178 protein-coding genes, 1 tRNA gene and 3 pseudogenes (2 of these 182 cut by a window edge) are annotated in these 230686 nt (G+C 71.4%); 100 read left to right on the top strand and 82 right to left on the bottom strand.

Annotated features, from left to right (window positions below; all coding sequences use genetic code 11):
* The 3 genes from speB to CRV15_RS07530 form a co-directional block, all read right to left on the bottom strand.
* Positions 1-710: the 5' portion of an agmatinase gene (gene speB / locus CRV15_RS07540; protein ID WP_003952511.1), read on the bottom strand. The gene continues 232 nt to the left of window position 1, outside the view; the window shows 710 of its 942 coding nt (coding positions 1-710); it begins with the start codon at positions 708-710; the stop codon falls past the left edge of the window.
* 172 nt (positions 711-882) lie between these two features.
* A complete protein-coding gene (locus CRV15_RS07535) occupies positions 883-2424 on the bottom strand; it encodes an asparagine synthase-related protein (protein ID WP_003952510.1) in 1542 nt (513 codons plus the stop codon).
* Between the two features lie 2 nt (positions 2425-2426).
* Positions 2427-4148 carry a thiamine pyrophosphate-binding protein gene (locus CRV15_RS07530; protein ID WP_003952509.1) on the bottom strand — a complete coding sequence of 574 codons (1722 nt, stop codon included), beginning with the start codon at positions 4146-4148 and terminating at the stop codon, positions 2427-2429.
* Positions 4149-4640: 492 nt separating this feature from the next.
* Here CRV15_RS07530 and CRV15_RS07525 point away from each other — a divergent pair, with 492 nt between their 5' ends.
* Positions 4641-6296: a penicillin-binding transpeptidase domain-containing protein gene (locus tag CRV15_RS07525; RefSeq protein ID WP_003952508.1), complete on the top strand. Its 1656-nt coding sequence runs from the start codon at positions 4641-4643 to the stop codon at positions 6294-6296.
* Between the two features lie 108 nt (positions 6297-6404).
* Here CRV15_RS07525 and CRV15_RS07520 read toward each other — a convergent pair whose 3' ends face one another.
* The 10 genes from CRV15_RS07520 to CRV15_RS07475 all read right to left on the bottom strand — a co-directional run bounded on the left by CRV15_RS07520 (position 6405) and on the right by CRV15_RS07475 (position 29226).
* Entirely contained in the window at positions 6405-7394 is a 990-nt protein-coding gene (locus CRV15_RS07520) for an isopenicillin N synthase family dioxygenase (RefSeq protein ID WP_003952506.1), read from the bottom strand.
* A 31-nt stretch (positions 7395-7425) separates the two neighbouring features.
* Positions 7426-18687: a non-ribosomal peptide synthetase gene (locus tag CRV15_RS07515; protein ID WP_003952505.1), complete on the bottom strand. Its 11262-nt coding sequence runs from the start codon at positions 18685-18687 to the stop codon at positions 7426-7428.
* Positions 18688-18923: 236 nt separating this feature from the next.
* The gene (lat, locus tag CRV15_RS07510) at positions 18924-20297 is read right to left on the bottom strand and encodes an L-lysine 6-transaminase (RefSeq protein ID WP_003952504.1); all 1374 of its coding nucleotides are present in this window, start codon (positions 20295-20297) and stop codon (positions 18924-18926) included.
* 605 nt (positions 20298-20902) lie between these two features.
* Complete coding sequence (locus CRV15_RS07505; protein WP_003952503.1) at positions 20903-21451, bottom strand: biotin transporter BioY; 549 nt, start codon at positions 21449-21451, stop codon at positions 20903-20905.
* Positions 21452-21797: 346 nt separating this feature from the next.
* Positions 21798-22814 (bottom strand): MBL fold metallo-hydrolase, encoded by a 1017-nt coding sequence (locus CRV15_RS07500; RefSeq protein WP_003952502.1) that lies wholly within the window; start codon positions 22812-22814, stop codon positions 21798-21800.
* Between the two features lie 322 nt (positions 22815-23136).
* A complete protein-coding gene (locus tag CRV15_RS07495; RefSeq protein WP_003952500.1) occupies positions 23137-23925 on the bottom strand; it encodes an AfsR/SARP family transcriptional regulator in 789 nt (262 codons plus the stop codon).
* A gap of 915 nt (positions 23926-24840) precedes the next feature.
* Positions 24841-26406, bottom strand: a complete 1566-nt coding sequence (gene cmcH / locus CRV15_RS07490; protein WP_003952499.1) for a 3'-hydroxymethylcephem-O-carbamoyltransferase — start codon at positions 26404-26406, stop codon at positions 24841-24843.
* A 75-nt stretch (positions 26407-26481) separates the two neighbouring features.
* On the bottom strand, positions 26482-27438 hold the full coding sequence (locus CRV15_RS07485; RefSeq protein ID WP_003952498.1) for a 2OG-Fe(II) oxygenase family protein: 957 nt from the start codon (positions 27436-27438) through the stop codon (positions 26482-26484).
* Positions 27439-27534: 96 nt separating this feature from the next.
* Positions 27535-28467 (bottom strand): CmcJ/NvfI family oxidoreductase, encoded by a 933-nt coding sequence (locus CRV15_RS07480; protein ID WP_003952497.1) that lies wholly within the window; start codon positions 28465-28467, stop codon positions 27535-27537.
* Positions 28468-28515: 48 nt separating this feature from the next.
* Positions 28516-29226, bottom strand: coding sequence for a CmcI family methyltransferase (locus CRV15_RS07475; RefSeq protein ID WP_003952496.1), 711 nt, complete (start codon positions 29224-29226; stop codon positions 28516-28518).
* A gap of 774 nt (positions 29227-30000) precedes the next feature.
* Between CRV15_RS07475 and CRV15_RS07470 the strand changes: the two genes are divergently transcribed.
* The 5 genes from CRV15_RS07470 (at position 30001) to CRV15_RS07450 (ending at position 38099) form a co-directional block, all read left to right on the top strand.
* A complete protein-coding gene (locus tag CRV15_RS07470; RefSeq protein WP_003952494.1) occupies positions 30001-31197 on the top strand; it encodes an aminotransferase class V-fold PLP-dependent enzyme in 1197 nt (398 codons plus the stop codon).
* A gap of 78 nt (positions 31198-31275) precedes the next feature.
* Positions 31276-32211 carry a 2OG-Fe(II) oxygenase family protein gene (locus CRV15_RS07465; protein WP_003952493.1) on the top strand — a complete coding sequence of 312 codons (936 nt, stop codon included), beginning with the start codon at positions 31276-31278 and terminating at the stop codon, positions 32209-32211.
* Between the two features lie 15 nt (positions 32212-32226).
* A complete protein-coding gene (gene amaB, locus CRV15_RS07460) occupies positions 32227-33765 on the top strand; it encodes an L-piperidine-6-carboxylate dehydrogenase (protein WP_003952492.1) in 1539 nt (512 codons plus the stop codon).
* A gap of 429 nt (positions 33766-34194) precedes the next feature.
* A complete protein-coding gene (locus CRV15_RS07455; protein WP_003952491.1) occupies positions 34195-35664 on the top strand; it encodes an MFS transporter in 1470 nt (489 codons plus the stop codon).
* Between the two features lie 353 nt (positions 35665-36017).
* Positions 36018-38099 carry a serine hydrolase gene (locus CRV15_RS07450; RefSeq protein ID WP_003952489.1) on the top strand — a complete coding sequence of 694 codons (2082 nt, stop codon included), beginning with the start codon at positions 36018-36020 and terminating at the stop codon, positions 38097-38099.
* A gap of 36 nt (positions 38100-38135) precedes the next feature.
* Here CRV15_RS07450 and bla read toward each other — a convergent pair whose 3' ends face one another.
* The 3 genes from bla to CRV15_RS37370 all read right to left on the bottom strand — a co-directional run bounded on the left by bla (position 38136) and on the right by CRV15_RS37370 (position 46504).
* Entirely contained in the window at positions 38136-39134 is a 999-nt protein-coding gene (bla, locus tag CRV15_RS07445; protein WP_003952487.1) for a class A beta-lactamase, read from the bottom strand.
* Between the two features lie 236 nt (positions 39135-39370).
* Positions 39371-40165 carry a hypothetical protein gene (locus tag CRV15_RS07440; protein WP_003952486.1) on the bottom strand — a complete coding sequence of 265 codons (795 nt, stop codon included), beginning with the start codon at positions 40163-40165 and terminating at the stop codon, positions 39371-39373.
* A 111-nt stretch (positions 40166-40276) separates the two neighbouring features.
* Positions 40277-46504 carry a phospholipase A2 gene (locus tag CRV15_RS37370; protein WP_003961835.1) on the bottom strand — a complete coding sequence of 2076 codons (6228 nt, stop codon included), beginning with the start codon at positions 46502-46504 and terminating at the stop codon, positions 40277-40279.
* A gap of 354 nt (positions 46505-46858) precedes the next feature.
* Here CRV15_RS37370 and CRV15_RS07430 point away from each other — a divergent pair, with 354 nt between their 5' ends.
* Positions 46859-48526 carry an SWIM zinc finger family protein gene (locus CRV15_RS07430; RefSeq protein WP_003952484.1) on the top strand — a complete coding sequence of 556 codons (1668 nt, stop codon included), beginning with the start codon at positions 46859-46861 and terminating at the stop codon, positions 48524-48526.
* A 542-nt stretch (positions 48527-49068) separates the two neighbouring features.
* Here the strand turns inward: CRV15_RS07430 and CRV15_RS07425 are convergent.
* The 4 genes from CRV15_RS07425 to CRV15_RS07410 all read right to left on the bottom strand — a co-directional run bounded on the left by CRV15_RS07425 (position 49069) and on the right by CRV15_RS07410 (position 52477).
* On the bottom strand, positions 49069-49482 hold the full coding sequence (locus tag CRV15_RS07425) for a PIN domain-containing protein (protein ID WP_003952482.1): 414 nt from the start codon (positions 49480-49482) through the stop codon (positions 49069-49071).
* Entirely contained in the window at positions 49479-49745 is a 267-nt protein-coding gene (locus tag CRV15_RS07420) for a hypothetical protein (protein WP_003952481.1), read from the bottom strand. Before CRV15_RS07420 ends, CRV15_RS07425 begins: the two co-directional genes overlap by 4 nt.
* Positions 49746-50928: 1183 nt before the next feature.
* Positions 50929-51624 carry an HAD family hydrolase gene (locus CRV15_RS07415; protein ID WP_003952478.1) on the bottom strand — a complete coding sequence of 232 codons (696 nt, stop codon included), beginning with the start codon at positions 51622-51624 and terminating at the stop codon, positions 50929-50931.
* A gap of 4 nt (positions 51625-51628) precedes the next feature.
* A complete protein-coding gene (locus tag CRV15_RS07410; protein ID WP_003952477.1) occupies positions 51629-52477 on the bottom strand; it encodes a GntR family transcriptional regulator in 849 nt (282 codons plus the stop codon).
* A gap of 626 nt (positions 52478-53103) precedes the next feature.
* Between CRV15_RS07410 and CRV15_RS36615 the strand changes: the two genes are divergently transcribed.
* The 19 genes and pseudogenes from CRV15_RS36615 (at position 53104) to CRV15_RS07315 (ending at position 66186) form a co-directional block, all read left to right on the top strand.
* Entirely contained in the window at positions 53104-53262 is a 159-nt protein-coding gene (locus CRV15_RS36615) for a hypothetical protein (protein ID WP_230864166.1), read from the top strand.
* Between the two features lie 90 nt (positions 53263-53352).
* Positions 53353-53670 carry a DUF6284 family protein gene (locus CRV15_RS07400; protein ID WP_009997541.1) on the top strand — a complete coding sequence of 106 codons (318 nt, stop codon included), beginning with the start codon at positions 53353-53355 and terminating at the stop codon, positions 53668-53670.
* On the top strand, positions 53667-54128 hold the full coding sequence (locus CRV15_RS07395; protein WP_003961839.1) for a Pycsar system effector family protein: 462 nt from the start codon (positions 53667-53669) through the stop codon (positions 54126-54128). Before CRV15_RS07400 ends, CRV15_RS07395 begins: the two co-directional genes overlap by 4 nt.
* 47 nt (positions 54129-54175) lie before the next feature.
* Positions 54176-54574, top strand: a complete 399-nt coding sequence (locus tag CRV15_RS07390; protein WP_230864167.1) for a hypothetical protein — start codon at positions 54176-54178, stop codon at positions 54572-54574.
* Positions 54571-54840, top strand: a complete 270-nt coding sequence (locus CRV15_RS07385; protein WP_003952472.1) for a DUF6303 family protein — start codon at positions 54571-54573, stop codon at positions 54838-54840. Before CRV15_RS07390 ends, CRV15_RS07385 begins: the two co-directional genes overlap by 4 nt.
* Positions 54837-55892 carry a hypothetical protein gene (locus CRV15_RS07380; protein WP_003961840.1) on the top strand — a complete coding sequence of 352 codons (1056 nt, stop codon included), beginning with the start codon at positions 54837-54839 and terminating at the stop codon, positions 55890-55892. Before CRV15_RS07385 ends, CRV15_RS07380 begins: the two co-directional genes overlap by 4 nt.
* Positions 55889-56244: pseudogene (locus tag CRV15_RS07375) on the top strand (RRQRL motif-containing zinc-binding protein). The gene CRV15_RS07380 and the pseudogene CRV15_RS07375 overlap by 4 nt, the downstream one beginning before the upstream one ends.
* Positions 56245-56272: 28 nt before the next feature.
* Entirely contained in the window at positions 56273-56509 is a 237-nt protein-coding gene (locus CRV15_RS07370; RefSeq protein WP_003952468.1) for a hypothetical protein, read from the top strand.
* Between the two features lie 16 nt (positions 56510-56525).
* Positions 56526-57056: a plasmid transfer protein TraA gene (gene traA, locus CRV15_RS07365; protein WP_003961843.1), complete on the top strand. Its 531-nt coding sequence runs from the start codon at positions 56526-56528 to the stop codon at positions 57054-57056.
* Positions 57057-57069: 13 nt separating this feature from the next.
* Positions 57070-59097, top strand: a complete 2028-nt coding sequence (gene traB, locus CRV15_RS07360) for a plasmid transfer protein TraB (protein ID WP_003961844.1) — start codon at positions 57070-57072, stop codon at positions 59095-59097.
* Positions 59098-59278: 181 nt separating this feature from the next.
* Complete coding sequence (locus CRV15_RS07355; protein WP_003952465.1) at positions 59279-59785, top strand: hypothetical protein; 507 nt, start codon at positions 59279-59281, stop codon at positions 59783-59785.
* 15 nt (positions 59786-59800) lie between these two features.
* Positions 59801-60100, top strand: a complete 300-nt coding sequence (locus CRV15_RS07350) for a hypothetical protein (protein ID WP_003952464.1) — start codon at positions 59801-59803, stop codon at positions 60098-60100.
* Positions 60101-60112: 12 nt separating this feature from the next.
* On the top strand, positions 60113-60370 hold the full coding sequence (locus CRV15_RS07345) for a hypothetical protein (RefSeq protein WP_003952463.1): 258 nt from the start codon (positions 60113-60115) through the stop codon (positions 60368-60370).
* Positions 60364-60885: a hypothetical protein gene (locus CRV15_RS07340; RefSeq protein WP_003952462.1), complete on the top strand. Its 522-nt coding sequence runs from the start codon at positions 60364-60366 to the stop codon at positions 60883-60885. The genes CRV15_RS07345 and CRV15_RS07340 overlap by 7 nt, the downstream gene beginning before the upstream one ends.
* On the top strand, positions 60882-61628 hold the full coding sequence (locus tag CRV15_RS07335) for a hypothetical protein (protein ID WP_003952461.1): 747 nt from the start codon (positions 60882-60884) through the stop codon (positions 61626-61628). The genes CRV15_RS07340 and CRV15_RS07335 overlap by 4 nt, the downstream gene beginning before the upstream one ends.
* 94 nt (positions 61629-61722) lie before the next feature.
* The gene (locus CRV15_RS07330; protein WP_003961845.1) at positions 61723-62565 is read left to right on the top strand and encodes a bifunctional DNA primase/polymerase; all 843 of its coding nucleotides are present in this window, start codon (positions 61723-61725) and stop codon (positions 62563-62565) included.
* Between the two features lie 2 nt (positions 62566-62567).
* Complete coding sequence (locus tag CRV15_RS07325) at positions 62568-64043, top strand: hypothetical protein (RefSeq protein ID WP_003952459.1); 1476 nt, start codon at positions 62568-62570, stop codon at positions 64041-64043.
* 467 nt (positions 64044-64510) lie between these two features.
* Positions 64511-64705: a helix-turn-helix transcriptional regulator gene (locus CRV15_RS36610; RefSeq protein ID WP_078504726.1), complete on the top strand. Its 195-nt coding sequence runs from the start codon at positions 64511-64513 to the stop codon at positions 64703-64705.
* Complete coding sequence (locus CRV15_RS07315; protein WP_003961847.1) at positions 64702-66186, top strand: tyrosine-type recombinase/integrase; 1485 nt, start codon at positions 64702-64704, stop codon at positions 66184-66186. The genes CRV15_RS36610 and CRV15_RS07315 overlap by 4 nt, the downstream gene beginning before the upstream one ends.
* Positions 66187-66326: 140 nt before the next feature.
* Here the strand turns inward: CRV15_RS07315 and CRV15_RS07310 are convergent.
* Positions 66327-66398, bottom strand: a tRNA-Arg gene (locus CRV15_RS07310).
* A gap of 148 nt (positions 66399-66546) precedes the next feature.
* Between CRV15_RS07310 and CRV15_RS07305 the strand changes: the two genes are divergently transcribed.
* The 28 genes from CRV15_RS07305 (at position 66547) to CRV15_RS07170 (ending at position 96468) form a co-directional block, all read left to right on the top strand.
* On the top strand, positions 66547-67044 hold the full coding sequence (locus CRV15_RS07305) for a response regulator (protein WP_003952456.1): 498 nt from the start codon (positions 66547-66549) through the stop codon (positions 67042-67044).
* A gap of 55 nt (positions 67045-67099) precedes the next feature.
* Complete coding sequence (nrtL, locus tag CRV15_RS07300) at positions 67100-68107, top strand: ArgS-related anticodon-binding protein NrtL (RefSeq protein WP_003952455.1); 1008 nt, start codon at positions 67100-67102, stop codon at positions 68105-68107.
* Positions 68108-68117: 10 nt separating this feature from the next.
* On the top strand, positions 68118-69509 hold the full coding sequence (gene lysA / locus CRV15_RS07295; RefSeq protein ID WP_003952454.1) for a diaminopimelate decarboxylase: 1392 nt from the start codon (positions 68118-68120) through the stop codon (positions 69507-69509).
* 99 nt (positions 69510-69608) lie between these two features.
* The gene (locus tag CRV15_RS07290; protein WP_003952453.1) at positions 69609-70907 is read left to right on the top strand and encodes a homoserine dehydrogenase; all 1299 of its coding nucleotides are present in this window, start codon (positions 69609-69611) and stop codon (positions 70905-70907) included.
* 6 nt (positions 70908-70913) lie between these two features.
* The gene (gene thrC / locus CRV15_RS07285; protein ID WP_003952452.1) at positions 70914-71984 is read left to right on the top strand and encodes a threonine synthase; all 1071 of its coding nucleotides are present in this window, start codon (positions 70914-70916) and stop codon (positions 71982-71984) included.
* A 455-nt stretch (positions 71985-72439) separates the two neighbouring features.
* A complete protein-coding gene (thrB, locus tag CRV15_RS07280; RefSeq protein ID WP_003961850.1) occupies positions 72440-73396 on the top strand; it encodes a homoserine kinase in 957 nt (318 codons plus the stop codon).
* A gap of 547 nt (positions 73397-73943) precedes the next feature.
* Positions 73944-75962, top strand: coding sequence for a transcription termination factor Rho (gene rho, locus CRV15_RS07275; protein WP_003952450.1), 2019 nt, complete (start codon positions 73944-73946; stop codon positions 75960-75962).
* 304 nt (positions 75963-76266) lie between these two features.
* Complete coding sequence (locus CRV15_RS07270; RefSeq protein WP_003961852.1) at positions 76267-78057, top strand: trypsin-like serine protease; 1791 nt, start codon at positions 76267-76269, stop codon at positions 78055-78057.
* A 317-nt stretch (positions 78058-78374) separates the two neighbouring features.
* Positions 78375-79580 carry an LCP family protein gene (locus tag CRV15_RS07265; RefSeq protein ID WP_003961853.1) on the top strand — a complete coding sequence of 402 codons (1206 nt, stop codon included), beginning with the start codon at positions 78375-78377 and terminating at the stop codon, positions 79578-79580.
* 137 nt (positions 79581-79717) lie between these two features.
* The gene (rpmE, locus tag CRV15_RS07260) at positions 79718-79942 is read left to right on the top strand and encodes a 50S ribosomal protein L31 (protein ID WP_003952447.1); all 225 of its coding nucleotides are present in this window, start codon (positions 79718-79720) and stop codon (positions 79940-79942) included.
* Between the two features lie 154 nt (positions 79943-80096).
* Entirely contained in the window at positions 80097-81167 is a 1071-nt protein-coding gene (prfA, locus tag CRV15_RS07255) for a peptide chain release factor 1 (RefSeq protein WP_003952446.1), read from the top strand.
* 84 nt (positions 81168-81251) lie between these two features.
* On the top strand, positions 81252-82097 hold the full coding sequence (gene prmC, locus CRV15_RS07250; RefSeq protein WP_003952445.1) for a peptide chain release factor N(5)-glutamine methyltransferase: 846 nt from the start codon (positions 81252-81254) through the stop codon (positions 82095-82097).
* 46 nt (positions 82098-82143) lie between these two features.
* Complete coding sequence (locus CRV15_RS07245; protein ID WP_003952444.1) at positions 82144-82791, top strand: L-threonylcarbamoyladenylate synthase; 648 nt, start codon at positions 82144-82146, stop codon at positions 82789-82791.
* Positions 82788-83468 (top strand): arsenate reductase/protein-tyrosine-phosphatase family protein, encoded by a 681-nt coding sequence (locus CRV15_RS07240; RefSeq protein WP_003961854.1) that lies wholly within the window; start codon positions 82788-82790, stop codon positions 83466-83468. The genes CRV15_RS07245 and CRV15_RS07240 overlap by 4 nt, the downstream gene beginning before the upstream one ends.
* Before the next feature lie 177 nt (positions 83469-83645).
* Positions 83646-85007 (top strand): serine hydroxymethyltransferase, encoded by a 1362-nt coding sequence (locus tag CRV15_RS07235; RefSeq protein WP_003961855.1) that lies wholly within the window; start codon positions 83646-83648, stop codon positions 85005-85007.
* Between the two features lie 106 nt (positions 85008-85113).
* Positions 85114-86499, top strand: a complete 1386-nt coding sequence (locus CRV15_RS07230) for an MraY family glycosyltransferase (RefSeq protein WP_003952441.1) — start codon at positions 85114-85116, stop codon at positions 86497-86499.
* A gap of 267 nt (positions 86500-86766) precedes the next feature.
* Complete coding sequence (locus CRV15_RS07225) at positions 86767-87204, top strand: Cg1360 family ATP-synthase-associated protein (RefSeq protein WP_003952440.1); 438 nt, start codon at positions 86767-86769, stop codon at positions 87202-87204.
* 228 nt (positions 87205-87432) lie between these two features.
* Complete coding sequence (gene atpB / locus CRV15_RS07220) at positions 87433-88245, top strand: F0F1 ATP synthase subunit A (RefSeq protein ID WP_009997556.1); 813 nt, start codon at positions 87433-87435, stop codon at positions 88243-88245.
* Between the two features lie 81 nt (positions 88246-88326).
* Complete coding sequence (atpE, locus tag CRV15_RS07215; RefSeq protein WP_003952438.1) at positions 88327-88569, top strand: ATP synthase F0 subunit C; 243 nt, start codon at positions 88327-88329, stop codon at positions 88567-88569.
* 41 nt (positions 88570-88610) lie between these two features.
* Positions 88611-89156 carry a F0F1 ATP synthase subunit B gene (locus tag CRV15_RS07210; protein WP_003952437.1) on the top strand — a complete coding sequence of 182 codons (546 nt, stop codon included), beginning with the start codon at positions 88611-88613 and terminating at the stop codon, positions 89154-89156.
* Positions 89153-89968, top strand: a complete 816-nt coding sequence (locus CRV15_RS07205; RefSeq protein ID WP_003952436.1) for a F0F1 ATP synthase subunit delta — start codon at positions 89153-89155, stop codon at positions 89966-89968. The genes CRV15_RS07210 and CRV15_RS07205 overlap by 4 nt, the downstream gene beginning before the upstream one ends.
* Positions 89969-90125: 157 nt before the next feature.
* Positions 90126-91724, top strand: coding sequence for a F0F1 ATP synthase subunit alpha (gene atpA, locus CRV15_RS07200; protein ID WP_003952435.1), 1599 nt, complete (start codon positions 90126-90128; stop codon positions 91722-91724).
* Positions 91725-91744: 20 nt separating this feature from the next.
* A complete protein-coding gene (locus CRV15_RS07195) occupies positions 91745-92662 on the top strand; it encodes a F0F1 ATP synthase subunit gamma (protein ID WP_003952434.1) in 918 nt (305 codons plus the stop codon).
* Positions 92662-94107 carry a F0F1 ATP synthase subunit beta gene (gene atpD, locus CRV15_RS07190; RefSeq protein WP_003952433.1) on the top strand — a complete coding sequence of 482 codons (1446 nt, stop codon included), beginning with the start codon at positions 92662-92664 and terminating at the stop codon, positions 94105-94107. Before CRV15_RS07195 ends, atpD begins: the two co-directional genes overlap by 1 nt.
* A gap of 192 nt (positions 94108-94299) precedes the next feature.
* Positions 94300-94683, top strand: coding sequence for a F0F1 ATP synthase subunit epsilon (locus tag CRV15_RS07185; RefSeq protein WP_003961857.1), 384 nt, complete (start codon positions 94300-94302; stop codon positions 94681-94683).
* A 133-nt stretch (positions 94684-94816) separates the two neighbouring features.
* Positions 94817-95278 carry a DUF2550 domain-containing protein gene (locus CRV15_RS07180; protein ID WP_003961858.1) on the top strand — a complete coding sequence of 154 codons (462 nt, stop codon included), beginning with the start codon at positions 94817-94819 and terminating at the stop codon, positions 95276-95278.
* A 42-nt stretch (positions 95279-95320) separates the two neighbouring features.
* Positions 95321-95959 (top strand): class I SAM-dependent methyltransferase, encoded by a 639-nt coding sequence (locus CRV15_RS07175; RefSeq protein WP_003952430.1) that lies wholly within the window; start codon positions 95321-95323, stop codon positions 95957-95959.
* Positions 95956-96468: an NUDIX hydrolase gene (locus CRV15_RS07170; protein WP_003961859.1), complete on the top strand. Its 513-nt coding sequence runs from the start codon at positions 95956-95958 to the stop codon at positions 96466-96468. The genes CRV15_RS07175 and CRV15_RS07170 overlap by 4 nt, the downstream gene beginning before the upstream one ends.
* 73 nt (positions 96469-96541) lie before the next feature.
* Here CRV15_RS07170 and CRV15_RS07165 read toward each other — a convergent pair whose 3' ends face one another.
* The 15 genes from CRV15_RS07165 to CRV15_RS07095 all read right to left on the bottom strand — a co-directional run bounded on the left by CRV15_RS07165 (position 96542) and on the right by CRV15_RS07095 (position 112371).
* Positions 96542-97213, bottom strand: coding sequence for a phosphatase PAP2 family protein (locus CRV15_RS07165; RefSeq protein ID WP_003952428.1), 672 nt, complete (start codon positions 97211-97213; stop codon positions 96542-96544).
* A complete protein-coding gene (locus tag CRV15_RS07160; RefSeq protein WP_003952427.1) occupies positions 97210-97455 on the bottom strand; it encodes an acyl carrier protein in 246 nt (81 codons plus the stop codon). The genes CRV15_RS07165 and CRV15_RS07160 overlap by 4 nt, the downstream gene beginning before the upstream one ends.
* A gap of 35 nt (positions 97456-97490) precedes the next feature.
* Positions 97491-98276, bottom strand: a complete 786-nt coding sequence (locus CRV15_RS07155; RefSeq protein WP_003961860.1) for an ABC transporter permease — start codon at positions 98274-98276, stop codon at positions 97491-97493.
* The gene (locus tag CRV15_RS07150) at positions 98260-99168 is read right to left on the bottom strand and encodes an ABC transporter ATP-binding protein (protein WP_003961861.1); all 909 of its coding nucleotides are present in this window, start codon (positions 99166-99168) and stop codon (positions 98260-98262) included. The genes CRV15_RS07155 and CRV15_RS07150 overlap by 17 nt, the downstream gene beginning before the upstream one ends.
* Entirely contained in the window at positions 99165-100721 is a 1557-nt protein-coding gene (locus tag CRV15_RS07145) for an alkaline phosphatase family protein (protein WP_003961862.1), read from the bottom strand. Before CRV15_RS07145 ends, CRV15_RS07150 begins: the two co-directional genes overlap by 4 nt.
* On the bottom strand, positions 100718-101344 hold the full coding sequence (locus CRV15_RS07140; protein WP_003961863.1) for a histidine phosphatase family protein: 627 nt from the start codon (positions 101342-101344) through the stop codon (positions 100718-100720). The genes CRV15_RS07145 and CRV15_RS07140 overlap by 4 nt, the downstream gene beginning before the upstream one ends.
* Position 101345: 1 nt before the next feature.
* Positions 101346-102329 carry a UDP-glucose 4-epimerase GalE gene (gene galE / locus CRV15_RS07135; RefSeq protein WP_003952423.1) on the bottom strand — a complete coding sequence of 328 codons (984 nt, stop codon included), beginning with the start codon at positions 102327-102329 and terminating at the stop codon, positions 101346-101348.
* Positions 102326-103036, bottom strand: a complete 711-nt coding sequence (locus CRV15_RS07130; RefSeq protein WP_003961864.1) for a PIG-L deacetylase family protein — start codon at positions 103034-103036, stop codon at positions 102326-102328. Before CRV15_RS07130 ends, galE begins: the two co-directional genes overlap by 4 nt.
* Entirely contained in the window at positions 103033-104418 is a 1386-nt protein-coding gene (locus CRV15_RS07125; protein ID WP_003961865.1) for a glycosyltransferase family 4 protein, read from the bottom strand. Before CRV15_RS07125 ends, CRV15_RS07130 begins: the two co-directional genes overlap by 4 nt.
* Complete coding sequence (locus CRV15_RS07120) at positions 104418-105224, bottom strand: GNAT family N-acetyltransferase (RefSeq protein WP_269217513.1); 807 nt, start codon at positions 105222-105224, stop codon at positions 104418-104420. The genes CRV15_RS07125 and CRV15_RS07120 overlap by 1 nt, the downstream gene beginning before the upstream one ends.
* A 164-nt stretch (positions 105225-105388) precedes the next feature.
* Positions 105389-106405 (bottom strand): radical SAM protein, encoded by a 1017-nt coding sequence (locus tag CRV15_RS07115; RefSeq protein ID WP_003961867.1) that lies wholly within the window; start codon positions 106403-106405, stop codon positions 105389-105391.
* Complete coding sequence (locus CRV15_RS07110; RefSeq protein WP_003952419.1) at positions 106405-107376, bottom strand: NAD-dependent epimerase/dehydratase family protein; 972 nt, start codon at positions 107374-107376, stop codon at positions 106405-106407. Before CRV15_RS07110 ends, CRV15_RS07115 begins: the two co-directional genes overlap by 1 nt.
* Positions 107377-108373: 997 nt before the next feature.
* Positions 108374-110131, bottom strand: coding sequence for a glycoside hydrolase family 18 chitinase (locus CRV15_RS07105; protein WP_003961869.1), 1758 nt, complete (start codon positions 110129-110131; stop codon positions 108374-108376).
* A gap of 348 nt (positions 110132-110479) precedes the next feature.
* A complete protein-coding gene (locus CRV15_RS07100; protein ID WP_003952417.1) occupies positions 110480-111172 on the bottom strand; it encodes a response regulator in 693 nt (230 codons plus the stop codon).
* Complete coding sequence (locus tag CRV15_RS07095; protein ID WP_003952416.1) at positions 111169-112371, bottom strand: sensor histidine kinase; 1203 nt, start codon at positions 112369-112371, stop codon at positions 111169-111171. Before CRV15_RS07095 ends, CRV15_RS07100 begins: the two co-directional genes overlap by 4 nt.
* Before the next feature lie 181 nt (positions 112372-112552).
* Here CRV15_RS07095 and CRV15_RS07090 point away from each other — a divergent pair, with 181 nt between their 5' ends.
* Positions 112553-113182, top strand: a complete 630-nt coding sequence (locus CRV15_RS07090; protein WP_003952415.1) for a hypothetical protein — start codon at positions 112553-112555, stop codon at positions 113180-113182.
* Positions 113183-113258: 76 nt separating this feature from the next.
* Here the strand turns inward: CRV15_RS07090 and CRV15_RS07085 are convergent, their stop codons facing one another.
* On the bottom strand, positions 113259-113831 hold the full coding sequence (locus tag CRV15_RS07085) for a cob(I)yrinic acid a,c-diamide adenosyltransferase (protein ID WP_003952414.1): 573 nt from the start codon (positions 113829-113831) through the stop codon (positions 113259-113261).
* A gap of 187 nt (positions 113832-114018) precedes the next feature.
* Between CRV15_RS07085 and CRV15_RS07080 the strand changes: the two genes are divergently transcribed.
* The 3 genes from CRV15_RS07080 to CRV15_RS07070 all read left to right on the top strand — a co-directional run bounded on the left by CRV15_RS07080 (position 114019) and on the right by CRV15_RS07070 (position 119082).
* Positions 114019-114867, top strand: a complete 849-nt coding sequence (locus CRV15_RS07080) for a 3-hydroxyacyl-CoA dehydrogenase family protein (RefSeq protein ID WP_003952413.1) — start codon at positions 114019-114021, stop codon at positions 114865-114867.
* Positions 114868-115130: 263 nt separating this feature from the next.
* A complete protein-coding gene (locus CRV15_RS07075; protein WP_003952412.1) occupies positions 115131-115454 on the top strand; it encodes an STAS domain-containing protein in 324 nt (107 codons plus the stop codon).
* A gap of 1069 nt (positions 115455-116523) precedes the next feature.
* Positions 116524-119082, top strand: coding sequence for a P-loop NTPase family protein (locus CRV15_RS07070; protein ID WP_003961874.1), 2559 nt, complete (start codon positions 116524-116526; stop codon positions 119080-119082).
* 124 nt (positions 119083-119206) lie between these two features.
* Here CRV15_RS07070 and nucS read toward each other — a convergent pair whose 3' ends face one another.
* Entirely contained in the window at positions 119207-119869 is a 663-nt protein-coding gene (gene nucS, locus CRV15_RS07065) for an endonuclease NucS (RefSeq protein WP_003961875.1), read from the bottom strand.
* A gap of 311 nt (positions 119870-120180) precedes the next feature.
* On the opposite strand from nucS, the gene CRV15_RS07060 reads away from it, so the two are divergent.
* Positions 120181-120573, top strand: a complete 393-nt coding sequence (locus CRV15_RS07060) for an SCO5389 family protein (protein ID WP_003952406.1) — start codon at positions 120181-120183, stop codon at positions 120571-120573.
* Positions 120574-120835: 262 nt separating this feature from the next.
* On the opposite strand, the gene CRV15_RS07055 is transcribed toward CRV15_RS07060, so the two are convergent.
* The gene (locus tag CRV15_RS07055; RefSeq protein WP_003952405.1) at positions 120836-121864 is read right to left on the bottom strand and encodes an LLM class flavin-dependent oxidoreductase; all 1029 of its coding nucleotides are present in this window, start codon (positions 121862-121864) and stop codon (positions 120836-120838) included.
* 221 nt (positions 121865-122085) lie between these two features.
* Between CRV15_RS07055 and CRV15_RS07050 the strand changes: the two genes are divergently transcribed.
* Positions 122086-122412 (top strand): hypothetical protein, encoded by a 327-nt coding sequence (locus tag CRV15_RS07050; RefSeq protein ID WP_003952404.1) that lies wholly within the window; start codon positions 122086-122088, stop codon positions 122410-122412.
* 90 nt (positions 122413-122502) lie between these two features.
* On the opposite strand, the gene CRV15_RS07045 is transcribed toward CRV15_RS07050, so the two are convergent.
* The 7 genes from CRV15_RS07045 to mce all read right to left on the bottom strand — a co-directional run bounded on the left by CRV15_RS07045 (position 122503) and on the right by mce (position 132898).
* A complete protein-coding gene (locus tag CRV15_RS07045) occupies positions 122503-123345 on the bottom strand; it encodes an ABC transporter permease (protein WP_003952402.1) in 843 nt (280 codons plus the stop codon).
* Positions 123342-124538 carry an ABC transporter ATP-binding protein gene (locus tag CRV15_RS07040; RefSeq protein ID WP_003952401.1) on the bottom strand — a complete coding sequence of 399 codons (1197 nt, stop codon included), beginning with the start codon at positions 124536-124538 and terminating at the stop codon, positions 123342-123344. Before CRV15_RS07040 ends, CRV15_RS07045 begins: the two co-directional genes overlap by 4 nt.
* Before the next feature lie 230 nt (positions 124539-124768).
* Positions 124769-125551, bottom strand: coding sequence for an ABC transporter permease (locus tag CRV15_RS07035; protein ID WP_003952400.1), 783 nt, complete (start codon positions 125549-125551; stop codon positions 124769-124771).
* 3 nt (positions 125552-125554) lie between these two features.
* Positions 125555-126565, bottom strand: a complete 1011-nt coding sequence (locus tag CRV15_RS07030) for an ATP-binding cassette domain-containing protein (protein WP_003952399.1) — start codon at positions 126563-126565, stop codon at positions 125555-125557.
* Positions 126566-126675: 110 nt separating this feature from the next.
* On the bottom strand, positions 126676-127611 hold the full coding sequence (locus tag CRV15_RS07025) for a coiled-coil domain-containing protein (RefSeq protein WP_003952398.1): 936 nt from the start codon (positions 127609-127611) through the stop codon (positions 126676-126678).
* Between the two features lie 599 nt (positions 127612-128210).
* Positions 128211-132302 carry a polarized growth protein Scy gene (gene scy, locus CRV15_RS07020; protein ID WP_009997572.1) on the bottom strand — a complete coding sequence of 1364 codons (4092 nt, stop codon included), beginning with the start codon at positions 132300-132302 and terminating at the stop codon, positions 128211-128213.
* A 167-nt stretch (positions 132303-132469) separates the two neighbouring features.
* The gene (gene mce, locus CRV15_RS07015) at positions 132470-132898 is read right to left on the bottom strand and encodes a methylmalonyl-CoA epimerase (RefSeq protein WP_003952395.1); all 429 of its coding nucleotides are present in this window, start codon (positions 132896-132898) and stop codon (positions 132470-132472) included.
* Positions 132899-133045: 147 nt separating this feature from the next.
* Here mce and CRV15_RS07010 point away from each other — a divergent pair, with 147 nt between their 5' ends.
* Together CRV15_RS07010 and meaB are read left to right on the top strand one after the other, a co-directional pair.
* Positions 133046-134251, top strand: a complete 1206-nt coding sequence (locus CRV15_RS07010) for an acetyl-CoA C-acetyltransferase (RefSeq protein WP_003952394.1) — start codon at positions 133046-133048, stop codon at positions 134249-134251.
* 52 nt (positions 134252-134303) lie between these two features.
* Positions 134304-135266, top strand: a complete 963-nt coding sequence (gene meaB / locus CRV15_RS07005) for a methylmalonyl Co-A mutase-associated GTPase MeaB (RefSeq protein ID WP_003952393.1) — start codon at positions 134304-134306, stop codon at positions 135264-135266.
* Positions 135267-135763: 497 nt separating this feature from the next.
* Here the strand turns inward: meaB and CRV15_RS07000 are convergent, their stop codons facing one another.
* Complete coding sequence (locus CRV15_RS07000; RefSeq protein ID WP_003952392.1) at positions 135764-136312, bottom strand: PepSY domain-containing protein; 549 nt, start codon at positions 136310-136312, stop codon at positions 135764-135766.
* Between the two features lie 119 nt (positions 136313-136431).
* Here CRV15_RS07000 and CRV15_RS06995 point away from each other — a divergent pair, with 119 nt between their 5' ends.
* Both CRV15_RS06995 and CRV15_RS06990 read left to right on the top strand, forming a co-directional pair.
* A complete protein-coding gene (locus tag CRV15_RS06995) occupies positions 136432-137097 on the top strand; it encodes a response regulator transcription factor (protein WP_003952391.1) in 666 nt (221 codons plus the stop codon).
* Positions 137094-138545, top strand: coding sequence for a sensor histidine kinase (locus CRV15_RS06990; RefSeq protein ID WP_003952390.1), 1452 nt, complete (start codon positions 137094-137096; stop codon positions 138543-138545). The genes CRV15_RS06995 and CRV15_RS06990 overlap by 4 nt, the downstream gene beginning before the upstream one ends.
* 135 nt (positions 138546-138680) lie before the next feature.
* Here the strand turns inward: CRV15_RS06990 and CRV15_RS06985 are convergent, their stop codons facing one another.
* The 4 genes from CRV15_RS06985 to CRV15_RS06970 all read right to left on the bottom strand — a co-directional run bounded on the left by CRV15_RS06985 (position 138681) and on the right by CRV15_RS06970 (position 141385).
* Entirely contained in the window at positions 138681-139157 is a 477-nt protein-coding gene (locus CRV15_RS06985) for a MarR family winged helix-turn-helix transcriptional regulator (RefSeq protein WP_003952389.1), read from the bottom strand.
* Positions 139158-139303: 146 nt separating this feature from the next.
* Positions 139304-140098, bottom strand: coding sequence for an AIM24 family protein (locus CRV15_RS06980; protein ID WP_003952388.1), 795 nt, complete (start codon positions 140096-140098; stop codon positions 139304-139306).
* Positions 140095-140745 (bottom strand): AIM24 family protein, encoded by a 651-nt coding sequence (locus tag CRV15_RS06975; protein WP_003961878.1) that lies wholly within the window; start codon positions 140743-140745, stop codon positions 140095-140097. Before CRV15_RS06975 ends, CRV15_RS06980 begins: the two co-directional genes overlap by 4 nt.
* A 1-nt stretch (position 140746) precedes the next feature.
* Positions 140747-141385 carry an AIM24 family protein gene (locus CRV15_RS06970; RefSeq protein ID WP_044954729.1) on the bottom strand — a complete coding sequence of 213 codons (639 nt, stop codon included), beginning with the start codon at positions 141383-141385 and terminating at the stop codon, positions 140747-140749.
* 238 nt (positions 141386-141623) lie between these two features.
* On the opposite strand from CRV15_RS06970, the gene CRV15_RS06965 reads away from it, so the two are divergent.
* From CRV15_RS06965 to icmA, 4 genes are all read left to right on the top strand, one after another.
* Positions 141624-141968 carry a DUF3817 domain-containing protein gene (locus CRV15_RS06965; RefSeq protein WP_003952384.1) on the top strand — a complete coding sequence of 115 codons (345 nt, stop codon included), beginning with the start codon at positions 141624-141626 and terminating at the stop codon, positions 141966-141968.
* Positions 141969-142088: 120 nt separating this feature from the next.
* Positions 142089-142598, top strand: coding sequence for a MarR family winged helix-turn-helix transcriptional regulator (locus CRV15_RS06960; protein ID WP_003952383.1), 510 nt, complete (start codon positions 142089-142091; stop codon positions 142596-142598).
* 133 nt (positions 142599-142731) lie between these two features.
* Entirely contained in the window at positions 142732-143058 is a 327-nt protein-coding gene (locus CRV15_RS06955; RefSeq protein ID WP_029183050.1) for a DUF3817 domain-containing protein, read from the top strand.
* 95 nt (positions 143059-143153) lie between these two features.
* Positions 143154-144854 carry a coenzyme B12-dependent isobutyryl-CoA mutase large subunit gene (gene icmA, locus CRV15_RS06950; protein ID WP_003952381.1) on the top strand — a complete coding sequence of 567 codons (1701 nt, stop codon included), beginning with the start codon at positions 143154-143156 and terminating at the stop codon, positions 144852-144854.
* A 64-nt stretch (positions 144855-144918) separates the two neighbouring features.
* Here icmA and CRV15_RS06945 read toward each other — a convergent pair whose 3' ends face one another.
* Positions 144919-145557, bottom strand: coding sequence for a TetR/AcrR family transcriptional regulator (locus tag CRV15_RS06945; protein WP_003952379.1), 639 nt, complete (start codon positions 145555-145557; stop codon positions 144919-144921).
* Between the two features lie 211 nt (positions 145558-145768).
* On the opposite strand from CRV15_RS06945, the gene CRV15_RS06940 reads away from it, so the two are divergent.
* The 4 genes from CRV15_RS06940 (at position 145769) to CRV15_RS06925 (ending at position 150318) form a co-directional block, all read left to right on the top strand.
* Positions 145769-146743 carry a tetratricopeptide repeat protein gene (locus CRV15_RS06940; RefSeq protein WP_003961881.1) on the top strand — a complete coding sequence of 325 codons (975 nt, stop codon included), beginning with the start codon at positions 145769-145771 and terminating at the stop codon, positions 146741-146743.
* 658 nt (positions 146744-147401) lie between these two features.
* Positions 147402-148055, top strand: a complete 654-nt coding sequence (locus CRV15_RS06935) for a DUF6230 family protein (protein ID WP_003952377.1) — start codon at positions 147402-147404, stop codon at positions 148053-148055.
* 93 nt (positions 148056-148148) lie between these two features.
* Positions 148149-148619, top strand: coding sequence for a DUF6114 domain-containing protein (locus CRV15_RS06930; protein WP_009997580.1), 471 nt, complete (start codon positions 148149-148151; stop codon positions 148617-148619).
* A complete protein-coding gene (locus tag CRV15_RS06925) occupies positions 148609-150318 on the top strand; it encodes a hypothetical protein (RefSeq protein ID WP_003961884.1) in 1710 nt (569 codons plus the stop codon). The genes CRV15_RS06930 and CRV15_RS06925 overlap by 11 nt, the downstream gene beginning before the upstream one ends.
* A gap of 144 nt (positions 150319-150462) precedes the next feature.
* Here CRV15_RS06925 and pyk read toward each other — a convergent pair whose 3' ends face one another.
* The 3 genes from pyk to pta form a co-directional block, all read right to left on the bottom strand.
* Entirely contained in the window at positions 150463-151887 is a 1425-nt protein-coding gene (gene pyk / locus CRV15_RS06920) for a pyruvate kinase (protein WP_003952375.1), read from the bottom strand.
* 74 nt (positions 151888-151961) lie between these two features.
* Positions 151962-153191: an acetate kinase gene (locus CRV15_RS06915; RefSeq protein WP_003952374.1), complete on the bottom strand. Its 1230-nt coding sequence runs from the start codon at positions 153189-153191 to the stop codon at positions 151962-151964.
* A gap of 44 nt (positions 153192-153235) precedes the next feature.
* A complete protein-coding gene (pta, locus tag CRV15_RS06910) occupies positions 153236-155320 on the bottom strand; it encodes a phosphate acetyltransferase (RefSeq protein WP_003952373.1) in 2085 nt (694 codons plus the stop codon).
* A gap of 302 nt (positions 155321-155622) precedes the next feature.
* Here pta and CRV15_RS06905 point away from each other — a divergent pair, with 302 nt between their 5' ends.
* The gene (locus CRV15_RS06905) at positions 155623-156648 is read left to right on the top strand and encodes an ATP-dependent 6-phosphofructokinase (protein ID WP_003952372.1); all 1026 of its coding nucleotides are present in this window, start codon (positions 155623-155625) and stop codon (positions 156646-156648) included.
* A 28-nt stretch (positions 156649-156676) separates the two neighbouring features.
* Here the strand turns inward: CRV15_RS06905 and CRV15_RS06900 are convergent, their stop codons facing one another.
* From CRV15_RS06900 to CRV15_RS06890, 3 genes are read right to left on the bottom strand one after another with little or no spacing between them, the layout of a single operon-like run.
* Entirely contained in the window at positions 156677-157552 is an 876-nt protein-coding gene (locus tag CRV15_RS06900) for a carbohydrate ABC transporter permease (RefSeq protein WP_003952371.1), read from the bottom strand.
* Complete coding sequence (locus tag CRV15_RS06895) at positions 157549-158412, bottom strand: carbohydrate ABC transporter permease (protein WP_003952370.1); 864 nt, start codon at positions 158410-158412, stop codon at positions 157549-157551. The genes CRV15_RS06900 and CRV15_RS06895 overlap by 4 nt, the downstream gene beginning before the upstream one ends.
* Positions 158409-159785, bottom strand: coding sequence for an ABC transporter substrate-binding protein (locus tag CRV15_RS06890; protein WP_003952369.1), 1377 nt, complete (start codon positions 159783-159785; stop codon positions 158409-158411). The genes CRV15_RS06895 and CRV15_RS06890 overlap by 4 nt, the downstream gene beginning before the upstream one ends.
* A gap of 233 nt (positions 159786-160018) precedes the next feature.
* Between CRV15_RS06890 and CRV15_RS06885 the strand changes: the two genes are divergently transcribed.
* Positions 160019-160333 carry a hypothetical protein gene (locus tag CRV15_RS06885; protein WP_003961886.1) on the top strand — a complete coding sequence of 105 codons (315 nt, stop codon included), beginning with the start codon at positions 160019-160021 and terminating at the stop codon, positions 160331-160333.
* A 62-nt stretch (positions 160334-160395) separates the two neighbouring features.
* On the opposite strand, the gene CRV15_RS06880 is transcribed toward CRV15_RS06885, so the two are convergent.
* The gene (locus CRV15_RS06880) at positions 160396-161481 is read right to left on the bottom strand and encodes a helix-turn-helix domain-containing protein (protein WP_003961887.1); all 1086 of its coding nucleotides are present in this window, start codon (positions 161479-161481) and stop codon (positions 160396-160398) included.
* Positions 161482-161908: 427 nt separating this feature from the next.
* Here CRV15_RS06880 and CRV15_RS36605 point away from each other — a divergent pair, with 427 nt between their 5' ends.
* Positions 161909-162217, top strand: coding sequence for a hypothetical protein (locus CRV15_RS36605; RefSeq protein WP_003952366.1), 309 nt, complete (start codon positions 161909-161911; stop codon positions 162215-162217).
* Positions 162218-162293: 76 nt separating this feature from the next.
* Positions 162294-163306: pseudogene (locus tag CRV15_RS06870) on the top strand (hypothetical protein).
* A 187-nt stretch (positions 163307-163493) separates the two neighbouring features.
* On the opposite strand, the gene hemC reads toward CRV15_RS06870, so the two are convergent.
* From hemC to CRV15_RS06855, 3 genes are all read right to left on the bottom strand, one after another.
* Entirely contained in the window at positions 163494-164483 is a 990-nt protein-coding gene (hemC, locus tag CRV15_RS06865) for a hydroxymethylbilane synthase (RefSeq protein WP_003952364.1), read from the bottom strand.
* A gap of 461 nt (positions 164484-164944) precedes the next feature.
* The gene (locus CRV15_RS06860; RefSeq protein WP_003961890.1) at positions 164945-165622 is read right to left on the bottom strand and encodes a response regulator; all 678 of its coding nucleotides are present in this window, start codon (positions 165620-165622) and stop codon (positions 164945-164947) included.
* 26 nt (positions 165623-165648) lie between these two features.
* Complete coding sequence (locus CRV15_RS06855) at positions 165649-167274, bottom strand: sensor histidine kinase (protein WP_003952362.1); 1626 nt, start codon at positions 167272-167274, stop codon at positions 165649-165651.
* Positions 167275-167409: 135 nt separating this feature from the next.
* On the opposite strand from CRV15_RS06855, the gene CRV15_RS06850 reads away from it, so the two are divergent.
* From CRV15_RS06850 to CRV15_RS06840, 3 genes are all read left to right on the top strand, one after another.
* Positions 167410-168801 (top strand): C4-dicarboxylate transporter DctA, encoded by a 1392-nt coding sequence (locus CRV15_RS06850; protein ID WP_003952361.1) that lies wholly within the window; start codon positions 167410-167412, stop codon positions 168799-168801.
* Positions 168802-169283: 482 nt separating this feature from the next.
* The gene (locus CRV15_RS06845; protein WP_003952360.1) at positions 169284-169682 is read left to right on the top strand and encodes a hypothetical protein; all 399 of its coding nucleotides are present in this window, start codon (positions 169284-169286) and stop codon (positions 169680-169682) included.
* A gap of 179 nt (positions 169683-169861) precedes the next feature.
* Positions 169862-172132: a HelD family protein gene (locus tag CRV15_RS06840; RefSeq protein ID WP_029183051.1), complete on the top strand. Its 2271-nt coding sequence runs from the start codon at positions 169862-169864 to the stop codon at positions 172130-172132.
* 18 nt (positions 172133-172150) lie between these two features.
* Here CRV15_RS06840 and glgB read toward each other — a convergent pair whose 3' ends face one another.
* The 4 genes from glgB to CRV15_RS06820 form a co-directional block, all read right to left on the bottom strand.
* Entirely contained in the window at positions 172151-174403 is a 2253-nt protein-coding gene (glgB, locus tag CRV15_RS06835; RefSeq protein WP_003961893.1) for a 1,4-alpha-glucan branching enzyme, read from the bottom strand.
* A gap of 199 nt (positions 174404-174602) precedes the next feature.
* The gene (locus CRV15_RS06830; RefSeq protein WP_009997589.1) at positions 174603-176072 is read right to left on the bottom strand and encodes a maltokinase N-terminal cap-like domain-containing protein; all 1470 of its coding nucleotides are present in this window, start codon (positions 176070-176072) and stop codon (positions 174603-174605) included.
* 292 nt (positions 176073-176364) lie between these two features.
* The gene (gene treS, locus CRV15_RS06825) at positions 176365-178086 is read right to left on the bottom strand and encodes a maltose alpha-D-glucosyltransferase (RefSeq protein WP_003952356.1); all 1722 of its coding nucleotides are present in this window, start codon (positions 178084-178086) and stop codon (positions 176365-176367) included.
* Positions 178083-180071 (bottom strand): alpha-1,4-glucan--maltose-1-phosphate maltosyltransferase, encoded by a 1989-nt coding sequence (locus tag CRV15_RS06820; protein ID WP_009997590.1) that lies wholly within the window; start codon positions 180069-180071, stop codon positions 178083-178085. The genes treS and CRV15_RS06820 overlap by 4 nt, the downstream gene beginning before the upstream one ends.
* Positions 180072-180492: 421 nt before the next feature.
* On the opposite strand from CRV15_RS06820, the gene glgP reads away from it, so the two are divergent.
* Positions 180493-183327, top strand: coding sequence for an alpha-glucan family phosphorylase (gene glgP, locus CRV15_RS06815; RefSeq protein WP_009997592.1), 2835 nt, complete (start codon positions 180493-180495; stop codon positions 183325-183327).
* 592 nt (positions 183328-183919) lie between these two features.
* On the opposite strand, the gene CRV15_RS06810 is transcribed toward glgP, so the two are convergent.
* From CRV15_RS06810 to CRV15_RS06800, 3 genes are all read right to left on the bottom strand, one after another.
* On the bottom strand, positions 183920-185416 hold the full coding sequence (locus tag CRV15_RS06810) for an FG-GAP and VCBS repeat-containing protein (RefSeq protein ID WP_003961896.1): 1497 nt from the start codon (positions 185414-185416) through the stop codon (positions 183920-183922).
* Positions 185417-185676: 260 nt separating this feature from the next.
* Positions 185677-187314 carry a sensor histidine kinase gene (locus tag CRV15_RS06805; protein WP_003961897.1) on the bottom strand — a complete coding sequence of 546 codons (1638 nt, stop codon included), beginning with the start codon at positions 187312-187314 and terminating at the stop codon, positions 185677-185679.
* Between the two features lie 88 nt (positions 187315-187402).
* Positions 187403-188098: a response regulator gene (locus CRV15_RS06800; protein ID WP_003961898.1), complete on the bottom strand. Its 696-nt coding sequence runs from the start codon at positions 188096-188098 to the stop codon at positions 187403-187405.
* A gap of 429 nt (positions 188099-188527) precedes the next feature.
* Between CRV15_RS06800 and CRV15_RS06795 the strand changes: the two genes are divergently transcribed.
* From CRV15_RS06795 to CRV15_RS06785, 4 genes are all read left to right on the top strand, one after another.
* Entirely contained in the window at positions 188528-191023 is a 2496-nt protein-coding gene (locus CRV15_RS06795; RefSeq protein WP_009997594.1) for a hypothetical protein, read from the top strand.
* Positions 191020-195645, top strand: coding sequence for an FtsK/SpoIIIE domain-containing protein (locus CRV15_RS06790; RefSeq protein WP_003961900.1), 4626 nt, complete (start codon positions 191020-191022; stop codon positions 195643-195645). Before CRV15_RS06795 ends, CRV15_RS06790 begins: the two co-directional genes overlap by 4 nt.
* Before the next feature lie 372 nt (positions 195646-196017).
* On the top strand, positions 196018-196173 hold the full coding sequence (locus CRV15_RS35860; protein ID WP_157849179.1) for a hypothetical protein: 156 nt from the start codon (positions 196018-196020) through the stop codon (positions 196171-196173).
* A gap of 96 nt (positions 196174-196269) precedes the next feature.
* On the top strand, positions 196270-199023 hold the full coding sequence (locus tag CRV15_RS06785; RefSeq protein ID WP_003961901.1) for a right-handed parallel beta-helix repeat-containing protein: 2754 nt from the start codon (positions 196270-196272) through the stop codon (positions 199021-199023).
* 53 nt (positions 199024-199076) lie between these two features.
* Here the strand turns inward: CRV15_RS06785 and CRV15_RS06780 are convergent, their stop codons facing one another.
* The 3 genes from CRV15_RS06780 to CRV15_RS06770 form a co-directional block, all read right to left on the bottom strand.
* The gene (locus tag CRV15_RS06780; RefSeq protein WP_003961902.1) at positions 199077-200162 is read right to left on the bottom strand and encodes an RICIN domain-containing protein; all 1086 of its coding nucleotides are present in this window, start codon (positions 200160-200162) and stop codon (positions 199077-199079) included.
* Positions 200163-200441: 279 nt separating this feature from the next.
* Positions 200442-202487 carry a M4 family metallopeptidase gene (locus tag CRV15_RS06775; protein WP_009997597.1) on the bottom strand — a complete coding sequence of 682 codons (2046 nt, stop codon included), beginning with the start codon at positions 202485-202487 and terminating at the stop codon, positions 200442-200444.
* A 461-nt stretch (positions 202488-202948) separates the two neighbouring features.
* Positions 202949-204457: an FAD-dependent monooxygenase gene (locus CRV15_RS06770; protein WP_003961904.1), complete on the bottom strand. Its 1509-nt coding sequence runs from the start codon at positions 204455-204457 to the stop codon at positions 202949-202951.
* A 60-nt stretch (positions 204458-204517) separates the two neighbouring features.
* On the opposite strand from CRV15_RS06770, the gene CRV15_RS06765 reads away from it, so the two are divergent.
* Complete coding sequence (locus tag CRV15_RS06765; RefSeq protein ID WP_029183052.1) at positions 204518-205252, top strand: TetR/AcrR family transcriptional regulator C-terminal domain-containing protein; 735 nt, start codon at positions 204518-204520, stop codon at positions 205250-205252.
* A gap of 166 nt (positions 205253-205418) precedes the next feature.
* Here the strand turns inward: CRV15_RS06765 and CRV15_RS37685 are convergent, their stop codons facing one another.
* Positions 205419-207350, bottom strand: coding sequence for an ABC transporter ATP-binding protein (locus tag CRV15_RS37685; RefSeq protein WP_003955792.1), 1932 nt, complete (start codon positions 207348-207350; stop codon positions 205419-205421).
* Entirely contained in the window at positions 207347-209263 is a 1917-nt protein-coding gene (locus CRV15_RS37680; RefSeq protein ID WP_003961906.1) for an ABC transporter ATP-binding protein, read from the bottom strand. Before CRV15_RS37680 ends, CRV15_RS37685 begins: the two co-directional genes overlap by 4 nt.
* A gap of 316 nt (positions 209264-209579) precedes the next feature.
* Here CRV15_RS37680 and CRV15_RS06750 point away from each other — a divergent pair, with 316 nt between their 5' ends.
* Positions 209580-210806 (top strand): L,D-transpeptidase, encoded by a 1227-nt coding sequence (locus tag CRV15_RS06750; protein WP_003955794.1) that lies wholly within the window; start codon positions 209580-209582, stop codon positions 210804-210806.
* Positions 210807-210959: 153 nt separating this feature from the next.
* On the opposite strand, the gene CRV15_RS06745 is transcribed toward CRV15_RS06750, so the two are convergent.
* Positions 210960-211196: a hypothetical protein gene (locus CRV15_RS06745; RefSeq protein WP_029183053.1), complete on the bottom strand. Its 237-nt coding sequence runs from the start codon at positions 211194-211196 to the stop codon at positions 210960-210962.
* Between the two features lie 197 nt (positions 211197-211393).
* On the opposite strand from CRV15_RS06745, the gene CRV15_RS06740 reads away from it, so the two are divergent.
* From CRV15_RS06740 to CRV15_RS06725, 4 genes are all read left to right on the top strand, one after another.
* A complete protein-coding gene (locus CRV15_RS06740; RefSeq protein ID WP_003961908.1) occupies positions 211394-212167 on the top strand; it encodes an enoyl-CoA hydratase/isomerase family protein in 774 nt (257 codons plus the stop codon).
* A 325-nt stretch (positions 212168-212492) separates the two neighbouring features.
* On the top strand, positions 212493-212999 hold the full coding sequence (locus CRV15_RS06735) for an ATP-binding protein (protein ID WP_003961909.1): 507 nt from the start codon (positions 212493-212495) through the stop codon (positions 212997-212999).
* A gap of 555 nt (positions 213000-213554) precedes the next feature.
* Positions 213555-214346, top strand: a complete 792-nt coding sequence (locus CRV15_RS06730) for a polysaccharide deacetylase family protein (protein ID WP_003961910.1) — start codon at positions 213555-213557, stop codon at positions 214344-214346.
* 1 nt (position 214347) lies between these two features.
* The gene (locus tag CRV15_RS06725; RefSeq protein WP_003961911.1) at positions 214348-215598 is read left to right on the top strand and encodes a YncE family protein; all 1251 of its coding nucleotides are present in this window, start codon (positions 214348-214350) and stop codon (positions 215596-215598) included.
* An 86-nt stretch (positions 215599-215684) separates the two neighbouring features.
* Here the strand turns inward: CRV15_RS06725 and CRV15_RS06720 are convergent, their stop codons facing one another.
* Complete coding sequence (locus CRV15_RS06720; RefSeq protein ID WP_003955800.1) at positions 215685-216341, bottom strand: GNAT family N-acetyltransferase; 657 nt, start codon at positions 216339-216341, stop codon at positions 215685-215687.
* Between the two features lie 130 nt (positions 216342-216471).
* Here CRV15_RS06720 and CRV15_RS06715 point away from each other — a divergent pair, with 130 nt between their 5' ends.
* From CRV15_RS06715 to CRV15_RS35855, 3 genes are all read left to right on the top strand, one after another.
* The gene (locus tag CRV15_RS06715; protein WP_003955801.1) at positions 216472-216684 is read left to right on the top strand and encodes an EF-hand domain-containing protein; all 213 of its coding nucleotides are present in this window, start codon (positions 216472-216474) and stop codon (positions 216682-216684) included.
* 162 nt (positions 216685-216846) lie between these two features.
* Positions 216847-217854, top strand: a complete 1008-nt coding sequence (locus CRV15_RS06710; RefSeq protein ID WP_003961913.1) for a CopD family protein — start codon at positions 216847-216849, stop codon at positions 217852-217854.
* 71 nt (positions 217855-217925) lie between these two features.
* Positions 217926-218075: a hypothetical protein gene (locus CRV15_RS35855; protein ID WP_003955803.1), complete on the top strand. Its 150-nt coding sequence runs from the start codon at positions 217926-217928 to the stop codon at positions 218073-218075.
* Positions 218076-218112: 37 nt separating this feature from the next.
* On the opposite strand, the pseudogene CRV15_RS06705 reads toward CRV15_RS35855, so the two are convergent.
* Together CRV15_RS06705 and CRV15_RS06700 are read right to left on the bottom strand one after the other, a co-directional pair.
* A pseudogene (locus CRV15_RS06705) lies at positions 218113-219362 on the bottom strand (serine hydrolase domain-containing protein).
* Between the two features lie 253 nt (positions 219363-219615).
* Positions 219616-220602 carry a helix-turn-helix transcriptional regulator gene (locus tag CRV15_RS06700; RefSeq protein WP_003955806.1) on the bottom strand — a complete coding sequence of 329 codons (987 nt, stop codon included), beginning with the start codon at positions 220600-220602 and terminating at the stop codon, positions 219616-219618.
* A gap of 284 nt (positions 220603-220886) precedes the next feature.
* Between CRV15_RS06700 and CRV15_RS06695 the strand changes: the two genes are divergently transcribed.
* The 4 genes from CRV15_RS06695 (at position 220887) to CRV15_RS06675 (ending at position 224016) form a co-directional block, all read left to right on the top strand.
* A complete protein-coding gene (locus CRV15_RS06695) occupies positions 220887-221081 on the top strand; it encodes a hypothetical protein (RefSeq protein ID WP_003955807.1) in 195 nt (64 codons plus the stop codon).
* A 6-nt stretch (positions 221082-221087) separates the two neighbouring features.
* Complete coding sequence (locus CRV15_RS06690; RefSeq protein WP_003955808.1) at positions 221088-221357, top strand: hypothetical protein; 270 nt, start codon at positions 221088-221090, stop codon at positions 221355-221357.
* 125 nt (positions 221358-221482) lie between these two features.
* Positions 221483-222805, top strand: a complete 1323-nt coding sequence (locus CRV15_RS06685; protein ID WP_003955809.1) for a C40 family peptidase — start codon at positions 221483-221485, stop codon at positions 222803-222805.
* A 95-nt stretch (positions 222806-222900) separates the two neighbouring features.
* Positions 222901-224016: a transglycosylase family protein gene (locus CRV15_RS06675; protein WP_003961915.1), complete on the top strand. Its 1116-nt coding sequence runs from the start codon at positions 222901-222903 to the stop codon at positions 224014-224016.
* On the opposite strand, the gene CRV15_RS06670 is transcribed toward CRV15_RS06675, so the two are convergent.
* From CRV15_RS06670 to CRV15_RS06655, 4 genes are all read right to left on the bottom strand, one after another.
* Positions 223961-225418: a tyrosine-type recombinase/integrase gene (locus CRV15_RS06670; protein WP_003955811.1), complete on the bottom strand. Its 1458-nt coding sequence runs from the start codon at positions 225416-225418 to the stop codon at positions 223961-223963. The two genes, CRV15_RS06675 and CRV15_RS06670, sit on opposite strands and share 56 nt — an antisense overlap.
* A 243-nt stretch (positions 225419-225661) precedes the next feature.
* Positions 225662-225928, bottom strand: a complete 267-nt coding sequence (locus CRV15_RS06665; RefSeq protein WP_003955812.1) for a helix-turn-helix transcriptional regulator — start codon at positions 225926-225928, stop codon at positions 225662-225664.
* 121 nt (positions 225929-226049) lie between these two features.
* Positions 226050-226754, bottom strand: coding sequence for an HAD family hydrolase (locus tag CRV15_RS06660; protein ID WP_003955813.1), 705 nt, complete (start codon positions 226752-226754; stop codon positions 226050-226052).
* The gene (locus CRV15_RS06655) at positions 226751-228241 is read right to left on the bottom strand and encodes a helix-turn-helix domain-containing protein (RefSeq protein ID WP_003961916.1); all 1491 of its coding nucleotides are present in this window, start codon (positions 228239-228241) and stop codon (positions 226751-226753) included. Before CRV15_RS06655 ends, CRV15_RS06660 begins: the two co-directional genes overlap by 4 nt.
* Before the next feature lie 228 nt (positions 228242-228469).
* Between CRV15_RS06655 and CRV15_RS06650 the strand changes: the two genes are divergently transcribed.
* The 3 genes from CRV15_RS06650 to CRV15_RS06640 form a co-directional block, all read left to right on the top strand.
* Positions 228470-229021, top strand: coding sequence for an ATP-binding protein (locus tag CRV15_RS06650; RefSeq protein ID WP_230864169.1), 552 nt, complete (start codon positions 228470-228472; stop codon positions 229019-229021).
* A 317-nt stretch (positions 229022-229338) separates the two neighbouring features.
* A complete protein-coding gene (fxlM, locus tag CRV15_RS06645; RefSeq protein ID WP_003955816.1) occupies positions 229339-230562 on the top strand; it encodes a methyltransferase, FxLD system in 1224 nt (407 codons plus the stop codon).
* Positions 230563-230615: 53 nt separating this feature from the next.
* A protein-coding gene (locus CRV15_RS06640; RefSeq protein ID WP_003955817.1) for an FxLD family lanthipeptide crosses the window boundary here: on the top strand, positions 230616-230686 show its beginning. It continues 124 nt past the right edge of the window; the window shows 71 of its 195 coding nt (coding positions 1-71); it begins with the start codon at positions 230616-230618; the stop codon falls past the right edge of the window.

Below are 230686 nucleotides of genomic sequence, written 5' to 3'. Positions count from 1 at the left end.
TCGATGTCGACCGAGACGTACACGGGCCGCTGGCCGACCTTCTCGCGGATGAGGTCGGCGGTCCCGCCCACCCCCAGCTCGCCGAACTCGTCCGCCGTGACCACCCGGACGCCGTGGCCCCGGGCGTAGTCGAGCGAGTCCGGCTTCGGGTTGTGGCCCCGGATGCCGATCTGGACCATCGCCGCCGGGTCGATCAGCTTCTCGTCGATCCCGTGCCGGAAGGGGGTGCCGTGGTGGTACCGGCCCCCGTAGAAGGCCGGGTTGGTGTCGGAGTGCGCGTCCAGGTGCACCACGGCGAGCGGGCCGTGCTGCTCCGCGACCGCGCGCAGGGCGGCCACCGTCAGCGAGTGGTCGCCGCCGATCATCAGAAAGGCGGCGTTGGCCTTCAGCAGGCCCGACAGATGGCTCTGCGCCGTGTCGATCGCGATGTTCATGTCGAACGGCGTCAGATTGATGTCCCCGGCGTCGACACAGTTGATCAGGTCGAACGTGCCGGGGCCCCGGTCGATGCCGACACCGTGGATGAGGCCCGACTCACTGCGGATGGCCTGGGGGCCGAACCGGGCGCCGGGACGGTAGCTGGTGCCCCCGTCGTAGGGGGCTCCGATGACCACCACGTCATAGCCGCGGGGCTGGGGATCGTGCGGCAGGCGCATGAAGGTGGGGATCTGTGCGTAGCGGGGTGAAACGTGCGAGTCGATGCGCTCCACGCTTTCAGCTCCCTCCTGGGAATCGGGCGACGGTCGTCAGGGGCCGCGAGGGCCGAGGGCCGACGGTCGTCAACGGGTGGGGGACAGGGGTGCCGGTGCGCCGGAGTCCGCGGGCGGCCCCGGGTACGGGTCCCGCGCGGGTCCGGCGTCCGGCGGGCTCCCCGTGGCGGGACTAGGCCGCCCCCCGCGCGGTCCGGTCGGCCACGGAGCGCACCACATCGTCGGTGTCCACCTCGGAGGGGTGCCGTCCGCCCCCGACCGTGAGATCGAACAGCTCGCGCACCACCTGCCGCTTCGCCTCGTGGACGCGGTCCTCGGCGACACCGTGGTCCAGCAGCAGCCGGGAGAACGAGGACGTGGTGCCCGAGCCCTCGTGGACGCCCAGCTTGGGCCGGTTGACGGTCTCCGCCGGGAGGGCGTCGGCCATCGCGGCGCGCAGCACCCACTTGTCCCGGCCGTGCCGCCGCTTGAGCCCGGCCTCCAGCGAGACCAGCAGATCGAGGACCTCCCGGTCCCAGTACGGGTGGGTGGTCCAGTGCCCCGCCAGCGTGGACAGCACCGGGGACATCTCGTTCAGCCCGTCGAAGGTGGCCATGTCGTGCGCGAGAACGGTGTCCAGCGCGGGCAGCCGGTCCTCGCGGTGCATGCCCCCGAGGGGGATGTCCGCGCCGTACCCGGTGAGGATGCGGCGCTCCGGCCCGTCGAGCGCCCGGTAGAGCGCTGTCAGGGGGAGCAGGTACTCGATGATGTCCGGGTCCACCGACTCGGAGGCCCACACCGCGTACGGGAGCTGCGCCAGCAGCTCGGTGGTCGGGATGGTGATCTCCCGGTGCCGGGTGCGCAGATGGTCGACGACCGCCCGGGCCTCGCGGAACTCGTTGGACGTGTCGGTGCCCATGGACACCGTGTCCAGTTCCCCGGCCGCCCGGTGCGCACAGGCCGCGACCCCGGAGGAGTCGATTCCGCCGGAGAGCACCACCAACGGGGTGTCGCCGGGGGTGACCCGCTGGGCGACGGCCTTCTCCAGCGCGGCCCGCACGGCCGCGACGGCCTCGCCCTCCGGCAGGATGCGGCGGGAGAGGCCCGGGGTCCAGGTGCGGTGGGTGACGGCGGTGCCCGAGCCGAGGTCGATGTCCATCACGGCGCCCGCGGGCACCTGGTAGACACCGGTCAGACCGGCGACCCGGCGGGCGTCCGCGAGCGGGAAGCCCTTCGGGTCGCGGTGCGCGGCGAGCGCCTTGGCCTCGGTGGACGCCCGGACCTCGCCCGGCGCCACACAGGTGTACAGCGGCACCGAACCGGCGTGGTCGGTGGCGAGCAGGACCCGGTCCCCGGTCCGCACCACGGTCGCGAAGCGCCCGTTCACCAGCCGGAAGGCATGCAGGTCATAGCGTTCCAGCAGCCGCAGGACCAGCTCCGCGTCCCCCTCCGGCGCGGGTCCGGCGGGCAGCACGGAGAGGAGTTCGTCCCGGTTGTAGATCTCACCGGCGAGCACCGCGGTGGTGGGCGCGCCGGTGAGGGAGCGCGCCACCGCGCGGTCGGGCGCGACCGAGGGGGCGTGCACCAGGGTCGCCGCGAGCGAGCGCTCCCCCTGGGGCGTGTCGATGTCGGTGTGGCTGCCCCGGGTCGCGAAGACCGGGCCGGGGGCCCGGCCCCCGCCCGTTCGGGCGGAGGCCAGGAACCCGAAGGCAGCCGGAAGAACCGGTGCCCCCATGATCAGATGCTCAGGGCGCCGAAGCCGCCCGGCTGGAAGTCGTAGTTGACCGGGACCTCGATGAGGAACGGACGACCCAGCTCGGCACCCTTGCGCAGGGCCGCGAGCAGCTCCTCGCGGTTGGTGGCGCGGGTGGCGTCGACACCGTTGGCCTCGGCGAGCGCGACGAAGTCGACGCCGCCGAACTTGACCGCCGGGTCGTGGCTGCGGTGGTGACCGATGTTCTGGTACAGCTCGATCAGGCCGTTGGTGTCGTTGTTGACGACGACGGTCACGATCGGCAGGTTGAGCCGGGCGATGGTCTCCAGGTCGGAGCTGTTGGAGTGGAAGCCGCCGTCACCCGCGATGAGGAAGGTCGGCTGGTCCGGGCGGGCCATCTGGGCGCCGATGGCGGCGGGGATGCCGTAGCCGAAGCTGGAGCAGCCCGCCGAGGTGAGGAAGCCGAAGGGCTGGTCGGCGCGGGCGAAGAGCACACCGTAGTGACGGAAGAAGCCGATGTCGGAGACGATCGTGCCCTCGCCGGGCTCGGCGGCCTCCTCCATGACGGTGTTCATGGAGTCGATGACCTGGTGGACGCGCATGCCGTCCTCGTAGGTCTCCGGGTCGGCCAGGAACTCCGCGATCCGGGCGCGCAGCGGCTCGATGTCGTGGCGCTGCTTGGCCCCGAAGGAGGCGGTCGCGGTCTCGAAGTGCTCCACGAAGGCGAGGACGTCGGTGACGACGTCGACGTCGGGCCGGTAGACCCGGGGGATCGGGTTGACCGTCGGGGAGATACGGACGGTCTTCTTCTCGATGCCCTTCTGCCACATGGACGGGCGCAGGTCCTCGGCGTAGTCGTAGCCGACGGTGAGGACGAGGTCCACCGGGGCGAACATGGTCTGGAGCGCCGGGAAGTTGAGGATGCCGTCCATGTAGCCGGTGACGGCGCCGTAGTTCAGCTCGTGGCCGACCGGCAGGACACCCTTGGCGATGTAGGTCGTGATGACCGGGATGTTCAGGCGCTCGGCCAGGGCGCGGATCGCCGGGACGGCGCCCGAGCGGATCGCGGCCGCTCCGACGACGAGCACCGGGTGCTTGGCCTCGGCGAGCAGGGCGGCGGCCTGGTCGGCGGCCTTCTGCCAGCCGTCGGCGACGACGCCGACCGGTTTCGCCGGGGTGTTCGCCGGCGGGTTGGGGACGGTGGTGTCGATGCCCTCGGAGGAGCCGAGCAGGTCCACCGGGAGGGAGATGAAGGAGGGCCCGACCGGCTCGGTCATGGCCGCGTTCACGGCGGAGTCGACGAGGTCGGTGATCTCGTGGGGCCGCTGGAGCTCCACGGCGTACTTGGACATCGGGGCGACGATCGCCACCGAGTCCAGGCACTGGTGGGTGTCGTTCGGGAAGATGTCGTGCGACTCCGACTGCGCGGCGAGCGCGATGACCGGCGAGCGGTCCAGGACGGACGTGGCGATACCGGTGGAGAGGTTGGTCATACCGGGGCCCAGGGTGGCCCAGCACGCCTGGGGGCGACCGGTGATCCGCGCGAGGACATCAGCGGCGACACCCGCGGTGAACTCGTGGCGGGTCAGAACGAAGTCGATCCCCTCGACCTCGTCGAAGAGAATCGACGCGGCCTCTCGGCCGACAACCCCAAACACCTTCCCCACACCGTGATCACGCAACCGTGACAGGAGGGCGTGAGCGGCGGTAGGCTTGCCGCTGGGGGCGGTCGATACACGGGACATGAGCGGTCTCCAGACTCCGTCAGTACCAGGCTCCGTCATGGTGGACGGTTCTCGGCAACCCTGACCGGACGCGCTCTTCACGCTCTCTTCTCCACGTATCGGGAGTTCTTGTGAAGAGGGGACGAAGAGTGACGGTGCGTGGCCGAACCGCCCATCCGTCGCCGAACCCGATGACTCGAATTCGCTCGGCTTCCCTGGATTCGCACAATCAATCGATGGAATTCAGTCAATTCCCTTCAGGGGTCTGACCGTTTTGTCGCTACTCCCCGCTGTCACGCTTTCAGAGGTCTACTCCAATCGCGGTGAACTCGGCGACCGATTCGCTCCCCTTTCCATGGATGTTGCCTCGGTCACCTTCCGGGTGCCGCTTCCCCCCAAGGGGTGGGAACGGGCCGCTGAGCGGCTGGTCCAGCCCTCCGTTCGGCCCCTTGACTGTCCTGAAACGCGGTATCCGGGGAGGAGGGAAAGAGGGCGCCCGCATAGCCTGGCCCCATGACGCATTCCGACAACTATGGCGATGACCCGCCGCAGGGCAGGCGCCGCTCCCGTGGCCGGGCGGCCACCGCGGTGGTCGCCGGGCTGGCCGTGACGGTGGGGCTCGGCTATTGGGGTTACACCAGCCTGGTTGCCGACGAGAAGGATTCGGGCGACCCCGAGGTGGAGGCGGCGGCCGGACAGTTCGACACCTTCCTCGGCGCCTGGGAGAAGGGCGACGCCCCGACGGCCGCCGGGCTGACGGACACCCCGGACAACGCCGAGTCGCTGATCAAATCCGTCATGACCAACCTCAAGCCGACGAAGACGGAGATCACCGCCAAGACCGGGGAGAAGAACCCCGAGGGCGAGGTGGAGATACCGTTCACCGTCAGAATGACCCTCCCCGGGGCCGGGGAGTACGCCTGGGACTCCACCGCGAAGGTCGTCGGCGGCGGCAAGGAGTGGAAGGTCGCGTTCAACACCGAGATGATCCATCCGCAGATGGTTCCGGGGCAGACCCTCGCCCTCAAGTCGCGGGAGCGCGCGGACATCCTCGACGCCAACGGCAATGTCCTCCAGGCCGCCTCCATCATCGGCGCGGTCGACCCCAGGACCGGCAAGGGCTCGGCGGGCCTCCAGTCCCGCTACGACAAGCAGCTCACCGGCGGCTCCGGCGCGGCGCGCTCGGTCGTGATCCTGGACCGTGAGTCCGGCCAGGTGGTCAAGAAGCTCACCGGCCTCAAGGACACCGAGGGCAAGCCGGTGAAGACCACCATCGACCCGCGGGTCCAGTCCGCCGCCGCGGCGGCCCTGGAGGGCTCGAAGAAGAACGCGGCGATCGTCGCCGTCGACCCCGCCACCGGCAACATCCTGGCCGCCGCGAACGTGCCCTCCGGCATGAACCGCGCGCTGGAGGGCCGCTACCCGCCCGGCTCCACCTTCAAGGTGGTCACCACCGCGGCCCTGCTCCAGCAGGGGATGAACCCGGAGGAGCGGGCCGACTGCCCGAAGTTCGCCCATGTCAACGGCCAGAGCTTCGAGAACCAGGACCAGTTCACGCTGCCCGCGGGCTCGACCTTCCGGGACAGCTTCGCCCACTCCTGCAACACGTTCTTCGTCAACTCCCGCAGCAAGCTCTCCGAGTCCAGCCTGAAGCAGGCCGCCGAAGCCTTCGGCATCGGCGGCACCTGGGACGTCGGCGCCTCCACCTTCGACGGCAGCGTCCCCGTCTCCAACAGCGAGAACGACAAGGCCGCGTCCACCATCGGACAGGCCAGGGTCGAGGCGTCGCCCCTGGTGATGGCCTCCATCGCCGCCACCGTCAAGCAGGGCGAGTTCAAGCAGCCCGTGCTGGTGCCCGACGCGGTCAAGAAGCCGCACCAGGCCCCCCGGATGGCCCCGGGCATCGTCGACTCGCTGCGTTCCATGATGCGTTCGACCGTCACCGACGGCGCCGGCGACGCCCTGCGGGGCCTCGGCGGACAGCCGCACGCCAAGACCGGTACCGCCGAGTTCGGCACCGAGAAGCCGCCGAAGACGCACGCCTGGATGATCGGCTACCAGGGCGACCGGAACATCGCCTGGTCGGTCCTGCTGGAGGACGGCGGGTCGGGCGGCGCCGACGCGGGCCCCGTCGCCGCGAAGTTCCTCAGCAACCTCGCGGCCGGCTGACCCGCGCCGCACCCACCGCGCGCACCGGACGGGCCGGCCGCCCCCTCCCGAGGGGACGACCGGCCCGTTTCCTTCCCGGCCGCCCCGCTCAGGGGCGGCCGGTTCCGCTCAGGTCTGGCCGTTCTTGACGATCAGCGCCCGCAGCCCGTGCTGGAGGTAGTCCCCGTAGGACAGGGCCTCGTTCCTCACCTCCTCGCTCGCGCCCTCCGGCACGAACGGCTCGATGACCGCCTCGTGCCCGCCGTTGAGGAAGAACGGCAGGGACAGCCGCTCCGCGTTCACGAACTTCACCCGGTGGTTGGGCGCCGGGAAGTAGTCGTTCGTGACATGCGCCATGTAGGTACCGCAGTTGACCAGGAAGTCGTTCTCCGACGTCGGGATGTCCCGCCAGCCGTCGACCGTCTCCACCTGGAGGTTCTGCACCTGGGTCTGGAAGAGCACGGTGATCATCGAGACGTCCAGATGGTCCTCGAAGCTCAGGAGCTGGCCGTCGGGACCCGTCTTCACCGGCGGGTACTCCTCCAGATACGGGTAGCGGATCAGCGAGACGGACGACAGGGAGTCCTGCTCGGCGAGCGCCGCGTCGAAGAAGTGCTCCGGCCTCCCGAGCGCCAGCGCCAGCCCCCGCATGAGCACGGTGGAGAGCTTCAGCATCTGCCGGTAGTAGCCCTCGCAGAACGGCCGGAAGCGCGGGTGCCGCTCCTCGTCGGGCCAGAGGTTCACCTCGTGCATCGGCGTCCCCGCGGCGATCATCGGGTGGTCCTCGCCGAAGTCCGGGTTGAGGTAACAGAAGGACTCGACGGCCTTCCTGCCCGGGACCGCCTTGTAGTAGCCGTTGCGCACATGCGGGTTGTCCGGGTTGTACGCGTGGATCGCCAGGTCGTGCTTCTCCTGGTCGGTCATGGCGCCGTGGAACTCGTTCACCACGTCCTGGAGCTGCTGGACGTCCACGCCGTGGTTCGTGGCGTAGAAGAAGCCCGAGCCGCGGCAGGCCCCGTGTATCTCCTCGGCGACGCGCTTCTTCGCGGCGGCGTCGGTTCCGAACAGCGGCGAGATGTCGATGGTCGGAACGTGGGCCGACGGCATCAGAACTGGCATGAAACCCTCCTTGGACTCAGCGCCCGGCCGTTCACCGGGCATCCGGCGACGACGCCGAGACACGCGCACAGATGTCGGCGACCAGCCGGTCGTTTCGTACCCACGAATGGTGGGTCTCACCGTGCAGCCGGTGGACCTCGATGGACTCCGCGGGCAGCAGCGCGTCCAGCCCGTTGAAGGAGGACCGCTGGTAGAAGTCGAACAGCCGGCGCTGCTCCTCGTCCCGGACGATCTCGTTCGGCTCGTCCGCCCGGAACAGCACCACATCGCCGGTGTTCGCGCGCAGCCGCTCCAGATCCTCCCGGGCGGGCGCCCAGTGGTAGTTGATCGGATCGAGGATGTCCTCGGTCTCCGGCAGCCCGATCGCCGCCGACGAGGCCCGGACGTCGAAGTACGGGTCGATGAGGAACAGCTCCTCGATCCGCTCGCCCGCCCGGGCCAGCCGGAGCGAGACCTCCACCGAGAGCACCCCGCCGAAGCTCCAGCCCAGCAGGTGGTACGGGCCGGACGGCTGGATCTCCCGGAGGAGGGGGAGATAGAAGTCGGCCAGCGCCTCGAAGGACTCCATCGGCCGGTGCAGATGCACATTGTTGAAGAGCACCAGCCGGTGGCCGGGCAGCCGCTGCGCGAGATTGCTCAGATAGCTCTCGGCGCCGCCCTCACCGGGCGGGAAGACGAAGAGGGTGCGCTCGGCGCGGTCCCCGTCGACGAGGATGTACGGGTCGAACTCCGTCCCGGCCCCGGCCCGCTCGGCGGCGCGCGCCCGGCCGCCGTTCTCGCCCGACACCGCCGAGGTGTGGGCGACGAGCCGCTCCAGCCAGCTCCTCAGCTCGTCCGTGAAGCGCCGGGTGGTCTCCTCGTCCAGTCGGCTGTCCACCGCGGTGACGAGCCGGCCGCCGGTACATCGCATGGTCACGTCCACACTGAACTGGTCGGCGCCCCGGTTGCGGCCGGAGATGTTGCTCCCCGACATCGCCGAGTCGAGCCGCCAGCCCGCGGAGGGCCCGTCCGTCTGCTCCCCGGCGTCGGAGACCCGGCCGAGGTAGTTGAAGCTCACCGGCGGCAGCGGCGCCCGCTCCCCGCCGTAGCGGCCGAAGAGGGCCCCGTATCCGATGCCGTGGTGCGGCACCCGCCGGGAAGCCTCCTTCGTGGCGGTGATGCCGCGCCCCACGTCCTGCGGGTGCGCCTCCACGGCCAGCGGGTGCATGGTCGTGAACCAGCCCACCGTGTCCCGGACGTCGGGCGCCCCGTCGAACCGCTCCCGGCCGTGGCCCTCCACGGTGACATGGTTGACCGCCAGGCCGGTGACGGCCCGCAGCGCGCCCCCGACCGCCGTCAGCAGCAGATCGTTGATGGTGGTGTCGTACGCCCAGTGGCACTCGGTCAGCAGCGCCGTGGTCCGCTCCGCGTCGAGCGCGAACTCCTCCCGGAGCGTCGCCGCGCCCGGCGCCGGGACCGGCAGCGCCTGTGCGGTGGCCGCCAGGGACGCGACGGCCTCCGCCCACAGCCGCCGCTCGGCCTCGTCCGCCGGGTACGCGGCGAGCGCCCGCGCCCACTGGCGGTAGCTGCTCGTCTTCTCCTCCAGCGCGCCCCCGTGGTACAGGATCTCCAGGTCCTGCGCGAGGATGTGCCAGCTCACGGTGTCGACGACCAGGTGGTGCAGGGCGAACCAGACCCGGGCCGAGCCATCGGCGAAGCCGTGCAGATAGGCCGCGCAGTGGATCGGTCCGCGCTCCAGGTCGAAGCCGCTCTGCCAGCGGGCGAGCCGTTCGGAGATCTCCTCGGGGGAGAGCCCGCGCACATCCAGCTCGTGCAGGACGACCTCGGGCACGGCGGCGTCGTAGCGCTGGACGAACCGCTCGTCCGCGCCGTCGCCGCCGCCCTCGGAGCGGTACCGCAGGCTGAACGCGTCATGGTGCTCGACCAGCCGCGCCAGCGCCTGGCCCAGCCTCGCCACGTCCAGCTCCGGGGCGGTGACGGCGAAGTTGTGGTTCCACCAGTTCCGGTCGGCGAGCGGCTTGGCGAAGAACCACTCCTGGATGGGCAGCAGCGGACAGTCACCGTCCAGCCGGCCCTGCTCGGGCGCCTCGCCGCCCTCGCCGGGGTCCCGCCCCCGGTCCGGGGCGGCCAGCACCCGCTCGGCGAAGTGCCGGACGGTCGGATGGTCGAAGATGTCCTTGACGCCGACCCTGCGCCCGATCTCCCGCTGCACCTGGCTCGCCAGGTGCAGGGCGCTGATGCTGTCGCCGCCCGAGCGGAAGAAGTCGTCGTCGATGCCGACCGTGCCACCGGGGAGCCGGTCGCCCCAGAGCTGGCACAGCCGGGCCTCGGTCCGGTTGCGCGGGGCCGTGCGGTCCGCGCGCCGCTCCGGCAGCGCCGCCTTCGGCAGCGCCTTGGTGTCCAGCTTGCCGTTGATGGTCATCGGCAGCGGGCCGTCCATGCGGATCAGCAGCGAGGGCACCATGCCCGGCATCAGCCGCGCCCGCAGCACCGCGAAGATCGCGTCCTCGTCGGCGCCCCCGGCGTCGCCCGTGCCGGTGTCCGTGTCCGTCTCCGTGCCGGTGGCGGCGACGTAGTAGCCGACCAGCCGGGTGTTCCCCGGGGAGCGGTCGTCGGCCACGGCGGCGACCGCGCACTCGCGGACCCCCGGAGCGGTGGCGAGGACCGCCTCCACCTCGCCCGGCTCGATCCGCAGCCCGCGGATCTTGAGCTGGGCGTCGTTGCGGCCCAGGTACTGGAGCTCGCCGCCGCGGGTCAGCCGGACCAGGTCGCCACTGCGGTAGAGGACCGGGTGGCGGCCCTCCCGCCCCTCCTCCCCGGTGTCGAACGGGTTCGGCAGGAAGCGCTCACCGGTCAGCTCCGGCCGGTTGAGATAGCCGTCCGTCACACACTCACCGGCCACATACAGCTCGCCGACCGCGCCCGGCGGCAGCGGCTTCAGCCCGTCGCCGAGGACGTACAGCCGGGTGTTCCCGAGCGGCAGACCCAGGGTGTTGCGGTAGGGGTCACCCGGCTCGAAGCGCCGGACGGTGTTGTAGACGGCCGTCTCGGTGGTGCCGTACGCGTTGAGGATCGGCCCCGCCCAGCCCTCGCGGATCTTCTCGAAGTGGCGCTCGTGGAACGCCTCACCGGCGACCAGCACTGTGCGCAGCCCCGGCAGCCGCGCCAGGTCGAACTGCTGGACCTGGGTGGGCGTCCCGCTGATGTACGTCAGCCCGGCGCGGTTCGCGTCCTCGTAGAACCGCTCGTCCTGCGCGGGCGACGGCGGCGGGACGATCAGGGTGTGACCGCCGAGGACGGACAGCGCGAGCTGCTCCACCGAGAAGTCGAAGACATAGTTGGCGAGGAACAGCACCCCCTGGCGGCCGGTGTCGGGCGGGCCGAAGTACCGTCCGGCCAGCGTCGCGCGGAAGCTGTCCACCGCGCGGTGCGGAACCAGCACCGCCTTGGGGCGGCCGGTGGTGCCCGAGGTGTAGATCGCGTACGCGAGGTCCGCCGGGGTGGTGTCCGTGACCGGGTCGTCGGTCGAGCGGTAGCCCTGCGGCAGCGCGTCGATCTCCACCACCGGCAGCGCGTCGCCCGCGAGGCGGCGCAGCCGCTCCCCGTGGGCCCGCTGGGTGACCACCAGCCGGGCCTCGGTGTCCGCCAGCATGAAGGTCACCCGGTCGTCGGGGTGGCCCGGGTCGATCGGCAGATAGCCCGCGCCCGCCTTCCACACCGCGAGGATCGCGACGACGGTCAGCTCGCTCTTCTCGACGACCAGGCCGATCAGATCGCTCGGACGGATCCGCGCCACGGAGCGCAGATAGTGCGCGAGCTGGTTGGCGCGCTCGTTCAGCTCCCGGTAGGTGAGCCGGGTCGCGCCGTGGGCGACCGCGACGGCGTCCGGCCAGGCGGCGGCCTGCTCCTCGAAGACCGTGTGCAGGGTCCGGGGGGCGGGCAGCGCCTCGGCGGCCGCGGCCTGGAGGGCCCCGGCGGGACCGGCCGCGAGGGCCGCGCGCTCCGCCGCGCCGACCGGGTCCACCTCCGCGACCCTGGCCTGCTCCCCGGCGTCCGCGAGCCGCGCGAACTCCGCGAGGACCTGCCGGAAGGTGGCGATGAACCCTTCGGCGGTGTCGTCGTCGAAGAGCGCGGCGGCGTAGGTGAGGTTGCCCGCGAGCCGCCCCGCGGCGTTCTCGGTGACCGTCGCCGACAGATCGAACTTGGTGGCCGTGAAGCCCCCGGCGTCCGGCTTGTACTCGGTGAACTCCGGCTCCGCCCCGGCCCCGCCGCCGACGGGAGCGCGGTCGGTGACGTTCTGGAGGGTGAAGTTGACCTGGAGCACGGGGTGCCGGCTCGGGTCCTTCTCCGGGTTCAGCTCCTTCACGAGCTGCTCGAACGGCAGCTCGCCGTGGACCTGGGCCGCGACCACGTCCGCGCCGACCGCGCGGATGTACTCCGCGAGACCGGCGTCCGCGTCGACCCGGACCCGCAGCGCCAGCAGGTTCGCGAAGAAGCCGACGGTCCGGTCGAACTCCGGGCGCCCCCGGTTCGCGGCGGGCGTGCCCACGACGAAGTCGTCCTGGCCGGTGTAGACGCGCAGGGTGAGCGCCCACGCGCCGAGCAGCACGCTGTACAGGCTCACCCGCGCGGACCGCGCCAGCTCGCGCAGCGCCCGCGCCGTCCCCTCGTCGAGGTCGAAGTCGATCTCCCGGCCCCGGTAGTCGAAGCGCGCCGGACGCGGGCGGTCCAGCGGCAGCCGGATCGTCTCGTACCCGGCCAGCGCCCCCGTCCAGTACCCGGTCAGCTCCGCCAGCCTGCCCCCGGACAGATACTGCCGCTGCCACAGCGAGAAGTCGGCGTAGCTGCCGTGGACCTGCCGCAGATCCGTCACGGGGACACCGCGCAGCAGGGCCGCCAGCTCCTCCCGGAAGGTGCTCCACGACCAGCCGTCGAAGGCGCTGTGGTGGACGACCAGACTCAGATACGCGCGGCCGTCCGCCGGACCGGCCGTGAAGAGGTCGGCCACGAGCGGCAGCTCCTCGTCCAGCCGGAAGACCGTGCGGGACCGCTCCACCAGCCGCTCGTCCAGGGCCGTGCGGTCCGCGACCGTGTGCAGCGGGACCTCGAACCGGGCCGCGGCCTCGGCGGCGGGCAGCGGGTACTGCCGCCGGACGCCGTGCTCGTCGGTCCGCAGCAGGGTGCGCAGCGCCGCGTGCCGCCCCAGCAGGGCGCGCAGCGCCCCGGTGACCGCGTCCCGGGTCGAGGCGGCGTCCCCGGTCGCGATCTCCAGGACGAAGGGGATGTTGTAGGCGTCGGTGCCGCCCTCGAACTCGTCGATGAACAGCAGACGTTCCTGCGCGAGCGACACCGGCGGGTTTCCGTCGCCCGCCGCGGCCCGGCCCGCGACCGGCCCGTCCTGCTCCCCGTCGCCGTGCGCGGCGCTCTCGCGGATGTGCTTCGCCTGCGCCCCGAGGGTCGTGTGCTGGAGCACGGTCGCGACCCCGAGACCCCGGCCGAAGCCGGTGGTGATGGCCTGCGCCAGCACCATCGCCCGGAGGCTGTCGCCGCCGAGGGCGAAGAAGTCGTCGGTGACGCCGACCCGCTCCGGGGCGAGACCGAGCACCGTGGCCCAGATGCCGCACAGCTTGGTCTCGACATCGTTCGACGGCGCGATGTACTCGCCGCTGTCACCCGGGCCGAAGTCGGTCTCCGGGAGCCGTGTGACGTCCAGCTTGCCGCTCGGCGTCACCGGGATGTCGGTGATCCGCAGCACCCGGGAGGGGACGACCGCCTCGGGCAGCTTCGTCCGCATCCACTGCCTGACGTCCTGCTCGTCCAGATCGTCCGTGCCGACATAGAAGCCCACGAGGTACTTCTGCGCCGACGCGAGCCCCGCGCCCCGGTGCTCCCGCGCGATGACCAGGGAACGGGTGACGCCCGGGTACGAGGAGAGCGCGGCCTCGACCTCGCCCAGCTCGACCCGCTGTCCCCGGATCTTGACCTGGAGGTCGGTGCGGCCCAGGCACTCCAGCTCGCCGTTGGGCAGCCAGCGCACCAGGTCACCGGTCTTGTAGACGCGCGCGTTGCGCCCCTCGGCCCGCTCCTCGGCGGTCTGGAAGGGGTTGTCGACGAAGCGGTCCGCCGTCAGCTCGTCGCGGTTCAGATAGCCGCGGGTGACGCCGACACCGCCGATGTACAGCTCGCCCATGCCGCCGACCGGCACCCGCTGCATCGACTTGTTCAGGACATAGGCCGTGTAGTTGTCCACCGGGTGGCCGATGCTCTTCGTCGACCGCCGCTCGCCGACCGTGTAGGGCCGCTTGTGGCTGGTGATCGAGATCTCCGTCGGCCCGTACCCGTTGATGATCGTCCCCGGGAACATGGCGCGGATCTTGTTGAAGACCGGCTCGGTGAAGTCCTCGCCGATCGCGTCGATCCGGGTCAGCGAGGTCGTCGTCGAGTAGTCGTAGAGCGAGAGCACCGACGGCGTGCCGGAGAGATAGGTGACCTGCTCGTCGTTGATGTACCGGTACAGCCGCTCGGCGTCCGTGCGCATGGTGTCGTCGAGGACGACCAGCTTCTGCCCGTTGAGCAGGGCGTCCGTCATCTGCTCCACGAAGTGGTCGAAGACGTAGTTCGAGAACGACAGCAGCGCCTCGACGCCCTCGCTCCGGTCCAGGCCGAACAGCTTCGCCAGCGAGTGCTGGAGGTTCACCACACCCCGGTGCTCGACCAGCACCGCCTTGGGCCTGCCGGTGGTGCCGGAGGTGTAGATCGCGTACGCGAGATCCGTGGCGGTGACATCGGTGACCGGGTCGCCGTCCGCGCCGTTGCCGTCGGGCAGCCGGTCGAGATCCACCACCGGCAGCGCGCCACCGGTCAGCTCCCCGATCCGCGCCACCCGCCCCTGGTTGGTGATCACCAGCTTGGCGCTGGTGTCCGCCAGCATGAACGCCACCCGGTCGTCGGGGTAGCCCGGGTCGATCGGGACATAGCCCGCGCCCGTCTTCCACACCGCCAGGATCGCGGTGATCATCAGCTCGTTCTTGTCGACGACCAGGCCGACCAGGTCGTTCGGGCGCAGCTCCGCGACCGAGCGCAGATGGTGCGCCAGCCGGTTGGCGCGCTCGTTCAGCTCCCGGTAGGTCAGCCGCCGGTCGCGGAAGACCACCGCGGTCTCGTCCGGCCAGGCGGCGGCCTGCCGCTCGAAGACCCCGTGCAGGGTCTGCCCGGCCGGGAACGGGGCCGTGGTCCGGTTCCACACCCCGTACTGCTCGACCATCGCGGGCGAGACCAGCTCCAGCCGGTCCACCCGGCGCGAGATGTCCTCGGCCACCTGGTCGAACAGGGTCTCCGCCACCCCGAGCAGGGTGTCGATCGTGGCGTCCTCGAACAGCTCACCCGCGTACCAGAGGGTGACGGTCAGCTCCTCACCCTCCTCGCGGGCGACCACGGCCAGCGGATAGTCGACCTTGTCGGCGTCGTACGCCTTCTCGAAGCGCAGCAACTCGTCGTGGGCGCGCTCCTCGTCCTCGGAGAGCAGCCGCGGATAGTTCTCCAGGACCAGCAGGGTGTCGAAGAGGCGGCGCTTCATCCCGCCGGTCTCCAGCCGGCCCAGCTCCACCGTGCTCCGGGCGGCCATGGCGGTCACGGCGGACTGGATGTCCGCGATGGCCGCGTCCGTGCCCAGCGCCGCCTGCTCGTCGTGGTCGACGATCACGGGCAGCGTGTTGATGAACAGACCGACGGAGTTCTCGATCCCGTCGATGTGCGGATTGCGCCCGGACACGATCGTGCCGACCACCGTGGTGTTCCCGCCGCCGACGGCGTACAGCACCTTGTGCCACACGAACTGGAGCACCGAGTGCAGGGTCACGGAGTGCTCCGCGCAGACCGCCTTCAGCGCCGCGGTCCGCTCGGCACCGAGGGCGAGCCGCCGGGTCCGGTGCTCCTTGACGTGGTCGTACTCGCTCAGCGCCACCTGGTAGCGGATGTCCTCCCGGACCAGCCCGCCGAAGTCGCCCCGCTCGTCGATCCGCTCGATCTGACGGGTCCAGTAGTCGACGTGGTCGCCGCGGTGCGCCTCCCAGTCCCGCTGCGCCGCGATGTACGCGGTGTCCGTCTTCCCGGTGTTCCCGGTGTTCCCGGTGCTCCCGGGGGTACCGGTGCTCCCCGCGTCCGCCGTGACCGGCTCGCCGTCCACCAGCCGCAGATAGGTCCGGTGCACGTCGTCGTGGAGGACCGGCAGGCTCCAGCCGTCCAGGATGATGTGGTGGCAGCTGAACAGCAGCGAGAAGAACTCTTCGCTCCGGCGGATCAGATAGATCCGGAACAGCCCGCCCGCCGCCGGGTCGTAGGGCTCGGTCCGGTCCCGCTCCTGGAGCTCCCGGATCCGGGCGTCCTGCTCCGCCGGGTCGGCCACCCCGCTCAGATCGGTGAACCGCCAGTCCACGGAACGGTCGTCGTTCTCGACGATCTGGAGGGCCTCCTCGGCCCACTCGAAACGCAGCCGCAGCGCGGGGTACGTGCGCCGCGCGTGCTGCCACGCCTCGCGCATCAGCTCGGGGCGGATGGCGCAGCGGTAGTGGTGCACCGACTGCATCACATAGGCGTCGTCGCCGTTGCGGCGCTTCAGGGCGTGGTAGAGCAGCCCCTGCTGGAGACCGTTCGCGAGCAGCCGCACGGGCCCGCCGTCCGCGCCCTCCGCACCGTCCGTGCCCGTCGTGTCCGCTGTGCCCTCGGCGGACCGCCGCTCCTGCGGCGTGCCGTCCGCGGGCGCCGTGCCCCGGTCGCGCTCCAGCCGGTCCGCCAGCGCGCCCAGCGTCCTCAGCGTGAAGACGTCCTCGACCCCGACGAAGACGCCCAGCCGCTGCCGTATCCGGGCGATGAGCAGAATGCAGGAGATGCTCTGGCCGCCGAGCCGGAAGAAGTCGTCGCCGTCGCCGATACGGGACACCGGAAGGCCGAGGACCGCGCTCCAGATCTCGCGCAGCTCACCCCGGACACCCCCGGTCGTGGTGGAGCCCACCGCGCCGCCGCCCGTGTCCGGGCGGGCGAGGTCCACCTCGGGCAGCGCCCGCCAGTCGACCTTGCCGTTGACATTGACGGGGATGCTCTCCAGCCGGACCATCCGCGCCGGGACCATGATCCGGATGAGCCGCCGCTCCAGGAAGGACAGCAGCTCCGCCTCGGTCACCCCGGCCCCGGGCTCCGTCAGGTAGTAGCCGACCAGATGGCGGTCGCTGCCGCCGCCCGCCCCCTCACGGGCGATGACCACGCACTTGCGGACCCCCGCATACTCGGTGGCCTGCGCCTCGATCTCGCCCGGCTCCACCCGGACACCGTTCAGCTTGAGCTGGAAGTCGCTGCGGCCCATGAACTCGACCTCGCCGGACGGCAGCATCCGCGCCAGGTCACCGGTCCGGTAGATCCGGGCGTTCATCCCGCGCGCCCGGTCCTGCTCCGAGGCGTACGGATTGGTCAGGAACCGCTCGGCCGTCAGGTCGTCGCGGTTCAGATAGCCCGGCGCCACCCCGCAGCCGCCGATGTACAGCTCGCCGATCGCCCCGACCGGCAACCGCTTCAGATCCTGGCTGAGGACATACCACTTCACATTCCGCACCGGTCGGCCGATGCTGCGGTCCGCGCGCTCGGTGACGCCCGGCGCGAACTCCTTCACGGCGGTGACGAACGCCGCCTCGGTGAAGGCGTACTCGTTGACGATCCGCCCGGAGAACCGCTCGCGGAGCTGGCGCAGCCCGGCCGCCGTCAGCTCCTCGCCGACCAGCAACAGCCGTTTCAGGCTGGTACATCGGCGCAGATCGAAGTGTTGCAGCACCGAACCCGTCGCGTTGAGGTACGTGACGCCGTGCTCCTCGATGTACGCGGGGAAGCGGTCCGGGTCGAGCCGGACCTCCTCGGGGACGACGACCAGCGTCTGCCCGTTGATGAGCGCGATCAGCGTCTGCCGCAGATGCGGCTCGAAGACGTACGAGGCGAAGAGCGCGACCCGCTCCGTGCCCGGCCGCCGCATGTCGTACCGCTCCGACAGGTCCGTGATGCTGTTCACGACACTGTCGTGGTACTTGGGCACCCCCTTCGGCACACCGGTGGTGCCGGAGGTGTAGGTGAGATAGGCCAGATCCCGTACCCCCAGCGCCAGCTCGGGCTTCACACTCAGCAGGCCGTCGGTGTCGGCGGCGGCCTGCTCGTCGAGCACGGACTCGATCTCGACGACCGTCACATCCGCGTGCTCCGCGCCCAGGATCTCCCGCAGCCGCCCCGCGTGGTGCCGGTTGGTGACGATGCCCCGCAGCCCGGTGTCACCGACCGCGAACCGCACCCGCTCCGCCGGATAGGCCGGGTCGATCGGCACATAGGCCGCGCCCGCCTTCCAGATGCCGAGCGTGGCGACCACCCCGAGATCGCTCTTGTCCAGAAAGATCCCGACGAGCTGCTGCGAACGGACCCCGAGACCCGGACCGAGCAGCCAGTGCGCGAACCGGTTCGCCCGCGCGTCGACCTCCCGATAGGTCAGCCGCTGTGTCCCGAAGACGACCGCCTCACGGTCCGGCGACCGCCGCACGGCCGCCTCGACCAGGTCGTTGAGGCGCTGGTCCGCCGGGAAGTCGCCATCGGTCGCGTTCCACCGCTGAAGCCGCTCGCGCTGCTCCCGCGAGGCCAGCTCGATCTCGGCGACCCGGTCGCCCGGCCGCCCGGCGTACTGCCCGAGCACCTCCCGGACGACCTCCAGCACACCGGCGACCGTCGTGTCCTCGAACAGCTCGCCCGCGTACGCCATCGTCCAGCACAGCCGGCCCCGGGCCGCGTCGTCCCGGACGACCATGACCAGCGGGGCCGACGGCAGCTCGGACAGGGCCACCTCGCGCTCGGCGAGCACCAGCAGGGCATCGAAGAGCCCCCGCTGGAGCACCTCGTCCGCACGGGTGTAGGAGTCCTTGCGGCGCAGCGTCTCGTCCAGCTCCCGGATCGCCTCGGCGCAGGTCAGCCGGGTGTGCTCGATATGGTCGACGATCACCGGCAGCACGGCGGCCGTCTTCAGCTCCGCCGTCGCCGTCGCGTCGACGAACGCCGCCACCGTCTGCTCGCCATGGCCGTACGCGCGCATCACGCTGTGCAGGGAGGCCAGCGCGAGCGCGCCCGCCGAGACCCCGTCGGCGGCGCGCAGCGCGTCCTTCAGAGCGGTGTACTCCCGCCCGTCGACGACGATGTCCCGCTGCCTCGTCGCACGGACACCGGGGTCGTCGTCCCGTACCGCGATCCTGTTGCGCCACTCGTCCTTCAGCAGCATTTCAAGATCGCAACGCTCGCTCGACACTCCTTGAATGCGAGTGGTCCACTCCGCTGCGGTCCTCGGGTACCGTGCTGACATCATTCGTGGGCTCTCCGTGCGGGTGAAGGCGAACGTGCCGTGGGGGTGGCGCGGTTGAGCCGCCCGGAGAGCGTGTCACCGGGCGACGCGCCAGGGGTGTTCCGTTCCGCGGTGCGGCCGGCCGGGCCCCGCTGGGGCACCCGGCCGGCCGGGCGTCAGACGCTCTCGGCGACCGCCGTGACACTGCTCGCCAGCGCCTGAAGGGCCTGGTCGATCTCGTGCTCGGCGATCGTCAGCGCGGGGCGGAACCGGAGGCTGCGCCCGCCGCAGGGCAGGGCGATGACCTGGTGCTCCGTGTACATGAGCCGCAGCACCTCATTGCGGGTCCGGGTGTCCGGCAGGTCGACCGCGCACATCAGGCCCCGGCCGCGGGCGTTGGTCACGACGGAGGGGTGGCGGGCGGCCAGGTCCTCCAGGCCGTCCCGGAAGTACTTGCCGCGCTGGACGACGGTGTCGAAGACCTGGGTGCGCTCGATCGTCTCCAGCAGCCGGGTGGCGCGGACCATGTCGGCGAGGTTGCCGCCCCAGGTGGAGCTGATCCGGGAGGAGACGGCGAAGACGTTCTCGGGGACCTCGTCGATCCGGCCGCCGCCCATCACCCCGCAGACCTGGGTCTTCTTGCCGAAGGCCACCAGGTCGGGCTGGAGGCCGAGCTGCTGGTAGGCCCAGGCGGTACCGGTGATGCCGCAGCCGCTCTGCACCTCGTCCAGGACGAACAGGGCGTCGTTCTCGTGGCAGAGCCGCTGCATGGCCTGGAGGAACTCCGCGCTGAGGTGGTTGTCGCCGCCCTCGCCCTGGATGGGCTCCGCGATGAAGCAGGCGATCATGCCGTCCGCCGCTGCGAACGCCTCCCGGGCGGCCTCCAGCGCCCGTCGCTCGGCCTCCTGGTTGGCGCCGGTGTGCTCGGCCGGCGGGTGCTGGAGGGCGGGGGACGAGATCCGTGGCCAGCCGAACTTGGGGAAGCGGGCGGTCTTGGACGGCTCGGTGTTCGTCAGCGACATGGTGTAGCCGCTGCGGCCGTGGAACGAGCGCTCCAGATGCAGCACCTGGAGCCGGTCGGTGTCCGGCTCGGCGAGGCCCAGCTTCTGGGCCTTCCAGTCGAGGGCCGCCTTGAGCGCGTTCTCCACGGCCAGCGCCCCGCCGTCCACGAAGAACAGCCGCGGCAGCCGGGGGTCGCCGAGGACCCGGGCGAAGGTCTTGACGAAACGGGCGTACGGCACCGAATAAAGATCGGGGTTCGACGGCTTGTTGACCGCGGCCACGGCCAGCTCCCGCATGAATGCCGGGTCCTCGACAATGCTGGGCGGGTTGATTCCGAGCGGCGCCGAGGCAAAGAAGGAAAAGAGGTCGAGATACCGCTTCTGGGTGACGGCGTCGACGAGCCAGACGCCGGAGCTGGCGTCGAGGTCGAGAACGAGGTCGTACCCGTCGACGAGCATATGCTGCTCAAGTGCCTGGTGCACGTCCTGAGCGTGGAGGTTTCCCACGTCCGAGAAATCGCCGTCGGGGTGGCGTGCTGCTTCGCCCATGGGTGAGAACTCCTGGGGGATCAGGCTGAATTATGGGGGACTTTCCAGCCTCTGCTGTCATGGCGGTGAACTGGACATTTTAGGATCACAATAATGACCCACCATGCTCTTGGACCCCTCTTCCAGCTCTCTCGGACGCCTCTCGATGGCTCTTTGTGAACTGCCCTGAATGGCCAGCTCGGGAGCGCGTGACGAGCTGTTGCTCAGCTTCGTGTTCAGGGGAATTCCAACGGGCTTGCCGCCTTTTCCGAATAGGTGGGGGGCGGAGGCGCGGAGGGCGGCGCATGGCTGGATCTTTGCGGTGGCCATCGAAGCCTGGGACCGACCGTTTTCGGCCGGGTACTCGGGTGCTGCCCGGCCGCCCCGGAAAAGCGGAACGGCCACCGAAGGACATTCGGTGGCCGCGCTGCCCGATCGGGGGTGGAACGCCCCGATCGGGCAGGGGTGCGTTCGATGGGATTGCGCCGGTGTTTTCCGGTCGGCAGCGCGGTGGAAAACCCGAATCATGCGTTCGGTCCGGAAACGGCGCATCGTCGGCCCGGCAGTGGAACATCACCTTTCGGTGTTTCTCCCGAAGCCCGGCCTTCGGTCTGCTATGGCCCGCTTCAGGGCAGTTGGCTCTGCGACCTGCTGGTCAGCTTGCCATCGGTGAAGGTGAAATAGGCGCTCGGCGCGAACCGCTCGGCCTTGCTGGGGCAGACGTACTCCCGCAGATTGCCGTTCGTGGCGGGCCAGTTCGGGTACTGCTCGGCCAGCGCCGAGCAGGTGTCCGAGGGGACGGCCGCCCAGAACTGGGCCTCCGTCATGCCCGTCTGGGTCTTGTTGTAGGTGGCCAGCCGCATGGTCGGCTTCGGCGCGGGGAACAGCTCCATCTGCCGCTTGTGGATGAGCTTGTCCGCGGCGTTGAAGAAGAAGTGGCCCTGCGGCCCGTAGTGGTCCGGGTTGTTGTAGCAGATGATCCGCTCCACTTGGTCCGAGCAGGACTGGTCGGCACCGGCGAGCTGCCAGACCAGGGTCCGGTCCATCCCGAACTGGATCTTGTTGTACCGCTCGGGCGTGAAGCCCGTGTACGCGTGGGCGCTGGTGGCCGTGGCGAGGACGGCTCCGGCGGCCGCGGTCAGCGCGAGCGCGGACCTCCATGTCTTCTTCACCATGTGAAGGAACCCCTTGTCTGTATCGGCTGTCTGGGTCGGCCCATGAGGTCCGGGAGGTGCATGACGTGCTGGGGATGCATGGGGTGTGAGAGGTGCACGAGGTGCGGAAGGCGCACGAGATACGGGATACGTACAAGGCGCGGGATACGTACGAGGTGCGGGATATGGGCAAGGCGCGGGATACGTACGAGGTGCGAAAGTGCACGAGGTGCGGAAGGTGCGTGAGGTGCAAGAACCGGTGTGCGGGCCATCCTCACCAGCCGTGGTCTTCCGCTGATCTCCGCCGCCTTCCAACGGCTGGTGACAGACCCTGGCCCGCATCGGTCATTCAGGGCTTTCGCGCAGGTCAGGACAGTGCGGCGGTGAGATCCAGCACACCCAGGTGATGCGGTTCGATCACGCGTGATCGCGCTGCGGCGGCCCGGGACAGCTCCCGTGCCGCCATCGGCCGGACCGAGTCGGCGAGCGCCCGAGGCGCACGGGTGAGCGGCGTGGTCATGTCGTCGTGGTGACTGGGGATCAGCAGCGGCGGATTTCCCGTTGCCGTCAGCAGCCGCTCGACATAGCGGTGCACCGCCGTGTGCGACGTCATGGGGACGAGCGCGACATCGGGCCGGATTCCGGCCAGTTCGCGTTCGACGAAGTTCCCCGCGCCCATCAGCAGGATCGTGGGCCCGCCGTCGACGGAGACCTGGTAGGCGAGGGTGTCGCCCTCGACCAGATCGCCCAGGGCGGACGGCCGCCGCGGCGGGGACACCCGCCGCCCCGGGGCGAAGGAGCCGTGGTCCGGCAGCCGGCTGTGCAGACTGCGGAAGACCTCCACCGTGTAGCCGTCGAAGCGCAGATACTCGCCGCCCTTCACCTGGATGACGTCGTCGATCCGGGGCCGGGGCGCGTCGAGCGCCAGCAGCAGATGCAGCACCGTCTCGTCGCACACGGTCCGGATGCGCCGCCGCCGCCACGCCGGACGGGCCAACAACTGCGGGACATCGGCCATATGGTCGAAATGGCCATGGCTGATCAGGATCAACTCGGGCGGAACGGTGAGATGGCGCGCGGCCGTCGCCTCCACCAGGGACCGGTCGGTCCGCAGGGGCAGCCGTGAATCGAGCGCGCCCGTCCGCGGATTCCGGCAGGGCATCCGGCTCAGATACGGGTCAAACAGAATGCTGTGCCCGCCGTCGATGACGATCTCCCAGCCGGAGACCCCCAGCCAGCGCAGCCGCACCCGGGTGGAGAAGGAGCCCCCGCGGCGGGCGGGCGCGTCGGCGCCGGCGAGGCCGACACCGAGCCCTGCCCCGACCGCCGCCGCACCGGATGCCGCCAGGGCCCCTTTGAGTACCGTCCGCCGCCGCCCGGCCACTGTCGCCCCTGCTCCCCGCGCTCGGTGAGCGCGCTGTCGCGATGATCGCTGTGAGCGAGGGACGTTACGGCCGGCGGGTGAACGCGGCGGTGGTTTTCGGTCTGCTCTGTGTGAGGAAGAAGAGGAAGAAAAGGAGAGCCGGAGCGCACGGCGGGCGGCACTCCGGCCCGGCCGGCCCGGGTGGGGCCGGTGGGTCGTACGTCTTCGCAGGCTCCTCCGGTCACCTCCCGACCGGAGATTCCCCGCCGTTGTGAGAAGAAGAACGTTTCTTCAGCGTTGGTTCAGGGAAACGTCGACAAACATTCCCGTATCGCGCGCGGTTTCAGGCCGGGGTACCGACCCGCAGGACCTGCTCGTCCTGACGCAGGATGGCCTGCATGACCCTTGTCATCCGCTCGCCGGGGCTGATGCCGATCTGCTCCCGCAGGATGTCCTTCGCGCGGTGGAAGACCTGGATCGCGTCGGCCTGGCGGCCCTCCGCGTAGTAGGCCTTCATCAGGCTCACATACAGGTCCTCACGGAACGGGTCGTGATCGACGAGCTCCGACAGCCGGGTGATCGCGTCCCCGTAGTAGCCGAGGCCGACATCGATCAGGGCGCGCAGCTCGACCGCGGCGGTCCGCTCCTCCTCCAGGGTCTCGCCCCGCAGCCGCAGCCGACTGGAGGTCACATCCGCGAAGGCGGGCCCCTTCCACAGGGCGAGCGCCGTGTCGAGCCGTTCGGACGCCTCCTGGTGCTGACCGCGTGCGTGCAGGTCCCGCACGGCGCGCACGGCCTCCCGGAAGACGAAGAGGTCGATGGAGTCCGGCAGGACGCGCAGTTCGTAGCCGCGGTCGTGGGAGCCGAGGGCGTCGCGGGGCAGCCCCGCCTCCGCCAGCGCGGTCCGGATCATCCAGGCCGACGTCTGCAACTGGCCCGAAACGGTCAGTGGTGGCTCCCCGTCCCAGGAGTCTTCGATGATCGCTTCCTTGGAGATGACCTGGCCCGGTCGCAGCGCTAATGAGGCGAGGAATCGCCGCTGTCGCTGCCCGCGGATGGGTATCGGTACGGAACCTTTCACGAGTGTCACCGGCCCCAGGAGCCGGATCGTCACATCATTCCAGGTGTTCATGGCGGTCCCCCTTGTGAAGGAACCACGCCCTCGCCGAGAGGGGTGGACATGGCTTCGGCGTAATCCTTGGTGTCGGCACCCATGTTTACGCTTAATCCACAGAAATTCCAAGGGTTACGGTTCGATCACGCAGCGGGACCCTCAAGGCATGGACGATTTGGGACAGCCTCGGTGAACCCGGAAGAACCCGGGGCTTCACGGCGAGTCGGGACGGGTGGGTGGGAAGGCTGTGGGAAGGGACGTCGACGGGGCTGTCGGACTCTCCCCTCCCTACCCCCCGGACCTGGGCGGATCCGATGGGGAAGCGGAAGCCGCGGCCCGCGCCGGGGTGGGGACGGGGGGCTCGGCGGGCGACAGTCCGGAAATCCTCGGCAAACCTCCGGAATGGTGGAATCTGCAATCAGTTGGCCGGATTCCCGGGAAGCCCATAAAAGCTGCCGTCAATCACGCGGAGATACGTGTGTGCGATGCCTTCGGTGACGGGGATGAAATGCCTGGAGCAGGAAGAGAATTGGTCTGGACAAGGGGGCGTTGTCATCTGTGGTTCCCCCGTTCGTTCCCCGTCTGAAGGGCGTTGCTTTCCGGTGTTCTGCGGTGGTGTCCGCCCTTCTTCGCGGAGGGTGCGCACCGATGTCGCCGGTCCGCCGCTTTCCCGTTTTCCCGGTGGCGGAGAAGGGTCTCGGAGGGTTTCCCGGCGCCGGGGATCGGGCGACCGGAAATCGTTCATGTCGTCGGCATATGCGTATCGGTCACCTCTCCCACGTGCATATGTTCGAAACGGGCGGACCCGCGGGCGGGCCGCTCCGGGCGCCCCTCTCCCGTTCGGCCGGGACCCCGGGGTCCGTGCTTCCCTCGGTGCGAGGGAAAAACGTACCCCGGGGTCGGTTTTCCCGGGCGCGGCCCGGGGCGGACGGCTCAGGAACCGGCTATTCGCCGGTACCAGGTGTCCCCGACGACCATGTCCTGAATTTCGCGCCATTCGCAGTAACGAACGAGGTCGGACATCCGGTTGATGAACCCGTCGCCGTTGAAGTTCAGCGAGGTGTTGCACAGGACACCGAGGCCCTGCCCCTGGGCGAACACCGACAGCAGCCGGTGCAGCTCGGGATTGCTCGTCCCGGTGACGGTCTGACAGCGCGCCGAGCCGTCCACATGGGTCACGGCCCGTACCCCGCTCTCCTCCCGGACCCGCCGGAAGTACAGCATGTGCGGGTCCTCGAAGTCCTCGTGGAAGACCTTCCCCAGGTCCTCGACCCGGCAGACCGGGGCGATGGGCCGGTAGTCCTCCCGCATCTTGACGGTGTTGAGCCGGTCGCGGCTGGCCGAGCTGAACGCCTCGGCCAGCAGGGACCGGTTGCCCAGCGCGCGCGGGCCGATCTCCCAGCGGCCCTGCACCCAGGCGACGACCCGCCCGGCCGCGAGCGCCGAGGACAGCGCGGCGTGGTCGAGCGGGACGGATTCCCAGCGGGCCGGGTCGGGCCGGGTGTCGTGGACGAACTCCAGACCGCTGTAGACGTTCCAGTCGATATGGGGGTCGCCCGTGAACGTGGTGAGCGCGTCGATCGCGGTGCCCAGCGCCGAGCCCGAGTCATTGGTGCAGGGCGCCACGAAGACCGAGGAGAAGTGGCCGAGCTGGGCCCACTGGCTGTTCCAGTCGCAGTTCAGCCCGCAGCCGCCGGAGATGTAGAGGGGGGTGCCCTCGGGCAGTTCGCGCCGGGCGACCTCCGCGAAGGTCTCGAAGAGCCGCTCGGTCAGCAACGCGGCGGCGATCTTGCACTCCTCCGACTCGACGCCCGCGTTGTGCAGCACGGAGTCCCGGTACTCGGCCTTCGGCGCCGGATACATGGAGTCCTGCTTCAGGACGCGCTCGACGACATGCCGGATGTCGGGGCTCGCGTCGGCCGAGTCGCCGAACGCCGCCAGGGCCATCAGCTTGCCCGCGTCGTTCAGCCGCGGCTTGCCGCCGGTGTCCGGGAAGGTCGGGTCGGCGAGCCCGAAGAGGAAGGAGTAGCGCGCCCCGGGTCCCGTCATCACCGGAATCGTCCGGATGATCCGGTGCTCGGAGTCGACGAGGTAGAACGCGCCCACGTCCCCCTCCCAGACGAGCACGCTCTTCAGCGGGGCGCCGTCCTTCGGGGCCATGCCCAGCGCCATGTAGATGTGCGAGCGCTCGTGCGTGGAGGTGAAGAACTTCACCTCCTTGCCGAAGAAGCGCGAGGTGGTGACGGTGGGTTCCTGGGTGCCCTCGTATCCGGCGCCCGTGTACACGACACCGCGCGGACGCAGGTCGGCCCAGCCGCCGAGCGCCACGACGTCCGGGATCGCGCCGAGGCGTTCGGCGATGTCGAGGAAGGTCGTCGGCAGCAGCGTCGAGTAGCGCGGCCGGGAGTCCTTCTCCGACTCCAGCGAGTAGAGCAGCCGGCGGTCGTCGATCGCGGCGACCGCTCCGTCATGTCCCGGCTTGAATGCAACGACGAGCATGTCTGTCCTTCCAGCGCCTTCGGCCGCCGTCGGCGGCCGTCCGTGTTCCGATCCCCACCGTGGTGTCAGGACTGCTCATCCGGCCTGCGGCTCGTTCTTCGCGTGCATGGTGACGTAGTTGGTGCCGATCCAGTCGCCGAAGGTGGCCGTCTCCATGTCGAGGTCGACGGCGAGGCCGTAGCTGCGGGCCTTGGCCACCGAGAACGAGAAGTCGGTCGTGGGGCGCAGGAAGAAGACGCTCGACGTGCGGTCGCTGCCCTCGCGCATACCGGCGCCGGGGGACCGGACGTGGTGCCGGGGCGCGGGCAGCGCGCCCTGGGTCGCCAGCGGGGCCATCGCGCCGCACATCACGACGACGGCGTCCTCCACGACGGGCAGGCTCACCAGTTCGCCGCCGATCTCGGCCTGGAGGCTGACGAAGCCGTTGGCGCACGGCGTCTGGTGGATGAAGGTGATGATCGACAGGTCGTAGTGCGGGGCCATCCGGCGCGGCTCGTGCTCGGCGGACCGGTGCTCGGGCACCTCGGGGAAGTACCGCAGCCGCAGCACGGGGTCGGCGTCCAGCAGCTCGTCCAGGCTTCCGACGATCTCCGCGTCATAGCCGCCGCTCGCGGTCAGCACCAGCCGCGCCGTCTCCTGGGCCGCCGCGTAGAGCTTGTCGAAGTACTCCGTCCACACCCGCTCGAACTCCGGCGAGGGGAAGACGTTGCCCGAGATGCCCATGGAGAAGGACATCGAGTAGTCCGTGTAGGAACCGGTCCTGGTCACCTGGGCGGTGCTCTCGGCCTCCAGCGCGGAGTAGCCGCGCCGCATGGTCGGGACGTCCGTGGTCACGGCCGCCTTCTCGGCCTCGGTGCCGTTCGCGAAGAAGTCCATCGCCGTGTCCGTGGCCAGCCGGTGGTCCTTCTCCCCGGCGCCGTACCCGGTGAGGTAGAAGACCCCCATCCCGGTCACGCACTCGCGGAACTTCTCCTGATCGGCGCCTTCCCGCAGTGCGGCGAGGTTGAAGATCGGTACGGGCGTGTCCGCCATGTTCCCCTGCTCCTTCGAAGCTGTCCTGGCGCCCCCGACGGCCCCTCGGCGTCGGCCGTCGGGGGTGTTCTCGGCTGCCGGATCGACGTTCGGTCGTCAGTCGTGAAAGATAAGAGCGCGCATTTCCAGAGAAATGCGCAGATGTCCGGTGGTGGGCCCCTCCTCGTCGAAGAAGGCCGTGTGCGGACTGAGCCCGGCGGTGTCGACGAGGCCGCCGCGCCGCGGCCCTGCTGCCGCCCGCCCGCCGGCGTCCGTGCCGTCGCCGGCGGTGCCGTCGTCCTCGGGGCCGTGGCCCGTGCGGGCCAGACCGAGGCTCGCGCTGTCGTAGCACTTGAAGATCAGCGCCTCGTCGGGCGAGAGCGCCCCCCAGTGGTACCAGCGGTGGCCGGGGTTGTGCCGCACGGAGTAGTTCTCGCGGTCCTTGAGCCAGGCGGGGAAGTCCAGCCGGGTGACCACCAGATCGGCGGCGGGGTCCAGGGACCGGTAGTCGCACAGCGCGAGGGGGAAGTTGCGGACGGGCTCGATCAGCGGGCGCCAGACATTGATGATCTGGAACCGGCTGAAGCGGCGGCCGGGCCCCGCGGTGTCCACGGCCCTGGCCCAGGCGCTCCGCGGGCTCTGGTCGACGTGCACCCGCAGATGCGGCGACTGATGGGCCGGGTCGGCGGGGGCGTCCCCATGTTCCCGCCGCAGGGTGACGTCGAAGAACTCCACCGCGTCGGCACCGGTCAGCCCGGTCAGCAGCTCTTCGGTCTCCCGCTGGTACCGCTCGACGGCCGGCGCCGAGCCCTCCAGCAGGGCCCGCTGGTCCGCCCGGGTGGGCGCGACGGCCATCTCGAAGCCCATCCCGTCGAGGGTCGGGGAGACGGTGCCGTCGCGCACATCGGTGACGGCGGTCCGGTGCGGGACCTTGCGGAAGTTGAAGAGCGCCTCGGGCGGCCGGGAGACGGCGTCGATGCACCAGTCGTCGTCCCGTCCTCCCGGCGTGAGCGGTGCGCTGTAGTACAGGAGACTCGATACGGTCGGCATGGCCACCTCTTCCCTGAGCCGTGGACGGACGCGCCGGGCCTGGGGTGGCTACTGCTTGGCCGCCACTCGGCGGAGGACGCCGCGGTCGAGCTGCGAGCTGGCGTTCGCGTACAGCATGTCCATGGACAGGACGTCGCGGAAGGCGCCGAGGTACTCGGAGAGAAGCTGCGGGGCGTACCGGTACCAGTACGGGATCATGTCCTCGATGATGAAGTAGTCGCCCTCTTCGAGGAGATGGTCGACCGCCCACTTCATGATGTTGAAGGTGTTGGCGTGGGCGTCGTCGATGAAGATCAGCGGGTGGGCCATCTCCCGCAGGTGCTCGAAGGTCGTGAGGTCGGAGCAGTCGCCCTGGTGCAGGGTGATGTTCTCCATGTCGGACGCGGGGATCTGACATCGGGACAGGTCCCGGTCGATGCCGATGACCTGGCAGTCGATCCCCATGATCTTGGTGAGATCGCGGAACCAGGCCAGCGAGCCGCCGTTGTACACACCCAGCTCCACGATGGTGCGCGGGCGCAGCTCCCAGAGCATGTCGTGGTAGACGGCCTGGGTGTCGGGGTCCTTGAGCATCCGCAGCCCGCGCCACTGGTACGGGGAGAAGTCCGAGTAGCCGAGGTCGCGCGGGGCCTCGGCCCAGCGGTCGAGGGGCCAGTCACGCGGCCGGTCCGTCAGGACGGGAGGGTGATAGGCCGGGTCCTCACCCAGACCCCGGAACAGGTTCAGATCCAGGAAGTTCTGACGAGAGTAGTCGTTCATTGCCCTCTTCCTTGAGTGTGCGACGGGCACCGCCGCGCCTGCGGGAGGGGAGCCGCCCCACCGGGCCGCCCCGGCGGGAATGCGGCAGGGTATTCCCGTCCCGAATTACGTGGTGATGACGCGTGATGACCCGGCGGATAATTTTTGCGCCGGGGTGGGGCAGGGCTTGATCAGTGATCGTGCGGCGATCGGACGACCATCGATTGATGGTCCGCCGGCGGTCGATCGGCGGTCGGGCGACAGAGGTATGAACCAGTGTCAGGCGCCGCTCTGGACAGTACACTCCAGGCCGGTGAAGGAACTGTCAAGACCCGGTGATCACGGCCTTTACAAGATGTGGTCCAGGTGCCGCATGCATCACGCAACCATCGATCTCGACCAGAAGTTGAGATCGATGGAAAATGAGTCATGAAATGGCCTAATCTGCACGCCTAGCCCGCTCTGACCTGCTGCTTTAGCAGCTCGGAGACGTGGGCGGCGCCGTTGTGCACCCATGGGTGATAACTCCTGTGGAGCGGGACAAAAGGTCGAAAGATTCAAATGCCGAGCAGCCCGGACGGTTTACTGCATAATGTGGGCTACCTATGCTGGACGACAGGACTCTTGAAGTGCTCTTCGGCTGGTCTTCAGAATCTCTTCGCTATTTTTCCGAAGCGGACAGAAAATCTTCCTGTTCGAGATCGAGTCATGACTGCTACGCTGCATCGGGCCGATCGAATTTCGATGGCTGCACTGAATTGACTGTTCTTCTGGATTTGCGGGAGATGCGTTGACATGGCGGTAGCCGACTGGGAAGAAGCCCGCGGCCGTATGCTGCTCGACCCCACCGTCGTCAACCTCAACACCGGCTCCGGGGGACCGCTGCCGCGCAGCGCCTTCGAGCGGGTCACCGGCTTCCGCGCCCATCTCGCGGCCGAGCCGATGGACTTCCTGCTCCGCGAGGTCCCCGCACTGCTGTGGCAGGCGCGGGAGAGCCTCGCCCGCCTCATCGGCGGGGACCCGCTGCGCCTCGCCCTGGCCACCAACGTCACCGCCGCCGTCAACCTCGTCGCGTCGTCACTGCGCCTCGAAGCGCCCGGCGAGATCCTGCTCAGCGACGACGAGTACACGCCCATGCGCTGGTGCTGGGAGCGGGTCGCCCGGCGGCACGGCCTGGAGCTGAGGACGTTCCGGCTGCCCGAGCTGCCCTCGGACCCGGCCGAGATCACCGCGGCGGCGGTCGCCGCGATGGGACCGCGCACCCGGCTGTTCTTCTTCAGCCATGTCGTCTCCACGACCGGGCTGATCCTGCCCGCCGCCGAACTGTGCGAGGAGGCCCGCGCACGGGGCATCACCACCGTGGTCGACGGCGCCCACGCACCCGGCTTCCTCGACCTCGACCTCTCCCGGATCCCCTGCGACTTCTACGCGGGCAGCGGCCACAAATGGCTGCTCGCCCCCACCGGGGTCGGCTTTCTCCACCTCGCCCCCGGCCGCCTGGAAGAACTGGAGCCCACCCAGGTGAGCTGGGCGTACGAGCCCCCGGAGGGCAGCGGCCCGCCGGCCGCGCGCGACCGCTTCGGCAGCACACCCGGGCTGCGCAGACTCGAATGCGAGGGGACCCGGGACATCTGCCCCTGGCTCGCCACACCGGAGTCGATCGACTTCCAGGCCGAGCTGGGCCCCGGGGCGATCCGCGCCCGCCGCCGCGAGCTGACGGACCACGCGCGCCGCCTGCTCGCCGACCGCCCGGGCCGCACGCTCCTCACCCCCGACTCCCCGGAGCTGTCCGGCGGCATGGTGGCCTACCGGCTGCCCCCGGGAACCGACGCGGCCGAGCTGCGCCGGGGGCTCTGGGAGCGCTTCCGGATCGAGGCCGCGGTGGCCGAGCAGCCGCCCGGGCCGGTGCTCCGGATCTCGGCGAACTTCTACACCACCGAAGAGGAGATCGACCGCCTGGCGGACGCGCTGGACGCGCTGACGGGCGAGTGATCCCCCCGGCTCGCGGACCGCCTCCCCCGCGCTGTTGACCACCCGGTTCACGGATTACGAGAGGATCAGTGAGAGTTGATGGACACGACGGTGCCCACCTTCAGCCTGGCCGAACTCCAGCAGGGCCTGCACCAGGACGAGTTCCGCAGGTGTCTGAGGGACAAGGGCCTCTTCTATCTGACGGACTGCGGTCTGACCGACACCGAGCTGAAGTCGGCCAAGGACATCGTCATCGACTTCTTCGAGCACGGCAGCGAGGCGGAGAAGCGCGCCGTCACCTCGCCCGTCCCCACCATGCGCCGCGGCTTCACCGGGCTGGAGTCGGAGAGCACCGCCCAGATCACCAATACCGGCAGCTACTCCGACTACTCGATGTGCTACTCGATGGGCACCGCGGACAACCTCTTCCCGTCCGGTGACTTCGAGCGGATCTGGACCCAGTACTTCGACCGCCAGTACACCGCCTCCCGCGCGGTCGCCCGGGAGGTCCTGCGGGCGACCGGGACCGAGCCCGACGGCGGGGTCGAGGCCTTCCTCGACTGCGAGCCGCTGCTGCGGTTCCGCTACTTCCCGCAGGTCCCCGAGCACCGCAGCGCCGAGGAGCAGCCCCTGCGGATGGCGCCGCACTACGACCTGTCGATGGTCACCCTCATCCAGCAGACACCCTGCGCCAACGGCTTCGTCAGCCTCCAGGCCGAGGTCGGCGGCGCGTTCACGGACCTGCCCTACCGTCCGGACGCCGTCCTCGTCTTCTGCGGCGCCATCGCGACCCTGGTGACCGGCGGCCAGGTCAAGGCCCCCCGGCACCATGTCGCGGCCCCCCGCAGGGACCAGATAGCGGGCAGCAGCCGCACCTCCAGTGTGTTCTTCCTCCGTCCCAACGCGGACTTCACCTTCTCCGTCCCGCTGGCGCGCGAGTGCGGCTTCGATGTCAGCCTGGACGGCGAGACCGCCACGTTCCAGGATTGGATCGGGGGCAACTACGTGAACATCCGCCGCACATCCAAGGCATAGAGAGCACACACCGTCATGGTCACAGCAGCAATCAGTGGTACCGACGAGATACGCGCGAGGGCGGAGCAGGCCCTGACCCGGTGCGGAGTCGACCTCACCGCGGTCAAGGGCGACGCCCTCACGGCCCGCACCCCGCTCACCGGCGCGGATCTGTTCGGCCTGCGCGCCCACACCCCCGAGGACGTGGACCGCGCCGTCGAGGCCGCGCACACCGCGTTCCTCACCTGGCGCACCACCCCGGCCCCGGTGCGCGGCGCCCTGGTCAAGCGGTTCGGGGAACTGCTCACCGAGCACAAACAGGACCTCGCCGACCTGGTCACCATCGAGGCGGGGAAGATCCGCTCCGAGGCGCTCGGCGAAGTCCAGGAGATGATCGACATCTGCGACTTCGCGGTGGGCCTGTCCCGGCAGCTCTACGGCCGGACGATGCCCTCCGAGCGCCCCGGCCACCGGCTGATGGAGACCTGGCACCCGCTGGGCGTGGTCGGTGTGATCAGCGCCTTCAACTTCCCGGTCGCCGTCTGGGCGTGGAACGCGGCCGTGGCCCTGGTCTGCGGTGACACCGTGGTCTGGAAGCCGTCCGAGCTGACCCCGCTGACCGCGCTGGCGTGCGCCGCCCTGCTGGACCTCGCCATCGCCGACGCCGGGGCGCCGAAGGGCCTCAACCAGGTCGTCGTCGGCGCGGCCGACGTGGGCGAGCGGCTGGTTGACTCCCCCCGGGTGCCGCTGGTCAGCGCCACCGGATCGACCCGTATGGGCCGCGCCGTGGGCCCCCGGGTGGCCGCCAGGTTCGGCCGCACCATCCTGGAGCTGGGCGGCAACAACGCCGCCGTCGTGACGCCGTCCGCCGATCTCGACCTCACCGTCAACGCGGCCGTCTTCGCCGCCGCGGGCACGGCGGGCCAGCGCTGCACCACGCTCCGTCGGCTGATCGTGCACGAGGACATCGCCGACACCGTCGTCGAGCGGCTCACCGCCGCCTTCGAGCGGCTGCCGATCGGCGACCCGTTCCAGGACACCACCCTGGTCGGACCGCTGGTGAACGAGGCCGCCTTCGGCCGGATGCGGGAGGCGGTCGAGCGCGCGACCGCCGAGGGCGGCACCCTGTGCGCGGGCGGTGAGCGGCAGTTCCCCGACGCGGCGCCCGGCGCCTACTACGTACGGCCCGCGCTGGTCCGGATGCCCGCGCAGACCGCCGTGGTCCGCGAGGAGACCTTCGCGCCCATCCTGTACGTCCTCACCTACCGGGACCTGGACGAGGCCATCCGGCTGAACAACGAGGTCCCGCAGGGCCTGTCGGCAGGGATCTTCACCGCCGACCAGAGCGAGGCCGAGCGCTTCCTCGCCCCCGACGGCGCGGACTGCGGCATCGCCAACGTCAACATCGGCACCTCGGGCGCGGAGATCGGCGGCGCGTTCGGCGGCGAGAAGGAGACCGGCGGCGGCCGCGAGTCCGGCTCCGACGCCTGGCGGGCGTACATGCGCCGGGCGACCAACACGGTGAACTACTCCGGGCGGGTGGCACTGGCCCAGGGCGTGGACTTCTCCCAGTAGTCCGCCCCGGCCCGCGGCGCCGGGCGCCGTCCCGTGCGGGAGGGATCCCGCACGGGACGGCGCCCCCGCGGACGACCCCCGGTGCCGCGCCCGCCGCCGCGCCGGGGGAGCGAACTGCCCTGCCGTTCCGGGCCGGTCGGGGACAGGGGCGGGGGCGGGCGGCACGGCCCGCACGCGTCGTACGGGGGGCACATCGCACCGGCTCGTCCGGCACCGGCGCGTCCCGGACCCGGCCGTCCGGGACGTCCTGACTCGTCCCGGCCCGGTCCTCCGGGGGTCCTCAGGGGGCCTACGGGGGGGCATGCCGCACGGATGACGCCGTGGCGCCCCGCACCCAGGGCAGGCGGGGCGCACCCGCGCGTGTCCGCAGCACCCCGCGCCCGCCGGAGCGCGGACCTCATACACGCCACACGGGGGAGAGGCCCAGCCATGCGAGGGAGTTCCGCTGCGAGGACGGCGCTCGCGCTGTCGTGTACGACGCACTTCCTGGTCCTGTTCGACGTCTCGGTGATGACCGTGGCGCTGCCGTCGATCCAGTCCGACCTGGGGTTCACCCCCTCCGGCCTCCAATGGGTCGTCAGCGCCTACACCCTGGCCTTCGCCGGACTGCTGCTGCTCGGCGGACGCCTGGCCGACCTGTACGGACACCGCAGGGTCTTCACGGCGGGCCTCGCCGTCTTCACCGTCGCCAGCCTGCTCGGCGGGCTCGCGACCGACCCGGCGACCCTCATCGCGGCCCGGGCCGCACAGGGCCTCGGCGCCGCCGTCCTCGCCCCCCTGTCGCTGACCATGCTGACGACCAGCTTCCCCGAGGGCCCCAGCCGTACCAGGGCCCTGACCATCTGGACCGCGGTGGCCCTGGCCGGCGGAGCGGCGGGCAATCTGCTCGGCGGGCTGCTGACCGAATATCTCTCCTGGCGCTCGGTGCTGCTGGTCAATGTGCCGGTCGGGATTCCCGCGGCCCTCTTCGGCCTGCGGGTCCTCGCCCGCCGGGGGGCGCCGGAGCGCGCGGTCCGGCTCGACCTGCCGGGCGCGGTCCTGGCCACGGCCGCGCTGACCCTGCTCACCTTCGGGGTCGCCCAGGCCCACACCCACGCCTGGTCCGACCCCCGCACGGCCCTGCCGCTGCTCGGCGGCGGCGCGGCCCTCGTCGCGTTCGCGGTGGTCGAGGCGCGTTTCGCCGCCACGCCCCTGATCCCGCCCCGGCTGTTCCGGCTGCCCGGGATCGGCTGGGGCAATCTGGCGATGCTGCTGGCGGGGGCGAGCCAGGTGCCGCTCTGGTACTTCCTCACCCTGACCATGCAGGACGTCCTGGGCTACAGCGCCGCGCAGACCGGACTCGGCTTCCTGCCGCACGCGGCGGTCATGCTGCTGGTCTCGCTCCGGCTCATACCGTTGCTGATGCGCCGGGTCCAGGCCAGGGTCCTCATCGCCACCGGGGCGATCGTGGAGGCGGGGGGCTTCTGGTGGCAGAGCGCCATCACCCCCGACAGCGGCTACGTCACCGGCATCCTCGGCCCGGCCGTGCTGCTCTCGCTCGGCGGCGGTCTGCTCAGCACCCCGTTGACCAGGACGGTCACCTCCGGCGTCAGCCACGCCGACGCCGGGGCCGCCTCCGGCCTGATGAACACCACCCGGCAGTTCGGCGGCGCGTTCGGCCTCGCCGTCGTTCTCACCCTCACGGCGACCGGGACCACGGGCGCGGCCGGGAGCCCCGCCGCGCTGGCGGAGAGTTACGGGGACGCCTTCCTCTCGATGGCCGTGATCCTGCTCGTCCTCGCCGCGCTCACGCCCCTGCTCCCCGCGCTGCGCGACAGCCGGTCGGGCGCCCGCCCCGGCGCCGGGGCCGGGGAGAACACCGACGGGGCCGACGGCGACACCCGCCCCGCCGTTCGCTGACCGTCCGCCATCCGCCGTCCGCCCACCGCCCGCTGTCCGGCGTCTGCAACCAGGTGCGGCCCGGTGCCGTCTTCCCCCGGGGCGGGAGAGCGGGCCGACAGGCTCCGGCCGCTCGGGAACGGGGTGCCGCAACTCCCCCCGTACCAGCGGAAGGAGGCACCGCCGGTACGGTCCGATCGGCCCGCTCACCCTCGAACACCGATCGGTTACGCTGGTCGCCGCCGCAGAGCGAACGGTGTCCGCACCCCGGGGGGAGCGCGTCCGGGGCCGGGTTTCGGCACGGGGCACGCCCGGACAGACGACACGGCCACGTGGGGCAGAGAGCGACGGCGCGGCGTATGAAGGAGACAGCAATGGCGGGGCGGTCCCCCGACACACTCGACCAGAAGAACGTGCCGACGGGGAACGACGGCGACGAACGCGATCCGCGCCCGGCCGACGAGGGGACGACCTCACCGGCCACCGACGAGGTGCCGCCCCGGAGCGAGGACGCGGACGACGAGACGGGGGCCGACGACGAGACGGTGGACGCCGAGTCCGCCGAGTCCGCCGAGGGCACAGAGGGGTCGGAAAAGGCTGAGGAGGCGGAGACTCCGGCTGACGAGAAGCCGGAGTCCGCCGTTCCCGGGCCCAAGGAGCCGAAGCCGGAGCCGGAGCCGGAGGCCACGGCCGAGCCCGCGAAGCCCGCCGAGTCCTCGGAGACCACGCGGGTGATCGCGCTGCCGCGCACGGGCACGGACCGCACGGGCACGGACGGGAAGGACGCGGACCCGACCTCGGACGCTCCCGTTCCGGACGACGCCACCCGCAGTCTGCGCAAGCCGCGCCCGTCCTGGGCCGTGGACCCGGACGCGCCCGCGAAGCCCGTGCCCACGCCGCGGGAGCAGACACCGGAGCAGGCACAGAAGCAGGCACAGAAGCAGGCACAGAAGCAGGCCCCGGAGCGGGACAGGACACCGGAGCGGGACAAGGCCCCGAAGCCGAAGCCCGTACCGGAGCCGAAGCCTGCCCGGACACCCGCCGCCGCGTCGGCGCCGGACGCGGCCTCGGACGCGGCACTGGTCCAGCGGCAGCGGCAGGAGCAGACCCGGAAGCGGGAGCAGGAACGGGAGGACGCCCGCGCGCGGCTCGATCTGCTCGCCCGGCTCTCCGTCCCCGCCGGGTCGTCCGCCGCCCCCCGCTCCCGTGGCCGCGCCCGCCTGGCCATGATCGCGATCCCGCTGGCGGCGCTGCTGCTCGTCATCGCCTTCGTCGCCGTCCAACTCCTGCGCCCGCTCCCGGACCCGGTCCTCACCCTGCGCGACAGCGCCTCGTCCACCACGCTCGGCGGGGACCGGATCTCCATACCCTGGCCCAAGGAGGGACAGGGCGCGGTCACCGTCGCGGGCTCCGGCGTCTACGAGACCTTCGGCCCGGAGAAGTCCGTACCGACGGCGAGCACCGCCAAGATCATGACGGCCTATGTGCTGCTGCGGAAGCACCCCCTCAAGCGGGGCGAACCCGGGCCGACCATCACGGTCGACGCGCAGACCGTGGCGGAGGGCAAGGCCAAGGACGAGTCCCGGATCGAGGGACTCACGGAGGGTCAGACCTTCAGCCAGCAGGACATGCTGAAGATGCTGATGATCCCGTCCGGCAACAACATAGGGCGGCTGCTGGCCCGCTGGTCCACCAAGACGGACGATCAGACGGCGTTCGTCCGGGAGATGAACGAGGCCGCGAAGGACCTCGGCATGAAGAACACCGTCTACACCGACCCCAGCGGCCTGGACAAGGGGACGGTCAGCACCGCCGTCGACCAGCTCAAGCTGGCCGAGGCGGTCATGGAGTACGACGTCTTCCGCGATGTCGTCGCCCTGCCGAACGCCGAGATCCCCGGCCACGGCCGGATCTACAACAACAACGACCGGCTGATACTGGCCGGTCTGGGGATCGTGGGCATCAAGACCGGCTCCAACACCCCCGCGGGCGGCACGCTGTCCTGGGCCGCGTACAAGACGTTCGACGGCGAGGACCGGCTGATCCTGGGCACGATGATGGCCCAGCACGCCCCGGGGCCCGACATCAACGGCGGCGACAGCCTGGTGCTGGTGCAGGACAACAGCAGGAAGGTCGTCGCCTCGGTGCGCGAGATGCTGACCTCCGCGAACGTGGTGAAGAAGGGCGAGGTCGTCGGCCATGTCGACGACCGCTTCGGCCGCCGGATCCCGGTGGTGACGACCAAGTCCCTCGATCTGGTCGGCCTGTCCGGTCAGAAGGTGACGCTGACCTACGGCCGCAAGGGCGACGGAGCCCTCTCGCGCACGGCGAGGGCCGGGGCCGTGGTCGGTGAGCTGACGGTGGGGAACGGTCCCGACGCGCACCGGATTCCGCTGGCCCTCAAGGAGGGGCTGACGGAGCCGTCCCTGGGCACCAGGCTGACCCGGCTCGGCTGACCGCCCCTCGGGCCCGGCTCGTCCTGTTCCGTCCCGTCAGGGGCCGGGGTGCCGCGAGGGCGCCCCGGCCCCTGACGCATGGGTCGGCGGGTGCCGGACCAGCCCGGCGACGATCCGCTCCGCGGCCTCGGCGATCAGCCGTTCGCTGGGCGGGGTGCGAAAGCCGGGACGGTCGGACATGACGGCTACTACCAGCGGGGACGACCGGGGCGGCCAGAGCACGGCGATGTCGTTGGCCCTGCCGTAGTTGCCGGTTCCGGTCTTGTCGGCCACCCGCCAGCCGGAGGGGACTCCGGCCCGGATACGGCGGCCTCCGGTGGTGTTCCGCACCAGCCAGTCGGTGAGCAGGGCGCGCCGGTCCGGGGTCAGCGCGTCCCCGAGGACCAGCTTCCGGTAGTCGGACGCGATCGCCCGGGGGGTGGTGGTGTCCCGGGGGTCGTGCGGCGGGTCGTGGTTCAGCTCGGGCTCGTACTGGTCCATCCGGCTGACGGAGTCCCCGAGTCCGCGCAGATAGGCGGTGAGCCGGGAGGGCCCGCCGAGATCGCGCATCAGCAGATTCCCGGCCGTGCCGTCGCTGTGCCGGATGGCGGCGTCACAGAGCTGGCCGACCGTCAGCCCGGTGGCGATGTGGTCCTCGGTGACCGGTGAGATCGAGTCGACGTCGGCCCGGGTCCAGGTGACCCGCCGCTCCAGATGGCGGATCGGATGGTGGTGCAGGACCGCGGCGGCGGCGAGGGCCTTGAACGTGGAGCAGAAGGCGAAGCGCTCGTCGGCGCGGTGGGCGACCTCGGCCCCGGTGCCGGTCTCCAGGGCGTACACCCCCAGCCGGGCCCCGTGCTCCCGCTCCAGCGCGGCCAGGTCCGCCACCCGCGCCCGCCCCTCGGCGCCGGGCGACCCGCGCCCCGCAGCCCGTACCGACGCGGGCGGGGAGCCGGTCCGTTCCCTCGTACCGCACCCGGCGAGCGGCAGCAGCGCCGCTGCCGTCAGCAGCGCCCGGCGGGAGACGGCGGACGGGCGGACAGCCCCCGCCCGCACGGGTCCCTCCGCCCGGACAGGTCCCTCCGGCCGCCGGGACCGCTCGAAGACCATGCGCCGTCACCTGCTCTCACCACCCGGCGCGGAGCCGCGCCGGGCGCTCTGTGATCACGAACGTGGGGCCACGCACGCTACCGGTACGCGCCCGGGTACAGCGGTAACGCCGTGGTGTCGCGACGGCGCGGCGCACGGAGCGGAAGCCGGAGGAGGCCGCTTGCGGGTCTCCCGGCCGTCCGTCACGCCCCCGACGGGGGACCGTTCGGGGTGCGCGGCAGATACGCCGCCGCCGTGCCCGCTCCACAGCCGAGCAGGGTGATCCCCCAGGCGAGGGCTTCCGGCGCCCGCCACTCCCACAGCAGCGCGGATACGGTCTCGACGGCCGCCATGAGCAGCACGGCACCGACCGTGAGCAGGGTCGCGGTGGCCGGGCGGCGGCCGACGGCCCGCAGGATCCAGCCCGCGCCGTACCCGAGGGCGAGGGCGGCCAGGGCGGCGCAGCCGCGTACCACCGGCCCCGAACCGGAGGAGACGAGCTGGACGAGGAACGCGGTGAACGACACCGCTCCCGCGACCGCGGCCGGGACCAGGAGCTTCAGGGAGGCATCCGGCATCCGGTCGAGTCCGGGGCGGCCGTCCTGGGCGACCATCGCGACGACTCCGGCGCCGACGACCATGAGACAGGCGGCGAAGAGCCAGTTGAGGGACCAGAGCCCCGCGAAGCCGTCGGATTCGGGTTCATGCGCCAGGAAGGAGACCAGCAGCAGGGCGGAGGGAACGCCGCCCGCCGCCGCCATGGCGGCGCCCGCGCCACCGCCGAAACGGCCGGTGACCCAGGCGGCGACCGCCAGGACCACCGCGAAGAGCGCGACCCCCCACCAGGTGTACCCGGTGGTCAGGGTGTCCGATCCGGGGGCGACCGGCACCGTGGCTCTCGGGTCCCAGGGCAGCAGTACGAGTCCGGCGACGGCCGAGCACACGGCCGCGGCGAGGGAGAGGGCGATACGGAACGAGGGGTGTGACGTTCTGTTCATGGGGGGCGATCCTCAGGCGGGGTCGGGTGTGGCCGGTCAGGGGAGTGTTCCTCTCGGTCCACCCCCCTGACCGGCCACGGAGCGATCAGCTGGTTCTCATGTCGGCGAGGGTCACCACTTCTTGAAGAAGGAGCTGTCCCCACCCTTTTTCACCGCGTAGTAGAAGCCGTCCGCCGCCCCCTTGCACACGAATTCGACGGCCTTGGGCTCACAGATCCGCTTCTTCATGTCGTAGCGGAACCGGTTGTCGATCTTGTCCTTGTTCGCCCTGGTGCGACGGTTCTGCTTCCGGTAGTTGCGGTAGCCGAAGTCGTGCCGGGCGCAGGGCCAGTAGAACTGACCGCTGTAGTAGCCGACCGAAGGCCCGATCACGATGTGCGAGTACCACGGGGCGGAGCACCCGTCGTCACTCCAGACGAGGTCACCGCGGCGTCCCTTGCGGCGCTTCTCGTCCCGGAAGGCCCACAGGCCGCGGGTGAAGAGCCAGTAGTCCGTGGCGGACTTCGCCGAACCCTTCGGCGAGTAGCGCGCCGCGGCCCTCATCGGCGAGGCGAGGGGGGAGGCCACGCAGCCCAGGCACCGGGCGAGGGCACCGGCCGCGCCGGTGACGTCCTCGCCGCCGATCAGAGCCGCCAGATCCGCTCCGGCGGGCTGTCCGGCCGCGCTGTCCTGGACGAGGACGTCCCCGGTGCCGGGGGTGTACTGGATCTGTCCCTCGTCACTGGCCTCGTTGAGTTCGATCGTCACCGAGCCGTCGTCGCCGATCGCCGCGATGCCGTTCAGATCGTCGACGTCGGTCACCAGCGTGCGGGTGACGCCCCCGCTGCCGTTCCGCACCCAGACGAGCTGGTCGTTCTCGTCGTAGTGGAACTGCTCGGCATCGGTCTGGGCCCATGCGCCCGCGGTGTTCGTCTCGATCAGGACGCCGCGCTTGCGGCCCGCCGGGTCGAGCGTCCAGGTCTGCCGGCGGTCGTCGGCCGTCTGGCGCCGGGTCGTGTCGTTGGCGAAGTACTCCGAGGACAGCCCGTCCGGGGAGGAGACCAGACGGCCCCGTCCGTCGTAGCGGTAGCCGTCGTCGACGATGCGCCCCGCCGAGTCGTAGACGTGCTCGGTCGGGGTGCCGGTGGCGGAGGGGCAGCCCGTCTCGGCGTTGCCGGTCCCGGCGGCCTGGCTCTTGCGGCTTCCGTTGGCGTTGTACGTGTAGCTGTACAGGGCGCAGTCGGCGGAGCCGTCCTGGGCGGTGGTGGCGCTCCGCACGAGACGGCCCGCCGCGTCGTAGGCGTTGTCGGCCACGGTCAGACCGGTCCGCTCGGCCAGTTCACCGTGCACCGTGGTGGTGGCGGCGCTGGAGAAGAAGGGCTCCTCCTGGCCGTCGAGGGTGTAGCTCCGGGCGACCGCCTCGCCGTTGGGCGCGTTGGTCTGGCGCATGGTGACGCCGCCGGGAAGGGTCTGCCGGACGGTCTGTCCGTCGGCGTCGTAGACGCTGGTGAACTCACCGGCGACGGAGTCGGTCACCTTGGTCGCCAGGCCACGGGGCTCGGCGGCGGTGTCGTAGGTGTAGGTGAGGGTGTACGGTGCGGAGCTGGTGGTCGTGACCACCCGGTTCAGGGCGTCGTAGGCGGTGGCGGTGGTGGCGCCGTTCGCGTCGGTGTATCCGACCAGACGCCCCAGGGCGTCATAGGCGCTGGTCAACGTGGCGTCGGCGGTCGAGACCGCGACAACCCTGCCGTTCTCCCGGTCGTAGCCGGTCGTGTTCTCCTCGACGGCCGCCCCGGCGTCGCCGGTGATCGCTGTCCGCGTGACCCGGCCGGCGTCGTCGTAGCCGGTCTCGGTGACGCGGGTGGTGCCGTTGCCGGTCTCGGTCGTCCTGGTGGTCTGCCCGTGCCGGTTGTACTCGGTGGTGGTGGTCAGGCCCTCGTCGGGGTTGCCGTTGGCTCCGGTGATCTTCGCCGCGGGGCTGGTCCGGCAGACCAGATCGGCCCACTCGGGGCGGCCGGAGCAGTCGCCCGTGCCGCCTGCCGTCCAGTAGGCGGTGACGGTCGCGGAGGCGTCCTGGCCGTCCGAGGCCGGGGTGGTCGCGAGAACCGGCTGTCCCGCGGCGTTGTACGTGGTGGTACGGCTCAGTGCGAGGCTGTCGGGCGCTTCCGTCCTGGAGAGCGGCAGCCCGGTGGACCAGTCGTAGGCGGTGCGGGTGGTGCGGGCACCGCTCTCGGGGTAGCCGGGTACCTGTACGCCGACCGTGGTCTCGGTGGGCCGGTGGCTGGCCCCGGCGCTGCCGTCGGTGGGACGGCCCTGGTCGTAGACGGTGCGGGTGTGCTCGCGCCCTGCCACCGCCGTTCCCGCCGGAACGGCCGGAAGGTCTCCGGCCGCGGGCAGTCCGGCGGTCAGCGAGGTGAGACGCAGGGGGCTGTAGGCGTCGATCTCGCTGACGCCGTCCTTGCTGTAGACGGACCGGGAGGAGAGCAGCTCCGCGCGGTCGTCCGCGGGCAGGGAGGTGATGCCCAGCGCGTCGAGGGTCCCGGCCGCCCCTGCCGAGGTGCCGAGGGCCAGCGCGCGGTTGGCGGCGGTCAGCTCGCGCACGGTGTTGCCGAAGGTGTCGTACTCACTGGTGGAGATGTGACCACCGGGCTCGGCGCTGTTGACCTGCCGCCCGGAGGCGTTGGTGTAGGTGATCACCGCGCGGCGGTAGTCGGCGGCCGTCAGCAGATCGCCGCTGTGGGCCGAGGGGACCTCGTCGGCGGGGAAGAGCGCGGTGGCGTCGGCGGGGGCGTCGGTCTGTCCCCATGCCGCGACCCGGTCCGGTCCCATGCCGTGCGGGGCCTTGTCACCGGTGAGCGGGACGTCGTAGACCACCGAGGTGGCGGCCTCTCCCTCGGTCTCCGTCCGCGACCCCTGCTTCAGCGCCGGACGGGACGCCTTGACCAGCATGCCCTCTCCGGCCGTGGCGGACGCGCCCGCCTTGGCGTAGGCGAACGTCCAGGGGAGTTCACCGGGCTGGGTGAGCCGGGTGACGCGACCCGCCGTGTCGTACGCGTACTCGGTCTTCAGCGCGGGGGTGATCCGGGGGTCCCACGTCTGGCGGAGACGGCCGTCGCTGTCGTAGGCGTAGGCGGCGACTTCGGTCGCCGTCGCGGTGGCCGCGCCCGGTTCGGTGGCCCACAGCTTGATCGCTGAGACCTGTCCGGCGTAGTCGCCGAGGTCGCCGCCGGTGGCTGTGGTGGTCCCGGCGTAGACGTACTCCAGTACGCGGCAGCCCTTTGTGCTCGGGGTGGCCTCGCACGTACCGACCGGGACCGCGCTGGTACGGGCGATCACATAGGCGGGGCGCGCGATCCGCCTGTCGTTCTGGGTGGTGACCGTGGAGACCAGCACCGTGGTGGGGTCGTCCGGGTCGTCGCCGGGACGGGCGGTGGCCGAGAGCTGCCAGGCGTCGGTACCTGCGGGCTTGGTGAAGGTGCTGACCGTTCCCGTGGTGTCCTTCAGGCGGTAGGCGCCGTCGCGCTCCTTCGCCAGGCTCAGGCCCTCGGCACCGGGCTCGGCCTTCCAGCCGCCGCCGGTGGTGGCGGTGAAGCCGATCTGACGGCCGTCCCCGTCCGTGACCGTGACAAGGCCGCCGTCGGCCTCACGCACGGTGGACCACGTGGTGTCGGTGAGTTCCGCTTCGGTGCCGGAGGCCCACTGCGGTCCAAAGATCGCGGCCTGACCGCTCTGCGTGCTGCCCAGGGAGGGGCGGCGCGAGGAGGCGTTGCGGGTGACGGAGAGCCCGAAGACGGTGGTGTCGCTCTCTCCGAGGGTGAAGTCACCGGTCAGAGCGTTGACACTGCCGGGGCCGACGGGCATCTCAGGGGCCGCACCCGCGTTGCGGTCCACGACGACGGTCGTCTCCGGAGAGGCGTCGGTACCGGCGCTGTCCTTGAAGACGGCACGGATGTCGACCGGGCCGTCCGCGCTGAGAGTGTCGGTGATGTTCCAGGTCAACGGGGCGGGCTTGCCTCCGCTGACGGCGACGGGCCACGCGCTCAGCACCTGGCCGCTGGAGTTGACGCGGACGTCCGCGACGGGCACGTCCTTCCAGGAGTCGGTCTCGCCACGCCGGTACTGGTAACGGACCTCGGTGTAGGTGCTCTTGCCCTCGGCCATCAGCCCGGTGCGCCGGGCCGGGCGCTCGCCCTCGCCGGGGGCGGTCAGGGCCGCGCCCTTGCCCGCGGCGAAGGAGTACGTCCTGGCGGCGGAGGTGTTGCCCGCCGCGTCACGGGTCTGCGTGGTGAGGGTGTGCTGCCCGGCCTTGAAGGTGAGGGTCTTCACGACGGCCGCCCCCGTGGTGGGTGCGGTGACCCAGGCACCGGCGTCCAGCTTGTACTGGATGTCCTTCACATCGCTGGTGGGCGGGGTGAAGGTGAAGGAGCCCGAGAAGTTCCCGGCGGAGTCGGGGGTTCCCGACCACTGACCGGAGGGGAAGGCGGACGAGGACACCGCGGTGGTGCCGGGCTTCACGGTGTCGACCGTGAAGGTCTGCCAGGCCGACCAGGTGCCGTTCCACGTCGTGCCGTCGTAGACCGCGGCCCGCCACTTGTACTGGCCCGGGGCCAGAGCGGTGGTCGGGCTCCACGGCGCGTTGGAGCCCGAGGCGACATAGGCGGACTTGCCGGTCTGCACCGCCGCGGTGCCGGTCGGAGTCCATATCTCGTAGGTGAGCTGGACGGTGTTGCCGTCCGGGTCCGTGGCCTTGCCGGTCAGGGTCGGAGTGGTGTCGGCCGTGGCCGTACCCGACAGGGGGGAGACGGGCGAGGCCGCTCCCGGCTTGGTGTTGTAGGTGACGGACAGATAGGGCGTGTTCGATGTCGCGTTGCCGGAGTTGAACCTCTTCCAGCCGAACTCGTCCTTCTCGTCACCGGCGCGCAGACCGATGTGGTTCTCGGCGCTGCCCTTGGCGGCCCAGTCCTTGGCCAGCGTGGTGATGTCCGCGCTCACCCAGCCGTCGGCGCACGGGCTGGAGTGGCCCTTGGTGCCGGTGGAGGTGGCCTGCTTGGAGTTCCAGGTGGGCTGGGCGGTCCAGCGGGATGCCGTGCCGGCGGGCTGGGTCGTCCACACGTCCCACGGCTTGGCCGTGCAGGACCAGGAGTGGAAGTTGAACAGGTTGAGCTTGGCGCTCTTGACGACCTTGCCCTTGATGGCGCCCGTCTTGAAGGACAGGAAGGAGCGGGCGACCTGGCCGGAGCCGTTGTTGCCGATCTTCAGCTCGACCGCTGTCGACTGGTCGGTGCCGTAGCCCTGCTGGACGAAGGTGTCGAAGTAGCCGCTCATGTTCACCGCCGGATCGACGGTGACCGGGAACTTCGTCTCCGGAGCGTCCAGGAACTTCGCGTCCGGGGTGAGCGTCAGGTCGATACGGTCGCCGTCCTGGGTGACCTTCAGCCCGACCGGGGCACGGCGGGTGTGCTCACCGGACTTCTTGTCCACGGTGGCGTCCCACATCACCGGGGCGGGCAGCGTACCGGCCTGCTTGCCGGTCTCGCTGTCCAGGAAGGTGACAGACCGGTCGTCGTTGGCGCGTGCCTTCAGCCCCTTGACGCTGAGGCTGAGCGTGACGGTGCCGGTGGCGTCGACCGCCGACCGGTCCTTCAGCTCCAGGAACTGCTCGAAGCCTGTCCGCGTGGCATCGACCACCAGATCCGTACGGGGCAGCACGTCCGGGTAACGGGCGGTGTTCCCCTCCAGCGCCGGTGCGGGAAGCGCGCCGCGCCAGGAGAGGGTCATCTTCCTGCCGTCGCCGTCGTCCAGGGACACGAGCGGTACCGCCGGGGTCTCGGCATCGCCGGGCGCGGTGCCGGCCGCCTTGATCCTCGCGGCGGCGGCGGCCGGTGTCTTCCCGGCCAGCGCCAGGTCCAAGGGGTGCGCCTGAGCCGCGACGGTTCCGTCGGGCTGCTCGACCAGGTCGGCGTCGACCGTCTGCCACTCCCCGGAGGCGTCCTTGAAACGGACGGGTCCGGTGGAGACCTCTTCCGTCGTGGTGCCGTCCGGGTTGATCCAGGTCGTGCTGTTCTCGGTGCGCTCCGACAGCACCTCGATGCGGCGGTCCTGGACTCTGGCCATCAGGGCCGCGGCGGCGGCGTCGTCCGCCGAGGCGGCCCCGGCGGGCCGCTTGGCGGCCACGGCGGCGGGCGCCCGCACATCGGCGGGCACCGGTGACGCGACCGCCTGTCCGGTGGTCTGGACGACCAGCGCGGTCTCGGCCGCCATCAGCGCGGCCAGCGTCCAGGCCAGCGGCTTCCACTTCTGCGCGGCGGGAGGCGGAGGCGGTGGAGAGTGGCTGAAGCCCCGGTCGGAAGGTTCGGGCATGAAGAGATCCTCAAAAAACCGGATTTACATATTCCGGATTGCCGAGGATCTTCACATCGTTCTTACTTTGGATCAATAAGCCCATCACATGAGATGTTGCTCGATCGTGATCAAGGTGTCTCATGGATGATCGATTTGCCGGAAAAGGCAGGCAAGTGACCGATAAGGCAAGAGGTGTTATGGCCTTCTCTGTGCCGTGTATCACGCTGTGCCCGCCCTTCGGTGAAAGGTTCCCGCGAGACGCGGGGAGGGGGCGGCACACGGCTGGACCGCACCGCTCCCCGCACGGGTGATGGGACCATCGACCGGAGGCCGACAGACGTCGAGCGGGAGCCGAAACGGGGTGGGGAAGCCATGGAGAGGCTGACGGAGGCGGACCTCCGGTCGCTGGCCGGGCCGCGTTCGTTCGAGCGCGGGCTCGGTTACGTCGACGCGGTGTCCGGTGTGGAGGTCGGCGACGGCTGGATCAGGGCCTCGGTCCGCGGCACGGAGCGCTACGAGGCGGAGTTGACGCCGGGTCGGCGCGGGGGGCTCACGGGCGTGTGCGACTGCCCGTACGGCCAGGAGGGCAACTTCTGCAAGCACCTGGTCGCGCTCGGCCTGACCGTGCTCGCCCAGGAGGGCGGGCTTCCCCGCCTGCGGGAGTCGGCCCGGACCCGGGCGCGGAGCCTCGACGCCTGGCTGTCCGGCCTCTCCCCGGACGAACTGCTCACCGTCGTACGCGACGAACTCGCCGAGGACCGCCGGCTCCGCCGCCGCCTGGAGCTGCGGGCGGCGAGCGCCCGGGGCGACCTGGCCGCACTCCGCTCCCGCATCCGGGACGCGCTCGACATCGCTCCGTTCGCCCAGTACGGCCACGTCGAGTACGCCGATGCCCGCGCCTACGCCGACCAGGCCGGACAGGCGGTGTCCGCGATCCGTTCACTGACCGCATCGGGTCGGGCCGCCGACGCGATCGCGCTGGCGCGGGAGGCGATCGGGCTGCTCGCCGGGGTGGTCGAGAGCGTCGACGACTCCGACGGATGGCTCGGCGGGATCGGTACCGACCTCGCCGACATCCACCACGACGCCTGCCGCGCGACCCGCCCGGACCCGGAGGAACTCGCGCACTGGCTGGTCACCCACGCCCTCGACGACGCCGCCGACCTGACGGACATCGACCCGCTCGACTACGAGGACCTGCTCGACGAGCGGGGGAGGGCCGCCCTGCTCCGGTACGCGACGGAGGCATGGACGGCGAACCGCACCGGCTGGGCCGAGAAGGAGCTGATGCGGCGCCTGGCCGGGGCGCGCCGGGACATCGACACGGTGGTCGCCGTGCTCGCCGCGGACCTCGCGCCGAACGGCCACACCCATCTGCTGATCGCCCGCGAACTGGACGCCGCCGACCGCCCCGCCGACGCCCTGGAATGGGCCGAGCGCGGCCTCCGCGCCACCGCGGACCTCGCCGCCGTCGACACGGCCCTGGTCGACCACCTCGCCGACCGCTACGCACGGACCGACCGCCCCACCGACGCCCTCACCCTGCGCCGCGACCACTTCGCCGCCCGCCGCACCCTGCTCACCTACCGGCAACTGCGCACCGCGGCCCGGGCCGCCGCATGCTGGCCGCCCGAGCGGGAGAGGGCTCTGGACCTCCTGCGCGCGGACGCCGACCAGAAGGCCGCGCACGGCGGCCGTGTCCTCGTCGACGTCCTCCTGGACGACAAGGACACCGACGCCGCCTGGCAGGCGGCCATGACCCACGGCACCCACGACGACCAGTGGCTCACCCTCGCCGACCTGTCGCGCGCGACCCGCCCCGCCGACGCCCTCGCCGTCTACCACCGGATGGCTGCCGGCCTCGCCCATGAGACCGGCAATCGTGTCTATGAGCGGCTCGTCGGCCTGTTCCTGAGCATGGGTGACTGCCACCGCCTTCTCGGCACGCCGGACGACTTCACCGCGTACATCACCGACGTGCGCACGGCACAGAGGCGCAAGCGGAACCTGATGCGGCTGATGGACGGCCACGGCCTGTGAGCCACTGCCGCCGCCTGGCACCGTTCACTGTGCTGCCCCTGGTGGGAACCGCCCTGCGCACACGGCTCAGGAGGTTCGTGGGGACGGGGAGCGGTCCGCCATCCCGGCCCCGCCGTCGCCCGGTGGCCGTTCGCCTCCAGGACGGCAATCCGCATGATCACCAGAGCGCGAAGCAAGACAGGGTCGCCAAGCTCGTCCGAGACCCGAGGTGGGGCCGAGTGCCGACTCCTTCCCCGCCGGATCGACCAGGCCGGTGCAGATCTCTCGGATCCACTGTTCGCGAAGATCCGTCAGAGTTGTTCCGGGGCGCATGCCTCCGACCTGCTCCTGTCTGCCCTCTGCCTGAGGTGGGTGTTCCAGAGCGTCACCATCGAATGGTGCGAAGAGGGTAGCGAGGGGCACTGACACGGGGTCCGAGTTGGTGGCGCCTCAGGACAGAGTCCTCTGCCCGGACTTGAGCACCCCCTGCCACTCGCCCGGCGGCTTGCTGCTGCCCGCTGGGTGCTCTGTCCAGGCGGGTCGGACGCGGTCCGCGAGCCCGGTCAGATCTTGATCACGGTCGCACGTCCACCGCAGAGGGCGGTGAGGTCCTCGGGGCCGGAGGTCAGGATGGTGGCCGGCCCGGGTGAGGCGAGGGCCGTGGCGCTGAGCATGGCGTCGATCGCGTACTTGTGGCCGTGGAGGCCGACGTCCGCGAGGAGGGCCGCCGCGTGCCGGGCGATGGCCTCGGTGGCCGGTTCGACCACGATGCGGGAGAGCATCCACTCCAGGGCGGGGCGGTTGATCCGGGGGTGGACGACCTCCACCAGGGTGGCCGCGGAAGTGATCACGCGGAGGTCGTCGGTCCTGGCCAGGGCGAGCCAGGTCGTGACCGTCCGGTCACGGAGGACCGCCTTGGCCAGCCCTTCGCTGTCGAGCACGAGCGTGCCGCCGGGGGCGGCAGGAGAACGGGTCACGCGGCGTTTGCTCCGCCCTGCGTCTGCTGCTGACTGCGGGCGCGGTGGAGCTGGTCGCGCGCTGACTGGATCTCCTCGTCGCTGACGGGGCCGTGCTCGGCCTCGGCGACCTGGATGATCTCGTTGAGGTTGTCGCGCTCGATCTGCCGGGCGACGGCTGCGGCCACATAGGCGGAAAGTCCGGAGGGGCCACTGCGGGCCTTGGCGGCCTCGGCGATATCGCGCGGCATGGTGATCGAATACTTGCCGGTAGGTTCGCTCATGCTACCTATCCTACCGCTGATGCCCTATCTGTGTGTGCGGCATCCCGCACGCAGCCCCGGCGGGTTCACCTGGTCGGAGAGGTGGTGGCTCGTCATGAACGCGAAGGGGAAGCAACCGCAGACCGTCGAGGGGGAGGACCGGCGTGGGTCAGGTCGAACTCGGCACCGGAGCGCTGCTGAGGACCTGGCGGGCGTGGTGCACCGGTGCGCGGTGGGATGCCAAGCCGCTCGTCGAAAGCAGTGCTCTCGGCCCAGCCGGCGTTCCACGAAGCGGTGGGGCGTCGGCGGAAAGGGAGGGACGAGGCCGAGCGGTCGTTGGAACGGTTGACCGAAGCGTGGGCCGAGCAAGTCCGCGAGGCTGCGGCCACGGCATCGGCCGGGAAGCCGTGGAGGCTGATCGGGGTGGAGATACCCCCTACCGGGCCGTCCACGCGTGGTGCGGGGAGACACGAGGTGCTGACCGACGGGGAGTCGGCTGTGCTCGCGGCGTACCAGGTTGCCGTGGACCGGCGCCGGTCCACCGCGGCATTGTGGGTTCCCCAGGGCATCGGCGGGCAACTCCTGGCAGAAGAGGGCGCGATGGCGGCGACCGATCTCCTCCGTGGAGCCGAGGACTGGGCCGCGCCGGCCTCCACCCTCCTCATGGCCTGGGACCCGAAGGGCTCTGCTGGCACGGCTCGATGGCCGATCGAGACCTCATGGCGCCCTGTAGCCCCGGAAAGACAAACGGCCCCCCGGACATAGGGCATTGGTGTCCCCAGCGATGGGAATAGCAGGTCACAGAGTTTCAGCGGGCAAAGAGGGCCCTCGCCGACTTTCATCCCGCGGGTGTCCCGCAGAATCCGACACGGATTTCTCCGCGGGATCGCGAACTCGTCCCCTCCGCCTTGGATCGCGACGAAACCGCTGGCCAGCGTCCTGGTGGCAGCCAGTTGCACACGGTCCAGTCGACCGTTGCTGTTCTGCCATGCACAAGAAAGGCCCTGACCGGCATTTCTGCTGGTCAGGGCCTTAATTCGGAGTGCCCCCGGCAGGATTCGAACCTGCGCACACGGCTCCGGAGGGCATGCGCATGAGACCTGCGAAGGCTGCTCTGACCTGCAAGAACGGGTCAGTGCGTGAGAGTGCTCCGACAGTTCACGCACTGCTCACGCACTGGCTGCGCTGAGCAGGCTGGGAGCCCTCAGCGTCCGACAGGTCCCGCAGCCGTGACGGCCTCAGCCAGCTCGGCCATAGAGTCCGTTACCGCGATGGCCCCGGCTGCCGCGAGCTTCGCTGACTTATGGGGCTTGTTGGCGTACCCGATGGTGGCCACCCCCGCTGCCGTGCCAGCCTCTACGTCCCGTACCGCGTCCCCGATGAACACGCACTCGGATGGGTCTGCGTCCGCCGCTTGCAGCGCGTCATCGAGCAGTCGGGTGCTGGGCTTCATGGAGGACGGATCGCCAGGGACCCGACCGAAGACTTCCGCCACGTAGTCGTGCAGGCTGTGGGCAGTCAGGTAGGAGCGAATGGCAATTCCGGCGTTGTTGCTGACCACCCACACATTGCGCCCCGTCTGCTGACACGCACGCAAAAGTGATTCGGCACCTGGTGTCGGGCTGGCAACCCTCACCGCGACCTCCTCAAGCTGGCTGAGATAGGAATCGGCAGTTGGAATGAGCGATGGGTGGGCATCGGCTACGGACCGGAGGATGACGAATGGGTCTGTCTCTGCGGCGGAACCGATAGGTGCGTTCGGAGCTTCTTTGGCTAGGAAGTCCTGGAGGCGTTTGGTCACCTCTGGAGCTGGCAGGCCCGCGAACGCCGAGCACACCGGGCCATCGAAGTCGAGAAGAACGTGGCGGGCGGGGCGCAGTGCTTTCACCAGCGCGTTCATGCGGTCACGCCTTCCACTCGTAGGCGATCGTGTCCCACACGCTGTTGAACCACCGCTGAGCCTGCTGGACGTACTGGGAACCGATTGAGGCGTCATCGGGTCCGGCGGAGTGGTGGAACAGGGTCGTGTCCTTCCCGGTGATGTCAAAGAAGGAGTAGGACTCGCCCTCGAAGGTGAGAGACCTTTCGCGTAGCGGGTAGAAACCGAAGAATGCCTCTCGCTCGTTCAGAACGTAGAGCTTGAACAGGCTCGATGCTTTGTGTACCCGAACCTCTACCTTCGCTGACTGGACCAAGCCATATTCCGCCAGCACTTCGACGGAGTGCTTGATGCCGCCCGCGTTCGTGACGCCGATGTTGTGAGCCCTGCGCCGCAGCGCCTCTTCGTCGCGTAGGCCATCTACGGCCACAGGCACCCCCATCGGTGCCGAAGCGTCCGGCAAGAGCAGTCGGACGGTCACGGACTCCGGCGTGAGTCGTCCACTGCGTACCTTGTCCAGTGGTTCCTGCATGGCGTTGTGCAGGGTCTCGCTGGAGAAGCCAGCGAAATCGATCGTGACGTTCGGCTCCGCGAACGCTGCTTCCAGGTGGGGGCGGAGCCCTACCGGTCGCTCTGTTCGCTCCCGCACGAAGCTGCCACTGCCCTGGCGCGTAACGATGAGCCCTTCACCTCGGAGGAGGTCAAGGGCCTTGTCGACGGTGCCCCGAGCTACGCCGTACCGGCGAGCAAGTTCGGGGCCGGAGGGAAGTTTGTCACCCGGGGTGAAGCCTTCCTTGCGGGTGAGGATCGCGGCACGCAACGCGCTGCTGACCTGCTGATACGGGGGGCGCGGGTCGTCCGGGTCAAGGCTCATGAATCCATGCTAGAACACATGCCCAACAAGCCCGAGTCTCCTGACTCTCTTGACCTGCCTAAGCAGGTTCTCTATGTTGAGCATGTCGCCACCGCGAGAGCGGAGGAGATGGAGAGGCCCTTCTTTGGGCTGCTCGCAGCGTCCGGTGGGTCCCGTGTGAACGGGAGCCCTGAGCAGGGGTTGCCGCGCTCACCGGGGAGCGATTGATCGTTGCTTGAGAACTGAACAGAGTGTGCGAATGAACGGCGGGGTGGAAGTCCCCGTCCCCGCGACGGCCGGGTAAATGCCGTCCCTGCGGCGGCCGGGTAAGTGCCGTCCGGCGGCACACCTTGCTCGTGTGCCAGCTCTGGAGACCACCTGCGCGGGATCATCCCTCCCTTTTCGGGAGGTCAGCCCGTGGGGTGCCATCTGGTGCACGGCCGCCCTGCTGGCGTCAGAGCAGCGACGATGACGCGCCCGTATCCGGCATCTCGGGACCGGTGCCCCGTGGCAACGGGGCACCGGTGAAAGCCGTTCCCGCCCCGTTCGGGGCGGCCGGTTGCCTCTCCTGTCCGTCCGGCCCCGCGAGGGCTGTACGGACGGGAGCGCGGGGAGCCGGAGGTACCGGCCCCGGACAGGAGAGATCGATGGCTCGCGAACGTATCCGTCGGGTTGTGGACCCGCAGACCGGTCGTGTGGTGACCGAGACGGCGACGCTCCACGGGGAGGCCGCCGTCGCGCCGGGCGTTCGGATGGTGCCCGGCAAGAAGAGCGACGGCGGCAAGAAGAAGAACAAGAAGGGCTGACCAGCCCCTCTCTGGCGCGGCCCCCGGGGATGCACCCCCGGGGGCCGCTGTCGGGCCGCACACCAACCACTACGAGGAGAGATACGACCCATGGACATTGTCCTTCAACCGGCCGCCGTCGCTGACGCGGTCGAGTGGCTTGAGCCCACGGACGCGGACCTGGACGCGATCGAGGCTGAGATGCCCGCGATCCTCGCGGACGCGGCCGGTCTGGATCTGGAGGCCGAGGTGCTGACCGCCGCTGCGGAGTGGCTGGACGCGCTGATCGGCGCTGTCCGCCCGGTGCGGGCGGCGGGGGAGCGGCCGGTGCGGCGGGCCCACCGCCGGACGCTGGCCGCGCGCCGGGACCTGACCAACCACACCACCACGACCACGACGGCTGTTTCGGCTCTGGGGAGTGCGGCATGAACACGGGGCTTGAGGCGCGGCTGGCGGCTGCTCTTACCGGGGTGCAGGCGGAGATCGCCAAGGCTGACGGCAAGGTCGCGGGTGTGATGGCGTTTGTCGGCGCGGTCCTGCTGGCGGTGGTGGCGGCGGCGAAGGATCTGCGCGGCCTGCCGACCGGGGCCTATGTCAGCGGTGGAGCGGGGGTCGTGCTGCTGGTGGCTGCGGTCGTCATGCTGCTGGTGGCGGTCTGCCCCCGGCTGGGAGGTGCCCGCCCGGTCGGGTTCCCGGCGTGGGCTCGGATGACCGTGGACGAGATCCGGGCCGATCTGGAGACGGACCGGACCGCCGAGCACATCGCGGTGCAGTCCGGCGTCGCGCTGGCCAAGTACCAGGCGATCAGCCGGGGGATGGTTCTTGTCCTGGCCGGTCTCGGGCTGCTGGTCGTGGCGGTCGCGATCGTGATCGGGGGTGCGGTGTGAGTACCGCGTCTGTCGCCGGGGTCAGGGCCGATCGGCTGAGTGAGTGCATGCGTCGTGCCCTCTCCACGGGCGGGGACGGCGCAGTGGTGGTGTGCAGTGTCGGCACGGAACGCGCCCTGGTCGCCCGGGGCCTGATCCACCCGGTGGAAAGCACGCTGACGGAGCAGGGCATGGCCGTGCTGGCGCAGCTCCAGGACCCCACCACCGTGGAGATTGCCGCACCCCGTACCGCCGCTGATCTCCCGAAGGGCACCCGCGTTGTCTCGTCCGACGGGCGCACGGGCACCGTCAACGGGGTCGACGTCGGTCGTGTCACCAACCCCGACCACCGGAACTGCGGCCGCGAGTACGTCGGCGTCGAGCTGGACCCCGTCGTGGGCATGGCGCCCGGCACCGGGCGGACCTGCCTCTTCGTTGACGAACTGACCATCGGGGGTGCGGCATGACGACCTATACCGCGCGTCTGGATCAGTTCGGCGGGGGGTGGGGGTTGTGCGTCGTCCTTCACGATGCCTCCTGTGAGGAGTGGCCGGAGATGGAGTTCGGCCGGACCGATCCTGCCCCCACTCCTGCGGAGCGCACGGCCGCGCTGCGGGCGCTGGGCTTTGAGGTGGTGGGCCGCCGGTGGGCGTGGGAAGAACTCACGGTCCCCGACGGTCCGACTGAGCTGGCTGCCTCGATCGAGGTCCGCCGGATCGGCGGCGGGTCATGAAGGCCGCGCAGCGGACGGCTGGGCCCGCCATGGCGATGACGGCCGTGTCGATGGTGCTGACGCTGGTCGTGATCGTGCTGTGGCTCGATCCGGTGCTGCCGCTGCTGGTCGTGGCGGTCGTCGGGGCGGGGATCGACGGCGGCTGGCTCACCACCCTCGCCTACGAACGGCGTCTCGCCGCGCAAGGGGACCGGTCGACCCCGGTCACGGTCGTCGGCTGGCTCTTCGGGGCGGTGGCGACCGGGGTCCTGGTCGCCCACGCCCTCACCGAGGAGTCCCCCGCCCCGTGGCTGGCCGTGTCGTGGCTGCCGATCGGGGCGAAGCTCCTGTGGGTGGTGCACGGGCTGTGGGAGCGGACCGCGCTCACCCCGAGCGCGCTGGGAACGATCCAGCGGGTGCAGCAGGAGGCGCGGGATACGGCGGCGGTGGCACGGGCCCGGCTGCGGGCACAGGCCGCCACCGAGGAAACCCGCCTGACGGCCGTGACCGGCGTCGGGGCGCGGGTCGCCCGGGTCCAGGCGGAGACCGCCGGGGCGCTGGCCCAGGCGTGGTCGGTGCTGGAGAGTGCCCGCACGGGTGAGGCCACGGGCCGGGCGCTGGCGAGTGTGGCGGCACCCGCCACGGCCGCCGCACCGGGTGTGGCGGCCCGGTGGGAGCTCCCGGTGTGGGGGCCCACGGCGCCCGTGTCGGCACGTCCCCCGGAGAAGACCCCCGCCACACCCGTGGCGGGGGCGGACACGCAGGTCACGGCCCTGGGTCCGGCGTCTGCCGCACCCGTACCGGAGCCGCCCGCCGCACCCGCCACGGGTGTGGCGCCGATGGTGCTGGACGACGCGGCGGCCGTGGCGGGGGTCGCCACACCCACCCCGGGCGAGCCACTGACGGAAGATCAGCTGATGGTGGTGCTGCGCTATCTCCGCCACAGCGAGGACCCGCCTCTGTCCTACCGGCAGGCCCTGGCCGCCTACCGCGCCGCCGGGTACGTCGGCGGCGACGCCCGCATCCGGCTCGTGTGGACCGCGCTGCTGGCCCGTGAGGGGACCGGAGCATGAGCGGGGTATCCGCCGTGGTGGCCCGTCGTGATCTCTACGACCCGGACGGCGCCCGCCACGGCATCCCCACCTTCCCGTGGCGGTGCGCCCCGGACGGGTACGCCACCCGGCGTCAGCTCCGCGCCGACGGGCTGAGGCCCGGCGGGGCCGGGGGCCGCTGACGGCCTACCTGTACCGGGTGGCTCTGGCGCTCCCGGTGCGGCCGATGACCCCGGCCCGTGCCGCCGCCCTCGCTGCCGCGATGCGGGCCCGCCGCACCTGCCCTTCCTGCCGCACCGACTGCGGCTACTGCATCCCGCGCTCTCTCGGCATGTGCGTGCCCTGCGCCGACGGCGCCCCGCACACGGTCTGAGGCTTCCTGACTTCTGAAGGGACCGGTCATGACGACCGCGCATGAGACTGCTGCTGCTGTTCCGCAGCAGGGATCGCACCACTACGTCCTCACGCTGGATCTGCCTGGTCAGGCGATGTTCACGTGGGACGGCACGCTCACCCCGGGCACCCGGGACACCCGCTACGACGTCTACGTGTGGCTCAAGCGGCAGATCGTCGCTGCCCGTCCGGAGCTTGCCGACGCCAACGTGACGTTCTTCGCGCTGGAGCCCAACTCCCTCTGATCTTCGCCTGGAGGCGATGGCTATGAGTACTACCAGTCCGGGCCGTGGCGCGAATGGCAGCCAGGCCAAGACGAACAAGTCCAGCTCGTACACGGCGTTCGCTCCGGGGTTCACGGTGAACGTGAACACGGGCAGCAAGACGGCGGTGCCCACTCCGGCGGGCGGCGGCGGTGGTGCCGGTGCCGCGCACCGGGACGGGCATCTGCCGGAGCCGTACTTCACGTCCCCGGCGGACATCCGCTCGTACTGCAACCACCTGCGGGCCTTGGGTATTGGGCTGTCGTTCGAGGTGTCGATGGGCGCGGAGATCCTGAAGGCGACGCTGGAGACGGTGCCGGACCCGGAGGGCCGCCCCTTCGGGGCGAAGCTGCGGGCCCGGAAGGTGGCCCGGAAGATGCGCAAGAGCGCTGATGCGCTGAAGGACGCGGCCGTGAACGCCGCCGCCTGCTACGCGGCGTTCCAGCAGGAGTTCGAGGAAGAGATCAACCGCGTCCGGCACCGGGCCCGGCGCCCGCAGGGTCCCCGCATGGACTGGGCCCGCCAGTAGGGAGGTGAACGTGATGACCAGCAAGAACACCGATACCGAGAAGGATCGGGAAGAGCGGCTGAAGGGCGAGTCGTCCGCGTCCGGGCTGCGGTCGTGGCTGTGGCACCGGGCCAAGCCGTACGCGCCTCCGTGGATCGTGACCGGGGTGGTCGGCGTGGCCGGGGCCGGGGGACATGTGCTGTGGTCGGGGTCGGCTGCGGCGGGGGTGGGGCTGACCCTGGCGTCGGTGACGCTGACCGGGGCGGCGTGGTGGGCGGGCAAGAACGCCGGTCCGCAGCGCCGTCTGCACTCGGCCATCACGGTGGCGGCCGGGTCCGGGTGGGTGACCGGGGCCGCGCTCGCCGGGCCGCTGCCCGACCTGTTCCTGATCGGCGGGGCGACCGCCGCCCTGTCGTGGAACCTCCGCCAGACCCTCCGTTCCACCGAGCGCACCGCCGATCCGTCGGGGTCGCTGCTGGAGAAGGTGGGGCTGGCCAAGGCGGCGATCAAGAACGCGAAGGTGGAACCGAACCGGGTGACCGCCGGTCTGGTGCTGGAGCCGGGCGAGCAGACCAACGACGACGTGACCCGGGCCCTGCCCCGGGTCGCGTCCGCGCTGGACGTCCCCCCGACCGCCGTGCGGTACCTGCCCGACCCCGACTCGGCCCGCCGGGGCGAACTGGTGGTGGTGCCGGTCGACATGCTCGCCGACACGGTCCGCTGGGAGGAAGAGGGCCCGTCCCATCCGGGTGGGTCGATCACCGACCCGCTCGTGATCGGCGTGTACGACGATGGCTCCCCTCTCCTGCTGTGGCTGCCCGGCGACAAGGAGGCCGGACGCAACGCCACGCACGTCCTGATCGCGGGCATGACCGGCTCGGGCAAGGGCGACGGGGCCCTGAACCTTATGACGGAGATCCTGTCCCGCACGGACGTGATCTTCTGGCTGTCGGACCCGAAGGGGTTCCAGGACTTCCGGCCCCTGCTGCCCGGGATCGACTGGGCCGTTGAGGGAGGCACGCCCACCGAAGTCATGATCGAGGCGGTCAAGGCCGTCATCCCCGCCCGCACACAGTGGCTGGGCCAGCACTCCTACCGCCAGTGGGAGGCCGCCGCCGCCCAGCGGCAGACCGACCCCAAGCACTCCTGCCGCACCGGCGGCACCCCGTGCGGGTGCGAAGGGCTGCCCTTCCACGTCGCCTGGTTTGAGGAGGCCGGGGTCTCCCTCGGTCTCCTCGGGGACGACGCGTTCAACAGCATCGCGAACCTGGCCCGGTCGGCGGGGATGGCGCTGGTGGTGTCGCTCCAGCGGCCCAGCCACGACCAGCTCTCCACCACCACCCGCGACGCGCTCGGGTCCCGGCTGTGCTTCGGCGTCCCCAACGCCATGGCCGCCTCGTTCATGCTCCCTGATGCGGTGATCGACGCCGGGGCCGCGCCGGAGCGCTGGGCCAACCGCCGCCCCGGCTACTGCTACCTCATCACCCCCGGCATCCCCGAGGAGCGGTACAGCAGTCCGGGCCGTACGCGGTGGTTCACCGACACCGCCACCAGCCTCATGGAGACGGTGGCCCAGTGGGCCGCCCGCAACGGCGCCCGCGTCGACCCCGTCACCGCCCGTGCCGCCACCGGGGTTGCAGGGTCCGCCTACACCGACCGCAGCCAGCCGGACACCGGCACCGGCCCGACGGAGGAACCCGGGATGGACGACCCCAGCACCGGCACAGGACCGGCGGTCGACCCGGAAGACAAGGACATCGACCCCGAAGCCGACCTCCCCGGTCCCCAGCCCGGTGACGACGCCCCGCTGTTCGGCGAACCCGCCGGGCGCAAGCCGTCCCCGGACCAAGCGCGGGAACTGTTCGCCCAGGCGCTGGACGAGTTCGCGTCCGAGGGCCGGATGGTCATCGGACCGAAGGACTTCATGGACTGGTGCGACACCCACAATCTCTCGCGCTCGTGGGTCTCCCTCCGGCTGAAGGACGCGGCCGTGGACGGCCGTCTGGAACCCACCAGCCAGACCGGCCGGTGGCGCATCGTCCCCGCCCTCACACCTGCCTGACACCCGTAACGCGTTACGCCCGCCTAACACCCAAACCCTTAGGCAGACGGGCTGTTAGACGGGCGTAACAGCACCGCGTAACACCCCCTCACACCTCCCGTCCGACTCTGCGTAACACCCGCCGGGCTGGCCCCGCGCACACCCCCGTGCGGGGCCAGCCCGGCGGCCCTGGAGGACCACCGTGCATGAGCCGTACGAGATCACCACCACCGCCCTGGAGACCGGTCCGGCCTTCCGGCCCGCCTACCTCCCCGACCCGTCCCGACCCCCGATGGCCCCCCGGGAGATCCCGCCCGGGGTGGAACTGGTCACCCTCCCGGACGGCCGCCGCACCCTCGCCTACACCCACCCCACCCCCGTGCCGGTGATCACCACCGCCCCGGGGGCGGCCGGTCCGGGAGTACGGCCGGTACCGGCATGGGCCCGCACCACCGCCCTCCTCGCACCCACCGTCGGCGGCGGAATCGCCGCCGCAGGCATCGGTATCTCCTACGCCGCCCCGGGACTGACCGCCATGACCAACGCCCTGTGGGCCGCTGCCGCCCTGATCGCCACCGGCACCGCCGGAGCCATCGCCCTGCGCACCGGACGCCCCCGGGCCACCGGCCGGGGCACCACCCACATCACCCAGCAGATCACCGCCACCGGCCTCTTCGGCCGCGCCACCGGCACCATCAACCACCGCTGAACCGTCGGGAGCCCCATGCTCCAAAACCGCATCCGCCCCCACATCACCTTCACCACCTGGCCCCGCCCCGCCCTGATCCTCACCGACACCCCCGCCCCCGACTGCGCCGACTGCCACGGGGACGGCGGATGGGCCTACGACTACGGCGACGAGACCGGCTACGCGGGCACCAACTGGACCACCTGCCCGTGCTGGGACGCGGGATACCGCCGCACCCTTCTCCGCCTCCCCCGGCCGCCCCGCTGGCTCCGGCGACGGACCGGCCACCCGGACCCCTGGGCCCCCGGCGGCTACAGCAACAAACCCCCCTTCTAGAAAAGGAGACCCATGACCGCAGCACCCCGACAGCCCGCTCGGCGCACCAGCCCCCCGCCCGGGATGGAGCGGGTGGAGATCCGGTTGATCGCCCGTGACGGCGTCACCCAGGCTCTGGCCGGGCAGATCGCCGCCGCGATCCCCGACTGCCCCGCCCCCGCTTTCTACCGCTCCCGCAAGACCCCGGGCCAGACCCTCGCCTACATCCGAGCCCAGCTCCCCACCAGCAGCATCCCGCGCGCCATCGACGGCCCGGAGGCATCGTGCTGACCGCCCTCATCGCCGTACTCGGCACCCTCGCCGGTGGCGCCCTCGCCACCTACACCCAGCGCGCCACCGACCGCGCCGCCCGGATCGAGCGGCACCAGCAGCAAGTCACCGACGCGCTCATCGGCCTGCTGGACGCCGTCCTCCGCTACCGCGAACACCACTGGCTGATCGTCGCCCAACGTCGGAACGGGCGGCCCGAGACCCCGGAGCAGGCCGAACAGCGGTGGCGGCTGCGGACATCGGTCACTATCACCCGGGACCGCCTCGCCCTCATCGCTCACGGCACGCCCCTGGTCGACCTCGGCGAAGCTGCGGCGTGGGCGGCGATCGAACTGAGTGACATCCCGCTCGGCGGCGCCTGCGACGGGCTGTTCGCCCCCGACGTCGAGACCGAGCTGGAGACCGGACGGGACCGCAGCCGCGACGCCCACACTGCCCTCCGGCAAGCCGGAAGCGCCTACCTGCTGGCCACGACCCGGAGCCGCCGACGGCGACCCGCCCTGGAGACCCGATGACCCTCACCATCACCACCGCCACCGCGACCCGCCGGGGCACCCGCCCCCACAACGCCGACAACAGCGCCGTTCACCGGCTCCCGGGGACGGGGATGGTGGCCGCCGCACTCGTCGACGGCATCGGTAACAGCCCCGACGTGGTTCTCTTCTCCCGCACTGCCGCTGAGGTGGCCGCGCGGGTCGGTGCCCGCCGGGGCGCACTGCTCGGCATCCTCGCCGCCGCTGAGATGGCCGCCGCCCCGACCACTGTCCAGGTCGACGACGGCGTTGCCGTGGTCGCCGTCACCAACGCCGAGTCCGGGACGACATCGATCGCGTGGACCGGCGATGCCCGCATCTACGGCTGGACCGGCACGAGCCTGATCCAGCGGTCGACCGACCAGACCATGGGCACCTGGCTGCGGGAATGGGGCGGCACCGCCGTCACGCTCCACCGCGACAACCGCCCCGATGAAACCGTGACGGTAGAGGCCGGGGCGAGGGTGCTGGACGACTACGCCCGCAGTGCCCTGGGCCGCTGCTCGATCGCGACCGTGCCCCTCTGCTACGTCCGCGACCGGGTCATCATCCTCACGTCCGACGGTGCCCACGGGCAGATCCGCCGCACCACGCTGGAGGCCCTGGTCCAGGACCACCACGCCGATCCGTATGCCCTGGCCGACGCCATCACCGCCGCCGCCATGACCGGCCCGGACGGCTACCGCGACGACGCCACCTGCGTGGTCCTGAGCATCACCGGCTGACCCACCCGCCACACACCGAGGGCGGCCCCCGTCTCGCCAAAGTCCGGGGCCGCCCTCGTCCAGCACAACTCAACAGAGAGCTGAGGTGTCCAGCATGACTCATGCCCGCCCCTCCCTGCTACAGGCCGCGCTCAACCTCGCCGGTCGGGGGGTGCCCGTGCTCCCGCTCCGCGAGAAGCGCCCCCCGGCGAACTGCTCCGCGTGCCGGGACACCGTGTGCGGGGGCCGCCCCCACATGCGGACCCCCGGACTGTGCGTGTGCCCGCTGCCGTGCCACGCCTGGGCCGCCGCCACCACCGACCCGGCCGTTCTCTCGTCCGTCCAGTGGGCCGCAGACTGGCACCGCGCCACCGGGCTCGCCTACCACCCCGGCGGCGCCGGACTCACCATCGTCGACCTGGACGACGCGGCTGCGATCGCGTGGGCCCGCCGGACCCTGCCCCGTACCGTGACCGTGGCCACCACCCGGGGCGAGCACTGGATCTACCGGGGCACGATGCGGTCCGCGAACGCCGTCCGCCCCGGTGTCGACATCAAGTCGACCATGGCCTACGCACGGTGGCTCGGCCCCGGAACCGGGGCCATGATCCATCTGCCGGACGTGGTCCGGGCGCTGGTCGTGAAGGCGACCGCGCCCCGGACCGCGTCACTGCCCGCCGTGCCGTTGCCGGGTGGGGGCGGGGCGTGTCCGCACCGCACGCCTGTCTTCCTGGAGCGCGGGATCGCGATGGCCGAGCAGCACATCGCGGACGCCCGGAGCGCGATCCACAACACGGTCTACCGGGTGTTCCTTGCCGTGCTGTCCACCCATGGCCGGTGCGGCTGCCTCACCGAGGCACACGTGGAGCGGCTGTTCGCCGCCGCGCAGGCGCGGGGTGAGTCGATGCGGCACTGCACCGTCGCGTGGGTCAACGCCCGCGCCGCGCTGGTGATGTAGGCGTGGCCGAGGACGAGAAGGCCCCGGCGGCACGGCAGATCATCACCGACTACGCGCAGTCCCATTTCCGGTACTTCCGTACCACCGAGGGCACCGTGTACGCGCAGCGCAACGGCCACCCCGTGGCTCGCCCGATCCGCTCCCAGGGCACGACCGGGAGCCACCGCCAGGAACTCATGGTCGGCCTCTACCGGGACGGCCATGGCGTGTTCAACGGAACCGCGCTCAAGGAGGCGTTGGACTTGATCGAAGCACTCGCGCTGACCGAGGACGTGCAGCCCACCCATATCCGTGTCGCCCCGGGGTTCGACGGGGCGACGTGGCTGGACCTGGGCCGCGACGACGGCCGGTCCGTCCGTATCCACCCCACCGGGTGGGACGTCCGTATCCCTGATCCGCGTGAGGTGTGCTGGCGGCGCACCCAGCTCACCGGGGAACTCCCCCTCCCCGCCAAGGACACCAACGGCAAGGGCATCGACCTGTTGTTGAGGTTGTGCAACTTCGCCAACGCCGAGAGCGAGTGTCTGGCCCTCGCGTGGCTGATCGGGTGCCTGGAGCCGTCCGTGCCCGTCCCGGCACCGTTCCTCACCGGACCGCAGGGCGCGGGGAAGTCGACCGGCGGCCGGATGCTGGTACGGGTGATCGAGGGCATGACCGGTGACCTGCGCCGGGCCCCGCGCGATGAGGAGAACCTGATCACGGCGGTTGCCGCCGGATGGGTCACCGCCCTGGACAACCTGAGCCACCTTCCCCCGGACCTGTCCGACCTGATGTGCTGCGTCGTCACCGGCGCCGAGAGCATCAAGCGCGCGCTGTTCACCGACGGCGACGTGGTCCGCTCCCGCTACCGGCGCCCGCTGCTGCTGACCGGGATCGACGTCGGCGTCATCCGCCCCGACCTTGCCGAACGCCTCCTGCCCCTGCGGCTGGAGCGGCCCCGGGTCCGGCGCACCGAGGCGGAACTGTGGACGGAGTACGCACAGATCCTTCCGGTCGTTCTCGGCTCGCTCCTGGACCTCACGGTCCAGGTCCGCGCCACCGAGGCGGACATCCCCACCGACCTGCGCATGGCCGACTTCGCGCACCTGTGCGCCCAGCTCGACACAGCCGTCTCCCTCGGGGCGCTCGCTGCCTACCGGGCGAGCCTGGACGATCTGAACGACGACGTCATTGAGGGTGATCTGCTGGCGCAGACGGTCCTGACGCATGCCGCCGGGCTGGAGCCGGGGGCGGAGGTGCGGATGACGTCGTCCCAGTGGCTGCACTGCCTCACCGACCTCTACAGCGGCCAGGAGTGCCGTCCCCTGCCCAAAGGCTGGCCGACGACCGGGAAGGTGCTGTCCGACCGGCTGAAGCGGCTCCAGCCCACTCTGGCGGCCCGGGGTGTCCTCGTCGACTGGGGCCGCACCAAAGCCGCCCGCTACATCGAGATGACCCGCCCCGCCCCCGTACCCGCGCATCAGCAGACCGCACTCTGACCGCCGCACCACGGAGCGGACAAGCAAGAGGAGCACCGCCCGCCCCGGGTGCTCCTCTTGCTGTTCCGGCGCGAAGCCGCCCTGCAACAGGCGCGCCGCGACAGCGGCCCCTTCTTCACGCCCTGACAGCGGTGGCACCACCACAGACACCACCCCCTTCTTTTTCCTAAGAAAGGGAACGCTGCGTCACCCACGTCACCAGCACCCCACAAACGGCACCTGACCAGCAGCGACAGCGATGACGCAGACCCCCGAACTCTGCGTCATCCAGCGTCACCAGCGTCACCCGGTGACGCGGGCCCGCGTCACCGGGTGACACACCCCCCGTATCCCTGCGTCACCGAAAACCGCAGGTCAACCCCCTGATTGACGCAGATGACGCGATGACGCAGAAATCCCACCCTCGGACAACACCGCCGCCCCCGCGGCACCCGCGCAGCCCAGCCCGACCACAGAGAGGACGTGGCGTGAGTCCCAGAACCGTGGACGAGAAGATGACCATCAAGGAAGTCGTAACCGATCTCCGAGTTCCCGAGTCGACGTTCCATCGGTGGCGACAGCTCGGAAAAGGACCCCGCTCGATCAAACTCCCCAACGGGGATGTGCGCATTCGCCGCTCTGACTATGAGAGCTGGCTGACGGAACGAGAAGAAGTAGCGTGACTCAGAGCGTTAAGAGTGCGCCTCAGGATGCCCGCGAAAGTGGGCATCCTGAGGATTGGCAAGAACGAGTTTTCTCGTCGGACGTCCGGGTCTGGAAAATCAGCAAGGTGAGGAGTAAATCGGCTCCCTACCAGATCCGTTGGGTTGTGGCTGGCGATGTGAAATATGCATCGTTCGCAACGTATACGCTTGCCGACAATCGTCGTTCAGAAATACTCCAAGCGATGCGTCGGGGTGAGTCGTTCGACATCGAATCGGGGCTGCCTGAGTCCGAAGTTCGTCGGGCGGAAGCGGCTGAGGCTGCGAAGGCTGAGGAGAAACCAGATCCCACATGGTGGGCCTTCGCCCACGAGTTCATGAAGCGACGCTGGCGTACGGCGGCGGCGAAAACACGGGAAGGGCTCGCCGACAGCTTGGCGTCTGCGGCTCTGGGGATGATGGGTGACGGACCGGATGCACCGGAGCTTCTGACAGTACGCTTGGCCGTCAGATGGGCTGTCGTGCCAGGACACGAGGGCGAGGAGCCGCCAGCGGATCTGGCAGAGGTCTGCAAGTGGCTCGCGGGTAACTCCCACCCGTTGTCGTCGTTGAAGAACTCCGTCGTCGCCGAGGACGTCCATTACCGGCTGGCCTACAGGCTCGACGGAAAGCTTGCGGCCAAGGAGACGTACAAGCGGCGGCGGCGCGGTTTCAACGCGGCCATGGCGTACGCGATTCAGATGGGCTACCTGGACGAGAATCCCATCGACGGTTTGGCGCGCTATGCCACTGCACAGACCGGTTCGGTAGACCCTCGCGTGTTGATGAACAACGTGCAGGCGCAGGAATTTCTGACGGCTGTTTCATACATCGGATCGGTGCATCGGAACAGGGGAAGACGTCTTGTCCCATTTTTCGGTTGCATCATCTACGCGGCGCTGCGCCCTGCGGAAGTCGTGGGGCTGAGGGAATCCGACTGCCACCTTCCCGAGGAAGGGTGGGGAGAGATGACCGTCTGGGAGACGCGCCCCGTTTCCGGCAAGAGATGGACTGATTCAGGTGAGCGTCACGACAGGCGCGGGCTGAAGATGCGGGACCCTGATACGAAACGACGAGTACCCATTCCGCCGATTCTCGTCGCGATGCTCCGGGCACACCTGGAGGAGTTCGGCACTGCCGCTGACGGCCGCGTCTTCCAGAACGAGCGGGGCGGACTGGTCGGCACGTCCAGTTACTGGCGTGTCTGGCAGGAGGCTCGGCCGCTGGCCTTCCCGCCGTACAAGGTCGAGTCCCCGTTGGCCAGGAAGCCGTACGACGGTCGGGCGAAGGCCATCACGGACTGGCTCCGCGCCGGACTGCCCGTGGCTGAGGTCGCCCGCCGCGCCGGAACGTCCCCGGAGGTGATCGACCGCCACTACGCGGGACTCATCGACGAGAGTGAGGAGGCCGACAACGAGAAGATCGAGAAGGCCATGGGGTGGGGCCCCGCCGACCCCGCGTGAGCCGTGTGTGGCTCACGCGCTTCTCACGCACAACCAGTGGGAGACAACGAGAAAGGGCGGGAGTCAGTGAGACTGACTCCCGCCCTTCCTGAAAGGCTCCCGCCCTGGTCAGATCACCCTTCAGTTCCTTGACCCGCGAGTGCCCCCGGCAGGATTCGAACCTGCGCACACGGCTCCGGAGGCCGTTGCTCTATCCCCTGAGCTACGGGGGCGCACCATCTCCGCCGGGCTGTTGCCCCGTCGCGGTGACGAGAAGAACATTACCAGCTCCCGCGGGGTGCCCGTGAACGGGTCTTTCCGCAGGGTGCGCGGGGGCGGCCGGGGTGGTGGGCGGGGAGAGGGCGGGGTCCCCCGCAGGGGGTGGAAGTGGGGAAAACCCGGACGCCGCCGCGAGCGGGGACCTACTCTCAAGTTGTGTCAGGCGCGTCCGGCCGTGTGCTCGTTGTCGATGACAACCGGGTCATCCGGCAATTGATCAGGGTCAACCTGGAGCTGGAGGGCTTCGAGGTCGTGACCGCGGCCGATGGTGCCGAGTGCCTGGAGGTCGTGGCGGAGGTGCGGCCCGATGTGGTGACACTCGATGTCGTCATGCCACGGCTCGACGGGCTGCGGACGGCGACGCGGCTGAAGGCCGATCCGCTCACCAGCGGGGTGCCGGTGGCGATCATCAGCGCCTGTACCCAGCACGAGGTGGAGAGCGGCATCGCCGCCGGGGTCGACGCCTTTCTGGCGAAGCCCTTCGAACCGGCCGAGCTGGTCCGGGTGGTGCGGCGGCTGATGCGGCCCGAGGGGCCCGGTGGGCCGCCGGGGCCGGGCGGGCGGCGCGGGGCGGGACGGGCCGGGAGCACCCGCGGCTGACCGGATGGCGAAACGGGTTCGCGAAGGGCCCCCCTCCCTCCCCTAGGCTTGCCCTGTGACCCCCGCCGAGCTGTCCCGTACCGTGCTGCACGCCGTGTGCCGTGCGGTGGAGGACGGCGCGCTGGAGGTGCCCGTACCCGACACCGTCACGGTCGAACGGCCCCGGCCCGGGGGGCGCGGGGACTGGGCCACCACGATCGCCCTGCGGCTCGCCGGACCGGCCGGGAAGGCGCCCCGCGCGGTGGCGGAGATCCTGCGGGAGCGGATCGCCGGCACCCCCGGTATCGCCGCCGTCGAGATCACCGGCCCCGGCTTCCTCAATCTCTCCCTCGTGGACGGGAGCCAGGCCGCCCTGGTCCGCCGGGTCCTGGAGCAGGGCCCGGCGTACGGACACCGGGTGACAGGCGCCGAGGGCGCACCCCAGGTCGCTCCCGCCGCTCCCGCCGCTCCCGCCCGCCCCCGCGCCGCCGTCTGGGACGAGACCGTGCGCCGCATCGCCCGCACCCAGGGACCCGACGACCCCGCGCACCCCCGGGGCCGCGGCCGGGTCGCCCCACCCGTCGAAGCGGAAGAGGCGGAAGAGGCGGGAGGGACGGAAGCGGCCGGGCTCCTCGGGGCGGAGGCCCTGCGCTGGGCTTTTCTCTCCACCGCCGCCCACGACCGGCCCCGCCCCGGACCGCACCTGCTCCGCCAGCACGAGAGCAACCCCCTCTTCACCGTCCGCTACGCCCACGCCCGCAGCCGCGCCCTCACCCGCAACGCCGCGGCCCTGGGCTTCCGCGGCGAACCCCTGGAGCATGTCGACACCGCGCTGGACGGACTGATCGGCGACTACCCGGACGTCCTCGCGTCCGCCGCCCGGCTGCACGCGCCCGACCGGCTCGCGCGCCATCTGGAGGCCACCGCCGACGCGCTGCTCGCCTTCCAGCACACCGTCCTGCCCCGGGGCGAGGAGAAACCCTCGGCCGCCCACCGCTCCCGGCTGGCCCTCGCCGAGGCCGCCGGGACGGTGCTGGCCGGCGGCCTGTCCCTGCTCGGCGTCAGCGCCCCCGACCATCTGTGAGAGAGCCGCCATGAGTCGTTCCGCCCACCCCGCAGGGCCCCGCCACGCCGATGTCCTCCCCGAGGGCCACCACCCCGCCCCGCCCGCCGACCTCAACCGCCTCGACGCCCGGATCTGGTCCCGTACCGTCGACCGGAACGAGGACGGCGTCGCCACCGTTGGCGGACTCGATGTGACCCGGCTCGCCGAGGAGTTCGGCACCCCCGCCTACATCCTGGACGAGGACGACTTCCGCGCCCGCTGCCGCGCCTGGGCCGACGCCTTCGGCCCCGGGGCCGACGTCTTCTACGCCGGGAAGGCGTTCCTCAGCCGCGCCGTGGTCCGCTGGCTGCACGAGGAAGGGCTCAATCTCGATGTGTGCTCCGGCGGCGAGCTGCTCACCGCCCTCGACGCCGGGATGCCCGCCGACCGCATCGCCTTCCACGGCAACAACAAGTCCCTTGAGGAGATCGAGCGCGCCGTCCGGGCCGGGGTCGGACGGATCGTCCTCGACTCCTTCCAGGAGATCGCCCGGGTCGCCCATGTCGCCCAGGGCCTCGGGGTGCGCCAGCGCGTCCTGATCCGGATCACCGTCGGCGTCGAGGCGCACACCCACGAGTTCATCGCCACCGCGCACGAGGACCAGAAGTTCGGCCTGCCGCTCGCCGGCGGACAGGCGGCGGAGGGCGTGCGCCGCGCACTCGGCCTCGACGGGCTGGAGCTGATCGGCCTCCACTCCCACATCGGCTCCCAGATCTTCGACACCTCCGGCTTCGAGGTCGCCGCCCACCGCGTCGTCGGGCTGCTCCAGCAGGTCCGCGACGAGCACGGCGTCGAACTCCCCGAGATCGACCTCGGCGGCGGCCTCGGTATCGCGTACACCCCCGACGACGACCCGCGTGAACCGCGTCACATCGCCAAGGCGCTCCACGAGATCGTCACCCGTGAGTGCGAAAACGCCGGACTGCGCCCCCCGCGGATCTCCGTCGAGCCGGGCCGCGCGATCGTCGGCCCCACCGCGTTCACCCTGTACGAGGTCGGCACCATCAAGCCGCTGCCGGGGCTGCGCACCTACGTCAGCGTCGACGGGGGGATGTCCGACAACATCCGCACCGCTCTGTACGACGCCGAGTACAGCGTCTCCCTCGTCTCCCGGGTGTCCGACGCGGCCCCGATGCTCTCCCGTGTCGTCGGCAAGCACTGCGAAAGTGGTGACATCGTGGTGAAGGACGCGTTCCTTCCCGCGGACCTCGCCCCCGGCGATCTGCTCGCCGTCCCCGCGACCGGTGCGTACTGCCGCTCGATGGCCAGCAACTACAACCACGCGCTGCGCCCGCCCGTGGTGGCGGTGCGGGACGGTGCGGCACGGGTGATCGTCCGACGGGAGACGGAGGAAGATCTCCTGCGTCTCGATGTCGGTTAATTGAGATAGTTGTCTCGCATACCGGACCAAGGATAGAAACTGCCGTCCGGTGAGTGAGACTGGACCAACCGTAGAAGTGATGAGAAGCGAGGTCGGATGATGCGTACGCGTCCGCTGAAGGTGGCGCTGCTGGGCTGTGGAGTGGTCGGCTCAGAGGTGGCGCGCATCATGACGACGCACGCCGACGACCTCGCCGCCAGGATCGGCGCCCCCGTCGAACTGGCGGGGGTGGCCGTGCGCAGGCCCTCCAAGGTACGGGCGGGCATCCCGCAGGAGCTCATCACCACCGACGCCACCGCGCTCGTCAAACGCGGCGACATCGACGTCGTCATCGAGGTCATCGGCGGCATCGAGCCCGCCCGCACCCTCATCACCACCGCCTTCGAGCACGGCGCCTCCGTCGTCTCCGCCAACAAGGCGCTGCTGGCCGAGGACGGTGCGACGCTCTACGCCGCCGCCGAGCGCCACGGCCGCGACCTCTACTTCGAGGCCGCGGTCGCCGGGGCGATCCCGCTGATCAGGCCGTTGCGCGAGTCCCTCGCCGGGGACAAGGTCAACCGGGTGCTCGGCATCGTCAACGGCACCACCAACTTCATCCTGGACCGGATGGACAGCTCCGGCGCCGGCTACACCGAGGCCCTGGACGAGGCCACCGCGCTCGGCTACGCCGAGGCCGACCCCACCGCCGACGTCGAGGGCTTCGACGCCGCCGCCAAGGCCGCCATCCTCGCCGGGATCGCCTTCCACACCCGGGTCCGGCTCGACGATGTGCACCGCGAGGGGCTGACCGAGGTCACCGCCGCCGACATGGCCTCGGCCCGGCGGATGGGCTGCACCGTCAAGCTGCTCGCCATCTGCGAGCGCGCCGCCGACGGCCGGTCGGTCACGGCCCGGGTGCACCCCGCGATGATCCCGCTCAGCCACCCGCTCGCCTCCGTGCGCGAGGCGTACAACGCGGTCTTCGTCGAGTCGGAGGCCGCCGGGCAGCTCATGTTCTACGGCCCGGGCGCCGGCGGTGCCCCCACCGCGTCCGCCGTCCTCGGCGACCTCGTCGCCGTGTGCCGCAACAAGCTCGCCGGTGCGACAGGGCCGGGGGAGTCCGCGTACACCCAGCTCCCCGTGAGCCCCATGGGCGAGGTGGTCACGCGGTACCACATCAGTCTCGACGTGGCCGACAAGCCGGGTGTCCTCGCCCAGGTCGCGACGGTCTTCGCCGAGCACGGGGTGTCGATCGACACCGTGCGCCAGCAAGGACGACAGGACTCCTCCGGCGAGGCGTCGCTCGTCGTCGTCACCCACCGCGCGCCCGACGCCGCCCTTCAGGGGACCGTCGAGGCGCTGCGCTCGCTCGACACCGTGCGCGGTGTCGCCAGCATCATGCGTGTTGAAGGGGAGTAAGGACCCATGACCAACCAGGGCACCCACCAGTGGCGGGGCATCATCGAGGAGTACCGGGACCGGCTTCCGGTCACGGACACCACGCCGGTCGTCACGCTCCGTGAGGGTGGTACGCCGCTCGTCCCCGCCCAGGTCCTCTCCGAGCGCACGGGCTGCGAGGTCCATCTCAAGGTCGAGGGCGCCAACCCCACCGGCTCCTTCAAGGACCGGGGGATGACGATGGCGATCACCCGTGCCAAGGAGGAGGGCGCCAAGGCCGTCATCTGCGCCTCCACCGGCAACACCTCCGCCTCGGCCGCCGCGTACGCGGTTCGGGCCGGGATGGTCTGCGCGGTGCTCGTCCCGCAGGGCAAGATCGCGCTGGGCAAGATGGGCCAGGCGCTTGTCTACGGCTCGAAGATCCTCCAGGTCGACGGCAACTTCGACGACTGCCTCAACCTGGCGCGGAGCCTGTCCGAGAACTACCCGGTAGCGCTGGTCAACTCGGTCAACCCGTATCGGATCGAGGGTCAGAAGACCGCCTCCTTCGAGATCGTCGACGCCCTGGGCGACGCCCCCGACATCCATGTGCTGCCGGTGGGCAACGCGGGCAACATCACCGCGTACTGGAAGGGGTACCGGGAGTACGCGGCCGACGGGGTCAGCAGCCGTACGCCCCGCATGTGGGGCTTCCAGGCGTCGGGCTCCGCCCCGATCGTCCGCGGCGAGGTCGTCAAGGACCCGTCCACCATCGCCACCGCCATCCGGATCGGCAACCCGGCCTCCTGGCAGCAGGCGCTGGCCGCGCGCGACGAGTCCGGCGGCCTCATCGACGAGGTGACGGACCGTGAGATCCTGCGGGCCTACCGGCTGTTGGCCGCGCAGGAGGGCGTCTTCGTGGAGCCCGCCTCCGCGGCGTCCGTCGCCGGTCTGCTCAAGGCCGCCGAGGCGGGCAGGGTCGACCCGGGCCAGCGGATCGTCTGCACCGTGACCGGAAACGGACTCAAGGACCCCGACTGGGCCGTCGCGGGCGCCCCGCAGCCGGTCACCGTGCCGGTGGACGCGGCCTCGGCCGCCGAGCGGCTGGGTCTCGCGTAACGGCGCTCGGCGCATCGGGCGGCGTCCGGCCGTACGCGATCCCCACACGATCGCGTACGGCCGGGCGCGCCAGGCCGGTTCTCCCTGGCCGTAAGCGTTCCGCGACGGTGTCCGCACGGTCCGTGCCGACGGTCCCGTCGAGATCCGTGGCCCGTACCGGGAGAAGAAAAGCCCTACCCCAGTGGAAAGCCCGGCAAGCGGGGCAACGGCGCATGTAGAGGCACGGACGGCTTGCGACACGCATCGTGCGCCTGCTGTGCGCCCTATGTCGCCGCAGAACCTTCCTTCGATAGGCTGTACCGAACCAGCCCCGCCGCATATGCCGCGGTGCAGCCGCCGTGATGGCCCCCGGGCGTTCGATCCCGCCCCGCAGCGTCCCGACCCCGTAGCCAGAGCGTCCGCCGTCAGAACGTCCAGAACATCTCGCAGTCAGAACCAAGGAGTGTCATCGAGCGATGGCCGGTCCAGCGTTCCGTGCCGCCGCCGTCCGGGTGCGCGTGCCTGCCACCAGCGCCAATCTCGGCCCGGGCTTCGACGCCCTCGGGCTGTCCCTCGGGCTCTACGACGATGTCGTCGTCCGGGTGGCGGACTCCGGTCTGCACATCGACATCGCGGGTGAGGGCGCGTCCACCCTGCCGCGTGACGAGAGTCACCTTCTCGTGCGCTCCCTGCGCACGGCGTTCGACCTGCTCGGGGGGCAGCCGCGCGGCCTGGAGGTGGTCTGCGCCAACCGCATCCCGCACGGCCGGGGCCTCGGCTCCTCCTCGGCGGCCATCTGCGCCGGGATCGTCGCCGCCCGCGCCGTGACCATAGGCGGGGAGTCCCGTCTCGACGACACCGCCCTGCTGGAGCTGGCCACCGAGATCGAGGGCCACCCCGACAATGTGGCGGCGTGCCTCTTCGGTGGTTTCACTCTCGCCTGGACCGACGGGGGAGCCGCCCGGGCCATCAGGATGGAGCCCGCCGATTCCGTCGTTCCGGTGGTTTTCGTCCCCGAGAAGCCGGTGCTCACCCAGACGGCGCGCGGACTGCTGCCGCCGACCGTCCCCCATGTGGACGCCGCCGCCAACGCGGGCCGTGCCGCACTGCTCGTCGAGGCCCTGACCAGGCGTCCCGAGCTGCTGCTGCCCGCCACCGAGGACCGGCTCCACCAGGAGTACCGGGCTCCGGCGATGCCGCAGAGCGCCGACCTGGTCAACCGACTGCGCGCGGACGGCGTCCCCGCGGTCATCTCCGGTGCGGGCCCGACGGTGCTCGCACTGGCCGAGGACAGCGCGGCCGAGAAGGTCGCGCGACTGGCGGGGGAGGGGTGGGCCGCCAACCGGCTCGCCTTCGACACCGCGGGCGCGAGCGTCCTGCCGCTCACTCCCGCGGGTGCCGCGTCCGCCGGTGGCGAGGCGTCCGCGCACTAGCCCCGCACGGGCACGGAAACGGTGGGCGGCCGAGCCGTGCGCGAGCGCCCGGGGCCCGGACCAGCAGGTCCGGGACGTGTCCGGGGAACGTGGGTCCGTCGGGCGGCACCGGGACATGCCGGTGAATCGCCGTGACACGAGATTGCCGGTGATGGAGAGGGGGAATGTTTGTTGGAGCCGGTAGTGTTAACCTCAAGTCTGCAACCAAAGCCATTGCGGCTTGGTTCTCCGTGTCCCGATCATGATTCGGGGCCGCCCATTCTTCCGGGAGCCTCCCCAACTGCCTGAGCAGCCTGCCTGAGCAGTTGCGAGCACGCTCCGGAACCGGCACGTAACCTCCCGCTCCGCCACGGAGTGGGCCGAGCAGGGGGACTCGGGCCGGACCGCATGTATCTGATTTCACCGATTCACTGATGTCACCTTTCCTCGCCGTACCAGAACCGGCGGGGACCACCGCCCCGACCGGTCCGCACACGGACCGCAGTCGGACAGCACAACCGGTCGCCGAGCCAGAAAGGCCGACGTCCGCTCCAGGGAAGGACCCTTCGTGAGCGACACCACCGATCTGATGGGCGTGAGCGCCGACAGCAACGTCGACACCTCCGCGCCCGCCGCGGGTGCTGCCTCCGGCACCACCTCACGGCGCCGCCGTTCCGGCACCGGCCTGGAGGGCATGGTCCTGGCCGAGCTCCAGCAGGTCGCTTCCGGCCTCGGTATCAGGGGCACCGCGCGCATGCGCAAGAGCCAGCTGATCGAGGTCATCAAGGAGGCGCAGGCCGGCGGCTCAGCCACCGGCGCCAAGGCGGCGGACTCCGCCGCCAAGGGCGCGGAGACCGAGACGAAGCCGAAGCGCCGCGCAACCTCCAAGGCCCGTACGGGCGAGAGCGCCGCCGCCAAGGCCGCGACCGCCGCCGAGAAGGCCGCCGGCCAGCAGCAGATCGAGATCCCGGGCCAGCCGTCGCCGAAGCCCGCCGCTGCGGAGCAGGCCGCCGCCGACGAGCAGCCGGTCGCCGAGCGCCGCCGCCGCCGGGCCACCGCGCCCGCGGGCAGCCCCGACGCCCAGACCGAGGCGAAGGCCGAGTCGGCCGTCGAGGTCAAGGAGAAGGCCGAGGAGCGTCCCGAGTCCAGGACCGACGCCGCCGTCGCCGCCTCCGCACAGGGCCAGGACGGCGAGGGCCGCCGCGAGCGCGGCCGGGGCGACCGCCGGGAGCGCCAGCGCGACCGCCGCGGCAGCAAGGGCGACGACCAGCAGCAGGGCGGCCAGCGCCAGCAGCAGGGCGGCCCGTCGCAGCGTCAGAGCAGCGTCCCGCAGGACGACTTCGACGACGAGGCCGGTGGCCGCCGCGGTCGCCGCGGCCGTTACCGCGACCGTCGCGGCCGTCGCGGCCGTGACGAGTTCACGAACGAGCCGCAGGTCTCCGACGACGACGTCCTGATCCCCGTCGCGGGCATCCTCGACATCCTCGACAACTACGCGTTCATCCGGACCTCCGGCTACCTGCCGGGCCCCAACGACGTGTACGTCTCCCTCGCCCAGGTCCGCAAGAACGGGCTGCGCAAGGGTGACCACGTCACCGGCGCGGTCCGGCAGCCGAAGGAGGGCGAGCGCCGCGAGAAGTTCAACGCGCTGGTCCGGCTGGACTCGGTCAACGGCATGGCCCCGGAGTCGGGCCGCGGCCGCCCCGAGTTCAACAAGCTGACCCCGCTCTACCCGCAGGACCGGCTCCGGCTGGAGACCGACCCGGGCGTGCTGACCACGCGGATCATTGATCTGGTGTCGCCGATCGGCAAGGGCCAGCGCGGTCTGATCGTGGCCCCGCCGAAGACCGGCAAGACCATGATCCTCCAGGCCATCGCCAACGCGATCACGGTCAACAGCCCCGAGTGCCATCTGATGGTCGTCCTCGTCGACGAGCGGCCCGAAGAGGTCACCGACATGCAGCGGTCGGTCAAGGGAGAGGTCATCTCCTCGACCTTCGACCGCCCGGCAGAGGACCACACCACTGTCGCCGAGCTGGCCATCGAGCGCGCCAAGCGCCTGGTGGAGCTGGGCCACGACGTGGTCGTCCTGCTGGACTCCATCACCCGTCTGGGCCGTGCGTACAACCTCGCGGCCCCCGCCTCCGGACGCATCCTCTCCGGTGGTGTCGACTCGACCGCGCTCTACCCGCCGAAGCGCTTCTTCGGCGCCGCGCGCAACATCGAGGACGGCGGCTCGCTGACCATCCTGGCCACCGCGCTGGTCGACACCGGCTCGCGGATGGACGAGGTGATCTTCGAGGAGTTCAAGGGCACCGGCAACATGGAGCTCAAGCTCGACCGGAAGCTCTCGGACAAGCGCATCTTCCCGGCGGTGGACGTCGACGCGTCCAGCACCCGCAAGGAGGAGATCCTCCTCGGCAGCGAGGAGCTGGCCATCGTCTGGAAGCTGCGCCGGGTGCTGCACGCGCTCGACCAGCAGCAGGCGATCGAGCTGCTGCTCGACAAGATGAAGCAGACGAAGTCGAACGCCGAGTTCCTGCTCCAGATCCAGAAGACCACCCCGTCGATCTCCAACGGAGACTGACGCACGGTCGGCGATCCACCGGAACGCCCCGCCACCCTTGAGGTGGCGGGGCGTTCCGCTTTTCCGCGTGCGGGGGTCATTTCCCGGGGATAGGGGCCCGGGGTGGCCAACGGCCCTGACTCGCACATACGATCGGGCCATCACAGGTGGGGGTTCCTGGGGGGCTCCGGGGGGATTCACCCTGCGCCGTGCGGGCTCCGGCCCCGGCGCACGCTGTCCCCCGCGCTCTTCCGCGCCCCACCGCCGCACTTCCGGCGGGGCCTCGGAGGCCCCGCCGGTCCGAACAGCCCGAGGTGGACACCGAGTGCCCCACAGCACCCGTACGCGCCGGATCAGACATGAGATACCCGCCGCCCTGACCGTTCTGGCTCTGGCGGGCACCGGCCTGCTGAGCGGTAGCGCCCACGCCGCCGGGACGGCCCCCGCGCAGGCTCCCGTCCAGAACTCCGCCGCCGTGACCCCGGCCGGTCAGCAGCCCGAGGTGCCCTCGCAGGGCGAACTCCGCGAGCGGGTCGCCGAAGCGCTCACAGCGATCCGGGCGAAGGGCGACAAGCTCCCCGTCAGGCCCTCGCCCGGCGGCGAGGGCAGCACCGGGCCGAGCGCCCGCATCATCGGCGGCAAGACCACGACGATCTCCTCCGCGCCCTGGATGGCGCAGCTCTACTTCAAGGACGCGTTCGGCGACCTCTTCTCCTGCGGTGGCGCCGTGGTCGCCCCCACGAAGATCGTCACCGCCGCCCACTGCGTCAGCGGCATCGACTTCCGCAAGACCGGGGCCGTCATCACCGGCGCCACCCAGACACCCGTCTTCACCGGGCGGGACGACGCCGACGGACGGCCCCTCCTCAATCTGCGCGGCGGTGAGCTGCGCGCCGTCGTCCGGCAGTGGCACCATCCCAAGTACGACGACTGGACGCTCAACAACGACATCGCGGTGCTCACGCTCGCGAGCGGTGTCCAGGCGAAGCCGCTGCCGGTCCTGAAGCCCACCGACACCGGGCTCTACAAGGCCGCGACGGACGGCAAGGTGTACGGCTGGGGCCGTACCGGCTCCGGCCCCACCGCCGGTGGCTCCGAGGTGCTGAAGGTCGCCGACGCGGACGCCCAGTCGGACGCCAACTGCAAGAGGGCGTACGGCTCGGAGTTCTTCGCCGGGACGATGTACTGCGCCGGTGCCGCCCCCACGGGCAAGGACAGCACCACCGAGACCAGTTGCCACGGCGACTCCGGCGGCCCGCTGGTGGCCGGCGGCAAGCTGGCCGGTGTGGTCTCCTGGGGCGACCCCGACTGCGCCGCCAAGGGCAAGTACGGCGTCTACACCAAGGTCAGCGCCTTCCAGTCGGCCATCAGGGCGCAGATCCACGATGCCAACTGGAACCGGGACCGCTACGCCGATCTGGTCGCCCGCCGCGGCGACACCCTCTTCCACTGGTCCTCCACCGGCAAGACGCTGGTCCGCAAGGAGGAACTGGGGAACTTCTCCGGCGCGAACATCCTGTTCCAGACGGACCTGGACCGGGACGACCGCCAGGACCTGGTCTGGCGGGACGCCGCGGGCGGTGTCCAGTGGAAGCGGGGCGGCGGCGCGACCACGACGATCGTCAAGGACTGGCGGGACCAGCGGCAGATCCTCGCCCCGGGCGATCTGAGCGGTGACGAGATCCCCGACCTGATGACCGTCACCTCCAAGGGCAGTGCCTATCTGCACGCGGGCACCGGCAAGGGCACCTTCGGCGCGCCGGTCCTGATCGGTCCCGGCTGGCAGCAGTTCGACATGGTGCGTGGCCACGGCGACTTCAGCAACGACGGCCGGGCCGATGTCCTGGCCCGGGGCGCGGGCGGCAAGACCTACCTCTACCAGGGCACGGGCGACGCCAAGAAGCCGTTCCTGGCCCGGGTCGAGGTGGCCGCCTTCAGCAGCCTCAACGCCCTGATCACCACCGGCGACATGAACGGCGACGGCCGCGCGGACCTGCTGGCCCGCGACACCGCCAACAGGCTGTGGCTCTACCCGGGCACCGGCTCGGCGACGAAGCCCTTCGGGACCCGGACCCAGTTCGGCAGCGGCTGGCAGAACTACAACCTGTTCGGCTGATTCCGCTGTCCCAGGACCCTGTGGCCACCGTGCGTCGACGCACGGTGGCCACAGGGGTCTCCGCCGGGAGGCGCGGCAGAGTCCTTCGGGCAGTTTTTGCCGGGGCTTGAATTTTCCATGGGGGATTCAATACTGGTGGGAGTCGGCCGAAAGCATTCTGTGACCGTCCTCCTCTCAGGCTGTTCTCACCCGCCTGTGCAACCCTTTTCCTCCTCTCGCCGTCTCCCCAGTGGCGGAGCAAAAATTGACAGGGCAGGCAAACCGCTCCTGATCGGTTCAGCGGGGGAAGCGGCGCACGGAATGGAGCCGAGGAGACCATGGGCGAGCAGAGCAGCGGCCGAATAGGCGGCAGCCGCGGCAGGCGGCGCAGAAAGCCGTCCACGGCGCGCAGGGCCGGCGGTGTGGCCGCCTGGTCCCTGGTGGGGCTGCTGCTCGTGGGCGGGGCGGGCGCGGGCTATGTCTACCTCAAGCTCGACGGCAATCTCGACGGCATCGACATCAACGCCCGGCTGGGCACCGACCGCCCCGACGACGTCGACAACGGCTCGCTCGACATCCTGCTGCTGGGCTCGGACTCCCGCGCCGGGGCGAACGCCGGATACGGCGGCGAGGACGAGGGGGCCCGCGCGGACACGGCGATGGTCGTCCACCTCCACGAGGGCCGCAAGAAGGCGAGCGTCGTCTCCATCCCGCGCGACACCCTCATCACCCGCCCCGAGTGCACGGACCGCGAGGACCGGCCGGTGCCCGCGCAGAACCGGGTCATGTTCAACACGGCGTACGAGGTCGGCGGGCCCGCCTGCGCGGTGAAGACCGTCGAGCGGATGTCCGGCATCCGGATGGACCACTACATCGAGGTCGACTTCACCGGCTTCAAGAAGCTCGTCGACGCCCTCGGCGGGGTGGAGATCACCACCAACCAGGCGATCAAGGATCCGAAGAGCCATCTCGATCTCTCGCCCGGCACCCACACCCTGAACGGCGAGCAGTCCCTCGGCCTCGTCCGGACCCGCAAGAGCGTCGGCGACGGCAGCGACCTCGGCCGCATCCAGCTCCAGCAGGCGTTCATGAAGGCGCTCATCAACCAGGTCAAGGAGGTGGGGGTGCTCACCAGCCCCACCAAGCTCCTCGACATCGCCGACACCGCGACCAAGGCGATCACCCCCGACTCCGAGCTGGACTCCGTCGGCGAGCTGACCGGTTTCGCCAAGGGCCTGACCGGCCTCGACGCCCAGGACGTCACCATGGTGACCATGCCGGTCGAGTACGACCCGATCGACCCCAACCGGGTGATCCCGCTGCGCGGCGCGGCCCAGCAGGTCTGGACGGCGCTCCACCTGGACCGCCCCATCCCGGCCGCGGCGCTCGTGGACTCCGCGGGCGACAAGGGCGTGGCGGGCTCGGTGGTGCGCGGCGGTACGGCACCCGCCGACCCGGGCGCCGCGCAGGACGCCGAGGGCCGGAGCGGCACCTCGGCCGGGTCCGGGGACACCGGCCCGGCGACGGGGAACGGCGGCGGCTGAGGGGCCGGGGAATAGCCGGGCGGTCACCCCGGTTTTGGGAGATACGGCCGGTCCTGGCAGACTGGTACGTCGGCCCCGGTTCACGCGCGGACAATCCGCCCGGGCGACCCGGAGCCCTCCCGAAACTAGGAGACACCTTGAAGCGCGACATCCACCCCGAGTACGTCGAGACGCAGGTCAGCTGCACCTGTGGCGCGGCGTTCACGACTCGCAGCACCATCGGCAGCGGCAGCGTCCGCGCCGAGGTCTGCTCCGAGTGCCACCCGTTCTACACGGGCAAGCAGAAGATCCTCGACACCGGTGGCCGTGTGGCCCGCTTCGAGGCCCGCTTCGGCAAGGCTGCCGGCTCCGGCAAGAAGTAGCGAGCCAACTGCGCCGGTCCTCGGCCGCCCCTGCGGGCGCGGCCGGGACCGGCGCTTTGCCGTCCCGCCAGCCGAAGCTGGGGTTCCGGGGCCCCAGGCGGACCGGTCGCACAGCCGGCCCGCGGAAAACCTCGTACGACACAGGAGCCATTCGATGTTCGAGGCGGTCGAGGATCTGATCGGTGAGCACGCCGGTCTGGAGAAGCAGCTCGCCGACCCTTCCGTCCACGCCGACCAGGCGAACGCGCGCAAGCTGAGCAAGCGCTACGCCGAGCTGACCCCGATCGTCGGCACCTACCGTTCGTGGAAGCTGACCGGTGAGGACATCGACACGGCGCGTGAGCTGGCGGCCGACGACCCGGACTTCGCCGCCGAGGTGAAGGAGCTGGAGCAGCGGCGCGAGGAGCTGACCGAGAAGCTGCGGCTGCTGCTCGTCCCGCGCGACCCCAGCGACGACAAGGACGTGATCCTGGAGGTCAAGGCCGGAGCGGGCGGCGACGAGTCCGCGCTCTTCGCCGGTGACCTGCTGCGGATGTATCTGCGGTACGCCGAGCGCGTCGGCTGGAAGACCGAGATCATCAACTCCACCGAGTCCGAGCTGGGCGGCTACAAGGACGTCCAGGTCGCGGTCAAGACCAAGGGCAACGCCGAGCCCGGCCAGGGCGTCTGGGCCCGGCTGAAGTACGAGGGCGGGGTGCACCGCGTCCAGCGCGTGCCCGCCACCGAGTCGCAGGGCCGTATCCACACCTCCGCCGCCGGGGTGCTCGTCACCCCCGAGGCCGAGGAGATCGACGTGGAGATCAACCCCAACGATCTGCGGATCGACGTCTACCGCTCCTCCGGGCCCGGCGGCCAGTCCGTCAACACCACCGACTCCGCCGTGCGCATCACCCATCTGCCCACCGGTGTCGTCGCCTCCTGCCAGAACGAGAAGAGCCAGCTCCAGAACAAGGAGCAGGCCATGCGCATCCTGCGGTCCCGGCTGCTCGCCGCGGCCCAGGAGGAGGCCGAGAAGGAGGCGGCGGACGCGCGCCGCAGCCAGGTCCGCACCGTCGACCGGTCCGAGAAGATCCGTACGTACAACTTCCCCGAGAACCGTATTTCGGACCACCGGGTGGGCTTCAAGGCGTACAACCTCGACCAGGTGCTCGACGGCGACCTCGACGCCGTGATCCAGGCATGTGTGGACGCGGACTCCGCAGCGAAGCTCGCTGCCGCGCAGTAGAACCGCCCCCACACAGCCCGACCCAGCACAGCCCGACCCACAGCCCCGCGCACCAACTGACGTACGAACCCGGGTGGAGGACCAGTGAACCTGCTGCTTGCCGAGGTGGCCCAGGCCACCCAGCGGCTGGCCGACGCCGGCGTGCCGTCCCCGCGCTTCGACGCGGAGGAACTGGCCGCGTTCGTGCACGGGGTGAAGCGCGGTGAGCTGCACACCGTCAAGGACGCGGACTTCGACGCCCGCTACTGGGAGGCCGTCGCCCGCCGCGAGGCGCGCGAGCCGCTCCAGCACATCACCGGGCGGGCCTTCTTCCGCTATCTGGAGCTCCAGGTGGGGCCCGGTGTCTTCGTGCCCCGCCCGGAGACCGAGTCGGTCGTCGGCTGGGCCATAGACGCCGTACGCGCCATGGATGTCGTCGAGCCGCTCATCGTCGACCTGTGCACGGGCTCCGGTGCCATCGCCCTCGCGATGGCGCAGGAGGTGCCCCGCTCCCGGGTGCACGCCGTGGAACTCTCCGAGAACGCCCTGGACTGGGCCCGCAAGAACGCCGAGGGGTCCCGGGTCACCGTGCACCACGGCAACGCGCTCACCGCGCTGCCGGAGCTGGACGGCCAGGTCGACCTGGTGATCTCCAACCCGCCGTACATCCCGCTCACCGAGTGGGAGTACGTCGCCCCTGAGGCACGGGACCACGACCCCGAGATGGCCCTGTTCTCCGGCGAGGACGGCCTCGACACCATCCGCGGCATCGAGCGCACCGCCCACCGGCTGCTGCGCCCCGGCGGCCTCGTCGTCATCGAGCACGCCGACACCCAGGGCGGACAGGTGCCGTGGATCTTCAACGAGGAGTCCGGCTGGGCGGACGCGGCGGACCACCCCGACCTCAACAACCGCCCCCGCTTCGCGACGGCCCGCAAGGCGACCCCGTGACGCCGCCTCTGCCCCACGAGCACACGAACACGAGGGAGAACGTCTGATGGCTCGGCGATACGACTGCAACGAGGCGAGCGATCGCGCCACCGGTCTGCGTGAGGCCACGTCGGCGGTCCGCCGCGGCGAGCTGGTCGTGCTGCCCACGGACACCGTCTACGGGATCGGCGCGGACGCCTTCAGCTCGGAGGCGGTGTCCGATCTCCTGGAGGCGAAGGGCCGCGGCCGGAACATGCCGACCCCCGTCCTCATCGGGTCCCCCAACACCCTGCACGGCCTGGTCACCGACTTCTCCGAGCAGGCGTGGGAGCTGGTCGACGCCTTCTGGCCGGGGGCGCTCACCCTGGTCGCCAAGCACCAGCCCTCGCTCCAGTGGGACCTCGGGGACACCCGGGGCACCGTCGCCGTCCGGATGCCGCTGCACCCGGTCGCCATCGAACTGCTGACGGAGACCGGCCCGATGGCGGTCTCCTCGGCCAACCTCACCGGGCACCGCGCCCCGGAGGACTGCGACGCCGCCCAGGAGATGCTGGGCGACTCCGTCTCGGTCTACCTGGACGGCGGGCCGACCCCGGGGATCGTGCCCTCCTCGATCGTCGATGTGACGGGACGGGTCCCCGTACTGCTGCGCGCGGGCGCGCTCGACGCGGAGGAGCTGCGCAAGGTCGTACCCGACCTTGAGGTGGCGCCTTGATCGCCCCTGAGGGGCGTGGCATAGGCGGGGACGCCGTCGGCGACACGTTCAGAATCCTCCATGTCAGCACCGGCAATGTCTGCCGCTCGCCGATCACCGAGCGGCTGACCCGGCAGGCCCTGTGCGACCGGCTCGGCGACCTTCCCCCCGGCTCGGCCGGGGGGTCGCCCATCGGTGGGCTGATCGTGGAGAGCGCGGGCACCTGGGGCCACGAGGGCGCCCCCATGGAGGCCAACGCGGAGGCCGTGCTCGCGGACTTCGGCGCGGACGCGAGCGGGTTCGTGGGACGGGAGCTGCTGGACGAGCATGTGATTCGCGCGGATCTGGTGCTCACGGCGACGCTGGACCACCGGGCGCAGGTCATCTCGATGGGGCACTCGGCGGGGCTGCGGACCTTCACGCTCAAGGAGTTCACCCGGCTGGTGCGGGCCATCGACCCGGCGACCCTGCCCGACCCCCGGGACGAGGGCGTCGTCGAGCGCGCCCGTGCCCTGGTGCGGGCGGCGGCGGCGCTGCGGGGCTGGCTGCTGGCGCCGAGCCCGGACGCCGACGAGGTGTACGACCCGTACGGCGCGCCCCTCACGTTCTTCCGTTCCGTCGGCGGCGAGATCAACCAGGCCCTCGATCCGGTGCTCACGGCGCTGACGGGCATCAACACCCCCTCGTCCTGCCGCTGAGGCCCCGCCCCGGCGCCCCGGGCGCGCGGGAGGGTCCGGCCCGTGGCGACCGGCGCCGTGCGCCCGGAGCGGTGACGGCGGGCCCACGGGGGGCCGCGGGCCTACATTGGAGGGGAGCAGCACCTCCGCGCTGCCGCACCCCGGTGCGGTGGCACCCCGCCAGGCACGGAGGCCGGGATGGCAGCACCCACCGCACCCACCGCCGCCACATCACGGCGGACGCCCGGCACATCCGCCGGAATCGACGCCTCCGCCGCACCCGCTGACGCCTCCGCCGCACTCGCCGCGCCCGCTGACGGCTTCGCCGACTTCGCTGCGCTGCGCCGCCAGGACCCGGAGATCGCGGAGGTCGTCCTCGCCGAGGCCGCCCGCCAGGCGGACACCGTCCAGCTCATCGCGGCGGAGAACTTCACCTCCCCCGCGGTGCTCGCCGCGCTCGCCTCCCCGCTGGCGAACAAGTACGCGGAGGGCTATCCCGGTGCCCGGCACCACTCCGGCTGCGAACCGGCCGACGCCGCCGAGCGCATCGCCCGTGAACGGGCCACAGCGCTCTTCGGAGCGGATCATGCGAACGTCCAGCCCCACTCGGGCTCCGCGGCCGTCCTGGCGGCGTACGCGGCCCTTCTGCGGCCCGGTGACACGGTCCTCGCGATGGCCCCGGCGCACGGTGGCCATCTCACCCACGGCTCGCCCGCGAACTTCTCCGGCCGATGGTTCGACTTCGCCGGTTACGGGGTCGACCCCGTCACCGGTCTGCTGGACTACGAGCGGATTCGCGCACTCGCCCGCGAGCGGCGCCCCCGGGCCATCGTCTGCGGCTCGATCTGCTACCCCCGCCACCCCGACTACGCCGCCTTCCGGGAGATCGCCGACGAGACCGGCGCCCATCTGATCGTGGACGCCGCCCACCCCCTGGGCCTGATCGCGGGCGGCGCGGCCCCCAGCCCCGTCCCGTACGCGGACCTCGTCTGCGCGACCACCCACAAGGTGCTGCGCGGCCCGCGCGGCGGGATGCTGCTCACCGGCCGGGACCTGGCCGAGCGCGTGGACCGGGCGGTGTTCCCGCTCACCCAGGGCGGCGCCCAGATGCACACCGTCGCCGCCAAGGCCGTCGCCTTCGGGGAGGCGGCGACCCCCGCGTTCGCCGCGTACGCCCATCAGGTGGTGGCCAACGCCCGGGTGCTGGCGGCGGCCCTGGCGGCGGAGGGGTTCGCCGTCGTCACCGGCGGCACCGACACCCATCTGATCGCCGCGGACCCGGCCCCGCTCGGCACGGACGGCCGGACCGCCCGGAGTCTGCTCGCCGCCGCCGGCCTGGTCGTCGACGTCTGTCCGCTGCCCTCGGGCGCCGGGCGCGGGATCAGGCTCGGCACCGCCGCCGTGACCACGCAGGGCATGGGGGAACGGGAGATGGCCACCATCGCCGCGCTGTGCGGCCGGGCGGTCCGCGACGGCGGCCGGGAGCCGGGGGCACGGACACCGAGGGTGCGCGATCAAGCCCGTGATCTTGCCGGTAGATTTCCGCCCGGTCCGGGATGAGCCCGGCCCCGCAACCGCCGGGGGCACCCGCGCGTCCTCGACCATGGGCCCGTCGCGGCTAGGGTGTGGGGATTGAGATGGCCGGCGATTCCTGTGGGGCAAGTCCGTGCGTGATTATTTGCTGACGCTCTGTGTCACAGCCGCGGTGACCTATCTGCTCACCGGACCGGTGCGCAAGTTCGCCATCGCGACCGGCGCGATGCCGGAGATCCGCGCCCGTGACGTGCACCGTGAGCCGACACCGAGGCTCGGCGGCATCGCCATGTTCTTCGGGCTGTGCGCGGGTCTCCTCGTCGCCGACCACCTGACCAATCTGCACAGCGTCTTCGAATGGTCGAACGAGCCGCGCGCCCTGCTGTCGGGCGCCGCCCTCATCTGGATCATCGGCGTCCTGGACGACAAGTTCGAGATCGACGCCCTGATCAAACTCGGCGGGCAGATGATCGCCGCCGGTGTGATGGTGATGCAGGGTCTGACGATCCTGTGGATTCCCGTCCCCGGCGTCGGCATGGTCACGCTCACCGACTGGCAGGGCACCCTGCTCACGGTGGCCCTGGTCGTGATCACCATCAACGCGGTGAACTTCGTGGACGGCCTCGACGGCCTCGCCGCCGGGATGGTCTGCATCGCCGCCGCCGCGTTCTTCCTGTACGCGTACCGCATCTGGGTGGGCAACGGAATTCAGGCGGCGGCCCCCGCCACGCTTTTCACCGCGATTCTCATCGGAATGTGCCTGGGCTTTCTGCTGCACAATATGCACCCCGCGCGGATCTTCATGGGCGACTCGGGATCGATGCTGATCGGGCTGGTGCTCTCCGCCTCGGTGATCTCGCTGACCGGCAATGTCGACATGGACACCCTGCAACTGTTCGCCGAGGACGGCTCCGCGCAGAACTCCGCGCAGGCGGCCCTGCCGGTCTTCATCCCGCTGCTGCTGCCGCTGACCATCATCGCCATCCCGCTCGCGGATCTGCTGCTCGCGATCGTGCGCCGCACCTGGAACGGGCAGTCGCCGTTCGCGGCCGACCGGGGGCATCTGCACCACCGGCTGCTCCAGATCGGTCACTCGCACAGCCGAGCGGTGCTCATCATGTACTTCTGGGCCGCGGTGATGTCGTTCGGCCTGGTCGGATACTCCGTGGACTCGTCCTCGGCATGGATCGTGATGATCATCGCCGGGCTGAGCGCCGTCGGCCTCGTCCTGCTGCTCCTGCCGCGGTTCACCCCGCGCGCCCCGCGCTGGGCGGAGTCCTTCGTCCCGCCGCGCTACCGGCGCCGCAGGCCCGCCGTGGCGCCCGCCCCCGGGGCGCCGGAGGAGGGGGCGCACAGCGGCGCCCCGGTGCCCGTCACGGCGGCCTCCGGCGCCCGTCCGGAGCAGTCGCCGCCCCCGGCGCGCACAGGTGACGGCGGGGTCAGCGGGGTCAACGGAGCGACCGCCGTGGGCGCCCGTTCGCGTCTGCTGGACGGGCGTAAGGCAGGAACCCGAGGGTGACGTTCCGTTTCTTTCCGGGGCGATAGCACATATTTCCTCGGGTGATCTCTGCACACACGGGCGCGTTCGCTCTCATGTGTGATAGTTGGCACACGGATGGGTAAAGGTCTCTTCAAATAGTTTGTGATACGGTTCACGAGAACCGGCGACAGAGCTGAAGGACCGTAGTGCGACGGTCATTTGGCCCCGAGGACCCGACTCGGACCCGGATTACGCTCGTCCATGACGACACACCACTGCCATTCCCCAGGAAGCGGAGCTGCCGCCATGCCGTCCAACGACGTCCGCACACTCCTTCACACCGCCGTACCCACAGCTGTCACCGGCCTTGCCGCCGCCGTGATCAGTGCTGTGTTCGCGGGCGGCAAGGGGGCGCTCGGCGCCGTCATCGGCACCGTGGTGGTGATCGGTTTCATGGGTGTCGGCATGGTGGTCCTCCAGCGGACCGCCAAGTCTCTCCCGCACTTGTTCCAAGCCATGGGGCTGATGCTCTACATGGCGCAGCTGCTGCTGCTCTTCATGCTGATGGCCCTGCTCAAGGGCACCACCGCGTTCGACTTCAAGGCCTTTGCCTTCACGCTGCTCGCGGCGACGATCGTCTGGGTCGCCGCTCAGGCGCGCGTCTTCATGAAGGCCAAGATCATGTATGTCGAACCCGAGTCTTCGAAGGGCGAGAAGCCCCAGAAGGCGGGCTCGCCGTCGTGAAGGGTAGGGGCGGGATAAAGAGCAGTTCGCGAGCCTGCTATCGTCCGGTGCCAACTACTGCGGCACAGCGGGCGCGGGCATCTGAGCTGACGCCTGCTCATTCGCGAGGCTCCATGCCCGCCAGCCGCCCTCACATCCGTAACACCAGTCCAGTGCCGAACCGCGGCCGTGCGCCGCGCCGACACAACGAGGTTGCCGTACCCATGCGCCACGCTGAAGGAGCCCGCGGTGAGTGCTGACCCCCAGATGCTCGCCTTCGACCCGAACTGTCAGCTCTTCTCGGGGTGCGGGTTCCCAGCTCCGGGCCTGCACACGTTCCTGTATGAGCCGATCTTCACGGTCAACGGCTTTGAGTTCACCAAGCCGATGCTGCTGGCCTTCGTCAGCTCCATCCTCGTCGTCGGCTTCTTCTGGGCCGCCTTCGGCAAGGCGAAGCTGGTCCCGGGCAAGCTCCAGATGATCGGTGAGGCCGGGTACGACTTCGTCCGCCGCGGCGTCGTCTACGAGATCATCGGGAAGAAGGACGGCGAGAAGTACGTCCCGCTGATGGTGTCGCTGTTCTTCTTCGTCTGGTTGCTCAACCTCTGGTCGATCATTCCGCTCGCCCAGTTCCCGGTCACGTCGCTGATCGCCTTCCCGGCGGGTCTCGCCCTGATCGTCTATGTCACCTGGGTCTCCCTGACCTTCAAGAAGCACGGCTTCGCAGGCGGCTGGAAGAACATCCTCGGCTACGACAAGAACCTCGGGCCGATCCTCCCCCTGGTGATGATCCTGGAGTTCTTCTCCAACCTGATCATCCGCCCCTTCACGCACGCGGTCCGGCTCTTCGCGAACATGTTCGCCGGCCACATGCTGATCGTGATGTTCTCCCTGGCCACCTGGTACCTGATGAGCGGGATCGGCTTCGTCTACGCCGGCGCCTCGTTCGTGATGGTCATGGTGATGATCGTCTTCGAGCTCTTCATCCAGGCCGTCCAGGCGTACGTCTTCGTCCTCCTGGCCTCCAGCTACATCCAGGGCGCGCTCTCCGAGCACCACTGAGCAACCGGCCCGCCCCTCAAGACCCGCAGTCGTCCGGTGGCCAACCCCCACCGGGACATTGAAAGAGAAGGAAGAACCGGCATGTCCGCTCTCCAGACCCTCGCCGCCGCCGACACCGTCTCCGGCAACGTCAACGCCGTCGGCTACGGCCTCGCCGCGATCGGCCCCGGCATCGGCGTCGGCATCATCTTCGGTAACGGCACCCAGGCCCTCGCCCGTCAGCCCGAGGCGGCCGGCCTGATCCGGACCAACCAGATCATGGGTTTCGCCTTCTGTGAGGCGCTCGCCCTCATCGGCATCGTCATGGGCTTCGTCTTCAAGTAAGCCGACCGACAGCCCTATCTCTTTTCACGGAAGGCACTGATGTGATCGCTCAGCTCACTATCGCGGCAGCGGAGGAGCAGCCTCCTCTCATTCCGCATCTGGACGAGCTCATCGTCGGCCTGATCGCGTTCGCCATCGTCTTCTTCTTCCTCGCCAAGAAGCTCCTCCCGAACATCAACAAGGTTCTGGAAGAGCGCCGGGAGGCCATCGAGGGCGGTATGGAGAAGGCCGAGGAGGCGAAGACCGAGGCCGAGAGCGTCCTGGAGCAGTACAAGGCGCAGCTCGCCGAGGCCCGCCACGAGGCCGCCCGACTGCGCCAGGAGGCGACCGAGCAGGGCACCGCGATCATCGCGGAGATGAAGGCCGAGGGCCAGCGGCAGCGTGAGGAGATCATCGCGGCCGGTCACGCCCAGATCGAGGCCGACCGCAAGGCCGCGTCCGCCGCGCTCCGTCAGGACGTCGGCAAGCTGGCGACCGACCTGGCCGGCAAGCTGGTGGGCGAGTCCCTTGAGGACCACGCCCGGCAGAGCCGCACCATCGACCGCTTCCTCGACGAGCTTGAGCAGAAGGCCGAGGCGGCCCGATGAACGGAGCGAGCCGCGAGGCGCTGGCTGCCGCACGCGAGTCCCTCGACGCACTGACCGACAACACCTCGGTCGACGCGGCGAAGCTCGCCGAGGAGCTGGCGGCCGTCACCGCGCTGCTCGACCGCGAGGTCTCGCTGCGTCGGGTCCTGACCGACCCGGCGCAGTCCGGCGAGGCCAAGGCCGCGCTCGCGGGCCGTCTCCTCGGCGGCCAGGTGGGCGGCGAGACCGTCGACCTGGTCTCGGGCATGGTCCGCTCCCGCTGGTCGCGCTCGCGCGACCTGGTGGACGCCCTGGAGGAGCTGGCGGCCACCGCCGACCTCACGGCGGCCCAGCGGGCGGGCACGCTCGACACCGTCGAGGACGAGGTGTTCCGCTTCGGCCGGATCGTGGACTCCAGCAAGGAGCTGCGCGCCGCGCTCACCGACAAGGCGGCCACCAAGGCCGCCAAGACGGAGCTGCTGCGCGAGCTGCTCGGCGGCAAGGCCGACCCGGTCACGGAACGACTGGTCGCCCGGCTGGTCACCGCTCCCCGGGGACGTAGCCTGGAGGGGGGCCTGGAGGCCCTGTCCAAGCTCGCCGCGGCGCGCCGGGACCGGATGGTCGCCATCGTCACCACGGCGGTGCCCCTCAGCGACCAGCAGAAGCAGCGCCTCGGCGCGGTGCTGGCCAAGGTGTACGGCCGCACGATGCACCTGAACCTGGACGTGGACCCCGAGGTCCTCGGCGGGATCGCGGTGCGCGTCGGCGACGAGCTGATCGACGGCACGGTCGCGGAGCGTCTGGGCGACGTCTCGCGCCGTATGGCCGGCTGACCGGCTCCACGCCACACACGCTTCACCAGCAGTACGCAGTACGAGAAGTACCAGCGGCCCGGTTGGGCCGTGCAGAGATTGCAGAAGATTCCTGGGGGTCGGCCCCCAGACCCCCAGTAAGAAACTTCGGGCCCAACAAGGAGAGCAGGGAACCCAGATGGCGGAGCTCACGATCCGGCCGGAGGAGATCCGGGACGCGCTGGAGAACTTTGTCCAGTCGTACCAGCCGGACGCGGCCTCGCGCGAGGAAGTCGGTACGGTCAGCCTGGCCGGCGACGGTATCGCCAAGGTCGAGGGCCTTCCCTCGGCCATGGCGAACGAGCTGCTGCGGTTCGAGGACGGGACCCTCGGTCTCGCCCTGAACCTGGAGGAGCGCGAGATCGGCGCGATCATCCTCGGCGAGTTCAGCGGCATCGAGGAAGGCCAGTCGGTCACCCGCACCGGCGAGGTGCTGTCGGTCGCCGTGGGCGAGGGTTACCTCGGCCGCGTCGTCGACCCGCTCGGCAACCCGATCGACGGTCTCGGCGAGATCGAGACCACGGGTCGCCGCGCCCTTGAGCTGCAGGCCCCCACGGTCATGCAGCGCAAGTCCGTCCACGAGCCGATGGAGACGGGCTACAAGGCGGTCGACGCCATGACCCCGATCGGCCGTGGCCAGCGTCAGCTGATCATCGGTGACCGTCAGACCGGCAAGACCGCTCTGGCCGTCGACACGATCATCAACCAGCGCGACAACTGGCGCTCGGGCGACGTCAACAAGCAGGTCCGCTGCATCTACGTCGCCATCGGCCAGAAGGGCTCCACCATCGCGTCCGTGCGCGGTGCGCTGGAGGAGGCCGGTGCGCTGGAGTACACCACCATCGTCGCCGCCCCGGCGTCCGACCCGGCGGGCTTCAAGTACCTCGCCCCGTACACCGGCTCGGCCATCGGCCAGCAGTGGATGTACGAGGGCAAGCACGTCCTGATCATCTTCGACGACCTGTCGAAGCAGGCCGACGCCTACCGTGCCGTGTCGCTGCTGCTGCGCCGCCCGCCGGGCCGCGAGGCGTACCCGGGTGACGTCTTCTACCTGCACTCCCGTCTGCTGGAGCGCTGCGCGAAGCTCTCCGACGAGATGGGTGCCGGTTCGATGACCGGTCTGCCGATCGTCGAGACCAAGGCCAACGACGTCTCGGCGTTCATCCCGACCAACGTCATCTCGATCACCGACGGTCAGTGCTTCCTGGAGTCCGACCTGTTCAACGCCGGTCAGCGCCCGGCCCTGAACGTCGGTATCTCGGTCTCCCGCGTCGGTGGCTCCGCCCAGCACAAGGCGATGCGCCAGGTGTCCGGCCGGCTCCGCGTGGACCTCGCCCAGTTCCGTGAGCTGGAGGCGTTCGCCGCCTTCGGTTCCGACCTGGACGCCGCGTCGAAGGCATCCCTGGAGCGCGGCAAGCGCATGGTCGAGCTGCTGAAGCAGGCCCAGTACCAGCCGATGCGCACCGAGGACCAGGTCGTCTCCGTCTGGGCCGGCACCACCGGCAAGATGGACGACGTTCCGGTCCAGGACATCCGCCGCTTCGAGCGTGAGCTGCTGGAGTACCTGCACCGCGACGAGGCCGGTCTGATGGCCTCGATCCGGGACGGCGCCAAGATGTCGGACGACACGCTGACCAAGGTCGCGGACTCGATCGCCGCGTTCAAGAAGCAGTTCGAGACGCACGACGGCAAGCTGCTCGGCGAGGACGCCCCGGCCGCCGTCAACGTCTCGAAGTGATGACGGAAGGGACCTGACTCATGGGAGCGCAGCTCCGGGTCTACAAGCGTCGCATCCGGTCCATCAGCGCGACGAAGAAGATCACCAAGGCGATGGAGATGATCGCCGCCTCGCGCATCGTCAAGGCACAGCGCAAGGTGGCCGCCTCCACGCCGTACGCGACCGAGCTGACACGCGCGGTCACGGCGGTGGCGACCGGGTCGAACACCAAGCACCCTCTGACCACGGAGGCGGAGAACCCGGTCCGCGCCGCGGTGCTGCTCATCACGAGCGACCGCGGTCTGGCCGGCGGCTACTCCTCCAACGCCATCAAGGCGGCGGACCAGCTCACGAAGCGGCTCCGCGGCGAGGGCAAGGAGGTCGACACCTACATCGTCGGCCGCAAGGGTGTCGCCTACTACGGCTTCCGTGAGCTGAAGGTCACGGACTCGTGGACCGGGTTCACCGACAGCCCGGTCTACGCGGACGCCAAGAAGGTCGCCGCCCCGCTCATCGAGGCCGTCCGCCAGGACACCTCGGAGGGCGGTGTCGACGAGCTGCACATCGTCTTCACGGAGTTCGTGTCGATGATGACGCAGACGCCGGTCGACAACCGGATGCTGCCGCTCAGCCTTGAGAAGGCGACGGAGGACAACGCGGGCAAGGGAGAGATCCTGCCGCTGTTCGACTTCGAGCCGTCGGCGGAGGACGTCCTCGACGCCCTGCTGCCGCGCTATGTCGAGAGCCGGGTCTACAACGCCCTGCTGCAGGCCGCCGCTTCCGAGCACGCGGCCCGCCGCCGGGCGATGAAGTCGGCCACCGACAATGCGGGAGACCTGATCAATTCGCTCTCCCGACTTGCCAACGCGGCCCGACAGGCCGAAATCACCCAGGAAATCAGCGAGATCGTCGGTGGCTCCAGCGCCCTGGCCGACGCGACCGCGGGGAGTGACAAGTAATGACGACGTCTACCGACAACCGAGTGACGGCCACGGGCCGCGTCGCCCGGGTCATCGGCCCGGTCGTCGACGTGGAATTCCCCGTCGACGCGATGCCGGAGATCTACAACGCGCTGCACGTCGATGTGGCCGACCCGGCCGAGGACGGCGCCACCAAGACGCTGACCCTCGAAGTGGCCCAGCACCTCGGTGAGGGTCTGGTCCGCACCATCTCGATGCAGCCCACCGACGGTCTGGTCCGCCAGGCCGCGGTGACCGACACGGGCGAGGGCATCACCGTCCCGGTCGGCGACTTCACCAAGGGCAAGGTGTTCAACACCCTCGGCGAGGTGCTGAACCACCCCGAGGCGAACAAGGAGAAGACCGAGCGCTGGGCGATCCACCGCAAGGCTCCCGCGTTCGACCAGCTCGAGTCGAAGACCGAGATGTTCGAGACCGGTCTGAAGGTCGTCGACCTGCTCACCCCGTACGTCAAGGGTGGAAAGATCGGTCTGTTCGGTGGTGCCGGTGTCGGCAAGACCGTGCTGATCCAGGAAATGATCATGCGTGTCGCCAACCTCCACGAAGGCGTGTCCGTCTTCGCGGGTGTGGGTGAGCGTACGCGTGAGGGCAACGACCTCATCGACGAGATGGAGGAGTCGGGCGTCCTGGAGAAGACCGCGCTGGTCTTCGGCCAGATGGACGAGCCCCCGGGGACCCGTCTGCGCGTCGCCCTGGCCGGTCTGACCATGGCGGAGTACTTCCGCGATGTGCAGAAGCAGGACGTGCTCTTCTTCATCGACAACATCTTCCGGTTCACCCAGGCCGGTTCCGAGGTGTCCACCCTGCTCGGCCGTATGCCGTCCGCGGTGGGTTACCAGCCGAACCTGGCGGACGAGATGGGTCTGCTCCAGGAGCGCATCACGTCGACCCGCGGTCACTCGATCACCTCGATGCAGGCGATCTACGTCCCCGCGGACGACCTGACCGACCCGGCCCCGGCCACCACCTTCGCCCACCTCGACGCGACGACGGTGCTCTCCCGTCCGATCTCGGAGAAGGGCATCTACCCGGCCGTGGACCCGCTGGACTCCACGTCCCGGATCCTGGACCCCCGCTACATCGCGGCGGACCACTACGAGGCCGCCATGCGCGTCAAGGGCATCCTTCAGAAGTACAAGGATCTCCAGGACATCATCGCGATCCTCGGTATCGACGAGCTGGGCGAGGAGGACAAGCTCGTTGTCCACCGTGCCCGTCGTGTCGAGCGCTTCCTGTCCCAGAACACCCACGCCGCGAAGCAGTTCACCGGTGTGGACGGCTCGGACGTGCCGCTCGACGAGTCGATCGCCGCGTTCAACGCGATCTGCGACGGTGAGTACGACCACTTCCCCGAGCAGGCCTTCTTCATGTGCGGTGGTCTTGAGGACCTGAAGAACAACGCCAAGGAGCTGGGCGTCTCCTGAGTCCCCCGACTCATGGCCGAGGGGGCGGGTGCCGTCCCGCCCCCTCGGTACGCCCCTGTCCCGGGGGCCCGCCCCCGGGGTCCCGGCCGTGACAGGCCGGGGCGGGGTCCGGACGCTTCGGCGACCGGCGCCCCATTAGACTTTGACCCAACACCCGGCGTCTGTGCCGGGTGGTGACCCGAGGAGCCTCCCTTGGCTGCTGAGCTGCATGTCGAGCTGGTCGCCGCCGACCGTCAGGTCTGGTCCGGCGAGGCCACCCTGGTCGTCGCGCGCACCGCGTCCGGCGACATCGGTGTCATGCCCGGTCACCAGCCGCTGCTCGGTGTGCTGGAGTCGGGCCCGGTGACCATCCGTACCACCTCCCCGGAGGGGGCCGGCACGGTCGTCGCCGCCGTGCACGGCGGTTTCATCTCCTTCGCCGACAACAAGCTGTCGCTGCTGGCGGAGATCGCCGAACTGGCGGACGAGATCGATGCCCAGCGCGCCGAGCGTGCGCTGGAGCGCGCGCGGTCGGAGTCGGACGCGGCGGCCGAGCGCCGTGCCGAGGTCCGGCTGCACGCGGTGGCGGTGCGCTGAGTACCCCGCCGACTGTCGTCATCCTCAGCCGCGGCCCGGACTGGACCCCTCCAGACCGGGCCGCGGCTGAGGCGATGCGGGTGCACACACGTTTGCGGTCAAGGACGAGGACAAGGCGAGGAGGTCGGAGAAGATGTACCTCGCGGTGCTCGTGAGCGTCCTGGCGCTGGTGGCCCTGGTGGGAATCGGGCTGTTCGTCTTCGGACTGCGCAGAAGGCTGATCCAGCGTTCCGGTGGCACCTTCGACTGCTCCCTGCGGTGGAACGTCCCCGAGGAGCCCGACCCGGTGGGCGCGCCCTCCGGCAAGGGCTGGGTCTATGGGGTGGCCCGCTACAGCGGTGACCGGATCATGTGGTTCCGGGTCTTCTCGTACGCCCCCCGGCCGCGCCGGGTGCTGGAGCGTTCGGCGATCGAGGTCATCGGCCGGCGTACCCCCGAGGGCGAGGAGGAGCTGGCGCTCCTCTCCGACGCCGTGGTGCTGGGCTGTCTGCACCAGGGGGTCCGGCTGGAGCTGGCGATGAGCGAGGACGCGCTCACCGGCTTTCTCGCCTGGCTGGAGGCCGCGCCTCCGGGACAGCGGGTGAACGTCGCCTGACGGCGCGGTCCGGGGCATCCGGGCCCGTGCCATGATGCCGAGGTGCCCTTCGATCACAATGACCACTATCACCGGCTCTTACTCCGCCGGATCCCCGAGAACTGTCGCAGAGCGCTCGATGTCGGCTGCGGTACGGGGAGTTTCGCCCGGGAGCTGGCCGGTCGGGGAGTCGAGGTCGATGCCCTCGATCCGGCGGAGGCGGCCATCGAGACGGCGCGGTCTCTTTCCTTGAGGTCGGCGCATGCCCGGCAGATCCGCTGGCAGCAGGCGGACATCACCGATACGGCCCTGTCTCCCGGCACCTATGACTACATCGCTTGCCTGGCGAGCATCCACCACGTTCCCTTCGGCACCGTGGAGAAGCTCCGGGAGGCATTGAGCCCCGGCGGTGTGCTGGTGATCCTTGGCTGCTACCGGGAAAGCACCTTCTCGGACCGGCTGCTCAGCCTCGCGGCCGTACCCGCCAACGCGCTCTGCCGGGCGGTGACGTGGATACGGGAGTCCTTCGGCTGGAAGCAGGACATCAGCCGCCCCTCTGTGACCACCCGGCCGCTCATGACGCTGCCCGAGATATCGAGAAGTGCCCGGGGACTCCTGCCCGACAGCACGATCAGGCGTCTCCTTCTCTGGAGGTATCTGCTGGTGTACCGGAAGCCCCTTCAGGAAGGAGTGTCCTGGTGAGGAGGAAGGGAACGGCGCCCGCTGAGGACCACCCGCTGGAGCCGTATCTGCTGGGGGCGACCTGTGTCGCCTTCAATGAGGTGGGCGAGGTTCTGATCGCCTGCCGCAGAGATCCCCCGAGATGGGAGCTTCCCGGGGGGTTCGTCGACCCGGGGGAGCGGTTCCCTGAGGCTGCGGTACGCGAAGCGTTGGAGGAGACGGGCGTCACGGTGGAGGTGCACGGCCTGGTCGGCCTCTACCAGCACCCGAGTCGGCGGGTCCTGGCCGGCCTCTTCGTCGCCACCGCGATCTCCGGGACTCCGGGGGAGACCGAGGAGTCGAGCGACGCCCGCTGGGTCGACGTGGACACCGCGCTGCGGACTCTCCACCCGCTGTACCGGCCCCGGCTGGAGGATGTGCTGGCAGCCAGGTACACGGTCCCGCTGAGGGTCCATGAGGGTGCCGACACGGTCATGAGGCTCCCGGTGCTGCCCAACGCGGGTCGGCCGGAGGCCGAAGACCGCCGCTGACAGGAGGATGCTCCCGGTGCCGCCGGAGTGGGTTTCCTGCGGCACCGGGACACCGTCGGCCTGTGGCCGCTGCTCAGGCAGCAGACCGGCTCTTGTCGGCCCTGAGTTTCTCCGGCGTCCGGAGTTTTCGCCGCTGCCCCAGCAGGACGATGCCGAGGAGCAGCCAGAGGCCGCCCAGGAGCTGCCCTGCCAGTACATCGACGGAGTAGTGCACGCCGAGCAGAACCCGGCTCAGAGCGACCAGCTCGGAGCAGACAACGGCGAGTACCAGAACCAGGTGTGCGGCGGGAGCGCGGAGGAACCGGCTCAGGAACAGGGCGACGAGGATGAATCCGGTGGTTGTGCTCACGGCGTGCCCGCTCGGGAAGCTGAACCCCTCGGCCGCGGCGGAGCAGGCGAGCCCCGGCCGTTGCCGCTCCACCAACTCCTTGAGGAGGCTACAGCTCAGAGCAGCGGCATAGGGCACCGCCAGCAGCGTGGTCGCGGCCATGACCTCTCGGCGGAGGAGCGCGACACAGGCCGATACCACCGCGAGCAGAGTCACCGGCAAGGGATTGCCCCAGGAGGTGATGAAGTCGACGGCTCCGGAGCGCGAGGTGTCGCTCCCCCACGCGCAGAGCGACCTGGTCAATTCCTTGTCCTGGGCGAGTCCGACGATCAGCATCAGTGCACCGAGGTGCGCCGCCGTCCACCAGCCGAGCCACCGTACGTTCCCTGACCGCCAGAGTGAGTGCGAGGTGCTCACCGAGTGGCGCTGACGCCGGCGATGTATTCCATGACGCCGCGTGGAGTGCGAATGGTCCGCAGGGTGCTGTCGTCTATCTCGCAGTCGAAGGCATCCTCGATCCGAGTGATGATCTCTATCTGGTTCAGGGAGTCCACATCCAGATCGCCGAAAGTGATGTCGAGCTGGGTCTCGTTGATCGTCGTCCCGATGATTTCCTCCATCAGAGGTGCCAGAACGTCGATGAACTCTTTCTCGGTCATTGCTGCGTTCCTCTCGTGTCGGGAGTTGCTCGGGGTCAGGAGACCCGGGAGTACCGGGCACGCCAGTGCATGCCCAGGGTGGTCAGCAGCCAGGCGGCGAGGGCGAAGACGCAGAGGGCCCCCAGGCTGGGCAGCACATCGAGACCGCTGGGTGAGGTGATCGACTGGCGTAGCGTGCTCGACGCGTACACCGCGGGGTTGGCATGCCCGATCGTGACCAGGATGTCGGGCAGCAGATCGGGAGGGACGGCCACCGGGCCGAGCGTCATCATGAGCAGTGTCGTGGCGAGGCTCAGTGAGGATGCCTGCTCTATGGTGGTGCAGCGACTGCCGATCAGTGCTCCGAGTCCGGCCGACGGCAGCAGGGCCAGGAGCAGACAGAACGGGGCGAAGGGCGAGAAGCCGAGAGGGACGTCGAGCAAGGCCGAGCCCAGCAGCAGGGTCACCGCGACCGCGGGCAGCGAGAGCAGTGAGAAGGCCCCCAGGGTGGCCAGGATGAGGGCCTCCCGCCGTACCGGCATCGAGGCGTAGTACTCAAAGGCTCCGGTGCTGCGCATGAAGGCGAAATTGCTGGCAATCTTGTTCTGTGTCTCGAACAGAATGGCCATGGTGACGCTTCCGGTCAGCACGAACTCACTTGCCTCCGGACCGGATTCCCGGGCGAAGAGGCCCAGGGCCGCGAGACTGACCATGGGGGCGAGCATGCCGGTGAGCACCATTTGCGGCCATGACCAACGCCAGTTGGTCAACTGGATTCGAAAGAGGTTCCAGACCTGACGGGGGAAGCTCAGGCCGGAAATCCCTTCACGCGTAGGTGACATAGACATCTTCCAAGGTCGCCGTATGGATCGTGAACTCGGGAAAGCGGGTGAGATCCACGTCCTTGGTCAGGCGGGGAAGGTCGGCGGAGTCGACCAGTGCCACCACACGCCCTCGGTGTTCGGACTGAATCCGCAGGTAGTCCGGGAGGACATCGCCTTCGCCGAGCGTGATGGTCAGCCGGACCCGGGAGCGCAGGGACGACTTCAGCTCGGCGGGAGCACCCAGGGCCACCAGTTCGCCCTCGCGCATGATCCCGACCCGCTCGATGACCTGTTCCGCCTCGATCGCGTTGTGGGTGATCAGAATGACGGTGCGCCCATCGCGCTGATGGAGGTCCCGGAGCAGGTCCCACACCTGGCGGCGGCGGGAGGGGTCGAGTTCATTGGTGGGTTCGTCCAGGATCAGGACCGGTGGTGCGCCGGTGAGGGTCACCGCGAGCTGGAGCAGTCGGCGCTCGCCGCCCGAGAGCTGTCGGACGACCTTGCGTGCCAGTGCCGTCAGACCGAGAGCCTCCAGCAGGGTGTCCCGTTCCCTTTTGGCGGCCCTGATGGACATGCCCCGCAGATGGGCACTGAAGTAGACGGCTTCCCTGACGGTCAGACTGTTCAGGGCGAAGGCCGTCTGCGGCATGTAGCCCACATGGGTTGTGGTGTACCGGGAGTGGGCGAAGACATCGTGGCCGAAGAGCCGTATTGAACCGCGGTCGGGCCGCACCAGACCGATCATCTGCTTGATGAGTGTGGTCTTTCCGGCCCCGTTGCTGCCCAGAAGACCGAAGAACTCCCCCTCCTCGATGCGGAACGACAGGCCCGCGTTGGCCGGTTCCGTTGAGTCGCCGTACCGTTTGTGCAGATCCTCCACCTCGTAGGCGTATCGCTGGTCGGCACTCACGTCGACGCTCCCGGTACTGTCAGCCGACGCCAGACGTCACGGATCACGGTTGCCGCACCGGTGATCACCGAGGGAGGCGGTCGATGGGCGGCGACCGTACCGAAGGCCCGGTAGAAGCCGTTCATGGCGGGGTCACCGGGGAGATAGCCGTGTGACGCCGATGTCACTTCCTCCTGGAGCTTTCCCGGGCCGTACTGGAACTCGGTGTGGCGACCGCAGGTCACCGTCAGTCGGCCGACGCGAGGGCTGCCGACGGGCAGGTTCAACCGGGTCTGGTCCTCGGTCGTGAGGACAGCGACGGACGGATGGAATCGGCGGAGACCTTCACGCAGTGTCCGCTCCTCGGCCGTGGTCAGGGGCTCGGCCGTATAGAGATAGGCGCAGTTGCTGTCACCCTGGAAGACCATGCGGTCGGCGAGTCCCAGCTCCTGGAGGAGACGGTTGGGCCGCAGATGGGACTCGACCCAGTCGATGCCGTGGTCGGAGAAGAGGACGAACTCCGCCCGGTCGCCCACGGCCTCGGCCAGCCGGCCCACACAGGCGTCGATACGGGTGTAGACATCGAGTATCTGCTTCCACGCGGTCTCCCGCGCTTCCGGGTTGCTCCGTACCGCATGCCAGTAGAGAAACTCCTGGGCGTGGTCGGCCTGGTTGAAGCGGACGAACAGCACATCGGGGTCGTGATCGGCGAGGATGTCGAGGGCGGCCCGTTCCACCCATTCGGCGCGGGGCGACTCATGGAAGTCGTGATCGGGGTTGGCGCTGTACTCGACAGAGAGAGAGGCGGGCCCGGTGCCTCCCCGATAGCGTGCCGGGTCCAGCCCGCCGAATCCCAGGGTGATCACGGCGGTCCCGAGACTCAGCCCTATCTCTCGCCGGTCCAGGTGCCGGACGGAGACAGCGGCCGACAGGGACCCCCAGGGCATGCGTACATCCAGCCGGACGGGCTCACTGCCCCGCAGCACAGTGGGCTCCCCGTCGTCTCCGGCGAGGACAGTGACACCCTCCCCGCCGACCCGCACCCGCAGAGCCAGGGGGTGTCCGAAGTAGGACAGCTCCACCCGGGCCCGTGCCTCCGCGGACCCCTCGTACTCCAGGGTGACGACCGCCTCCCGGGCGGGTGCGTACAGGCAGTAGCAGCTCGGGATCGACAGCTCGGCGGAACGGGAGAAAGTGTGCGGGAAGTGCACCGCGGCCATCGAGGCCCCTTGTTCCGCCAGCCAGTCCAGCAGATCCGGGGCGGTGAGTGAGCTCTTCTCGTAGGGGTGGAAGGCGGCCAGCGGGTCGTCCGCACGGCGCCGGATCTCTTCTGGCGCCTCCGTTTCCCAGAAGCGGTTGCCCACGATCCCGTGGTCACGGGGGTAGGCCCCGGTGAGGAAGGAGGCGTGCGAGGGCGCGGTGGACGAGGGGTAGATGCTCCGCAGCTCTTGGACGGCGGTGCCGGCGAGCGAAGGGAGCCGCTGGGCGAGATTGAAGAAATCATGCTGTCGGATCAGAGAGGGCAGGCCCCCGTCGACACAGATGACAACCATCCGTGCCCGCTGGGCGATCATGTGTTCGGCTCCGTTCCGCCGGGGTTTCCCGGTCCATCGGGTGTGGGGGAGGGGAGCGGCGAAAGGCCGGGGACGATGTTGTGCCGATGCAGCAGCCAGGAGCCTCCGAAGCAGCCCGGGCGGTACTCCCACTGAGTGATCCCCGTGTGGGCGACCTTGAGTTCCACGCGGCTCCCGCCACCGTTCAGCAGTTCTTGGACCGCGTCGAAGAAGCCGCTGTGGGTCACGAGCACGATCCGCTGTCCCCTTGACGCGTTCCGGCACAGACCGCTGACCGACAAGGCCACCCGCCCCATGAAATCGTGCCAGGACTCCGCCCCCGGAGGGGGCGGATACCAGCGGTTCTCACGGGGGTGCGGCAGGCTCTCCCCTGTGGGTGACTCCCAGTGGATCTCGTTGAGATGTGGATCTTCCCGTACGGGCAGCCCGGCCTCGCGCCCCACGGCGTCTGCCGTCCGTCGCGCGCGGGCCAGGGTGCTGCTGCGTATTTCGGTGGGGTGCTGTCCCGCCAGCCAGCGGGCAGCCGCCCACGCCTGGCGGTGTCCGCGGTCTGTGAGACGGCGGGTGTGCGGGGGCCGTGGCGTGGGTCGGTCCTCGGCGTGACGCAGCAGATAGAGGTGCATCTCACTCCAGCGAGGCCGGTACTCGGGTGTGCCAGGCCCAGGCGGTACGGACGATGTCGTCGAAGCTGTGCTCGGCGCGCCAGCCGAACCGGCTCTCCGCCAGTGCCGGATCGGCCCATGACAGAGCTGGGTCACCGGGCCGCCGTGGGACGGTGGACACATCGATGGTCCTGCCGGAGACCTTCTCCAGGGCGTCGACCAGTTCGCGTACGCTGACAGGCTCGCCGCGACCGAGGTTGACGGCTCCGTTCCGGTCGTCGCTGTCCAGTTCCTCCACCACCCGGGCATGAGCGCGGGCCAGGTCCTCCACATGGATGTAGTCGCGGAGGGCGGTTCCGTCCGCTGTCGGGTAGTCCCCACCGAAGATCCGCAGTGTGGGGACGAGCCCGAGTGCCGTCCGGACGGCGACCGGAAGGATCTGGGTGGCGGAGGGACCCGCGTTCTCCCCGAGTGCGCCGTCGGCGGCGGCACCTGCGGCGTTGAAGTAGCGGAGGTTGGCGTAGCGCATCCCCGTGGCCCTGCCGTAGGAGGCGATCATGCGTTCGCACAGATACTTCGACTCACCGTAGGGGCTCTCCGGGCGGACGGGCGCCGACTCGTCCACCGGGCAGATCTGCGGTGTCCCGTAGACCGCGCAGGACGAGGAGAAGACGAAGCGTCCGACACCCGTCTCGGCGCACAGCCCGAGCACGTTCTGGGTGCCTGTCACATTGACCCGGTAGTACGTGGTGATGTCCCGCAGCGACGCCTCCGACGACTTCAGAGCGGCGAAGTGGATCACGGCATCCGGACGGAATCCCTGAAAGACCCGGCGCAGGGCCTCGGTGTCGAGGATGTCCACGACCCTCAGATCGTGCTCGGCCACCGCCTCGCGTCGGCCGGTGCTGAGATTGTCGGCCACGACGACGTCGTGTCCGGCCGCGGCCAGCCCGCGTACGGTGAAGGAGCCCACGTACCCGGCTCCTCCGGTGACAAGAACTCTCATGTCCGTCCCACTCCGAGGGTGTCGTGTCCTGTCGTCGGCGAGGTGCGCAGCTCCCGTCCCAGGGCGAATGCCTCCGCGGCGGTGACCCCGACCTGGTGTCCCCGGTGGGCGGCCAGGGTGCGGACGGCTTCCAGGGAGCGCGGATGGGGCGGCTCGTGCACTTCGTAGTCGTAGGCGGCGAGGGCCCGGCACTTGGCCTCGACCTCCCCGGTCACGTCGTAGAAGACATCGGGCCGGAACGGTGCCATGAGACCGGTCTGCTGTTCCGTCGAGGACAGCACCTCGAAGTGCAGTACCTGGCGGACCGGCCCGCCGCCCAGGATTCGGGTGCCATAGGACACCGCGTGGGCCACTCTCCGGTGGTCCGCATGGATGTCGCCCGGGTGGTGGGTGAGGACGAGTTCGGGGCCGGTCTCCCGCAGCAGTTTTCCCACCCCGTCGACCACCGGGCGCTGAGAGAGATCGGCGAGGAGCCGCCCATCGGCCGCGTACCCCCCGAAAGAGATCTCCTTCGCACCCAGTTCTCCGGCCGCAGTCTCGCATCGGGCTCTGGCCTGTTCCCTGGTGACACCCTCGTGCCGGAGGGAGACACCCTCCGCCATGATGTGGATGTGCACCTGAGCGCCCTGGCGGCTCAGGGTCGCCACCGTGGCCCCGGCACCCAGGACCTCGTCGTCCGGGTGTGCGGCGATGACCAGGACCTTCACCGGAGGGCCGGGGTGGTGGCCGCCGCTCCCGGCCGGCTGAGGGCACCCATGGCATAGAGCCGCTCTGCCAGGGAACGGGTCGGCACCGCAGCCGGTTTGAGGAGCAGGCGGGGATCTTTGGCCTCGACGGAGGCGGTGAGGACCGCGAAGGTCTCGGCGTCCACCTCCATGATGTGGGAGGAGTGGGGCACAAAGACGAAGCCGCTGTCGCTCTCCTCACGGAGCCGTACCTCGTCCCAGACCACTTCCCCGAGTACGACCTCTGGGCCGATCCGGTCGATGACCAGCAGATCCAGCCGGTGGGAGAGATATTCGACGCGCTGTGCGGCGCGGTGTCCCCCGTGGATGGCCTCCCGGCCGGCCCGTCCCATGGCGGCTCCCGCGTGACGGTCGTCCATCATCTGCTGCATCGCCTGTCGCAGATCCTCGTCGTCCACGATGAGGAGGCCGTGCCGCTCGTCCTCGACGAACTCGGGGATACCGCCCTGGGCCGCAGCGACGACGGGCCGCCCGCCCGCCATGGCCTCCTTGAGCGCGAGCGGTCCCGTTTCGGGCACGGTACTGGCGAGAACGACGGCGTCCGCCGCGGCGATGACAGGAGCGACCTCCTGCTGATGGCCGATGAACCGGACCTGATCCGCAATGCCGAGCTCGGTGGCCTGGGCGCGCAGGTCGTCTTCGAGTGGACCGTCGCCCGCGACGACGAGCAGCGGGGGAGGCGAGTCGGGGCCACTTCTCAGCTCGGGCAGGGTTCCGACCACGCGGTCCAGACCCTTCTCCCAGGAGAGCCGTGCGAGGGAGAGGAAGACATACTGGTCCGGAGCGATTCCCAGCCGTTCTCGCGCGGCGTCCCGGTCTGCCGTGTCGAGCGCGTCCAGGAGCGTCCCCCGGACACCGCTGGTGAGAACCTCGACCTGTTCCTCTTCCAGAATCCCCGCCTCGACCAGGGGTTGGAACTGCCGCAGGTACTGTTCCTGGGAGGTGGCGACGACCAGATCCACCCTGCTGAACAGCTCGCGCACCTCGTCCGTGGTGCCCAGGGGGAAGGCCGAGTGCCGGAAGAGGCAGACCGCCATCTCGTCGGCTGTGTGTTCTCCGGCGCTCTGGACCACCGAGGCGTCGGCCCGCCCGGTGACACAGACGACGTGGGGCCGACGGTCCAGCAGGACCGCCGAGACGGCGTCCACAGCGGTGTCGTCGGCGAAAGGCGGCACACTCACGGTGTCCAGACCGGCGGCCTGGCACACCTCCAGCATGGCCCCGCCTTCCTCGGCGAGGACGGTTACCGAGTGACCGTGCGCGACAAGGCCGTCCGCGACGTCCTGCATATAGCGGTGCTTTCCGCCCCAGACCTGATCGGAGACAGTGATAATGATCTTCATTAGTTCCGGATGCCCTTCCCGAAGATCCCGGGGTACGAACCGGGAATGGTCCACAGTGCGTTGATATAGCGCAGGGCGGTCAGCCGGTTGGCGACTCCCCCGAGGACGGCATACGGCATTCCGCTCGCCTTGGCCTGGCGCAAGCACTCCTCCAGGAGGGCCGGGGCCAGCTCCAGACTGTGACCGCGTACCGAGGGGATGAGGGCGATGGTGGAGAGCATGCCGAGCCGTGCGGTGTCGTACGCGACAAATCCGATCAGCCGCTCCTTCGCGGGCAGGCCGGTGTCCTGGTCCACGACGATGACCGAGGAGATCGGGTCCCGTGAGAAGGACCGGTGGATCTCGCTCGCCCAGCCTCCGCCGAAGGTCTCTTTGATCCATTCGACGAGGAGGAGTCCCTCACTGGCCTCCGGGCGGCGGACCACCAGCTCACGGCCGGCCGCGTGGAGCGTCGCCGGCTTGTCGCGGGGAGACCAGGTGCGCAGGTCGATGAAGAAGTCCGCCCACTTCAGGCTGGGGTCGTCCCGGCTCGCTGCTCTGGTGCGTCCGGTGGTGAGGGGGATCTGCCACGCTGCGTCCGCCACCGCCGGAGGGAGTCCGTCTGTGTGCTCCCCGATGTTCAGCAACCCATAGGCGTAGCCCAGCCAGCCGAGGTGTTCCAGCGCGAGATGGACCAGTGCCCAGCGGACCAGTGGGCGATGCGCGGCGGCGATGGTATCCGCGATCTCGCAGGGCCCGACCGTACCCGGCCCCGAGGTGTTGATGTCGCAGCTACCGAGGGTGTCTCCACCCTGTCGGAGCCTCACGGAGGTGGCGGTGCGTGGGTTTGCGCACGGGCTGAAGACGGGGGTGACCCCGGAGGCGGGCCGGTCCTGGTCCCCGTGGGGAAGGAGGACTGAGGCCAGGGCGTCCAGAGCGGGCCGGGAGGGTGGTACGTCATACAGACGGATCAGTACTTCCCGGGTCACGACTATCTCACCTCTGCACCTTCGAAGATCTGGCGGTCCAGCAGCGAGGTGAGCGGGGGCGCGTCGTCCGCGTCCTCGGAGGCGAAGTCCCAGAAGATCTGACGCAGTCGGTCCTCGGTGAACTCCTCCTGTTCCTCGACCAACTGCTGCTGGCCCTTCGACCAGATCTCCGGGACCGGCGCGTCTTTGACATTGCCCAAGGGGGCGGCGCTGTACAGACGGCTCATGGTCACGTCCCCGGTGGCAGAGATCGCGACACTGCTGTCCCTCACCAGATAGGGGAACATCACTACATCCTGGAAGGGACGGAGGCTCTCGCCCGGAACCAGGTAGGGGGCGTTGAGGTTCAGGTCGAAATCCGTCACAGGGACGTTCCGCTTGAACTCGGTCACCCGCTGATGGATCGCCATGGTCTCCTGCTCGGTCAGGAGCAGCCGGTTCCGACCGCCCCGGCCGTGGGCCCGCACCAGGATGAGGTCCTGCCGACGGAACCCCTGCCCCCGCAGATGGTGTGCCAGGTCGAAGACGTTGTGCTGGTTGGTCTTCATGACTGTGGTCAGCACCTTGAAGCTGCGGACCCGGTCCCGCAGATAGGCGGAGTTCTCCATGACGGTGTCGAAGACGTCCATGAGCCGGACGGCTGCGAAGGTTTCGCGGGTACCGTCCATGCTGACGCGGATGGAGTCGATTCCGCTGTCGACGATGCGGTCGAGTTGTTCACGGGTGTGGTTGGCCGCGTTGGTGATGAGGGTGACCGTCGAGTGCCGCAGTTTCGGCACGACGTCCAGAAGCTGCCAGAACCCCTTGCGGACGGTGGGCTCACCGCCTGTGAGGGTGATCTCGAAGGTGCCCATCCGGTCCAGTTCGAGCATCGTGTTCTGCAACTGCTCGATGGAGAGCATCTTGCGCCGGATGTGCAGGGGGATCTCACCGGTGTTGGTGCGGCAGTGGATGCACCGCAGGTCGCATGCGTAGGTGACGTCGAGGCTTGCACGTACAGGGGCGGTATAGCCGGCCATCAGTGGGACTCCTCGTGAAGAACGCGCTGGTGGATATCGTCCGCATCGCGTGATTGCCACCACGCGAGCGTCAACTCTGTTCCCTTCTCCATGCCGACCGTGTCCGGGGAGGGGGCGATACGGAGATTCTGCTGAGTGGTGTCGGCGCGGAATTCCATGATCTCGTTGACCCTGTTCGGCCTTCTGGCCACACGAGCACCGGGGGAGATCCGCTGCAGCAGGGCCACAACCTCGTTGACGGAGAAGGAGATACCGGAGCCGAGGTTGAGCACTGGTGGGAGAGGGCCGCCCGCGAGCGCGATCAGCTTGTCGACGACATCGGTGATGTAGCTGAAGTCCCGGCGCTGGCTGCCGGCGCCCTCGACCGGAAGCTCACCGTTGAGCAGGAGGTTGGCGCAGAGCCGGGGGACCAGGGCGTCGGGCCGTTCGCCGGGGCCGTACACATTGAAGAATCGGACGATCCCGATCTCGGGAGCTCCCGGGGCCTTCTGATGGGCCCGGGCCAGCATCTCCAACGCCACCTTGCTCGCGGCATAGGGGGAGAGCGGGGCCAGCGGACTGGTCTCTGGTGTCGGCAGGAGATCGGCCCGCCCGTACACCTCGCAGGTGCTCCCGATGACCACTCTCGGTACCCCGGCCTTCGCGCACAGACGGAGCAGATGGCGGCCGGAGTCCACGTTATCCAGATATTCAAGTGGTTCCTTGAACGATCGTGGAACGCTTTTGTGCGAGGCTAGATGGTAAACGGTCCCGACATTCGAAAGATCATCTTCGTGGAGTTCAAGTATTGATTTCTCAAGAAATTTACCTGTCCCCTCCGGTGGAATCATTGGAGGGACGCGCAAGTCGTCGACGACAGTGACATCACAACCCGACTCTGTAAGCCTCCGGGCCAGGTTTCCTCCTATGAATCCGGCGCCTCCGGTAATGAGAGAGCGTCTTCGGGAGAGTTCACTAGGAATGGTTTGCACCCTGCACCTCCGCAACGGATAGATCAAGCCATGTGCGGGATTGCTGATTTATTTCCCGACGGGTGTTGTCGGCGATTCACTCGATGTCGTTGGCAAGTACAAGCATCTTAGGTGGGGTGCCGATCATGGCGAGTGTGTCGTGGATCACAGTGGACCGCTCGGCGCTCCTCGTTCAGGTGAAGGTCCTGGTGGAGAGGTGATATGGAATGTTACCCTTCGGTAATTTCTCGCTTTACTTGGCTGAGTGATAGTCGTTTTTCACGTGTCAATGGCGCGATTCTTTCTACGGACGGGAAGATTCCGGATTGCTGTGGTTGTGATAACGGTCGATTGGTAAGAAATGCTGGAAAATCACCATTCAATGGTGTGAAAGGTTGATGGCGGATGCCTCTGTGTCATGTGGAGGCGTATGGATTCCGGCACGGGAAAGTGAGTTCCAGGGATATGGAAGGCCGTGAATTCGGCAACTCGCCGGTGGTTCCATCTTTATGGGGGAGGTCGATAGCCGGTGCATTTTTTCAGGCCTCGTACGACCCGTGCGCCTCATCTCGATATGCATATCGAGCGATGACGCGGCGGCGGAGAGGCTTTTCCGCGGCCGGCGGCCCGGGTGGGCCTGCCACTCCATCACGGTGGAGCGTCCCACTGTCCTTCTCGGTCCTCTTGCGCGCGGGGCGCGGGCATGCGCAACGGCCTTCCGGCGGTGCCGTACGCCCTGGGCCCACAGCTCTGGGAGACGGCGGGTTCTGTGTCATTCCCGGGAGCGCGGACCGCTTCTCCGCGCGTACTGAACCGACTTCACCCGGCGGGAGAGTCCGCCTCCCGGGGGTGTGGCGGGCGATTGCTTCAGCCGCCGGCGGGAGCGGGCCGCGCTCCGGTCCTCCCCGGAGGAATGGCGAAGGGGCCGGGGAGTGATCCCCGGCCCCTCTGTCGTGCTGGCGGTCCTGCGGTTCTGTGCCGTGCTGTTGTCGCCCGTGCTGCGGGTGGTGCGGAGGGCCTACTTCAGACCGTTGTCGATCGCCGTGGTCAGCTCGCCGTTGCCGGTGTCACCGCTGGCCTCCCAGGCGAAGGCGCCGCCCAGGCCCTGGCTCTTGGCCCAGGCCATCTTGGTGGCGATGGTCGCCGGGGTGTCGTAGCCCCACCAGTTGCTGCCGCACTTGGCGTAGGCGGTGCCGCCGACGGTTCCGGTGGCCGGGCAGGTGTTCTTCAGGACCTTGTAGTCCTCGAAGCCGGGCTCGTAGGTGCCCTGCGCGGGTCCGGTGGCGGTGCCGCCCGGTGTCGCCTGGGTCACCCCGGTCCAGCCGCGGCCGTAGTAGCCGACGCCCAGCAGCAGCTTGGCCGCGGGGACGCCCTTGGCCTTCAGCTTGGCGATGGCGTCGGCGGAGTTGAAGCCCTGCTGCGGGATGCCCGGGTAGGAGGTCAGCGGGGAGTGCGGGGCCGTCGGGCCCTGCGCCGCCCAGGCGCCGAAGAAGTCGTACGTCATCACGTTGTACCAGTCGGTGTACTGCGCGGCGCCGCCGTAGTCGGCGTTGTCGATCTTTCCGCCGGAGGAGGCGTCGGCGGTGATGGCGGCGGTCAGCAGGTAGTTCGGACCGGTCCGGGCACGGAACGCCTGCATCATGTTCTTCATCACCGCGGGGCCGCTGGTGTCACAGGTCAGACCACAGGCGTTGGGGTACTCCCAGTCCAGGTCGATGCCGTCGAAGACATCGGCCCAGCGCGGGTCCTCCACCAGCCGGTAGCAGGAGTCGGCGAAGGCGGCCGGGTTCTGCATGGCCTGGGTGAAGCCGCCGGACCAGGTCCAGCCGCCGAAGGAGAACAGGACCTTGATGTGCGGGTGCTTCTTCTTCAGCTCGCGGAGCTGGTTGAAGTTGCCGCGCAGCGGCTGGTCCCAGGTGTCGGCGACACCGTCCACGGACTGGTCCGCGGTGTACGCCTTCTCGTAGTCGGCGAAGGCGTCACCGATGGTGCAGCGACCACCCTGCACATTGCCGAAGGCGTAGTTGATGTGGGTGATCTTCGCGGCGATGCCGGAGGTGTCCAGGTTCTTGACGTGGTAGTTGCGCCCGTAGATGCCCCACTGGGTGAAGTAGACCATCTTCTTGGCAGTGCCCGGGTTGCCCCCGCCGCCGCCCGGGGTGGTGACGAAGAGCGGCTCGCTCTTCGGGCCGAGCTGGTCGGCGGTGTCCCGCGCCTGCACGGTGTAGGTGTAGTTCGTGCCTTTGGTCAGACCGGTGTCGGTGAAGGTCAGGGCCGTGGTGGTGGTGACCTTGGTGTCGTTCCGGTAGACGTCGTAGTTCTTGACGCCCTTGTCGTCCGACGCGGCGGTCCAGCTGATGACGGCCGAGGTCTCCGTCACGGTGCCCGCGGTGGGGACACCGGGGGCGGTCGGCGGGGTGTCGCCCGGGACCCCGCCGCCGTCACAGGAGTTGCCGTTGAGCTTGCAGTTCGACGGGGCTCCGGTGCCGGTGCCGTTGAACCCGAAGGTGACGGAGGCCCCGGGGGCCAGCGATCCGGCCCAGGGCTTGTTCTTGGCGGTCCAGCGGTTGCCGACGTTGGTCACATCGGCGTCCCAGGCGGAGGTGACCCGGGTGCCCGCGGGGAAGTCCCACTCCACGGTCCAGCCGTTGATGGTGGTGGTCCCGGTGTTCTTGACGGTCCACCGCCCTTCGAAGCCGCTTCCCCAGTCGGCGGCCTTGGCGTAGGTCGCGGTCGCGGACGTCGCGGCCTGGGCCGGGGTGGCGAGTCCGACCATTGCGGCCAGCGGGATGATCAGGGCCGTCAGCGCCGCTGTGATCCGGGATCGGGTGGAAAGCCGTGCCCAGCGGGTAGGACGACTTCTGGAACCGTGCAGTGGTGGGGGTTGAGTGCTCACGGGTACTCCTTGAGGAGGTCCGGACAGTGGGGTGGGGCGACCGTGCACTGCGCACTCTGCGTGGCTCACCGCAGCGTGTGATGCGGCGAGACTAGGAAGGTCTGGACCAATCGTCAATAGGTCCAGACCAAAGGTGGGGGTCGGGGCCGGGAATCGCCCCCCGCGCCCTCGGGCTGCCCGAACGGGCGTGCGGAAGGGCGTGGGGAGAGGCGTGCGGAGGGGCGGTGTCTAGATCCCCAACTCCTGCGCCAGGACGGCCGCTTGTACCCGGCTCCTCAGTTCCAGCTTGTTCAGCAACCGGCTGACATGGGTCTTCACCGTGGCCTCCGCCATCGACAGCCGGACGGCGATCTCCGCGTTCGACAGGCCCTCACCCACGGCGGACAGCACCTCCCGTTCCCGCCGGGTCAGCACGTCGAGCACCGAGGGATCGGGCCCGCCGGGGCCGCGCACCCGGCGCGGCGCCGCGAACTCGGCGATCAGCCGACGGGTCACCGCCGGGGCGATCAGCCCCTCGCCCCGGGCCACCGTCCGCACCGCCGCCAGCAGATCGGCCGCCTCGGTGTTCTTCAGCAGAAAGCCCGAAGCCCCCGCCCGCAGCGCCCCGAAGATGTACTCGTCCAGGTCGAACGTGGTCAGCACCAGCACATCGGCCAGGGAGTCCGCCACGATCTGCCGGGTCGCCGAGACCCCGTCGAGCCGCGGCATCTGGACGTCCATCAGCACCAGGTCCGGCCGCAGCTCCCGGGCCAGCCGTACCGCCTCCTCGCCGTCCGGCGCCTCCCCCACGACCTCGATGTCGGGCGCGCTGCGCAGGATGAGGACCAGGCCCGCCCGGACCGCGCTCTGGTCCTCGGCGACCAGGACCCGTACCCGGCCCGTCCACTCAGGACGCTCGTCGGCCGGCGGATACCGCGTCATACGAAAGGCTCCTTGTCGTCCCGCACGGGCAGTACGGCCCGTACGCACCAGATCTTCGCCGGTCCGCCCGGCGGTCCCGGGACGGGGCCCGCGGCGACCTCCCCGTCGAGCAGGGCGACCCGCTCCCTGATCCCCACCAGTCCGCTGCCGGACCCCGGCGCGCGCGGACCGGAGCGGTCGCCGTGGACGCTGCTCACCCCGACGGTCAGCGCCCCTCCGGGGTCATGGGCCAGCTCGACGCGCACCTCGCCCGGGTCGGCGTGCTTGAGCGCGTTGGTCAGCGACTCCTGGACGATCCGGTAGGCCGCCATCTCCACCGGGGCCGGGAGCCGCAGCTCCGGATCGCGTCCGTCCAGCAGGGTGAAGGTCAGACCGCTGGCCGCGCCGGTGACACGGGCCTGTTCGATCAGTGCTTCGAGCCCGGAGAGGGTGGGCGCGGCGGCGGGTTCCCGATCGTCCCCGCCCTCCCGGAGCAGCCCGATCAGCCGGCGCATCTCGGTCAGTCCGGCGACGCTGTTCTCCCGGATCACCCCCAGCGCCTGACGGGTGACCGCCGGGTCGTCCAGGGAGAGTGCCGCCGTGGAGTGGATGGCGATCGCCGAGAGATGGTTGGCGACCATGTCGTGCAGCTCGCGGGCCATCCGGCCGCGTTCGGCGGTCACGGCCTGCACCCGGTCCATCTCGGCCAGCAGCGCCGTCTGCTCCGCCCGCAGCCGGGCCGTCTCGGCGGCGTCCCGATGGTTGCGGATGATCACTCCGGTGGCCGCGGGACCGACAGTGATCATGCCGATGACCACCCCGAGGAGCAGCCCCTCGGGGCTGCGGAGCCAGACCAGGAAGGCGACGGTCGACGCGACGGTGAGCAGCCCGGCCGCCACCGGGATACGCCGGGCGGCCGAGGGCGGGCCGTAGACGACCGCCGCGTACACCACATCGGTGAAGAGGAGCACGGTGATCAGATTGCCGTGGGTGAAGAGGTCCGCGACCAGCGCGGCGGTGCCCACGAGCAGGGTGGTCAGCGGCAGCGAGCGGCGGAACAGCTCCTGGACGCAGAGCACCGTCAGCGGTACCAGGGTCGCCCACGGCGGGAGCGAGGACTCGCGCTGGGTGTAGAGCCCCAGGGACCACAGCAGCACCCCGCCCAGCAGGGCCGCCGAGGCCAGGACGACATCGTCGCGGTGGGGGCGTGGAACGGTCACCTCCTCATCCAACACGCCCTCGGGGCTCCGGACCTCGCCGGCCCGGCGGAGCCTCCGTTCCACCGAGTACACCGAAGGATGCAGTCCGGGTTCCTCACCGGCGACGACGACGCGGGGCCCCGGGGCCGGGAGGCTGGTGGGGTAGGTGTTCGTCCGGACGGGGAGAGGGCGTGGTCGGACCGTGGTCCTTGCGCTGATCATCATCTGTGAGGTCGGTTTCTGGGTACTGCTGGCGGCCGGTCTCGGCGCACGGTATGTCCTGCGCAGGCCCCGGCTGGGCATGGCCCTGCTGCTGTGCGAACCGCTGCTGGAGGTCGTGCTGCTGGCCGCCACGGCGATCGATCTGCGCAACGGCGCCGAACCGAGCTGGCACCACGGTCTCGCCGCGCTCTACATCGGCTACACCGTCGGCCACGGCCACCGCACGGTGACATGGCTCGACGGCCACGCCGCCCACCGCTTCGGGGGCGCCCCGCCGCCGCCGGAGCCGCCCCGGTACGGGAAGGCGCGCGCCGCCCACGAGGGAAAGCTGTGGGCCGGCACCGTGGTGGGCGCGGTGGTGGCGAGCGGACTGCTGCTGCTCGCGATCCTGTACGTGGGTGACGCCGCCCGCACGGCGAGCCTGGAGGCGTGGCTCCTTCAGGCATGGAAGATCACCGGTATCCACGGTCTGATCGCCCTCACCTATGTCATCTGGCCGCGGCGGGCACCCGCGGGGTCGGGCGACGGGAACGACGAGGGCGACGGGAGCGACGGGAGCGGCGGGGAGGATGCGCCGCGTGTCCCGGTGAAGGTGGAGCGCCGCCGCTGAGCCCCCCGTCCACCCCCTCCGTTCCCTTCTGTTCCTCTCCGTTCCTCTCCGTTCCTCTCCGTTCAGTGCGCTGCTGTCAGCGCTCCCCGCCGGGGACCCAGAGGACGTCCCCCGTCTCCCGGTTCGCCACCCGGGCCAGGATGAAGAGCAGATCGGACAGCCGGTTGAGATAGGTGGCGGCCAGGGGGTTCATCGTCTCCCCGTGCGCCTCCAGCGCCGCCCAGGTGGAGCGCTCCGCCCGGCGGACCACCGTGCACGCCTGGTGGAGCAGGGCCGCGCCCGGCGTCCCGCCCGGGAGGATGAAGCTGCGCAGCTTCTCCAGGCCCTCCAGGAAGCGGTCGCAGTCGGCCTCCAGCCGGTCGATATAGGGCTGCTCCACCCGCAGCGGAGGGTGCGCGGGGTTCTCGACCACCGGGGTGGAGAGGTCCGCCCCCACGTCGAAGAGGTCGTTCTGGACCCGGGTGAGCGCCTGGACGACGTCCTCGGGGAGGCGTCCCAGCGCGATGGCGGTGCCGATGACCGCGTTGGCCTCGTTGCTGTCGGCGTACGCGGAGATCCGCAGATCGGTCTTGGCGGTGCGGCTCATGTCGCCGAGCGCCGTCGTGCCCTGGTCGCCGGTACGGGTGTAGATGCGCGTCAGATTGACCATGGGCCCAGCGTAGTTTCGTCCCGGCGGCTTTCCCCGCCCCCCGGCCGGGTGCCCGGTGTGATGTCCGCCGGACGGAGCGTGACGCGCATCTCTTCGCCGCCACTTGGCCCGCCGGGACCGCTAACCTCCGGCCAGGAGCCGTCGGGTAAACAGCCGTTGGACGGCAACGAGCGATAGGGGTGTCGCAGTGGCCAGGAAGCTCGCCGTCATCGGGGCCGGACTCATGGGTTCCGGTATCGCGCAGGTCTCCGCCCAGGCGGGCTGGGACGTGGTGCTGCGCGATGTCACCGACGACGCGCTGACCCGGGGCCTGGACACCGTCAAGGGCTCCTGGGACCGCTTTGTCGCCAAGGGGAAGCTGGAGGCGGCCGACGCCGACGCCGCGCTGGCCCGGATCACCGCCACCACCGACCTGGACGCGGTCGCCGACGCGGATGTCGTGGTCGAGGCGGTCTTCGAGAAGCTGGAGGTCAAGCATGAGATCTTCCGCGCCCTCGACAAGCTGGTGCGCGAGGACACGGTGCTCGCCTCCAACACCTCCGCCATCCCCATCACCAAGATCGCGGCGGTGACCGGGCGGCCCGAGCGGGTCGTCGGCGCGCACTTCTTCTCGCCGGTGCCGATGATGCAGCTCTGCGAGCTGGTCCGGGGCCACAAGACCAGCGATGAAACCCTCGCCACGATCCGGGAGTTCGCCGAGTCCGTCGGCAAGACCTGTATCGTCGTCAACCGTGACGTCGCGGGCTTTGTCACCACCCGGCTGATCTCGGCGCTGGTGGTGGAGGCGGCGAAGCTGTACGAGTCGGGAGTGGCCTCGGCCGAGGACATCGACACCGCCTGCAAGCTGGGCTTCGGCCATGCCATGGGGCCGCTGGCCACCGCCGATCTCACCGGGGTGGACATCCTGCTCCACGCCACCGGCAACATCTACACGGAGTCCCAGGACGAGAAGTTCGCGGCGCCGGAGCTGATGCGCCGGATGGTCGACGCCGGTGACATCGGCCGCAAGAGCGGGCAGGGGTTCTACCGCTACTGAGCGGCGGCAGGCGCCCGGCACCGTCACCGCCGGGCTCACTCCACGGAGTGAATCCGGTGTCACTCCGCTGACCCGTGGAAACCGTCTTCCTGAACGGGGAGTCAGCCGATGCGGGCAGTGCGCCGGTGACCCCGCGGCAGCGCGAAGGCGGTCGCGAGCAGCGGCGAGCAGCAGCAAGAAGGGGAGCGGCAGGGGCGAGTGGGGCGCGCCCGTGCCGCCTCGACGACATGTCCACAGGGCACCGGCACTCTCGGGGAGCGCATATGCACATCAGGGGCGACCATGCCGAGCTGGTGGTCGGGGGCCGCCTCGACGTCCGCAGCGCGGCGGACGCCCGTACGGTCCTGCACTCGGCGGTCGACGACGGGGACGGGGATCTGGTGCTCGACCTGACCTCCCTCGACTCCTGGGACGCCACCGGGCTCGGGGTCATCATGGGCGCCCACCGCCGGGCGGGCCGCTGCGGCAGGCGGCTCGTGCTGCGCGGAGTGCCGCCGCAGATGCAGCGGCTGCTGGTGGCCACCCGGCTGCACCGCATCCTCGCGATCGAGGGCGGGCTCGCGGCGGAGTCGCTGCCCCGGGTATGACCCCGGGCCGCCCCGGCCCGCCGGACCGCCCGCCGGGCGCGGGCGGGCGGCCGTGCGACGGCTTCTCCCGGTTCCGACCTGGTGGCCCGGCCGTTCCGCTTCGTCCCGGCCGTCGCCGGGTGGCGGGGTCGCGGCAGCGGGGCCTCGGCCTTCCGGACGGGGTGGTACCCGGCCCGCCGGGCGTGTGCACCGGCCCGTCGCCGCTCGGGACTGTTCCGCCCGGCCCGGGGACTCCGCGTCCTTCCGGTCTGTCACCGGGGGCGGGTCACGGCAGAGCCCTGGCGGTATTCGGCCACCGGGCGTGAGCCGCGGGCACGGGCAGGTGGCCGTGTTTCCCCGGCCTGCCGCTGTGCCTGGCCCACCGGGCGGGCAGCACCGGCCCGTCGGCCGCCCGGGGCCGTTCTGCCGGGGGTTTCGCATGGTCCGTCCGGCCCAGGGGACTTCGCGTCCTCTCGGCCCGACGCCGGGGCGGCGGGCCGTCGCAAGGCTCCGGCCGTTCAGGTGCGGCGGTACCCCCGGCGCCGGGGGTGCGCCTCGGCCCGCCGGCTGTCCGGGGCCGTTCGGCCGGCCGGCCGTTCCGCTTCGTCCCGGCCGTCGCCGGGTGGCGGGGTCGCGGCTGGGCCCGGGTGTCCGGGGCGTCGGTCGCTCCGCCGCGTCCGGCCGGGACTTCGTGCCGTCCGGATCCGTCCCAGGCCGTGGGCCGCGACCGCGGGCCGTGGGCACCGGGCCGCCGATCGTCGCGCGTCGTCCCGGACCGCCGCCGAGCCGTCCGTTCCCGCTGTGCCATGGGCTCCTCATCAAGCTGTGACCCCACCGGCAGGCGGCACTCCGTGCGATGCGGGATACCCTGCTGACGTCTAGGGTTCGATCGCCGGCCGTCGCACGGAGCGCCCCGGGAGCCAGGCCACCGGCCGCTCCCCGCCCTCCCGCCGCGGCCCATCGGCACCGCAGCGACGCCGGACGTGCCAGGGGAACCGGGAGAACCTTCACGCACGGCCCTGCCACGGACCCCCGACGGACAGAACGGCCGAGACGGACAGTGCGCAGCGCACTTGGGGGGCTTGCACCTATGGACCACGAGAGCACGGGCGAGGACACCGGAGCCACGCGCCCGCCGCGCGACCCCGGCAAGCCCGGCTTCGACCGGCCCGCGCCCGTCCGCACCGCACGACTCGTCTCCGGCGACTTCCTCCTGACGGTCAACCCGGTCGACGGCAGCGAGATAGAGCTGCGCCCGCCCGGCACCCCGGTCGCCTTCGCGGGCACGGTACCTGACGCCCCCTCGGCCGGCACCCCCCGCCGCACGCCGCAGCAGCGCGCCGAGCACGAGCGTGCCGGGCGCCCGCCCGCCCCGGCCGGGCCCGCGCCGCTCGTCCCGCCGCTGCTCGGCCGCGAGGACGAACGCGCCCACATCGGCAGCCTGCTGTCCCGGGGCCGCTCGTTGCGAATCACCGGACCCCGCGGCTCCGGCCGCACCGCCCTCCTCGACGCCGTCGCCGCCGACTGCGCCCGGCTCGCGCCCGACGGCGTCATACGGCTCAACGGCCGCCACCGCACCCCCGCCGACCTGCTGTACGAGCTGTTCGCCGCGGTGCACCACGCCCCTTCGCACCGGCCCGCCCGCGCCCGGCTGCTGGAACATGTCGCCGCGATCGGCGCCGTCGTCGTCGTGGACGACCTGGAGTTCGGCGGCAGCGCGCTCGCCGAGCTGCTGGACGCCGCACCCGAGTGCGCCTTCCTGCTCGCGGCCTGCCCCGACGCCCCCGAACCGCCCGCCGCGCTGGAGCTGGCGGAGGTCGCCCTCCCGGGCCTGGACCGCACCACCTCGCTGGAGCTGCTGCGGCACCTCGTGGACCGGCCGCTCGCCGAGGACGAGACCAACTGGGCCGGAGACCTCTGGTTCGAGTCCGACGGACTGCCCCTGCGCTTCGTCCAGGCGGGCGCGCTGCTGCGGCAGGGCGACGCCCTCCAGGAGCGGCTGCGGGACGATCCGGACGGCTTCGACGCCTTCGCGCCCCCGGAGGGCGTCGAGGACGGCGCGGTGGCCCTGCCGACCCTCGGGCAGGGCGCGGCCCCCGCCGCGCTGCTCGCCTCCCGGCTCGGCGAAGCGGCCCGCAGGACCCTGCGGTTCGCGGTCGCCCTCGGCGGCGAACTGCCCCACCAGACCCATCTGCCCGCCCTCGTCGGCGACACCCACGCCGACACCGCGATCGGCGAACTCCTCCGCTGCGGACTGCTCTCCCCGGCCGGCGGGTGCTACCGGCTCGCCGCCGGAGCCCTGCTCCAGCTCAAGGAGAAGGGGTACGGCGACGCCGCCGAGGCCCGCGCCCACACCGTCGCCCAGCACTACACCTGGTGGACCGCGCACCCCTCCGTGACCCCCGAACGGGTCGCCGTCGAGGCGGACGCCGTCCTGGCCGCGCTCACCGCCCTGGTCGCGAGCCGGGAGGACGGGCACTCCGCCGCCGCCGTGCGTCTCGCCCGCAGCGCCGCGCCCGCCCTCGCCGCCGGGCTGCACTGGAGCGCGTGGGAACGTGCCCTGCGCGCGGGCTCCGAGGCCGCCCGGCAGGCGGGGGAGGTGGCCGAGGAGGCGTACTTCCACCATGAGCTGGGTGTCCTCGCGCTCTGCACCGGCGGGCTCGACCGGGCCAGGGCCGAGCTGGAGACCTCGATCGGTATGCGCGGCGCGCTCGCCGACCGTATCGGCACGGTCGTCGGCCGCCGGGCCCTCGCCCTGGTGGAGGACCGGGAGAACGGCCGGGTGCCCGCAGCGGCCCCCGTTCCCGTGGCCCCCGACGCGGCCCGCGCCCGTGCCGGGCTCCCCCCGGTGCCCCGCCCGGCCGCACTGCCGCCCGCCCTGTCGTCCGGCGGCGGCGCGGCGGTGTCCCCGCGCGACCAGGAGCGGCGGGGTGGCACCCAGCCGCTGCCGGTGATCTCCGGGGCGACGGTGACGGTCCCGCAGACCCCCGTCCCGGCGGGGCCCGCCAAGCGCCCGGCCGCCCGCCTGGCCGTGCTGCGCGGCACCCGCCGCAACCTCGCCGCCGGGGGAGCGGTCGTGCTGCTCGCCGCCGTCGTCGGCGCGATGATCACCCTCGGCCCCGCCGGGCGCGACGAGGACCCCAAGGGCGGCCCGGTCCGCGAGACCACGTCCGAGGGCGTCGACGAGCGCGAGGGCGAGGGCTCCGGCCAGTCCGCCGACGGCAGCGGCGCCGGCACCCCCGGCACCCCGGAGACCCTCCCGGGACGGACCGCCGGCACCGTGCCCCGCCCCGGCGGCGGTACGAGCCCCTCGGCATCCGTTCCCCCCGGTACGCCCGGTACGTCCCTGCCTCCGTCCCGGCCCCCCGCGCCGTCGGACCCGGCCTCGCCGTCCGGGCCGCCGCCCGGTCCGACCACCCCGCCGCGGCCGTCCGGCAGCGGCTCCCCGCCGCTGCCCTCGCCGACGCCCTCGCAGCCCCCCGCCCCGTCGCCGTCGGCGCCCACGGTCCCCCCGACCACGCCGTCCAGCAGGCCCCCGGTCTCGCCGTCCCCGCCCGACTCCGGGACCGACCCGGACGATCCCCCCGGCGGCCGGGCGGGCGGCGGCTCCGGCGGCACCGGGCAGACCGGGGAGCGCTCCGCCCCCTGACACACCGACGGCCCCGGGGTGCTCCCCGGGGCCGTGCGCACATCTTGTTCAACGGGCCGTCCTCCGGACCGGACCGCCGGGCAGATCCTCGCGGACCCGCAGCGCCCCGCGGCGCCGCCCGGTGTCAGAACAGCCGCAGCTTGTCGTCCTCGATACCGCGCAGCGCGTCGTAGTCCAGCACCACACAGCCGATCCCGCGGTCCGTCGCCAGCACCCGCGCCTGCGGCTTGATCTCCTGGGCCGCGAACACGCCCTTCACCGGCGCGAGACGGGGGTCGCGGTTCAGCAGCTCCAGATAGCGGGTGAGCTGCTCCACCCCGTCGATCTCGCCCCGGCGCTTGATCTCCACGGCGACGGTGGCGCCGTCGGCGTCCCGGCACAGGATGTCCACGGGGCCGATGGCGGTGGGGTACTCACGGCGGATCAGGCTATAGCCCTCGCCCAGGGTCTCGATCCGGTCCGCCAGCAGCTCCTGGAGGTGGGCCTCGACACCGTCCTTGATCAGACCGGGGTCCACGCCCAGCTCGTGCGAGGAGTCATGGAGAACTTCCTCCATGGTGATGATCAGTTTCTCGCCCGCCTTGTTGACGACCGTCCAGATGTTGTCGTCGCCCTCCTTGAGGGTGCACGGCGGCGACATCCAGTTCAGTGGTTTGTACGCCCGGTCGTCCGCGTGGATGGAGACACTGCCGTCTGCCTTGACCAGGATCAGACGGGGAGCGGAGGGCAGATGGGCGGTGAGCCGGCCCGCGTAATCCACGGAGCAGCGGGCGATGACAAGGCGCATGGTCGGCAACGCTACTCGACTCCGGCCCTCGCGCGCGATTCTCCCTACGTACTCCCACGGTGGGGGACCCCCTGCGGCTGACTGAGATTCTTCGGGTAGATCCCTTCGTCCCCCTTCGTTTCCAGCCGGATGTCCGCTCCTTCTCCTGGTGCGGCCCCGAGCGCGCACTTACCGTTGATGCGGGAGGTCGCTGTTCGCACACTCTGCGTCGTCATGCGTCATGTGCATGACTACCGTGGCACGCTCCAGTACGGCGGCCTCTTCCCGTGCCCGTAAGGTCCCGGACCTCCGGGACCGCGAGAGGAGAACCCATGTCGCTCGACGTCTCACCGGCCCTGTTGGCACAGGCCGAGCGAGGCGAGGTCGACGAAGCTGACTTCGTCGACTGCGTCCGGACCTCCCTGCCCTACGCCTGGGAGATGATCAGCTCGCTGGTGGACCGTCTGAGGGTGGACGGCGGAGAATTCGCCGACAACCAGACGCCGCCGCCGGACGAGCAGGCACGCGGCCAACTGCTGCGTGCGCTCGCCAGCGATGCCATCCGCGGCTCGCTGGAACGCCACTTCGGCGTGCGCCTGGCCTTCCAGAACTGCCACCGTGTCGCGGTCTTCCCGCTGGACCCGGCGGTGGACGAAAGGCTCACGCGCTTCACGTCGATACGGGGGCAGTTGCTCAACCAGTCACCGGTCCTCCGCGACTGCTGAGTCTCTTGTGGCCCGGTTCGCCTCCGGGGCGCTGAAGCGTGCGCCGACGGACGCCCCTGTTGGCGGCTCGGTTCGCCTCCGGGGGTGCTGGAGCGTGCGCCGACGGTCGACCGTGCTCGGCCGCTCGTTCCCCGCGGCCTGCGCGCGCTCTCCGCTCTCGGCACCCGCGGCACCCCTTCGGCTCACTCGCCGCAGGGCGGGAGCGGCCGTTGGGCCCGGGCACAGGGGCGCGGGCGGTCGGTCCATGAGGGCGAACCGGGCCTCAAAGAAGCAGCGGCAGCACGTCTTCGCCGAGGCGGCGGATGGTGTCCTCGGTCGCGGACAGGTCGCCCGAGCCCTCCACCAGGAGGGCGAAGCGGCGGATGCCGGTGCGTTCGGCCGTGGCCGCCAGGCGGTCGGCGGCGAGTTTCGGCGGGCCCACGGGGTGGATGCCGCACAGCATCTCCGTGTACGCCAGCGGGTCCCGCATCACCCGCACCCGCCCGTCGACGGTGATGTGCGCGTCGAGCCCCTGCTTCAGCCAGCCCGGCATCGCCTTGAGCAGGAGTTCGCTCGCGTCGGCCGCGCTGGAGGCGATCTGTGCCACTCCGGCGGAGACATGCTCCGCGGACGCGGCCACCTCGGGCGGGTGGCCCGCTTCCGTGGCGCAGCGCCGCCAGAGGGCGACCATCTCCGCCTTCTCCTCGTCCCCGCAGTGCATTCCGAGGAGCATCGGGAGGGCGCGTTCGGCGGCCAGGCGCACGGTTGTGGGCGAGGTGCACGCCACCACGGTCTCCGGTCCCGGCGGGCCGCCGATCAGCTCGTCGGGCCGGGGTACCACCGCCACCTCGCGGAAGGGGAACCGCGGTGAGGCGGATCCCACGGAGGGCTCCCGCAGCCAGCGCAGCAGCAGGTCGAGCGATTCGGGGAAGCCCGACTCATAGGCTTCGAGGCCCGCGCCGAACACCTCCAGGTCCACCCAGGGGCCGCCGCGCCCCACACCGAGTGTGAACCGGCCGCCGCTGGTGACATGGAGCAGCGCCGCCTGTTCACCGAGGGCCACCGGGTGCACTCCGGGCAGCACGCTCACCGCCGTGCCCACCCGGATCCTCCGGGTGCGGCCGAGCAGCAGCCCGGCGAGGGTCACCGCGGAAGGGCAGACCCCGTACGGGACGAAGTGGTGCTCGGCGAGCCACACGGAGTCGAGCCCGGACTCCTCGGCGACCTCGGCCGAGCGCACCGCGCGATGCAGTGCCTCCCCCTGCCCCTGGCCCGGGAACTGGGCTGCCAGTACGAACGTACCCACGCGCATCGCCTTCTGCCTCCTTGCGGCCGACGCGTCTCTCTTTCCCCCACCGGCACTAACGTCTGACACGTGCCAAGGGCACGGCTCCTCGTGAATCTCTTGCGATTGTCCGGTAACCGCGCCGGTGGGAGGCCCGGTCACCCCGCTCGCGCGGTACGTGTACCCCCGGCGGTGGCCCGTAGGCTGGAGATCCGCACATCGTCTCCGCGCGCCCGTGAGGTGTCCACGTGTCCCCCCGCCGCAACCGCCCCAAGGGCGGTGACCGTTCCCCCGCACACTCCGATGAACCGTCCGACCGCTATGGGGGTTTCGGCCGGACCGAGTCCTGGCAGGGTGAGGACTGGGCCGTGCGCCTGGTGGCTGGTGCGAGCGCCGAGGGGAAGCGCTACCGCTGTCCCGGCTGCGACCAGGAGATCGTGGGCGTACCGCACGTGGTGGCCTGGCCCGAGCACGGCGGTGTGGACGACCGGCGGCACTGGCACAAGGCGTGCTGGAACGCGAAGGACCGCCGCACCACGCGGGTGCAGCGGTCCCGTAACGCGCCGAAGCACTGACCGGGGCCCGGGGCCGGAGTCGGCGCCGAGGCGCTGACCGGGCCGGGGCCGTCGGCCGGTCAGCCCGTCGGCGCGGAGGCCCCTCGGTGCTCAGACATCGCGGCTTTTGAGCACGGCGTAGGCGCTGCCGAGGACGATGGCGGAGATCACCATCATGATGCCCACGGGCTCCCAGCCCTGCGGGCCGCTCTCGCCGGGCACCGAGTCGTAGATCATGACGATCTGGTTGGGGATGGAGTAGTCGAACATCGCCTCCCGCACGCCCTGGAGCGACTCCGCGAACATGAACATCGCGGCCACCAGGGGCAGCAGCACCGCGCCGATCATGAGGGTGATGGCGCCGGCGGAGTGGCGGATCAGCGTGCCGACGGCCAGCGAGAGCAGCCCCAGGAAGGCGAGGTAGAGGCTGACGCCGAGGGTGCCGCGGGCCCACTCCGCACCGCTGGGCGCGGGCGCCCCGGTGATCAGGGAGACCTGGAGCGCGCCCACCACCAGGGTGAGGACGAAGGTCACGGAGAAGACGAGCAGGAAGAACACGAGGGACTTGGCGGCCAGCACCCGGCCCCGGGAGGGGCAGGCGGTCAGCGTGGTCCGGATCATCCCGGTGCCGTACTCCGAGGTGATCGTCAGCACCCCGAGGGTGATCACGCAGACGCTGCTGAGCAGGACGCCGAAGAAGCCGAGGCCGAGGACCGACTGGTCGGCGACGCCCGTCTCGTCCGGGTCGGCGCTGCCGACGATGGCGGCGACCAGGAGACCGAGGCCGAGCATGAGCAGCGCCATGACGCCGAGCGTCCACATGGTGGACCGCACGGATCGGATTTTGGTCCACTCCGAGGCGAGCGCGTCGCCGAGCGTGGCCTTGCGCACCGGGATGGGTGAGGTGTAAGAGGCGCTGAACGCGCCCTGCTGCTGCGGGTACGGGGTCGTCATCGGGGGTCCTCGGACAGGGTCGGGGCGGCGGCGGGAGCGGTGGCCTGCGGCGCCGGCGGCACGACCGGCGGCGCGAGGCGCGGGTCCTGCACCGGGGCGGCGGGCGCGGGAGGCACCGGCGGCACGGCGGCCGTCCGCGTCCCCGGCGCGAACGGGGCCTGGACCCCCTGCGCGGGCGGCGGCGGGGCGTACCAGCCCTGCTGCGGCACCTCGGGAACCTGCGGCGGGGGTGCGAAGCCCGGCCGCGCCTGCTCCATCAGACCGGACTTCTTGTCGTCGGATGAGCGGTAGTCGACGGCGCCCTGCGTCATCCGCATGTACGCCTCCTCCAGCGAGGCCCGGTGCGGCGACAGCTCCCACAGCCGCACCCCGGTCTCATGGGCGAGGTCGCTGATCCGCGGCAGCTCCAGCCCCATCACGCGCAGCGCGCCGTCCGGCTCCGGCATGACCTGCCCGCCCGCCCCGTTCAGCGCGGCGGACAGCTTCTCGCGCAGCGCCGGATCGGTGTCGGGGGTGCGCACCCGTGCGAAGTCGGCCGAGTTCGCCGAGATGAAGTCGGTGACGCTCATGTCCGCGAGGAGCTGACCCCGGCCGATCACTATCAGATGGTCGGCGGTGAGGGCCATCTCACTCATCAGGTGCGAGGAGACGAAGACCGTGCGGCCCTCGGCGGCGAGCTGCTTCATCAGATTGCGGACCCAGAGGATGCCCTCGGGGTCGAGGCCGTTGACGGGCTCGTCGAAGAGCAGCACCTGCGGGTCGCCGAGGAGGGCCGCCGCGATACCGAGCCGCTGGCCCATGCCGAGCGAGAAGCCCTTCGAGCGCTTCCTCGCGACCTCCTGGAGGCCGACCACACCCAGGACCTCGTCCACCCGGCGGGCCGGTATGCCCGAGAGCTGTGCCAGCGACAGCAGGTGGTTGCGGGCGCTGCGCCCGCCGTGCACGGCCTTGGCGTCGAGCAGCGCGCCCACCTGGCGGGGCGCGTTCGGCGTCTGCCGGAACGGGCGTCCGCCGATGGTCACCGTGCCCTCGCTGGGGGTGTCGAGTCCGAGGATCATCCTCATGGTCGTCGACTTGCCGGCACCGTTGGGGCCGAGGAATCCGGTGACGGCACCCGGCCGCACCTGGAAGGAAAGGTTGTGGACGGCCGTCTTGTCGCCATAGCGCTTTGTCAGGCCGACTGCCTCGATCATTCTCCAGCCCCATCGACTTTCGATCGTCGTCGGGGCACACGCCACTGGCCGTACGCCCCCGTAAGTCTAAAGAGGATAACGACCTCCGTTGAGTTCCGGCCACGTGGTAACGCTTTCATCACGATCGCCTGGTGGGGCGGCCCGGGAAAGCGGGGAAACCCGGGGGGATTCCGGGACGATTCCGGGGGGATTCGGGGACGAGAACCAGGGGGAATTCCGTCCCGGTCCTGTCAGGCGTCGCGGTTCCGCAGCACCAGATACGCACCGGCAATCGCGGCCACCACCCACAACGCCATGATCCCGAGACCGCTCCACGGACCGTACGGAGTGTGCGCACTTCCCAGCGCGTCCGGCACCACCTGCATGATTTTCGCGCCCGCCTGATCAGGGAAGTACTGCGCGACCGTCTTCGCCCGGGGTACCGAAGCCAGAATCTGCGAAACCAGGAAGAAGAACGGCATGAGAATGCCGAGTGCCAGCATCGAACTCCGCAGCATGGTGGCGACCGCCATCGAGAACAGCGCGATCAGCCCCATGTAGATCCCCCCGCCGAGCACGGCCCGCAGCACGTTCTCCGCGCCCAGCGTCGTCCGCAGCCCGCTGCCCAGAGCCGCCTGACCGGTGAAGAAGGCCGCGAAACTCGTCGCGAACCCCACCAGCAGCGCGAGCGCCGTCGCCACCGCCAGTTTCCCGAAGAGGAACATCCCGCGCCGCGGCACCGCCGCCAGCGAGGCGCGGATCATGCCGGAGCTGTACTCCGTCCCCACCACCAGCACCCCGAAGACCACCATCGCGAGCTGCCCCAGCACCATGCCCGAGAAGCTCGCGAAGGTCGGGTCGAAGGCGAGCTGCTGCTGCGGGCTCAGCCGCTCGAAGCCCGAGCGGAACAGCGCGCACAGCGCCCCGCCCATCGCCACCGTCACGACGAACGCGCTCACCAGCGTCCACACCGTCGAGGACACCGTACGGATCTTGGTCCACTCCGCCTGGAGCACCGCCGGAACGGAAGACACCGCTCAGCCCTCCCCGCGGTCCGTGCGGCCCCCGGGGCCGCCCCGGCGAAAGTCCTCGCCCCAGCGGGGCCCCCGCGGCCCCGGCGGCGCCGTGGTGGGCCCCTCGGCCGTCCCGTGCGCGTGGTACTCCACCGCGCCTGCCGTCATCCGCATGAACGCCTCCTCCAGCGAGGCCCGCTGCGCGCTCAGCTCGTGCAGGGTGATCCGGTGCTGCGCCGCCAGCTCCCCGAGCCGCTCCGGGGTCGCGCCGTCCACCTCCAGCGTGCCGCCGCCCGCCTCCACCGGGGTGAACCCCGCCGAGCGCAGCACCTCCGTCAGCCGCTCGTGCTCCGGCGAGCGGACCCGGGCATAGCTGCGCGAGTTCTCCTGGATGAACGAGGCCATCGAGGTGTCCGCCAGCAGCCGCCCCTGGCCGATCACGATCAGATGGTCGGCGGTGAGGGCCATCTCGCTCATCAGGTGCGAGGAGACGAAGATCGTCCGCCCCTCCGAGGCGAGCCGCTTCATCAGATGGCGGATCCAGTGGATGCCCTCGGGGTCGAGGCCGTTGACGGGCTCGTCGAAGAGCAGCACCCGCGGATCGCCGAGGAGCGCCGCCGCGATCCCCAGCCGCTGCGCCATGCCCAGCGAGAAGCCCTTCGCCTTCTTGTGCGCCACCGCCGTCAGCCCGACGACGTCCAGCACCTGCCGCACCCGGGCGGTGGGGATGCGGTTCGACTGCGCCAGCCAGAGCAGATGGTGGTACGCGCTCCGCCCGCCGTGCACCGAGCGGGCCTCCAGCAGCGCGCCGATGGCGGTGAGCGGCTCGGCGAGATCCCGGTAGCTCCGGCCGTCGATCCGCACCCGGCCCGCGGTCGGGCGGTCGAGATCGAGCATCATGCGCATGGTGGTGGACTTCCCGGCCCCGTTCGGGCCCAGGAAGCCCGTCACCATCCCGGGTCTGACCCGGAACGAGAGCCGGTCGACGGCGACCTTGGCCCCGAACCGTTTGGTGAGACCGTCCAGCTCGATCATGCGGCCACGCTAAGGGCGCGGAAAGCCCCCCGCCACTGGAGGGACGGGGGGCTTTCCACAGACGTCTCGCCGGGGGGCCCGCAGGGGCGGCCCGGGTGTCGGACGGGTGTTCAGCGGGACTGCTGGGCGGGGACACCGCGCGAGATCTCGTCGTCGACGGGGGAACCGGCGGCGGCCACCGCCGCGCCCGTCAGCGTCGCCAGCATCTCGCGGACGTTGGTCAACTGCGCGTTGATCGAGTCACGGCGGTTGGTGAGCGCCGCCAGCTCGCGCTCCGACTCGCTGCGCACCCGGTCGGCCTTGGCGTTGGCGTCCGCGACGATGTCCTCGGCCTGGCGCTGGGCCGTCTCCACCGTCTGGCGGGCCCGGCGCTCGGCGTCCGTGCGCAGCTTCTCGGCCTCCAGCCGGAGCTGCTCGGCGCGGTGCTCGATCTCCGCGAGCCGCTTCTCCGCCTTCGCCTGACGCGAGGCCAGATCGCGCTCGGACTGCTCGCGCCGCTTGGCGAGGTTGGTCTCGAAGTCCGCCGCCGCCTGCGCGGCCTTGGCCCGGGTCTCCTCGAAGAGCGCGTCCGCCTCCTCCCGCTTGGACTGCGCGTCCTTCTGCGCCTCGGAGCGGAGCTGCTGGGCGTCGCTCTTCGCCTTGTCGACGATGCGGACACCCTCGTCCTCGGCCTTCGCCTTGCGCTCGGCGGCGAACGACTCGGCATCGTTCCGCACCTGCTGAGCAGCGGATTCCGCCAGCTCACGGTGCTGTTCGGCGGCGCGGCGCGCCTCCTCGCGCAGATCCTTCGCCTCCTCCTCGGCCAGCCGGAGGATCTTTTCGACGCGGGCGCCGAGACCGGCGTACGACGGCTCCGACTCGGCCACCTGGGCCTGGGCGTTCTGCGTTTCGAGATGCAGTTCCTCGATGCGCTTTTCCAGAGAGGTGATTCGGGCCAGCGCACTGTCACGGTCGGCGACGAGCTTGGTAATGCGGTCGTCCACCTGGCCGCGGTCGTAACCACGCCGCACGAGCTCGAAGCCGAAGGGGGAGGATGTGTCGCTCATGGGGTTCCTGTCGAAAGAGACCGGTGAGGTGATAGAGGGAATCCTAGGGGCCCGAGCGGCGTGTCATCGAGCGGATGTCGGTTTGATCTGGAGAATGTCCAGCCTTTCGGGTGGCTGGCGCGTGTCTCTCGTATCCTGACGCGTCGTCGGGTCCGCCGGCGGGTGGCGCGCGTCCGCCGATACGGCCGCTCCGGGGCCGTTCCCCGTTCTTTCCGGACTTCTCACCGCTCGTCACCGCGGCCCGCCCGGCGCCCTGTTCCGCGCGGACTCCGTTCCCGTGACGACCGCGCCGCGGCACCGGGCACCGCCCGCGCCCGTCCGTCTCCGCTCCGGACGGGCCGCACCCGGCGCGGCTCAGGGACTTCTGTGACACCTGCGGCTCCCGCGCCGAACCGTCCGGACCCCGCCGGGCAGCCGCCGCACAGATCGCCTTCCCCGATCCCGGCCCGGCACTCCCCGGCTGTTCCCGGGTTCGCCCGAACGCCGCGCCGTCCGTGTGCCGGGTGCGCCGCGCCGGTACGGCACATCCGTACCGGTCCACCGGCGCGCCCCGGGCCCGTCCGGGGACGGCGACCGGAAGGCGGGGGTGCGAGGGGCGGTCAGCCGCCCGACTTGCCGACCGAACGGCCGCCGCCTCCCGCGCCCGCCCTGACACCCGCGCCACCGGAGGGCTTTCCGCCCGCGCCCGGCGCCTCGAAGGTCTCCAGCGCCTCCAGCACGTCCTGCACCCGCGAGATTTCCGTCTGGATGTCCGCCCGGCGGCGCACCAGCACCTCCAGCTCGCGCTGGCCCTCACCGACCAGCCGCTCCGCCTCCGCCTCGGCCTCCGCCCGGATGCGCTCGCCCTGCCGGGTCAGGTCGGCCTTCTTCTGCTCGGCCTCCTTGAGCAGCCCCTCGGCCCGCTTGACCGCGGAGATCCGGACCTTGCTCGCCTCCGCGTCGGCGTCGGACAGCAGCTCCTTGACCTTCGCCCGGGCCTCGGCCTCCTGCGCGGTCGCCGCCTTCATGAGCTGGTCGACCCGCTCACCGGTGGTCTTCATCTGCTCGGCGGTCTCCCTGCGGGCCCGCTCGTGCAACTCCTCGACCTCACTCTCCACCCGGGTCCGCAGCTCCTCGCCGCGCTCCCTTATCGCGGTGGCGTCCCGGCGGGCGCCCACCAGCAGCTCGTCCGCGTCCGTACGGGCCTTCTCCACCAGGGAGTTGCCCTCCACGGTCGCCTCGGCGACCAGCCGCTCCGACTCCTGACGGGCCGCGCCCACCAGCGCGTCGGCCCGCTTCTCGGATTCGAGCGCGGCCCGCACCGCCTCCTCCTGCGCCTTCGCGACCAGCTCGTCTGCCTGCCCGGCGGCGTCCGCGCGCCGCTTGTCCGCGGCCTGCCGCGCCTCGTCCACCAGCCGGTCGGCGGCGTCCTGCGCGTCGGTCCGCATCCGCTCCACGGCCGCGTCCGCGTCCGTCTGCTTCTGCTCGGACTCGGCCCGCATGCGCTCCGCCGCCTGCTGCGCGGCACCCACCGTGTCGGCGGCCTCGGCCCGCAGCCGCTCGGCCTCCGCCCGGGCCTCGTTCAGCAGCCGCTCGGCCTCGCCGCTCGCCTCGGCGACCAGCCGGTCGGCCTGCTCGGCGGCGTCCGTACGGCGCTTGTCGGCGGTCTGCCGGGCCTTGGTGAGCACCTGCTCGCTCTCGGTCCGCACCCGCTCCGCGTCGCTCTGCGCCTCGGCGACGAGCTGATCGGCCTGCTCGGCGGCGTCCGCGCGCCGCTTGTCGGCCGTCTGCCGCGCCTCGTCCAGCACCTGCTGGGCCTCCGCGCGGATCTGGTCGCCCTCCGACGCCGCCTCGCCCATGAGCCGGTCGGCCTGCGCCGCGGCCTCCGAACGGATACGGTTCGCGTCCTCCCGGGCGTCCGCCCGGGTACGGGCCGCGTCCTGGTCGGCCGAGGCCGCCGCGTCGGACGCCTCCGTCCGCATCCGCTGCGCGTACTCCGCGGTGTCCGCGCGCAGCCGCTCGGCGTCCGCGACCGCCTCCGCGCCCACCCGCTCGGCCTCGGCCACGGTCTCCGTGCGCAGCGTCTCCATCTCCGCGATGGTCTCGGCGCGCAGCCGGTCCGCCTCCGTGACCGCGTCCGTGACGGTCTGCTCGGCGAGCGCCTTCGCCGCCTCGGTCTCCTCCGCGGCGCGCGCCCGCAGGGCGGCCACGTCCTCGGCGGCCCGGTCCCGCTCCGCGTGCGCGTCGGAACGCAGCCGGTCGGCCTCGTCCTGCGCCTCAGCCCGGGTCCGCTCCGCCGCGTGCTCCGCGGCCGACCGCAGCCCGGTGATCTCCTCCTCGGCCTGCGCGTGCAGCCCCGAGACCGAGTCCCGGATCTGCCGGGCGCTCTGCTCGGCGGCGGCCACCAGCTCCGCGGCCCGGTTCTCCGCCTCCTCGACCAGCCGGTGCGCCTCGGCCTGCGCCTCCTCGACCCGGCGGCGGGCGGACGCCAGCAGCTCCTCGCTCTGCTCCCGGGCCCGCTCCCGCTCCTCGCCGGCCTCGGCGCGCGCGGACTCCAGGATGCCCTCGGCCTCCCGGCGGCGGCGCTCGGCCTCCTCCCGCGCGGCGGCCAGCGCCTCGGCGGCCTCCGCCCCGACCCGCTCGGCGGCGGCGGCGGCCTCCGCGCGCAGCCGGTCCGCGGTGTCCTGCGCCTCGTTCTTGAGCCGCTCGGCCTCGCTCGCCGCGTCGCTGCGCAGCCGCACCGCCAGGTTCTCCGCCTCGGCGCGGGCCGCGGAGGCGTCGGCGGCGGCCTCGTCGCGCAGCCGGTCGGCCGCCTCGTCGGCCTGCGCCTGGAGGGTACGGACCCGCTCGGCGGCCTCGGCCCGCAGCCGCTCGGTCTCCTCGGCGGCCTCCCGCCGCGTCCGCTCGCCCTCGGCGCGCGCGTCGGTCAGGGTCTGCTCGGCGGCCCGCAGCCGGGCGTCGGTCTCGTCCTGGACCCGGGTGACCTCGGCCGCGGCCTCCTCCTGCCGGACGGCCACCGCGCGCTCGGTCTCCTCGCGCAGCTCCCGGGCGGCGCGCTCGGCGCCCTCCCGGACCCCGGCGGCCTGCTCCTCGGCCTCGGCGTGCAGCCGGTCGGCCTCCTCGCGGCTCCGCTCCAGGGTCTCGTCGGCCTGCCGCCGCAGCGTGCCCGCGCGCTCGGCCGCCTCGGTACGGACCCGTTCGCTGTCCGTCTCCGCCGCCGTCCGCAGCCCGTCGGCGTCGGTCCGTGCCTTCGCGACGATCTCCTCGGCGGAACCGGCCGCCTCCTCGATCTGCTGGACGGCCTCCCGGCGCGCCTCGGTACGGATGCGCTCGCCCTCGGCCACCGCCTCGGACCGGAGCTGCTCGGCCTCGCCGCGCAGCCGCCGCGCCTCCTCCTGGAGCTCGACGGTCCGGGCGCGGTACTCCTTGGTGTCGTCCTTCGCCGCGCCCTTGAGCTGGTCGGCCTGGGCCTCGGCCTCGGTGCGCAGCCGGTCCGCCTCGGCCTGGGCCTCACCGCGGATGCGCTCGGCCTCCTCGCCCGCCGTGGACGTGGTCCCCCGGGCGTCGTCGGACGCCTTGGTGAGGATCTCCTCGGCGGTCCGCGCCGCCTTCGCGAGCTGGGCGGCGGAGTCCTTCGCCGCCTCCGTGCGCGCCTGCTCGGTGGCGGCGGCCACCTGCTTCTCGGTCTCGGTCCTGGCGTCGGCGAGGACCTGCTCGGCCTCCGCCTTCAGCGCCTCGGCCTCGCCGGTGGCCTCGGCGACCAGCCGGGCGATCTCCGCCTTCGCGGTCCGGGTGCGCTGCTCGTTGTCCGACTCGGCGGACGCCAGCCGCTTGGCGGCGGACTCCTTGGCCTCGGACATCACCCGGTCGGCCTCGGTCCGCGCCTCGCGCAGCCGCTCCTCGGCCTCCTGGAAGTGCTGCTCGGCCGTCCGGTTCAGCTCGGTGGCCCGGGTCCGGACCTGCTCGGCCTCGGTGGCGGTGGTGGTGCGGAGCTGCTCGGCGTGGGCGGCGGCCTCCTGCGCCTGGCCGGAGGCCGCGTTCAGCAGCCGCTCGGCGTCCTTGCGGGCGCGCAGCAGGATCGACTCGGCCTCGGCGCGGGCGGCCTCGGCCTCCCCGTTCACCCGTCTGCGGGTCTCGTCGGAGAGCCGCTGGGACTCGGCACGGGCCTGGGAGACGGCCTGCTCGGCCTCGGTCCTGGACTCGTCGAGCAGTCTGCGGGCCTGCGACTCGGTCCGGGTCCGGAGCTGCTCGGCCCAGGCCACGTTCTCGTTGACGTGCGCCTCGACGGTGCGGCGGCGCTCCGCCAGCTCCTGGTCGAGCCGCTGTCGGCGCTGGTTCGCCTCGGTGTGCAGCTCGGCCTGGAGCCGGGCCTGGTGCTCGGCGTGCTCCTGGAGGATGCGCTGGGTCTGGGCGCGGGCCTCCCGCAGCTCCCGCTCGGCGTCCTGCCGCATCTGGTCGGCCTGCGCCTGCGCGTTCCGCAGCATCTGCTCGGTCTGATACCCGAGGTCGGCGCTGTCGTAGGCGGGACGCGCCGCGAGGCTGCGGCGCGCCTCATGGAGCTTGGCGCGCAACACCTCGACCTGGTAGCCGAGGTCCTCGGCGTGCTGGACGGCCTTCTCCCGCTCGGTCTTCAGCCGGTCCATCTCGGCTTCGAACCGCGAGAGGTGGTCGTCGTCAGCTCGGTGGCTCTCCTGGCGTTCGTAGCCCCGCACTGCGCGGTCCCATCCGTCCCCTGGTCGCAACTGACTCCACACAAGCGCCGTTCGCGTACGAACGGCTCCCCGGGGAATGGTGACAGATCGAAATGAGAGGACGCGGCGCGGCCCCGACCCGGCCCCGGCCCGGAATCGCCCACTCTACCGGGCCGGGAATCGTGAGGTCAGTGCTCTGTTGCAGAGGTGACGAGTTCCGTGAGGACCCCATGACAGTCCTTGGGGTGCAGAAAGGTGATTCTGGACCCCATGGAACCCGTCTTCGGGGTGTCGTAGAGAACCCGGACTCCCTTGCTCCGAATGGATTGGGCGTCCCCGTCGACATCCGCCGTGCCGAAGGCGATGTGATGAACGCCCTCCCCGTTCTTCGCCAGCCACGTGGCCACGGTGGAGTCCTTCCGCACCGGCTGGAGCAGCTGGATGTACGAGGAGCCGCCGTCCGATGTGCCGTTGATCCGGAGCATGGCCTCCCGTACCCCCTGCTCCTCGTTGACCTCCGTGTGGAAGACCTCGAAGCCGTAGGTGGACCGGTAGAACTCCACAGTTGTGTCGAGGTCGTGACACGCGATCCCGATGTGGTCGATTCTTGTCAGCATCCGCCCAGTGCAACCGGGGCGGAAGGACGACGCAAGGTGCGCGCGATCACACTCTCCGCCCGGTGACCCCCGGCGGTACCGCTCAGTACATTTGAAGTAAACCCTCGTTCACTCATCGGCCGGGCGGCCGGTAAGGGGATCGTGCTCATGTCTGGAACGACCGGTACCACCTCCGTGATCGTCGCGGGTGCGCGGACGCCCATGGGGCGGCTGCTGGGCTCGCTGAAGTCCTTCTCCGGCGCCGACCTCGGTGCCTTCGCCATCAGGGCGGCGCTGGAGCGGGCCGGGGTCGAACCCGGGCAGGTGGAGTACGTGATCATGGGCCAGGTGCTCCAGGCGGGCGCCGGGCAGATCCCGGCCCGCCAGGCCGCGGTCCGTGCGGGTATCCCGATGTCCGTCCCCGCGCTCACCGTCAACAAGGTCTGTCTCTCCGGCCTCGACGCCGTCGCCCTGGCGGACCAGCTCATCCGCGCGGGTGAGTTCGACATCGTCGTCGCGGGCGGCCAGGAGTCCATGACCAACGCCCCGCATCTGCTGCCGAAGTCCCGCGAGGGGTTCAAGTACGGCGCCGTCGAGATGCTGGACTCCATGGCGTACGACGGCCTCACCGACGCCTTCGACAACATCGCGATGGGCGAGTCCACCGAGCACCACAACACCCGGCTCGGCATCGGCCGCGCCGAGCAGGACGAGATCGCCGCGCTCTCCCACCAGCGGGCCGCCGCCGCGCAGAAGAACGGGATCTTCGAGGCGGAGATCACCCCCGTGGAGATCCCGCAGCGCAAGGGCGAGCCCGTCGTGTGCGACCGGGACGAGGGCATCCGCCCCGAGACCACGGTGGAGAGCCTGGCCCGGCTGCGGCCCGCCTTCAGCGCCGACGGCACGATCACCGCCGGGTCCTCCTCGCAGATCTCCGACGGCGCCGCCGCCGTCGTGGTGATGAGCCGGGCCAAGGCCGAGGAACTGGGTCTGGAGTGGATCGCCGAGATCGGCGCCCACGGCAATGTGGCGGGCCCGGACAACTCGCTCCAGTCCCAGCCGTCCAACGCGATCCTGCACGCGCTCCGCAAGGAGGGCATCGACATCGCCGACCTCGACCTCATTGAGATCAACGAGGCGTTCGCCGCCGTCGCCGTGCAGTCCGTGAAAGATCTGGGCGTGTCACTCGAAAGGGTGAACGTCAACGGCGGGGCGATCGCGCTCGGTCATCCCATCGGCATGTCCGGGGCCCGGCTCGTCCTCCATCTGGCGCTGGAGCTGAAGCGGCGCGGCGGCGGGGTGGGCGCGGCGGCGCTGTGCGGCGGCGGCGGACAGGGCGACGCGCTGATCCTCCGGGTGCCGGCCCAGGGCTGAGCCGCCCCGGCCACCCCGCACGGATCTGTTCGGAGAAAGAGGAGCGGCATTCATGGTGGACGTCCCAGAGCTGGTCGCCCAGGCACGGGAGGGCAGGCCCCGGGCCGTGGCCCGGCTGATCTCCCTGGTGGAGGGGGCGTCCCCGCAGCTCCGTGAGGTGATGGCGGCGCTGTCCCCGCTGACCGGCGGGGCCTTCGTCATCGGGCTCACCGGCTCCCCCGGAGTGGGCAAGTCCACCACCACGTCGGCCCTGGTCACCGCGTACCGCAAGGCCGGGAAACGGGTGGGGGTGCTGGCCGTCGACCCGTCCTCGCCCTTCTCCGGCGGCGCCCTCCTCGGCGACCGGGTCCGGATGTCCGAGCACGCGTCCGACCCGGGGGTCTACATCCGCTCCATGGCCACCCGGGGGCATCTCGGGGGGCTCGCCTGGGCCGCCCCCCAGGCCATCCGGGTCCTGGACGCGGCGGGCTGCGAGGTGATCCTCGTGGAGACCGTCGGGGTCGGCCAGTCCGAGGTGGAGATCGCGGCCCAGGCCGACACCTGCGCGGTGCTGCTCGCGCCCGGGATGGGGGACGGAATCCAGGCCGCGAAGGCGGGAATCCTGGAGATCGGCGACATCTACGCGGTGAACAAGGCGGACCGGGAGGGCGCCGACGCCACCGCGCGCGAGCTGAACCACATGCTCGGGCTCGGGGAGGCGCGGGGGCCGGGGGACTGGCGTCCGCCGATCGTCAGGACGGTGGCGGCGCGGGGGGAAGGGATCGACCAGCTCGTCGAGGCGGTCGAGAAGCACCGGGCGTGGATGGAGGAGCACGGCGCGCTCACCGCCCGGCGGGTCCGGCGCGCCGCCGCCGAGATCGAGACCATCGCCGTCACCGCTCTGCGCACACGGCTTGCCGATGTCCACGGTGACCGCCGGTTGGCGGCTCTGGCGAGCCGGGTCGTCGCGGGGGATATTGATCCGTATCGGGCGTCGGATGCGTTTCTTGCCGATTTGACGGGGGTGGGGGGCTGACCCGGATCAGCCTTCGGGGGGTGCCCGAAATCCGGCCCCGTGGGGGTGGCCCGCACACATTCAGCCTCGTGGGGGTGCCCCCTCTGGGGGAGGTTGCCCCGCGCACATTCAGCCTCGCCGGCGATTGAGGCGCGGGGGTTCGGGGGCTGGCCCCCGACAACGGGCCCGCGCGGGGGGCCGTCGGCTTACGCGTCAGCCTTGCGTTGGTGCGGGGTCCGTCCTCAAACGCCGGACAGGCTGATTTTGTGCGGGTTCGCCTGTGCCCCGGGGGGCGGGGCGCGGGCGGACCGTCAGGTGCGGGATGTGGGGGCCTCCGGGCTCGACTCCTCAGGGCCGGCAGACCGGACGTCCGTCGTCCGGGCGCGGGCGGTTCTCCGCCGGTCCCTTCCGGGGACGACCCTGCACCCCCCACCGGCAGGGACCAGCCCGTCCGGTGCGGGAAGGGGGGGCACAGTCCCCTCTCGGGGGGAGAGGCAGGGGCGATCGTGCGTCGCGGGTCAGTCGTTGTCGCGGTCGTCGTCGTCGGTGTCGTCCGCGTCGTCCGCCGGAGCGGCCGACGCCTTGCCGGTCGTCGCGTCCACGTGGACATCGTGCTCGGTGCCGTCCTCCGCACGGACCTCGACCTCCCAGCGGCCGTCCTCGAACTCCACATCGGTGACGGTGCCGGCCTGGAGAGCGACCGCGGCGGACGCGGCCCGCTCGGCGTCGACCTTGGTGCCCTGTGCGGGCACGTCGTCGCGGTCGGCGGCGTCGTCGGCGTCGTCACGGTCGTCCCGCTCCACGCCCACGACCTCGCCGTTCTTCGCGTCGACGCGCACCTCGTGGCCCTTGTCCTTGCCGTCGGCGATCTCGATCTCCCACACGCCGTCGTCCAGGCTCACCGACCCCACCGTGCCGGAGCGCTCCTTCAGCGCGGTGTTCACCGCGTCGGACGAGGAGATCTTCGGCTTCACCGGCTTGTCGTCGGCCGAGGCGGCGACGGCGGTGACCGTACCGCCGGCGAGCAGGGCGGCGACGGCGGCGGAGATGACGAACTTGCGCTTCATGGGGGGCCTCCGGTGAGGGGCTCGGTTGTGGTGACGGGAACCAATCTCGCCGGGGGATGCTGAACACAACCTGAAGCCACCTGAAGCGATCTTCAGCTTCGGTTTGGGACCCTGGGCGCATGCGTTTGTTGATCGTGGAGGACGAGAAGCGGCTCGCGCTCTCGCTGGCCCGGGGGCTGACCGCCGAGGGCTACGCCGTCGATGTGGTGCACGACGGCCTCGAAGGGCTGCACATGGCCTCCGAGGGCGTCCACGACCTGGTCATTCTCGACATCATGCTGCCCGGTATGAACGGCTACCGCGTCTGCGCCGCGCTGCGCGCCGCGGGCCACGACATGCCGATCCTCATGCTGACCGCGAAGGACGGCGAGTACGACGAGGCCGAGGGCCTGGACACCGGCGCCGACGACTATCTGACCAAGCCGTTCTCGTATGTCGTCCTCGTCGCCCGGGTCAAGGCCCTGCTGCGCCGCCGGGGCCGCGCCGGGGGCTCCCCGGTGCTCGCCGTCGGCGATCTGCGCGTCGACACCGCCGCCCGCCGGGTCTTCGTGGGCGAGACCGAGACGACCCTGACCGCGAAGGAGTTCGCCGTCCTGGAACAGCTCGCGGTCCGCGCGGGCGACGTCGTCAGCAAGGCGCAGATCCTGGAGCACGTCTGGGACTTCGCCTATGACGGCGACCCCAACATCATCGAGGTCTACATCAGCTCCCTGCGCCGCAAGCTCGGCGCCCCCCGTATCCAGACCGTGCGCGGCGCGGGCTACCGGCTGGTGGCCGCGCCATGAGATCCGTACGGGCGAAGGCCACCGTCGGCGCCACCCTCGTCGTCGCGGTCGCCCTGATCGCGGCGGGGCTCTCCGTCCTGCTGCTGCTGCGCCAGAACCTGGAGCAGCAGGCAGCGCTCGAAGCCGAGGTCACCGCGCGGGAGACCGCCTCGCGGTACGCGCTCGGCCAGGAGCTGGATCTGTCGGACGCGGAGGAGCGGCCGATCCAGATCGTGGACGAGAACGGGTGCGTGGTCGCGGCCAGCCCCGGCCTGGAGCGGATCTCCGGCACCGGGAGCGGCGCCGTGACGGCGCAGCGGTGCCCGCCGCCCGGCCAGGACGGTGAGGACACCGCCGACGGCGACGGCGCGTCCGACGAGGCCGACGACGCCGACGGGCCCGACGAGACCGACGAGCCCGATCCGGGCCAGGTGTCGCCGGGCCGCCCCGGGACCGTCACCGGCAGCGCCACCGTCAACGGCGACACCGCCCGTTACCGCTTCGCCGCCGTCGAGGCCACCAGCGGCGAGAGCGATGTCACCGTCACCGTCTGGGCGGGTGCCCCGCTGACGACGGAGGAGAACGCCGTCGGCACCGTCCGCGACGCCATGCTGGTCGGTCTGCCGGCGCTGCTGCTGGTGGTCGCGGCGGTGACCTGGCTGGTGACGAGCAGGGCGCTGCGGCCGGTCGAGGGCATCCGCCGGGAGATGGAGGCCATCACCCACAGCGAGGACCTGTCCCGCCGGGTGCCGGAGCCGGACACCCGGGACGAGGTGGCCCTGCTGGCCCGGACCACCAATGAGACGCTGACCGCGCTGGAGGCGTCCGTGGAGCGGCAGCGCCGGTTCGTCGCCGACGCCTCGCACGAACTGCGCAGCCCCATCGCCTCGCTCCGCACCCAGCTCGAAGTGGGCGCGGCCCACCCGGAGTTGCTGGACGTCCCGGGCGCGGTGGCGGACACCGTGCGGCTTCAGCAGCTCGCCGCCGATCTGCTGCTGCTGGCGCGTCTCGACGCGGGGGAGCGGCCCGCGCCCGCCCGGGTCGACCTCGGGGCGCTGGCGCGGGAGGAGGTCTCCCAGCGGAGCGGGGACACGGTCCCGGTGGCGGTGACGGCGGCGGAGGGCCTGGAGGTGAACGGTTCGCGGTCCCAGCTCGCCCGTGTGCTCGGCAATCTGCTGGACAACGCCCAGCGGCACGCCCGTGCCTCGGTCGCGGTGACGGTGCGCTCCGAGGGCCGCGATGTGGTGGTGGAGGTCGCCGACGACGGCGAGGGGGTCCCGGAGGCGGAACGGGAACGGATCTTCGAGCGGTTCGTCCGGCTCGACGACGCCCGTACCCGGGACGAGGGAGGGGCCGGACTCGGGCTCGCCATCGCCCGGGACGTGGCCGTACGGCACGGTGGTGGGCTCACCGTCGCTGCCGCCGGGGCGGGCGGGGCGCTCTTCCGGCTGCGGCTGCCCGCCGCCTGACGCGTCCATGGACCGCGTCCAAGGGCGAGGAGCCCGATTCGCCTTCGACTCACCGGCCAACGGGGTGGGGCCCGGCCTCCGGACCGCTGACCCGAGGGTGGTGCCTGTGGCCCGCGCGGGCCACAGGCGTCCGGGTCAGCCCTTGGCGCGCCGTCCGCGCAGATGCTCGGCGACGGGCTCCAGGGACTGCCGCAGATCCGCCAGCGCCTCGGGGGCCATCAGATCGATGAAGTGCTTCCGCACGGAGGCCACATGGTGCGGGGCGACCTTCCGCATGGTCGTCGTGCCGTGCTCGGTGAGGACGGCGTACAGGCCGCGCCGGTCCGACTCGCAGTTCTCCCGGCGGACCAGACCCGCGCTCTCCATGCGGGTGATCTGGTGGGACAGTCGGCTCTTCGACTGGAGGGTGGCCGCGGCGAGGTCGCTCATCCGCATCCGGTGCTCCGGCGACTCCGAGAGATTCACCAGGATCTCGTAGTCGTTGTTGGTCAGGCCGAACGGCTGGAGGTCCTTCTCAAGCTGGTGCATCAGCAGTCTGCTGACATCCAGATGGGTGCGCCAGGTGCACTGCTCGTCATCGGTCAGCCAGCGCGTGGCCGTCTCGGTCTCCATATATGGATTCTACCTAAGAAGTTGAATTGCGGACGAAGCCTGGACTGTGACCCCGGGCACCCATGACAGCGGGGCCGCCCGGTGGTCCGATGTCCGCAGCGTACTGGGGGCGCAGACGTTCGACGTCACACTCCGCAGACTACCGCTCACAGGCCGAAGCGACGTTGGAGATCCCCGAGCTGGCCGGGCAGGCGCGGGGTGGAGCCGTGTTGACCGGAGCCCGTCGTGCTCCCCGGTGAGCCCCGGCGTGCGCCGGGGATGCCCGCCTCCTCGGGCGGCGCCCCCGTGGCCACCTCGTCCAGCACCTTCTCGGTCGACTGGAGCAGCACCGTCCCGGCGCCCACGAACTCGAACTGGTGCTCCTCGCCGGAGACCCCGCCGAGCCCCGTCAGCGTCCGCAGCCCTCCGATCACTCCGGTCTTGTAGCCGTGGTCGTAGTGGTGGCACGGCGAGGGGCAGTCGGCCCACCCCACCAGCGCCTGCGGGTCCACCCGGAGCGGCGGTTCGAGGAAGACCACCGGGCCGTTCGACACGGCGACGAACTTCCCCGTCCCGAGCAGGGTCAGAAAGCCGGGCACGATCGACTGCTTCAGCGCCAGCGAGGGCTGGTACGCCAGCAGGTTCCCCGATCTGATCGTCAGGTTCCCGTCGTCGAGGTCGAAGGAGTTCACATCGAACGCGCGGTCCGCGAGCAGCATCTTCCCGCTGCCCTCCGCCACCACCCAGTCACCCGCGTGCAGCGGGGAGTGGAAGGAGGTCCGCAGCAGCGCGTCGAAACGGCCGTGCCCGATGCCGTTGAAGTCGATCCGCCCGTAGTAGGCGATCATCTTCCCCTTCTGGAGGAACCACTGCTCGCCCTTCAACTCCACACAGAAGGTGTACGGGTTGACGTTGTCGTCACTCGGCAGAGTCAGGGGGTCGTATGCGACGGGCCCGCTCACAGCTTCTCCTCCGATGCCTGGACATACACCGCGCCACTGCCGCTCAGCTCCAACTGGAACGCCTCGCCCGAGCCGCGTCCCACCATGTCCCGCCAGCCGAGCGCGGTGGACAGCTTGTTCTGTACATCGCCGTGGTGGGCGACGTACGCCTGCGGGTCGACATGGACCGGACGCCCGGGGACGATCGGCAGCTCGATCACGCCGCCGTGCGCCATCACCGCCGCCGAACCATGGCCGCTCAGCGTGGTCGTGAACAGCCCCTGCCCGCTGACCTGGCCGCGCACCAGCCCCATGACCCCGCCCTGGGAGCCCAGGAAGAGAGTGCCCTGGCTCAGGGTGCCGTCGAAGGCCAGCAGCCGGTCCGCCTCCACACAGAGGGTGTCGCCGGTCAGCCCGATGAGCTGCACATGGTGGCCGCCGTGGCCGAACATCACCGTGCCGCTGCCCTCCACCGTCATCATCGGCGTGGCCTCGCCCGCGACCCTGCGGCCGACCATCGACATCAGCCCGCCCCGGCCGCCCACGCTGTTCGGCGTGAACGAGACCTCGCCCCGGTACGCGAGCATCGCGCCGCGCTGGCTGTACAGCTTCTGGCCGGGTGCCACGGTGGCCTCGACCATACGGGAGTTGATCTCACGGAACGGCATCTCAGGCATCCCCCCCGACGGTGATCCGCTCACTCGGCTGGACATAGACCAGCCCGTCGCCCTCGAAGCGGATCTGGAACGCCTCGCCGCCGCCCTCCCCGACGAACGAGCGGAACGTCACCCCGGACTGGAACTTCTGCCGCAGATCCCCCTGGTGGGCTATGTAGGCGCCGGGGTCCACCGACAGCGGGTACTGCGGTGTCACCCGCAGCAGCACCGCCGGGCCGTCGGACATGATCGCCACCTGGCCGCTGCCCTCCACCGTCGTGGTGAAGAGCCCCTGGCCGCTCGCCCCGCCGCGCAGCCCGGTGAAGCTGGTGCCGGTGCGCAGCGAGCCCTCGGCGCACAGCAGATTGGTCGATTCCACGAAGAGCTTGTCCCCGTCAAGACCGACCAGGTTGATCTCGGTCGCGCGGTCGGCGAACCAGCAGGTGCCCTGTCCCTTGACCTCCATCACCTCCATCTGCTCCCCGGTGATCCGGCGGGTGACCATCCCCCGGACGCCCTCACCCCCGCCGGACAGCTTCTTGAAGGCCATCCGGCCGTCGTACGCGACCATCGAGCCGTTCTTCGCCTTGACGGCGTCGCCGGTCAGGTCGACCGCGAGCACCTTGCTCCCCTGGAGCCGGAACGTTGCCACGGAGCGACGGTAGCCGCCGCGCCACCGGCACGACAGGGCCTGTGGACAACCGCGCGGCCCCCGGCGCGCGCCGGAGGGCCCGTACACGAGTCACCCAGGAGCCGGGCCGGGGGCGGGCCGGAGCCGACCCCGGACAAAGGCTTGGCAAAGACGCCTGCCACAATGGCGGACGGTGTTTGTGAGCGTATTCACAAAGATCGACATCCCGTCGCCCCCCGCCGTACCAGAAGGTGCCACCGTGGACATCAAGACCGCCTCGTCCCTCCACCGCCTCCGGCTGATCTCCGCCCCGGAGGCCGTCTCCTTCATCCTGCTGCTGATCGCCTCGGTGCTGAAGCGCACGACGGAGTTCAACGCCGTCCCGGCGCTCGGGATGATCCACGGCATTCTCTTCGTGATCTACGTGCTCTTCTGGGCGGACGCCTGGAACCGCACCAAGTGGGACCTGAAGACGGCCGCCCTCTACTTCGTTCTCTCGGTGCTGCCCTTCGGCGGCTTCGTCGCCGAGCGCAAGCTGAAGCGCGCCGCCGACGACGAGGTGATCGCCGCCCGTGCCCGTCGCGAGGGCGTCGTCGAGGCCTGAGCCGGGTCCCTGGTGGGCGGGGTGCCGGGGGACCGGCCGGCCCCGCCCGGCGGCGTCGGCCGCCCGACCGATGGGCGAGACGGGGCTGCCCGCCCGATGTCCGCTCGGTAGGGTCGGCGTGTGTCCAAGCCGCTCAGCCTGCCCTTCGACCCGATCGCCCGCGCCGATGAGCTGTGGCGGCGGCGCTGGGGCCCCGTGCCCTCCATGGCCGCCATCACCTCGATCATGCGCGCGCACCAGATCCTGCTCGCCGAGGTGGACGCCGTCGTCAAGCCGTACGGGCTGACCTTCGCGCGGTACGAGGCACTGGTGCTGCTCACCTTCTCCCAGGCGGGCGAGTTGCCGATGTCCAAGATCGGTGAGCGGCTGATGGTGCACCCCACCTCCGTCACCAACACCGTCGACCGGCTGGTCCGGTCCGGTCTGATGGACAAGCGGCCCAACCCCAACGACGGGCGCGGCACCCTCGCGAGCATCACCCCCAAGGGGCGGGAGGTGGTGGAGTCGGCGACCCGCGATCTGATGGCGATGGACTTCGGTCTGGGCGCCTATGACGCGGAGGAGTGCGCCGAGATCTTCGCCATGCTCCGCCCGCTGCGGGTGGCCGCCCGCGACTTCGAGGAGCGATAGCCCCCGTCGCGCCGGACGGGGCGGCTCCGCGTCCGGGCGGCGGTCCGCGGCCTCTCGGTCCCCCGCCTTTTCCGTCCGTTTCCGCACCACCCCGGCGGCGGTGCGCCTCTCACTCCCGGTTACGCTCATGCCCATGAAACAGACCGTGCTGACCCGCTACCGCGTGATGGCGTACATCACCGCCGTCTGGCTGCTCGTGTTCACCGCGGCCATCGTCGCCAAGTACGGCTTCAACACCGGCGACACCATGGTGATCTCCCAGATCCACGGTGTGCTCTTCATCCTCTATGTCATCTTCGCCTTCGACCTCGGCTCCAAGGCGAAGTGGTCCTTCGGCAAGCTGCTGTGGGTGCTGGCGGCCGGCTGCATCCCCGTGGCGTCGTTCTTCGTCGAACCGAAGATCTCCCGCGAGGTTGCCGCTCTGATCACGGACAGTGACGCCGCCGCGGCGCAGGTCTGAGGGCGCCGGCGCCCACGAGTGACAGGCCGCCGCGGATCCGTTCCGCGGCGGCTTTCTCATCGACATTTACTAGGACGTCCTAGTAAATTTGAAGCATGGACGCTGACGCCATTGAGGAGGGCCGCCGCCGCTGGCAGGCCCGCTACGACCGGGCCCGCAAGCGTGAAGCGGACTTCACCACGCTCTCGGGCGACCCGGTCGACCCGGTCTACGGGCCCCGGCCGGGCGATGTGTACGAGGGGTTCGAGCGCATCGGCTGGCCCGGCGCGTACCCGTTCACCCGGGGACTCCACGCCACCGGCTACCGGGGCCGCACCTGGACCATCCGCCAGTTCGCGGGCTTCGGGAACGCCGAGCAGACCAACGAGCGGTACAAGATGATCCTGGCCGCGGGCGGCGGCGGGCTCTCCGTCGCCTTCGACATGCCCACCCTGATGGGCCGGGACTCCGACGATCCCCACTCCCTCGGCGAGGTCGGCCACTGCGGGGTCGCGATCGACTCCGCCGCCGACATGGAGGTGCTCTTCCGGGACATCCCCCTGGGCGATGTCACCACCTCGATGACCATCAGCGGCCCGGCCGTCCCCGTCTTCTGCATGTACCTCGTGGCGGCCGAGCGCCAGGGCGTCGACCCCGCCGTGCTCAACGGGACCCTTCAGACGGACATCTTCAAGGAGTACATCGCCCAGAAGGAGTGGCTCTTCCCGCCCGAGCCGCATCTGCGGCTCATCGGCGACCTCATGGAGCACTGCGCCCGCTCCATCCCCGCGTACAAGCCGCTCTCGGTCTCCGGGTACCACATCCGCGAGGCCGGTTCCACGGCCGCGCAGGAGCTGGCGTACACCCTCGCCGACGGCTTCGGCTATGTGGAGCTGGGCCTCAGCCGGGGGCTCGACGTCGACGCGTTCGCCCCGGGGCTCTCGTTCTTCTTCGACGCCCATGTCGACTTCTTCGAGGAGATCGCCAAATTCCGGGCGGCCCGGCGGATCTGGGCCCGCTGGATGCGCGAGGTGTACGGGGCGAAGCAGGAGAAGTCGCAGTGGCTGCGCTTCCACACCCAGACGGCCGGGGTCTCGCTCACCGCCCAGCAGCCCTACAACAACGTGGTGCGCACGGCGGTCGAGGCCCTGGCGGCGGTCCTCGGCGGCACCAACTCCCTGCACACCAACGCCCTGGACGAGACGCTGGCGCTGCCCAGCGAGCAGGCGGCGGAGATCGCGCTCCGTACCCAGCAGGTGCTGATGGAGGAGACCGGTGTCGCCCATGTCGCCGACCCGCTCGGCGGCTCCTGGTACGTGGAACAGCTCACGGACCGGATCGAGGCCGAGGCCGAGGCGATCTTCGAGAGGATCAAGGACCGCGGGGCGCTGGTCCACCCCGACGGCCGCCACCCCATCGGCCCGATCACCTCGGGCATCCTGCGCGGGATCGAGGACGGCTGGTTCACCGGGGAGATCGCCGAGGCGGCCTTCCGCTATCAGCAGGCGCTGGAGAAGGGCGACAAGAAGGTCGTCGGGGTCAACGCCCACCTGGGATCGGTCACCGGCGATCTGGAGATCCTGCGGGTCAGCCACGAGGTCGAACGCGAACAGGTGCGGACCCTCGCCGCCCGCAGGGCCGCCCGCGACGACACCCGGGTGCGCTCCGCGCTGGACGCGATGCTGGCCGCCGCCCGGGACGGCTCCAACATGGTCGCCCCGATGCTGGACGCGGTCCGCGCGGAGGCCACCCTCGGCGAGATCTGCGACGCCCTGCGGGACGAATGGGGCATCTACATCGAGCCGCCGGGCTTCTAGAGGGACAGGTGCCCGGCGGGAGGAGGGGCCGGCGGGAGGGGTGTCTGGAGAGCGGGAGGGGTGCCTAGAGGGAACCGATGCCGCTCAGCAGCAGCCGGGTGAAGCGGCGGGCCCAGGCCGGGTCCACCGGTTCCGCGCTGACCAGGGCGCGGTGGACGACCGCGCCCGCGATCACGTCGAAGATCAGGTCGGCATTGCGGGCGGCAGACGCCGTGTCCTCCTCGTACGGGAGTTCGCCGCGCGCCTGCGCCCGCGCGCGGCCCTCCAGGACCAGACACTTCTGCCGGTCCACGATCGCCGAGCGGATGCGCCCGCGCAGGGCCTCGTCCCGGGTGGCCTCGGCGACCACCGCCATCAGCGAGGTCCGCGTCTCCGGCCGCTCCAGGAGCGCGGCCAGACGGAGCACCATCTCCTCCACATCGGCGGGCAGGCTGCCCAGATCGGGCAGGGCCAGCTCGTCGAAGAGGGCGGCGACCGCGTCGACCACCAGTTCGCTCTTCCCCGTCCAGCGCCGGTAGAGCGTGGTCTTCGCCACCCCCGCACGGGTGGCCACATCGCCCATGGTCAGTTTGGACCAGCCCCGTTCGACCAGGGCCGCCCGGGTCGCGTCCAGGATCGCGCGGTCCGCCTCCGCGCTGCGCGGGCGCCCCGTGCGGCCGTTGGGCGCGCCGGGGTGAGGGTCGCTGTGCATGACGGCGACCATACCGGCGGGTAGCCGCGGCGCTGTGAGCCAGTTCACGCGGTGGAGCTTCCGTGCCCTGGGGGAGCGGAGTTACGCTACGGGGCGTAGCGAAAGCCCTGAGTGGCCGAGCGACGACCACGGGCGCGGGGTGGGGACCCCGCGCCGAGGGGAGCGGGCCGCCCCCGGCGGCGGCACTTTTCCTCTGCGCGCGGGAAAGGGGGAGGATGTACTCATGCAGCCTAGGAACATGTCCATGAGCGGCGTCGTCGACCTCGCCGCGGTGAAGGCGGCCTCAGAGGCCAAGGCCAAGGCCGAGCAGGCCCGTGCCGATGCCGCCCGCCAGGGCGGCGGCGGTGCCGTCTCCCCCTCCAGCCTGGTGATCGATGTCGATGAGGCGGGCTTCGAGCGGGATGTGCTTCAGCGCTCCGCCGAGGTCCCTGTCGTCATCGACTTCTGGGCCGAGTGGTGCCAGCCCTGCAAGCAGCTCGGACCGCTGCTGGAGCGGCTGGCGCAGGAGTACAACGGCCGCTTCGTGCTGGCCAAGATCGATGTCGACGCCAACCAGCTGCTGATGCAGCAGTTCGGCGTCCAGGGAATCCCCGCGGTCTTCGCGGTGGTCGCCGGGCAGGCGCTGCCCCTCTTCCAGGGAGCCGCCCCGGAGGCCCAGATCCGGCAGACCCTGGACCAGCTCGTCCAGGTCGCCGAGGAGCGTTTCGGACTCACGGGCATCGTGGTCGACGCGGACCCGCGGGACGACGGCGAGCAGCAGGCCCCGCCCGTTCCGGCGGGTCCGCACGACGCGGCGCTCCAGGCGGCCGTGCAGGCGCTGGACGCGGGCGACTTCGCCGGCGCGGTCCAGGCGTACGGGAATGTGCTCTCCGACGACCCCGGCAACACCGAGGCCAAGCTGGGCCTGGCCCAGGCGCAGTTGCTGGGCCGGGTCCAGGACCTGGACGCGCAGCAGGTCCGTACCGAGGCCGCGCGGCAGCCGGGCGATGTGGCCGCGCAGCTCGCGGCGGCCGATCTGGACCTGGTGGGCGGTCATGTGGAGGACGCCTTCGGGCGGCTGGTCGAGACCGTCGGCCGGACGGCGGGCGAGGACCGGGACGCGGCACGGCTCCGGCTGCTGGAGCTGTTCGAGGTGGTCGGCACCGACGACCCCCGGGTGACGGCGGCCCGTCAGGCGCTTGCCAGGGTGCTGTTCTGAGCCAATCTGAGATCAGCCGGAACGAGCCCCTCGTTTCGTCGGAATTGTTGTGAAATGCGGCGGTGGTGCGGAGGACGCACCACCGCCTTCGCGCTGTCGACGCAGGGAAGCCTGGCCTATCTTTGCTAAATGTTGGTAAAGTCATGCCGTGTTACTCGCAGTAAATCAATGCCTTATTTCTGTCCGTTTATCGATGGCATTCACCCTTTCTGATGGCAGACTCGGCTCCATCCTGTGTGGCTGCTGGGCGGCTGTTGACGGTGGTGTGGTTATCGGCCCGTTACCAGTGAGTAACGATCCCTCTTGTGCGTCGGCCGGGAATGGACCACGATCGGCGACGCTCGGTCCAATACTGCGTCGGCCCGGTTCCCAGCCGTGCCGTGGCGACTTGGGTCCCCACCGGGTCGGCCGGCGGCGGTACCGCCGACCGCGGGCAGGGGGGTTCCTGTCGAACGGCAGGGCCTGTCCGCTTCGGGTTGTGTGCGACACGTCAGGCGCGACCCGTGGTTGTCGCTCGGGGGTGATCGCCGGTGTTTCGGACGCGGTACGCGCCTGAAAGTGCGGGCGCTCTCCTTCCCGAGGACGTAGCACTTCTCCCATCCCAGGACGGACGCTCACAGTCCGGACCGGAGATATACGTCCGAGAAGGAGGAAAGTCATGGAGTCAGTGGCTCGTGGCGGAACCAGATGGAAGAGGTTCGCCCTCGTCATGGTGCCGAGCGTGGCCGCGACGGCCGCGATAGGCATCGGTCTGGCACAGGGGGCGCTCGCCGCCTCGTTCACGGTGTCGGGTCAGCAGTTCAAGGTCAGGGCCGGTTATCTGGAGGGCTACGGCTTCTCCCAGTACGGCGGTGTCGATGTCGCCTACAAGGGGACGGAAGGGGACGAGACGGTCAGGCACCCGGTGTCGATCTCCTCCTTCAAGACCGCCACGATCCGGGACATGTGTCAGTCCGTCGTGACCGATGTCCCCTTCGTCGGCAAGGTCACGATGCGGATGACGGCCGGTGAGGGCCGGGAGCCGGTCAAGGCGCGCAATCTCTACCTGGACATCGCCGAGTTCGACGGCAACGCGACCTTCGACGACATCGATATCGGTGTCGCCGTCAAGGACACGGACGGCCCGTCCGGCAAGGGGCCGGACGTCAAGGACGGAAGCGCTCTGGAGAACGGGTTCGCCCAGCAGGCCAGGCGGGCCACGCTCACCAATGTCGAGCAGGTGGCGTGGGCGACCACGGCCGGCAGCTTCTCGCTCGCCGGACTCAAGATGCGCCTGCACCGGGGCGACGGCCCCGATGTCGAGTGCTTCTGACGGTGACCGTCGGGGTGGGCGGGGAAGCCGCTGCTCCCCGCCCACCCGCTCACCTCTCCACACAGCAATACCAGTTCCAGGGAGCTGTTTTCCATGAGCGCCGAGTCCACGGCCACGGGGCAGAACGAACACTTCCTCCGCGTCTTCCGGCGGCGGTTCCACGACTGGCGGGGACAACGGCCTTTCTGGGCGGGCCTGTTCACTCTGCTCGGCGGCATCCCCATCGCCTACTTCCCCTACGCGAGCCTGAGCCTCGGAGATCTGTCGATCTCCATGGCCACCACGGCGGGCGCGGGTTCGCTCATCATCGGCGTGCTGCTGGTGACGCTCGGACTGACGATGTGGTTCCACCACATCGTGCGGGTGTTCGCCGGGGTCGCCTCGATCCTGCTGGCCCTGATCTCCCTCCCCATCGCCAATCTGGGCGGATTCGTCGTCGGGTTCCTGCTCGCGCTCGTGGGCGGAGGCATGTCGCTCTCCTGGGTGCCGGGGGAGCCGCTGTCCGCCGAGGACGCCGTGGTGGCCCCCGGCGCGGCCGAGGGCGGGAGGACCAGTGGGCGATGACACCGCGGACACAGGGCTGACCGGTGACGACGGGCCCCGGACCACCCGGGGGCCCCGCCACGCGGCCCCCAGGAAGTCGCTGCTCGCCAAGTTCCAGCGGCCCGCCGGCAAGGCGATGGCGCTGGCGGCGATGCCGACCGCCGTCCTGGTGGGCATGGGCTTCGCGCCCAAACTCGCCCTCGCCGAGGACAAGGACGTCCCCTTCGCCCCCGGGCCCTGTGTGACCCGCTCGGAGGAGCCCGCCGGGTCGCCCGGCCCCTCGGGGACACCGTCGCCCCCCGGCGCCGGTGGCACGCCGTCCGCCGCGCGGTCGCCGGAGCCCGTGCCCTCGGCCTCGCGGTCGCCGGACGGCGGCACCGGCCCGGCGGACCGGGCCGTCCGGACCGGGCCGCAGCCCGCGCGCTCCCCGTCCGCCGGGGCCGCACCGGGCCCGCGGCCGTCCGGGGAACCCTCCCGGAAGCCTTCTCCGAAGCCCTCCTCGACGCTCTCCCCGAAGCCGGACGTCCACGGGCCCACCCTGCCGGGGAAGCCCTCGCCGACCCCGCCGGGGGAGCGCCCCGGGCAGCGGCCGAACCTCCTGGACCCGCTGGGGCTCGGCAAGGCGATCGGGGATCTCCTCGGCCTCCGGGCGTCGCCCGTCCAGCGGGAGCGCGCACCCGCCCGGACGCCGGCGCGGGACGGCGAGGGGGACGGGGACGGGAGCCCGGAGCGGACACCCGTGGCCGAGCCGTCGGCCGCCTCCCCGGCCCGGCCCGTCCGCGACCCGGTGCACGCGTCGGCCGCGGGGGCGGCGGAGGCCACGGGGGCGGCGGGCCCGGCGCGGCGGTCCGGTGCCCCGTCCGCCATCGGGTCGCCGTCCGCCCCGGCCCGGGAGGACCGGGCCGCCGAAGCGCCGGGGGAGCCCCGGGCCCAGCAGCTCAAGGACCCCGAGGACCCCGAGGGCCGGGACCCGGAGGGGAACGCCGCCCGGGACGGGACGCCCCGGGGCGAGGGGGCGGCGGCCGGGGAGGCGAAGGACCCGGGGCCGGCGGGCGACCCCGTCCGGGACCCGGCCGCGGACCCCGCCCGGGACCGGCTCAGGAAGGTCGTCGAGGACGCGGCGGCCCGGGCGGGCGCCCCCGTCGAGGAACTGGACGACACGGCCGGGGGGCTCGACCCGGTCAAGGACGAGGACATCCCCGAAGGCGCCAAGCCGCCCTTCCCCTGCCCCACCCCCGACCCCGCCGCCCTGGCCGCCGCCACCGAGGAACAGGGGCTGCCGCTGCTCCCCGACGACCCCTGGGTGCTGGAGAGTTCCCGGCTCACCCTGGAGGGCCTGCGCTACCACGGCATCGTGGAGGTGCGGACCGGCGGCGGGAAGGTCAAGAAGGCGCTCAAGTTCACCGCGACCCGGATCGCGATCGGCGACCTCCACCAGAAGGCGCGCGGCCCCGGCGGCACCACCCTGCACGCCCAGGCGAAGAAGCGCTCCGTCTCCCATCTGCGGGAGGGCACCGTGACCATGTACACGGAGAAGCTGACGGGCACCATCTTCGGTCTGTGGCCGGTCACCTTCAGCCCCCGGACCCCGCCGCCGCTGAACGTCCCCTTCGTCTGGTTCGACGACGCCACCGTGGTCCAGGCGGGCCAGTTCGGCGGCACCCTCACCATCCCCGGGCTGCGCAACTTCACCACGGGCTCGCTCGACAACCGGGCCTGAGCCCCGCCGCCGTACGGTCCGGGCTCCGTCCGGCGCCGTACGGCAGCGACCACGACAACGGCGGTGGGCCGTGACCCCGTACGGGTCACGGCCCACCGCCGTCGCTGGGAAGGCGCCGGAAAGGCGCCGGGGGAAGGCCGGGTGTTACGAGGCGCGGCCCAGGTGGTGCACCCGCACCATGTTCGTGGTGCCCGGCACACCCGGAGGGGAACCGGCCGTGATGATCATGGTGTCGCCCTCGTTGTGGCGCTGGAGCTTCAGCAGCTCGGCGTCGACCAGGTCGACCATGGCGTCCGTGTTGTCCACGTGCGGGACGACGAAGGACTCGACGCCCCAGCTCAGCGCGAGCTGGTTGCGGGTGGACTCCTCGGTGGTGAAGGCGAGGATCGGCTGACAGACCCGGTAGCGGGAGAGGCGGCGGGCCGTGTCGCCGGACTTGGTGAAGGCGACCAGGGCCTTGCCGCTCAGGAAGTCCGCGATCTCACAGGCGGCACGGGCGACCGAACCGCCCTGGGTGCGCGGCTTCTTGCCGGGGACCAGGGGCTGGAGGCCCTTGGAGAGCAGCTCCTCCTCGGCCGCGGTGACGATCTTGGACATCGTCTTCACGGTCTCGATCGGGTAGGCGCCCACCGAGGACTCCGCCGACAGCATGACCGCGTCCGCGCCGTCCAGGATCGCGTTGGCGACATCAGACGCCTCGGCGCGCGTGGGACGGGAGTTGGTGATCATCGACTCCATCATCTGGGTCGCCACGATCACCGGCTTCGCGTTCCGGCGGCACAGCTCGATCAGGCGCTTCTGCACCATCGGGACCTTCTCCAGCGGATACTCGACCGCCAGGTCACCGCGGGCCACCATCACCCCGTCGAACGCCAGGACGACGTCCTCCATGTTGGCGACGGCCTGCGGCTTCTCCACCTTGGCGATGACGGGGACCCGGATGCCCACCTCGTCCATCACCTTGTGGACGTCCTTGACGTCGTCGGCGTCGCGGACGAACGAGAGGGCCACCAGGTCGCAGCCCATCCGCAGGGCGAAGCGCAGGTCCTCGACGTCCTTCTCGGAGAGGGCCGGGACATTCACCGCCGCGCCGGGGAGGTTGATGCCCTTGTGGTCGGAGATGACACCGCCCTCGACCACGATCGTCTTCACCCGGGGGCCCTCGACCTCGACCACGCGCAACTCGACATTGCCGTCGTTGATCAGGATCTGGTCGCCCTTGGAGACATCGCCCGGCAGCCCCTTGTAGGTGGTGCCGCAGATGGACTTGTCTCCCGCCACGTCCTCGGTGGTGATGGTGAACTCGTCACCGCGCACCAGCTCCACCGGGCCCTCGGCGAAGGTCTCCAGCCGGATCTTCGGACCCTGGAGGTCGGCGAGGACGCCCAGGGCGCGCCCGGTGTCGGCGGCGGCCTTGCGGACGCGGTGGTACCGCTCCTCGTGCTCGGCGTGGGAACCGTGGCTCATGTTGAAGCGGGCCACGTTCATACCGGCCTCGATGAGGGCCCTCAGCTGGTCGTAGGAGTCGACAGCAGGGCCCAGTGTGCAGACGATTTTGGAACGGCGCATAACGCGTATCCTATCGGTTTGTTTCGCCTCGGAATATTCCGGCTGGTGGAAAGTACAAGTGGGCGGCGCCCCGCTCAGTCGAGTGAATTCGGAGCCGCCAAAGCGATGGTTTGGCGGGCGATCTCCAGCTCCTCGTCGGTCGGGACCACCGCGACGGCGACCCGGGCGTACGGGGTGGAGACGATCCGCGGCTCGCCGGAGCGCACCTCGTTCAGCTCCGAGTCCAGGGCCAGGCCCAACTCCTCCAGACCGGCCACGGCGGCCTGCCGCACCGGGGCCGCGTTCTCGCCCACGCCGGCGGTGAACGCGATGGCGTCCACCCGGCCGAGTACCGCGTAATAGGCGCCGATGTACTTCTTCAGCCGGTGAATGTAGATGTCGAAGGCGAGCTGTGCCCGCTCGTCACCCTCGTCGATACGGCGGCGGATCTCCCGCATGTCGTTGTCGCCGCAGAGACCGATCAGTCCGCTCTTCTTGTTGAGCAGTACATCGACATCGTCGGCCGACATTCCGGCGACCCGCTGGAGATGGAAGGCCACCGCCGGGTCGATGTCGCCGGAGCGGGTGCCCATCACCAGGCCCTCCAGCGGGGTGAGCCCCATGGAGGTGTCCACGCACACACCGCCGCGCACGGCCGAGGCGGAGGCGCCGTTGCCCAGGTGCAGGACGATCACATTGACGTCCTCGGGGGCCTTGCCGAGCAGCCGGGCCGTCTCCCGGGAGACATAGGCGTGCGAGGTGCCGTGGAAGCCGTAGCGGCGGATGCGGTGGGCGTCCGCGACCTCCGTGTCGATGGCGTAACGGGCGGCCGACTCCGGCATCGTCGTGTGGAAGGCGGTGTCGAAGACCGCGATCTGCGGGAGGTCGGGGCGCAGCGCCCGGGCGGTGCGGATGCCGGTGATGTTGGCCGGGTTGTGCAGCGGGGCGACCGGCACCAGCCGCTCGATCTCCGCCAGTACCTCCTCGTCCACGACGGTGGGCGCGGTGAACCGCAGTCCGCCGTGGACCACCCGGTGGCCGATGGCGGCCAGCTCGGGCGAGTCCAGGCCGAGGCCGTCGGCGGCCAGCTCGTCGGCGACGGCCTTCAGCGCGGCCTCGTGGTCGGCGATCGGGCCGGTGCGCTCGCGCTGCTCGGCGCCCTCGCGGTTCAGCGGGGTGTGGACCAGCCGGGAGGTCTCCTCGCCGATCCGCTCGACCAGGCCGACGGCGAGCCGGGAGTCGTCGCGCATGTCGAGGAGCTGGTACTTGACCGACGAGGAGCCGGAGTTGAGGACGAGGACTCGGGTGGCTGTCGTGGTTGTCATGGGGAGGTCTTCGTGTCTTTCGGGCCGGGACGGGAGGGCAGGGGTCAGACGGAGGCGGGGCGCTCGGGCTGCGCCTGGATGGCGGTGATCGCGACGGTGTTGACGATGTCGCTCACCAGCGCGCCGCGGGAGAGGTCGTTCACCGGCTTGCGCAGGCCCTGGAGGACGGGGCCGACCGCCACGGCGCCCGCCGAGCGCTGTACGGCCTTGTAGGTGTTGTTGCCGGTGTTGAGGTCGGGGAAGATCAGCACGGTGGCCCGGCCCGCGACCTCGGAGTCGGGCAGCTTGGTGGCGGCCACGGAGGGCTCCACGGCGGCGTCGTACTGGATCGGGCCCTCGATCCGCAGCTCGGGCCGGGTCTGCCGGACCAGCTCGGTCGCCTCCCGCACCTTCTCGACGTCCGCGCCGGAGCCGGAGGTGCCGGTGGAGTACGAGAGCATCGCGATCCGGGGGTCCACGCCGAACCGGGCCGCGGTGGCCGCCGACTGGACGGCGATGTCGGCGAGCTGGGCCGCGTTCGGGTCCGGGTTGACCGCGCAGTCGCCGTACACGAGGACCTTGTCGGCGAGGCACATGAAGAAGACCGAGGAGACGATCGAGGCGCCGGGGCGGGTCTTGATGATCTCGAAGGCGGGGCGGATGGTCGCGGCGGTGGAGTGCACGGACCCGGAGACCATGCCGTCGGCCAGGCCCTCCTCGACCATCAGGGTGCCGAAGTAGTTCACATCGGCCACGACGTCGTACGCCAGCTCCTCGGTGACGCCCTTGTGCGCGCGGAGCTGCGCGTACCGCTCGGCGAAGCCCTGGCGCAGCTCGGAGGTGTTCGGGTCGACGAGCTGGACGCCGGTGAGGTCGATGCCGAGGTCGGCGGCCTTCTTGCGGATCTGGTCGGTGTCGCCGAGGAGGGTGAGGTCGCAGACGTCCCGGCGGACCAGGACATCGGTGGCCCACAGCACCCGCTCCTCGGTGCCCTCGGGCAGGACGACCCGGCGGCGGTCGGCGCGGGCCTGCTCCAGCAGCTCGTGCTCGAACATCATCGGGGTGACATGGCCGCTGCGGACGACCGAGAGCCGGGCCAGCAGCTCACCCGTGTCGACATGGCGCTCGAAGAGCCCGAGGGCGGTCTCGGCCTTGCGCGGGGTCGACGCGTTGAGCTTGCCCTCCAGGCCGAACAGCTCCGCCGCGGTGGGGAAGCTGTTGGACGGGACGGACAGCACCGGGGTGCCGGGCGCGAGCCGGGCGGCCAGCGCCAGGATCTCGTCGCTGGGCCGCTCGTCCAGGGTGAGCAGCAGACCGGCGATCGGCGGGGTGCCCGCGGAGTGCGCGGCGAGCGCGCCCACGACCAGGTCGGCGCGGTCGCCGGGGGTGATCACCAGACAGCCCGGGGTGAGGGCGGTGAGGAACTTCGGCAGCATCGCGCCGCCGAAGACGAAGTCGAGGGCGTCCCGGGCGAGGCCCGAGTCGTCGCCGAGCAGCACGGTGGCGCCGAGGGCGTGCATGATCTGCGCGACGGTGGGGGCGGCGAGCGCGGGCTCGTCGGGCAGGACGTAGCAGGGGACGGGGAGCCGGGCCCCGAGCCGCTCGGCGATGTCCGCGCGCTCCTCGGGGGCGACCCGGTTGACCACCAGGGCGAGCACCTTGGCACCCAGGGCCTCGTAGGCGCGGTGGGCGTTGCGGGCCTCGGCGCGCACGGACTCGGCGGGCTGTCCCTTGCCGCCGACCACGGGGATCACGGAGGCGCCGAACTCGTTGGCCAGCCGGGCGTTGAGGGCCAGCTCGTCCGGGAGCTGGGTGCCGACGAAGTCGGTGCCCAGGACGAGGACCACCTCGTACTGGCGGGCCACCGCGTGGAAGCGGTCGACGAGCCGGGAGACCAGCTCGTCGGTGCCCTTCTCGGCCTGGAGCGCGGCGGCGTCCTGGTAGTCCATCCCGTACACGGTGGCCGGGTCCTGGGTGAGCCGGTACCGGGCCCGCAGCAGCTCGAACAGGCGGTCGGGTCCGTCGTGCACCAGTGGCCGGAAGACGCCCACCCGGTCCACCTGGCGGGTGAGGAGTTCCATGACCCCCAGCTCGACGACCTGCCGCCCGTCTCCGCGGTCGATCCCGGTCACGTACACGCTGCGCGTCACGCGTGCTCTCCCGTCCTGCTCTGAAGTCTGCTCTGAGGCGGCCGATTCTCGATGGCCACGTACAAAAGTTCGTACAAAAAAACCGCTGGAGGGCGGCCATTCCCTCTTGACAATACCCCTCGCGCTGGATAAAGCGCCTTCCGGGCCTCCCGGCCCTTCCCCGGGGCCGCGGGACCCCGCCCACCAGCGGCTGAGCCCTGCTCCCTTCGGTGTACGGCACCGCGAAAGCAGCGCCACAGGGCACATGGAACAATTGACCCCGGGCACACGCGTCCCACCGACCGAGCAGGAGACAGAGCGCGATGCGTATCGGAGTACTCACCGCCGGAGGCGACTGCCCCGGCCTGAACGCAGTGATCCGGTCGGTCGTGCACCGGGCGATAACCGGATACGGCGACGAGGTGATCGGCTTCGAGGACGGCTTCAAGGGGCTGCTCGACGGCCACTACCGCCCCCTCGACCTCAACGCGGTCAGCGGCATCCTCGCCCGCGGCGGCACCATCCTCGGCTCCGCCCGGCTGGAGCGCAGCCGGCTGCGCGAGGCCGCCGAGAACTGCGGCGAGCTCCAGCGCCGCTACGGCATCGACGCCCTGATCCCCATCGGCGGCGAGGGCACCCTCACCGCCTCCCGGATGCTCGCCGACGCCGGGATGCCCGTGGTCGGCGTGCCGAAGACGATCGACAACGACATCTCCGCCACCGACCGCACCTTCGGCTTCGACACCGCCGTCACGGTCGCCACCGAGGCCATCGACCGGCTGAAGACCACCGCCGAGTCCCACCAGCGGGTGATGGTCGTCGAGGTCATGGGGCGGCACGCGGGCTGGATCGCCCTGGAGTCCGGGATGGCGGGCGGCGCCCACGGCATCTGTCTGCCGGAGCGCCCCTTCGAGGTCGACGACCTGGTCAAGATGGTCGAGGAGCGCTTCGCCCGCGGCAAGAAGTTCGCCGTGATCTGCGTCGCCGAGGGCGCCCACCCGGCCGAGGGCTCGATGGAGTACGCCAAGGGCGCGATCGACCAGTTCGGCCACGAGCGCTTCCAGGGCATCGGCAACCGGCTCGCGACCGAGCTGGAGCGCCGCCTCGGCAAGGAGGCCAAGCCGGTCATCCTCGGCCATGTCCAGCGCGGCGGCGTCCCCACCGCGTACGACCGCGTCCTGGCCACCCGTTTTGGCTGGCACGCCGTGGAGGCGGTGCACCGGGGCGACTACGGGAGGATGACCGCGCTGCGCGGCACCGAGGTCGAGATGGTCCCGCTGGCCGACGCCGTCACCCGGCTGAAGACCGTGCCGGAGGACCGGATGTACGAGGCGGAATTCGTCTTCTGAGCCCCCTGGGGCCGGGCGGGCGGTGCGGTCAGCCCTTGACCGCGCCGCCCAGCGCGAAGCCGCCGCCGAGCCTGCGCGCGATCAGCACGTACAGCAGCAGCACCGGCAGCGAGTAGAGGATCGAGAACGCCGCGAGCTGCCCGTAGACCACCGAGCCGTAATTGCCGAAGAAGGTGTAGACGGAGACGGAGGCGGGCAGCCGCTCGGGCGTCAGGATCAGCATGAACGGGACGAAGAAGTTCCCCCAGAGCTGGATGAACGTATAGACGGTCACTACCGTCAGCCCCGGGCCCATCAGCGGCAGCACCACCCGGGTCAGCGTCCGCGCCCCCGAGGCCCCGTCCGTCCACGCGGCCTCCTCCAGGACCAGCGGGACCGCGTCCATGAAGTTCTTCGTCAGCCACAGCGCGAACGGAAGCTGGGACGCCGCCATGAACAGGGCCGTCCCGTACCGGGTGTCGATCAGCTCCACCCGGACGAAGAGCGCGTAGACGGGGACCATCACCGCCGTGATCGGCAGACACGTCGTGAACAGGACGGTCAGCAGATACGGTCGGGCCCAGCGCGCACGGTGGCGGGAGAGCGGATACGCGGCCAGCGCCGCGCACACCACCGTCACGGCGGTCGCCCCGCCGCACAGCAGCAGACTGTTGAGCATCGGGGTGAACGCGATCTCGTCGGTGAGCACCGCGCGGAAGTTCTCCCCGGTGAGCGTGGACGGCGCCCGGACCCGCAGATCCGCCCCCGGGTCGAGCGACGCCAGCAGCAGCCAGACCAGCGGCAGCGCGAAGGCGGTCGCGAGCAGCAGCAGCGCGGCGTCCGCGGCGAGCCGCCGTCCCCGTTCCCGCCGTCCCCGTTCCCGCCGTCCCCGCTCCCGGCGCGCCCGCTTCTGTCGCGTCCTCACAGCTCCACCCTCATCAGCCGCAGATACACCACCGAGAACAGCGCCCCCACCACCAACAGCAGCAGCGCCACCGCCGTGCCATAGCCGATGAGGCTCTTCACCAGGGCCTGGTCGTACATGTACACCGGGAGGGTCTGGCTCCGGCTGCCCGGTCCGCCCCGGGTCATCGCCCAGATCAGCCCGAAGACGGAGAGCGTGGACAGGGTGTTCAGCATCAGATTGGTGCCGATGGAGCGGCGGATCATCGGCAGGGTGACGTACCAGAGCCGGCGCGCCCCGCGCGCTCCGTCGACCTCGGCCGCCTCGACCACGTCCCGGGGGATCTCCGCGAGCGCCGCGGAGTAGATCAGCATCGAGAACGCCGTGCCGCGCCAGACGTTCGCGAGGGACACCGCGAGGATCGGCAGGGTGAAGAGCCAGTTCTGCGCGGGCAGACCCAGCCACTCCAGCAGGGCGTTGAGCGTGCCCTCCCGGCGGAAGAACGCGTACAGCAGAAACGCCGCCACGATCTCCGGCAGCACCCAGGCGGCGATGACCAGCGATCCCGTGACGCTCCGCACCGGGCGGGACGCCCCGCGCATCAGACCGGCGAGCAGCAGCCCGAGGGTGTTCTGCCCCAGCACCGCCGAGACCACCGTGAACACCAGGGTGAGCCACACCGCGTTGCGGAACGCGTCGTCGGCGAAGGCCCGGCGGAAGTTCTCGAACCCGACGAAGTCGGCGCCCGCCGCACCCGTCAACTGGGTGTCCGTGAAGGCGATCCAGACGCAGTACCCGATCGGCCCGCCGAGGAAGAGCAGCATCAGCACGGTGGCGGGGGCGATCGGGGCCCAGCGCCACCGTCCTCCCGTCGCGCTCATCCCCGTCCGCTGACGACCGCGCCGTCGGTGATCGTCCCGAGCTGTTCGTCATAGGCGCGCGCCGCCCGCTCCGCCGTGGCGTCACCGGTCGTCACCTGCTCCATGGCCTCCCCGATCGCGGACGAGACCTGCGGATAGACGGGGAGCGCGGGCCGGTAGTGGGTGTACCTCACCAGGGAGGTGAAGAAGTCCACCCCCGGCATCGAGGTCAGATAGGCGCGGTCCGCCGCGACGTCCTCCCGTACGGCGATCTGCGCGGCGACCACGCACCAGCGGGTGGCGTTGGCAGGCGTCTGGAGCGCCTTGACGAACGCGAAGGCCAGCTCGGGATTGCTCGCCCTCGCCGGGACCGACCAGGCCCAGCCGCCGGAGAGGGAGACCGTGCCGGGGGACTGCCCGTGCTGTGTGGGCATGGCGGCCCGCCCCAGCTCCTCGCCCCAGCCGGGCCACTCCCGGGGGCCCTTGTTGACCCAGTTCTGCCCCATCCAGGAGCCGTCGAGCGCGATGGCGAGCTTCCCCTCGGGCAGCCACTCCGTCGCCACCCGGGTGTTCACATTCGGATCGAGCGCGTCTGAGACATCGGGCCCCAGCTTCTCCCGGAACACGGTCCGCACGAACTCCAGTGCGTCCGTGAAGCCCTGACCTCCCGTCACCCACTTCCGCTCACCGGGGTCGTAGAGCGGATCGGCCCCGGTGCCGTAGAGCAGCATCTCGAACCCCTGCATCACGGCGGCCTCACCGGGGGCCTTCCCGGTGTACATGTTGAACGGGATGACCCCCGGCACCTTCCGCTTGACCGCGCGGGCCGCGTCCAGCACCTCGTCCCAGCTCCGGGGCCGCCAGTCGGCGGGCAGCCCGGCCCGCGCGAACAGCGCCTTGTTGTACCAGAGCCCACGGGTGTCGGTGCCGTCCGGGACGCCGTAGGTCTTCCCGTCCTCGGCCCGGGCGGCGTTCCTCGCGGACGGCAGGAAGCGGTCCCACTCCTTCCACCCCGTCAGATACTCGTCCAGCGGTCTCAGATACCCGGCCTTGATATCGGAGTTGATCCGGAAGGTGTCCTCATAGATCAGGTCCGGCGCGGTACTGGCGGAGCGCATCATCTGCTGCGCCTTGGTGGCGTAGTCGTTGTCCGGCGCCTGCACCGGGACGAGTTCGACCTTCTTGCCAGGGTTCGCCTTCTCGAACTGCCGCTTCACCTCGGCGAGATGCTCGTCCTTGAAGCGGATCGTGTTGTCCGTGGAGCGGTTGTAGACGACCTTGACCGTATCCGGATCGGAGCCGGAGCCGTCGCCGCAGGCGGTGAGCGTACCGGCGGTGGCGGCGAGGACGAGGGTGAGGGCGAGGCGGAGCGGTGGGATGGTTCGCACGGGCACGACCTCCTCGGAGTCCGGCCCTTGGGGGGCCGGTCTGCGGTGCGACCGTAGGTCGCGGTCTCGCGGGGGGTCAATCCCCCGTGCCGGTCGACCGGGGCCGGGGCCTCTCGCGCATGGGCTTCGCCCGTTCGAGGGGTCGTCGGCCGTTCGACCGCTTATCCCTTCGCTGTCCCGTAGGACTCCGAGTGAAGAGGCTCGGGACATCGATCGATTCACTCGGAGGCATCGGAACTGTGCGTAACTGGTACTTCAGCCTGGTTCTTCAGAACGCTCTCACCGAAGAGCAGGACGACAGGCTGGTGGAGTTGGCCGGCTTCCATGACGGCCGCATCCACCTGGAGGAAGGCCCCGGCGATTCCCGGTTCACCTGCTCGTTCGAGGCCGAGACCCTGACGGGGGCCATCGCCGACGCCCTCGCCCGTTTCCAGGACCTTCCCGGTGTCCTTGTCCGCAGCGTCGAACTGGACGAGATCGCCCTGGAGGAGAACGGGATGGCGACCCCGTCCGTCGTCAGGCTGCCGCCGCTGGAGGAGGACCCGGCGGCGTGACACCGGCAGGTGGCCCCCGCTTCCTCTGGCCGAGGTGAGCGGGGCCGCTGCGTGGCGTGTGGCTACTGGGGGAGAAGGCTGTGCGCGGTGTCCTTGAGCCAAGAGGGGCCGTCGCGGTCGATAACACGCAGCATCCGGCGGATACGAAGCTGTGTGCGTGTAGTTGTCACGTACGGTAGCGGGCCGAGGTGGTCAACGATGATCGACTCAGTATCCCGCCACGCCCCCGCCAGCGCGGCTGCCTCCGCCAGTACGGATGCGTAGCTCTTCCGGCGACTGTTTCTCGGGCTGCTGTGCAGCGAGCGGTCCAGTCCTGACTGAAGGTGCGGCAAGGCGGCGGGGGCGTCTCCGGCGTCAACCAGCAGCATGCCCTGGTGCACCGCGATCTCAGCTTCGTCGATCCACCATGTCCACATAGGGTCACGATCGGATCCGGAATCCTGAAGTGCTCCGTTTGCACGCTCCATGACTGCGGAGGCACGTGTGAGATCGCCTGTGATGGCCAGGGCCCGTGCTTGCCTCACCCTGGCCATGAGCGCCACTCGATGAGGGACGCGGGGCACTGTGAGCAGCCGGTCGGCGAGCGCCATGGCTTCTCCGGGCCGCTCGGCTGTCACAGCGGCCATGGCCAGCAGGTCGAGACAGAAGTGCTCCATGCCTTGATCCCTGGCCGTCTGAGCCAGCATCAGCGCCTCCAGGAGCGCGGCACGCGCGGCATCGGGGCGGCATGCTTCATGCAGCAGCCATCCGGCGACTTCAGCGGCTTCAGCCGTTGCCGCGACGTAGGACCGGTCGTCCATGGGCATGTCCCGTACGGCCGACTTCCATACCTGCACAGCCGCGTCAACCACATGATCGGCACCGAATTCACGGTCATGGTGCAGCAGCGGGGCCAACGAAGTTCGGATGTGTTCAGCGGCGTCGCTGGCGCGTTCTTCGGACTCCTGTTCCAGAAGTGAGGCCAGCGCTCCGTCAGTGCCCAGGACGGAGTCGAGAGCCAGTGCGAGAGTCGCTGACGGATCTTGTCTTCCATTGAGCACTCTGGACAGGTAGGCCACATCAAAATGTGCTTCCTTGGCGGTCGCCCGCATGCTGAGTCCCCGGTTGGCCATTGCATTCCGTACTGCGTCTGCGAATCTGACGAGCATGAACACCTCAGTTGACTCCCGTTGACTGCTGGCTGGCTCCAGAGTAGTCAACAGCAGTCAACTACCGCACGTTCACGATGAGTTATTTCATGGAGGGGGTGGAGAACACGAAAACCACCCTGCCAGACAGGAAAGGCATTCCGTGCGACCTCGGAAGTCCAAGCGCTCCTTGGTGAGCGCACTGGTGATGATCTCTCTGTGGGCCATCGCCTTAGGGACGTTCGCCTCGGGGATCGCGAGGGAACTGGAAGGGCTCCGGCTCCCCGTCTAGAGACTCCGCCCCTGCCGGGTCGTCCGCATCCATTTCCCCCGCGGCGGGCCCCGGCAGGGGCGGGCACTCCCCTGTACCGACAGCAAAGCGCCCCGACAGACCGTTGCGACCGGTCCATCGGGGCTTCCGCCGATCAGCTTCAAGGAGCTGAACGACATGCGCGATCGTATCGCCTGTGCCCTCACGCGGGTACTGCGTCTCTTACTCCCGGCCCGGGGGCGCCACCGCACCACTGCACCACCCACCGCCCCTGTCGTGCCCGTCCCCGAACCTGTCCCCGTGTCGCCGTGGACACGTCCTTGGACAGGGCCCAGCAGTGCCACAGCTCGCGCGATCTTCACCGCGCCGGAGACGCGGGGGCTCACGCTGGAACAGCGGGAGCGCTTCTACGCGACCGCGTGGGCGGAGCTGGGGCGTGACTACCCTCACGCCGCCGCCTCGGGTGAGACCAGCACACTCCGTTGACGCGGCAACGGTTCGCGAGCCGCGTAGGACAGTCCAGAAACAGCACACCAGTGGCCCCGGGCAGCCATCAGACCCGATGGGAGCCTCCAGGGCCGCATGGCCGAAGGGATGCACCATGAGCCGTGTCGAGTCATCACACGTTCAGTCACCGGTCAGGGCGACCAGCCCGTTACGCACCCGCCGTGCCGTCCGGCACCTGTTGGAATCACAGACCCTCTCACCTGCCGATCTGGGTATGGTGCTGTTGGTTACTGTGGAGCCCGCCGACCGGCCCATGCCGACAGTGACCGTCGCAGAGATTCCCGCTGTGGTCCGCGAGGCCGCGCGGCTCGGCATCCGTTCGGTGAAGCTGTTCGCGGAATCCACTGAGAGGGACACTCTCGGAGAAGTCGCCTTGGCAGAGGACTCTTTGATGTCCCGTGCCATCCACGCGTGCAAAGACACCGAGCCTGCCCTCGCGGTCATGACAGAAACATGCCTGTGCTCGTACACACCCGATGGGCTCTGCTATCTCACAGACCGGCGCGGACGCCCCGACATCAAAGCGACTGTGTGGGCGACCGCTGCGCAGGCGCTCGCCCACGCGGAAGCAGGGGCGGACATCGTCGGTCCCGCGTCGATGGTCCTTGGCACCGTGAGGGCCGCGCGCAAAGCGCTGGACGAGACCGGACATGAAGGGGGCGGCATCATGCCCCACGTCATCTTCTGGTCCAGCCTGTACGGCGCGTTCCGCGAAACGATGGGGCCACCCCGAAAGCGGGGCTCGACCGAGAATTTCAGATCAACCCTGGTCGGGCCGATCAGTTCGTCGACACGGCCTTGCAGATGGAAGCGGACGGAGCGGACATGGTCTTGCTGGAGCCCGCGCAGTTCACCTCGGATGTGCTCACCACCCTGCGGACACAGACCCGGGTACCGTTGTTCCCTTTCTCCGTGTCGGGCGAGTACCTGACCCTCACCCACGTGGACCCGGACACCGGACAGCGGGACGTACGGCTGCTGGTCGAGCTGTTCACCATGCTGAAACGGGCGGGGGCATCCGCGAGCCTGACGTATGCGGCGCTCGACATCGCCCGCCGGGTCGCCTAGCTAGGTATTGTCCGACGAATCGATGCCTCCAGCATCTGGTTGGGCCCAGAACTCCTTAGCCACGAGCAGCCTCGTTCCCTACAGTGCCGAAGGCATGACGGCACTCGATTCCTTCACCTAGGCATGCAGGCGAACCCGAACCGCCGGCCACCGTCTGGCGCAGCTTTAAAGACGACCGCCCCTACCTCTACGACCTCCTGGCCCTCGACCCCGAGGCGTGATCCGCCGGATAGTGCCTGGACCCGTGAGTAGAACGGACTCTGTCAAGGATCGCGTGCGCGCCCCGGTCGATGAGGAGTGCGGCCAGGGACGCGCCGAGCTTTTCCGGCTCCGTCGCCGGGCCGGTCAGCGTCCCTGCCACCCGTTCGCGTCCGTCCAGCGATGTGACCTGGCCCGCGAGGGAGAGTTCCCCGTTCGGCAGGGGCTCGGCGTACGCGCCCACGGGCACGCTGCACCCGCCGTGCAGCTCGGCGAGCAGCGCGCGCTCGGCCCGCACCGCGGCGTCGGCGGACGCGTCCCCGACCGTGGACAGAAGGTCCCGCAAGGGGGCCGAGTGATCGTCCGTGCGGACCTGAATCCCCAGCGCGCCCTGTCCGGGGCTCGGTGGGAACAGATCGAGCGGCAGCACGTCCCCGATCGCGTCGTCCAGCCCCAGCCGACGGAGACCGGCCACCGCGAGGACCACCGCGTCGAGCCCCATGGTCTCGATCTTCTTGAGGCGGGGTGGGACGTTGCCCCGGATCGGGACCACAACGAGATCGGGGCGCACCGCGAGGAGCTGTGCGACACGGCGCGGGGCGCCCGTGCCGACCCGGGCCCCCTTCCGGAGGCCCGCGAGAGTGGACCCGCACAGTGCGTCGCGTACGTCCTCGCGTCCGGGCGGGGGCAGCAACACGAGACCGGCGGGGTTCGCTGTGGGGAGGTCTTTCAGCGAGTGGACGACGACGTCGACGTCGCCCCGGGAGAGCGCGGCTTCCTGCGCGCTGCTGAACGCCGATCCTCCGTTGACGGCGGACACGGCGGACAGCGTCGATGTGCGGTCCCGGTCTCCCCCCTCCAGGATCACCCGATGAGTAAAGGTGATCTCGGGGAACCGTTCGCGCAGGGGGCGCAGGTATTCACGTACCTGTGCCTTGGCCAGATTGCTCGCGCGCGAGCCGACGAAGTATGTCGCCACAGTGACCCCCATTCCACCGCCTGACAGGGCGTTACAAGGCTATGAGTCCCGTACATGTGCTCATGCAGACATGCGGTCGGGAACGACCGGCCGTCCCGCACCCGGGTGGGCCGTCTGCCCGTGGTGGGGGGTGCAGGGTCGTCCCCGGAAGGGACCGGCGGACGTTGACCCGCCTCTGGACATCGGACGTCCGGTCTGCCGGCCCTGAGGAGTCGAGCCCGGAGGCCCCCACCCCCGCACCACACGGTCGACCCGAGCAAAATCAAGCCCGTCCGGCGCTTGAGGACGGACCCCGCGTCCAACGCAAAGCCCGACGCGTAAGCGGACGGACCCCCGCACGGCCCCGTCGTCGGGGGCCAGCCCCCGAACCCCCGCTCCTCAATCGCCGGAGGGGCTTGATTGTGCGCGGGCCAATCTCCCCCAGAGGGGGCACCCCCACGAGGCTGAATGTTCAGCCCCCGTCATTTCTTCGGCAGCCACCGATACTGCAACTCCGGCCGCCCGATCTGCCCATACTGCGGACTCCGCCCCGCCCGCCCCTCCATGACGAGGTGCTCCAGATACCGCCGCGCCGTGATCCGCGAGATACCGACCGCCGCCCCCGCCTCCGCCGCGGTGAGCCCCGTGGGCGCCTCCCGGAGGGTGCGGGTCACCGATTCGAGGGTGGGGCCGCTGAGGCCCTTGGGGAGGGCGCCGCCCTGGGGGGCGCGCAGGGCGGCCAGGGCGCGGTCGACCTCGTCCTGGCCGCTGGCCTCGCCGACCGCCGCGCGGAACTCCGCGTACCGGCCCAGTCGGTCCCGCAGTGTCGCGAAGGTGAAGGGTTTCAGCACGTACTGCACCACACCGAGCGACACCCCCTCCCGCACCACGGCGAGATCCCGCGCCGAGGTCACGGCGATGACATCCGCCAGGTGCCCGGCGGCCCGCAGTGAGCGTACGAGCTGGAGGCCGTGGCCGTCCGGGAGGTACAGGTCCAGCAGCAGCAGATCCACCCGGGTCCGCTCCAGCATCCGCACCGCCCCCGCGCGGGAGTGCGCGACCCCGGCGACGGTGAAGCCGGGCACCCGGCCGACGTACAGCGCGTGCGCGTCCGCCGCGACCGGGTCGTCCTCCACCACGAGGACCTGAATCGTGTCCATGCCCGTACCCGTCCCCGTACCCGTGCTCACGCGGTGACCTCCGTCCGCAGCGGCAGCCGCACGGTGAACTCCGCGCCGCCGTCGGGCCCCTCGGCCAGGACCACCGTGCCGCCGCCCCGGTGCACCGCCTGCCGGACCAGCGCCAGTCCGAGGCCCCGGTGCGAGCCGTGTGTGGACCAGCCCCGGCGGAAGACCTCGTCGGCGCGGGCCGGGTCGATGCCCGCGCCCGTGTCGTACACCCGTATCAGCAGCTCGTCGGCGTCGGTGTCGGCCCGTGCGGTCACGGTGACCCGCGGGCGCGCGGGCCGGTCCGCGCCGTCCTCCGGCGGCGGGGACGACGCGGCGTCCACCGCGTTGTCGACGAGGTTGCCGAGGATGGTCACGAGGTCGCGCGAGGGCAGCGACGGCGGCAGCACCCCGTCGTCGATCCTGCTGTCCTCGGCGAGCACCAGCTCCACCCCGTGCTCGTTGGCCTGCGCCGCCTTCCCGAGCAGCAGCGCGGCGAGGACCGGCTCGCCCACCGAGCCGACGACCCGGTCGGTCAGCTCCTGCGCCAGCTCCAGCTCGGCCGTGGCGAAGTCGACGGCCTCGGGCACCCGGCCCAGCTCGATCAGGGAGACCACGGTGTGCAGCCGGTTCGCCGCCTCGTGCGCCTGGGAGCGCAGCGCCTGGCTGAACCCCCGTTCCGAGTCCAGCTCCCCGAGGAGGGCCTGGAGTTCGGTGTGGTCCCGCAGGGTCACCACCGTGCCGCGCTGCTCCCCGCCGACGACGGGGCTGGTGTTCACGACGACGACCCGGTCCGCGGTGAGATGGACCTCGTCCACCCGGGGCTCGGACGCGAGCAGCGCCCCGGTGAGCGCGGGCGGCAGCCCCAGCCCGGCCACGGGCCGCCCCACCGCGTTCTCGCCGAGGCCCAGCAGCTCCCGCGCGGCGTCGTTGACGAGGGCGATCCTGCGCCGCCCGTCCAGCATCAGCAGCCCCTCGCGCACCGCGTGCAGCGCTGCCTCGTGGTAGTCGTGCATCCGGCTCAGCTCGCTCGCGTTCATGCCCTTGGTGTGCCGGCGCAGCCGGGCGTTGATGACATAGGTGCCGACTCCGCCCACGACGAGGGCCGCCCCGGAGAACAGCAGCAGCGCGGTGAGCTGTTTGCGGGCTTGCTCACTGATCTCCCCGATGGTGATCCCGGCGCTGACCAGGGCGACGATCCGGCCGTCGGCCGAGTGCACGGGGACGACGGTGCGGACCGAGGGGCCGAGCACCCCGAGGTGCTTCTCGCTCTGGGTCCTCCCGGTCCGCGCCCGGTCGATGTGGCCGAGGTACTTCCGGCCGATCTCCTCGGGCTCCGGGTGGGTCCAGCGGGTGCCGTCCGGGGACATCACCACGATGAAGTTGACGCCCGCCGCCCGGCGCAGCCCCTCCGTATAGGGCTGGAGCCGGGCGCTGGGGTCCGCGGTGAGCGCGGCGTCCACCACGGAGGGGGAGCGGGCCACGGCGGTCGCGGTGGCCGTCGACTGGAGCCGCGCGGTCTCCTCCGCCTGGGAGCGGTCGGTGGCGTAGGTGAAATAGGCGCACCCCGACACGATCGCGGTGACCAGGACGACCTGCATCGCGAAGAGCTGTCCCGCCAGGCTGCGGGGTCGGGGTGTGCGCATGGCTCAAGTCTGCCTTCAGGAATTCGTATGAACGAAACGTACGCAAGGGTGACCGGGGTCACAGGGTGGTGGATAGTCACGGAAATCCGGGCCGACGCCCGGACTGTGTTGTGGAACGTTTCGAGGAGGAACCCCGTGGCTGCTGAGGCAGGCAGAAGGGACCGTACGCACTACCTGTACATCGCCGTGATCGCGGCGGTGGTGCTCGGTATCACAGTGGGCTTCGTGGCGCCCGGAGTCGCGGTGGAGCTGAAGCCCATTGGCACGGGGTTCGTGAACCTCATCAAGATGATGATCTCCCCGGTCATCTTCTGCACCATCGTGCTGGGTATCGGTTCGGTGCGGAAGGCCGCCAAGGTGGGCGCGGTCGGCGGGCTGGCGCTGGGCTACTTTCTGGCCATGTCGACCGTGGCGCTCGCCATCGGTCTGCTCGTCGGCAATCTGATCGAGCCGGGCTCCGGTCTCCAGATCACCGAGGCCACGAAGGAGGCGAGCGACAAGGCCGCCGCCAACGCGGGCGGTGAGTCCACGGCGGACTTCCTGCTCGGCATGATCCCGACCACCATGGTCTCCGCCTTCACCGAGGGCAAGGTGCTCCAGACCCTGGTGGTGGCGCTGATGGCCGGATTCGCGCTCCAGGCGATGGGCGCGTCGGGCGAGCCGATCCTGCGCGGGATCGGGCACATCCAGCGGCTGGTCTTCCGCATCCTGGGAATGATCATGTGGGTCGCCCCGGTCGGCGCGTTCGGCGCGATCGCCGCGGTGGTCGGCGAGACCGGGATCGACGCGCTGAAGTCGCTCGCCGTGATCATGATCGGTTTCTATGTCACCTGCGCGCTCTTCGTCTTCGTGGTGCTCGGCGGACTGCTGCGCCTGGTCGCCGGAATGAATCTCCTCTCCCTGCTGAAGTATCTGGGCCGGGAATTCCTGCTGATTCTCTCCACCTCCTCCTCCGAGTCGGCCCTGCCGCGGCTGATCGCGAAGCTGGAGCACATGGGCGTCAGCAAGCCCGTGGTCGGCATCACCGTCCCCACCGGCTATTCGTTCAACCTCGACGGCACGGCGATCTATCTGACGATGGCCTCGCTCTTCATCGCCAACGCGCTCGGCGACCCGCTCAGCGCCTCCGAGCAGATCTCGCTGCTCGTCTTCATGATCATCGCTTCGAAGGGTGCCGCCGGGGTCACCGGCGCCGGTCTCGCCACGCTGGCGGGCGGCCTCCAGTCGCACAAGCCCGAGCTGGTCGACGGCGTGGGCCTGATCGTCGGCATCGACCGCTTCATGAGCGAGGCGCGGGCGCTGACCAACTTCGCGGGCAACGCGGTGGCCACCGTCCTCGTCGGCGTCTGGACCAAGGAGATCGACCGGGACCGGGCCCGCGAGGTGCTCGCCGGGCGGATTCCGTTCGACGAGCGGACCCTGCTGGACGACGGGCACGGCGGCCCGGCCCCGGCGCCGGAGGCCGAGGAGTCGCCGGCGCGCGCCCCGGAGGCCCGCAAGGGCGCCGACCTGGAGAAGACCTCCTGATCCCCTGATCCCCCTGCCCCTCTGATCCTCTGCTCCTCCGTCCCCTGGACCCTGTCCTTCGGGACCCGTGGCCACGCGGTGAGCTTCCCCCTCCGCATCCGCGGCGCCGACGCGCCCGCTCCGTTGCGGCACCCGTGACCACGGCGCAGAAGCCGCGCCCACCCTCCGCAGACTTTCCCCCATGGCGGAGGGCGGGCGCGGCATCGTCGTTCCCGGGCCGCGACGCGCGGTGCCGCTGTACGGACCGGGTCGGCGCTCGGCCCGTTCCGGCCGCTCGGGGTGCCCGGTTGGCCCGGCGACCCGGGCAGAACCAGCGACTCATCCGCCTCATTCACCCCACCCGTCACTTCAGACAAATCCTCTGTCGTACATCTGTCCTCCGCTTGCCTGAACGAGTTCGGCCACGGGCATATGTCAGTCCGTCTTGGTACAACGTCGCCACGGACGGAACGCAGCAGCCGACGACCAGTTGAGGAGGCCCGGTGGGAACCTGGGGCAGTGGGAACTTCGAGAGCGATACGGCCGCCGACCACCTCTCGGTCGTCACCGCCCGGTTGGTCTCCGAGGTGGCCGAGGCCATGGCCGGTGACCCTGTGGGGCTGGAGCCGGACGAGTACTGGGGCACGGCCGTCCCCTGCAATCTGGAGCTGCTGCACCTGATCGCCGCTCAGGGGCATGTCGGGGCCGAACTGCCGAAGGCCGCCGTGGTCGAGGCGTGGAAGCGGACATTCATGGCGGTGTGGGAGCGGTCCATAGACGACCTGGAGCCGTCGCAGGACTTCAAGGAGCGGCGCCGGGCCCTGCTGTTGGAGACCTTCGACCGGGTCGCGGCGGTGGCCAGGGAGCGGGCGGGGCGGCCGGGGGCGGCGCCCGCCTGGTGACCGTCCCGGTGGTCTCCCGGGCATGAAAAAACCCCGGCCGTCTTGACGGTCGGGGGACTTCTCCGCGTATATTAAACGTTTCCCAATGCGCCTGTAAGAGTGCATAGCGAAACCAACAATCTCACCTTATCGCGGCAGGAGTCGAATTGTCAACCGATCCCTTGCGGGCCACGGAGGAATTGCGGGAGGAGCAGGAATACGTCTCCCTTCTCCACGACCGTCTCGACACCCTCCGGAACGAGGCCGAACGCGATGTCGCCCGTGCGGTCCGCCCCCAGGGCACCGGCCATCAGGCCCGGGTCGAACGCGATGTGGGCGTGGCGGAGCGGACCGACCGCCTCGCCGCGCTCGACGCCGTCGGCTCCGGGCTCTGCTTCGGCCGGATCGATCTGCGCGACGGCACCCGCCACCACATCGGCCGCGCGGGCATCCGCGAGGACGACGCCGAGCGCACCCCGCTCCTCGTCGACTGGCGCGCCCCCGTGGCCCGGCCCTTCTACCTCGCCACCGGCCATGAACCCATGGGGCTGCGCAGGCGGCGGCACATCAGCACCGAGGGCCGCACCGTCACCGCGCTCCACGACGAGATCCTCGACCTGGACGACGCCACCCGCACCGGACACGAGGACCCCGGCGGCGACGCCGTGCTGCTGGCCGCGCTCGGCGCCGCCCGCACCGGCCGGATGACCGACATCGTCCGCACCATCCAGGCCGAGCAGGACCGCATCATCCGCGCGCCCCGCCAGGGCATCCTCGTGGTCGAGGGCGGCCCCGGCACCGGCAAGACCGCCGTCGCCCTGCACCGCGCCGCCTATCTCCTCTACGAGCACCGCGAGCAACTGGCCCGGCGCGCCGTGCTGATCGTCGGCCCCAACCCCGCCTTCCTCGGCTACATCGGCGAGGTGCTGCCCTCCCTGGGTGAGACCGGGGTCCTGCTCGCCACCGTCGGCGAGCTGTTCCCCGGCGTCCGGGCCACGGGCACCGACACCCCCGCAGCGGCCGAGGTCAAGGGCCGGGCCGCGATGGCCGACGTGCTCGCCCGCGCCGTCCACGACCGGCAGCGGCTCCCCGAGGCCCTGCCCGACCGCGACTTCGAGGGCGAGAGCGCCGTACCGGAACCCGCCCTGGAGATCGACCACGACACCTGCGGCCCGCTGTGGCTGCACCGCGAGATGGCGCACGCGGCCCGGGACCGGGCCAGGGCCACCGGCCTGCCGCACAACCTCGCCCGCCCGCACTTCGCCTTCCACGTCATCGACGCGCTCACCGCCCAGCTCGCCGACCGGCTCGGCGCCGACCCCTACGGCGGGCCCAACCTCCTCGGGCCCGACGACATCGCCCAGCTCGGCAAGGAGATCGCCACCAGCGGCGCGGTGCACGCCGCCATCGACGAGCTGTGGCCGTCCCTCACCCCCGAGGAGTTCCTCGCGGACTTCCTCGCCGGGCCCGAGCGGCAGCTCCCCGAGCACGAGGCCGCGCCGATCCGCCGCGACGGCGGCCCCTGGACCCCCGCCGACGTGCCCCTCCTCGACGAGGCGGCCGAACTCCTCGGGGTGGACGACAGCGCCGAGCAGGCCGCGGCCGAGGCGCGCCGCCAGGAGGAGATCGCCTACGCGCAGGGTGTGCTGGACCTCTCCCAGGGCTCGGAGAGCTTCGAGTTCGAGGGCGAGGAGTCCGAGATCCTGGCCGCGCACGACGTCATCGACGCCGAGCGGATGGCGGAGCGCCAGGAGGAGGCCGACCGCCGCAGCGCCGCCGAACGCGCCGCCGCCGACCGCACCTGGGCCTTCGGGCACATCATCGTGGACGAGGCGCAGGAGCTGTCCGCGATGGCCTGGCGGCTGCTGATGCGCCGCTGTCCCAGCCGTTCCATGACCCTGGTGGGCGACCCCGCGCAGACCGGCGACCCGGCCGGGCTCGGCTCCTGGGAGCGCATCCTCGGCCCGTACGCGGGCGACCGCTGGCAGCTCGTCCGGCTGGGGGTCAACTACCGCACCCCCGCCGAGATCATGGAGCGGGCCGCCGCCGTCCGCCGGGCCGCCGACCCCCGTTTCGAGCCGCCGCGCTCGGTGCGTTCGACAGGGGTGGAGCCGTGGACGGTGCGGACCGGCGACCCGGCCCGCGCGGTCCGTGAGGCCGTCGCCCGGGAGTCCGCCCGCGGGCCCGGCGGCGCGGGCGCGGGCCAGGACTGGACGCCGGGCCGGATCGCGGTCATCGCCCCGCGCGAACTCCACGGCGCCCTGGGCGAGATCGCCCCACCGGGCCCCGTCGACCTCACCCGCCCCGTGGTGCTCCTCGACCCCCGGGAGGCCAAGGGTCTGGAGTTCGACACCGTGATCGTGGTCGAACCCGCCCGCTTCGGCGCCAGCGATCTCTATGTGGCGCTGACGCGGGCCACCCAGCGGCTGGGCGTCGTCCACCGGGACGCGCTGCCCGCCGGGCTCGGCTGAGCGGCCCGCCCCGGGGCCTCACTCCGGCCGCAGCCACACCGTCGCCAGCGGGGGCAGCGTCAGCACCAGCGACGCCCCCCGGCCGTGCGAGGGCTCCGGCTCCGCCTTGAGCTGGTCCGGGTTGCCCACCGCGCTGCCCCCGTACCGCGCCGCGTCCGTGTTCAGCACCTCCGTCCACAGCCCCGACGCCGTGTCCGGCACGCCGAGCCGGTAGCCGGTCCGCACCACCGGGGAGAAGTTGCTCACCGCGAGCAGCGGCTCCCCGTCCCCGGCGAATCGCAGGAAGGCGAAGACGTTGTCGTCGGCCGCGCCCCCGTCCACCCAGGCGAACCCCTCCGGGACGCAGTCCCGCTCCCACAGGGCCGGGGTGGCGCGGTAGACGGTGTTCAGCTCGCGGACCAGCAGCCGCACCCCCCGGTGGTCGGGCTCGGCGGCGTACGAGGGGTCGAGCAGCCACCAGTCCGGGCCGTGCGCCTGGGACCACTCCGCGCCCTGCGCGAACTCCTGCCCCATGAAGAGGAGCTGCTTTCCCGGGTGGGCCCACATGAAACCCAGATAGGCCCGGTGGTCCGCGCGCCGCTGCCACCAGTCGCCCGGCATCTTCCCCACCAGCGAGCGCTTCCCGTGCACCACCTCGTCGTGCGAGATCGGCAGCAGGTAGTTCTCGCTGTACGCGTACACCATGGAGAAGGTCATCTCGTGGTGGTGGTACTTGCGGTGCACCGGCTCGTGCGTCATGTAGCCGAGGGAGTCATGCATCCAGCCCATGTTCCACTTCAGCCCGAAGCCGAGGCCGCCGAAGCCGCCCGCGCCCACATGGTGGGTGGCCCGGGTGACCCCGTCCCAGGCGGTGGACTCCTCCGCGATCGTCACCACCCCCGGGCAGCGCCGGTAGACGGTGGCGTTCATCTCCTGGAGGAACGCCACCGCGTCCAGGTTCTCCCGGCCGCCGTGCTCGTTGGGCGTCCAGCCGCCGTGCTCCCGCGAGTAGTCCAGATAGAGCATCGAGGCGACGGCGTCCACCCGCAGCCCGTCGATGTGGAACTCCTCGCACCAGTAGACCGCGTTGGCCACCAGGAAGTTCCGCACCTCGGCCCGGCCGTAGTCGAACTCCAGCGTCCCCCAGTCGGGGTGGTCGGCCCGGGAGGGGTCGCCGGGCTCGTACAGCGGACGGCCGTCGAAGGCGGCGAGCGCCCACGCGTCGCGCGGGAAGTGGGCGGGCACCCAGTCCAGGATCACCCCGATGCCCTCCCGGTGCAGGGCGTCGACGAGGTACCGGAAGTCGTCGGGAGTGCCCATCCGGGCCGTGGGCGCGTAGAAGCCGGTGACCTGGTAACCCCAGGAGCCGCCGAAGGGGTGCTCCGCGATCGGCATGAACTCCACATGGGTGAAGCCGAGGTCGCGCACATAGGCCGGGAGCTGCTCGGCGAGCTGGCGGTAGCTCAGCCCCGGGCGCCAGGACGGCAGATGCACCTCGTACACCGAGAAGGGCGCCTCGTGCACGGGGCGCTCGCCCCGGCGGGCCAGCCAGTCGGCGTCCTGCCAGCGGTACCGCGAGGAGGTCACGACGGACGCGGTGGCCGGGGGCACCTCGGTGCGCCGGGCCATCGGGTCGGCGCGCAGCGTGGCGGTGCCGTCGGGGCCGGTGACCTGGAACTTGTAGAGCGTTCCCGCGCCGACGCCCGGGACGAACAGCTCCCACACGCCCGAGGCGCCCAGCGAGCGCAGGGGGTGGGCGGTGGTGTCCCAGTGGCAGAAGTCGCCGGTGAGCCGGACCCCGCGCGCGTTGGGGGCCCATAGGGTGAACCGGGTGCCGGGGACGCCCTGGTGCGTCATCGGGTGGGCGCCGAGCGCCCGCCACAGCTCCTCGTGGCGGCCCTCGCGGATCAGATGGAGGTCGAGGTCGCCGAGGGTGGGGAGGAAGCGGTACGGGTCATGGGTCTCGAACTCCGTCTCCCGTTCCGCCCCCGGCTCCGGGTCGCCTGCCGGGCCGTAGGTGACGAGCAGCCGGTGGTGGTCGTCCTCGGCGAGCCGCGGCAGCACCCCGGCGAACAGCCCGTCGCCCTCGGGGAGCAGCGCGGTGCGTCCGCCGCCGGCCCTGTCACCGGCCTTGCCGCCGGTCTCGCCGCCGGTTCCGTCGCCGGTGAGGACGGTCACCCGGCGGGCGTGCGGGCGCAGGGCGCGTACCAGCGTCCCGCCGGGGACCGGGTGGGCGCCGAGCAGGCTGTGCGGGTCGTGGTGGACGCCGCTCAGCAGCCGTTCCCGGTCCATGGGTTCCAGCGGCGGCGCGGGCCGTGCGGCCGGTGGCTCCGGAGGAACGGGGACGGGAACGGAGACGGGGCGGGGGTCCGGTCCGCGGGAGGATCGGCGGCCACGGGAGCGGGGCGGGGGGCGGTCGGTCACCGGAACGGCTCTCCTCGGGGATGTCGCGGAACGGGGAACAGCGGGGGTACGGGGCGGCGCGGGCGGTTCAGACGGACGCGGCGGCGAGACGTTCGATCGCCGCCATCGGCACCGGCAGCCAGTCGGGCCGGTGCCGGGCCTCGTAGACGACCTCGTACACCGCCTTGTCGGTCTCGTAGGCGCGCAGCAGCTCGGGCTCGGCCCGGGGGTCGGCGCCCGACGCCTGGGCGTAGCCCTCGCAGTACGCGGCCCGGCAGCGCTCCGCCCACACGGGGTTGCCCGGCCGGTGGGTGCGGGCCGCGTAGTCGAAGGAGCGCAGCATTCCGGCGATGTCCCGGACCGGTGGCTGGGGGCGGCGGCGTTCGCTCAGCGGGCGGGCGGGCTCGCCCTCGAAGTCGATGACGGACCAGCGGCCGGTGCCGGGCCGGGGCGGCGCCGGGGTGCGCGCCGCGCTCCCGTCGCCGCTTCCGCCGGTGGCCGATGGTTCCGTCGCCGGTCCGTACAGGGCCTGCCCCAGATGGAGATCGCCGTGGATGCGCTGGGCCCGCCAGCCGAGCCCCCGGTGGGCGGGTGCGGCGATCGCGTCGAACGCCGCCCGCAGCCGGGGCGCGTACGGCAGCAGCGCGGGCACCTGCCGGACCGCCTCGTCCAGCCGCCGGTGCATCCCGGCCGCGAGCCGTTCGGCGCGCGGGCCGCACAGCCGCACGGTGGGCAGCTCCTCGGCGAGCGCGGTGTGCACCTCGGCGGTGACCCGGCCCAGCGCGCGGGCCTCCTCGGTGAAGGGGGTCCCGGCCGCCAGCGCCTCCAGCGCGAGCCGCCAGCCGTCCCGCGAGCCGCGCAGATAGGGCTGGAGCACGCCCAGTGTGTACGGGTGCGGGGCGGTGGACTCGTACCAGGCCAGCGGTGCCGGGACCCGGGCGCAGCCCGCGCGGGCCAGCGCGAGCGACAGCTCCAGGTCGGGGTTGGGGCCCGGCTGGACGCGGCGGAAGCACTTGAGGATGTAGGTGTCGCCGTACACCAGTGAGGAGTTGGACTGCTCGGTGCCCAGCGGGCGCGCGGTCAGGGCGCGGGGGAGCGGGGGCAGCGGGCCCGGACTGGCGAAGCGCAGCGGGCCGAGCGGGCCGGGAGTGCGCAGCCGCTCCAGGAGCAGCGCGGCGAGTCGGGGGTCGTACAGGCCCTCGTACACCATGAGCCCGGCCAGCGGCCCGCCGTGGGGGCGGCCGATGAGGGCGGGGGCGAGGTGCGGCGGCAGGGCGGGGCACACGCCGAGGAGGAGTTGGTAGCAGTCGTGCGGGTCCCCGGCGGGCGGCTCGGGGCGCTGGTCCACCCCGACCAGCAGATGGAGCAGCCCGGGTCCGTTCCCGCCCCGCGGCGGCAGCAGTTCGACCGCGCTGACGAGGGAGAAGCCGGTGACCGGCCGGCCCTTTCCGGCGAACCAGCGCTGCCGCGGCAGCCAGGCGCGCAGCAGCGGGGCGAGGGAGGGGAGAAGGCCGGGGAGGAGGCCGACGGGGGTCCGGGCGGCGGCAGTCTCCGACATGGATCGCGTCCTTTCCCGGCCGACGCCATACAAACGCCGTATATACGCCAATGCGGAGAGTGTCCCGGATTGCGGCATTGACTGTCGGGCGGCGCGCGGGGGCGGGGTCCGAGTGCCCGGCGCGAGTGCCCGGTCCGGGGCGGCGGAAACCGCCCCGGACGGGTGGCGGGGGCCCGGAGCGCTGGGCACGCGGGGCCCGGGAGCGCCGGGCACGCGGGAGCCGGTGGCCCCGAGTGCCGGGCTCGGGAAGCGGAAGCCGGGGCCGCGGCGCGCGGGCCCCGGGGTCCGGTGGCTACGCCTGGGCGGCGAGGGCCGCGGCCGGGTCCCTGCGGAGCCGGAACCAGTAGAAGCCGTGGCCCGCGAGGGTGAGCAGATAGGGCCACTGCCCGATCGCGGGGAAGCGCACCCCGCCGATCAGCTCGACCGGGTGCCGTTCGGCGAACTGCCGCAGATCCAGCTCGGTGGGCTGCGCGAACCGGGAGAAGTTGTGCACGCACAGCACCAGGTCGTCCCCGTGCTCCCGGGTGAAGGCGAGCACCGCGGGGTTGGAGGACGGCAGCTCGGTGTACGAGCCGAGCCCGAAGGCCGGGTTCTGCTTCCGGATCTCGATCATCCGCCGGGTCCAGTGCAGCAGTGAGGACGGGCTGGACATCGCGGCCTCGACATTGCCGACCTGGTAGCCGTAGACCGGGTCCATGATCACCGGGAGGTAGAGCCGCCCGGGGTCGCAGGAGGAGAAGCCCGCGTTCCGGTCCGGGGTCCACTGCATCGGGGTGCGCACGCCGTCCCGGTCGCCCAGCCAGATGTTGTCCCCCATCCCGATCTCGTCGCCGTAGTAGAGGATCGGCGAGCCGGGCAGCGACAGCAGCAGCGCGGTGAACAGCTCGATCTGGTTGCGGTCGTTGTCGAGGAGGGGCGCGAGCCGTCTGCGGATGCCGATGTTGGCCCGCATCCGCGGGTCCTTGGCGTACTCCGCGTACATGTAGTCGCGCTCCTCGTCGGTGACCATCTCCAGGGTCAGCTCGTCGTGGTTGCGCAGGAAGATGCCCCACTGGCAGTTCTGGGGGATCGCCGGGGTCTTGGCCAGGATCTCCGAGACGGGGTGCCGGGACTCGCGCCGCACCGCCATGAAGATCCGGGGCATGACGGGGAAGTGGAACGCCATGTGGCACTCGTCGCCGCCGCCCTCGAAGGCGCCGAAGTAGTCGACGACGTCCTCGGGCCACTGGTTGGCCTCGGCGAGCAGCACGGTGTCGGGGTAGTGCGCGTCGATCTCCCGGCGGACCCGCTTGAGGAAGGAGTGGGTGGCGGGCAGGTTCTCGCAGTTGGTGCCCTCCTCCTGGTAGAGGTAGGGCACGGCGTCCAGCCGGAAGCCGTCGATGCCGAGGTCCAGCCAGAAGCGCAGGGCCGAGATGATCTCCTCCTGGACCGCCGGGTTCTCGTAGTTGAGGTCCGGCTGGTGGGAGAAGAAGCGGTGCCAGTAGTACTGCTTGCGCACCGGGTCGAAGGTCCAGTTCGAGGTCTCGGTGTCGACGAAGATGATCCGCGCGTCCTGGAACTGCTTGTCGTTGTCCGCCCAGACGTAGTAGTCGCCGTACGGGCCCTCGGGGTCGCTGCGGGACTGCTGGAACCACTCGTGCTGATCGCTGGTGTGGTTCATGACGAAGTCGACGATGACCCGCATACCGCGCTGGTGGGCCGCGTCCACGAAGTCCACGAAGTCGGCGAGGTCGCCGAACTCGGGCAGCACCGCGGTGTAGTCGGAGACGTCGTAACCGCCGTCCCGCAGCGGCGACTTGAAGAAGGGCGGCAGCCACAGACAGTCGATGCCGAGCCACTGGAGATAGTCGAGCTTGGCGGTGAGACCCCGGAGGTCTCCGACGCCGTCGCCATTGCTGTCCTGGAACGATCTGACCAGGACCTCGTAGAACACCGCCCGCTTGAACCAGTCCGGATCGCGGTCCTTGGCCGGGGTGTCCTCGAACAGGTCGTGGACGGGCTTGTTGACGATCATGATGTGGGTGACCCTCCGATCGGCGGGGACGGTCGCAGAACCGCGATGTGCGCGGGCGTACGGCCCGGCTCAAGGCGCACAAAGAAGGCTCTGCCCCAGTGGTAGGACTCCCCGGTGAGCTGATCGCACACCGGTGCCGGCTCGTGCCAGGCGAGGCCGAGCCGCGGCATGTCCAACGAGACCGTGGCCTCCTGGGTGTGGTGGGGGTCCAGGTTGACCACGACGATGACCGTGTTGCCGGCGGAGCGTTTCGAGAACGCGAGGACGCTGTCGTTGTCCGTGTGATGGAAGGCGATGTTCCGGAGCTGCTGGAGGGCGGGGTTGCGCCGTCTGATCCGGTTGAGCGCCGTGATCAGCGGGGTGAGCGTACGGCCCCGGCGCTCGGCGGCGGCCCAGTCCCGGGGGCGCAGCTCGTACTTCTCGGACCGCGCGTACTCCTCGGAGCCCTCCCGCAGCGGGGTGTTCTCGCCCAGCTCGTAACCGGCGTACATCCCCCAGCTCGGCGACAGCGTCGCCGCCAGCACCGCCCGCGCGGCGAACGCGGGCAGCCCGGCGCCCTGGAGCGGCGCGGGCAGGATGTCGGGGGTGTTCACGAAGAAGTTGGGGCGCATGACGGCGGCGCTCTCCCCGGCCAGCTCGGTCAGATACTCCGTCAGCTCCTGCTTGGTGTTGCGCCAGGTGAAGTAGGTGTACGACTGGTGGAAGCCGACGGTGGCCAGGGTGCGCATCATCGCCGGACGGGTGAACGCCTCGGCCAGGAAGAGGACGTCGGGGTCGGTACGGGCGATCTCCGCGAGCACCGCCTCCCAGAAGACCACCGGCTTGGTGTGCGGATTGTCCACCCGGAAGATCCGCACCCCGTGGTCCATCCAGTGCCGCAGCAGCCGCACGGTCTCCTTGACCAGGCCGTCCATGTCCCGGTCGAAGCAGATCGGATAGATGTCCTGGTACTTCTTGGGCGGGTTCTCGGCGTAGGCGATGGTGCCGTCGGGGCGGTGGCGGAACCACTCCGGGTGCTCCCGCACCCAGGGGTGGTCGGGGGAGCACTGGAGCGCGAAGTCGAGCGCGACCTCCAGGCGCAGCGAGCTGGCGACCGCGACAAAGTGGTCGAAGTCCTCGAAGGTGCCCAGCTCCGGGTGGAGCGCGTCATGGCCGCCCGCGGGGGAGCCGATCGCCCAGGGCACGCCCACATCGTGGCGGCCGGGGTGCAGGGAGTTGTCGGGGCCCTTGCGGAAGGTGGTGCCGATGGGGTGGACGGGCGGCAGATAGACCACATCGAAGCCCATGGCGGCGATCGCGGGCAGCCGCCGGGCGGCGGTGCGCAGGGTGCCGGGGACGGGCGGGGCGCCCGGGGCCAGGACCGCGCCCTCGGAGCGCGGGAACAGCTCGTACCAGGAGCCGTACAGGGCGCGGCGGCGCTCCACCAGCAGCGGCATCGGACGGGAGAGGGTGACCCGTTCGCGCAGCGGATGGCGGGCGAGCACGGCGGTGACGGCGGGGGCGAGCGCGGCGGCGAGCCGGGCGGCGGGGGGACGGCGCCGGTCGCGCAGGGCGTCCGCCACGGCGAGGACGGTCTCCCGGCCGTCCCGCTTGGGCACCTGTTCGGCCGCCCTGGTGTACAGCTCGGCGCCCTCCGCGAGCACCAGCGCGGTGTCGATCCCGGCCGGGACGGTGACCCGGGCCCGGTGCAGCCAGGTGGTGACGGGGTCGCTCCAGGACTCGACGGCGAAGCTCCAGCGGCCCTCGGTGTCGGGGGTGATCTCCGCGCCCCAGCGGTCGGAGCCGGGGGACAGCTCCCGCATGGGGGTCCAGGGGCCGGGGCGCCCGGCGGGGTCCCGGGTGACGGCGTTGGCGCCGACGGCCTCATGGCCCTCGCCGAAGACGGTGGCGGTGACCTGGAAGGTCTCGCCGACGACGGCTTTGGCGGGCCGCCGTCCCGAGCCGACGCACGGGCGGACGTCCAGGACGGGGATACGGCCGATCATGAGGCTCACCACCGGGGGCTGTGCGGACGGGACGGGGGGACGGGAGGGGACCGGGCGGAGGCTCGCGGGGGGTGCCGGGCGCCGGGTGGGTGCGTGGATACGCGGATGCGCGGATACGTGGGTGTGGGGGCGTGAGGCGTGGGACGTGAGCTGTTGAGCGTGAGCTGTGGGGCGTGGGGCGTGGCAGGAGGGTGTGACGGGTGCGGTCCGCGGGACGGAGTGCATGTGTCTGTTAAATGCAATTTGTAACGGTTTTGTTGATGTCTGGGCGGCTGGGCACGGGGCAGGAGAACCGGTTCACCCGGGTGGACCGACCGGGCCCGGCCCCGGCCGCCCCCCGTGGCTCCCTGGGGGCTCCCCGGCGGCGACGCACCGCCGTGCGTCCCCTGGGACGGACGTCTCCCCTGCGAAGGTGGACCCCGTGAAGGCCATTCGTCGACTCACCGTGCGCCCCGTGCTGCCCGAGCCGCTCCGCCCGCTCGGCGAGCTCGCCCGCAATCTGCGCTGGTCCTGGCATGCCGAGACCCGAGAACTCTTCCGCTCGGCCGACCCGGGCGGCTGGGGCGCGGCCGGAGCCGACCCGGTACGGCTGCTCGGCTCCGTCTCCGCCGCGCGACTGGCCGAACTGGCCCGGGACCGGAGCTTTCTGCGGCGGCTGAGCGACGCCTCCGCCGACCTGGACGAGTATCTGCACGGCCCCCGCTGGTACCAGCGCCGCGATCCGCAGGGCCCCGACGGCGGCCCGCTGCCCGCCGCCATCGCCTACTTCTCGCCCGAGTTCGGCGTCACCGCCGCACTGCCGCAGTACTCCGGCGGACTCGGCATCCTCGCCGGGGACCACCTCAAGGCCGCGAGCGACCTCGGGGTGCCGCTGATCGGGGTCGGGCTGCTCTACCGCCACGGCTACTTCCGCCAGTCGCTCTCCCCCGACGGCTGGCAGCTTGAGCACTATCCGGTCCTCGACCCCGGCGAACTCCCCGTCACCCTGCTGCGCGAACCCGACGGCACCCCCGCCCGGGTGACCCTCGCCCTGCCCGCCGGGCGCTGTCTGTACGCCCGGATCCACCTCGCCCGGGTCGGCCGGGTGCCGCTCCTGATGCTCGACTCCGACATCGAGGACAACGAACGCGGCGAACGCGAGGTCACCGACCGGCTCTACGGGGGCGGCAGCGAGCACCGGCTGCTCCAGGAGATGCTGCTCGGCATCGGCGGGGTGCGCGCGGTCCGCGCGTACTGCCGGATCACCGGCCACCCGGCGCCCGAGGTCTTCCACACCAACGAGGGGCACGCCGGATTCCTCGGTCTGGAACGGATCCGGGAGCTGGGCGAGGCGCACGGGGACGGCACCGGGCCGCAGTGGGGCGGCACCGGGCCACGGGGCGACCGGGACGGCGAGTGCGCCGAGGGCGGCGACGCGGGGGGAGACGAGGGCCCCGGCGCGGGGACCGGTGCCGGTGCGGGCCCCGGTGCGGGCGCGCCGCTCGACTTCGGCGCGCCCCTCGACTTCGACGCGGCGCTGGAGGCCGTGCGCGCGGGGACCGTCTTCACCACCCACACCCCCGTGCCCGCCGGGATCGACCGCTTCGACCGGGACCTGGTCGCCCGTCACTTCGGCACCGGCGCCGAGCTGGCCTCCGTACCCGTCGACAAGATCCTCGCGCTCGGCACCGAGACCTACTCCGACGGCGATCCGGGGCTCTTCAACATGGCGGTGATGGGGCTGCGGCTGGCCCAGCGCGCCAACGGCGTCTCCACCCTGCACGGCGCGGTCAGCCGGGGCATGTTCGCCGGGCTCTGGCCCGGGTTCGACCCCGAGGAGGTGCCGATCACCTCCATCACCAACGGGGTCCACGCCCCCACCTGGATCGCGCCCGAGGTGCACCGGCTCGGCGCCCGCAGGATCGGCGCCCGCAGGGCCGAGGAGGCGCTCGCCACCGGCGGCTGTGAGCTGTGGAACGCGGTGGTGGACGTCCCCGACGCCGAGATCTGGCACCTCCGCCGCACCCTGCGTGAACGGCTGGTCGGCGAGGTCCGCGCCCGGCTGCGCGCCTCCTGGCGGCAGCGCGGCGCGGGCGCCGCCGAACTGGGCTGGGTCGATCAGGTCCTCGACCCCGACGTCCTCACGATCGGCTTCGCCCGCCGGGTCCCCTCGTACAAACGGCTCACACTGATGCTGCGCGACCGGGACCGGCTGCGGGAGTTGCTGCTCCACCCGTCCCGGCCGGTGCAGATCGTCGTCGCGGGCAAGGCGCACCCCGCCGACGACGGCGGCAAACGGCTCATCCAGGAGCTGGTGCGGTTCGCCGACGATCCCCGGGTGCGGCACCGGATCGTCTTTCTGCCCGACTACGGGATGGGGCTCGCGCAGAAGCTCTACCCCGGCTGCGACGTCTGGCTGAACAACCCCCTCCGCCCGCTGGAGGCGTGCGGGACGAGCGGGATGAAGGCCGCGCTGAACGGGGGGCTCAACCTCTCCGTGCTCGACGGCTGGTGGGACGAGTGGTACGAGCCGGACTTCGGCTGGGCGATCCCCACCGCCGACGGGTCCACCGCGCACGAGGAGCGCCGCGACGACCTGGAGGCGGTGGCGCTCTACGACCTGATCGAGAACCGGGTCGCGCCGTGTTTCTACCAGCGGGGTCCGGAGGGGCTGCCCCGGCGCTGGGTGGAGATGGTCCGCCGGACCATGGCGGTCCTGGGGCCGAAGGTCCTGGCGGGGCGGATGGTCCGGGAGTATGTGGAACGGCTGTACGCGCCCGCCGCCCGCGCCCATCGGGCGCTGGACCGGGACACCGCGCGGGAACTCGCGCGCTGGAAGGCGCGGGTGCTCGCGGAGTGGGGCGGGGTGGCCGTCGACCATGTGGAGACCGTGGAGCCGATCGAGGCCCCGGAGTCCCCCGGGGCCCCGGCCGAGCCCCCGGGGCCCGGCCCGCGCGGCCGGGCCGAGCTGGGGGCGGCACTCACCGTCCGGGCCCGGGTCGCCCTCGGCACGCTCGGTCCGGACGATGTGGAGGTCCAGGCGGTCGCGGGCCGCGTCGACCCGGACGACGCCATCGCCGACGCCCGGGTCTCCCCGCTGAAGCCGGTCGGCGGCGCGGACCTGGAGGGCCGCCGGATGTACGAGGGCACGCTCACCCCCGACCGCACCGGCCCGTTCGGCTACACCGTGCGCGTACTCCCGTGCCACCCGCTGCTCGCCTCCCACACCGACCCGGGCCTGGTCTCCCTGCCGGGCGACCGCAGCCCGACCCCCTGACCCCTTCGGCGGCGGTGCGCCGGGCCTCCGGCAGAGGTCGGGCGGCCGTGCGCCGGGCTCAGGTCGCCCCTGAAGTCCCGGGGTGACGGCGCGGGGCCCGGGTCCGCTCGGGCCCCGGGGCCTTCGGTTCCATCCCGGGGCTGCCTCCCGGGTGGGGGCTCGGGCCCCTCGGGGCGACGGCGCCGGACTCCGGGTCCTCCGCGGGTGTGCCCGTGCCCGTGCCCGTGTCTGTGCCTGTTCCTGTGTCTGTGCTCGTGTCTGTGGGCACCGGGCTCGGCGCGGCTTCGGGCGTACCCGGTCGTCTCCAGGGGCTGGGCTTTCGTCCCCGGTGCGGCCTCCGGGCGGAGGGCTCGGGCCCTCGGGCGACCGCGCGGGGCCACGGCGCCCCATCGGCCGTGGGGGCCGTGCTCTGCCCGGGGCCGCGAGGGCCGGGCCCGGAGCACGTGCTCCGGCGCGTGCTCCTGTTCCGGCCGGGCGCGTGGGTTCCGGGCCGGTGCCGGGTCGTCGGGGCAGGCCCGGGTCACGGCTTCGGGGTTTCGGCCCGGGGCTGTGGGCGTGCGCGCCCCGGGCCATGGGCGGTCCGGGCCCGGGGTCAGTCCTGGAAGGCCGAGCCGAACGCCGCGCCGTCGGGGTGGATGCCCGTGGCGGCCGGGCCGAAGGAGACCGAGCCCTGGGCGGTCGGGCCGGAGGGCGTGGCGTCGAAGGACCATACGGCGCCGGAGTTCACGTTCTCGCCGGGGGCTCCCGCGAAGAGCTCGGACCGGCCGTCGCCGTCCGTGTCGATCAGGGCGGTGGTCCGGCCGAAGGCGTCACCGGCCTCCGCCGCGCCGGGCACCCCGGCCGTGTTCTGGTTGAACGACTGGGCCCCGGTGCCGGTCGGGCCGGTCGGGCCGCCCCGCAGGGTGACCACCGCGCCGTGGTCGGTGCCCGCCGTCCCGTTCAGCTCCTCGGACGGGACGCCCGCCGAGATGTCCGCGTAGCCGTCCCCGTCGATGTCGCCGACCGCGACCCCGCTGCCGAAGGCGTCGTCCGCCTCCGCCGCGCCGGGCACCCCGGGGGTGTCCTGGTTGATGTGCTGGGCCAGATCGCCCTTCGGGCCCTGCGCGGACCCCGGTATCCAGGTCACCTTGCCGCCGAGCGCGGCGGGCGGCGGGGGCTCGGTACCCGTGTACTCGTCGTACCGGGCGATGACGAGGTCGTCGTAGCCGTCCTTGTCGACGTCGCCCAGGGCGAGTTCGTCGCCGCCGAAGGAGGTGGTCTCCTGGTTCGCGAGCACGGGCGTCCCCGGGCCGCTCGGACCGCCGGGGGCGCCCAGCCAGTAGACCGTGCCCCGGGTGTCGCGCTGCGGCATGTCCGTGAGCCTCCGCACGGAGAAGAGGTCGTCCCTGCCGTCCCCGTTGATGTCACCGGTGGCGAGATGGGAAACCCGCTGGTAGAAACCGCCGGTGATAAAGGTGTTGCTCGCCGCGGCCGAACCGTCGCGGCCGAAGGGCCCCGAGAGTATCCGCAGATCCTTGTGACTGTGGTTGAGGGCGAGGTCCGTGTCCCCGTCGCCGTCGTAGTCCCCGGCCGTCAGCAGGGTGCCGTTCTGTCCTTCGCGGATGGGGCCTTCGAGGACGGTCGCCGCGCCCGCGAGCCCCTGGCTCCCGCCCCAGACCACGGTGAGCATGCCCTGGTTCTCGAACTGGGGCTGGTAGTCCTCCAGAGGTGTGGAGACGACCAGGTCGGTGTAGCCGTCCCGGTCGAGGTCGCCGGTGGCCAGGGCGTGGCCGAAGCGGTCGCCCTCCTCCGCCTGGTCGGGTACCCCGGGCGAGTCCTGGTGGAAGGTCTGTCTGCGCGTGGTGACCGCGCCGCTCGCCGAGCCGTAGTGGACGGCGATCTGACCCGCCGCTCTCACCTGGCCCACCTGGGCGTCGGGCGCGGCGACGACGACATCGCGGTAGCCGTCGCCGTCGAAGTCGTCGGGCCGGGCGACGGAAACGGAGGCGGGGTCCGTGAGCGGCGCGGCGGACGCCGCCGGTGCCGTGAGCAGACTCGCGGCTGCCGCCGCGACCAGGGTGCAGCCCAGGATCGAACGCTGTGACGTCATGACGTACTCCTCAGTGCCGGGTCGGTGGGACGAGCAGAACGGTGACCAACAACTAGGGGCAACGGTGACCAACAACAAGGACAGCGGAACGGGGAGAGGCCAGGCCCGGCGATCTTCCCGTCTCCCGTGTCCGGACAGAGCAGAGGGCGGTTTGGTTGCCTCCGCGCCCGCTATCACCTGGGAGCGCGCGTGATTCCGTGCCCGCGGACGGCGCTCCGGCACGGGTGTGCCCGGTGCCGGCCCCGGTCGGCCCCGGCAAGTCAGCCGCTGTCGGCGCCGTCGCGGAACTCCTCGTTCGGCACGTCCTCGACCACCGTCTTGGACACCAGCCGGTCGTCCCGGAAGCAGAGCCGGTAGGCGCTGTCGTCGCTGTACTTGCGCACCCGGTAGTACCGACACTCGCCCGCGTCCGCGGGCTCCGGGTCCACCCCCGGGGGCCGCTGCTCCAGGGCCTGCTCGGGGAGCCGGGTATCGGCGTCCGCGCGGGTGTCGCCTATGCGGAGCAGGTCGTACCGCTCCCGCTCCAGCAGGCTCCGGTTGCGGAAGTGCTCGTCGATGAAGAAGAACGCCACGCCGAGGACCGCGAGCGCCACCACGGGGACGGTGATCGCCTGCCACAGCCCGCGCCGCACCCGGCGCCGGGCCCGGTCCAGTTCCCGTTCCGACGTGGTGGCGGGGGACGGTGGCGCGGGGGTCCCTGGGTGGTCGGCGGCGGCCGGGAGGCGGGCCTCCACCGTGAAACCGCCGTCCGCGCGGGGGCCGTGGGCGAGGCTGCCGCCCGCGAGCCGCACCCGCTCGTCGAGCCCGACCAGACCGCTGCCGTTCCCCGGGCGCCCCGGCGCCCGCCGCGCCGGGCCGCTGCCCACCGTGACCCGGACCGCCTCCGGCTCCCGGACCACCGCGACCGCGACGGCCGCGCCCGGCGCGTGCCGGGCCGCGTTGGTGACGGCCTCCTGGACGACCCGGTGGACCGCGCGGTCCACCATCTCCGGCAGCGGTGATGCCCCGTGCGGCCCGCTGTCCGAGCCCGGCCCGCCGTCCGGACCGGGCCCGCCGTCCGGGCCCGGCCGGGTGTCCTCCTCGGCGAGGGTGATCTCCAGACCCGCGTCCCGGGCCCGGTCCACCAGCGCGCGCACCGTGTCCCCGACCGGCGTGGTCGGCGCCCGTTCGCCGTCGGCGCGCAGCACCCCGACGATGTCCCGCAGCCGGGCCGTGGCGTCGGCCGCCGCCCGCCGCAGCTCCCCGGCGGCCTCCCGCTGCGGTCCGCTCAGCGTGCGGTCCACCTCCAGGGCGGCGGCCCGTACCGCGATCAGCGACAGATCGTGGCCCAGCGAGTCGTGCATGTCCCCGGCGATCCGGGACCGCTCCCGCAGCCGCTCCCGGTCGGCCACGGCCCGCTGCTCGCGCTCCATCCGCTCCGCCAGCTCCCAGCCGGTGCGCACCAGTTCGGCGTACTGGCGCGTGTACCGTCCCACCAGCCAGGGGACGACGACGGCGAAGAACACCGCGGCGATCTGGCCGGGCCACTTCCACAGATCGCCGCCGGTGGCGAGCAGCACGAGGGGCCAGCTGGCGGCCAGCGCGGCGAACGCGAGGGCGGCGGGGCGGGCCCGGGGTGAGCGGCGGCCGGTGAGACAGCCGAAGACCAGCAGCGCGAGTGTGTACTCGGGGCTGATGAGCTGGGGGTGTTCGAGGGCGGAGAGGGCGACGGCGATCCCCAGCGACAGCAGCGGGGCACGGCGGCACAGCAGCACCGCGAGGCCGAGGAGGGCGCACCCGGCGGCGGACACCGCCCAGGGGGCACCGCCGCTCGGGGCGGACCACAGCAGCACGGGGCAGCAGAGCACGGCCCAGAGTGCGAGGTCGGCGAGGGTGTCACGGGTCCTTTCTCGGCGCATGCCCTCAACTCTGCCCCAGGGGGCAAAGCCCCGGCCCCCACCGAAAGTACGGTTTGCGGCGCGGGTCCGGAGCAAGGTGCCCGGGGCGCTACGACTTTCGGTGGACGGGGCCCGCCTCGTGCACGAGGATCGCGAGCTCGACCCGGTTGCGCAGGCCGAGCCGGGCGAGCACGGCGCTGACGTGCGCCTTGACGGTGCCCTCGACGACATGGAGCCGTTCGGCGACCTCCGCGTTGGAGAGGCCGTCGGCGACGAGGGCGACCACGTCCCGTTCCCGTCGGGTCAGCGGCTCCAGCGTCCGCCGGGCGGCCCAGGCGCGCGAGAGACGGCCGTCGCCGAGCCGGGCGATGACCCGCCGCGCGACCTCGGGGGAGAGACAGGCGGCCCCGTCGGCCACCGCCCGCACCCCGGCGATCAGTTCCCGGGGGTCGCCCGCCTTGAGCAGGAAGCCGCTCGCCCCGGAGTCGAGCGCGCGGGCGATGTACTCGTCCTCCGAGAACGTCGTCAGCATCACGACCGCCGTGTCCGGTGCCACCCGCTGGATCTCCTCGGCCGCGCGCAGCCCGTCGAACCGGGGCATCCGGACGTCCAGCAGGACGACGTCCGGCCGGTGGCGCAGCGTCAGCTCGACCGCCTCGTGCCCGTCGGCCGCCTCGGCGACCACCTCGATGCCGGGCTCGGCGGCGAGGATCGCGCACACCCCCGCCCGGATCATGGCCTCGTCGTCGGCGAGGACGACGCGCACGGGCCGGGTGCGCGGGGCGTCGTCGGGGGTGGCGGTCATGCGGTCACCCTACGCGGGAGGGGCGGTGCGGCCGACAGTGTCCCGTTCCCTCCCGGGAGTGCGGACGAAGGGCGGACGAAAGGTGGATGAAGAGCGGACAAAGGGAGGACGGCGGGCGGACGAAGGGTGCGAGTGGCGGGGGAGCTGGCTTGTTTGGAGCGCTTGGGCTCAGAGAGCCGCAGGTGACTGATGTGACGGTCGAATTCAAGCCATGATTGTCGCGAAGGAGCCCCGGCGGGGAACCCGGGCGGAGAATTCTCCCTGTAGCTCGATGTCGGTCCCCTGCTGTCGCCCGCACGCTCGACGAGGCCCCGGCGGCCGGACCGGCGTCGGCCCCACCCGACGACCCAGCCCCCGCGAGGTTCCCGTGCCCTCCCATCCGCCCGGAACACCCCGGCTCCGCGCCCCGTCCACCGCGAGGTGCGGCGCGTGACCGCCGGGGCGCCGTCCGCCGCTTCCGCGCTGCTGGCCCTCGGACTGCCGGACCGCAGATCGTCCGTCATCCTGATCGGGCTGGCCACCGCCTTCGTGCTGCTCCTGTGGTGGCTGATACGGGCGATCCGGGCCCAGGGCGGCGTGCGGCCGGCCTGGCGCCGGCTCGTCTGGGAGATCAGGACGACCCGCCGGGCCTTCACCCAGCCGGTGCGGGCCCGGCGGGTGCACCGGCGCCGGGTCCGGACGCTGACCGCGTACTTCGCGGACCCGTCCGCGCCCGCCGCGATGACCGCCGCGCTCGACGCGGCCGAACGCTCCTCCGGCACGGGCTGCCACGGCGCGGCGGTCGGGCTGAGCCCCGAGCGCGACCGGGTCGCCGTCGTCGTGACCGGGCGCAGCCCGGTGGAACCGGTGGCGCCGTGGCACGACGTCTCCGCCGCGCCCGGTGGGTGGAGCTGGTCGGCGCCGGTGGACTCGGTACTGCCGGCACCGACGGACGAGGCCACAGAGGCCGACGCGAACGGCGGGAACGGCGGGAACGGCGGGGCGGACAGGGCCGACGAGCCCACCGCCGGGCGGCTGCTGCTCGCGCTGGGCGTGGACCGGACGGCCGCCGGTCCGGTCGCCGTGGACTGGGCGGACGGGCCGCCCGCGATCGGCGTGGAGGGCGACCAGCGGACCGCGCGCAGTGTCCTCCAGGCGCTGGCCGCGCAGCTCGAACGGGTTCCCGGCGGGCCGGACGTGGAGGTGACGCGCGGGGTGCACGCCCGCTACCCGGGGCGGGACCTGGACGCCGTCCTCGACGGCCTCGACAGCCCCGACGACGGACGTGACGGCCTCGTGGACGGGGCGGCGGGGCAGCCGCCGGTGGTGGTCTGCTGGGCCCCGACCGGGGAGCAGCGGGCCCGGCTGGCCGGGCTCTGCGCCTCCGGCCGGGTACGGGCGCTCGTCGGCGGGGCCCGCGTGCCGGGCCGCTGCTGGAGCCTGCACGCCGAGCCCGGCGGACGGCTGCTCGGGCCGGGGCTCGGCGTCGACGTCGAGTCCGCCGCGCTCGCGACGGCCGTGAGCCGCACTCTCCGCCGCCACCGCCGCCGCGGTTCCGTCCCCCCGGACGCCCCCACCCCGCCGGGCCGCCCGCAAACCTCCCTGGAGAAGCCCCCGCGCTCCGCCGCGCCCGCGATCGCGCCGGTGACCACGGCCGCCTCCGCCCCGCCCCCCGACCCCCGCACGGCTTACAGCCTCGCGAAGCCCGGACCCACCACCGGCCCGCCGGTACCCGCACCACGCGCCTCCGTCGCCGCCTCTGCCGAGGACCTGACCGAGCCCGGGGAACTGCCCCCGGCGCGGGGCGGCGGTGCGGACGGCAGTCCGTCGGCCGGTGCCGCTGCCGCCGGGTCCGTGCGGCGCGGGACCACGGGTGCTCCCGTCCCCGGGGACGCCCCCGCCCGGTCGCGTTCGGCCGCGTCCGCCGCGGCGGACGGCGGTGTCCTCGGCGACACGGGCGGCGGACCGGCGTCCTCGTCGCGCGGTGCGACCTCCGGTGGGGACCTGGCCGGGCCGGGTGCCGACGGTCCCGTACGCCAGGGGGCACCGGGCGGCGGGCGCTTCGGCGGTACGGAGGGCGCGCCGGTGCAGGACGGCAGTCCGTCGGCCGGTGCCGCCGGGTCCGTGCGGTCCGGGACCACGGGTGCTCCCGGAGGCGCGGACGGCGGAGCGGCGTCCCGGGCCGGTGCCGGGGCCCCCGGCGGTGCCGTGACCGCGTCGGGTACCGGCGGAGGGCCCACGCGTCCCCCCGTCCCCGGGGACGCCCCCGCCCGGTCCCGTTCCGCCGCGTCCGCAGTGTCCGCCGCGTCCGCCACGGCGGACGGTGGCACAGGCAGCGGATCGTCCGGTGCCGGTGCCGGTGCCGGTGCCGGTGTCCCGTCCGCGGCTGCGGAGGCGCGTGGCTCCCGGTCGGGTGAGGGGCCTCCGCCGACCGGTGCCGGTGCCGCCGCCCCGGGTGGGGACGTGGCCGGGCCGGGTGCCGACGGTCCCGTACGCCCCGGGGACGCGGGTGTTCGCGCCTCCGGGGCACCGGATGGCGGGGCCGCGTCCGTGCCGGAGATCCCGGCCGCCGGTGCGGCGGGGGCCGTGTCGCGCGGTGCCTCCTCCGGGGGGCGGGCCGCCGCCGGGACCGAGGGCGCTCGTGCCCCCCGGGACGGAGGCGGCGGCCTGGCGGCCGCAGGTACGCCGCAAAGGCCGCGTGACCCCCGGCTGTGGGGCGAGGACGCGGTGCCCCCGGCGGGCGGGGACTTCGACGAGCCCCAGGGCCCGGCGGTGGCCGACGGCGGCCGGGTGGACCTTCTGGAGCCCGAGGACGGGGCGGCGGAAGGGGCCGGGGCCGAGGGCCCCGCAGGGCGTGGGGCCGGTGTGTCGGCTGCCGCGCAGGGACAGGACAGGGCGCCGGCCGCGCCCGGCAACGACTCGGAACGGACTCCGCGCAACCGATGAGACTCTTCGTCAGCGTCACCACGCCCGACACCCCGGACCTCAGCCGTGACGTCCTCCTCGACACCCCCGGCGCGACCACCGTCGGCGCCCTCGCGGCGCGCCTCACCCCCGAGCACGGGACGGCCGCCGCCCTCCACCTGGACGGGGCGGAACTCTCCCCCGACACCCCCCTCGGGGTCGCGGGCATCCGCGACGGTTCCCGCCTCGGCATCGGCGTCCCCGCCGCGCCCGAACCCGCGGGCTACGGCCCCGCGCGCGCCGAGCTGCCGCCGCCCTCGCGGCTGCCGGACGGCGAGCGCCTGCCCCGCCCCGCCCTCGTCGAACTCCGCCTCGTCGGCGGCCGGGGCGCGGGCCGGGTGTGGCTGCTCGGGCAGGGCACCCACGCGATCGGCCCGGTCCCCGGCAGCGCCGTCCTGCTGACGGGGCGGGACGTGCCCTCCCGGGGCGTACGGATCACCGTGCGCCCCGACGGCACGGCCCTCCTCCGCACCGGCGGCGCCGACCACGTCAGGCCCTCCGTGCCGCAGCCGCCCCCGGAGCGCCCCCGCGCCGACGCCGTGCCGCTGCCGCCCGAACCCCCGGGCGAACTCCCCGACCCGGACGCCGACACCGCCGAGCCGCTGCCGCGCGGCTGGCAGGAGTGGCCCCTCGGCGGCGAACTCGTCCTCGGCGAGCATCTGCTGCGGATCGGCGAACCCGTCGAGGCCGACGCCGCCGTCGCGCCCTCCGCCGACGGCGCGCACCTCGACTTCAACCGCCCGCCGCGGCTCGTCCCCCCGCTGCTGCCGGAGCGGTTCGTCCTGCCGTCCCCGCCCCCGCCGCCCACCAACCGGCCCATACCGCTGCTGATGGTGCTGATGCCGATGGTCTTCGGCATCGCCATGGTCACCATCTTCAAGTCGTACTTCTATCTGATGTTCGCGCTGTTCAGCCCGGCGCTCGCGCTCGCGAACTGGCTCAGCGCCCGCCGCAGCGGCTACCGCGAGTACCTGGACGCCGTCGCCGGTTACCGCTCCCGCCGCGCCTCCCTGGAGGCCGATGTCCTGAAGAAGGTGGACCGGGAGCGCGCCCTGCGCACCGAGGGCGGGCCCGACCCCGCGACCGCCGGGCTGTGGGCCGTCGGCCCCGGGGCCCGGCTGTGGGAGCGGCACCGGGGCCACGCCGACCATCTGCTGCTGCGCGTCGGCACCGTCGGCCAGCCGTCCCTGCTGACCATCGACGACAGCTCCCGCGAGGACAACCACCGCTCCGTCAACTGGACCATCCCCGACATGCCCGTCGGTGTCGACCTCGCCGGGGACGGCGTCGTCGGCGTCGCGGGCGAACGGGACGCCGCCGCCGCGCTCGCCCGCTGGGCCGTCGCCCAGGCCGCGATCCTGCACAGCCCGCGCGACGTCCGGCTCACCGTGCTCACCGACCCCGCGGGCGCGGCCGGCTGGGAGTGGGTGCGCTGGCTGCCGCACGCCCGCCCCGGGCAGGGCGGCCACACCCCCGGCGCCCCCGGCGGCCCCGCCGTCACCCTCGGCAACGACCCCGAGACCGTCGCCAACCGCGTCCAGGAACTCGTCTCGACCGTACGGGCCCGGATGCGCGCCCGGGACTCCGCCATGAGCGGCGCCCTGCTCGCCGAACCCGATCTCGTCGTCGTCCTCGACGGCGCCCGGCGGCTGCGCGACGTCCCCGGCATGGTCCAGGTCCTCAAGGAGGGCCCCTCGGTCCGGGTCTTCCTGCTCTGCGTCGACCGCGAGGAGCGCATGCTCCCCGAGGAGTGCGTCTCCGTCTGCTCCGTCCAGGCCCGCGAGGTGACCTGGCGCCGCACCGGCAGCGCCGATGTCACCGGTATCCGCCCCGACCTCGTCGACACCGACTGGTGCGAGCGGATCGCCCGCGCCCTCGCCCCCGTGCGCGACGTCACCCCCGACGGCTCCGACGGCCTCCCCGACAAGGTGGGCCTGCTGGGGCTGCTGGACCTCGAACCCCCGCACGGGGACGAACTCGTGCGCCGCTGGGCCAAGCGCCCCGCGTCCACGAGCGCCCTGCTCGGTGTCGGCTACAGCGGGCCGATCGCCTTCGACCTGGTCAAGGACGGCCCGCACGCCCTGGTCGCCGGAACCACCGGCGCGGGCAAGTCGGAACTCCTCCAGACCCTCGTCGCCTCGCTCGCCGCCGCCAACCGGCCCGACGAGATGACCTTCGTCCTCGTCGACTACAAGGGCGGCAGCGCCTTCAAGGACTGCGTCGACCTGCCGCACACCCTCGGCATGGTCACCGACCTCGACAGCCATCTCGTCGAGCGCGCCCTGACCTCCCTCGCCGCCGAGCTGACCCGCCGTGAGCACCTGCTCGCCGCCGCCGGGGCCAAGGACCACCCCGAGTACCGGGCCCTGCGCCGCCGCGACCCGCTGCTGCCCGCGCTGCCCCGGCTGCTGCTGATCATCGACGAGTTCGCCACGCTCGCCCGCGATGTCCAGGAGTTCGTCCCCGGGCTGGTCTCCATCGCCCAGCGCGGACGCTCCCTCGGCATCCATCTCGTCCTCGCCACCCAGCGCCCCGCCGGTGTCGTCACCGCCGACATCCGGGCCAACACCAATCTGCGGATCGCGCTGCGGGTCACCGACACCCTGGACAGCCAGGACGTCCTGGAGGTCAGCGACGCCGTCACCATCTCGGCCACCACCCCCGGCCGGGCCCTCGCCCGGATCGGACACCGTTCCGTCCTGCCCTTCCAGACCGCGTTCGTCGGCGCCCCGCGCCCCGGCGAACAGCAGCGGCGGGAGCAGGAGACCTCCGAGGCCGCGGCCGACGCCGCGATCTGGACCAGCGAGGTCACCTGGTCCCTCCTCGGCCGGACCGCGCCCGAGCCGGGCCCCGAGCACACCGGGGACGAGGACGGCGACGACGCGTACGAGGACCCGGACGCGGCCACCGATCTGACCGCCCTGGTGGAGGCGGCCCGCGCCGCCTGCGCGGCCCTGGACATCCCGGCCCAGCCCAGCCCCTGGCTCCCGGCGCTGCCGCACCAGCTCACCCTGGACCAGCTGCCCGAACCCGCCGCGGGGGAGGGCGACCTCGCCCCCGTCGCCTGGGCCCTGGCCGACCTGCCCGGCGCCCAGCGGCAGGAGCCGCTCACCCTCGACCTGAGCCGCTTCGGCCATCTCTACGTCATCGGCACCCCGCGCACCGGCCGCTCCCAGGTGCTGCGCACCATCGCGGGCGCGCTCGCCCGCCGTCACTCCTGTGCCGATGTCCATCTGTACGGGATCGACGCGGGCGGCGGCGCCCTCGCCGCGCTGACCGCGCTGCCGCACTGCGGCGCCGTCGTCCCCCGTACCGATCTGGAACGGCTGAACCGGCTGCTGGCCCGCATGATCGCCGAGATGGCCCGCCGTCAGGAACTGCTCACCGCCCATGGCACCGCCAGCCTCGGCGAACTGCGGGCGCTGCTGCCCGAGGCGCAGCGCCCCGCGCATCTGCTGCTGCTGATCGACGGCTGGGACTCACTGGCGGCCCTCCTCGGCGACCACGACGGCGGCAGGCCCGTCCAGGAGATGACCGCCCTCATCCGCGAGGGCGCCCCGCTCGGCATCCATGTCGTCGCCACGTCCGAACGGGCCCTGCTCTCCGGCAAGGTCGCGTCCCTCAACGACGAGCGGCTGCTGCTGCGGCTCACCGACCGTACCGAGTACACCCTCGCCGGGATCTCCACCAAGCAGATCCCCGCCGTGGTGCCCCCGGGCCGGGGCTGGCGCGGCCAGAGCGGCACCGAGATCCAGATCGCGCTGCTCGCGGGGCCCGCCACCGCCGGGGCCATGGCCACCGGACGGGACCAGGCCGAGGCCCTGCGCGCCATCGGCGCCCGGGCCGAGCGGCGCGACCGCGCGGTGCCCGCCGCCCGCAGGCCCGCGAAGGTGCTCTCGCTGCCCCGGGAGATCGGCTTCGCCGACGCCTACGCGGCGGTGCCCGAGGCGCAGCGCCGCCCGCTGTGGGGGCTGCTGGGCATCGGTGGCGACGATCTCGCCCCGATCGGCGTCGACTTCGCGGCCGACGCCCCGTCCTTCCTGGTCAGCGGCCCTCCTGGGGCCGGGCGTTCCACCACCCTCGCCGCGATCGCCGTCTCGCTGCTGGCGTCCGGGACCCGGGTCGTGGTCCTCACCCCGAGGGAGTCGCCGCTGCGGGGGCTGCGGCGGCATCCGCAGGCGACCGTGGTGGAGAGCACGGACCCCACGGCCGACGAGGTGCGCGCCGCGCTGGACGCCGCCCCCGGGCCGGTGGTCCTCATGGTCGACGACGCCGATCTGCTGGCCCAGATGCCCTCCGCCGACCCGGTGCTGAGGGAGACGGCGGCCACCGGCCGGGACCGGGGGCAGGCACTGGTCGCGGCGGCCACCCCGGAGACCCTGACCTCGGCCGGTATCGGCTGGCTCGGTCAGGTCCGCCGGGTCCGCAAGGGGCTGCTGCTGTCGCCGCAGTCGCCCGCCGAGGGCGATCTGCTGGGGGTGCGGCTCCCGTACGACCTGCTGCGGGGCCGTCCCACCCCGGGGCGCGGCCTGACCGTCGACCCGGTGACCGGCTCCCTGGTCTCGGTGCTGGTGCCGGAGACCACGCTGCAACCGGAGGGTTAGCCCCCGCGGTTCCTGCCCACCGACGGCGGCGGCCCGTCCCCGGCACGCGAAGGCGCCGGGGGCGGGCCGCCGTCCGCGTGTCCCCGGAAGGGCCGGGCGCGGGTCGGGACGTGCCGGTGCTGTCCGCGGCGGACGCGTCCATCTCCTGCACGGACTTCACGGACTTCTTGATCTGATTGGACTGGTTCGCGAACGTGTTGATGCTGTCCACGGCGGTCTGGGGGGAGAGGGCCGGCTTCTCGTGGGCCGCCTTCGGCGCGGGGCCGCTCTGCTGCCGCCGGGTGCCTCGGCCCACGTCCCGTCGGGGTCGGCCGGGTCGCTGTGGCCGCGCCTCCGCCGGGGGTTCCCGGCGGCCCGGTACCACCGGCCGCCGTGGCCGATGCCGTGGACGCCCTGGCGCGGGCGGTGCGGCAGCTCGACGGGGCCGACCGCCTGGCGGCCCCGGCCCCCGGGGCGACACCGGCCTCACCACTGTCGCCGAACTGCACCGGGCCCGCCGCGAGCCGGACCGCGCCAGGAACGCCCTGAGGGCACTGGGCGTTGACCCGGCAGGACCGGAAAGGCGGCTGCGGTCCAGGATGGGACCATGACAGAAGGACAGCCGTACTCCGGAAGGGGACCACGGTGAGCACACCCCCGCCCCGCTCCGCCGTCCACCGGGTCGACCCCCGCGCCGAGGGCGCCCACGCCACCCTCACCGCCGCGCTGCGGGCAGCCGCCGACGGCGACGAGATAGCGATCGCCCCCGGCCGCTACCAGGAGCATCTGCGGATCGACCGCGCGGTGACCCTGCGGCCCGACGGCGGCCCGGCGGCCGGTGCGGTCGTCGTCGCCGGAACGGACCCCGAGCGGCCCGTCCTGGAGGTGACCGCGGGGGAACGGGTCCTGCTCCAGGGCCTCGTGGCCGAGGGCGCCGCCGCCGACCGGCCCGCCGTCGTCCTCGGCGGCGGCCGGACCCGCTGGGAGGGCGGCGGCCTCGCCGCCGGACGGCTGGAGGCACGGGGCGCGGCCGAACTGGAGCTGACCGGGGCGGTCCTCACCGGAGCCGGGCTCGCCGGGGTACTGCTGCGCACCACGGGGCCGGTCCGCTTCACCGACTGCCGGATCGACGGCACCGAGGGCACCGGCGTCGTCGCGGGCGGCACCACCCGTCTCGACGTCGTCGGCGGCTCGGTCCGCGCCACCACCGGATCGGCCCTGCGGATACGGGAGAACGCCCGTGTCACCGTGCGGGACGCCCTCATCGACGGGGCGGGCCGCAGCGGCGTCCTCGTCGAGGACCAGGGCTCCCTGAGGCTCACCGACTGCCGGGTGCGGGACTGCGCGGGGGACGCGGTGCGGATCCTCGGCAGCTCACCGGCGGACAGGGGCACGGACGAGGGCGGAGTGCGCCTCGACGGCTGCGAGCTGACCGGCAGCGGCGGGGACGCCGTCCGCGTCGGCGGAGGCGGCCACGCCGTCCTGAACCACTGCCTGCTGCGCGACACCGGCGGCTCCGGCGTGAGCGCCGGTGACGACACCCGCACCGAGCTGACCGGCACCCGTATCGTCCGCACCGCCGCCGCCGCGCTCTTCGCCCACGGCGGCGCCCGGCTGACCGCCGTCGGCGCGGTCGTCCGCGAGTCCGCCGCCAACGGCCTCGTCGCCACGGACAGCTCCCGGGTCGACCTCACCGACTCCGAGCTGACCGACTGCCGCTTCAGCGCCGTCCACACCGGTGGCGAGGCCGAGACCCGGCTGTCCGGGCTGCTGATCGGCACCACCCCCGAACACGGGGCGCACACCGTCGCCGCCGCCCGGCTCACCCTGGAGGACAGCCGGATCACCGACTGCGGCATGTCGGGCGTCGACCTCTCCGACACCGCCCGGGCCACCCTCGCGGCAGTCGCCGTCCGCCGCTGCCGCACCGGTGCGACCTCCGGCGGCGGGAGCGAACTGCGGCTGCGGGAGTGCGAGATCGCCGACAGCGAGCGTGCCGCCGCCGTCCTCGGCGGCACGGGAGCACAGGAGATCACCGGCGGGCGGCTGCTGCGTTCGGGCACCGCCGGACTGGTGATCGAGGAGGGCACCCGGCCCCGGGTCGACGGGGTGGAGATCCTGGACGCCGCCGGTACGGGCGTGGTCGTCGCGGGCGGCGCCGCACCGGAGCTGACGGGCGTACGGATCGTGCGCCCCGGGAAGAACGGCCTGGTCGTCGACGCCCGCGGCGGCGGGGTGTTCGAGGAGTGCGCGATCCTGTCCCCCGGCTTCCCCGCCGTTCACCTCGGTGACGCGGCCCGCCCGGTGCTGCGCCGCGTCCTGGTGCAGGACGCGTCCGAGGATCTGAGCGCCGAGCCCGGCGCCGAGCCGGTCGTGGAGGAGTGCGTCTCCGTCCGGGTGGAGTCACCGGTGTGGCCGGACCCCCGCGCGCTGCCGCGGCCCGCCACCGCCCGGGCGGGTGGACGGGACACCGCGCCCGGACTCCCCGCCCCCGCCGCCCCGGGCGCGGACCCGGCGGCGGACGGTGCCGAGGAGGAGAGCCTGGAGGACCTGCTCGGGGAGCTGGACGCGCTGATCGGTCTCGCCCGGGTCAAGCAGGACGTGGCCTCGCTGGTGAAGCTCATGCGGATGGTGCAGCGCCGGGAGGCCGCCGGGCTCGCCGCGCCCCCGCTGAGCAGGCACCTCGTCTTCGCGGGCAACCCCGGCACCGGCAAGACGACGGTGGCCCGGCTCTACGGCCGCATCCTCGCCGCCGTGGGGCTCCTGGAACGCGGCCATCTGGTCGAGGCGGACCGTTCCGCGCTGGTGGGCGAGTACGTCGGACACACCGGCCCCAAGACCCAGCGGGTCTTCATGGAGGCGATGGGCGGGGTGCTCTTCATCGACGAGGCGTACTCGCTGGCGCCCGCCGGGGGCGGCGGCGGGAACGACTTCGCGCAGGAGGCCGTCGCGACGCTGGTGAAGCTGATGGAGGACCACCGGGACGCGGTGGTCGTCATCGTGGCGGGCTACCCGAACGAGATGGAGCGCTTCATCGACTCCAACCCCGGTCTGGCCTCCCGTTTCAACCGCACCCTGCTTTTCGAGGACTACGACAACGCCGAGTTGGTGCGGATCGTCGAACAGCACGCCGGGACCCATCAGTACGAGCTGACGGACGCGGCGCGCGCGATGCTCGACGTGTACTTCGCGCACTTCCCGAGGGACGGGCGGTTCGGCAACGGCCGTTCCGCGCGGCAGACGTTCCAGGCGATGACCGAGCGGCAGGCGTACCGGGTGGCGGAGATCGAGACGCCGTCGGAGACGGACCTCGTCACACTCTCGGAGCTGGACGTGCCCGAGCTGGAGGTGCCGGAGAGTCCGGCGGGGGCGCCGGGGTTCCTGGGCGCGGCGGGCTGAGCCGCGGGGCCCGGGCCCGCGGGGAGCGGGCCCCGGGCCGTACGCCCAGAGGCTCAGCCCACGAGCCACCGCTGTGCGCCGGAGCCGTCGCAGCGCTGCAACTGGAGCCGGATGCCCCGCTTCCCGCCCTCGTCGACGGCCTCGACGCACTTCCCGGACCTCGGGTTGTGGATCGTGCCGTCGGAGCGCAGCCGGAGCTGCTGGGCGGGGTTGCCGCTGCAATGGGCGACCTGGAGCGGGGTGCCGCTGCCGGTGTTGCCCCACTGGACGTCCATGCAGTACACGCGGTTGATGCGCGACCAGACCTCGCCGTCCTTGCGGAACTCCCAGCGCTGGCGCTGCTGCCCGGAGCAGGTGGTGGCGCGCAGGGCCGCCCCGTCGGTGACCACACCGCCGACGACGTCGACACAGCGGTTCAGCGCCCGGTTCTTCGTGGGGCCCTTGGCGACATAGTTGACGGGCTTGACGGGCTTGACGGGCTTGACGGGTTGCGGGGCCGTGGGTGGCTTCGGCGCCGGGGGCTTGGGGGCCGGAGGCTTCGGCACGGGGGGTGCGGGCGGGCGGGGCTTGTCCGCCGGGGGCGGGGCGGGCCGCTGCGGAGCCGGGGCGCCGGTGCCGGAGCCCCGGGCGGGTGCGGTGCCGGGGCCCGTCGCGGTGCCGGGCCGCGCGCCGGAGCCCGTCCCCGATCCCGATTTCGCTCCCTTTCCCGAGCCGACGGCCGGAGGAACGCCCTCCGAGGCGGTGTCGTCCCCGGACTCCGTGTTGTCGGGGTACTCGTCGGAGTACTCGTGCCCGGCGTCGACCCCGTCCACCTCGTCGACGCCGTCGACGCCGTCGACCCCGTCGGCACCGTCCGCGCCGTCGAGGCCCGCGGGTCCCGGCGGTTGCTGCTCGGCCGCCGTCGTCCGTTCCGCCGCGGCCTTCTCCGTCCGTTCCCCGCCGAAGTCCACCTGCCCCACCAGGGCGGCGGTCAGCAGGGAGAGACAGGTCAGCCCACCGGCCGCGCCGAGCGCGGTCCACACCCGCCGCCCCGGCAGCGGACCCCGCCTGATGGTGGCCGGCTGACCGGCGAAGACATCCGAGAATCGATTCTGCGGCCCAGGGTCACCGGAGGGCCGACGGCTGGCCTGGCGCGTCACATGCTCTCCTTTTGTCGCCTACTGCGTGCATAGTTCACTGAGTTGGCCAGTGGATCATGCCATCCGGCCGATGGGACGGGATTCCCGGCCCGGGGATGCGCCGGGGCCCGAATCTATCGTGAACCGCTCGCGGATGGGCATGGAACGGGCGCGACACGGCAAGGGAGGGCAGGGGAGGGGCAGGCGGCACGGCGAGGCCCCCCGGGGCCGCCGAGGGCGGTGCCGGGGGGCCGGAGGACCCGTGCCGCGTCCGCCCTCACGGGCCGGACCGGCGGCGGATCAGAAAGTCAGCTTGACGCTGTTGATGTAGCCGGTGTCCGCGGTGGCCCGGTCCTGGACCCGCAGCCCCCAGGTCCCGTTGGCGACCTCGGACGAGGCGTTGACCGTGAAGATCTCCCGTACGTCGTCCCCGGAGTCGGACGGGCTGAGCGGCTTCAGCGGGTAGACGGTCCCGTCGGGGGCCACCAGGTCCACCTGGAGGTCACCGCGCCAGGTGTGGACGATGTCCACGTCCACCGCGAGGTTCGACGGCGCGTTGCCCGCCACACCGGTGACCGCGACCGGAGAGGTGACCGCCGCGCCGTTGTCCGGGATGGCCACATCGGCGGTGTTCTCGAAGCTCGGGCCGCCGGGGTTGCCGCCCCCGCCGGGCCGGGCGCCGACGTTCACGGCCGCCCAGGCGTGGGTGATGTTGGTGACCTCGGGGCTGCCCGCGCCGTACAGCTCGGTCGCCGCCGCGATCGTTCCGGCGCGCGCCGCCGCGTAGTTGGTCGTGGTCGTGAACTTGGTGGTCAGCGCCCGGTACCAGATCAGCGCTGCCTTGTCCCGGCCGATCGGGGTGACCGGCTGCCCGTCGTAGGTCGGGGAGTCGTAGCTCACGCCGTTGACGGTCTTGGGCCCGCTGCCCTCGGAGGCGAGGTAGAACCAGTGGTTGCCCACGCCGGAGGAGGAGTGGACGCCGATGCTGCCGATGCCGGAGTACCAGTAGTCCTTGGAGCTGCCGTCCCGGCTCGGCCGGTCCATGTACCGCAGCGGGGTGCCGTTGCCCCGGATGTCGATCTTCTCGCCGACGAGGTAGTCGCCCGGGTCCTGCGCGTTGTTCGCGTGGAACTCGACCGCCGCGGCGAAGATGTCGGACGTCGCCTCGTTGAGGCCGCCGGACTCCCCGCTGTAGATGAGACCGGCGGTGTTGGAGGTGACACCGTGGGTCATCTCGTGCGCGGCCACGTCGATCGAGGTCAGCGGCTTGGCATTGCCCGCGCCGTCGCCGTAGGTCATGCAGAAGCAGCTGTCGGTCCAGAAGGCGTTGACATAGTTGTTGCCGTAGTGGACCCGGGAGTACGCGCCCACGCCGTCGTTCTTGATGCCGTTGCGGCCGTGCACATTCTTGAAGTAGTCCCAGGTCAGACCCGCGCCATAGGCGGCGTCGGCACCGGCGGTCTCCGCGTCGGCCGGAAGGCCGTTGCCCCAGATGTCGTCCGGGCCCGAGAAGAGGGCGCCGGTCCCGGTGGTGCCGCGGTTGAGGTTGTGGGTGCGGTGGTTGCCCCGCGCGGTGTCGGTGAGGTTGAACGTTCCTCCGGACGCCACGCTGCCGAGGGTCACCTGCCCGCTGTACTGCGTGTGGCCGGTGCCGTTGTGGACGGCCTGCCACTCGTACAGCTTCGCGCCGGTGGTGGCGTCGGTGACGACGTGCAGCTCGTTCGGGGTCCCGTCGGGCTGGGTGCCGCCGACGACCGTCTCGTACGCCAGGACCGGCTTCGAACCCTGCGCGAGCCAGACGACCTTGCGCGGCGCGTGCTCCGTCTCCGTCCCGCTGGCCTTCTGGGCCACGGCCCGGGCGCGCGCCTGCTTCTCGGCGGTGGCCGGGGTGACACGGGCGGTCGTGGCGACCCCGCGCAGCGCGGTCCGGGACGCCTTGACGACCGAGGTCACCGCGCCGTCCTTGGCGCTGGCGACGACGAGGTCCCCGCCGAGCACCGGCAGCCCGGCGTAGGTGCGCTCGTAGCGGGTGTGGACGGTCCCGTCGCGGTCCCGGGCCACCTCCCGTACGAGCAGCTTCTCCTGCGGTCCGAGCCCGAGTTCGCGGGCCGTCTCCCCGGTGGTCGCGCTCTGCGCGCGTATCAGCCCGGTGCGCTGGGCGGGGGTGAGCTGCTGGGGCAGTGCCCCGGGGTCCGCGTCGGCCACGGCGGCGCCGAAGGCGGCCCCGGCCCGGTCGGCGGGCGCGGCCGAGGCCGGGACTCCGGCCTGGACGCCCACGGCGATCATCGCGGCGGAGAGGAAGAGTGCTCCGGCGGCGCCGACACGCCTGCGAGGGGTGGATCTCACACGAACTCCTTCTGCGAGGGGGAACCGGGCGGTGGAAGGGACCGGCCCGGACAGAGCTGAGGAGCAGAGCCGAGAAGAGGGTGTGCGGTGGTGCGGTCACGCGGTGGTGCGGGAACGGCGGTGTCCGAATGGGGGGAAGAGTGGCAGGGACACGACAGTTTTTGACAGAGTCGCGTCAAGGAATGGCCGGATGTGCTCCGTTGAGCGAGTGCGGGTGTTCGTTGAACGGACGTGTGTACGGTGTTGCGCCACTGTGAACGGCCCCTCCGCGCCCACCGGCCCACACCCGCCCCACGCAGGCACGATCGCCCGGAACCCGGGTGTCCCGACGCCACGCGCGGACACATGGCCGTCACGGTGCCGTCATGACCCGCCCTGGACAGAACGGCGTGATCTGTCACGCCGGACCCGCCGGTCGGCGCCCCGCGTCCGGGGCCGGCCGGCCGCGGGCCCGGGCGCCGCTACGGCAGCCCCGCCCACGCGGTGAGCGCGGCGGTCCGCTCCTTCGCCCGCGTACGGGGGTCGGCGGTGCGGGACGCCCACGCGACATGGCCGTCCGGGCGGATCAGCAGCTCCCGCACCCCGTCCAGGTCGGCCCGGCGCTCATGGGCCGTCACGGCGCACCCGGTCACCCGGTCCCGCCACGGCTCGGCGGCGGGGTGTTCCCCGTCCAGACCGAGCAGGACGAAACGGCCGTCGGCGAGGAGCGCGAACAGCCGGTCCGCCGGGCCCGCCGCGGTCAGTCCGAAGTCGGGCATCCGCCGTCCCGCCAGCGGGTCGGCACCCGGCCCCGGCGCCGGGTACGCGACGCCCAGCGCCGACACCCGCTCCGCCAGCAGCCGGTTCACGTCCTCGATGCCCAACAGCTCGTTCATCAGACCGCGCAGCGCCGTCCCGGGCCTCCGGTAGCGCTCCGTCAGCGGCAGTTCGATGAGCAGCGTCTGTGCCTCGGTGTTCTCCGCCAGCGCCCGCCCGACGGGGCGCCGCTCCGCGTCATAGGTGTCGAGGAGGCCGGGCGGGGCCCAGCCGCGGACGGTGGCGGCGAGCTTCCAGCCGAGGTTCACGGCGTCCTGGAGGCCGGTGTTCAGGCCCTGTCCGGCGGCGGGGAAGTGGATGTGCGCGGCGTCCCCGGCGAGCAGCACCCGGCCCGAGCGGTAGCGCTCCGCGAGCCGGGTCGCGTTCCCGAAACGGGAGAGCCAGTGCGGCCGGTCCACTCCGAAGTCGGTGCCGCAGACGGCGGTGAGGGAGGCGCGGAACTCCTCCAGCGTGACCGGCTCCCGCGAGGGCACCCGCATCCGCGCCGGGTCCACCAGGGCGAAACGGGTCAGCCCGCCCTCCATCGGAACGATCAGGACCCCCGCCGGCCGCTCCCGCGCGAACAGGAGCGACGAGGGGGGCGGCTCGGTGACGGCGAAGTCGCCGAGCATCCCGGTCAGGGTCTCCGGGCTGCCGGGGAAGGCGATGCCCGCCGCCTCCCGGACCGCGCTGCGCCCGCCGTCGCAGCCGACGGCCCAGCGCGCCCGCACGGCGCGCCGGCCCGCGCCGCCGCTGAGGCGCGCGTCGACGCCGTCGGCGTCCCGGCCCAGCTCCACCAGCTTGTACCCGCGCAGGATCTCCGCGCCCAGCTCCCGGGCCCACGCCTCCAGCAGGGCCTCGATACGGGCCTGTCCGACGACGAGCGTGCCGCCGTGCCGGGTGTCGAGGGCGGAGAAGTCGAGCCGGGTGCCGAGCGTGCCGAAGTGCCATACGGGCGCGACCGGTCCGGCGGGGAGGCGGTCGGCGATCCCCCGCTGGTCCAGCAGCTCCCGGCTGCGCGGGTGCAGGGACAGCGCCCGCGACTCCCGGCGCGGTTCGGCGTGGCGCTCGGCCACGGTGACCCGTACCCCGGCGAGGGCCAGCTCGGCCGCGAGCATCAGACCCGTCGGGCCCGCTCCCACGACGAGTACATCGGTGTCCCCGGTGAGGTCCATCTGTGCCCTCCCATTTAGTGAACGATGTTCACGTGAACGCTGTTCACTATGATGGGCCGGATGAGCGCCACGTCAACCCCCCGCCCCGGCCGCGGCCGCCCCGCCCGCCTCGACCCCGAGCGCACCGTCACCGTCGCGCTGGATCTGCTGGACGAGGTGGGCCTGGACGCGCTCACCATGCGGCGGCTCGCGGAGGCGATGGGGGTCCGGGCGGGCGCGCTCTACCGGTACTTCGCCACGAAGCACGACCTGCTGACGGCGATGGCCGAACGCATCCTGGCGGAACACGCCCTTCCGGCAGCGGAGTCGATGGCTTCCGCGACGTCCGCGACGTCCGCGGATTCAGCGTCCGTGCCGGAGGGACCGGCGGGGGAGTGGGACGAGCGGGCCGCGGCGCTGGCGTACGCGCTGCGCGGAGCCCTGCTGGCGCACCGGGACGGGGCCCGGGTCTACGCCGGTACGCACTCGTTCGGCCCCGGCACCCTCGGTTTCGCCGACGCCCTGGTCGGCGTCGTGCGCGAGGCCGGTCTCGACGACCCGGACGCCGCCCGGGGCGCCCTGGCGATCGTCCACTTCACCCTCGGCCACACCCTGGAGGAACAGGCCGCCCGGGGTGGCGCGCCCGACGCCCGAACCTCCCCCGAACGCCTCCGCGCGGCCGTCGGCTCCGACGACCGCCACCCCCACCTCCGCGCCGTACTCCCCACCCTGGCCGCCGCGGACTTCGAGGCCCACTTCGCCTTCGGTCTCCGCCTCGTCCTCGACGGTCTGCGCACCCACCGCCGACGGCTCTGACCCGGCCGCTCCGCCGGCCCGGCACGAGTACCCGCACTCAGTGATCGATGCCGCCCCCGGCCGGTACGGCGGCCGGAGCCGCGTCGCCCCCCGGCCGCTGACACGCCGATACGACGGTGTCTCCCCGCCCGGCCGCCGGGCGGGGAGACACCGTCACGGAAAACGGTCAGACCAGGCTGTCCCGCCAGGCCCGGTGCAGGTCCGCGAAGCGGCCCGTCCCCCCGATCAGCTCCCGGGGCGTTCCGTCCTCCACGATCCGGCCCCGCTCCATCACCAGCACCCGGTCGGCGACCTCCACCGTGGAGAGCCGGTGGGCGATCACGATCGCGGTACGTCCGCGCAGCACCGTGTCCATGGCCCGCTGCACCGCCCGTTCCCCGGGGATGTCCAGAGAACTGGTCGCCTCGTCCAGGATGAGCACGGCGGGGTCCGCGAGCAGCGCCCGGGCGAAGCCCACCAACTGCCGCTGCCCGGCGGAGATCCGGCCGCCGCGCTTGCGCACATCGGTGTCGTAACCGTCCGGCAGGGCGCTGATGAACGCGTGCGCCCCGATGGCCCGCGCCGCCTCCTCGATCTCCGCGCGGGTCGCGTCCGGCCGTCCGACGGCGATGTTCTCCGCCACCGTCCCGGAGAACAGGAACGCCTCCTGGGTCACCATGACCACCCCGCGCCGCAGCTCCGGCAGGGACAGCTCCCTGAGGTCGGTGCCGTCCAGCAGCACCCGGCCCTCCGTCGGGTCGTAGAACCGGGCCAGCAGCTTGGCCAGGGTCGACTTGCCCGCGCCGGTGGAGCCGACGACCGCGAGGGTCTGCCCCGCCGGGATGGTCAGATCGAAGCGCGGCAGCACCTCGCCGCCCGTCCGGTAGGCGAACCGGACGTCCTCGAAGACCACCGCACGGCCCGGCCCCTCGCCCCGCGCCGGCGGCAGCTCCCCGGGGCGGGCGGGCTCCGGGACGGACGGGGTCTGGGCCAGCAGCCCCGCGATCTTCCGCAGCGAGGCGGCGGCGCTCTCGAAGGAGTTGAGGAAGATCGCCAGCCGGTCGATCGGGTCGTACATCCGCCGCAGATACAGCGTCACGGCGGCCAGCACCCCGAGGGCCAGCGTCCCGTCCGCGACCCGGTACGCGCCCCAGAGCACCAGCGCCGTCACCGTCGTGTTCGCCACCAGCCGGGAGCCGACGACATAGAGCGCGACCTCCAGCATCGCGTCCCCGTTGCGCTGCTTGTGGCGCTCGTTCAGGACGTGGAACGCCTCGTCGTTCGACCGCTCCCGGCGGAAGGCCCGCACCGGGCGGATGCCGTTGAGGGTCTCCGTGAACTTCACGATGACCCCGGCGATCGCGGTCGAGCGGTCCCCGTAGATGACGGCGGCCCGCCGCCGGTAGAGGCGCACCAGCAGCGCCAGCGGAAGGAAGGACGCGATGGCGACCGCGCCGAGCCCGAGATCCAGCCAGAGCAGCAGGGCGCCGATGTAGACAAAGGCCAGCGTGACGTTGATCAGCTCCTGGAGGCCCTCCTCCAGGAGTTCGCGCAGGGCCTCGACATCGGTGGTGGAGCGGGCGATCAGCCGTCCCGAGGTGTACCGCTCGTGGAAATCGACGCTCAGCGCCTGCGCCTGGCGGAAGATCCGGCCGCGCAGATCGAGCAGGACGTCCTGGCTGAGCCGGCCCGAGACGGACATGAACAGATACTGGAGCAGCCCGGCCCCGGCGGCGCACAGCGCGTAGCCGGTGGCGACGGCGAGGACCGGGCCGTACTCCCCGTCCCGGTAGGCGGGGACACCCCGGTCGATGGCGTACGCCACCAGCAGCGGCCCGGCCTGGAGGACGAGCTGGTGGACGAGGAGGACCGCCACGAACCGGATCGCGCGGGCGCGGTGCGGGGAGAGCAGCGACCGCAGCAGGGCCAGGGTCGCGCCCCGGGGGGCGGGCAGGTCGTCCTCGTCGAAGGGGTCGCCTCCGCCGGGGGCCGGTCCCGGTCCCGGTCCTGTTCCCGGTCCCGGCCCTCCGGGAGGTCCGGGCTCCCCGGGCGCGGTCCGCTCCTCGCCGCCGGTGGTGCCCGTGGGGCCTGTGGTGCCGGATGTGGTCGCGGCGGTCATCGTGCGGTTCCTTCCGGGAGTTCGCCGTCGCTGCCGTGGCCGGTGTCCTCGCCGTCCCGCGGGGCCCGTACCGGGTCCGTCCCCGACATCAGCCAGGCGTACTCGGCGTTCGTCCGCAGCAGTTCCTGATGGGTTCCGACGGCCGAGATCCGGCCACCGGACAGCAGCGCCACCCGGTCGGCGAGCAGCACCGTCGACGGGCGGTGGGCCACCACCAGCGCGGTCGTGTCCGCGAGGACCCGGCGCAGGGCCGCCTCGACCAGCGCCTCCGTGTGGACGTCGAGTGCCGACAGCGGGTCGTCGAGCACCAGGAAGCGGGGCCGGCCGACCACCGCCCGCGCCAGCGCGAGCCGCTGGCGCTGGCCGCCCGACAGGCTCAGGCCCTGCTCGCCCACCTCGGTGTCCACGCCCTGGGGCAGCTCGTGGACGAAACCCGCCTGGGCCACGTCCAGGGCCCGGTCCAGCGCGGCGCTCCGCCCGGCGTCCCGTTCGCCCCGCCGCCGCTCCGGGGGGTGCCCGCCGTCGCCGGGCGCCGCTCCGTCGGCGATGCCCATCAATACGTTCTCGGCCACGGTCGCCGAGAACAGCGTGGGCTCCTCGAAGGCCACCGACACCAGGGAGCGCAGCCGCTCCCGGGGCATCGCGGCGATGTCCTCGCCGTCCAGCGTGATCCGTCCGGCGGTGGCCTCGTGCAGCCGGGGAACGAGTGCGGTGAGTGTGGTCTTCCCGCTGCCCGTCCCGCCCACCAGGGCCATCGTCTCGCCGGGCCGGATCTCCAGATCGACGCCGCCGAGCACCGGCGCCGCCTGGGGGTCCGCGTCCGGGTAGCGGAACGCCACGCCCTCGAAGCGCAGCCCGCCACCGTCCGCCCCCTCCGGTACGGCGGTGCCGGGGCGGTCTCCGGCGCTGGCCGAATCCTTTTCCTCCGGTTCGTCCATCACCTCGAAGTAGCGGTCGGTCGCGGTCGCCGTCTCCTGGCTCATCGCCAGCAGAAAGCCGATGGACTCCACCGGCCAGCGCAGCGCCAGCGCGATCGAGAGGAACGCCACCAGCGTGCCCGCCGAGAGATCGCCGTCCGCCACCCGCACGGTGCCGAGCACCAGCACCGAGCCCACGGCCAGTTCGGGGAGGACCGTGATGACCGCCCAGATGATCCCGAGGAGCCGCGCCTTCAGCAGCTCCGTGCCGCGCAGCTCCCCGGCCAGCTCCTGGAAGGCACGGACCTGGCCGCGGTGGCGGCCGAAGCCCTTGATGATCCGGATGCCGAGGACGCTCTCCTCGACCACCGTCGTCAGATCGCCCACCTGGTCCTGGCTGCGCCGCGATGCGGTGGCGAAGCGCGCCTCGTAGAAGGAGATCAGCGCCAGCAGCGGGACGACCGGCGCGAGCAGCACCGTCGCCAGCAGCCAGCCCTGCCAGAACAGGATCACGAAACCGACCGCGATGGTCACGGCGTTGACGAGGAGGAAGGTCAGCGGGAACTGGAAGAACATCCGCACGATCATCAGATCGGTGGTGCCCCGCGAGAGGAGCTGCCCGGAGGGCCAGCGGTCGTGGAACGCGATCGGCAGCCGCTGGAGCCGGGCGTAGAGGTCCGCCCGCATCCGGGCCTCGACCTCGGCCAGGGGGCGGGCGACCAGCCAGCGCCGGAAGCCGAAGAGCAGCGCCTCGGCGAATCCGAGCAGCAGTACGGCGAGCGCGCCCAGCCAGACCCCCGACGGGTCCCGGTCGGCCACGGGGCCGTCCACCATCCACTTGAGCACCAGGGGAATCACCAGGCTCAGGCAGGAGGCCACGATCGCGACGAGGGCCGCGAAGAGCAGCCGGTTCCGCGCGGGACGCACACAGGGCCACAGGCGCAGCAGCGAGCGCACGGCGGAACGTTTCCCGGCGGATATATGTGTAGTGGACATCAGGAGGGAGCCTACGATCGGGGGGCGGGCCCGCTCATCCCAATTTGCGGACACCCGCCCGGGCACCGGCCCAGGGCACCCGCCCGGGCGCCGGTCCGGGGCGCCCGCCTGCGCCACCCGCCCGGGGCGCCCGCCTGCGCCACCCGCCCGGGGCGCCCGCGCCGCCGGGTCACCCGGGTCCGGGTCCATCTCGTACGCACCTCGCGTCCACCCCGGGTCGACGCCGCGTCAGCGGAGGTACCGGACATCACCCCGTTCCACCCCTGTGCGGTGTTTTTCCACGTTTCCCGCCGAGGCCCACGGTCGTTGGAGGGGCGTGAGACATGTACTGAGACGCGCGGGGCGGGGCGCGATCGCCGCCGTGACGGTGGCGGGGCTGCTGGCCGGGCTCTCCGGCTGCGGGGGCTCCACCCTTGACATCAGCGGAAAGCACCGGGCGCCCGAGGACGCCATCCGGGTCCTCCCCGAGCACGGCGCGCAGAACATCCCGCCCGAAGGCCCGCTGGAGGTGCGGCTCCCCAGCGGACGGCTGGAGCGGGTACGGGTGAGCCGGATCGAGAACGAGTCACCCGCCCCGGTGCCCGGTGACATCTCCGAGGACGGGCTGCGCTGGACCCCCGAGGCGGGCACCAGACTGGCGCTGGCCGCCAAGTACAGCGTGGACGTGGTCGCCCTGGACGGCCACGGCCGCCGCTCGGCCCGGCACACCACGTTCACCACCGAGGTCCCCGCCCACCGTTTCATCGGCTATTTCAAGCCGGAGAACCGCGCGGTCGTCGGCACCGGGATGATCGTCTCCTTCGACTTCAACCGGAAGATCACCGACCGGGCGGCCGTGGAGCGCGGCATCACGGTGACCTCGGACCCGCCGGTCGAGATCGCGGGCCACTGGTTCGGCGCCGACCGGCTGGACTTCCGCCCCCAGCGGTTCTGGGAGCCCGGCACCGAGGTCACCGTGCGGCTGCGGCTGCGGGACGTCGAGGCGGCGCCGGGCGCGTACGGCATCCAGCACAAGACCGTCTCGTTCACCGTGGGGCGTTCCCAGATCTCCACCGTGGACGCCACCGCCAAGACGATGGAGGTGCGCAGGGACGGCGGGCTGCTGGCCACGCTGCCCGTCACCGCGGGGGCGCCCAAGTCGACCACGTACAACGGCAAGATGGTCATCAGCGATATGCAGGACGTGACCCGGATGGACGGCCGGACCGTCGGCTTCACCAAGGCCGACGGGCGCGGGGAGTACGACATCAAGGACGTGCCGCACGCGATCCGGCTGACCGAGTCGGGGACCTTTCTGCACGGCAACTACTGGGCCACGCCGGACATCTTCGGCCGGGACAACATCAGCCACGGCTGTATCGGGCTGCGGGACGAGAAGGGCGGCAGCGGGGACGCGCCCGCGGGGTGGTTCTACGACCGGAGCCTGATCGGGGACGTGGTCGAAGTGGTCAACTCGACCGATCAGGTGGTGGAGCCGGACAACGGGCTGAGTGGCTGGAACCTGACCTGGGAGCGGTGGAAGGACGGATCGGCGCTGCGCTGACCCCGCCGGCCGGGCGCGGGCGGGGCCGGGGCGCGCACATCCGGCCGGGCGCGGTGGTCCGCCCGGTGGTGGTCCGATCGGCGGTCCCGCGGATGCCCGTACGGCCGGGTCGGCGCCGGGCACCATACGGCCGGGCACCGGGCGTGCGCCCGGTCAGCGGTCCCGTATGTGCCCGCACCCCGAGCACACCCACAGGTCCCGCTGGAGCCACATCGTCCCCGCGCAGCGCGGGCATCCGCTGGTCTGGATGCCCTGTCCGCCCATCGGCGGCGGGTCGGGGGTCGAGGTCGCGTACGCGATGATCCGGTCGCGTACCTGCGGGTCGTCGGTGGCGGCCATGCGCAGCAGATGGGCGGTGCGCGTGCGTGCCTCGTCGGCGAAATCGGTCATCTCGCGCGCAGCGTAGCGGCGGGGAACCGCGCCGACCCACGCGTTCACTCCGACGTGTCACGGGGTGTCGTGCTCCGTGCCGGGCGGCGGCGTGCGCCGGTGCGCCGGGGCGGCGTCCGGTGCTCTGTCCCACCACCCCTTGCCCTGGGTCTCGGCCACCCCCTTGCCCTGGCGTTAGCGACGGTTAACCTCCCTCCATGACGACTACTGTGCATTTCGAGGTCGCGGACGGCGTCGCCACCGTCCGCCTGGACCGTCCGCCGATGAACGCGCTGGACATCGCCATGCAGGACCGGCTCTTCGAGCTGGCGGCCGAGGCGGGCCGGCGCGAGGACGTCCGGGCGGTCATCCTCTACGGCGGGGAGAAGGTGTTCGCCGCCGGCGCGGACATCAAGGAGATGCGGGCCATGGACCACGCGGCCATGGTGCAGCGCTCGCGCGGGCTCCAGGACGCGTTCACCGCGATCGCCCGCATCCCCAAGCCCGTGGTCGCCGCCGTCACCGGCTACGCCCTCGGCGGCGGCTGCGAACTGGCGCTGGCCGCCGACTTCCGGATCGCGGCGGACACCGCCAAGCTGGGCCAGCCCGAGATCCTGCTCGGGCTGATCCCGGGCGCGGGCGGCACCCAGCGGCTCGCCCGGCTGATCGGGCCCTCCCGGGCCAAGGACCTGATCTTCACCGGCCGTCAGGTCACGGCCGACGAGGCGCTGACGCTCGGTCTGGTGGACCGGGTGGTGCCCGCCGCGGAGGTGTACGAGGCGGCACACGCCTGGGCCGCCCGGCTGGCGAAGGGCCCGGCGATCGCCCTGCGGGCCGCCAAGGAGTCGGTCGACGCGGGTCTGGAGACCGACATCGACACCGGGCTGACCATCGAGCGGAACTGGTTCGCGGGCCTGTTCGCGACCGAGGACCGCGAGCGCGGCATGCGCAGCTTCGTCGAGGACGGCCCCGGCAGGGCGACGTTCCTCTGAGGCGCCGCTCCTGAGGCACCGCATCCGGGGCGCGGCCCCGGGACCCGCCCCCTGAGCAACCGTCCCGAAGGCTGGTTTCCGGCGTTCCGGCGTGGCGCGCGGCCGTGTCAACCCGTCGTGAAACTTATCTCCGCCTTAAGGGAACCTTAAGAAATCCGGAGGCCGTATAGGTGTCCGATTCCTATTGACGCCAAGTCAGCGCAGCTCAGCATGGGCACAGACGTACGTATGACAGGGCGGACCGCCCCGGGACGGCACCCCCGTCCGGGGGTGGCCCGCCCTCGTCAATGCTCCGGAACGACCACGGGATCTGCTCGCTTTGGTCATGATGGGGGGCATGGCGGGGCTTGAAGGTGTGGAACAACCGCGGCAGCGCGGCGGCGCGGTCGCGACCCGGCGGATGGCCGCCCTGGAGGACGAGCAGGCGCTGAAGGCGCTGGAGTTGTACGGGAACCCCGCCGACCAAGAGGTCCGACTGCCGTCCCGGCCCGAGTCCGCGGCCACGGCGCGCAGGCTCACCCACGGGGTGGCGCTGCGCCACTGGGCGCTCTCCGCGCAGACCTCCGAGTACGCCGTCCTGCTCGTCTCGGAACTGGTGGGCAACGCCGTCCGGCACACCGGGGCACGGGTCTTCGGACTGCGGATGCTGCGCCGCCGTGGCTGGATCCGGGTGGAGGTCCGTGACCCCTCGCGCGGGCTGCCCTGTCTGCTGCCGGTGCAGCCGATGGATGTGAGCGGCCGGGGGCTCTTCCTCGTCGACAAGCTCTCCGACCGCTGGGGGGTGGATCTGCTTCCGCGCGGCAAGACCACCTGGTTCGAGATGCGCGTCTAGCCGGTCCGCCGGTCCGTGCCGCGTGGCCCTTCGGGTCGTGCCGCACCCGCCTTGCGTGTGTCCTGCGCCCGTGCCGCGCGCTCCCGCCGGGGCGTGGCGCACCCCTCCCGCGTATGAGCCGCACCCGTCCCGCGCGGGTGCCGCGCCCGTCTCGCACCCGCCCCGCGCAGGTGCCGTGTCCTGTCCGGACGCACGGAAGCCCCCGTGCCGCGGTCGGGTATGAGCGGCGGGGGCTTCCATGGCGCGACGCGGCACAAGGGGGTGTCGCCGCCTCGCTGAGGACGACCTGGCCCGGGTCAAGGGGGGTCGTGCAATCGACTATGGCAGACAGGGGCCTCACGTCCAAAATTCTCTAATCGGCTATAAGTGGGCAAAATCGATAGATCGATTGTGAATCTCAGGTGATTTGGCCCACTCGCCTCATATTTTGTGGGCTTGGATCCGCTTCCTATGAAGATTTCCTTGATCTGTAGCTACTGATCAGGCGCGACCCACCGACCTGGCAAACGGGGCAATCATCATTTTTTGTGCTCTTTACTCCTAGGGTCGGTGCCCGTGACCCCGATCGACCGCCGCCGGGCCCTGCGCACAGGAGCGGGAGCCGCCGTCGCCGCCCTCGCACTGGGCTGCGGCGGCCCCGGCCCCGCGCCCACCGGAACCGGCGCGACGCCACGGGGCACCGGTGCCACACCGCAGGGCCCCGGCGCGACGACCGGCCCCGCCCCCGCCGCCCGCCGCTTCCCCGGCCGTCCGGCCGAGATCGTCCACGGCCCCCGCGACCGCGACCGGGTCGCCCTCACCTTCCACGGCGGCGGCGACCCCGCCACCGCCCGCGCCGTGCTCGCCGAGGCCGAACGGGCGGGCGCCAGGATCACCGTCCTCGCCGTCGGGAGCTGGCTCGACCACCACCCCGAGCTGGCCCGGCGCATCCTCGACGGCGGCCACGACCTGGGCAACCACACCCAGAACCACCGCACGATCACCGAACTGCCCGAGGCCGAGGCCGCCGCCGAGATCACCGCCTGCGCCCAGCGGCTGCGCCGTCTCACCGGCTCCGCGGGCACCTGGTTCCGCCCCTCCCGCACCCGCTTCACCACCCCGCTGCTCACCCGGCTCGCCCAGCGGGCCGGGTATCCGCACACCCTCTCGTACGACCTCGACTCCCTCGACTTCACCTCGCCCGGGGCCACGGCCGTGACCCGCACCGTCACCGGGCAGATCCGCCGCGGATCGGTGGTGAGCCTGCACTTCGGCTACGCGGACACGGTCGCCGCGCTGCCCGCCCTGCTCGACGACCTCCACCGGCGCGGACTGCGCGCGGTGACCACCACGGAGCTGCTGAGCTGATATGCGTACCGCGACTGCCCTCACGATCCCCCGGCCCGCCGGGCCGCGGACCGCCCGGACCGCCCGGCGCACCCGCACGCTCGCCGCCGGGGCGCTGATCGCCCTGCTCTCCGGCTGCGGCCTCGACACGGGCCCCGAGTCCGCGGCCCGGGACCGCGCGGAACGCGCCGCCGCGGCCCGGACCACGGCCGCCGCCCCGCCCGCCCGGCCCACACCGCCCGCCGGGCTGCCGGGCATGCCGCCCGTCCTCGACCCCCAGGACATCTACGCCGCCGACCGGCCGGGCAAGCTCTCCCCGGTGGTACGGAAATTCCCCTCCCGGGTCTACGTCCCCAACACCAACGACAACACGGTCAGCGTCATCGACCCCAAGACCTACGAGGTCATCGACACGATCCAGGTGGGTGTGCAGCCGCAGCACGTCGTCCCGTCCTGGGACCTCAAGACCCTGTGGGTCAACAACAACCGGGGCCACACCCTCACCCCGATCGACCCCGCCACCACCGAGGCGGGCAAGCCGGTCGAGGTGCACGACCCGTACAACCTCTACTTCACCCCCAACGGCAAGCACGCCGTGGTCATGGCCTCGCTCGACCGCGAACTCGTCTTCCGCGACCCGCACACCATGAACCGGGTGAAGACCGTCCCCGTCACCTGTTTCGGCGTCAACCACGCGGACTTCTCCGCGGACGGGCGCTACTTCATCGTCTCCTGCGAGTTCTCCGGCGAGCTGCTGAAGGTCGACACCGAGCGGATGGAGGTCGTCGGCCAGCAGAAACTCCCGTTCGAAGGGGCCATGCCGCAGGATGTGAAGGTCTCGCCGGACGGCAGGACCTTCTATGTGGCGGACATGATGGCCCACGGGGTCTGGGTGCTCGACGGGGCGAAGTTCACCACCCCCCGGCTGCTGCCCACCGGCGAGGGCGCGCACGGCCTCTACATCAGCCGCGACTCACGGGAGATGTACATCCCCAACCGGGGCGAGGGCTCGATCTCCGTCTTCGACTTCGCGCAGGACAAGCTCAGCAAGAAGTGGTGGCTCCCGGACGGCGGCAGCCCCGACATGGGCGGGGTCTCGGCCGACGGGAAGACGCTGTGGCTGTCGGGGCGGTACGACGCCGAGGTGTACGCGATCGACACCCGCTCGGGCAAGCAGCTCGCCCGGATTCCCGTGGGCAGCGGCCCGCACGGACTCGCCGTCTATCCGCAGCCGGGCCGCTACTCCCTGGGGCACACGGGCATCTTCCGCTGACGGCCGCCGCCCCGCCGCCCCGCCGATCGACGGCCCGCTGCCCCACCAACCGACGGCCCGCTGCCCCGGCCGGGCCGGACGGCGGCTCAGGAGGAGGGCCGCACCAGCGAGAACAGCGCCTCCGAGCCGACCGCCCGGAACCCCGCCGCCTGGAACGTCCGCACACTGCGGGCGTTCCCCGGCGACTGCTGCGCCCACACCTCCCCGGCGGGCACCAGCCGCCGGGCCGCCAGGGCCAGTTCCCGGCCGAGCCCCCGGCCCCGGGCCGCCTCGTCCACCTCGATCGCGCACTCCCAGCGGCCCGCGAGCCCCCGCCCGAGGATCAGCAGTCCGCCGTCGGCGGCCCATACGCGCACCCCGTCGCGGTAGTTCCGGGCCCGCCGCACCCGGGGGTGGTCCGGGTCCGCGATCTCCCGCAGCCCGGGCCCGCCGCCGGCCCCGCCCGGCAGCGCCGGGGCGACCGTCAACAGATCGATGGTGCTCATCGACCGGCCCGTGCGCGCGAGCAGCTCCGCCAGGAAGACCGGGTTCATCGGGGCGGCCAGCGGATCGGACGGGACCGCGGCCAGCCGCTCCCGTATCCACTCGGGGTCCTCGTCCAGGAAGACCACCGCGTGGGCGGTGAAGGCGAGGACCCCGGCGTCACGGGCGCTCGGCGGGCCGACCACCGTGACCCCGCCGTCCGGCGGCGGGAACACCCCGCGCGCCGCCGCCGTGAGAATCCGCGTCAGTTCATCGCTCATGGGCCCATTCTCCGTGCCGCCGTCGCACTCCCCGAGCCGCCCCGAACGCCCCTGGCGCGGGAGCAGCCGGACAAACGGATAACCTGACCTCCGTCAACAGTGCGGTCACGCACCAAGGAGGGGTTCCGCAGTGGTGTCCAAGGACGAGGCGCGCAAGGCGTTCGACCGGTACGACCTCGACGGCGACGGCGAGATCACAGCCGCTGAGTACAAGAGCGTGATGGCGCAGCTCGGTGACTTCCATGTCACGGAGACGGTGGCCGCGGCCATCATCAGGAACAAGGACGCCAACGGCGACGGCCGGCTGACCTTCGACGAGTTCTGGGCCTCGATCGAGAAGTGACCGAGGGACGGCGGTCCTGACTTCTCCGGCTCCCCGGGCCGGGCCCGGCTGCTCTCCGGGCCCGGCCCGGGGGCGCGTCGTGACCCTGTCCGAAGCCACCGGGCCCGGCCCGGAAAGCCCACCGGACGGCCTGCCGGAGAGCACAGGGACGCCCGAGTTGCCATGTATGTGACCTCAGGTGACGATCATGACGTGACCAGCCCCGGAGCCCTGGCCCCAGGCCGGGCCGCCCGTCGCAGGGCCGCCCGGCGCGCCGCCCGCCGCACCGCCGCCGTCGTTCTCGCGGGTGTGCTCGGCGCGCTCGTCCTCGCCCTGCTGGCCGGACGGTTCGCCGCCCGGGGCACGGGCGAACTGCGGGTGCCCGCCGCCGGAACCACCACGGTGCTGCGGACGGTGGTGTTCACCGCCCTCGCGGTCCACCTCGGCGAGCTGGCGGGCCGCCGTCTCGCGGGCCCCGGAGCCCGCCCCCGGGACTGGTCCCTGTACGCGGCGCTCGCCGGAGCCGCCGGAGCCGCGGGACAGATCGCGGTCCTCGCGTCGGTCAGCGACATCGACCTCGTCACCGCCTACGGCACCCGTGACGGACGGCTGCTGCTGCTGATGGCGAACGGTTTCCTCGCCGCAGCCGCCTGTATCGGCCTGCGCCGCCCGGGCCTCGCGCCGCTGCCGCTGCTGCTGGTGATCGGCGCGGAGGCGCAGCGCGCCCACCCCGAGCAGTACACCCCGCTGATCGGCGCGGCGCTCACCTTCGTCCACCTCCCCGCGTCGGCGCTCTGGACCGGCGGACTGCTGTACGCCCTGCGGGTGATGGCGCTGCGCCGCGCCGACCGCCGGGCCGCGCTGGACGTGCTCGGCCGGTACGCCCGGTTCGCGCTCTGGCCCCTGGTGCTGCTCGCCCTCACCGGCACCGCCTCCGCACTGCGCAAACTCCCCCCGGACGTGGTCCTCGACTCCGCGTACGGACGGCTGCTGCTGCTCAAGCTGGCACTGGTCGCCGCCGTCTGCGCGCTGGCCCTGACCGCCCGTCACCGCATGCGGCGCGGACGGCTCGACGCCCAGCTCCCGGCCCGGGTGGAACTGGCCCTTCTCGCGGTGGTGACGGTGGTCTCGGCGGTGCTGACCGTGGTGCCCGACCCGCACTGGGTGAGCACCCGGCTCGGCATCCGCTGACCCGTCGGCGCTCCGCGCTACGATCGCAGCGATCTGTACCGAAAAGTGAGGATCAAAAGTGAGGATCGGGCATGAGTGAGTACGAGGAGTACCCCACCCCGTCGCAGGCCGAGGGCGAGACCGACGAACCCGTCGAGGAGGTCCACCCGGACGTGCCCCGGACCACGCCGTCGCAGGCCGAGGGGGAGAACGACACGGAGCTCCCGCCGCAGCAGCCGTGACGCCCCGTCCGCCGGGCCCGCCCCTGTCCTCGGAAACCTACGAGGTGGTGCTCGACGGTGACGGGGCGCCCGTCGTCGCCACGGGCAGCGCGTAGACGTGGTCCGGGGTCACGACCTTCGTGACCGCCTCCGCGACGAGGGTGCCGGGCTCCTGCCGGTCATGGCTGATGTCCGTGTTCAGCAGGACGACCATCGTGGCCCGCTCCTGCGGCAGGTACACGACCACGCACTCGTACCCGGGCAGTGAGCCGTTGTGCCCGATCCAGCCCTGGACCGTGAAGATGCCCAGGCCGTAGCCGGTCCCCGGGATGGTCGTGGGCCAGGTCTCCAGCCGTTCCGCCTGGGTCCCCGGGGACAGCAGGGTGCCTGTCGCGACCACCTCCGCCCAGCGCCGCAGATCCGCCAGATCGGAGATCATCGCCCGGCGGCCCAGCCCCAGGACGGATTCCAGTCGGTGGCGTCCGCCCGCTGCCCGTCGGCGGTCTGGTCCGTATACCCGTGGGCGTGCGGAACGGGGAACTCCGCCCCGGTCGGGAAGAGCGTCCGGTGCAGCCCGGCGGGGATCAGGACGTTGTCCCGGACGAACACGTCCAGCGGCGCCCCACCGGCCTTCTCCACGACCAGGCCCAGCAGGATGAGATTGGTGTTCGAGTACGGGAACTCCGCGCCGGGAGCGAACTGCACCGGGTGCTTGAACGAGTACGCCAGCAGCTCCCCGGGGGTGAACGGGCGCCGCGGATTCGAGGTGAGGGCGGTGAAGAAGTCCTCGTCCTCCGAGTAGTTGTAGAGCCCGCTGCGCGCGCCCGCGAGCTGGCGCAGGGTGATGCGGTCGCCGTTCGGGACACCGTCCGCATAGCGGTCGACGGTGTCGTCGAGACCCACCGCGCCCCGGTCGACCAGCTCCAGCAGCGCGGTCACCGTGAAGGTCTTCGTCCCACTGCCGATCCGCAGGTTCAGATCGGGGGTCATGGGGGCACCGGTGGCCTCGTCGGCCGTCCCGAAGGACTGGACATAGCCGCCCTTGCCGGGCGCCCACAGGCCGACGGTCGCCCCCGGGACCGGAGCCTCGCGCAGGGCGTCCCGTACCGCGCGGTCCAGGCGCGCGGCCGTCTCGCCGTCGAGGACGGGGAAGCCGCCGGGGGCGGCCGGCGGGACGGCCGAGGAGGTGGGGGCGGGCGGGGGCACCGGCTCCGCGTGGGCGGCCCCGGCCCCCGCGGGTCCCAGCAGCAGCCCCGCGACCGCCGGCCCCGCGCACGTTCTGCGCCAGTGTCCGTGTGAGCACCGCACGGCGGCCTCCCGTCGTTCCACGGAGCCGGACGTCGCAGGGGACGCCACAGGAGACGTCGAAGGGGTTGTCGAAGGAGACGTCAAGGAGACGTCTGCACCAGGCTGGGCCGGGGTTCCGCGCTCCGCACGGCGGGAGCGCGGAGCCCCGGAGCGGCGGGCGGGACCGGGCCGCTCGTGGGGCGGGGTTGCGTCCGGGGCCGTCCCGCCGGACCGGGGCCGCTCACGGCGGGGTCCGGGGGAGCCGGCGCCGGGGTCAGAGCCAGCCGCGCTGCGCCGCCTTGAGCCCCGCCTCGAACCGGCTGGTCGCGTTGAGGCGTTCCATGAGACTGGACATCTGGCGGCGCACGGTCCGCAGGGACAGCCCGAGCCGTTTCCCGGCGGCCTCGTCGGTCATCCCGGACGCCAGCAGCTTGAGCAGTTCCTGTTCCCCCGGGGTGATGCCGTCCCGCGGCGCCTGCTGCGGAATCGCGCCGAGCGGCACGGCGGCCTGCCAGGTCTGCTCGAAGAGGGTGACGAGCGCGGCCACGATGCCCGGGGACCTCGTGCACAGCGCGCCGAGGCGGGAGTTGGCCGGATCGATCGGGACGACAGCCGTCTCACGGTCGAAGATCAGCAGCCGGGGCGGCAGCACGGGGCTGGTGCGGACCTGTCCGCCGTGCTCTGTGGTCCACTGCGCGTAGGCGAGGGTCGCAGAATCGTTTCTGACACTGTCCTGGTAGAGGGCGCACATCTCCACCCCGCGCGCCATCGCCTTCTCGTCCAGCGGCCGGGAGGCGTCCAGGCTCGCCTGGGACTGGGCACCGCCCGGCATGATCGACAGACACTCCCCGCGCAGCTCCTCGGTGAGGGCCTCCAGCCGGGACTGGATGGCGTCGAGTCCGACCAGCCGCTCCGCGCCGTCCGTCTCCGTGTTCGGCCGCAGATCCGCGTACTCCGCGACGGCGCGGGCCGCGGCGGCCTTGCTCAGCGCCAGTTCCCGCTGACGGCGGGCGAGATCCTCCTCCTGGCGGCGGAGCAGCCGTTCCAGGCCCGCTTCGGGGCTGACCGCGCGCAGCCCCCCGGTGTGCTCGCGGGACGGGGTGAGCAGTCCCAGATCGACGAGGCGGTCGAGGGCGTCCCGCACCTGGGACTCGGACAGCCCCAGATGTCGGGCGAGTTCGGCCACGCCTCCGGTCCGGTCCGCCAGCATTCCGCGGTAGACGGCTTCCGTGTGTCTCTCCAGCCCCAGCACTTCCAGCACTGGTCTACCCCCAGTCGTGATGTCGGCACCGACGGTGCTCACCCCCGGCTCAAGATGATCTTAGGTGCGAGGCCCCGGAAGCCCCAGAGGTGGCACCAAGATGCCCGGCCTCTTGGTGCCATCCGCACTCCCTTTCTCCGGGTCGAGGGGGCGAGCAGGATGGTGGTCACCGGGACGGCGGGGCACACCAGCCCCACCCCAGGCCAGGGCCGCAAGGCCGGACCGGTGCGGCGCGCACCGCAACCGTCCGTCCTTTCCACGCGTTCCTGTCCCAGGGGGATTCCATGTCTCGCACCGCTCGCCTGATCTCCGCCGCCGGCGTCACCGCCCTGCTCTCCCTCGGCCTCGTCACCGTGGCGGAGGCGCCGGGTGCCCCCGGGGTCATCGGCTGGGACTCGGTGCGGGCCGCCGGTGCCGGGCCCGCCGTGATCGGCTGGGACTCGGCCCCCGCCGACAAGCGCGTCATCGGCTGGGACTGATCCGGCGTGCGGGTGATCCAGACCTTTCTGACGGGCACCCGGGCGGGGCCGCCCGCCGAAGGGGCGGTCCACCTGGTGCACGATCTGCTCTGGGCACACGCCAGACCCTCCGACGGCCTGGAACATGTGCGGGCCCGCCGCGACGAACACGGCCTGGACGTCTTCCTCTTCGTCGACGCCGACAGCGATCGGTCGGCCCGCGCCCAGATGGCCGCGCTGCTCGGCCGGGTGGACACCCTTCTGGACTCCCACGGCTTCGCCCTCGATCTGTCCTGACCTCCGCCCGCCTCTGCTGTGCGGGTCATGGCCGCTGACCGCGGCGACCGCCGCGGACCCCGGCCGAACGCCGTCCGCCCCTGTCCCCGGGCGCCCTCTTCCTCTTCGCCTTCAGGAGTTTCCGCATGGCTTCGGTGCCTTCCCGTCTGACCCGCACGGCTCTCGCCGCCGCCCTCGCTGTCTCGGGCACGGTGGCGGCCACCGCCTTCACCGCCCCGTCCGCCCACGCGGCCCCCTCGGGCTCCGCGACCGCCCCGGTCGCCGCCGCCTCGGCGGTCAACGGCGAGATCTCCCGTTCGGAGGTCATCGCCCGCGCCAGGTTCTGGCTCAACAAGGGCATCCCGTACGACCAGGGAGGCTCCCACCCCGATCAAGACGGCCGCAACTACCGGACGGACTGCTCGGGTTATGTCTCGATGGCCTGGCACCTCGGCACCAGCGCGAACACCCAGACGCTGCCCGGCCACTCGCATGAGATATCACGCAGTGATCTCAAGCCCGGCGACATCCTCAACAGCTTCTACGACCACGTCATCCTGTTCGAGAAGTGGGAGGACGCGGCCCGTACGAAGTTCTCCTACTACTCGTTCGGCTCGACCCCGGTGAAGCATGTCACCGGAGTCTCCATCAACGCCTCGCACTTCGACGGCCGACCCAACGGCGACTACAAGGCCCTGCGCTACAACAAGATCATCGACGATGGCGCAGCCCGTGATTTCACGGGTGATGGTCGTGATGATCTGTTGGGTATTTCGGATGCGGGTGAGTTGAGGTTGTTCGAGACGGGGGCGGATCTGTCGTTCGCGACGCGGGTGGTGGGTCCGGGGTGGGCGGCGAAGGATTTGGCGTCGGCGGGTGATGTGAATGGGGATGGCCGGGGTGATGTCGTCGCGGTGGATCGGGTGACGGGTGATCTGCATCTGTGGACGGGCCGGGGTAATGGTTCGTTGAATGCTGCGGTGCAGGTCGGTCGTGGGTGGACGAATATTGAGCAGCTTGCTGTCGGTGATTTCACGGGTGATGGCAAGGCTGATGTGGTGGCGATTACGAGGGATACGGCGAATCTGTTGCTGTATCCGTCGTCGGGTTCGGGTTTTTCGGGTCCTGTGGTGTTGGGGACGTCGGGGTGGGGGAGTGTGAAGAACCTCGCGGTGGGTGATTTCACGGGGGACGGCAGGGCGGATGTCGTGGCGACGAATGAGACGAGTGGTCAGCTCTCGTTGTATCCGAGCAATGGCAGTGGTCTGAACGGTTCGGCGGTGATCGGGTCGAGTTTCCATCTGAAGGACAAGCTGACGATGGCGGATCTGAACAAGGACGGGACGAGCGACATCGTGGCGGTGGACCGGGCCACGGGTGATCTGACGATCTACGCGAGCAACGGCAGCGCGATCACGGACACCCGCAAGATCGGCGACGGCTGGTCCACCATGACCAACCTCCTCTGACCCTCGCCCTGTCGCACAGGGGTGCCTCATCACCGGGCACCCCGGCTTCTCCGGCTGTCCACCCTGTTCCCCTTCACCACTCTGTGAGGTCATCTGTGTCCGCAACCCTCGGCCGCCTCCGTATCGCCGGTATCACGGTGGCGCTCGCCGCTCTGGCCCCGTTCGCCGCCGCCACTGCCGAAGCCGCTTCCGTGGAGACCTGGGACAAGGTCGCCCAGTGCGAGTCCGGCGGCAACTGGTCGATCAACACCGGCAACGGCTACTACGGCGGCCTCCAGTTCTCCCTCCAGACCTGGCGCGCCTACGGCGGCGCGGACTACGCCGCCTACCCGCACCAGGCGACCAAGAAGCAGCAGATACTCACCGCCGAAAAGGTTCTCGCCGGCCAGGGCGAAGGCGCCTGGCCGACCTGCGGCCCCCGCCACGGCCTCGGCTCAGACCCGGCCGAGCCGTACCCGCCCACCATCCCCGCCCGTGATTTCACGGGTGATGGTCGTGATGATCTGTTGGGTATTTCGGATGCGGGTGAGTTGAGGTTGTTCGAGACGGGGGCGGATCTGTCGTTCGCGACGCGGGTGGTGGGTCCGGGGTGGGCGGCGAAGGATTTGGCGTCGGCGGGTGATGTGAATGGGGACGGCCGGGGTGATGTCGTCGCGGTGGATCGGGTGACGGGTGATCTGCATCTGTGGACGGGCCGGGGTAATGGTTCGTTGAATGCTGCGGTGCAGGTCGGTCGTGGGTGGACGAATATTGAGCAGCTCGCTGTCGGTGATTTCACGGGTGACGGCAAGGCTGATGTGGTGGCGATTACGAGGGATACGGCGAATCTGTTGCTGTATCCGTCGTCGGGTTCGGGTTTTTCGGGTCCTGTGGTGTTGGGGACGTCGGGGTGGGGGAGTGTGAAGAACCTCGCGGTGGGTGATTTCACGGGGGACGGCAGGGCGGATGTCGTGGCGACGAATGAGACGAGTGGTCAGCTCTCGTTGTATCCGAGCAATGGCAGTGGTCTGAACGGTTCGGCGGTGATCGGGTCGAGTTTCCATCTGAAGGACAAGCTGACGATGGCGGATCTGAACAAGGACGGGACGAGCGACATCGTGGCGGTGGACCGGGCCACGGGTGATCTGACGATCTACGCGAGCAACGGCAGTGCGATCACGGACACCCGCAAGATCGGCGACGGCTGGTCCACCATGACCAACCTCCTCTGACCCTCCTCCACTCCCCACCCCGCCCGAGCGACAAGAAGGCCCCGGCCGACGCGAGAACGCGCCGACCGGGGCCCGGGCCGTAGGGACTCAGCACTCGATGATGTTCACCGCGAGCCCGCCCCGGGCCGTCTCCTTGTACTTCACCTTCATCCCGTCCGCTGTTCCGATCATGCCGTTGACCTGCGATTTCTGAGCGGAAGCAATGCCCCATCCCGGCCGCCAGGGACTTCTCAGGGACTTTGCGCCCGGCGTCGGCGAGCCAGGAGTCCATGGCCGCCAGACCGCGCCGCCCGGCACCGGGCATGAAGTGAGCGTAGTGGTCGAGCGTGATCTTGGGGGAGGAGTGCCCGAGCCAGACCGCGAGGCTCACCACGGACTCGCCGGCCTCAAGCTGCACGCTGGCGTAGGTGTGCCGCAGGACATGGAACATGTCCGAGCGTGACGACGCGTAGACGGGGTAGCGGCGGACCCGGCCGCCGTACTCCTGAGTCTTCTCGCCGATCACCGTGAGCAGCCCGACGGCCGCGAGCGCGGGCCGCCAGCTCCGCTCGTTCCAGGTCTTGTAGTAGATCCGGTTCCCGTGGGAGGTGGTCAGCACGAGCTGTGCGGTGATCGGCCGCCGCTGCCGCTCCTCCAGAGCGTTGGCCGGAGGCTCCGGGTTCCTCCAGGGAAGGGTGCATGCTGTCGAAGGGAACCGGCGGAAGTGCCCGCGGGCGCGGGCCGCAAGGCTGGGAGAGAGCGGCACATCCCGCGTTTTGCCGCCCTTGGGCAGGCAGAAGTACGGACGACCCTTCGTGTCCCACCGGAGCTGACGCCGGATGCGCACGACCATGTTCTTGAGGTCGAAGTCCTCCTCCGCCAGGCCGAACGCCTCACCCTGGCGAAGGCCGAGCCCGAGCCCCAGGTCCACGGCCAACCGGTAGCGCTCCTGAAGGTGCTCCCGAACGGCGTTGACGGTCGTCCGGGACCACGCCTTGCCCTTCTTCTCCTTGGCACGCGGGGCCTTGACACTCTTGTGGACCTTGAGCGGGTTCCGCAGCAGCCGCTGATCGTCCACGGCGCTGTTGAGGACGGACGAGAGGTGCCCCCAGATCACCTCCGCGGTCGAGTCCTCGACCCGTGTCAGCAGAGTTGCCTTGAAAGTACGCAGGGTGGACGCGTCGATGTCCCGCAGCGCGACCTCGCCGAGCAGCGGTATGAGGTGGTTGTTGATCCGGCTGGCCATCGGGCCGGCGGTCGAGGGCTCATCGGTCCGTCCCGGCCACCAGTGCTCCACGATGTAGTCGCCGACCGAGATCGCGCCATCGCGGGGGTCGATGAACTCGCCCCGGCTGGAGTCGGTCCGGGCGGTCGCCAGCCATTTCTTGGCGTCCTCGCTCGTGGTGAATGAACGATCCTGCACGCTGGGTATCCCCTTGACCGGTACCGCAGGCCCTTGCCGTACAGGGCGGTGCGCTCGCGCTTGCCGGTCTCCTTGTTCGGCCGCTTCTTCAGCCATCGGTCCTCTATGTAACCAGCCACGCGCTTGGTGCTCCCCTTATGGTGCGGTGATTCCTTCCGAATGGGTGTTCAGGACGCTGGCTGGAGCCAGTCCTTATCCCGAATCCGGAGATTTCTCTGAAGAATTTTTCGAGGGGGATTTTCTCTATGCGACCCTGCGCGTGCGGGCCTGAGGTTTTTGACGAAGCGGGTCAAGAGAGGGGTTCGACCGTGAATTGGACAGCTCTTGGGCTCGCACCCACTCGTCGAGCGCCGTGATCCGGTACATGACGCGACGGCCCATGCGGAAGCTCGGCGGTCCCTGACGCCGGTGACGCCAGACATAAAGGGTGTTCGGGGAGAGCCCCAGATATGTGGCTGCCTGCGGCAGGCTCAAGAATGCCGTTTCGTTCGGTGAGATTGCCTGAGGCATGACTGCGTTCCTGTCGTCCGTCCTTGAGGTGACAGGAGAATGGTCCGGAGAAAGAGAGGCTTGGATGAGCCGGGCCGCCAGTGATAGATGGGCGCGGCAGACTCCTCGATGATCCCTCCTTCTACTCGGCCCCAGGACCGATCAGCCGCAGAAGCTGCAAAGGGTCGGTGAGGTCGGAGATGACATGGTCCGCGCCCGCGTCGGCCAGATCGGCTGCCGAGGTGGTCCCGGATGCGACACCGATCACCCGCGCCCCGCCTTCGCGTCCTGTGCGGACGTCCTCCAGCGAGTCCCCGACGATGACGGTGTTGCTCCGGTCGAAGAAGTGCTCGTACGCGGCCCCGGCTCGCCCCTGAGCAACGCCCACCAGGGCCGGACGATGAGGATCGTCCGACGCGTACCCCCCGACCGCCGGATCGACAAGGCCAATCAGATCGAATGTCGAGAGTTTGATTTCCGCGCTGGCCCGAAGATTTCCGGTGACGACGGACGGTAGAAGACGGGGAGACTTCCGCACGGCGGTGAGCGACTCGGCCGCACCGGGGAGCAGTAGCCCCTCTGTCAGCATTTTTCCTCGATGCCGCTCCAACTCTCCGGGCATGAGACCGATGATCCGCCGCGCGAACGAGTCCACCTGCTCACTGGGGACACCGTTCACGGTGAGGAGTTCCTTCACCGCGACCGGCATGGTGACACCCGTCCCTTTCGCCGGAAGCCGCTCCGGAGGGCGTCCGACGACCTCCTCGAAGACGGTTCGGTAGACGAGCCGATCGATATCGCCGACGTAGACAAGGGTCCGGTCGATATCCCACAGGACAAGAATCATGCCGCCGCACGCCCCTTCATGACGGATTCGCCGCGTTCCAGGAGTTCACGTGCCGCCGGGGTGTCCTCGAATCGCCGGACCTCCGCCAGCATGGAGTGGAGGTGATCGTCCAAGCGGGAGGAATGAACGCCGTCCACCAGGCTGAGGACGTCCCCGGCAATGCCCCATCCGACGTCGGGGTTCTTCGTCTTCATATGAGCGGTCGCCGCTCGTGAGAGGAACTGGGCGGTCGTACGGATCTCCTCCTGGCTCAGCTCATCCCGGGCAGCGTCGAAGGACTCCGCCGCTTCGCTTGGCCGGCCGAGGTCGAGAAGGCAACTCGCCGTCTGACCGAGGATCTCGCCCGGCTTGATCCAGTACAGCCAGTCCGGATCGTCCTCCCCACGGCCTTGTGCGCACAGCACCCTGGCCTCCTCCAGGGCCGCGCGGGCTGCGGATTCCTCGCGCAGCCGTGCGTGACCCCGGGCCTGCCGGGTCAGAAGCATCGCCTGCAAGGCGGGGGCATCGCGGTCGCTGATACCCAGCCGCGCGGTTCTGGCGGCGGTGACCGCGTCCCGTGGATCTCCGACGGAGTACCCGTGAATGGCCAGGAAGGAAAGGGCCGCCGCGGTGAGGCGGGAGTCCCCAGAGGCATGGGCCGCTCGCAGCGCGGCGAGGAACAGTCTCTGCGCCTTCGTGTGGTTGCCGCCGTCGAACATGTACCAACCGGCCTGCGCTGCCGCGTCCGCGGTTGCCGCCGCCAGCCGACGACCCCGGGCCTCGTCGTACGAACCGTGCTTCAGCAGCCTGACGAGGATCTTCAGATGCCCCATCGACGTCGCCGCCAGACTGCCGCTGCCGCTACTGGCGTCCATGTGCCGGAGTGCGTCGGTCGTCGCCTCCAGAGAAGCGATCAGCGGGATGGTGACTCTGGTCCCGTTCGAAGACATCGAGGCCATGACCTCAGGGGCCGCGATGGTGGATTGCAGCACGTACTGCGTCAGGCCGGCCCCGCTCAGCGCCAGCACCCCACGGCGTTTCATGACACCTCCGACAGCGAACTCAAGTGAGGTCACCATACGGTCCGCATTCCACGGCAGAGCGGGGTCGAGAGGCCCGCTCGACCCCGCCCGACCCGGTTCACCGAACGGGGTCAGCAGCAGGGGACGAAGGTCCGCGGGAAGCCCGAGGCCGTTGAGGAAGTCGATGATGGCCTCGCCTCCTCCCAGATGCTTCCGGCCACGCTCCAGGTCCGAGATGAACGACTGGGTGAGGCCCGTCAGAGAGCGGACGGCCATCTGGGAGAGACCGGACCGCCGACGCAGCAACCGCAGTAACTCACCGAAATCCCAAGCGGACAGTGCTCTGCAGACCTGCTCGTCACGCCATGCCCGGTCCGGGACCCGTGCGATGTCGCCGCCCCGGGAACAGGGGGCGCACAGAGGGTCGGGGTTGTACTGGCTCAGCCCGTGACCGCACTTGTCGCACACGCGAAACGACGACTTCATGAGCTGCCCCTGCCTCACTGCCTCACCCCAACCGTCCGTCGGCACCAGGCTAGGCACAGATGGATATCGCCGTAGCGATATCGCTTCAGCGGTCCCCTTGGACCCGCGCGACCTCAAGACTCCTCCCACGGCTCACCGCACACGCCGTCCGGAAGCACCGCGATTCCGAGTCCGAGGGAGGGGACAGTGACCACAGGTACGGCTCAACGCTCGAAGCACGTTGGCCTGTTGACCGACGAACAGGCGTCACCGGAGTCCGTCCTCACGGAGCCCACCGCGTTGGTGTGCTCACTCGGACGAGGAGTGAGGTGCTGGAACCTCCGGAACCCGAAAGCGCAGTGCTTCGCGGTCGACTTCGACCGGACCACGGCCCCAGGCCGCCCCCTCACCGATGAGGACAGATCCCGGCCCGGAGAGGTCCGGCGAATCGAACGAGCCCATCTGCGGCTCTGGGGAGCCGACAACCTCGTCGCAACTGCCGACCTTCTGATCACCGAACTGGTGACCAACGCGTTCGAGCATGGACGTGGCCAGGTCGAGGTGCGCCTGTGGTGCACGGCCAGCCGCTTCTGGCTCAGAGTCGGCAGTGGCTCGCGGATCGAGATCGGCGAAGGCGGGCTCGAAGCGCCGGACGAAGATCTCGCCCAGACCGGTAGGGGGCTGCTTCTGGTTGACGCGTTCGCCGATTTCTGGGGACTGTCGGACGACCGCACCTCGGTGTGGTGCTCCCTCCGGACTCCTGAAGGCGAAAGCCCCGGGGAGGCGGTGCCCGCTGATTGACTCCGTTATCGGGCCAATCTCGCCGCAGCGGGTTTCGGACATCCTGCCGTCTCGCCCCCATGGCGGCAGCGTCTCCGGGGCAACGCGGCACTGAACTCGTCGCGTCTGGGGCGGGGTCGGCTGCCGTCTGCTGCGGTGATGAGCACTCGTCGGACCCGCAGGAGACTGCGCGACCTGACGCAGCGCATTCCGGCCAGCCCCTGTCGTTTGCCGGGGAAGGCCGACGGCCGCCGATAGCGTCCCGGCGTGGTGGCACCGACGGCGCCCCGCCGGCCGGTTCTTCCCACCCTGAACACGTACGAACGAAGGACACCCTCATGACCCACACGACAGTCGACTCCGGCGAGGCCGCACGGTTGCGCAACCAGGTCGTGGACCAATTGGTCGCCGACGGCGCGATCGCCTCCCAGGAGGTCGAGGCCGTGATGCGGAAGGTCCCCCGGCATGCCTTCGCTCCCGAGGCGACCCTGGAGAAGGCGTACGCCCCGTACGCGGCCGTCATCACCAAGACGGACGAACACGGCGTCCAACTCAGCTCGGTGTCCGCGCCGCAAATCCAGGCGATGATGCTGGAGCAGGCACAGGTACGCCCGGGAATGCGGGTGCTGGAGATCGGCTCGGGCGGTCTGAACGCGGCCTACCTCGCCGAGCTGGTCGGGGAAGCCGGTGACGTGGTCACCGTGGACATCGACCCCACGGTCACGGACCGGGCCCGCCGACTGCTGGACGAGTACGGCTACGACCGGGTCCAGGTGGTCTGCGTCGACGCGGCGGAACCCCTGGACGACCTCGGCACGTTCGATCTCGTCATGGTGACCGCCGGCGCCTGGGACATCCCGCCCGCGTGGACCGAGCGGCTCGCCCCGGGCGGACGCCTGGTCGTACCGCTGCGGATGCGCGGGCTGACCCGGTCCGTGGCCTTCGCCCGTACCGGCGACCACCTGGAGAGCGAATCCGCGTTCGTCTGCGGATTTGTCCCCATGCAGGGTTCGTCCGGGCACCAGGAGGAACTGCTGCTCGTCGCCGGGACCCCGGAGATCGGGCTGCGGTTCGACGACGGACTGCCCGCCGATCCGAGCCTTCTCGATAACGCCGTCACCACCCCGCGGGTCGAGTTGTGGACCGGAGTCGACGTCGGCCGCGGCGAACTCGTGGACACGCTCCAGATGCACCTGGCGATCACACTGCCCGGCTTCTGTGTCATGACGGTCGACCCCGACCTGGACACCGGGATCGTCGCCCCCTCCAACAAGTCCTTCTCCCTCGCCGCCGTGGACGGCGCCGACTTCGCCTACCTCACCGTCCGCCCGACCGAGGACGACAAGGGCGTCGAATACGGCGTCCATGCGCTCGGCCCGACGGCCTCCGGCTTCGCCAAGATCGTCGCGGACCACATCCGTGACTGGGCCTGCGACCGGCGCGGTGGCCCCCACCCGGTCATCCGGGTCCATCCGGCCGGCACCCCTGACGAGCAGATCCCGGCCGACCGGGTCATCGACAAGGTGCACAGCCGGATCTCCCTCGCCTGGCCCCCGGCTTAGCCGCCGGAGACCAGGTTGTCCCGTACCACTTCAGAAGAGAGGAAGGGCACGGCATGACGAACGCCACCCTGGCTCAGGCCGAACTGCCTATGGCCTTGGACGAGGACGACTTCGCCCCGCTCGA

The organism is Streptomyces clavuligerus, from assembly GCF_005519465.1.
In the GTDB taxonomy this organism is placed as follows: domain Bacteria; phylum Actinomycetota; class Actinomycetes; order Streptomycetales; family Streptomycetaceae; genus Streptomyces; species Streptomyces clavuligerus.
The sequence above is the reverse complement of the archived record's forward strand: the minus strand, read 5'-3'. Positions and strand labels throughout refer to the sequence as shown.

Coding starts and splice junctions, on each gene's coding strand:
- CRV15_RS07535 (WP_003952510.1), bottom strand. CDS start 2,424: ATGGGGGCACCGGTTCTTCCGGCTGCCTTCGGGTTCCTGGCCTCCGCC.
- CRV15_RS07530 (WP_003952509.1), bottom strand. CDS start 4,148: ATGTCCCGTGTATCGACCGCCCCCAGCGGCAAGCCTACCGCCGCTCAC.
- CRV15_RS07525 (WP_003952508.1), top strand. CDS start 4,641: ATGACGCATTCCGACAACTATGGCGATGACCCGCCGCAGGGCAGGCGC.
- CRV15_RS07520 (WP_003952506.1), bottom strand. CDS start 7,394: ATGCCAGTTCTGATGCCGTCGGCCCACGTTCCGACCATCGACATCTCG.
- CRV15_RS07515 (WP_003952505.1), bottom strand. CDS start 18,687: ATGCTGCTGAAGGACGAGTGGCGCAACAGGATCGCGGTACGGGACGAC.
- lat (WP_003952504.1), bottom strand. CDS start 20,297: ATGGGCGAAGCAGCACGCCACCCCGACGGCGATTTCTCGGACGTGGGA.
- CRV15_RS07505 (WP_003952503.1), bottom strand. CDS start 21,451: ATGGTGAAGAAGACATGGAGGTCCGCGCTCGCGCTGACCGCGGCCGCC.
- CRV15_RS07495 (WP_003952500.1), bottom strand. CDS start 23,925: ATGAACACCTGGAATGATGTGACGATCCGGCTCCTGGGGCCGGTGACA.
- cmcH (WP_003952499.1), bottom strand. CDS start 26,406: ATGCTCGTCGTTGCATTCAAGCCGGGACATGACGGAGCGGTCGCCGCG.
- CRV15_RS07485 (WP_003952498.1), bottom strand. CDS start 27,438: ATGGCGGACACGCCCGTACCGATCTTCAACCTCGCCGCACTGCGGGAA.
- CRV15_RS07480 (WP_003952497.1), bottom strand. CDS start 28,467: ATGCCGACCGTATCGAGTCTCCTGTACTACAGCGCACCGCTCACGCCG.
- CRV15_RS07475 (WP_003952496.1), bottom strand. CDS start 29,226: ATGAACGACTACTCTCGTCAGAACTTCCTGGATCTGAACCTGTTCCGG.
- CRV15_RS07470 (WP_003952494.1), top strand. CDS start 30,001: ATGGCGGTAGCCGACTGGGAAGAAGCCCGCGGCCGTATGCTGCTCGAC.
- CRV15_RS07465 (WP_003952493.1), top strand. CDS start 31,276: ATGGACACGACGGTGCCCACCTTCAGCCTGGCCGAACTCCAGCAGGGC.
- amaB (WP_003952492.1), top strand. CDS start 32,227: ATGGTCACAGCAGCAATCAGTGGTACCGACGAGATACGCGCGAGGGCG.
- CRV15_RS07455 (WP_003952491.1), top strand. CDS start 34,195: ATGCGAGGGAGTTCCGCTGCGAGGACGGCGCTCGCGCTGTCGTGTACG.
- CRV15_RS07450 (WP_003952489.1), top strand. CDS start 36,018: ATGGCGGGGCGGTCCCCCGACACACTCGACCAGAAGAACGTGCCGACG.
- CRV15_RS07440 (WP_003952486.1), bottom strand. CDS start 40,165: ATGAACAGAACGTCACACCCCTCGTTCCGTATCGCCCTCTCCCTCGCC.
- CRV15_RS37370 (WP_003961835.1), bottom strand. CDS start 46,504: ATGCCCGAACCTTCCGACCGGGGCTTCAGCCACTCTCCACCGCCTCCG.
- CRV15_RS07430 (WP_003952484.1), top strand. CDS start 46,859: ATGGAGAGGCTGACGGAGGCGGACCTCCGGTCGCTGGCCGGGCCGCGT.
- CRV15_RS07420 (WP_003952481.1), bottom strand. CDS start 49,745: ATGAGCGAACCTACCGGCAAGTATTCGATCACCATGCCGCGCGATATC.
- CRV15_RS07415 (WP_003952478.1), bottom strand. CDS start 51,624: ATGAACGCGCTGGTGAAAGCACTGCGCCCCGCCCGCCACGTTCTTCTC.
- CRV15_RS07410 (WP_003952477.1), bottom strand. CDS start 52,477: ATGAGCCTTGACCCGGACGACCCGCGCCCCCCGTATCAGCAGGTCAGC.
- CRV15_RS36615 (WP_230864166.1), top strand. CDS start 53,104: ATGGCTCGCGAACGTATCCGTCGGGTTGTGGACCCGCAGACCGGTCGT.
- CRV15_RS07400 (WP_009997541.1), top strand. CDS start 53,353: ATGGACATTGTCCTTCAACCGGCCGCCGTCGCTGACGCGGTCGAGTGG.
- CRV15_RS07395 (WP_003961839.1), top strand. CDS start 53,667: ATGAACACGGGGCTTGAGGCGCGGCTGGCGGCTGCTCTTACCGGGGTG.
- CRV15_RS07390 (WP_230864167.1), top strand. CDS start 54,176: ATGCGTCGTGCCCTCTCCACGGGCGGGGACGGCGCAGTGGTGGTGTGC.
- CRV15_RS07385 (WP_003952472.1), top strand. CDS start 54,571: ATGACGACCTATACCGCGCGTCTGGATCAGTTCGGCGGGGGGTGGGGG.
- CRV15_RS07380 (WP_003961840.1), top strand. CDS start 54,837: ATGAAGGCCGCGCAGCGGACGGCTGGGCCCGCCATGGCGATGACGGCC.
- CRV15_RS07370 (WP_003952468.1), top strand. CDS start 56,273: ATGACGACCGCGCATGAGACTGCTGCTGCTGTTCCGCAGCAGGGATCG.
- traA (WP_003961843.1), top strand. CDS start 56,526: ATGGCTATGAGTACTACCAGTCCGGGCCGTGGCGCGAATGGCAGCCAG.
- traB (WP_003961844.1), top strand. CDS start 57,070: ATGACCAGCAAGAACACCGATACCGAGAAGGATCGGGAAGAGCGGCTG.
- CRV15_RS07350 (WP_003952464.1), top strand. CDS start 59,801: ATGCTCCAAAACCGCATCCGCCCCCACATCACCTTCACCACCTGGCCC.
- CRV15_RS07345 (WP_003952463.1), top strand. CDS start 60,113: ATGACCGCAGCACCCCGACAGCCCGCTCGGCGCACCAGCCCCCCGCCC.
- CRV15_RS07335 (WP_003952461.1), top strand. CDS start 60,882: ATGACCCTCACCATCACCACCGCCACCGCGACCCGCCGGGGCACCCGC.
- CRV15_RS07330 (WP_003961845.1), top strand. CDS start 61,723: ATGACTCATGCCCGCCCCTCCCTGCTACAGGCCGCGCTCAACCTCGCC.
- lysA (WP_003952454.1), top strand. CDS start 68,118: ATGAGTCGTTCCGCCCACCCCGCAGGGCCCCGCCACGCCGATGTCCTC.
- CRV15_RS07290 (WP_003952453.1), top strand. CDS start 69,609: ATGCGTACGCGTCCGCTGAAGGTGGCGCTGCTGGGCTGTGGAGTGGTC.
- thrC (WP_003952452.1), top strand. CDS start 70,914: ATGACCAACCAGGGCACCCACCAGTGGCGGGGCATCATCGAGGAGTAC.
- thrB (WP_003961850.1), top strand. CDS start 72,440: ATGGCCGGTCCAGCGTTCCGTGCCGCCGCCGTCCGGGTGCGCGTGCCT.
- CRV15_RS07265 (WP_003961853.1), top strand. CDS start 78,375: ATGGGCGAGCAGAGCAGCGGCCGAATAGGCGGCAGCCGCGGCAGGCGG.
- prfA (WP_003952446.1), top strand. CDS start 80,097: ATGTTCGAGGCGGTCGAGGATCTGATCGGTGAGCACGCCGGTCTGGAG.
- CRV15_RS07245 (WP_003952444.1), top strand. CDS start 82,144: ATGGCTCGGCGATACGACTGCAACGAGGCGAGCGATCGCGCCACCGGT.
- CRV15_RS07235 (WP_003961855.1), top strand. CDS start 83,646: ATGGCAGCACCCACCGCACCCACCGCCGCCACATCACGGCGGACGCCC.
- CRV15_RS07225 (WP_003952440.1), top strand. CDS start 86,767: ATGCCGTCCAACGACGTCCGCACACTCCTTCACACCGCCGTACCCACA.
- atpE (WP_003952438.1), top strand. CDS start 88,327: ATGTCCGCTCTCCAGACCCTCGCCGCCGCCGACACCGTCTCCGGCAAC.
- CRV15_RS07205 (WP_003952436.1), top strand. CDS start 89,153: ATGAACGGAGCGAGCCGCGAGGCGCTGGCTGCCGCACGCGAGTCCCTC.
- atpA (WP_003952435.1), top strand. CDS start 90,126: ATGGCGGAGCTCACGATCCGGCCGGAGGAGATCCGGGACGCGCTGGAG.
- CRV15_RS07195 (WP_003952434.1), top strand. CDS start 91,745: ATGGGAGCGCAGCTCCGGGTCTACAAGCGTCGCATCCGGTCCATCAGC.
- atpD (WP_003952433.1), top strand. CDS start 92,662: ATGACGACGTCTACCGACAACCGAGTGACGGCCACGGGCCGCGTCGCC.
- CRV15_RS07180 (WP_003961858.1), top strand. CDS start 94,817: ATGTACCTCGCGGTGCTCGTGAGCGTCCTGGCGCTGGTGGCCCTGGTG.
- CRV15_RS07160 (WP_003952427.1), bottom strand. CDS start 97,455: ATGACCGAGAAAGAGTTCATCGACGTTCTGGCACCTCTGATGGAGGAA.
- CRV15_RS07155 (WP_003961860.1), bottom strand. CDS start 98,276: ATGTCACCTACGCGTGAAGGGATTTCCGGCCTGAGCTTCCCCCGTCAG.
- CRV15_RS07145 (WP_003961862.1), bottom strand. CDS start 100,721: ATGATCGCCCAGCGGGCACGGATGGTTGTCATCTGTGTCGACGGGGGC.
- CRV15_RS07140 (WP_003961863.1), bottom strand. CDS start 101,344: ATGCACCTCTATCTGCTGCGTCACGCCGAGGACCGACCCACGCCACGG.
- galE (WP_003952423.1), bottom strand. CDS start 102,329: ATGAGAGTTCTTGTCACCGGAGGAGCCGGGTACGTGGGCTCCTTCACC.
- CRV15_RS07125 (WP_003961865.1), bottom strand. CDS start 104,418: ATGAAGATCATTATCACTGTCTCCGATCAGGTCTGGGGCGGAAAGCAC.
- CRV15_RS07115 (WP_003961867.1), bottom strand. CDS start 106,405: ATGGCCGGCTATACCGCCCCTGTACGTGCAAGCCTCGACGTCACCTAC.
- CRV15_RS07105 (WP_003961869.1), bottom strand. CDS start 110,131: ATGGTCGGACTCGCCACCCCGGCCCAGGCCGCGACGTCCGCGACCGCG.
- CRV15_RS07100 (WP_003952417.1), bottom strand. CDS start 111,172: ATGACGCGGTATCCGCCGGCCGACGAGCGTCCTGAGTGGACGGGCCGG.
- CRV15_RS07085 (WP_003952414.1), bottom strand. CDS start 113,831: ATGGTCAATCTGACGCGCATCTACACCCGTACCGGCGACCAGGGCACG.
- CRV15_RS07075 (WP_003952412.1), top strand. CDS start 115,131: ATGCACATCAGGGGCGACCATGCCGAGCTGGTGGTCGGGGGCCGCCTC.
- CRV15_RS07070 (WP_003961874.1), top strand. CDS start 116,524: ATGGACCACGAGAGCACGGGCGAGGACACCGGAGCCACGCGCCCGCCG.
- nucS (WP_003961875.1), bottom strand. CDS start 119,869: ATGCGCCTTGTCATCGCCCGCTGCTCCGTGGATTACGCGGGCCGGCTC.
- CRV15_RS07060 (WP_003952406.1), top strand. CDS start 120,181: ATGTCGCTCGACGTCTCACCGGCCCTGTTGGCACAGGCCGAGCGAGGC.
- CRV15_RS07055 (WP_003952405.1), bottom strand. CDS start 121,864: ATGCGCGTGGGTACGTTCGTACTGGCAGCCCAGTTCCCGGGCCAGGGG.
- CRV15_RS07045 (WP_003952402.1), bottom strand. CDS start 123,345: ATGACGACCCCGTACCCGCAGCAGCAGGGCGCGTTCAGCGCCTCTTAC.
- CRV15_RS07040 (WP_003952401.1), bottom strand. CDS start 124,538: ATGATCGAGGCAGTCGGCCTGACAAAGCGCTATGGCGACAAGACGGCC.
- CRV15_RS07030 (WP_003952399.1), bottom strand. CDS start 126,565: ATGATCGAGCTGGACGGTCTCACCAAACGGTTCGGGGCCAAGGTCGCC.
- CRV15_RS07025 (WP_003952398.1), bottom strand. CDS start 127,611: ATGAGCGACACATCCTCCCCCTTCGGCTTCGAGCTCGTGCGGCGTGGT.
- mce (WP_003952395.1), bottom strand. CDS start 132,898: ATGCTGACAAGAATCGACCACATCGGGATCGCGTGTCACGACCTCGAC.
- CRV15_RS07010 (WP_003952394.1), top strand. CDS start 133,046: ATGTCTGGAACGACCGGTACCACCTCCGTGATCGTCGCGGGTGCGCGG.
- meaB (WP_003952393.1), top strand. CDS start 134,304: ATGGTGGACGTCCCAGAGCTGGTCGCCCAGGCACGGGAGGGCAGGCCC.
- CRV15_RS07000 (WP_003952392.1), bottom strand. CDS start 136,312: ATGAAGCGCAAGTTCGTCATCTCCGCCGCCGTCGCCGCCCTGCTCGCC.
- CRV15_RS06995 (WP_003952391.1), top strand. CDS start 136,432: ATGCGTTTGTTGATCGTGGAGGACGAGAAGCGGCTCGCGCTCTCGCTG.
- CRV15_RS06990 (WP_003952390.1), top strand. CDS start 137,094: ATGAGATCCGTACGGGCGAAGGCCACCGTCGGCGCCACCCTCGTCGTC.
- CRV15_RS06985 (WP_003952389.1), bottom strand. CDS start 139,157: ATGGAGACCGAGACGGCCACGCGCTGGCTGACCGATGACGAGCAGTGC.
- CRV15_RS06975 (WP_003961878.1), bottom strand. CDS start 140,745: ATGCCGTTCCGTGAGATCAACTCCCGTATGGTCGAGGCCACCGTGGCA.
- CRV15_RS06955 (WP_029183050.1), top strand. CDS start 142,732: ATGAAACAGACCGTGCTGACCCGCTACCGCGTGATGGCGTACATCACC.
- icmA (WP_003952381.1), top strand. CDS start 143,154: ATGGACGCTGACGCCATTGAGGAGGGCCGCCGCCGCTGGCAGGCCCGC.
- CRV15_RS06945 (WP_003952379.1), bottom strand. CDS start 145,557: ATGGTCGCCGTCATGCACAGCGACCCTCACCCCGGCGCGCCCAACGGC.
- CRV15_RS06940 (WP_003961881.1), top strand. CDS start 145,769: ATGCAGCCTAGGAACATGTCCATGAGCGGCGTCGTCGACCTCGCCGCG.
- CRV15_RS06935 (WP_003952377.1), top strand. CDS start 147,402: ATGGAGTCAGTGGCTCGTGGCGGAACCAGATGGAAGAGGTTCGCCCTC.
- CRV15_RS06930 (WP_009997580.1), top strand. CDS start 148,149: ATGAGCGCCGAGTCCACGGCCACGGGGCAGAACGAACACTTCCTCCGC.
- pyk (WP_003952375.1), bottom strand. CDS start 151,887: ATGCGCCGTTCCAAAATCGTCTGCACACTGGGCCCTGCTGTCGACTCC.
- CRV15_RS06915 (WP_003952374.1), bottom strand. CDS start 153,191: ATGACAACCACGACAGCCACCCGAGTCCTCGTCCTCAACTCCGGCTCC.
- CRV15_RS06905 (WP_003952372.1), top strand. CDS start 155,623: ATGCGTATCGGAGTACTCACCGCCGGAGGCGACTGCCCCGGCCTGAAC.
- CRV15_RS06895 (WP_003952370.1), bottom strand. CDS start 158,412: ATGAGCGCGACGGGAGGACGGTGGCGCTGGGCCCCGATCGCCCCCGCC.
- CRV15_RS06880 (WP_003961887.1), bottom strand. CDS start 161,481: ATGCTCGTCAGATTCGCAGACGCAGTACGGAATGCAATGGCCAACCGG.
- CRV15_RS36605 (WP_003952366.1), top strand. CDS start 161,909: ATGCGCGATCGTATCGCCTGTGCCCTCACGCGGGTACTGCGTCTCTTA.
- CRV15_RS06860 (WP_003961890.1), bottom strand. CDS start 165,622: ATGGACACGATTCAGGTCCTCGTGGTGGAGGACGACCCGGTCGCGGCG.
- CRV15_RS06855 (WP_003952362.1), bottom strand. CDS start 167,274: ATGCGCACACCCCGACCCCGCAGCCTGGCGGGACAGCTCTTCGCGATG.
- glgB (WP_003961893.1), bottom strand. CDS start 174,403: ATGGACCGGGAACGGCTGCTGAGCGGCGTCCACCACGACCCGCACAGC.
- CRV15_RS06830 (WP_009997589.1), bottom strand. CDS start 176,072: ATGTCGGAGACTGCCGCCGCCCGGACCCCCGTCGGCCTCCTCCCCGGC.
- treS (WP_003952356.1), bottom strand. CDS start 178,086: ATGATCGTCAACAAGCCCGTCCACGACCTGTTCGAGGACACCCCGGCC.
- CRV15_RS06820 (WP_009997590.1), bottom strand. CDS start 180,071: ATGATCGGCCGTATCCCCGTCCTGGACGTCCGCCCGTGCGTCGGCTCG.
- CRV15_RS06810 (WP_003961896.1), bottom strand. CDS start 185,416: ATGACGTCACAGCGTTCGATCCTGGGCTGCACCCTGGTCGCGGCGGCA.
- CRV15_RS06805 (WP_003961897.1), bottom strand. CDS start 187,314: ATGCGCCGAGAAAGGACCCGTGACACCCTCGCCGACCTCGCACTCTGG.
- CRV15_RS06800 (WP_003961898.1), bottom strand. CDS start 188,098: ATGACCGCCACCCCCGACGACGCCCCGCGCACCCGGCCCGTGCGCGTC.
- CRV15_RS06790 (WP_003961900.1), top strand. CDS start 191,020: ATGAGACTCTTCGTCAGCGTCACCACGCCCGACACCCCGGACCTCAGC.
- CRV15_RS06770 (WP_003961904.1), bottom strand. CDS start 204,457: ATGGACCTCACCGGGGACACCGATGTACTCGTCGTGGGAGCGGGCCCG.
- CRV15_RS06765 (WP_029183052.1), top strand. CDS start 204,518: ATGAGCGCCACGTCAACCCCCCGCCCCGGCCGCGGCCGCCCCGCCCGC.
- CRV15_RS37685 (WP_003955792.1), bottom strand. CDS start 207,350: ATGACCGCCGCGACCACATCCGGCACCACAGGCCCCACGGGCACCACC.
- CRV15_RS37680 (WP_003961906.1), bottom strand. CDS start 209,263: ATGTCCACTACACATATATCCGCCGGGAAACGTTCCGCCGTGCGCTCG.
- CRV15_RS06745 (WP_029183053.1), bottom strand. CDS start 211,196: ATGACCGATTTCGCCGACGAGGCACGCACGCGCACCGCCCATCTGCTG.
- CRV15_RS06740 (WP_003961908.1), top strand. CDS start 211,394: ATGACGACTACTGTGCATTTCGAGGTCGCGGACGGCGTCGCCACCGTC.
- CRV15_RS06735 (WP_003961909.1), top strand. CDS start 212,493: ATGATGGGGGGCATGGCGGGGCTTGAAGGTGTGGAACAACCGCGGCAG.
- CRV15_RS06725 (WP_003961911.1), top strand. CDS start 214,348: ATGCGTACCGCGACTGCCCTCACGATCCCCCGGCCCGCCGGGCCGCGG.
- CRV15_RS06720 (WP_003955800.1), bottom strand. CDS start 216,341: ATGAGCGATGAACTGACGCGGATTCTCACGGCGGCGGCGCGCGGGGTG.
- CRV15_RS06710 (WP_003961913.1), top strand. CDS start 216,847: ATGTATGTGACCTCAGGTGACGATCATGACGTGACCAGCCCCGGAGCC.
- CRV15_RS35855 (WP_003955803.1), top strand. CDS start 217,926: ATGAGTGAGTACGAGGAGTACCCCACCCCGTCGCAGGCCGAGGGCGAG.
- CRV15_RS06695 (WP_003955807.1), top strand. CDS start 220,887: ATGTCTCGCACCGCTCGCCTGATCTCCGCCGCCGGCGTCACCGCCCTG.
- CRV15_RS06685 (WP_003955809.1), top strand. CDS start 221,483: ATGGCTTCGGTGCCTTCCCGTCTGACCCGCACGGCTCTCGCCGCCGCC.
- CRV15_RS06665 (WP_003955812.1), bottom strand. CDS start 225,928: ATGCCTCAGGCAATCTCACCGAACGAAACGGCATTCTTGAGCCTGCCG.
- CRV15_RS06660 (WP_003955813.1), bottom strand. CDS start 226,754: ATGATTCTTGTCCTGTGGGATATCGACCGGACCCTTGTCTACGTCGGC.
- CRV15_RS06655 (WP_003961916.1), bottom strand. CDS start 228,241: ATGAAGTCGTCGTTTCGCGTGTGCGACAAGTGCGGTCACGGGCTGAGC.
- fxlM (WP_003955816.1), top strand. CDS start 229,339: ATGACCCACACGACAGTCGACTCCGGCGAGGCCGCACGGTTGCGCAAC.